Below are 230,686 nucleotides of genomic sequence, written 5' to 3'. Positions count from 1 at the left end.
TCGAACAGTTCGATCAACGTCTCCCTCGCACCGGGCCGCAGGGTGTACTGCCGAAATTCGACGATGCTCATGCGCCGCAGGTTAGAGGCGTTCTCCTGACATCTGCTGTCAGTGGATACTGGACCACATGCGTGCGAGTCGGTTGGTCACCCTGCTCCTGCTGCTGCAAAACCGCGGCCGGATGACGGCCGGGCAACTGGCCGAGGAGTTGGAGGTCTCCGTCCGCACGATCTACCGGGACGTCGAAGCGCTCGGCGCCGCCGGTATCCCGCTGTACGGAGCCGCCGGACACGCGGGCGGCTACCGGTTGATCGGCGGCTACCGAACCCGGCTCACCGGGCTGACGGCGGAGGAGGCACAGGCCGCGTTCCTCGCCGCACTCCCGGGCGCCGCCGCCGAACTCGGCCTCGGCGCGGCCCTGGCCACCGCCCGACTCAAGTTGCGGGCCGCGCTGCCCGCGGAACTGCGCGAGCAGGCCGAGCGGATCCAGGAACGTTTCCTGCTCGACGCCCCCGGTTGGTACGACCCCGCCGATCGGGTGCCGCACCTGGCCGCGGTCGCCACCGCGGTGTGGGCACGGCGGGCGGTGATACTGCGTTACCGGCGCTGGCGAGCACCGGAGGAGATCGAGCGGCGGGTGGAGCCGTACGGGCTCGTCCTCAAGGCCGGCCGCTGGTACCTGGTGGCCGCCGGGCCATCCGGGATCCGCACGTATCGGATCGACCAGATCCTGGAACTCCGGTCGCTGGAGGATGAGTTCACCATCGACGGGTTCGACCTGGCCGAATACTGGCGCGGCTACCTGGCCGACTTCCGCACCCGACTGCACACCGGACAGGCCCTGGTACGGCTCACCCCACGAGGCGCGCGCCACCTGGGCGTGACACCCGCGGGCAACGGATGGACGCAGACCCGAGTACCCATCGAGTCGATCGACCAAGCCCACGGGGAGTTCCTGCGACTGGGCACGGACATCGAAGTCCTCGCCCCGGCCGCCCTCCGCGACCGCATCGCCGCGACGATACGGACCCTGAGCGCCCGCTACGAGAGCTGACGCACACCGACACCGGGCGCGCGGCGAGCGATCGTGCGTGCGGCCTCCCGGTGGCCTTTCCTGCGGCGACCCCGAAAAACCACGGCGGCCGGGTCCGCCCGGGTGTGCGCGGGGCGCGACTCGCCGGCGGGGCCACGGTCGTCGACTGCGGGCCCTGCGCCGTGCTCACGCGCCCCACCGCCGTGGAGCCCGAGCCCCGATGTCCACCCGCGCGGGTCCACCCACCCGAAGGGCGCACCACCGGGGGCGTTCCCGCACCGGGTGACATTGGATGGGCGAGGAATCACCGTCGACCGTCGGGCCCGCCCGCCCGCCCGTCCGTCCACCACGGAACGGCCGGGACGCGACTGCCGCGGCGCGCGGTGCGGGCAGCCGAGGGAAGGAACGACACGGGTGAGCGACACGACGGAGCGGCCGGTCCTGCGGGCCGCCGGCTCACATCTGTATCCCGGCGCGTTGGTGCGCGTGCACACTCCCGGGTCGACGGACCCGCACCGGGCCGGCAGGGTACCGGGCGACCTGGTGTTCGCCGACGGTTCGCGAACCACCGCACAGGTGCTGATCGATCCGGACGAGCGGGCGACCCTGTGGGTGGCCGAGTACACCACCACCCGCGGCACCACGATCTCCGAACGGGTCTGGTCGACACACCCGTCCCCTGACGGCTCGGGCGACGTCCTCCTCCGCATCGGCACCCGGCTGCCGTAGACCACCCGACGCCGACCGACCCCATCGCGCGTGTGCCGGGCCTGCCGTGAGCAGGTCCGAGAGCCGGCCGCGGAGAATTCAGTCAGGAGTGAGTGAACTCCCCTGTGTTTCAACGTACTTCCTTGCGGATCAGGTCACATGGATCATGTCGGATCCCCTTCGATCCGATGGTCGGTCGTTCGATCCGCGGCCGACACCCGTCGGTCGTTTCCCCGAAAGGAAGGTCCATGAACCGCAAGCTTCGTAGGGGCGTCCCGGATCCGTACGTGAACAACGCGGCGGGCGGCGATTTCCCCCCGCACCTCGATTGATCGCGCAACCGCGTGATCGATGATCAGCTTTGACCGTACGAGGTTCGGGACGAGTCCGGATGTCGGTTTTCGGGGTGGGGGCCGGGGCCTGGTCGGGGGCCGTGCCAGTCCAGGCACAGGACCGTGGCGTCGTCCTTGGGTGGTTTGCCGTCGTAGGCGTCGGCGACGGCGGCGATGAGTGTGCCGACGACTTCGCGGGGGTGCTCGGCGGCGGTTTTGCGGAGGAGGCCGGGCAGGTCGACGGTGCGGGCTTGGCGTTCCTGCATGCCGTCGGTGTAGAGCAGTAGGCGGTCGCCGGGGCGCAGGTCGAGTTCCTGTACGCGGTACGCGCCCTGCCCGACGACGCCGAAGGGCAGGTTCACTGCCAGGCGCAGTGTTTCGACCGTTGCGTCGCGCAGTCGCAGGGGCCAGGGATGGCCGGCGTTGACGAGTCGGACGCTGCTTCCGTCGAGGGCGATGCGCAGGAGTTGGCCGGTGGCGAAGGATTGTCGGCCGTGGTCGAGGAGGGCTTGGTGGGTCTGGCGGGCCTGCTCGACGAGGTCGGCTCCGGCCCGGCGGGCGCCTCGGGAGGCGTTGACGAGGAGGGTGGCCATGAGCGAGGCGTCGACGTCGTGGCCCATGGCGTCGGTGACGGACAGGTGCAGGGTGTCGTGGTCGACGGAGTAGTCGTAGGTGTCGCCCGCGATGTCGGAGGCGGGGACCAGGGCGCCGGCGAGGGTGAACTCGGGGGCCTCGCAGGTGGGGGCGGAGGGCAACAGTTGGCGTTGGATCTCCGCGGCCAGGCTGACGGTGGTGGTGCGGTTGCCCCAGTGGTAGAGGTCGGTGAAGCGGCGGTCGGTGACGATGATGTACGCCAGCGCGTGTGCGGCCTCCTCGACCTGGGCCGGCACGTCCTCGGTGACGTGGGTGAGGAACAGCTCCAGGACACCGATGGTGTCGCCGCGGTTGGTGACGGGGGCGAGTACCCGGTGCCCCTGCTTGCCCTGGGGCATCACGACCGGTTTCTGGGCGCGCAGGACCTCGTCGTAGACGCTGCGGCCGGCGAGGGGGACCTCTTCGGTGTGGTGCTCGTGGTCGGTATCGGGGGCCTCGTTGACCCGGAGCAGCCGTCGTCCGACGACGTCGACGAACAGGAAGGACACGTATCGCGCGTCGAAGCGCTCGCGCAGGTTGCGTGCCACGACATCGAGGGAACGCACCGGCGCGGCACCCTCTGCCGCCGCCAACACCTCGGCCAGTCCAATTCGTTCGCTCACCGGATCACTCCCCACCGGCACTCCTTCGTGCCGTAACGACAACAACCACAACCGCGACGCATCGCGGCGGGAACCCGCCCCCGCCGACCCGAGACATCGGGAGCGAGCCTGGACGGCGAGTGGGTCTCGCCTCCCGGCGGGGGCGGTGTGGTGCCATTCCCGGGGGTGAGTCTGCCCCGCTCAAGGTCATCTATGGCCAGGACTCGACGACGGCGCCGACCCGCGCCCGCGTGGGCCTGGGGTCGGGAGCCGCCCTGCGTACGGATTCCCTCGACGCGCCGGGCCCAGCGGACGCGGTCCGGCGCTCGACGAGGGGGACAGGATGCGGCGTGTGGTGATCCGATCGCGGAACCCCGGGGCGAAGGAATCGACGCGCCGGTCCAGGCGGTCGGTGTATTCCTCGGTCTCCGAGGGGCCTCAGCCTCCCGTGAGACGACCGCCGAGGTCTTCGACGATGTGCCGCGGGGCGTGCGAATGGGCCCACGCTGATTCCGTTCCGGCGGGGGAGCGGGTCGGATCGGTCGTGGTCATCTGTCCCGGGAGCAGGAACGGGTGTTTCGGCAGTCGACCCGAGCCCATTCGCACGGCGTAGTCGGAGAGTTCGGCGGCCGGATGGACGGTGATGCCGGCGCGGGATCGGTCGATTCGGGTGGGCCTCCGTCCCCGAGGGCAACCGTCGAAGTGCCGTTGCGGGTGGGAGTGTCGGACGCCGGGGCGGCACCTCGGCGAGCATCCGGCGGCTCGGTCGGACCGCACGGATCCGGCGGCGCGGGCCGTGGGCCGTGTCGCCGGATCCGTGCTCACGTCGACGTCAGAATGTGACGTCCGAGCATGAGTAGAAGGCGTTGTTGGTGTCCGCCACGTCCCAGACGGCGAAGACCACCGCGCGGCCGGTGCGCCCGGCCGGCAGCGTGCCGGTGTGCGAGGTGAGCGCGGCCGGCTGCGCACCCTGGTAGGGCACGGTCAGGAACGGCGTGCTCTCCAGTTGGGCGCGGGTGATCGGTGTGGCGGGGTCCCAACTCGGCTTGGTGACGTAGTACCGGAACGTGCTGGTTGAGTGGCGTGCCGTGATCTTCCAGTTGAAGGTTGTGGAAGCGCCCGAAGTCACGGCCGTGGCGGGCCATTTGCCGCCGCGCGGGTCGTCGAGCGGAGACCAGCGAGCGTCGGCGCCGGCGCACAGCTTGCCGTCGGCCGGGCCACGTGACGGGTAACCCTTGGGGCCCTCGACGCTCATGGGCTCCCACTGGATCTGGCCACAGTTCCTGACCGTGCCGTTTCCGCACAGCGCGGAGCGGCCGGCCGGGCCGGTGACGAACCCGTGGGACGCGGCGGGGCTCGCCAGTATCAACGGGGCGGCGACAGCGGATGCCGCCAGTGTCGAGACGGCTGCTTCGCCGGCTCGTACGGCCGGTCGATAAATAATCATATTCATTCACCATGTGACCAATAGGAAAAATCGGCACCGGTGCGGATACTTTGCCGTCCTAGCCTGATCCACGGCCGCCTGACATCCCGTCAGGCCCTTCGTCGATCCGAGGTGGGGACCCAGTGCCGAGAAGCCCGCGTCGATATTCGTCCGTTCCGACCCGTCGGCTCACCTTGACCCGCTCGTCCGTCGCGATCCGTCCGAAGCGCGCCGCCACGGCCGCCCTGATCGCCGCCGGACTGCTGATGTTCGGCCTGGGCGCCCCCGCCCCGGCCGGCGCCGCCGATGCCCCGTCCACGCTGGTGAAGAGCGTCCGGGACGTCACCCACCCCGGGGCCACGGCCGTCGAGCACGGGGACACCCTCGACTGGACCGTCCGCTACCGGAACGCGACCGCCGGCGACACTCCCGCCCCGGCCTCCGTGACGGACCCGTTGGCAGGCGCGAGCGGTTCCCAGACCTATGTACCGGGCTCGCTGCGCGTCCCGCCCGGGTGGACCCCGAGCTGGTCCACCGACGGGAATACCTTCACCGGCACCGACCCGGGGACGGCCACCACCGCGGTCCGTGCCGAGAACTCCCTCGCGCTGGCCGGCGGCACCTCGCTGGCCACCCTGGCCCTCGGTCCGGTGAAGCCGACCCCGCAACCCACCGGCGGCGACGGGTTCACGCCCGTACTGCACCGCACGTCGAGCGGCGAGATCGAGTCCTGGAACATCTACCACCACGCCGCGCCGAACGCCCCGCAGGCCGTCTGCCTCAACCTGACGCTCGGTCAGCCCTGCACCGGCGGTCCGTGGCCGCGCCCGCTGAACACCACACCCGGACCGCTCGGCAGCGGCGCCACCGGTGACATCGGCAGCCCGCTGACCCCGCAGTACGTCCTCGACCCGCTCCACCCCGACCAGTTGCTCTACCCGGCGGTCACCACGACCGCCGTCGGCGTCGGCTGTCTGGACCTCGCCACACACGCCAACTGCGGCTTCGCCCCACTGGCCACCATGGGCGGATCGCCCAGCAGCGCCAACAACGTGGCCGGCCTGGTCCGCGTCGGCGACAACCTGTACGGCGTCGCGAACACCGGACAGGTGCTGTGCCTGACCCTGGCCACCCGCACCCCGTGCGCCGGCCAGCCGTACGCGCCGATCGTCGCCGCCAACCACGACCTGCCCAACACCCCCTCCGCCCTCTACCTCGGCGGCCTGACCACGGTCGGCAACCGCGTGTTCGCGTCCTCCTCGCCGCAGGGCGGTGGCTCCACCGTGTCCGGCCCGCCCGCTCTCGGCTGCTTCGACACCACCACCGCGGCCACCTGCGCGGGCTGGACCACCGCGCACACCGCCGGCCCGAGCAGCGCCTACTACACCTATGACGCCTTCGCCTCCTACGACACCGCCGGGCACGCCGACGGCGTGTGCACCAGCGCGTCCGGCGGACCCAACGTCCTGACGACCTGCTACGGGCTGGACGGCTCCACGCACGCCGCGCCCGCCACCCTCTCCTCCCTCGGCGGCAACACCCTGACCTTCAGCCCCGAGACCGTCACCACCCCCGCCGGGACCCGCAGCTACTTCCCCGCCTGGGGCGGCGGCCTGGCCGGCGGAACGATCTGCCACGACTGGACGCTCGCCGCGCCCTGCGCCGGCTTCCCGCTGCCCGCCACCCACCCCGGCGTCAACGGCGGCGCCACCCGCGACTACGGCTACACCTACGACGCCACCTCCCGCTGCCTGATCGGCCTCGGCGACGCCGGCTACCTGTTCTCCCTCGACCCGACCACCGGTGCCAGCCCCTGCGTGCACAGCGGCGCGAGCGTCACGCTGAAGCCGGCCGACTTCTATTGCGACGGCGGCAGCGGCAACATCCAGGGCTACACCCGAGCCCGGCTGACCGGCATCGACATGACGCACGTCGACCCGGCCGCGTCCCGCGTGAGCGTCACCGACCCCGACGGCACCGTGATCGCCGCCCCCGGCCTGGCCGCGGACGGCACCGTCGATCTCACCGGCATCGACCCCGTCGCGCACCCCGCGATCACCGTCACCGCGCAACTCGTCCTCACCACGGCGGACGACTTCGGCACGGACAAACACCCGGCGCTGGTCGTCGAGTACCGAGGTGACGCGCCACAGATCTGCTTCCGCACCACCGTCACCGCCGACTGCGCGACCACCTCGATCGGCAACACCGCGACCGGCACCGACTCGACCGGCACCTTCACGTCCAATACCGTCACCACCGCCGTCACGCCCGGTGCCGGCTGCCAACCCAAGGTCAGCGTGGAGAAGGAGATCTGCGGCTCCCCGAACGCGCGCGACTGCGCACCCGGCGGACCCGGACCCTGGGCGAAGACCAGTCCCGTCGGCCTACTCGGCCTGCTCGGCACCGCGCACTGGCGGATCACCGTCACCAACGCGGGCCCCGTGGACGCCGCTTCCGTCACCGTCAACGACCCCACCACACCCGCGTGTCGGCAGGCCGCCGGCACGTTCACCCTCGCCGCCGGGAGCAGCCGCCAAGTTCACTGCGACTCCCTGCTGCTGGCGCTGCCGCTGAAGAACACCGCGTCCGCGAGCTTCGTCGCCGCGAACTCGCCCGCCGGCACCCCGCGCAGCACCACCGCGCCGTCCGCCGCGGTGGCCTGCTCGCTGCTGTGCATCCTGGCGGTACCCGACAAGGGCTGATCCACCGCCGATGGCCCTGCCTTCCTCCCCGCCCGACCGCCGGTCGGACGGGGAGGAAGCGTCGATTCCGAGCCCCTCCGCACCGCGCTCCCCCCCGTGGCTCGCCGGCGAGTGTGTCGTGGGGACCGAGCGGTCGCGCGAGGGTGCAAGTCGCCGAGAAGCCACGCCGTGTGTTCGACAAACCTGGAGCGCACTCGACGCCGGTGCTCGCGTCCGTTCGGAGCGCGCCGCCACGATCGTGGAGCCGACCGAGACATCCCAGTCGATCCCGCCACTCGACTGCGGGTCACATGATCGATCGGACGTGTCCTAGTATCGCCGGCCGACGATGCGGGTGAGTGCGCGGCGGTCGGTGTTCAGGGCGGTTCGGGCGGCGTTCGCGCCGCACGCTCCGTGTACGCCGCCGCCGGGGTGGGCGGAGGAGGAGGCCAGGTACAGCCGGCGGATCGGCGTGCGGGCGCGGCCGGTACCGGGGACGGGGCGGAAGACCAACTGCTGGTGGGGCGCGGCGGACCCGCCGTTGAGGGCACCACCGACCAGGCTCTCGTTCGCCGCTTCCAGAGCGCATGGGGAATGGATGCGCCGTGCGGCGATTCGGGCGCGGAATCCCGGTGCGAACGTTTCGATCCGCCGCTCGACGCGGTCGGCGTACTCCTCCGTCTCGGCGGTGTCCCAGCGTCCGGTCAGGCGCCCGCCCAGGTCCTCGGTGACGCGTCGGGGAACGTGCGTGTACGCCCATGCCGACTCCGTTCCCGCGGGTGAGCGGGTGGGGTCGGTGGTGGTCATCTGTCCCAGGAGCAGGAACGCGCGTGCGGGCAGTCGCCCGGAGCCGACCTGCACGGCGTAGTCGGAGAGTTCCGCGAGGTCGGCGGCCACGTGTACGGTGCCGGCCTCGGCCGCCTCCGGCGCCGTCCACGGGATCGGCCCGTTCAGTGCCCAGTCGACCTTGAAGGTCCCCGGGTCCCAGGCGAATCGACGCACGTCGTCGCGCAATCGGGTGGGCAGATCGTTCCAGGAGACGAGGCCGCCGTACAACGTCGGTGCGGGGACGTCGGCCAGCACCGCCCGGCGGGCCCGTACCGCGTCGCCGTCCGCAGTACGCACGCCCAGCGCGGTTCCGCCGCGCACCACCACCGTCGTCACCCGCGTGCCGCACCGCACGACGCCGCCCTTCGCGGTCAGGCGCCGGACCAGCGCGTCGGCCAGCGCACCGGCGCCGCCCACCGGCGCGGGCCAGCCGTGTTGCTGCCCGAGCATGGCCAGGAGCCACCCGAACGCCGCACTCGGGGCCGCCTCCGGCAACAGATCGGCGTGCAGGGCGCAACCCGCCAACACCATGGTGGCGCCGACGTCGGAGAACTCCTCCTCGCCCAGCCTGCGCACCGGCAGGGCCATCATGCGTGCGAACCGCAACCCGTCCGCCACACCCAGCCGTGCCGCGAGCGCCAGACCGGACCGTACCGGAGGAAAAGGGGTGAGCAGCGCATTCACCACATGCGGGTCCAGACGCCCCCACAGCGCGGACAGTCGCCGCCAGGCGTCGGCGTCGGAGGCGGCGAAGTCGGTCGCCAGTCCCGCCGCGGTGGCGTCGACACCGCGCCGCAGCACGGCGCACCGGCCGTCACCGAGTGGATGGGCCAGGACCGCGGGAGCGTGGCTCCAGCGCAGCCCGAACTCGTGCAGGTCCAACGCGGCGATCACCGGCGAGGCTGCCGCGAGGGGGTGGAAGGAACTGAACGTGTCGCTCACGAAGTCCGGATGTACCCCGCGGTCGCTGTGCACCGCGCCACCGGGCACCGCGCGGGCCTCCAACACCTCGACCTGCCACCCCCGGTCCGCGAGGATGTTGGCGGCCACGAGTCCGTTGGGACCGGCCCCGATCACCACCGCGTCAGCGTCGTGGGTCATCGGTGTCCCCGGTGGCCGCCTTCGAAGCCGAGGCTCCGCGTTCGGTGGCGACTCGCGGCTCCTTCTCCACCACCCGGGCGAGGTTGCGCAACATCCGGCGGTTGCGCAGATGCAACAGAGCCTCGCCCGGCGGGCCGTGCAGACGCGCGGCCGGACCACGCAGCGGATGCTCGTCCACCAGGACCAGGGTCGCGGTGTCCCAGGGCAGGAGTTCGATGCCGATGCGGGCGGTTCCGAAAGGGGAGGCCACGGCCTCCAACTCCAACCGCTCGCCCGGTACGCACAACCGCACGATGCACTCGTCCCGGAACGTGAGGGGCCCGAGCCCGATCGCGTAGACCAGGTGAGCGCCGGGACGCGGCCACGTATCGTCGAACCTTTCGACGTGCCGGGTGCCCACGACCCACTCCGCGTACCGCCGGGCATCCGCGAGCACGCCCCACACATGTGCGGGATCCGCGTCGATCAACTGCTGCCTTCGTGCCATTCACGGCGACTACCCGGTCCTGCCGACCGTATCCGGGCGATCGGGGCCGAGCCGGCTGCGGGGTGCGAAACCGTGCCCGTCACGGTGATGCGGTCGCCGGCCACGGACGAGGGCGCATGAAGGCGGTGGTGGAGGGCAGGCGATCTTTGCCGTGCGACATCTGCGGCAAGCGCGGGACCTGCGGGTATCCCGATGAACGTGAGGGACCAGAGGTGGAAGAGGGTACGAGGGCGGGCTCTCGATCGCGACGCGTGGAGGGGCGTGCGTCCTCCTGTGCGTGGCGGCCTCGCGGAGCGAGTGAATCCGCCACGCGGGTCGGAGCGGGGCGATTGTGCGGGCCGAGACCCGGGTAAGCGCGGGCGATTCGAGCGGGTGACGTCCACCGTCACGATCGGCGGCGCCTTCCGCGTGGATGTGCGGTGGTCGTCCGGCGAGCGGCGGGGGAGCCGTCCGGTGATCATCCCGGCTACCGAGGGCGTCGACCACGGCGCTCCGCGACTTCCGACAGGGAAGGCCCTTCGCATGCGAGCGGTGACGTACAGCGCCTATGGCACCGACAACTCCGGCTTGGCGGTGCGGGAGGTGTCCGATCCGAAGTGCGGACCCGGGCAGGTCCTGATCGCCGTGCGGGCGGCCGGCGTCAATCCGGTGGACTGGAAGCTCATGGCCGGCGGCCTCGACGGCATGCTGGACGCCGTGTTCCCGGTGATCCCGGGATGGGACGTCGCCGGGGTTGTCGTGGCGCGCGGACCCGACACGCCGGAGTTCGAGATCGACGACGAGGTCATGTCGTATGCCCGCAAGGACATGGTGCACGGCGGTACATACGCCGAACTCGTGGCCGTCACGGCCGGTTCCGTGGCGCGCAAGCCGGCGGCACTGGACTGGGCAGGCGCGGCGGGCTTGCCGCTGGCCGGATTGACCGCGCTGCGCACACTGGAGCGACTCGACATCGGCGGCGGACAGACGTTGCTGATCCACGCCGCGGCGGGAGGAGTCGGGAGCCTCGCGGTTCAGATCGCGCGCGAACGCGGGGCACGAGTCATCGGGACGGCGTCCGAGCGCAATCACGACTTCGTGCGCGGGCTGGGTGCCGAACCCGTCGTGTACGGGGACGGCTTGGCCGAAAGGGTCCGCGAACTGGCGCCGGAGGGAATCACGGCCGTCGCCGACTTCGTCGGCGGGCAGTTGGACACGACTTTGGCGGTGCTGGCGCCGGGCGGGCGGCACGCGTCCACCGCCGACAACAGCGTGGACCAGCACGGAGGCCACTGGATCTGGGTGCGCCCGGACGGCGCGAAGCTCGCCGAGTTGGGGGAGTTGGTGGACCGGGGAAATTTGACCGTGGAAGTCGCCGCGACGTACCCCTTGGAGGAGGTCGGTGCGGCCTGGGACGCCAGTCGGACGGGCCACACCCGCGGCAAGATCGTGCTGACGCCTTGACGATGGCCGGTCCGACCGGGCCGGGCATGTCGCGGCACGTGCCCGGCCGTCGTTCAAAGGGCCGGCTACGACCGGCGAACGCCGCCCCGATCGCCACTGCCGCGCGCGGCCCCGAACGAGCGGCCGAGGCGGGCACGCGTCGGGAGCCACGACGTGTCAGGGGTCCACCGGGTTGCCTGAGAGCGGTGGTGGCGGTTCGGTGGCCGCGGGCTCGGTGGCCTCCTGGATCCGGATGGCCTCGGTGATCGCGGCGGTGCGCTCCTGGGGACTCAGGGAACCGGCGGCGTTCTCCAGCGCGGTGAAGTGGCGACGGCGATCCGCGCAGCGACTCCGGGTATTGATCCACGCGGTGCACGCCGGGATGGCGGCGGCCAGGATCCACAGGACGGCCAGGAGAAAGAGGCCGACGGCTATCCACATGGGTACGCCGACGAGCGCGGTGAGCAGAGAGCCGGCTCCGAGGGTGAGAGGGGAGAAGGGGTTGGGGGCCTGCACTGCGCGACCTTTCGGGTGGGACGATTTCGCCACTGATCCGGTCGGCCGGCTTTCCCGGTGGTCGCGGAGGCGGGGATGGCGGTTGTCGAAGCGTGTCGCGGAGCGGGCCGGCGGGAGGTGCCCGCCGTCCGACCTCCAGGCCCCGTAGGCGTCGGGGAGTGGCCTGCTCCGTCGGCCCGGGCATCGCCTGGCCTGTCGCCTGTGGAGACGACGCCCCGATCCTCGGTGAGGGGGCTTTGTGCATTCGTCCGAACGCGCGGTGGGTGTGCGGGATTCCGTGGGGAACAACCCCAAACCGCCGCTCGGGGGCCGGGGTTGCCCTTTCTGCTGCCTGTCCGGTTGCCATACCTACTGCGTTTCCTGTGGACTCGCTGTTGTCATTCCTCTTGCCTCACCCGCTGCCGGACGACGTGTCTCCGGAGACTGCGACCGGGAGGAACGTCTCGCCCGCGGGGCGCCGGGCCTACCGGCGGAACCCTCCGCGTGCCCGCTTCGAACCTGCGGGCGTCGGATGCCGCCGATGTCGCTGCCGTGCGTGTCGACGCCGTTGTTTCGCACGTTCGCGCCGGACCTGCTCCTCGCGGCGGTCCCGCCACGGCGTCGCCGGTTTGTCGCGGGCGTCGATTCCGGCCGGGTGCAGGTAGTGCGCATCGACGCGCTCGCGTGCGTCGTGCTCGGTCCCGTCGGCGTGAACCGCGTACCGCCGCGCGCTGGAGATCAGCGGTTCGACGCGCGGGCGACCAAGCGGGCGGGCGCACATTTCGGCCAAGGGTTCGTCGTGGCCGTGGAGTTCGTGGGTTGCGAGGGGCTCGGACCGGAGGTGGGCGATCCGGTCCACGCGGACGTCGTCCCCGCGCGGCCCGCGGTGCGCGCGGGCGACGGGGCGGACGGTCGGGTGGAGCATCGCCCAGCCGAGCGGGCCGGAGGCGGCTCGGGGTTCGTGGAGGTTGCCGCCGCGGAGGAGGGGGGCCATGGCGTACGCGCAGGTGTCCTGCGGGCGGGCGGGGTCGAAGTCCATTTTCCCGACGGTGACTTGGTCCCCGGCGTGCCGGTGTGTCTCGGCCGCCGCGGCGGAACCGTACATCGCGTCCACACCGATCCCGGTCACGTCGGGGACCGTGCGCATCGCGTCGACAAAGGTGCGGGCGGGGAGTTCGCGGCGCGGATCCGGTTCCCGGTCGCCGGGGGCCGCCGGCCGCTCGCCGGTCCGGGGCCGCAACCGACGCCCGGAGCTGGTGTTTTGCCCCGATCGGTGTCGGTGAGCGGGTAGCGTGCCGGGCCCGATCCCGCCCCCCTGCCGGCGGCCGCGTACCGGATCCGTTCCTCGGGCCCGAGGAACCGGAGCGACACCTCGGCCGTGACCGACTTCACGGTTCGCGCCCAACCGGCGGCCACATCGCGCGAATCCGCCGGCGTGGACTTGTGACGACGGTGATCGCGACCGCGAAGTCCGAGTCGCCCCGTCGGGGTACGCGGCGTGGGAAACTTTCGGACAGGGCAGCGGCAAGGCCGAGAACCTGTGAGACACCACGTGGTTCGGTGACTCGAACTCCTTTGTGTGGCCGCAACATTCAGTGTCGGACAACCGGCCGGCAGGCCATATGAGCATGGCTTGCTTTGCTCCCTGTCGCTTGAGCGGGTGGGTTGGTCCACGCGTCGCGCCCCGGTCCGCTCCGATCGAGTGGCTCATCGGATCGGCGTGCGATGGAGGACTTCGGGGTGGCCGAATATGTGGCCACACCCTTGGGCTACCCATCAAGTTGGTTTGAAATACTCGGAGTAGCGGCGCGATCGAAGCGTTCGGCCCACTACGATCCGAAACACGCCGCAAGTGGACGCCCTCGCGCGCCCTGCGGGAGCGCGCACGCCCGAGTGCGGATCGTTCGGAACGCGCCCCCGGCGGGCGGCGATTGCCCGACACACACGCGAACCCGCGGTCGTGGCATCCCGGCGGAGCGGATGCCCACGTTGCACATGTGGAGTTCGGTGGGACCGACCGGCCCACGACGACAGCATCCTGCCCGTGTTGACCGTTCTGGAGGAAGCCGCTTTCGACGGACGGCCCTTCCGCTTCGGAACGATCTTCGTCCACAGCGCCAACCCCATCGGCGCCGAAACGGTCGTCCGCTCGCTCACCCGCTGGAACTACGGGTCCGCCGAGCAACGGCGTGAGCATCCGCTCAGGCCGGTCGAAGCCGCAGGATCGGCACCCCAGTCGGTCGTGGGACGCGGTCCGGGTGGGCGGCGTGGTCGACCACGATCAGGCCCGGTCGCCCCCACCGCGCGGCGATCGACCGGCCGGGCCGCAGAAACCGCACCGGCGCAGGCGCCCGCGCCTCCTCGCGCATGGCGCGGCGATCCGCGGCACCGGCTTCGCGCGCAGTCGACCCTCCCCGTACGGCCGCGTCCCCGCGGACGGGGGGCCGCGTCGGCGTCGCGTCCGTGGCCGTCGTCTCGTCCGGCAGGGGCGCGCCGGTGAACCACACCGTGGGTCCGGGCCGGGCCAATCCGGCCAACAGCGCGAGGTCGCGGCCCTCCATGTCCGACGCCTCGACCTCGAAGTCGCGGCCGTGGGCGATGGTGTCGAACGCCTCCCGCTCCGGTGCGGTCGCCTCGTCCCGGCCCAGCGCACGCAGCGCCGGGCCCAACGTGTGCGCGGATGCGACCCGGATCCGCATGGGCCATCGGGGATAGCGCGGGAGGGGCCACACGTACGGCAGGCCGGCAGGGGCTCGCGTCCCGTACCGCGGCCGGTAGTACTCCTCGTCCTTGGTCATCAGCACCGAGCGGTGGCCGGCATGGAAGTCCGGATCGCCGAGCCACGGCGGCAGCAGACCGTCCCGGTACAACTCGGGCCGATACGGAACCCGCCCCGCGGTGAATTCCAGCAGCCGGGGAGCCACCGTGTCGCGAAACCCCCGGCGCGTCCACTCGGTGCACATCGCCACGCCGTAGCAGACCAGCGCCGGAACGAACCCCCGCCACATCGCCACCGCCGGATGATGCTTCCAACCGTAGGTCGGCCATACCAGCGCCCGCAGGACCTGGAACGTCTCCACACGCTGCTTGCCGAGCCTGCGGTCGTCGAGGATCCGCGCCGTCGCCTCGAAACCGGGCTCGGGCAAAAAGGTCTGCACAGGCGCCTCCAGAAGTCGAGTGCGTGTACCCGTGACACCCCGGCGAAACCGGCCCACGCGACCGCGGCCCAGCCCCCGCGAGAGCCCGGCCCTGCTCGGTGAGTCGGGCGATGAGCGCCTATAGCGCCTCGAAGTACGCCGTCCGGTGATTCACCGAGGTGGTGCTGCGGCACGAGTTGCGGTTGTCGCTCACGCGCGTACGGGTGACGCCGGTGTTGCCGGGTGGGATCGACACCGGTTCGACCGAGCCGTCCCGACGGCCGACGACCCGCCAACGTCTCGGCCCCCGTCGGACGGGGTGCCGTGTTCTCGACCCGCCGGCGCCGGGTGCAGCGGGGGCGGCGAGTTCAGGCTCGTATGCGCCATGTCCGCCGACGGGGCCGCGGGGGCGTGAAAGCCGGGCGGCGCGGGCGGCAGTTCGACGCGCACGATCAGGCCGCCGCCCGCGCGGGGTTCGGCGTCGACCGAGCCACCATGCGCCACGCAAATGGAGCGGACGATGGTCAGGCCCAGGCCGGCTCCCGTCGCGGTGACCGGGCGAGCGGGGCCCGCGCGGCGAAAGGGCTCGAACAGCGTGGGGATCACGCCGGCACTCAACTCCGTTCCGGTGTCCGCCACTTCGCGGAGCGCGACACCGCCTGCGCCGAAGTTTTGAGCCGGAGTCCGGGCCCGGGCGCGGCGCACCCGCCCCGCGCACTCGTGCGCAGGTGAGGCGAGGCGCGCGTTCTACCGCGTACCGACCGGTTTGGTCAGGACGATGTCGAGCAATCCCGGGAACAGCGCGTCGAGTTCGTCCCGGCGCAGGGTCAGGTAGAGCTTGCGGCCCGCGCGGCGTTGGCGGATGACGCCACTCTCGCGCAGGGCGCGCCAGTGGTGGGTCATGCTCGATTTGGGGACGTCGGGCATGATCTCGCCGCAATACCGCTCGACGCCGTCGGCCAATGCCCGGGCGATTTGCAGTCGGGCGGGGTGCCCGAGCGCGGCCAGGACGTATACGAGCTCGATGTCGTCGATGTCGGGGTGGTGCAGAGCGGCCATCCGCCAATAGTACGTGATCCTCGTACAAACCCTCCCGTGCATGCCGTTGCCGCCGCCGTGCGGCCCGCGACGCCCCTCCTGCCCGGTGCTTGACACGCATTGTTCGATTGTACGAATATCTCGTACATACAGTTCGTACGAACTCTTCGTACAGTCGAACGTTCGAGCGCTCGGTCATTCGAATGCTCCAACGCGCGAACTCTCCCGCCCGTCCGGAAGGATCCATCCGTGAGCACACCCACGCCCGTCCCCCTCGACGACGCCGAGCTGGCCCGCTCCCTCGACGGCGACTTCACCAATCGCCACGCCGACGTGAACGGCGTGCGTCTGCACTACGTCGAGGGCGGCACCGGTCGCCCCCTCCTGCTGCTGGGCGGATGGCCGCAGACCTGGTGGCAGTGGCACAAGGTGATGCCCGCCCTGGCGCGCACGCATCGGGTGATCGCCGTCGACCTGCGAGGCATGGGAGGGTCGGACAAGCCCGAGGACGGCTACGACAAGAAGACGATGGCGAACGACATCCGCGAACTCGTCCGACACCTCGGCGCGGAGCGCGTCGACATCGCCGGACACGACATCGGCGCCATGGTCGCGCAGGCGTACGCCGCGCAATTCCCGGATGCCACACGACGGATCGTCCTCCTGGACGTCCCGCATCCGGACGAGGGACTGCGGGAGATGCGACTGCTGCCCGAGCCCGATCAGCACGTCGGTTCCGAGATCGAGAAGGGCGCCCGCACCTACCTGTGGTGGTTCGCGTTCAATCAAGTCCGCGGCCTCCCGGAGAAGTTGCTCGACGGCCGCAGCCGTCTGCTCGTGGACTGGCTCGTCGAATACCTGGCGAAGGACCCCGCCACCATCGACGAACACTCACGACGGGTCTACGCCCGCGCGTACTCCACCGCCGACGCCATCCGCGCCGGCAACGGCTGGTACCAGGCTTTCGACACCGACATCGCCGACCGACGTGCGCACCCGATCCTGACCGCGCCGATCCTGGCCCTCGGCGGCGACAACAGCAACTACGCCGTCCTGCGCGACTTCCTCCCGGCCAGGGGCGTCGACGTACGCGTGGTCGAGGTCCCGGACTGCGGCCACTACATCGCCGAGGAACAACCGCAGTTCGTCATCGACGAACTCTCGGCCTTCCTCGCCTGACCGACGCGCGCCTTCACGACGGCCGACGGCGCGGGCGAAGGCTCGTGGGGCCGGTCGTGCACCCATCGGGCGACGATCTCCGGTATAGCTGACAGGTCGTCGGATCGTCGTCGTCCCGGCGATGCGCCCGTACCGCCCCGTACCGTTCCGAGGTTGCCCGTGTCCGATGCCTGGTCCCTTGCGCTGATCATCGGCGCGATCGTGCTGCTGGGCGCGACCGTGCAGCGGCTCAGCGGGATGGGGTTCGCGCTGGTCGCCGCGCCGGGCCTGGTGCTGCTGCTCGGGCCCGCGCAGGGGGTGGTGCTGTGCAACGCCGGGACGTGCGTGATCAGCGCGATCGGCCTGGCCACGTCCTGGCGACGGGTCCGGCCCGCCACGATGGTGCCGCTGGTGGTCGCGGCGGCATGCACCGTGCCGCTGGGCGCGTGGATGGCCGCACACCTGCCGGAGCCGTGGTTGCTCACGGGCATCGGCGCGGCGGTGTGCGCGGCCGTCGTCCTGGTCATGCGCGGTGTTCGGGTACCGGCGCTGCGGGCCCGGCGCGGCGCGGTGGCCGCCGGCGCGGCGAGCGGCTTCATGAACTCCTCGGCCGGCGTCGGCGGCCCGGCGGTGTCCCTGTACGCCCTCAACGCCGGTTGGACGGCTGGCGAGTTCGTACCCAACGCCCAGTTCTACGGCGTCGTGGTCAACGTCTTCTCCCTGGTCGCCAAGACCCCACCCCACCTCACCGCCCCCGCGTGGTCCACCACGATCACCGCCCTCGCCGCCGGCGCCGTGCTGGGCCGCCTCCTGGCCGCCCGTACTTCCGAACACCGGGCCAAGCGCACCGTCCAATGGCTCGCCCTGGCCGGCGGCACCACCACCCTCACCAAGGGCTTATGGACCCTGTGACCCCGGCCTCGGTCGGGCCGCCGAACGATCGGCGCCGGACTGGACGATCCCCCATCAGGAGCGCAACACCGCTGCGCCCGGCTCGTGCCGCAGCCAAGACCTCCGCCGGTCGCGTGTCCAACTCCCGCGACACGTACGAAGGCAGGGCACCGATCCGGTCGCGGGCGGAGTCGGCATCGAGGGCCGGGCCCCACCGGCAAGGGCACCCCGGTCCACGTCACGGTGTGGCCGCCCCCGGGCCGAGGCATGATGCCACAGGAGGTCCTCGCCCGCGAGATGCGCGTGCGCGACGACCGCCATCTCCGCGATCCGTGCCGCGTACGCTTCCAGCACCCGGTCGTAGCAGCGCTCCCGGCACACGCTGCGCTGCTTCGCCCACCCGCCGACGCCCGCCCCCCGCGGAACGTGTGGTCGGCGAATGACGGAGCGTGGCGAATTGCTTTGCACAAACGGGGCCTTGGTGCGCTTTGCTGGGAAGTAGGGGCCGCGGTGAGCGGCTCGGTTCCGGTTGGCGCCGTCCCATGGTGGGCGGCGCGAGGCGTTTTCTGGGGGAGAGATCAAGATGGCGATCCGGAAAGAGCCGGTGATCGCGGGGGCGACCGCCGCGCGGGTGTTCGGGGCCGACATATCCGTGCCGGGCAGGCGTGTGTCGGCGGCGGTGGTGCGCGTGGGAACCGCGTACGAGGCCCGGCGTCCGGACGCGAGTACGGGTCGCGACCGGGCGGGGGATCGCGGGTGTGCGGAGGTCGGACCATGAGCACGCCGCAACTCCCGTCGTCGCGCCTGAGTTTCCAGGCGTTTCACGCGTTATACGCCAAGCCGTGGTTCGACTACGTCTACCTGCAGACCGCGAACAGGGAGGTGGCCAGGGACACGGTGCGCGAGGCGTTCGGGCACTTGGAGCGCGAGTGGCAGCACGCCCTGGAGCAGGAGTCGGTGTCCGCGTACGCCTGGCGGATCCTGAAGGAGCACGTGGGGGCGTGGCTGGTCGCCAACGGTCGTGTCGTGGCCATCCGCGAGACGGCCGCGTTCGCCCCGCTCGCCAGGGCGCTGGACCTCACGCGCGACCGGTTCGCGTTGATGGAGAGCCGACTGGGACTGTTCCACGCGCTGTTACGGCTGACCGAGCGACAGTACGACGTGATCGTCCTGCGCTACGTGATGGGCTGTACCGACGCGGAGGTAGCGGCCCGGCTGGGCGTGGCCGAGAGCACCGTGCGCTCCACGGTCCGCCACGCGAAACGCCGCCTCGCCCGGGAACTGCGCATCTCGGAGCGCCCTCGGACCACAAGCGGAAGGAACTGACGTGCGCGACGACCGAGGCCCCACGGCCCTGGACGAACTCCTCGGGGACGCCGCCACCGTCGTGGACGCCCCCGACATCGCAGACCTCACACCACGGCGGAGCGATCCGATCGGCGAGGGCTGCGGGCACTGTTCGCCGGCGGAGCGGATGATCGACCGCATCGCCGCGACCGACCCGGGAACCCCGGCGCCGTCGTGGGCGCGCAGCGAACACGAGCAGGCCGCCCACGAGTTGGGAGTGACCGCCGTCCTGGTCCTCAACCGGCCCGGCGCCGCCGCGAGCCTGTCCCGGCTGGTGGACACCCGCCGCATCGACCCCGAGGGCGCGCTCGTCTACGGCTGCCTCCTGCACATCGCCGGCCGGGTGGACGCCGCCCAGTTCTGGTGGCAGTTCGCCGCCGGCGGCGGCAGTTACACCGCGGCGACCTGCCTGTGTCTGCTCCACCGCGGCCTGGGCGAATGGCGCGACGCCCAGTACTGGCGCGACCAGGTCCCCCTCCTGGAGGAACAGGCCGGCCGGCGCACCACCCGCCCCCTCCACAGCAGACACCCCCTACTGCCCGAGGAGGTGCGCCGCGACATCCTCGCCCAGACGCACCGCGGCCGGACCCCGCGCCTGCCCCCCGCGCTGGAGGCGGTCGTCAAGGGTTTGCCCGTGGCGGAGGACGACCCCGATTTCGGAGAGATCCCGCAACCGGGCGAACACCTCCTGGACGGACTGCGCCGCGCGGGCCGCCGTTTCACGACCACACCGGCGGACGCGGCGCCCGATCCCGTCCGACCCGGCCCGCGTCACCTTCCGGATCAGGACGACGCGGGACATCGGCGCGGGTGCCGGTTCCCACCGCTGCCGGCGCCACCCACGGCGATGTGAGGACACGGCCCGGTGCCGTCGGGGTCTCACGGTTTGCGGGCGATCCCGCCGTGACAGGAGACCTCGGCGGCCCCGGGCACGGCCGCACCGGGCGGCGGATCCCACGCGGCGACGGAGGTGACGCCCGGCGCGAGGACGGGCCAAGGGAACAGGGCCTCGACCTCGCCGCGAGTCCGGGTCTGGGCGGGGATCCCCGCCTCGTGGTAGGCGGACACCAGTTTCGCCCAACCCACCGGATCGAAATCGTGGGTCACGTGCGACAACGCGAGGAAACTCCCCGCCGGCAACGGCTCGACGAGCCGTGCCACGACACCGTGGGGATCCTGCTCGTCGGGCACGAAATGCATGATCGCTATCAACAACACCGCGATCGGCCGCGTGAAGTCCAACGTCGACCGCAACGCGGGATGCGCCAGAATGCTCTCCGGCTCACGCAGATCCGCCTGTATGTAGGCGGTCGCACCCCGCGGATCCCCCCTCAACAAGGCCCGGGCATGTGCCAACACGATCGGATCGTTGTCCACGTAGACCACCCGCGACTCCGGCGCCACCGCCTGCGCCGCGTCGTGCGTGTTGCGGCCCTCGATGGGGATACCCGTGCCGATGTCGAGGAACTGCCGTACCCCGCGCCGCGCCAACTCGGCCACCACCCGCAGGAGAAACCTGCGATTCTCCCGGGCGGTGGTGAACAACGAAGGGAACGCCCGCAGCGCGTTCGCCGCCGCCGCCCGGTCCGCGTCGAAGTTCGTCTTCCCGCCGAGGTAGTAGTCGTACATCCGCGCCGAATGCGCCACGTGCACATTGATCTCCGGCGTGTCCCCCGGCCCATCGCCCCACGATCGATCCCGCGCGTCCATACCGGCCCCCTGATCTCGATCACGCCCCCACCCGCACGGGAACGAGAATGTGTTCCACCACACCATGCCCTGCCGCGCCCGACCGCGATCGAAACGAACCCACTCGATCCGATCCCGGGAGGGACGCCGGCAACCATCCCCTTCGCGGCCCACGACCGGCGGATCGACGCGGACGGCCGCTCGGCCGGCGGGGCCCGGCGCCGGAAGGCCGGCACGAACGAGAGTGCGGAGCAACCCGCGAACCACGCCACGAGACCACCGTCGCCCGCGAGCGCGAACTCGCCCGTCGACCGCCCGCGACCGTGTCCGGCGGCCGGCACGAGCCGATCGATCACATCCGGACGGCGCCGGCGCGCCCACGCCGAAGTCCGCGAGCGTCCCGGCAGAACGAGAACGGGCAGTTGACCAGGGTCCGGTGGCGGCGGATCGCGATGCCGGAGCGGACTTGGCAGACAGCCGGTACGCTCCACACACGGTCGCGATGTCATTCACGCGACCACGCGGCCCGTCGACCTCCCGCACCCGCCGCGACCACCGCCCCGCGAGCCGCTCGGGAAGGGACGGCCCCACGGCCGGAGCCTTCGGCCGCCGCGAACCGGTCGACATTCCCGAGGACTTCCCCGACACCACCTCACCGGCCGCAATCCGGATCCCGAAGTCCCTTCGGTATATCCGCTCCGCCATCGTCCCACCCCCGGGACCGTCATCCCGCACCGCCGGTCGTGGCCCGATCGCACGAAACCCGACCGAACCCACCGGCGGTCATCGCAGACGTCGCCGTCCGGCGCGACTGCGAGCGGTCTCGCCGCGCCCCCGACGCTCCCGGGCGGCGGCGTGAATCGGCTTCTCCACGCTCCACGTTCCGGCCCATGCCGGACGTTCCGGCCCACCGTCAGCGTTCCGGACCGCGCCGGGCCTTCGCTCCCGGAGCACCGGGCGCACCAGGCGCACCAGGTGGGACGAACCCGAACCGCCGGTCCCTGTCGGCGTTCTGCCCTCGCGTGGCCGCCGCCGTCGGCTCCGGGCTGCCCTGGAATCCGAATTTCTGCGTCGTCCGTTCGCCGCCTCGCGCCTCTTTCGCGGGGAGGAAGCCCAGGCTCGGACGCGAGGACCCGTTCGGTGATCGGGGTGCGCTCCCGGTGGGCGCGGGGGCCTCGAAGCCCGCCTTGACCCGGGTGGGCGCGGTGTTGGCCCGGGGGCGGTTGTCCGCCATGCCCTTGCCGCCCACGAATCCGAGCGGCGCCTCCGCCGAGAGGGCCGGCGCCGGTTGGGCCGCCCCGACCCCGTCGGGTTGGTATCCGAATCGGACCCGATCCCCCGACGCGCTCTTGGGCGCGGTGTACAGCGGTTTGGGCGGTTCGAACCCGAAGCGCTGGAAGGGATGTCCCGGATTCTGCCGAACCGCCGGAAGAAGCTTCGGATCGGAAGGCTTCCCCGACGTCAGCTCCTTCCGCTGGTACTTCTCGGCCATCGTCACTCCCGGTTGGTTTGAGGTACCCGAAAGCAATATGACACACCCCGGGGCCCACCAAGTGGGCCGCTCGTCCCCGGACTTCGGGTCTCGGCCGGTTCCGGGGCGAATAGGCCCGAATACGCGGGAGTCGCGGATCGCCGCAGCACCGACGAGGGCGGCGGAGGCGGCCCTCTCCGACGGCTGCGAGCGCGACTTCCGCATCATCGAAGGCATCGACCGACCGACCGGGCCGGCCATCGCCGAGCATCCGTCACCGCGGTGGCAGGCGTTTATTCGTCGCCGGGCGCGTCGACGAACTCGGCGCCGATTTCCTCCAAACGCTCGGCCGCGTAGGACGCGTCGAGCAACGCCTCGGGGGTGTGGACGCCCGGCGGTACGGCTTCGCCGCCGCGCAGCCCGAGCAGTCGCTCGACACCGAGGGCGATGCCCAGCGCGGTCAGCGGTCGCTGCCCTTCCGGATGGACGAGGTAGCGGTGCAGGCTGCGCGGTTGCCCTCCCGGGCCGGTTCCCTCTACGTCGATCCGGACCTCGACGGAGGCGGGGCCGCCGCGTCGCCGACGCGCGGACTCGCCGATGGCGAGGTCGAAGCGGACGTTCGGCGCTCCCGTCGCCAGGGCGAGACTCGGCACGTCCAGGATGGCAACGCTCCGGCCGGGCGCGAGGATCCCGTCGGTACCCGGTACATCCGTCCGTGCATCGGGTTCGGCGACCCACGTGAACACGCCGTCACGGCGTACCAGTCCGGCCGAGGTGGCGATGGCCCATCGCTCCAGATCCGCCAGCCCTGCGGGGCCGCCGGCGTCCGACTCGTCCAGGACGGCACCGATCCGGATCGTGTCGATCCGTTCGAACTCCCTGGTGGCGTACAGCGTCGCCAGAACACCGATCCCCGCGCAGAAGTGACTCGCCACCAAAACCGGTGCACCGCCCGGCCGTTGGGCGCTCGCGACGATCTCTGGTGCGATGTCCACCAGGCCGCTGGAGATGCTCAGGTAGGGCAACCCGCGCTCCTGCGCGAACCGCAGCCCCTGCAATCGGCTGTCCCACAGCGCGGCGACGACCGCCAGATATCCTCCGTCGGTCGGCAGGCCCAGATCCCCGCGCCGCAGGTCGACGGTCACGGCCGTGGCCGCGCCGAGTTCGTCGGCGACCCGCTGCGCGCGGCCGAGGTCGCGGCCCGCGATCGACAGGGGCAGTTCCGGGTGCCATCGGCGCAGCACGGCGGCGGCGCCCGCGCCTGCCTGCCCCGAACCGCCCAGGATCAAAACCGAGTCGGGCCGTCCCATGGTGAGTCTCCTTCGCAGCAGCTAACCTACATTTTGTAACCTACGTTTTGTAGCATAACCTGGGAGGAGACAGCAAGGGAGGACCATGGCGACCACACCGACCCGCCTGTCCAAGCAGGCCAGGCGGGAACAGTTGCTCGACACCGCCGCGGCGATCGTGCGCACCCGGGGCGCCGACGGGCTCACGCTGGTCACCCTCGCCGAGGCCGCGGGCGTCAGCAGGCCGATCGTGTACGACCACTTCGGCACCCGCCCCGGCCTGCTGCTCGCGCTCTACCGGCGCCTCGACGAACGCCACCGGGCCTCGGTCACCCGGGCACTGCGGGACGCGGTGCCCGTCGCCGAGGAGGTCGCCCGCGTCATCGGCGCCGCGTACTTCGCCTGCGCCACCGACATGCCGGAACTCAACGCCGTTTCGGCGGCACTGAAGGGCAATCCGGACATGGAGACGGGCGGACAGGAGATGACCGACAGCTACACGGACCTGATGGCCGCCGCGCTGCGGCCGTACACACACCTCGAGCCCGACGCCCTCCGGCTGTGCTGTGCCGGCGTATTGGGTGCGGCCGGGGCGCTCGCCACCGAACTGAACCGCGGACGGGCCTCGGTGGAAGAAGTGGTGGACGCGCTGACCGGCCTGATCATGGGCGGACTCAAGGCCGGGTGAACTACCGTGGTGCGGCCGGAGGTTCACCTCGCCGTCGACCCCACATGGGCGGCAGGACGCAACCGCACGAAAAAGCTGTTACCGACGGGTGGAGCCCCGGGTCATCCCGTCGGTCCCGCGAGCGCGGGGATACCTCCGCGATCGTGACTCGGGCGGTGTCGTCCGGGGTCACCCGCCGTGCACGAAACCCCGGTAGTCGGCGACGATCGAGTCGAGTTGTCTCGGGATCCTCGCTGTGCTCCGGCCGCGTGCCTGCGCCAGGGTCTGCACGACGAAGGCGAAGAGGTTCAGGGGCGCGTCGTCGTGGTGGCGCGCGACCAGGAGTCCGTAGGTGACCAGTTCGGCCTCCCGGCAGTTGAACTCCGCGATCACCAGGCGCTGGAGCAGTTCCCGGTTCCGTCTCCGGCGCGTACGCGTGCGACGGTTTCGTTATGCCTTCCCGGCTCGGCGGCGGGTCAGCGTTTCGGGCAGGTCGGGTCGTCCACGAGCACCGCGTTCGCGGGGATGATCACCACGTCCTCGTCGATCGACACCGAGCCCTTGGTCGTGGTGTAGGCACGCTTGCCGGGCCCGACGCATTTGGTGGCGAGGTTGCCGAACCCGTCGGGGAAGTCGAACACTTCCGCAGGACTGTCCTCGCCCCGATCACCGAACACCGGGGCGTCCGCCTTGCCGCGCTCGTCGTAGTACTCCTGCGAACACCCGGCGACGGCGCCGAGGACCAGGAACATCGACAGGATCGGCGCCCATCGCATTGTGTGCGATCGTCGCAACGCCTTCGTCGGTCGCGTCGCGTTCACCCCGCGCACGCCGCGTCCGCGACGACCTGCACATTGGAGGGGCCGCTCGCGTTCGTGGTGACGTAGGCGCGGAATCCGTGGCCGACGCACTTGGTGGCGAGGTTCCCGAAGCCGTCGGGGAAGTTGAACACCTGGGCCGGAGTGTCGTCGCCACGCTGGTTCGCGACCGGCGAGTCGCCCTTCCCGCGCTCGTCGTCGTCCCCGGCACACCCCGCCAACAGCAGCACGCCCGCCAGCGCGCACGGTACGACACCCCATCCGAGTCCTGCCACGACGCTCCCTCCCTCGCACCACGCGTCCGTGAGATCAACATCCCAGCCGGCACCGCCGCGCCGCGATGGGGACTTCCCCACGCACTACGGGGGTCGCACGACTGCGGAAATCGCAGGAAGGCCGCACGGTGCGCGGCCATGGTCGAGTCGGAATGGCGTTTCCTGGACCGAGACATCCGCGAGTGACTGATTGCCGCCGGCCGTCCTGGCCGGATCGGAATCTCGCCAAGACGATCCGCCTGGACGTCGACACCCCGACCGGTGACGCCGCGCGATCCCTGTACAGGACGCGCGGCACTTGATCGCCGAGATTCGGTCGACGCGCGGCCGCACAGGACCTTCGCTGCTCGACGTCGAGGAACTGGCACAACGCGCGCTTCCGTCGCACAGGTGGGCCCATGCCTGGCAGAGGTGATCGAGAAGTCGCAGGAGCCGGCCGATTTCTGGCGCGCGGGTTGGATTCCCGGCCGCGCATGCGCATGCGCCGTGGTCGATGCCTCGGCGGTCCATCCGCCGTGTCGGCCCGGGGTTCGGTTCGGTGTGCCGAGCCGGTGCGGGGCGACGTGCCGCCGGCCGCGCAGTGTTCCCACGACGTCGTGGGTTGGCAGCCATGCCCCAAGAGCTTGCGATCACGTGGCGTGGGCGAGGATGCTCGATCCGTGACGGTGCGTCGAGCGTGGGGGAGGTCGCACGGTGGGTGAACACGAGGGGGACAAGGATTTCGGTCAGCAGAAGCCGAGTCCCGACGGTTCGAAGCCGGCGCCCGTGCCGGGGCGGCACAAGAAGGACGACCCCAAGGACGGCAAGTGAGCGTGCACGACCCGCTCGAGCGCTCCTCCCGGCTCGCGGACACCGTGGCCGCATCGGTTCCCGACTTGGACCCGCGGTGGCGCGAGGCGATCGCCACGGTGCGCCGGGACCTGTTCCTGCCGGACCGCGTGTGGACCGACACCGGCCCCGTCGACCGTTCGACCGACGAGAAGGCGTGGTGGGAGGCGGCGTACGACGACATCCCGGTGATCACCGCGATGGACCGCGCGCCGGGTCGTGAGGACTGGCCGACCTCGTCCGCCTCGCAGCCCTCGGTCGTCGCGGCGATGCTCGACCTGCTCGACCCCACCACCGGCCCGTTCCTGGAGATCGGCACCGGCACCGGCTGGAACGCCTGCCTCCTGCAGGCAGCCACAGGTCACGAGGTGGTCAGTGTCGAGATCGACCCGGACCTGGCCCGAGCGGCTCGCGCCGCGTGCGAACGCGCCGGGATCCACCCACACATCGTCACCGGCGACGGCACTCTCGCCCACCCCGCCCGGGCACCGTACGCCGCCGTGGTCGCAACTTGCTCCGTGAACACCGTCCCCGCGGCGTGGGTCGAACAGACCCGGCCCGGTGGGACGCTCCTGCTCCCGTGGATCTCGCCGTGGGTGTCCTACGGCATCGCTCGGCTGACCCGCGACGACGACGGGGGAGCGACGGGCCCGTTCGCCGCCCTGGGCTCGTTCATGCCGCTGCGCGCCGCGGCGGCCGGGTACGACGACGATCCGCCGCCTGTGGACCACGGCGCCCCGACCCGCGAGCGTGTGTCGGACCTGGCGCCGTGGGCGGTGCAACCGGAAGAGCCCGAGGCCGCGTTCGTCGTCGGCGCCACTCTGCCCGGCTACCGCTTCCTGACCGCCCGTGCCGACGATCCCCAGCCGGGTGAGTGGTGCTGCACACTGCGGGTGATCGACGCCACCGGCGCGAATTGGGCCGACGTGGACCACGCCCGAGGCGAGGACCAGGGCCCGTTCCCGGTCACCGTGCACGGCGAACGCGACGTGTGGGCCGACATCGAAGACACCTACGACCGATGGACCGCCCGGGGCCGTCCCGGGCCGGAACGCTTCGGCCTGCGCGTCGAACCGGACGGCGGCCAACACGTGTGGTTCGAGGACCCGTCCGGTCCGACGTGGCCCTTGTCGGGAACGGATCGGCACGCGATGACGGCCTGAACGCGTAGTGCATCGCGCATCCGGGCGAGGGACCGTAGAGACCAACGGTGGAACTTGATCATGAAAGTGACGCCGAGGGATGACTGACGTGATGTCAGAGCCTGTGCAGGACAGTCCGATTGAAGGCATCTTCGAAGCCGACGTCGACGGCCGGTGGATCGACGAGTTGGCCGTGTGGATGCTCCCGGGCATGTGGTGCGGCCGGCAGATCCACCACACCGCTCGCACCCCGCGTCCACCGCTACAACCAGGCGCGGTACACCGGTAGTACCCCGGCAGGCCGTGTTCGCGTCCGGTCGGATCGAGCGTGGGCGTGGGCTGCTAGGCTGCCGGCGATCGGCATTCGAGGCATCGAGGAGTTGCAGACGTGGCGGGCGAAGACGACATCTCCGGCTGAGATCCGGATGTGACGGCCTCCGGCCGGCGCCCCGAAGGCGCCGCCGACGTGGCCGCTTTCGTCGTAACCCGTTTCCCGCACCTGCCGGGCGGAGCTCAGGCTCCGCACTCCCGTCTCCGAGGTCGCTTGCGCGCCGGAGGCGCCATGCCCGGCGGGTCGACCACCGACGACATCGGACGGACGACCATGCCTCAACCCGCTCTGCTCGCCCACGACCTCGTCCTCTCCCTGGGCGGCCGACGTGTCCTGGACGGCGTCTCCCTCACCGCCTCCCCGGGCCGGCGCATCGGCCTGATCGGGGAGAACGGCGTCGGCAAGTCCACCCTGCTGCGGGTGCTCGCAGGTGTGGACGCAGCCGACTCGGGGACCGTCACCCGCCCCGGCGATCTCGGCTACCTCCCGCAGGAGATGCCCTTCGACGCAGATTCCACCCCGGCCGCGGTGCTGGACGAGGCGCTGCGCGAAGCCCGCGAGGACCTCACCGAACTGGACCGACTGGGCGAGGAGTTGGCCCGCGTCGCGGAGGACGATGCGAGCAGGCACACTCTCCTGGACGCCTACGGGAAGCGGCTGGAGCAGGCTCGCGATCGGGAGTCCTGGGACGCCGACCGCCGCGCCGCACTGGTGTTGGCGGGCCTGGGCCTGGGCGCCCTCACACCCGACCGCAGGCTCGGCTCGCTCTCCGGCGGGCAGCGCGCCCGATTGGCTCTGGCCGCGCTGCTCGTACGGCGGCCGTCCGCACTGCTGTTGGACGAGCCGACCAACCATCTCGACGACGATGCCGCGGCCTTCCTCGAGCGGCAGGTCCGCGGCCTGTCCGGCACTGTGGTGATCGCCACCCACGACCGGGCGTTCCTGGACGCCGTCTGTACCGACCTGATCGACCTCGACCCCGCGTTGGACGGCCCCATCCGCTACGGAGGCAACTACCGCGCCTATCTGGCCGAGAAGCACGCCGAACGGGCGCGCTGGGAGCGGCGTTACGCCGAGGAGCAGGAGGAGTTGGCGGACCTGCGCCGGTCGGCGGGCGTGACCGCGCACCGCGTGGCACCGGACCGCGGGCCCACCGACAACGAGAAAATGGGCTACGGTCGCCGCGCGGGTCGGGTGCAGAACCAAATCTCTCGGCGGGTGCGCAATGCCACCCGGCGGCTGGCGGAACTGGAGCGCGACCGGGTCGCCGAGCCGCCGCACCCCCTGCGCTTCGCCGCCGAACTCGCGACGCCGGCGACGCAGAGCCCGCAGCCCCTGGTGTCCCTGCGGCGGGCGGGGGTGCCTGGCCGGCTCGCCCCGATCGACCTGGAGGTGTCGGCGACCGACCGACTGCTGATCACCGGCGGCAACGGGGCCGGCAAGTCCACGCTGCTCGCCGTGCTCGCCGGACGCCTCACGGCCGTGGGCGAGGTGCGCGAGCGTCCCGGGTTGACGGTGGGCTTGCTCACCCAGGACACCGATTTCGAACGGCCCGAACGCACCGTCCGCGACACTTACGAGCTGTCGCTGGGCGCGGCGCGGGCCGAGCGGGTGCCGCTGGGCACACTCGGTCTGATGCACGCCTCGGACCTGGGCAAACCGGTCGGCGAGTTGTCGGTGGGGCAACGGCGCCGGCTCGCCCTCGCCCTCCTGGTGGCCCGCCCGCCCCAACTGTTGTTGCTCGACGAGCCCACCAACCATCTCTCCCCCCGTCTGTGCGACGAACTGGAGGCCGCCCTGGGAAGTGGGCCGGGGGCGATCGTGGTGGCCTGCCACGACCGTTGGCTGCGTCGGCGCTGGCAGGGGCGCGAGATTCGGCTCGAACCGGGGCAGGATGATGACGTGAACCTCGACCACGTCTTCGGTGTGCGCCGAAACGGCAGGTAGCCGGCGGCGACGACCATCAGCGCGGCGGCGTCGACCCCGAAGGCGACCCGGAATCCGGTACGCGCCTCCAGGAAGCCGCCGAGCGTGCTGCCCAGGAATCCGCCCGGGGAGGAGCGAACGCTGCCAGGAACCCCCGGGTGAACTCGGTGTATCGGAACGTCCTCCCGCCGATCGGCCCGATCGGCCCGACCGGCCTGCCCAACCCGCCGCTGCCCGTTTTCCCCGGCTGACCGAACACCGAGGCATCGCCCCGGGCACCCCACCCGCAACGTGTCCGCGGGGCGATGCGCCTCGACCGGCGCGGAGGCCGCCGGCTCTCGTTCAGCCGACCGGTCGGCCGTCCTCTGTCGGGGCGACCACGAACCAGTCGGCGGGAAGCGCGATGGGACTGAGGTCCGGATGGCGCTCGCTCATCACGAGGTCGGTCCGGCCCTGGTCGAGGATCTCCAGTCCGGCGCCGCGCAGCAGGTCGGGCAATTCACCCGGCGCGACCTCGGCCGGGCGCAGGTTGTGCTTGCGGACCTGGCGCAGCTTCTCCGGTGTCCCACCGGGCCGTTCGGCGACCTGCCGGAGCACCTCCTTGGCGGCGGCGGTCGGCTCGATCACGAAGCCCCGTCCGCGCCTACCGAGCAGCAGGGCGACGGCGGCCGCGACGGGTGCCCGATCGGCCGGATCGCTCTGGTGGAGCACGGCCCGCAGGTAGACGTTCGCCTCGCCGAGCCGGTCGCCGAGCGCCCGTACCTCTGCCAGGTCGGTGAGATCCAGTTGTTCGAACTCGGCCACCGCGTCGCGGTCCGCGCGCCGGGCGTGTGCCACGGCCGAGGGGGACAGGTCCACGCCCACCGCGCGAGGGAATCGCCCGGCCAGGTACCGGGTTTGGGTGCCGTTGCCGCAGCCGAGGTCGACGATCGGCAGCGTCGGATCGACGTGGGCCGCGAGCAACTCGGTGTGCGGAGCCGCCGTCAGCGCCGCGTCCGCGTCCCAGAACGCCGCACCCGGCTCGCCCGTGTTCTCGGCCCAGAACCCCTCCCACGCGCGCATGTAGCGTTCCGAAGTGCCCATCGGCAGGTCTCTCCCGTGTTCGTGACAGTGCGTACCGCCTCCGTACCGGCACGCGCACCGACCCAAACCACACGACCGGATCCTTCACACCACGTTCGACGCCGGGTGCCGGCAACAGGACACGGGGTGGGACCTTGCCGGCGCGCGATGTGCTCCACGGAAGCGGCGTGCGGCCGGCCACGGTCGGGCTTCGTCACAGGTGGACCGGGTGTGGACGGGCCGGCGGGGCCACGTTCACTGCCTGCCGCAGCCGCCTGGACCTGTTGTTCGACGATCCGACCGTGGAGAACGTCGGCCGGCGGTGGATCCGCGGTAGCGCGGGCGTGGCACGCGCCGTCGTGTGACGTGGTGCTCCCACGAGGAACAGGAAGTGGAGGAGCGCCCGATGTTCGCCGACGCCGTGAACCACGGGGATCGGCACGCCCACGGGCCACCGGATTCCCGGGGAGACACACCCGCGGTCGCACGGCAGGGCGCCGGCCCCTGCCGGGGAGACCGCCCACGCCATCTCCGACGAACGGATCGACGACATGCGCCCGTCCGATGCGCCGAGCGTCTCCGCACTCGCCGCCCTGCTTCACACTCCACGACAGCCAACCCGACCCGGTCCGTCCGTCACCAAGGATTCACTCCAACGGGGGAATCGGGGCGATTCCGGCGCGGCTGCGGGAGCGCGGCGCGATGGTGGATGGGAAGACGACGTCCGCCTTCGTGCTCGGATGCGGTTCGGCGCGGCTCGGATCCGGTTGCCTCTTCTCCGGCGCCGGTGCCGGCGCCGGTTCGGCGTCGGTGGCTCGAGGCCGTCGTCCTCGTCATTCGCGGTCACGGCTCGTCTGAGGGGGACTCATGGTCGGCGTTGTGTGTCGGGACGTCCACGCGGAGGGTGTGGGAGGAGGCGTCGGGCTGACCGCCCTGATGGTCGCCGCGGCGCGGGCGATCGAGACCCGACGCTGCGACAGCCTTGCGCGGGACGTCTACGCGGAGCACTTCGTGCGGGCCGCTCCGGCGTCCGCCGGATGGCCGGTGCGCATGGAGCAGGTCCCGGATGGGGACGAGAACCCCCTGTGGGGGCGCTTCGCACGCTACTTCGGTCTGCGGACGCGGGTCCTGGACGACTTCCTCCTTCGGTCGGTGCGTGCCGGAGCGCGCCAGGTGGTGTTGCTCGGGGCGGGGTTGGATGCTCGTGCGTTTCGCCTCGAATGGCCGTCCGACTGTGTGATCTTCGAGGTCGACCGGGAGGGCGTACTGGCGTTCAAGCACGACGTGCTCGACGGTTTGTCCGCCGTGCCGAAGTCGGCCCGTGTACCGATCCCGATCGATCTGCGCGGTGACTGGGTCGGTGCGTTGACCGATGCCGGGTTCCAGCCGGGCGCTCCCAGCGTCTGGCTGGCCGAAGGGCTGTTGTTCTACCTGCCCCGCCTCGCCGAGACGTATCTCATCGACACGGTGGACCGGTTGAGCACCGGAGGCAGCGCACTCGCGTTCGAGGTCAAGCTGGAGAAGGATCTGTGGGAGTACCGGGACAGTCCGATCTACACCTCGACGAAGCAGCAGATCGGCATCGACCTGCTCGCGCTGTTCGCCCACGGCGCGCGACCCGATTCCGCGGGCGAGTTGGCCGGCAAGGGCTGGTCCACCTCAATCCACACCCCGTTCGACTTCACCCGTCGGCACGGGCGCGGTCCGCTGCCCGAACACAACGACGCGCTGGCGGGCAATCGCTGGGTGTTCGCGAGCAAGCCCGCACGATGAGCGGTTCGTTCGTCGTCGCCCGACCGTGGGCCGATCCCCGCTCGCCCGCGCCCTACGGGATCAGGACGGGTTTCACCACCAGGCCCGCGTCGCAGTCCCGTTCGGCGTCGTTGATGTCGGCGAGCGGGTAGGTGCGGATCAGCTGGTCGAAGGGGAACAGCCCGGCCCGCCACAGCGCCGTCAGGCGAGGAATCAGCAATGCGGGGACCGCGTCGCCCTCGCAGATGTGGACGATCCCTCGGCCACGGTCGAGTGTTCCCGGCGCGAGCGACAACGCGGTGTGCAGGCGGGCCACCAAGCCGAGCCGGCCGGTGGGGCGCAGTGCCTCCAACGCGTCGTTGATCAAACGCTCGGAGCCCGTGGTGTCCAGCGCGTAGCGGACGCCGCTGTCGGTCAGTCGTCGGATGCGATCGGCCAGTCCGGTTGTCGCGGCGGGCAACGGGATCGCGCCGAACCGCTCGGCCAGTCCCAGCCGTTCGCGACGACGATCGACCGCCACGACCAACGCTCCGGCGGCGACGGCCGCCATGGTCGCGGCCAGGCCCACCGCTCCCGCGCCGAAGACCGCGAGGGTGTCGCCGGGGCCGATCCCGAACGAGTTCAGCACCGAGCCGGCGCCCGTGAGGAATCCGCAGCCGAGCGGTCCGAGCAGTTCGATGGGCAGGGCCGGGTCGACCCCGACCGCGTTTCGGGCCGAGACCATCGCGTAGGCGGCGAACGCGGACTGGCCGAACCATCGCGGCGCCAACCGCTCCCCGGCCGCGTCGGTGAAGCGGGCCGCGTTGTGTGATCGGCCGCCGTAGAGGTTGAGTGAGGCGAAGGAGTCGCAGTAGGCCGGGGACGCGCCCCGGCAACTCCGGCAGTGCCCGCAGGAGTCGAAGCTCAGCACGACATGGTCGCCGACCTGCGATCCGGTGTCCGGACCGCCCGTCTCCAGCACGACTCCCGCCCCTTCGTGGCCGAGCACGGCCGGGAGCGGTGAACGGCCGGCGGAGTGCCGCACCGCGAGATCGGTCCGGCACATTCCGCAGCCCGCGATCTCGACCAGTACCTCACCGGGCCCCGGACCGCCGTCCACATTCACCGTCTCGACGACGAACCGGCCGTCGTAGGAGCGCAGTACCGCGGCGTCGAATCTCACGGCCGCTCCCTCGACGGCGGATCCGCGTCCGGTCGGCGCCCGTCCGGCTCCCGGTTCCGTGGCCGCTCGGTCGCCGGCTCCGCGCCCGACCCGGGGCGGTGCACCACGAACGGTCTGAGGTTGCCGTACAGCCCCCAGGGACCGCCCGCGACGCCGACGCCGCTGTCCTTCACCCCCGCGAAGGGTTGCGCGAGGGACAGCTCGGCGTGGTGATTGATCCACGCCGTCCCGCACTCCAGCCGCTCCGCGACCGCCTCCGCCCGGTCGAGATCGGTTCCCCACACCGAGCCGCCGAGCCCGAAGCCGGTGCCGTTGGCCGCCGCCACGGCCTCGTCGAGGTTGTCGTACGCCAACACCGGCAGGACCGGGCCGAACTGTTCCTCCGTCACCACCGGGCTGTCGGGCGGGACATCGGCCAGGATCGTCGGTGCGAAGAAGTAGCCCGGCCGGTCGAGCCGCCGACCGCCCGCCGCCGCTCGCGCGCCATCGGCCAGCGCCCGCGCGGTGTACCGCTCGACCCGTGCCAGTTGGGGAAGGTTGTTGACCGGCCCCATCTGGGAACCGGGATCGAGCCCGGCGCCGACCTCCACCGCCCTCGCGCGCTCCGCGAGGGCCTCGACCACCCGCGCGTACAGTCGGGCCGGGGCGTACACCCGTTTGATCGCCATGCAGACCTGCCCGCAGTTGCGAAACGCGGCCTGGAACACCCGATCCGCGATGCCATCCACATCCACGTCGTCGAGCAGCACGGCGGCGTCGTTGCCGCCCAACTCCAGGGTCACGCGCGCCAACGAAGCGCCCGCACCGCGTGCGACGGCCCGTCCGGTGGGAACCGAACCGGTGAACGTCACGTGTCGGATTCCCGCATGGGACGCGAGGCACGCGCCGAGCGGCTCTCGGCCCGTGACCACCGTCAGGACGTGCTCGGGCAGGACGGACGAGACGACCGACCCCAGCAGCTGCGTCGCCAGGGGAGTGAACGGGGAGGGCTTGAGCACCACGGTGTTGCCCGCCGCGAGCGCGGGCGCGAACTTCGCCGACGCGAGTTGGAGAGGAAAGTTCCACGGGACGATCGCGGCCACGGGACCGAGCGAGCGCCAGCGGACCTCGCTGCGCACCGGTCGGCCGTCGACGATCGGGTGCACGCCCGGATCCAGCGCGGCGAAATACCGCAACCGCGCCGCCGTGCGCGCGACCTCCGCGTGCGACTCGGCCAGCGGCTTGCCCTGCTCCCGGGTCAGCAGCGGCGCGAGGTCGCCCGCGGCCGCCGCCACTGCGTCCGCCGCCGCGAGCAGCGCGACGCTCCGCGCGGCCGAGTCGGCTCGCCAGGTGCGCCAGGCCTGGTGGGCCCGTACGACGACGGCGTCCAGTTCCCGCGACCGCCGATCCCGCGCCTCGTCGAAGGGTTCACCCGTAGCCGGGTCCACGACGGGGAAGCGTCTGTCGCCGGACTCGGACACCTCGCGCGATACCTCGATCGTCACGACGGCGCTCAGCCCGTACCGGTGGTGTGCGCCTGGGCATGCCGATCCATCTCCGCGCGGAAGTCGGCCACCAATCGCGCCTCGATCCGCCCCCTGTCGCGGTCACCGCCCGCACAGACCGCCCCGCGCACGCCCACGATGTCCGTATGCATGGCGGTGAGTTCGCGGAGGTCGCGGACCTTGATGCTGCCCGCGAGAGCGGCGAGCAGATCGGCCTGGTGGGCCAACCGGACGAACTCCGCACAGGCGTCGGGTGGAACGTGGTCGAACAGCCGTGTCCCGTCCTTGATCGCGGTGTCGAGCATGGCCGCGTCGCAGCCGGAGCGATACGCGATGTCGGGGAGCGCGAGCGGATTCACGCACCCGATCCGATGGGCGTCGGCATAGCCGGAGGCGACGACCAACGCATCCGGGCGGTAGTCCTTCACCGCCCGGACGACCCCTCGCATGACCTCGACGGCCTGTTCGGGCGTCGTACATCCGTACAGACCGACCTTGATGTAGCCGGCCCCCGAGACGACCGCGCCCAACGCGGCCTGGGCCACGGTCCCCGGTTTGTACGGGACGTCGCCCACCGTGGCGGAAACCGGCTTGTCCGCCGGGACCACTTCGCGGATCTCCCGAATCACCCAGGGGTAGTTCGCGCCGAGCGATCCCTCGTCGGGCTTCTTGACGTCGACGATGTCGAGATGTGCCGCGGCCTTCGCGCAATCCAGGGCTTCCTCGACACTGTCGGGAGAGATGAGAAGCAACAACGCGGACTCCTTCCGCCCCGCATGCTCGTCATGAGCCGATGCGGAGTCGCCTGGGCCACCTGTGGTTCGCTCATCATCACGACGACTCGACGACTCCGGTAGGGCGCACGAAGCGCACACAGATCACCACACGGGCGCGCGCCCCCGCACGCGCCGCCCACGCGGGCGCGAGCAAAACCCGGACGGACGCCGGCGCGTCCCGCCGACGTCGACATACGCGGACGCGGCGGCCGTTCACAGCCGCCGCGTCCGGTCTCGTCGCCCTTATGTCATGCGGTCGGGCACGTGGCTCCCGGCAGGGTCAGCGCCACCCGTGCGTGCGAAACCACGACGCTCACGCCGGACAGCAGCGTGATCCGCAGCGCGTTGACCGTGATTCCCCGACCACCGGGGTCGACCACCTGCTCGTTCACGCGCACCGTCGCCACGAGCGGGATCGTGATGTCCACATTGACGTTCGGGTTGACCACCGGCGCCCCGGCCACCCTCAGATTGGCCAACGTGACCGAACCGCCGGGTGTGGCACCGCCGTTGGCGTCACCCGCACGGTGGCGACCGCCTCGACGACATCCGCGGTGACCAGTCCGCCGAGCAGGTTCACCCCGGCCGTCTCGGCGCGCGCGTTCGCCCGTTGCAGGCCGTTCGCGTCGATCGTGCCCTCCGCGCGGGTGGTGACCACGCCCGCGTTGCCGACGGTGCCCAGCGATACCGTCGCGACGTTGTCGGTGTCGACCGCCGCGACGTTCGAGCACGTCACGTCGGACGCGGCGATCGGGCCGATGTCCCCGAGCGGCGACTTCAGCGCGGCTCCGTACGCGTGCGCGTCGAATCGCATCGTGTCGAACACGACGCTCGCGCACCCGGGCAGGCTCACCCCGACGACGTTCGTGAAACCGGCCGCGCAGTTCGTGTACGTCCCGCGCGCCGCCGAGGTCACCTGAACCTGTGCCGTGCAGGACCCCTGACCCGCGATCAGGTTGCCGGACACCTCGACCGTGCCCCCGCCCGCCGGCGCGACGACCGAACCGGCATCACACGTCGTGGTGGTCACCCCGGTCGCCTTGAGCCCGGCCGGCAGCGTGTCGGAGAACGACCAACCGGGCTTGGCGCCCAGCTCGTTCGTGTTCGTGACCGTGAAGGTCAGGGTCGAGGTGCCACCGGTGAGAACCGGCGTCGGCGCGAAGCCGATGTCTACCTGCGGGCTCGCGTCGACGAGCCTGACGTTGTCGAAGGCCACGTCGTTGCCGGTGCCGCTCGGCTGCTCGTTCACCAACCGGATGCCGGCCCGGTCGCCGGTGAACAGCACGGCGCCGTTGCTGATGAAGGTGCCGACCTTGGCACCGCCGATCGTCGTCGTGGCATCCACGCACGCCTCGATCGGGCGCGTGAACGCGGGCGTGGCCACGCTGCCGTCGAGCAGGTAGAAGCTGAACTTGGAATGGTTGGCGAAGCAGTTGACCTCGGCGATGTCGACCGAGAACGCGATGAAGCGCCGACCGGCGGGCAACGGAATCGGCGTCACCGTCTCCAACTGCACCTTGCCGGCACCGGGATTGCCCGCGGTGTACGCCGTCACGGCGTGGTTCGTGGTCGAGGAACCGCCCGACCACTGACCGAGTACGCCCGCGAGGTTCTTGACCTGGGTCCAATCGCCCGGGACGCACCCGCTGCCGACGGGCGGCGTGGTCGACGCGGCCGGCGATGTGACCCAGCCGTTGCACGCGGTCAACCAGGTCGGATCGGCGGTGTACGTCTCGCCCACCGGCGGACCGCCGGTGTAGTTCGTGAGCAGGGTCGGCGTCGCACCCTGGCCGTTCTCGAAGCCCTCGGCGAAGATCGCCGCGGGTGCCTGCGGTACACCCGGTGCCCCGGGTGCGGCCTGCGCGGTGCCGACGGCCGGCGGTGCGGTCAGACCCGCGACCGCCACCGCGATGGATATTCCGACGCCGGTGAAGCGTCCGGTGCGCCGCCTTCTCATCGTGAACATGACGAAACCCCCTACGTCGTAAGGTGCCCGGCCGCACGCCCCACCCTGCGAGGCAGGCCGCGGACGGCGAGGCCGGAACCCTCGTGGACGCCACGAGCCGTCCGGCGCATCGCCTCGAACAGCAGAGCATCCACGACCCCGAACACAGGGCCGCTCGGCGGCCAAACCACACCTACAGGTGAGGCCGGCACGCACCGGCGCACACGGCGCCGCCCTACACGCCCGTAGCGCGCCGGTAACCGGTCCATTGGATTCGACTCCGAGTGGACCATTCGTGTGAGCCGGACACGCCTACCCGTAGACCGGCCGGGTCGCCGAAGCCTCGGCCCGCCCCCGACAGAAAGCCGAAGTTCCGATCCGCTGGACGACACGAGCGTCGAACCGCGACGCGGCAGGATCGAAGGGGTGATCGCCCTGGAGGGAGCGGTCCGCGAACTCCCCGAGTGGGTGGTGCTGCGCTACGGCCTGCTCTACGGCCCGGGTACGTGGTTCGTGGCAGACGGGACCAAGGCGGCCGACGCGCGGGCGGGTCGGTTGCCCGGCGGCCCGGACGTCTCGAGTTTTGTCCACGTCGACGATGCCGCCGCCGCAGCGGTGGCCGCGTTGTACTGGCCGAGCGGCGTGGTCAACGCGGTCGACGACCAGCCGGCGACCGCCGACGAATGGGTGCCGGCGTTCGCTCGGGCGGTGGGCGCGCCATCACCCGCCGCAGCGGCCGGTGTGCCGCACGCCGCCTGGGCCCGAGGCGCGGACAACCACCTCGCCCGCAAGCACCAGGGCTGGATCCCGACCCATTCGTCCTGGCGGTCGGGGTTCGACACCCTGTGAGTCGGCGGGGGCGCGCGCATGACCGCGGCGCGAGGGAACGAGGCGCGGTATCGATGTCGGGACCGTGCGCCCCGACCACCCGGGAGCGGCGTGGTGATCGTGTCCGTCCTCGAACCGTACTTCACCCGATAGCGGCACCGCCGGGGCGACTTCGTCCCGGCGTCCCGGCCGACCGGCGGCGGCTCGATGAGCGACCACGGCTCGTCAGGGGGCCGGGATCGGCGGCCGGCCGGCCGGGGGGATCCGTCGGTAGACGGAGGTCAGCAGTTGTGTCTTCGCCGGGCCCGAGACCCGCCACCGCAGGTGCCATTCGTCCTGGGACACGACGGTGAACTCCCCGTCGTAGAAGTCCGCCGCGCAGGGGTGGCGGGTACTCCAGCGGCCGGTACGCAGGTCCAGGTCGTGGAACGGCCTGCCGTCGGCGAAGAGTACGTCGGCGGTGCCGTCGGCGCGCGGCACGAGCCGGTGACCGCGGCTCGCCGGGTTGGTCACGCCACCCCACTCGAACTCGCCGGACTCCTCTTCGAGCAGCTCGTCGCCGACGCGCCGAAACTTCGCGGTGCCGATGAAGGAGCCCCGGGTGCCGGAGAGTTCGTCGATCACGGTGCGGTCGATGGACCAGCGGCCGACGAGATAGGCGACGGCATCGGGGACGGAATACATGCGTCCATGATCCGTCATCCGCTTCGACCCCGAGCGGCCACCCTGGTCACCGACCGTCAACGCCGCCGCTTCGCACCACGTCACCGCAGCCGTCTCCCGACCCCGCTCGCGAACACCCGGCCGAGTCGGCCGGCAGGTGCCGGCGCAGGTCGTCCGGAATTCGACCGCCCCCTGGCCCGCACTCGAACGCGTCGCCGCGGACGGGGCAGTGGCGGCCGATGTCCCATTCGAGCCTCCGCCCGACCAACGCCTACGACCAACGCCCCGACTCGCCACGACCGCCCGCCGGTTGGCCCCGGGCAGCGGACGGTCGCGTGGATCGTGCTTCCGGACCTATACGAGGTCTTCCCCGGCGGCCTTGGCGGTCGCGTACAGGGCGTCGCCAGGTGGGGAGAGCCTGGAACGCGTCGATCAGCGCGCGCAACTCGAGGGGGAGGCGGCGTCGGCGCGTGCAGCGCAAACGCGTGCCTGAAGCCGGAGGTGGACAAGGCGATCCCCCTCGACCTCCGCTGACGCGAACCGCCGTGCGAGAGAGTGGTGTTCCCGAGCCGAGGGCGGCCAAGCACGGCTGTCCGCCTTACCCGGACCGCACTCACGCCGAGGTCGAGCCACTGCCCGGCTTCGAAGAGTTCCGTGCTCCATCGAGCCGTTCGGCTTCCACGCGACTGCGCGACGCTCACGAAAACGTCGTGGGACGCACGGTACTCGTGGCGATCCACCGGCGAGCCGCGCCGGGCCGGCCCGCGAGTTCGCCCCACCCCGTCATCTACCCGCCCTGCTCCTGGGTCGTCTTCGAAATCCCGCCGGGAACCACCCTCCAAGCCGCGGCGCCGCGTGCCGCCTCGCCCGAGCACGCACGCCTCCGGTCCCACCCGATCGATCCCGACGAACTCATGCGCGTCACGCGTCGCCGCGGAACTCTTGGGGAAGCCCACCGCCGGGTCGACCCCATGTTCGCGTGCAGGCCATACCAGCCCCTGTAGCCGTCCTTGCACCGCGCGGGCGCCGGCGGGTGGTTCGGTGCGTGGGCGGCGCCATGCACGTTGTCGCCTCCGTCCGCCTACACCCGCGATCCACGACCCCCGGTACGAACCCGGCCCGACCGCGCCCCGCGGTGCTTTCGGGGCGCGGCCGTCGCTGGGCTCAGGCGGTGGTGGGGGCGTTCCAGTCGACCAGTTGCACGATGACTCCGTTGGGGTCGCGGACCTGGAAGGCACGCTCGCCCCACTCCTCGTCGGTCAGGGGCATCGTGATCGTGACGCCTTCGGCTTGCAGGCGCGCCAGTTCGCCTTCGAGGTCCTCGACGACGAAGGCGAGGATCAATCCCGTGGCGTGCACGTCGCGCTGGTCGGCCGGGAGACTTTCCAGCCCCCGGCGCAGGAAGATGACGTTCATCCCGGCGTCGTCGCGGGTCAGGGACGCGAAGCCGTCGGCGGCCATCTCCTCGCGGAATCCGAAGTGCTCGACGAGGAAGCCGGCGGACGCCGGGACGTCGTCCACGTTGAGCGATACGGCACTGGACGTGACCTTCATGAAAGATGCCTCCGAGAACACGACGAGCAACTTCTCTGTACGTCGTACAATGTACAACGTACAGAGTTGAAAAGCGAGAGGACGACCATGTCGACGGAACGAACCGGCTCGGGCGACCCCGCCCACACCCTGCGCCTGCTGTGGCGCGACGCCTCCTCCGACCGTCGCCGAGGACCACGACGGGGACTGAGCGTCGACGCGGTGGTCGAGGCGGCCACGACCATCGCCGACGCCGAGGGTCTGGAGGCGCTGACCATGCGCCGAGTGGCCAAGGAACTCGGTGTGGTGCCGATGACCCTGTACACCTACGTCCCCGGCAAGGCCGAGCTCCTCGACCTCATGCTCGACGCCGCCTACACCCGCATGCCCCGCTCCGACACCACCGGACAACCCTGGCGCCGGCGCGTCGCCGCCATCGCGGACGAGAACATCGCCCTGTTCGACCGCCATCCGTGGGCCGTGACCGTCTCCACGATCCGACCTCCCCTGGGGCCGGGGCAGATGGCGAAGTACGAGCACGAACTATCCGGACTCGACGGCCTCGGCCTGGACGACGTCGAGATGGACGACTGCCTGACCCACCTGCTGACCTTCGTGCAGGCGTGCGCCCGAGCCGATGCCGCCGCCCGCGCCGCCCGAAACGACAGCGCCATGAACGACCGACAGTGGTGGGAGCTGAACGCCCCGCTGCTGGCCCGGGTGCTCGACGAGAAGACCTATCCCACGGCCGTCCGCGTCGGCGCGGCCGCGGGCGCCGCACACGGAAGCGCCCACGACCCGGCCCACGCCTACTCCTTCGGCCTGCAACGTGTCCTCGACGCCTTCGCCGTCCTGATCGACCGACGCGAGGACGACGGGGCGCCGACCGCGACACCCGACGGAGCAACGCCCGCCTGAGCAGGATCCGACACACCGCGAACCGACACACCGCGAACCGACACACCGCGAACCGGCACACCGGAAAACGGTCTGGCGAGGTCGTGCACACCGCATGGCACCGCCGGCCGTGATCACCGCTGCGCGGCGACCAGTTCCCGAGCCTCCTCGACCGTCTCCACCGCCGGCGGCGAACCCATCAGCGGCTTGCGGGCCGTCTCGGTCATCGTGAGCGCCGCGGCCAGGCCGACGGCCGCCGCGAGCATCATGTAGAAGGCCGGCATGTAGTCGTTGCCCGTCCCGTCGACCAGCGCCTCGGCCACGAACGGGGTGGTGCCACCGAACAGCGAGACCGAGATGTTGAACGAGACGGACAGCGCTCCGGAGCGGATCTCGGTCGGGAACAGGGCGGGCAACGCGGCGGACATGGTGGCCAGGAAGCAGACCAGGACCAGGCCCAGGATCAACAGGCCGATGAAGATCGGCACCAGGTCGCCCTGCTTGATCAGCACGAAGCACGGGATCGGCAGCACCATGAAGCCCACGCACCCGGTGATGATCACCGGCTTGCGGCCGATCCGGTCGGTCAGCCCGCCCAGCGGGTGGATCACCGCGAGCAGCACGATCATCACCACGACGATCTGCAGCAGGCCGTGCGTCTCGCTGTAGCCGAGGGTGTCGGAGAGATAGGTCGGCATGTACGACAGCAGCATGTAGTCGTTGATGTTGTACGCCGCGACCAGCGCGATGCAGATGACCATCGCGCGCCGTTGGCCGAGGAAGATCCGCTTGAACTCGCGCACCGTCTCGTTCCCGTGCTCGGCCTCCTCCGCTTCGGCCTCGGCCGCCGCCGACCGCTCCATCACCTTCGCGAACGCCGGCGACTCCTCCAGCCGCAGCCGCAGATACAGCCCGATCACCCCGATCGGGCCCGCCACCAGGAACGGGATGCGCCACCCCCACGTACGCATCTCGTGATCGCTGAGCACCGCCGTCAGCAGGGTGACCAGGCTCGCCGCCAGGATGTAGCCGATCAGCGTGCCGAACTCCAGGAAGCTGCCGTAGAACCCGCGCCGCTTGTCCGGCGCGTACTCGGCGATGAACGTACTCGCACCCCCGTACTCGCCGCCGGCCGAGAATCCCTGGAGCATCCGGAACAGGACCAGCAGGATCGGCGCGACGAAGCCGATCGTGCCGTAGCCGGGGATCAGCCCGATGCACAACGTGCCGCTCGCCATCATCAGCATCGTGATCGCGAGCACCTTCTTGCGCCCGATCCGATCGCCGAGCGGCCCGAAGAAGAAGCCGCCGAACGGCCGGACCAGGAAGGCCGCGGCGAAGGTCGCGAACGAGGACAACGTCTGCGCGGCGTCGTTCCCCGAGGGGAAGAACACCTTCCCGATCGTGACCGCCATGTAGGCGTAGATGCCGAAGTCGTACCACTCCATGGCATTGCCGAGCATGGTCGCCTTGACCGCGGTGTCCACGGTCTTGGCGTCGACGATCGTGATGTCTTCCTCGCGCACCTGTCTCCCTCGTCCCGGAACCACCCCCGCGCTCCAGGTTGGGGCAGGTGGCTATGCGAAAGGGGGCACGACACAGACTTCTCCGTAAAAAGCACCGAATCGCCCGAAAATCGGATGAATCGGCGTCGGTGGACCTCGAGCGGACCGGGTCTTCGCAGTGACCCCGGCCCGGGCCGCCATTCCGGGACGCACGGATCACGTCACCGAAGACGCGAGTTGCCGGTGTCGACGGCATGGCTCCGGTGATGAAGCAGCCACCACGGGCTGCCTGTTCGGCCCGCGCCCCCTGCGGGCAACTTGTCGATCAGGGCCCTGGGGCGACTACTGGCTGGCGCGGAATGGGCTGGAGGCGCGCTTCGATCCGGTCGGCTATCCACGAAACGGTCGGATGGGCGTATCCCACGGCCCGAATGAAGGCGTCGGCTTCCTTCGAATCCGTCCACACGATGCGGTGGCCGTTGATCGTGCACAACACGGTTCCGGCAGTCAGGGCCGTGCGTTCGTTGGCGCTCTCGAAGACCGCCGCCTGGGTGATGTAGCTCATCAGGGCCGCGGCTCGTTGCGGCAACGTCGGATGCAGAGGCCGTTTGAAGCCTCTGCCGTACACCGCCGCTTGGAGGGAACTCAGCAGGCGTGGATCCCGTTCGCGGCCGGTTCCTCCGACGGAGGCGTTGACCCGGCGCAGGTGGTCGTCCGAAAGCGCGTACACCGGTTACAGGCCCGCATCCTCGAAAAGGGGGAGAAGCTCGTCCAGGGCGCCTTCCAGGGCCTGCTCGAACTCGCGCTGGGAGGCGTAGTCGAGAGGCGGGACAGGGATGCTGTCGGTCCAGTCGACTTCGGCAGCCGGACCGGGCTCCGGGTACGCACTAGTCATGCGCCCATGGTGGCATGCCGAAGGCTGTCGTGTGCAGGGGAGCGCCGGATACCGTCGGGTAGTGGCACCAACGGGTCCCGACATGAGACACATGCGTCCATCGCCGCGCCCGCCGGCGAGCCGAGCAGCGCGTGATCGACCGGCCGGCCGTCGAGATCGGCCTCCGGCGCCATGGCGAACCCGCCGTGCCCGTGGGCCCATCCCGTCCCGGCCCCCACCGTCCACCGGACGCTCCCGGGGCGTCGGTGGCCGTCGATAGCCTCGTCGACCATGACCATCAGACTGACCGATGCCGAGATCAATCACCTGGTTCCCCGGTTCCAGAGCCTGGACCTGGGGGAGTGGGACCGGAGCGCGGTCGAGCGTGCGATCGCCGGCCTGGGGTGGACGGTGCGTTCCGGAGACGACACGTGGTTGAGGTTCGAGGGACCGTTGTCGGACGGATGGGCCTTCGCCTCCCGGGGACACGATTACGGTTCGCCGCGCGAGGGCTGTTTCACCCTGCTGGAGTGCCAGTTGGCACATACCGAGGACAAGACCGTTCTGGAAGCGGTGTTCGAGGCCGGCAGGAAGGCGATCGAAGCATGCGTCGGGCCGGCGCCGATCCGACGCGGGCCCGGCCCGGTGTTGCGCTGGCGCCGCGAGGAGACCCTCCTGGAGCTCGAATGGGGGCGGGACGAGGTGCGGTTGGCGCTGCTGTCGGCGGCGGTGGTCGAGAACCACGAGTACCAGGTCTCCAGATGGAGCGAACGCGACGACGCGGTTGCCGAACTCGGGGTGTGGCAGGCCTTCGGGCTGGGCCGTGCGGGAATGGAGGACGTGTTCCTGCCGGGCGGCCGCCTGGCCCAGAGCTGGGAGGAGTTCGGCCTGTGGCTGGAGGAGACGCTGTCGGCGATGGTGAGGGACATGGGCCGACTGGACGACGAACTGGTCCTCGTGATGCGGCCGAGCACGGACGAGGACAACCCGAACGTGGTGCAGTTGATCTGCAACGGTCGCATGCTGCACCTGGAAGCGAGCACCGCGGTGCTGAGCCCGTCCACACTCGCGGACTTGGGCTGGCGGCCCGGCCCCGAGTCCGAATTCCACGTACTCGACTTCCCGCACCCCCAGTTCCGGGCCGCCGAGTCCGCGGCCCGAACACTGGTGGACACCCTGCGCGCGCAGGACGTGCACTTGGACGATCTGCGCCACAGCGCGTGGCTGAACAGAAGCGACTGCATGCTGTTTCTGTACGGGTTGGGCCTCGAGACCCTCTGAGCGACGCCGGTTTCACAGCACTCCCGGCTGATCCGGCGCCCGGTCCGCCGCGCGGGGAGGGGTCGGTCACGGTCGCAGGAGGACTTTCACGGTGCCGTCCTGCTTCTTCTGGAAGCGTTCGTAGGCTCCGGGGGCGTCGGCGAGCGGGATACGGTGGGTGGCGAAGTCGTCGGTGCCCAGCGGGTCGTCGTCGGTGAGCAGGGGGAGGAGCTCGGGCACCCAGCGGTGCACGTTGGCCTGGCCCATACGCAGTTGGATCTGCTTGTCGAACATGGTCAGCAGGGGCATCGGGTCGGCCATGCCGCCGTAGACTCCCGACAGCGAGATCGTGCCGCCGCGGCGGACGATGTCGATGGCCGCGTGCAGGGCGCTGAGCCGGTCGACGCCGGTGGTGCGCATCAGCTTCGAGGCGACCGCGTCCGGCAGCAACCCCGTCACCTGCTGGGCGAATTTGGCCACGGGGGCTCCGTGCGCCTCCATCCCGACCGCGTCGATCACCGCGTCGGGGCCGCGCCCGTCGGTGAGTTCGCGGACGGCCTCGGCGATGTCGTCGTGCGCGTTCCAGTCCAGCACCGTCACACCGCGCTCGTGCGCGCGGCGCAGTCGCTCGGGGACCAGGTCGATGCCGATGACGGTCCCCGCGCCGCGGTGCAGTGCGATGCGGCATGCCATGTCGCCGATCGGCCCCAGGCCCAGGACGGCCACGCTGCCGCCGAGTGGCACGGCCGCGTACTCCACGCCCTGCCAGGCGGTGGGCAGCACGTCCGAGAGGTAGACGAAACGGTCGTCGGGCGGCCCGTCGGGAACCTTCACGGGGAGTCGATTGCCGAACGGAACACGAAGGAACTCTGCCTGCCCGCCAGGCACTTGCCCGTACAACTTGGTGTAGCCGAACAGTGATCCGCCCATGCCGTATTCGTGCACCCGGGTGGTCTCGCACTGCGAGTGCAGGCCCTGACCGCAGGTGTGGCAGTCGCCGCACGAGACGTTGAACGGGACCACCACACGGTCGCCCGGCCGCAGTTCGGTGACGCCCGGTCCGATCTCCTCGACGATGCCCATGGGTTCGTGTCCGAGGATGTCACCCTCGGACAGGAACGGCCCCAGGACCTCGTACAGGTGCAGGTCCGAGCCGCAGATCCCGGAGGAGGTGACTTTGACGATCACGTCGTCCGGGTCCTTGATCACCGGGTCGGGCACGGTGTCCACGCGGACGTCGCGGCGGCCGTGCCAGGTCAATGCCTTCATGATGGTGAACTCCCTGTCCTCGCGGCTGTCGAAGCCGGGCTGCGGGTGGTCGGATGCGCCGGGTGTGGTTCAGGATGTACCGGGTTCGTTCCAGCGGTGGGCCGCCCGTTCGCCCAGCGTCGCGATGCGGTCGGTCCACGGGGTTCCCTTCGCCTGCTCGCTCGCCCCCGACGCCTCGCGCGACGATGCCGAGGCGTCCGCCGAGGGCAGCACTCGCGCGGCGAGGGAGAGCGCGCGGGTCGTGGTCGCGGGGGCGAGTCCGTGGGCGCGGACGGCCACCTTGGCCAGAGCCGTCAGCACGAGTTCGGGCCTGCGGCGGATACCGGCGCGGACGATCAGCCGCGCCGCCCGCTCGGCGTCCATCGACATCAGGGGCAAAGACGCGGCGGCGGCGAACCAGGCGTACTCGCGCTCGCGCCGTCCCGTGAAACGCGCGGCCCGATGCGAGCCGGTGCGCATGAGCCCGGGAACGGCGGTGGTCACGCTCACGCCGGAGCCGGCGAGTTCGGCCCGCAGGCCCTCGGAGAAGCCCGTGGCGGCGAATTTCGCGCAGTCGTAGGGCAGCAGATGGGGCGCCGCGATCCGGCCGCCGATCGAGGTCACGTTGATCACCCTGCCGTCGCCGCGCTCGCGCATCCCGGGCAGCACCGCCAGGGTCAGCCGTACCGGCGCCATGAACATGACCTCGATCGCCCGGCGGAAGGCGTCCACGTCCAGCGACGCCAGGGGCCCCACGGTGATGATCCCGGCGTTGTTGACCAGGATCTCCACCGGCCCGTGCCGTCTCGTCACCTCCGCGACGAGGTGGTCGACGGCCTGGGCGTCGCTCAGATCGCATTGTTCCCAGGTCACCGAGCGGCCGGTGTCGCGACGGATCAACGTGGCGGCACGAACAAGCTCCTCCTCGTTCCGGGCGCAGATCGTCACCCGCGCCCCCAGCCGGGCCAACTCGCGCGCGATCAGCAGACCCAGTCCGCGCGAGCCGCCGGTGACCAGCGCGGTGCGCCCCCACACGTCCGCCCGCGAACGGGTCCGAAGGCGCTTTCCGGCACCGGCTCGGGTGACGTCGGCCACGATTTTCCCTCCTCCGGCGGTAGCCGCCCCCGTGCGGCTTCGATGTGCGTGCGTTCCCGACAACGCTGTCGAGACCCCGCTGCCCGCGCAGACGCCGAACAATCACCGCGCCGCCCACCGCGGGGCGCACCGGCCGCAAGGCCCACCGACCGCGCGGGTCGGCTGGGGAGGGGTCTCGCCGTCGATCGGAGCCAGGACTTCGCCGGAGCAGTAGCCGGGGAGGCGGCCGGAGGGTGGCCCGGAAGAAGCTGTGGACGTCGACCCGGGGCCGGTGCCACGGCCGTCGCCCTTGCGGGGGCGGGATCGGCCTGCCACCCCCGGTCCTCGGATCATGCCCGCCCGAGGCCCCGGCGCATGACGAGCCGGGCCGCGGGTTCGAGCATGCGTGCACATTGACGGGGCACAAAAGGGACGGAGGTGGGCATCATGATTCCCCTACTCGTCGTCCTGCTCCTCGCTCTGATCCTCTTCGGCGCCGGATTCGCGGTGAAGATCCTGTGGTGGATCGCCATCGCCGTCCTCGTCGTCTGGCTGTTGGGCTTCGTGTTCCGGTCGGCCGGTTCCGGCGGCGGTCGGGGCCGCTGGTATCGCTGGTAGGCGGCCGTTGCGCGGCGACGCGCCGTAGCGTGGCGTGGAACGGGTGGTGGCCCCACCCGTTCCGGCCGTCACGGGGCCCGGCTCGGTCGGGTGGGAGCGCCGCCGGATGGAGCCTCGGGCTCGGCCCGCACCGGCGGGAGCGGCTGGATCCGGGGAGCACGGGGGCGCGGTGCGCGCTGCCCGGGGACGCGATGGGCCGGGGCGGTCGTGTGGAGGTGCGAATGACTCCCTGCATTCTCACGGCCGTCCCGGCTTGTTTCATTCATGCCCGGAGGGTTGGTTTTCATCTCGACGCCCGGTGACGTTTTCGGGATTGCCGACTGCCGAGGGATTCCAGTCCTCATACAGAAGAAAGGGTGGGGGTGTGGTTCGGACCCGGATCATCCGGGTCCGAACCACACCCCCACCCGTTCGATGACACAGTGAAAGGTGGTGTCCGGCGACTGTGGTGCGCCGTGCCCCTTGGTCGGGGGCCTACCAGCGGTACCACCGGCCGCGCCGGCCCCCGGTACCCGCGGAGCGGAAGACGAAGCCCAAGGCCCATACGACCAGGACGATGACGGCTATCCACCATAGAGCCTTGAGTGCGAAACCGGCGCCGAAAAGGATCAGAGCGAGAAGCAGAACGACCAGAAGGGGAATCATTGTTTTTACCTCCGCCCCACGTCTGCCCCACCCGCGAGAGCGCATTCCCCGGAACTGCCGTGTTTCGTGCGCACTTTCCCGGAAAGGATCCGCCATTCGCTCCGTCTCCCGGCAGATGGTGTCCCCTCGGCACGTCGACGGCCGACGTGTCGAGACGGTACGCAGGTCCGAGTCGACGACGACCCCACCGATCCGAATCCGGCAACGAACGATGGTCGCCGGACGGGACGGGACGCGGAGGGGAGGGGCCCTTGGGCGCGAGCGTGCCTGTGGCTCAGTGCTTCCGTCGGCCGGTCGCATGTTCCGGACGAGGGTCGCGCTCCGCGGCGATCTCCCAGAACGCACGCAAAGCTTCCACGGGTGCTTCGGGCGCTTCCTCGGCGATGTGGTGGCCGGATTCGATCGGGCCGCCACCCAGCCAATCGCCCGACCAGTCGCGCCACACTTCCAGCACGTCGCCGTACAGGTCGGTCATGTCGTCGCGAGTCGCCCACAACACCTGTAGCGGGCACTCGATACGTCGGCCGGATTGTCGGTCGGCGTCATCGTGTTCCCGGTCGATGCCCAAGCCGGCCCTGTAGTCCTCGCACATGGCATGCACGGTGCCCGGGTCGTGGATGGCACGCCGATAGTCCTCGTACGCTTCCGCACCCATCTGTTCGGGAGTGCCCTTGTACCAGGCGTCGGGATCGGCGTTGATGATCCGTTCGGCCGGCTTGTCGGTCTGTCCCAGAAAGAACCAGTGCCACCAGCTCGCGGCGAACTTCGCGTCGCAGCGCCTCGCCGATGGGTACGGCGTCGAGCACGGTGAGAGCCGAAACCGCTTCCGGATGATCCAAGGTGAGGCGAGTGGCCACGTACGCTCCCCGATCGTGCCCGACGACGGCGAATCGCTCATGTCCCAGACCTCGCATCAACGCCAAGCAGTCCTCGGCCATGGCGCGTTTGGAGTACGGACGGTGCTCCCTGTCGGTCTGTGGTTTCGAGGACCGTCCATAACCCCGTAGGTCGGGGCACACGACGGTGTGCCCGGCCGCAACCAGGCGCGGCGCGACGCGGTGCCACGTCGCATGAGTGCGCGGATGGCCGTGCAGAAGCAACACCGCCGGGCCGCTACCGCCATGGCGCACGTGCAGCCGGGCCCCGGCCCCCTCACATCGCGTCAGATCGAACTCGGCGAACATCGGCCCTCCTACGACTCGGACGTTGCCGTCCACCTGCCCCGGATCACTCCCTCCACCCGTACGTCAGCCCCCGCCGCCGCATCCTTCAACTCCCTCAGCGCATGCGGCCCACGCACCCTCGCCCGCTCCATCCCCACCGGCACCCCGTAACGCCTCCCCGTCGCACGCTGTCGCGTCCTCCTGCTCCGCCCGCGCCCCCGACACCGCCCCGGAACACCCCACATCCGCGTTCGCGGACCCGTTCGACTCCACGCCGCCGACGTGCACGGCGACGACATCCGCGGACGGAAGCCAACGCGCCGGCGCGGGCCGGCTGATCCAACAACTCGGACACCAACCAGGCACACAGCCGGGTCCCGGCATCCGGTGCTCGACCCTCCGCACACTCACCCTCGTCGCCCGCGAGCACGCCACCGCGAACGCATTGACCGACACACTGGCCGGCTTGGTGACCGAGAAGGATCACGCAACCACCAATGCGGTCATGCACGGTGAGCAGCCCATCCACCTCCACCACCACGACGACGAGGACAAACCGGCTCGGTAACCCGGTCCGCGAACCCGATTGACGTTCGAACGTCCTCGGCTGGAGCACACGACGGCGCATCGTGCGAGGGCAGACCTTGACCTGCCACGGTCGCAAGGGGCGAACCGCGCCCGCTGGGCGACCTCCGTGGGCGCGGTGGTGATCGCAGTCGGTGCGATGACCACCGTCGCGGCCTCGCCTGCCATGGCCACGTACCCGCCGAAGGCGAAGTGTCCCAACGAGCGGGTTCCCGAACCCCGGGCTTGGGGAACATCGGTACAGCCGTTGGCGCTGAGAACGATCTTGAGCAGTGAGCGGTGAACTTCTGGCACGAGTGGTCTGCTTCCTGGGCCCCTTCGGCCAAAGATCCACGTTCTGTAGCGGCGGGTGGTTGGCTCCGCCGCATGCCGGTGGAATTTCTGACCGATGACCAGGCCGAGGTGTACGGGAAGTTCGTCGAGGAGCCGACGCGCCCGGAGTTGGAGCGCTTCTTCTTCCTGGACGACGTGGACCGCGATCTGATCGCGCTGCGGCGTACGCAGTACCACCAACTGGGCTTCGCCTTGCAGATGTGCACGGTGCGCTACATCGGCAGGTTCCTTCCCGGCGATCCGCTGAGTGTGCCGTGGCCGGTGCTGGAGCACTTGGCCGAGCAGCTCGGCATCGAGGACGTCTCGGTCGTGAAGCGGTACACCGAGCGTCCGAAGACCGCATACGAGCACGCGTGGGAGATCCGGGACGCGTACGAATATCACGAGTACGACGATCCGGAGTGGGGTCGGAAGTTCCGGACGTTCCTGCACAGGCTGGAGGCCAAGGCGATCGACGACGCGCTGGAGCTGTTCACGGTGCTGATGTCGACCAAGCTGCTCAGCACCGCGAAGCGGCTCACGAACAAGGACCGCCTCTCCACCCTGCCGCAGCTGGAGAAGGCGTCCCGCATCACGGCCCGCATCTCGAAGGTGTTCATGGAGGAGCTGGAACACATCGAGGAGAGCGCCAAGGCGGTGGACGCGGCCGCGATGTGGAAGGTCCTCGAGGAGGTCGCGCCCAGGGCCCAGTTGTGGAGCGCGGCCGCCACGGTGGCCGGCCTGGTCCCGGAGGACGACGACTCGGCGGAGATCGCGATCCGCGAGGCGCTGGCCACCGCTACAACACGGTGCGCCCGTTCCTGTCGCTGCTGGGTGACACCAAGATGCTCGGCGCGGCCCCGGCCGGGGAGCGGGTCCTGGCCGCGGTCAAGGGCCTGCCCGCACTCAGCCGGCGCCAGGTGACGAAGAAGCCGCTGCTGAAGCGGGAGATCGACGACAAGGTGGTGCCGCCGTACTGGCGTAAGGCGGTGTACGCGAACAAGGACCTGCCGCAAGGATCGGTGGACCGCGACGCGTATGTGGTGTGCGTGCTGGAGCAGCTGTACCCGGGCGCTGGTCAGCCGCGCCATCTTCGCTTCCCCCTCGCACCGCTTCTCCAACCCGCGCGCCCGCCTGCTGGACGGCAAGCCGTGGCCGGCGGTGCGCGAGGACGTACTGGCGGGCCTGAGTCTGGAGGCGCCTGTCGAGGAGCATCTGGCGGATCTGGTGCGGGTGCTGGACGCGGCGTGGAAGCAGATGGCCGAACGCCTCGAAGAGGCCGGCGCGGATGCGAAGGTCAGCATCGAGATCTCCGAGGGCGGCGGCCGCGCGAAGCTGAACGTTGACAAGCTCGGGGCGCTCGGGGTGCCCAAGTCCTTGGTCTGGCTGCGGCGCCGGGTGGAGAAGATGCTCCCGAAGATCGACCTGCCGGACCTGCTGTTCGAGGTGCCCTCCTGGACCGGGTTCCTGGATGCCTTCGTGCACCTGGGCGACGGCGAGACCCGCATGAAGGACCTGTCCACCTCGGTCGTCGCGCTCCTGGTGAGCGAGGCGTGCAACATCGGCATGACTCCGGTGACCAGCCCCGGTCACGAGGCGCTGACCCGCTCACGGCTGGTCCACGTCGACCAGTACTACCTGCGGGCCGACACCATCGCCGCGGCCAATGCCGCCCTGATCGAGGCCCAGGCGAAGGTGCCGATCGTGGCGCACTGGGGCAACGGGCTGCTCGCCTCCGTCGACGGTCTGCGCTTCGTCGTCCCGGTGAGGTCCATCAGCACCGCCCCGAATCCGAAGTACTTCGGGTTCAAGCGCGGCATCACCTGGCTGAACGCCGTCAAACGAGCCAAGTTGCAGTAGACGCAACGGCTCGACTGCTTGAGACATGGGCGTCTTCGCCCTAATTAGACGAGGCCATCCCCGGCTCCCACAGCGGGAGTCGGGGATGGCCGCAGTTCGTTTCAGCCGCCTTGTGTCGGCGGCTGAAACGGCGAACGCCCTGCCTGTAGGGGCCGGGCGTCCGCCGCGCGACTCTGAACTTGATGTCCATGCGCTGGGTGAGATCACGCATGAGATCAGCTTCCGGGTCGCGACGCAACTTTGACCCGGAAGGAGGTGTTGATCATGCCCAAGAACTCTCGCCAGACCGGCGCCAAGGCGGCGTCGAACGCTGGCAAGACTCTGAACAGCCCGAATGCGACCAAGGCGGAGAAGTCCGCCGCGGCGAGCGCGCTGTCCCAGACGCCGAAGAGCACCGGCCAGACCGGTGCCAAGGCCGCTTCGTCCGCCAGCAAGACGCTGTCGAGCCCGAAGGCGACCAAGGCGGAGAAGTCCGCTGCCGCGAGCGCGCTGTCGCAGACGCCTTCGCGTCCCAAGAAGAAGTGACGTGTGGCTGTCCGGGACCTACACCCGGACAGCCATGCGCTGCGCGGCACCCCAAAGCCCCGGGCGAGCGTTTGCCTCCGGATGATCCAGCCACAACAATGTTGCGGTGGATGCAACGGGAGCGCGCGGGGCGATAGACGACCACCTGGCTGGTTCCGCACGTCTGGAACTCGTCGACGGGGTGGTTCATCTCGATCCCGCGAGTGCGCTGCTCGAGGCGATGCTGCTGGGATGGGTGCGACAACAGCGCGCTCGCTTCCTGAACGAGGAAGGGACGATCCGGCCGCGGGTGGCGATGGTGCGGCGCCTGGTGGAGTTCACCAACCAGTACCCGTGGCAGTGGCGGCCCTCCGACGCCGAGGCGTTCATCACCCACCTGCGATCGTCGAACCGCGCGAAGCCGATCGCGATGTCGACCGGGCGGAGCTACGAAACCACCCTGGCCCTGTTCATGGGGTTCATCACCGACGGGCGCTACGGCTGGGTGGCCGAGTGCCAGAACCGGTTCGGCCAGGTCCCGCAGCAGATCTTCCACGAGGACAACCGCGTCGCCCACGTCGCCGAGTACGAGGGCCGGCCGGGACGGCGCCCTCTCACCTACGACGAGGTCCAAGCCCTCTTCGACGCGGTGGACGGGCGGGCCGAGGCCACCAGGAGTCGGGGCCGCAAGGGCGCGCTGACCGCGATGCGCGACGCGGCGATGCTCAAGACTGTCTACGCGTTCGGCCTGCGTCGCAACGAGACCCGAATGCTGGACCTCGCCGATCTGCGACGCGCGCAGAAGCGACCCCAGTACGGTCAGTTCGGCGCGCTCTTCGTTCGCTACGGAAAGGCGTCGAAAGGCAGTCCTCCCAAGCGCCGCACCGTGCTGACGGTCCGTGAGTTCGACTGGATCGTGGACATCCTGGACGGCTGGGTCAGCGAGATCCGTCCGGCGTTCTCCCCGGGCAAACTCGCCGCGCTCTTCGTCACCGAGCGGTCCGGTCGCATGTCACTTCGCGGACTCAACAAGGCATTCGAGCAGGCCAGAGACCTCGCCGGACTTCCGCCGGAGCTGGATCTGCATGCCCTCAGGCACAGTTACGTGACTCACCTGGTGGAGTTCGACTATCCGGAGAAATTCGTGTCCTTGCAGGTCGGTCACGACTACGCGAGCACGACCGCGATCTACACCGGCGTCTCCGACGAGTACCGCAACCGCCTGATCCAGCGCGCGTTCACAGACCACCGCGCGGACCTCTGGGAGGACGCATGATCAAGAAGATGGGCATCGGCTGGAACCTGCGCAAGCTCATGGCCGAGCGCGACATGTTCCAGACCACGGACCTGGGCCCCCTCCTTGCCGAACGCGGAGTCCACTTGTCACGGGAGCAGGTCTTCCGACTGGTCACCCAGCCCCCGCAACGACTCTCGATGGACACCCTGGCCGCGCTCTGCGACATCCTGCACTGCACACCGAACGACCTCATCGACGTCCGGACCGTCAACGCCCAGATCGGCAAGGCCGTCGGCGACGACGCAGGCCAAGCGCCACGAGTGCGACGAACGACCATTCGCCGACCGGGCCAATGAAGACCCGGGACACACTCCGGGCCGAAGAACGCCGAGCCCGTCGCACCCGGGTCAGCGCGGCCACCTTGCCCGCGCTCACCCAGGAAGCGGTCGACGCCGCGTTGGAATCCGTCCGGGCTCACGGCGGCATCGGTCTGCGCGACCTCGACGAGCACCTGGTCGCACATCCCGACGCACTCACCTCCGGCGACGCTCGCTGCCCGGCCGTGATCGTGCGCCTCGCACGTCGCCTCGCCGGCAACAGCCATCCCTCCGTCGTCGTTCCGGCCTGTTCCGACTGCGGACGGGCCGGCGTCGGCCTCCCCCGTCGGGGCCCCGACGGGCGGGTCTGCCAGGCATGCAGCGCCCGCAGTCCGCAGAACAAGAAGCCCTGCGCGCGATGCGGTCGCATCGCCCGGATCGCCGCCCGCCGGGACGAGGGCGGGATCTGCCTGCCCTGCTACCGCACCGATCCGCAGGTCGTCGAGGAATGCGCGGGCTGCGGCCGCATTCGCATGCCTGTCACCCGACGTGCCGACGGCAGACCGCTCTGCGAGAACTGCTGGACCCCGCCCGCGCACATCTGCACCGCCTGCGGTCGCGTCGGTCGAGCCCAATCCCTTGGCCCGACCGGCGCCCTATGCCCGACTTGCTACCGCCGCCTGGCCCAGCCTCGTCGGACCTGCGGCAACTGCGGCAGGCACCAACAGATCGTCCGCAAAGCCACCGCCGACAGCCCCGACCTGTGCTGGAACTGCGCGACCCCACCCGCCGCACCGTGCTCGGTCTGCGACGAGGTTCGGCCCTGCACCAAGAACGCCGACGGCGAACTCCTCTGCCGCACCTGCCGACCCCGCGCGACGAGCCCGTGCTCCGATTGCGGGCGAACCCGACCGGTCCACGCCCACTGGCCGCGCGGGTCGGTATGCGGCGCCTGTTACATCCGCGTTCTGGATCATCCCGGCCGGTGCCATCGCTGCGGAAACCGTCAACCCCTGATCGGCCGCGACGACGAAGGGCAGATCTGCGGCCCATGCGCGGGACTTCCCGACATCTACATCTGCCCCACCTGCGGAAAGGGCGGGCGCCTCTACGCGGACGGCCGCTGCCCCCGCTGCCTCCTGCCCACTCGCCTGACCGAGCACCTGCGCGGCCCCGACGGGCACGTCTCCGCCCAACTCCAACCGCTGCGGGACGCACTGGCCGCTGCCGACGACGCCCGCGGCGTGCTGTGTTGGCTGCGGCGGAGCCCGAACGCCCGCCTTCTCGGCGAACTCGCCGCCACCGGACGACCGCTTAGCCACGATCTCCTCGATGAGCTCCCGCCGAGCCGCTACGAACATTACGTTCGGCAAACCCTCGTCCACACCGGCGTCCTGCCCGAGCGTCACGAGGAACTCGACCGCATCCCCGCCTGGCTGGACCGGCTGTTGGCCGACCGACCACCCCACCACGCCACACTCGTGCGCCCGTTCACCCACTGGTTCCTGCTCAAGCGAGCCCGCCGCCGGGCCGCCCAGCGCAAGCACCCCGCCACGGCCGCGTCCTTCCTTCGCACCCGCATCCGCGTTGCGCTGGACCTGCTGACCTGGCTCGACACGCACGAACTCGCCCTCGAAGAACTGACCCAGGACCATCTCGAACAGTGGCTGATGGCGGGCAACACCCGCCATTACACCGTTCGCTACTTCCTCGATTGGGCCGCGACCCGGGGCATCGCACGCCCACTGACGGTTCCCACCATCGCGCGCCGGCATCCGTCGAGGATCCTCGATGAGGACGAGAGGTGGACCCAGCTTCGTCGCTGCCTCAACGACATCGAACTACCGCTGGACGTCCGCGCTGCCGGGGCCTTGGTGCTGCTGTTCGGGCTGCCGACCTCCCGGATCCGACAACTGCACGTTGAACACCTTCGCGAGAAGGACGGGATGACCAGCCTCGACATCGGCTCACCGCCCCTGTTGATCCCGCCCAAGTTGGCCGCGCTCCTGCATCGGCTCGCTCGCAGCCCCGTCAGAGAATCCCGCTTCACCGGAGACGGTTCGGGCCCGCGATGGCTCTTCCCCGGCCTCCTCCCCGGCCGCCCGGCCGGTCCTTCAGGGTTCAGCCGCAAGCTCCTCGACCAGGGGATCGACGCCCGCCCGGCTCGAAACGCCGCACTCGTCGCCTTGGTTGAGCACATCCCGCCCGCAGTCCTCGCCGATCTCCTCGGGCTCCACATCACCACAGCGGTTCGGTGGGCCGAGATCGCCCGAAGAGACTGGACTCACTACCTCGCCGCACGAGACCTCGACCTCGACCGCATCGAAGCCGAACGAGACCGCCGGAGCCCGAGGAATACTGCCCCCTCCGAATAAGTGCGCTTCCCCAGTAAACGACCAGGTCTTTGGCATCGGGCAGATGGTGGTCCCGGGCACGCCCCGCGACTCCCTGCACATCCTGGACGCCCTGCTGAACCTCGACGGCGGGGTGAAGCCGGAGATGGTCGCCACCGACAACGCCTCGTATAGCGACATGGTGTTCGGCCTGTTCAAGATCCTGGGCTACAACTTCTCCCCGCGGTTCAAGGACCTGGACGACCAAAGGTTCTGGCGGGCGGAAATGGAGGGGATCGAGACCGGCGGCTACGGGCCACTGGCGGACCTGGCCCGCACCAACAAGGTGAACCTGAAGAAGGTGACCGCAGAGTGGGAGGAGATGCTGAAGGCGGCCGGCTCGCTGGTCACCAACCAGGTGTGGGCCTACGACTTGCTGCGGATGTTCGGCAACCACGGACGGCCCACGTCACTGGGGCAGGCGTTCGCCGAGTACGGGCGGATCGCCAAGACCCTGCACCTGCTCCAGGTCGTCGACCCGGTCGATGACACCTACCGGCGGCAGATGGGCAAACAGCTGTCTGTCCAGGAGTCCCGCCACACCCTCGCCCGGGACATCTGCCACGGCAAGCGGGGCACCATCCACCAGGCTTACCGGGACGGCATGGAGGACCAACTTGGGTCACTGGGGCTGGTGCTGAATGCCGTCGTGCTCTGGACCACGAAGTACATCGGCGCCGCGGTCGCCCAGCTGCGTGCCGAGGGCCACGAGATCAGCGATGAGGACGTCGCCCGCCTCTCCCCGCTGAAGTTTCAAGAACCTCAACGTCCTGGGCCGATACAGCTTCACCCTCTCCACCCCGCGCCAGGGCCTGCGTCCGCTGCGCGACCCGGACGCCCCCGAGCTCGACGACGAAAGCTACGACGAATGAAGCCGGGGGCGTCGGGGTCAGTCAGCTGCTCCGACGTCCGCCGGTCCCCATTCCGTCACCTCCTGGCACCTCGGTCCAGGCCGTTACTGGCTGCGCCGAACGCCCCGGGGTGGGCCTGCGCGAGGAAGTCGTTGGGGAAGCCGAGAGTGAAGTCGGCGGCAGCTTCCAGGCGCCGTACCTGTTCCTCGGACAGGGCTGCGTCGAGCGCGCCGAGGTTGTCGGCCAGCTGTTCGGCAGTGCCGGCACCCAGGATCGGATGCACAGTCGCGGAATGTGCCCGGGTCCAGGCGAGGGCCACCTGGGCGGGTGTGGCGCCGATCTCGTCGGCGACCTCGCGTACGGCAGCGACCACGGCGTGCTGCTGGGCGGTGAGGTCGGAGCGTCGGCCGGTCAGGATGCCGTGCGCCAGGGGACTCCATGCTGCGACGGTCATCTCGAACGACTCGGCCATGGGAAGCAGCTCGCGCTCGATGTCCCGTTTCAGCAGGTTGTAGGGCACTTGCAGGCCGGCGAAGGGAGTCCAGCCTCGCCAGTGCGCCAGCGTATTGGCCTGGGCGACGACCCACGCGGGGGCATCGGAGATCCCGACGTAGAGGATTTTTCCGGCGCGTACAGCGTCATCCAGCACCCGCATGGTCTCGTCGATGGGGGTGTGCCGGTCCCACAGGTGCACCCAGTAGATGTCGATGTAGTCGGTCCGCAGCCGCTTGAGGCTCTGTTCCAGCGACAGGGTGAGGCTCTTGCGGTGATTGCCTGCGGCGTTGGGGTCGGTGATGTCGCGCGAGAGCGTGTACTTGGTCGCCAGGGCGAAGCGGTCGCGGCGGCCGTGCAGCAGGTCGCCGAGGATGCTCTCGCTCTGTCCGTCCCGGTAGACGTTGGCGGTGTCGATCACGTTGCCGCCGGCGTCGTCGTAAAGGCCGACGATGCGGCGGGCCTCGGAGGGCGAGGCGCCGCCGTCTCCGAAGCCCATCGCACCCAGGAACAGTTCCGAGACACGGAGCCCGGTCCTGCCCAGCAGTCGGTACCGCATGGCTCTCCCTGATCTTCGCGGATGGTTCGGAGGCTTCTTGCTACGCGGGTGCTGCCTGCATGGTGGCCGTGCGCAGAGGCTTGAGCGCCCCGGACCAGGCGATGACCTCGTCCAGCAGCTCGTTCAGCGTCGGTTCCTGGTGGGGGCCCGGGGTGATGACGCCCGGCTCGGCCGCGTCGGTGATCTCGAAGTCGGTGAAGGCCGAGAGGGAGACCTGGGTGCGTACGTTGGCGACCTGAAGTTCGGTCATGGTCAGCCGCAGGTGCTCCACGGCGCGGGTGCCGCCGTGCACGCCGTGGCTGACGTACCCGGCCGCTTTGTTGTTCCACTCCGTGTACAGGAAGTCGATCGCGTTCTTCAGCGCACCGGGGATGGAGTGGTTGTACTCCGGGGTGACGAAGACGAACCCGTCGAACGAGCCGATGCTCTGTGCCCACCGGATGGTGTGGGGGTGGCGGTAGTCACCGAACAGGGCCGGAAGCGGCTCGTCCAGGACGGGAAGTGCGTAGTCCGCCAGGTCCACGGTCTCGAAGGCCGCCTCTCCCCGGGCAACGGCCGGGTGCCGGGCGGCGACCTGCGCGACCCATTCGGCCGTGACGGCTGTCCTGCGGGCCGGGCGGGTGCTGCCGACGATGATGGCGATCTTGAGCATGTGTCTCTCCTCGATTCGACGTGCAGGCGCAGCGGCGTCCCGCGGTGCTGTGTGTCTCGACACGAGGTAAAGTACAACGGTCATGGCATTTAGTAAAACGTCCACTGTAAACAATTCTGGAGGACCCAGCATGACCAGTCAGAACACCGCAGCCGGACGCCCCCGAGGCAGGTCGGCGGACAAGCGCCAGGCGATCCTTGGCGGCGCACTGACCGTCTTCGCCCGGGACGGCTACACCCGGGCCGGCGTCGACGCCATCGCCGCCGAGGCCGGGGTCTCCACGCGCACCATCTACAACCACTTCACGGACAAGGCCGAGCTCTTCCAGGCCACCATCCAGGAGAGTGCCGCCCTCGCCGCCGAAGTCCAGCTCGCCATCATCGACCGGCACCTGCGCAAGATCACCGACCTGGAGGCCGACCTCCTCGACTTCGGCCGGGACTTCGTCACCCCGATGACTGCCGCGCACTCGGCGCACTTCGCACTGGTGCGCCAAATCAATGCCGACGCCGGACACATCCCGCAGGCCGCCATCGACGTCTGGCAGGAAACCGGCCCCCTGCGGGTCCGCCGCGAACTCGCCGCACACCTGCGCCAATGGTCGGACCAGGGGCTGCTCCGCACCGCCGACCCCGAACGGGCAGCCGTCCACCTCATGCTGCTGATCTCGGCCGCGGACCCCTCCCGTCCGGGTTCCGGGGCACCCACGCAGGAGGACATCGACGAGGGGATCGCCGCCGGCATCCATGTCTTCCTCAACGGCTACCGGCACTGAGCCCTCGGGTCTACTCTCAGCCGGCTCCAGCAAGAGCCGGCGAAAAGCGGCCCTGCGCACCGGGTCACGCGGCCAGGACTGCGAAGACGCGATGCTCTCACAAACGGACGGGGGGTCCTTTGCCCGAGCAAGACCAAGAAGGCTCGCGCGGAGATCACGAAGCGCCGGTTCGGTTCGCAGAACTCGTTCTCACTCAAAAGTGGGTTCGGGGTACTTCTGAGAATCGTTTGTGACAACATCCCGGGGGCATGACGGTCCCTCAAGAGGCTTCCCAGAGCGACGCCGACGACGTCGAGCGCCACCCCTGCCCCCGCTGCAAGGCCGACCCCGGCTCGCCGTGCCGCTTGCGCTCGCGCCGGACACCCCAACCGCCGACACCCGCATCGGGTACGCCCGCTGTTCGACGCTCACCCAGGAACTCCAGTCGCAGCTCGACGCGCTGGCCAAGCACGGCATCGAGCGCGACAAGGTGTTCTCCGAGAAGATCAGCACCCGCGTGCGCGTGCGCCCGCAGTTCGAGGCCGCGCTCGCGCTGGCCCGCCAGATCAAGGCCCACGCCCCGCACTGCCGGGTCATCTTCACCGTCTACGAGATGAAGCGCCTCGGCCGCGACGCCGCCGAACTCACCGCACTCGCCGACCATCTCACCGCCCACGACCTTGTCCTGGAGATGCTCGCCGGACCACTGCCCGGGATGTACGACCCGAGCGGGCCTGGTCGCCTGCTGTTCGCGTTCTTCGCGGCGATGGCGGAGACCGAGCGGGAGAACATCCGCGAGTCGACCCTCGAAGGACTCGACGCGGCGGCCCGCAAGGGCAAGCACGGCGGCCGCCCGCCCGTCATCACCGACGACATGCTGCACACCGTGCTCCGGCGCCGGGCGAACGGCGAGTCGGTCGAGCAGATCCAACCCGACCTGATCATTCCCACCGGCAAGCGCAAAGGTCTGGCCCCCAGCGTCGCCGGCGTCTACCGGGCGCTCGCCGAGCACGAGAAGCAGGAGGCGTACCCCGAAGCCGTCGCACAGGCGCACGCCGACTTCGCCGACCTCCAGGACGTCGACGACATCCCCCGCCCCGGCCGAGTCCGTATCCGTCGCCCAGGCGACCCGCTCACAGCCGAAGAAGCCGATCTCCGCCGGCGACTCCAGACCCAGCCTCACCCGAACTCGGAGACCGCCACTCAGGAACCATGATCGTTCTCAGCGCCAACCGCTGTACCGATGTTCCCCAAGCCCGGTCTACGAACTCGTCGGCGACACGCTCACCATCTGGGCAGGGGCGAAGGGCAGTCCGGCGTATTTCCGGGGCACTTTCAACGCCGACGACACGGTGATGACCGGTGACTGGGTCTACCCCGGCGGAGGCGGATACACGTCGACCATGACCAGGGTCTGAGCCCGGAGGCTACCCGGGGTCGTATGCGGCGGCGGGCGCCGCGGACCACCACCGCCGGCCATGCTCCTTCGTGGGAGACGGACGGTGCGCTTGTCAGCGCCGTCACCGACATTTGGCTCGGCCCGTGCGGGCCGATTCCGGGCGCGAACGGCACGCAGGGGTTCCGACGCCGCCGCGCCGGTCACCGCCCGCGGGGCGTGCCGGTGCACGTCTGTGGCCGATCGGTGCCGACAGTCACGCGTCGAATCCGTATCGCCCGACGTGGGGTGAACGTTTCCGCGTGGCCGGCGCCGGGACCTTGGACGAAGGTCCCGGGCCGCCACCCTCGGCTGAACACGGGGTCGGTCCTGGCCGATGGAAGGCCCGTGGCCGTGTTGCGCGAACACGACCGGGACGCCGCGATGGTCGTGCTCGGCTCGCGCCGCCTGTCCACGGCCAGGGAAATGCCGACCACCGGCGGGATCGCGGTCCCGATCACCGCGCACGCGACCTGTCCGGTGGTCGTGGTTCGAGAGCCCGAGTACACGAAGCGGCGGCTGCACCCGGCCGCGCTGGAACCCGCGCCCGACCCGCCGAGCCTGGTCGAGCTGCGCGCGGCGGTGAAGTCGGCTGGAACTCGAGGTCAAAGCCGTGTTGAAGGACGACTTGCACATCGAGCAGGAACCGAGTCGCCGGTTTCCGCTCTGGGGCGCCCACGGCCTGTGACACGACGCAGCCGGCCCACCCGAACCAGGGAGGTGACAACGCGAATGAACCCCGGCCCCGCCCCCGGTGACGCACCGCGAACCGCCCGCCCGGTGTCGGCGGGGCCGGCATCGACCGTGGCCGGGCGAGGTGTCGGCCGTTCACGCGTCGAGTGCCTGTTCGGTCCAGATGCACTTGCCGGTGAGGGTGTAGCGCGTTCCCCATCGTTGGGCCATGGCGGCGACGAGTTGGAGGCCGCGTCCACCCTCGTCCGTCGCGCGGGCGTGTCGGATATGGGGTGTGGTCAGACTGCCGTCGGTGACCTCGCAGATGAGGGTGCGGCTGCGCAACAGGCGCAGCTGGATCGGACCCGTCGCATGGCGGATGACGTTGCCGACGAGTTCGCTGACGATGAGTTCGGTGGCCATTTCCAGTTCCTCGCCCAAATGCCAGATCCCGAACTGCTCGTGGACGTGGTGCCGGGCTTGGCCCGCGGCCGTGGGGTCTTCGGGGAGGGCCCACGTGGCGATGTCACCCGGCGAAAGGGAACGGGTGCGGGCGACGAGGAGGGCGGTGTCGTCGGTGGTGCGGCGGTGCGCCGGCAACAGGGCCGTGGTGACGGCGTCGCACAGCCGGTCGGGTTCCTGGGCCGGCCCGTCACGGTCGGCGAGAGCGGCGGCGACGGTCTCGGTGAGGTGACGCAGGCCCTTGTCGATGTGGAGACCCGGGGTCTCCACGAGACCGTCGGTGTAGAGGACGACGAAGCTGCCGTCGGGCAGGGACACGTCGTGGACGCCGAAGGGCGGGGCGGCGATCCCGAGTGGCGGGTCGGGATCGAACGTCAGCAGGGACGCGGTGCCGTCGCGGCGGGCGACCACGGGCGGGAGATGGCCGGCGTTGGCATACGTGAGGATCTGGGTGGTCGGGTCATAGACGCCGTACAGGCAGGTGACGAAGGACTCCTCTCCGAGTTCGCCGACGATGTCGCCGAGTCGGGTGAGGACGTCGTCCGGAGGCAGTTCGAGGTCGGAGAGCGTGCGCACGGCGGTGCGCAGGCGGCCCATGGTGGCGGCCTCGGGCATGCCGTGGCCCATGACGTCGCCGATGACCAGAGCCACCCGGTCGCCGGACAGCGGAATGACGTCGTACCAGTCGCCGCCGATGTCCGCACCGTGTCCGGCGGGCAGATATCGGGCGGCGGCGGTGATCGCGGGGAGCTGCGGCAGGGCCCGGGGAAGGAGGGCATTCTGGAGGTCACGGGCGCGAGTCGTGGCCACGTCGTACTGGCGGGCCCGCTCGAGCGTGTGGGCGAGTTGGCCGCCGAACACGGTCAGCAGACTCCGTTCGTCCCCGGTGAGATGTCGCGGCTGGTCGAAGGAGACGACGACCACACCGATCTCACGGCCCGAGACGATCAACGGAACGAAGACCCACGCCTGCTTCCCTTCGGTGACCGGACAGTCCACCAGCCCGGGATGGCCGGCGATGAGGTCGTCGGGTGACTCGATGAACTTCGGTGCGCGGGTGCGCAGAACCTCTCCCAGAGGTGTGGCGGCGACGACGGGCATGCCGTGGAGGCGATCGAGGACCGCCGGCGGATAGCCGACGGAGCCGACCAGGTCCAGCCGCTCGTTCCCCAGGGCCAGGATGACCAGTCCGGTCGCGTGGAGGGGAGGAAGAACGCTCTCGGCCACCGCGGCGGTCACGTCCCGGGTGGTGGTCGCCTCGGCGAGTGCTCGGGTCAGTCGGGTCAGCACGGCGGCGCGCTCGGCGGCGGCGCGTTCCGCGGCGGCGCGCTCCGCTTCGCGCAGGCGTCTTTCGGTGACATCCGTGATGTAGAGGGTGAGTCCGTCGGCAAGGGGGACCAGTCGCAGGTGGTACCAGCGATCGGTGCCCGGCCACGGCACCTCGAACCCGTCGGAAACCCCCGTGGCGACGGCTCGGCGGGACCGCTCCTCCAGCAGGGGCACCTTCCGCACGACGGAGACGCCCCACAACGACCGCCCCACCAGGTCGCGCGGCCGGCCGAACAGACGCTCGGCGGCCACGTTGACGAATCCGATCCGCCCGTCGCGGTCCACGGACAGGAAACCGTCACTCATGTGTGCCAGGGCACGCCCCACCGATTCCAGCGCGGCATGGGTCTCCGTGGTGTACGACATGGTGCCGACCAGCCGGGTCGGCTCGCTGCCCCGGTGCGAGACCGCCCGGCCGCGGAAGCGCACCCAGGCATACGTCCCGTCCGAGCGGCGGACCCGGTACTCGCTGTCCGCCCGGCCACGGGTCCTGAGCGCCTGTTCGACGTCTCCCACCACCCACGGGAGGTCATCGGGATGGACGTAGTCGTCGAAGGTCGAGAGCCGCCCGTCGAACGTCTCCCGCTCGATGCCGACGGCGTCGAGCAACCGCTCGTCGAGGACGACCTCGTTCGCCTGCACATCGAATTCGAACTCGAATTCGGTGGAGGTCACATCGGGGCCCTGTCCGGGAGCGCGCTCCGGTGGCGTCCCCAGCAGCGTGCGGGAGACGGTGTCCGGCGTGGGCGGGGCCAGGCGCAGCCGTTCCGCCGCCCACCGGCCCACCTCCCGGAGAAACGTTCGTTGCCCGACGGAGAGTGCGTCGGTCACCGGTAGCAGCACCGACAGGACGCCGAGCGGTCCGTCCGGTCCGGGCAGCGGTACGGCCGCCATCGCGGAGCGCGCCGAGACGTCCGCGGCGGGCGACGGGTGAGGCGGGTCCGAGGGGTTGCGTTCGGGACGGTGCGCGGTGGACGCGAACGCGAACTCGCCGGTCCGGAAGGCGCGCGCCGGAGCCACCGAATCGGTGACGCGGATGTCCTCCCAGTTGCGGGTGACGGCTCGGGGCAGTCCGCTGCTCGCGATCAGGTGCAAGCCCCGAGAGGCGCTTGCGCTCAGGTGTCCCATGGCGCCGAATCCACCGAGCGCCGCGGTCGCGTGCTGCGCCGCGGCGGTCAATACGTCGGTGTCCGTCGCTTGGTCGTCCAAAGCCGCGAGCAGGCACAATCTGTCGGTTCGCGCCGTCCCCGTCCCGCTTCCCGGGCCCGAGGGGCTGCCAAGACCCGCGGTCGGGCCGGCCTTTCCGTCGGATCCGTGTTGCACGGCTCGGCTCCCTAACCACCTGATATGCGTGATTCCCAGAAGGAAAATATCACATTAGTGTCTATTTATTGATTTTATAGGTGGTTATCCGTATTGCCGCTTGGCTGAAACCTCCCACAGGAAAGACGGGCGGGGTCGGATGCGCGATCGGGCGCCGGCGCCGCAGGCCGAGTACGAGGGCGCGTACCGCGTCGGCGTTGCGTGAGACCGGTTGGTGCTTCGCGAAGGCCTGCGGCCGGCCGGGCATGGTTCGCACCGGGACGAACGACGACGACGCGAACACCAGGGGAGCGAGCACGGGGGAAGGCCGCGGCCTGGGCGGTCTCCGGATCGCCGACCGCACGCGGGTCGGGCACCAGCGCCGCGGCGACGTCCAGGCGCCTGCGCGCGCCGCCGGAGTACGTTCGAGCGGGGCGGTCACCGGCCTTCGCGAGGTCGAACCGTTCCACGAGCTTTGTCGCTCGGGCCCGGATACACGAGCGCCGGACGTGGGTGAGGCGCCCGATCAGGCGCAGGTTCACCGGCCAGAGCGTGACCGTGGACGGCGGCCTGACCTGACGCCGGCGAACAACCGCGCTGTCACAGCACCCGCACGAAGAGGCTTCTCGACCGAAGGGGGCCACGTCACAGGAAACGGCCGATATCCGATCGACGCATCGACGTCCGGCGCACGTGTTCGGCAAGGCGGTCGGCCTTCGCGGCGACCGCGATCTCGGCTCGGTCCGGTCCTCGGTCCGCCGGAATCGACCACCGCACCGCCTGTCACGTCGCTCCTCGAATGCGGGGACTGCCAGTACGGCAGCAGTCGCCCCGACGGGGGTGCGCCGGTCCACCGGCGGCGAAGTCCGCGGGCGCGACTCTTGACGATCCAGCACGAGCCGGGATTCGCAGATGGCGGTGCCGTCGCCGGGCGGGGGCCGGGTGAGCCGGGTGGTGAACGGTCCCGCGCCACCACAGAGGCCCCGGGGGCGGCTCCGTCTCCCGCTTCAGTGGTCGAGCCCGAACTCCTGCCCCTGTTTCGCGGGGCCGAGCGCCCATGACGTGGCGTCGACGGGCACGTCGACGTCGGGTCGGCGTAGGTCGCGCCCGCGTCGCACCGCCGGATGGCCCACGCCCGCATGCCGCCCACCGAACCTGTCCGTAGTGTCCGATGCGGACCGATGGACCGACACGCGAGGTGCCCTGATGGCTCTGCACAACGCTCAAGAACCGGCGGCCGATCCGGCCGTCGACATTTTCGCATCACCGCTGAGTGAACAACCCCTGTCCAAAAGGTCCATGCCCGACCTGCCCTCACCGCCCCCCGTCGTCTTCCAGCTGCTGCGCAACGAGTTGCTGCTGGACGGCAACGCCGCGCAGAACCTGGCCACCTTCTGCACCACCTGGGCGGACGACGAGGTCCACCGGCTGATGGACCTGTGCCTGGACAAGAACATCGTCGACAAGGACGAGTATCCGCAGACCGCGGAGATTGAATCGCGCTGCGTGAACATCCTGGCCGACCTGTGGCACGCACCCGGCGGCGCCGGGGAGGCCAACGCGGTCGGCTGCTCCACCACCGGCTCCAGCGAGGCCGCGATGCTCTGCGGTCTCGCCCTGAAGTGGCGCTGGCGCAATCGCCGGCAGGCCGCCGGCCAGTCCACCGACCGACCCAACCTGGTCTGCGGACCGGTGCAGGTCTGTTGGGAGAAGTTCGCCCGGTACTTCGACGTGGAGCTGCGCCAGGTGCCGGTGGAGTCCGGGGCGACCGGCCTCCAGGCGCACCAGCTGCGCGAGTACGTCGACGAGAACACCATCGGCGTCGTCGCGATCCTCGGCGTGACCTACACCTGCACCTACGAGCCGGTCGCGGAGATCGCCGCCGAGCTCGACCGCATGCAGGCCGAGACCGGCGTCGACGTCCCGCTGCACGTCGACGCCGCCTCGGGCGGGTTCATCGCGCCGTTCCTCCACCGCGACCTGGTCTGGGACTTCCGCCTGCCGCGGGTCGCCTCGATCAACGCCTCGGGCCACAAGTACGGCATGGCCCCGCTCGGCGTCGGCTGGGCGCTGTGGCGGGACCAGGACGCCCTGCCGGACGACCTGGTGTTTCACGTCGACTATCTCGGCGGCGACATGCCGACCCTCGCGCTGAACTTCTCCCGCCCCGGCGGACAGGTCGTCAGCCAGTACTTCATGTTCCTGCGGCTCGGCCGCGAGGGGTACCGCCGGGTCTACCAGGCCTGCGCCGACACCGCCCGGCACCTCGCCCGGCAGGTCGCCGAGATGGGTCCCTTCACCCTGCTCTACGACGGCGTCGGTGCCCTGCCCGCCGTATCCTGGACGCTCACCGACCCGGACTCGACCGGCTGGAGCCTGTACGACCTGTCCGACCTGCTGCGGATGCGCGGCTGGCAGGTGCCCTCCTACCCACTGCCACCGGACCGCCAGGAGACGGTCATCCAGCGCGTCCTGGTCCGCCACGGCGTCGACCACGACCAGATCGAACTCCTGGCCGACGACATGCGCCGATCGATCAAACACCTCCACGAGGGCCGCCCGCACGACGCGGACCGCGTGGCTTTCCACCACTGACGGCCTCGGCCGACGGGGCGACGGCCACCGCCCTGCACCCCACGCGCACGCACTCCTCCCGCGCGCCGACTCCACCGCCGGCAGGGCCGGGGGCCGCGTCCGGGCGGAAGCCGAAGTCGCAGCGCCGTTCGTGTCTTTCGGCGACGGCGCGTCATGGCACTAACTCGTTGTCGACGAGCGGAGTCGGTCGTTCAGATGGCTGTCGAGGACTCGTTTGCACTCGGCGATCAGCCGGGGGTCGTCCTGCGAATCGGTGAGGAAGGCCAGTTTGAGCACGCTGTCCGCGCATTCCAGGGCCACTCGGAGGACGATCTCCAGGTCGGTGTCGTCCCGGATCCCGGTCAGGGTTGCGGTCAGTTCGCGCAGCCGTCGGGCGACCGCGGTGTTGTTGTCCAGGGCCGGACCGAGGGTGTGGTCGCGGCCCACCGCGCCGAAGTCGACCACGCCGAAGCCGGTCCGCGCGTAGTAGTTCTGCCGACGGGTCAGTGAGTCGTGCGCGGGCCAGTCCGCGAGGTCGGCCACCCGACGGGGTCGTGCCTTCCGCCGCCGCCCTGGGTGATGAAGTCGAAGATGGCGGGTGTGCCGTCGGGGTAGTGCTCGGGCAGTCCTTCAGCGCGTTGGCTATGCCCTGTTCGGCGCGATTACGTTCGGGCCGCCCGCGTCGCAACTCTCGCCGCGACCGGTGTTCGACGGTCTTCGCCGACCCGAACGGGCGACGAGACGCGGCCGGCCCGCCCATGCGGTCGTTTCGGACGCCTCGAAGGGTCAAGCTGTATGTATGCGGTCGTTCCAACGCTCGGCTCCCGGATCGGGAGTCGGCGGTCGCAGCCGGGTCCTCACCACACTCGCACGGTGTGTGCCGTTCGCCATCGCACTCCTGGTGGTGGGGATCGAGTTCTCGCCCGCGCACTTTCTGTACACCGGGCCCCTGCTGACCGCGACGCCGGCGCTGGCCGCGGTCACGATGGGTCCCAGGGGGACGATCTCGGCGGCGGCCGTCGCTCTGGCCGTGAGCGTGAGCACTGCCACCTACAACCAGGCGTGGGGCAGCCAACAGGTCTACACGAATTTCCTGGCCATTCTCCTGGTCTCCGCGGCCAGTGTCATGACCAGTCGTTTCATGCGTACGCGCAGACGGAACGAACTCGAGCGGATTCGCCGGATCGCCGAGGCGGCGCAGAGAGTCCTGCTCCGGCCGGTGCCCGCGCGCCTGGGGCCCCTGCGGACCGCCAGCATGTACCTCGCGGCGGAAAGCGGCGCGCAGATCGGCGGTGACCTGTACGAGGCCGTGCAGACGCGATACGGGGTCCGGATGATCATCGGAGATGTCCGCGGCAAGGGGCTGCCCGCCGTGCGCTCGGCCGCAGTGGTATTGGGCGCGTTCCGCGAGGCCGTGCACTACGAGGACGACCTGGTGGAGGTCGTGGCCCACTGCGCGGCCGCGCTGCGACGCGAACGCGCCATGCCGTGGGCGATCGATCGGGACGACGACGAGGAGGAGCAGGCGGAGTCGTTCGTCACCGTGCTCGTGGCGCAGGTACCCGACAGGGCCGTGGTCGAGATGGTCAACTGCGGCCATCCGCCACCGCTGGTGCTGCGCCGGGGCACGGTGCACGCTCTGACGCCCCCCTCGCCACTTCCGCCCCTCGGCTTGGAGGAGCTGATCACCAGTCCTTTGGGCGAGGCGGAGAGCTATGTGTTCCTCCCCGGCGACCGTCTACTGCTGCACACCGACGGCGTTCTCGAGGCACGCAACCGCGACGACGACTTCTTCGCCCTACCCGAGGCAATGGAAGCGGTGCCAATATGCGCCCCGTCGGAGTTCCTCGAAGAACTGCACCGGGGATTGCTCCGCCACACCCAGGGCCGCCTGGTCGACGATGTGGCCATGATCGTCGCGGAACGGCTCGACGGGGAAGCCGACATCCCCTCGGCGCCGCCTGCCGCTCCGGAATGACGTCGCCGTCGTGTCGATCCGGTGCGGAATCACCGGCGACGAACTCCCACGGGGGCCGGTCCGGTGATCGGCGCGCCGATGCCGCAGCCACGCCCGGGATCCGTGGCACCGTCCGACGCTGTCAGCGCCCCAGCCTGCCGGCGAGCCTGCTCACGGAACGTGATGCGGGACTCTACGGCCGTCCGACCCGTATGTGATGCGGAGCCCCACAGCCGCTGCCGTCCGACCCGTTCCCCGGCTTCGCGGCAGGACACCCCCTCCATCCGCAACATCTGCGGTTGCCCGGCACCGCCGTCGCGCCGGAACCGCTCCACCATCACGTGCACGGCCCGCAGCCGCGCTCGGGGCGGGCCTTCGGTGCATTCCACGATGCCGTTGGCCATTGGGGCGAGGCCGTCTGCCGGCATGCCTTGTCGGGTGCCCCGACGCTGTCAGGAGTACCAGGAGGCTTCCGTCGGTCGTGATCGTCGGGGCACCTCCCGGGCGGGCATCGCCTTGCGTTCGCCGTCCACAAGCAGAGTGCTCACCGGGTCGCCGCCGCGGGCGCCCGGGAGCCTCACTTCGACCTCGATGTCGCGAGGCGGGTCGGTGGGCAGGGTCGCGGTCATGACGTGCGTCCGGGCGCGGTGGCCGTGGACGCGGACGGCGGCGACCTCCTTCCCGTCCACGAGGAGTTCCAGTTCCCGCGTCCGGCCCATCCGAAGGCCCACGGTGATCGAGAAGCCGGCGTGCTCGCAGTGAAAGTGATGGTCGCGGCTCATGATCGCCCTCCGGAATCGCCGGGCTGAAAAGGTCCCCCCTCCATCGTGGCACCGAGCGGTCGCCGCGCCGCGTACGGCTTTCGAAGTGATGCCGACTCGGTGTCGTCCCGCTTCGCATCAGTCGTCGGCCGGCGCGTCGGATTCCTGGTCGATGAGGAGATGGATCGCGCACAGGGCGTGCAGTTCCAGGCCACCGAACCGTCAGGGTCCGGGACGCCGTCCCGGAGGCCGTCCCAGATCCTGTGTCGGCCGTCCGCGTGGACTGCCGTCCTCGCCGCAGGTGTCCTGGTCTTCGCCCGGCGTCGACGATCCCATGGGGTCCAGGACGCGGAATCGACGATCCCGGCGCGTTCCGCCATATCGCCGCCGGGGCGGTCACGCGGCACGCGATCGGGTACCGGCAGCGGTGGTGTCCGTTCTCGTATGTGTCCCGCCGTCGGGACATCGCGTGCCTGCTCGGCGTCTCCGGCCGAGGTGCCCTCGGGAGCAGGCGGTTCTAGGCTCGAAGAGAGGTGAGAAGCCCGACACGTGTCGGCTCTCCCAGGCGGGCGTGCGGCACACCTCGGGTATGAGAAATCAGCCGAGGAGGCTCGTCATGACCACTGCGCACGACACACCCGTCCTGGACACCCTGGCCGCCATGACCCTTGATTCGATGGAGCGATGCGGTCTGACACCGGAGGCCCTCATCCTCACCCGCATAGCCGCCCTCGTCGCGATGGACGCCCCTCCGCTGTCCTACGTGGCCCATTTCGAGGCCGGCGCTGCGACCGACCTGCGGCCGGAGCAGGTCCAGGACGTCCTCGTGGCAATCGCACCTGTGGTCGGCACGGCCCGAGTGATGGCGGCGGCCGGTCACATCGCCGAGGCTCTCGGGATCGAGATCACCGCCTCGGCCCACGAGTCCGACGCCTGAACCGCGGTCGCACGCTTCGGGTGGCCGACGCGCCGTCCCGCCCCCGGCCGACTCCTGGAAGCCGCCGCCTTGACCGGACACACGGCGCTGCGGATCTCCGGGGCGGCCGAAGCCGTCCGACTCCGGGAATGCTCCGGCATCCGGGCTCGTCTGCGGTGATCGCGCGAAGACGGTCGGCGGCCGGTCTGTTCTCCGACGTCGGCCCGGCTCCTGTGGCGGCAAGGCGGGCCGACGTCCTTGCCCGCTCTCACCGGACCGCGCCCCGACCTGGGCCCACCGCGACGTGTCGGCGAATGTGTGCGTGACGACGGCCCGTACACCGATCGGCCGGCCTCGAAGAAGGAGTGAGGGACTGCGGTACGTGCCGCCTCGGCGTCAGGTGCCGTGCGGGTCGGGGAGGAAGAAGGCCGTGAGTGCCGGGGCGATCGTGGTGGGGGAGTTCTCCGGGCCGAAGTGGTCGAGCTTGGGGTACAGGACCAGTTCGCAGACGGGGAGGACGTCCTTGAGGCGGACGGTGGTGCGGCCGGCGCCGGTGTTCCGGACGCCCTTGCCGGCCATCAGCAGCGTGGGCGTGCCGATTGCGGCGTATTTGGCGTAGTCGCCGTCGCGGCGCGAGGATTCCCGGTGCTCGCGGATCGTGCCGCGCAGAAGGGCGTACTTCCGCAGCCGTTCCGGCTTCTTGATGGCGAGCGGGATGATCAGGCGCAGCAGCCACCGCGGGGCCTTGCCGCTGCTCTCGGGGTTGATGCCCTGGACGAACGCGAGGAACGCCTCGGCGGGGTTGCCCGCATCGAGGTGGCGGAGGCACTCGTCGGCCCAGCCGAACGGGACCGAGCCGTCGACGCAGACGCCGGGCTCGTACAGCGCCATCCGCTCGAACGCCGAGCCGGCCAGCGCGGCTTCCAGGGTGAGGAATGCGCCGAAGCTCTGCGCGACGACGAACCGGGCGCCGGTCGCCGCGCGCACGGCCTCGATGTCAGCGGCCTCCGCGTCAGAGCCGTAGGCGTCGCCTTGCGGCCCACTGGTGCCGCGTCCGCGCCGCTCCATGGTGTGTACCGTGAACCGCTCGGCGAGCGCGGCCGCTAGAGCGTCGTAGTCGGCGGCGACGGCCAGCGCGCCGGGCACGATCAACAGCGCCGGGCCCGTGCCCACGGTGCGGTATCCGATGACGGTGCCGTCCGCGGAACACACGGACCCCACGGATACCTTCCGCACCAAATCCGTAGCCGCCATCGTGTCTCCTCCGTCGAACCGATTCCTGTTCCAGCCGCAGGGAAAACCTAGACCGGCCAGGCACCGCTTCCTCCGGACACCTCCCGCCACAAAGGGAAGCCGAAGCGTCAACCGATCCGATGGGTCCGTTGGCGGCGGCAGACGCCGGTGCCGAGTGCGGCGGCGAGCGGGGTGACGACCCCGGGGGTTCTTCGGCGGTGACGAGGAACCCGACACGCCTGCACCGCGTCCGCCTTGACCTCGCCGTACATGTGCCGGGCCCGTTCCCGCAGCACACGTCCCTCATCGGTCCGGTGGAGCTGTCGTCGTGGCCCGATCCCGCCGACGACACGCCGGACGGTGTACGGGCGGTGCCCGCAGTGCCCGCAGTGCCCGCGGTGGACGTACGCGACGCGGTACCGGGCCCGCGCACGGTCCGCTACGCGAGCCCGTCGTCGTCCGAGGCCCCCGCCCGTCGTCGGCACGGTCACGACCTCGCTCATTGCTTCGTCGCTCCGGCGAGCATCCCTGACACCAATGTGCGCTGCGAGAAGACGAAGAGCACGAGCACGGGCAGGACGGCAATGATGATGTCGCTGCGTGAGATCGTTCGGCGGTCGGACATTGCCGCGCGGGTCGCCGAGTACACCGCCGCCTTCGTCTGGTCGCTGCGCAGGTTCGTCGTCGGTTACGCCAAGTGCTTCGACCTACTGACGCCGGCGACGGGCCGGCGACAGTAGTTCGAGGCGGACCCGGTCGCCGCGCGCGTGGTTGTGCCTTCCGCGCCGTACGCATCGGTCGCCGACCCGGGAACGACCGCGGTCGACGGCCGCGGCGTCCGGCGGTTCCTCCGCGGCCGGACTGCCGGCCGTATCCCTGTTGGGCCACTGGCATTTCGCCGCCCGCGGGCTTCAGGAGAAAGCCGAGATCGGCCTGTCCCCGGAGACGGCAGAGCAGTTGCCCAGCGACGAGTGGCGGCGTCGTGTCACGGAGTTGCTCGCCGTCGACGCCGCCGATCGCCTGCGCGCCGCCGCCGCGCAACAGTCGAGTCCGGCGGACCCCGGCGTGGGCGCGGTCCTTGATCTGCTCCGCGCCGGCCGGGGCGCCGGGTTGGCCACCGCAGTGGCGGCCGAGGCGGCGACGGTCGGTGTCGACGTCGATGCCGGCTCCCCGCCGCGGCGGCACGGCGGCAGGGGGTCGCTCGGCGCGAGCGACGTCGAAGAGGTCGGAATCGTTGTTGTTCCGCGCCGGCAGCGGGTGTTCGTTCCCCAACGAACGTGGGCAGAGCGCAAGGCCCAGGCCATCTTCGGTGCCCTGACCATGGGGGCGCTCGTCGTGGGGGCCGTGGTGGTCGGGTTCTACGTCGCCCTGTACGACCCGAAACCAAGGGTCGCGGGAAGCCGATCGGACCGATTCCCACCTTCGTGTGGCCGGGGGAGGGAGCCGGCGGACCGCCCGGGCTCCGCACGCCCGGAAGCTATTCCGGTGACCCGGGCCTCATCTTTCCGCGTCGAAGGACAACACGACCCACCACGGGATCGTCTCGCTCCTTTGTCGACCGGCCCACCGACCGCGCCTGCCGCTCCGACGGCAGTGAAGTGGCACACGGCAGCCCTCGACCGCGGTCGCGCCGGGCCCGTCCAAGCGTGGGCTCGGAAAGGTATCGGCGACTCTGGTGCGTGAACCGGACGCCGGTCGCACTGCCAGAAGTGCCGCAAGCACGTGGGTACTTACACCGACGGCGGGGATCCCTCGGGCGTGTGGGCCTTCGAGTCGGTCCGGCACTGTGTTCCGACCGCGTCGCGTCGACCACACGCTGTCGTTCGACCACACGTCGCCATGGTCGGTAATACGATCCTGCCGGGTAGGGCCTGAGAGCGGAGGCTGCGGTCCGGGCGCCTGGGTGCCGTCGCATCGCTGAACTCGGCGTCGATGTCCCGGTACCGGGATGTGTCGACGAAGGACGACCCGTCGGAGCCGGCGAGCGGGGACCGCCCGACGTTCCTTACCGATTACCTCCGGCGCAGCGCCGCGTGCAGCGCGGGTCGCCGACTTCACGACGGCCCGGCACGGGGCGCGTTACTCGGGTCCGGTGTCCCGGCTCGACGCCACCGGCAAGGGGGCGGTGGGGCCGGTCTGCCGTGGAGCGGAGGGTCCGCCGACCCACGTGCCGAACCTGTACGGGCCTGCGGAGGCGGCGTGACCCGAAGCGGAATCGGAAGGGCGAACGGCTTCTTCCCAGGGGCACCTTCGTTTGCCATTCTTGACGCACGCTCGTGGGGCGGGCGCCGAGGGGGATGCGTGGCGAACGTGCGTTCTTTCGTGAGCAGTTACTGGCCGCTCGCGATCGTTCCTGTCGTTGCGGCGGCACTCGACGCGGTCCTCGCCTGGCGCGGTCAGGCATGGAGCCTCGCGGACTGGGCGTCGAGCGTGGTGCTCGGTGCCCTGGTCACCGTCACTGTCGGCATTCTGCTCGCCCGCCGCCAGGGCCTGATCCAGGAGGCGCTGGCCGACCTCGAACTCGTCGAGAAGGTCGCGGTGTTGTCCGCGCAGGTTCCGCGCCTGCGCAGCCGCTCGTCCTCGGGCGAGATCGTGCGCGTCTGCTACGACGCCCGGGCGGGCATGGCCCTGTTGCCGCTGGCCAGGAGCACCATGCAGACCGAGTACCTGGAAACCGTCGGGACCGTCCTCGACGAGATCGAGCGCCGCCTCGCCACCTCACTGGACCTCCACGCCACGTGGACCGCAGACGAATGGGACCGCTTCCACGACGTCGTATCGCGTCTGGCCGAAGCCGCGCAGGCGGCCGCGCGCCGATCCGCGATCGTGCGTGCGCACCGGACCGCCACGATCGACCCCGCGGCCCGCCGCCTGGCCGCGTCAACCGGCACCCGCGTGCCCTTCGACGCGTTTCGCCACCACTACACGCGCGGTCGGGACCGGATCCGCGTTCGGCTCGACTGGGATCGACTCGCCCGCCTCGTCGGCGCCCACGACGGCGGGGTGCGGATCGAGCGCGTGCAGACGGCGATCGAGCCCCGCGACCTCGTCGCGCTGGCTCCCTACCACGCGCCCTGGTACCACGACCCGGCGTCCCCGTCGCGAGGAGAGGTCGACCACGACGCCCCCGGAGCCCACCCGATCCGACACGAGCAGGCGGCCCGCGACCGCACACTCGTGGAACCCGGACGCGATGCCCGCATCACCGCCGTCGAGAACTGGTACTCCGCCCGGGCGATCAGCGGCCCCATCCACCTCACGCTTGCGACCTGGGCCGTTGCGCCCGATCGCATCCTCGTCCTGGACGGCAACCACCGTCTCGCCGCAGTGGCGCGCCTCGTCGGCGACGGATGCCCCGTCATGATCACCGAGTTCCGCGTCACCGGCGCCGCCGGCGTGCTCCCTCCCCTGGTCCCGGACCTGGCCCACCACCTCACCGGACCGATCTCCTGAGCGGCGGACGGTCTTGCGGCTCCCGGTGCAGCCGCGCGTACGGCGATCTCGTCGCGAAGCGTTCGGGCGTCGTTGCCGCCTTCGGGCCCACCGCGCGGCGAGGTAGGGCAGGTGGGATGCGAGGGCGCCGCCGCGGCGCGGTCGCACGGTGATCGGCTCGTCCCGGGTGGCGGCGTGCGCATAGCGGCGCACGGTCCTTGCGGACCAGCCCGGTCTGATTGCTGTGATCGTCAGGCCCAGGTCGTGCGAAGCGCGGATCCCCGTCCGGCGGGCGAGTATCCGCTGTTGCGCCGGGCTCTCCTCGCGACTGGGTGTGCCGCGAGGCCCGTTCGGCGAGTTGCGTCCCGCGTACACCCGCGAACAACGGTGTGGGGCCACGTCGATGCCCTCGTACACGAACGTCCTTCCACCGCCGGGATCGCGTCCGCCGACGTGCCCGACCGACCGGTCGCCCTGCCGACACAGCGCGACGGAACTCCGGCGCGAACCCACGGGTGGGCGAGCATCTCCCGGCCTGCGTAGGCGTCTCTCGATGCGGTGGCGATCACTTGAGCGCCCAGATGGGGGAGTCGGGGGTGACGTTCGTGCGTGTCTTGCAGGTGGGGCAAGGGGGTGGCACGGCGAGCGGCCGGTTTCGTGGGTCAGGGTCGAAGGTGCTTGAGGGTGAATTCGGGCCGGGCGGAAGGGCCGGCCTGGGGTGCGGTCGGATCGGCCGCAAGATCTGTCCCGGGTATTTCCGCGGCGTGGAGTTCGGCGTTGTCGACGGGGACGTAGGCCAGTTCCGTCAGGTCGGGGAGTTCCCAGAAGCGGCGCGTGTTGGCGGAGACGGCGTATGTCGTGAGGAAGCGGGTGGAGCGCGGTGCGGTCAGCGCGGCGCGGATGAAGCCGACGGCGTCGTGCGGGCTCAGCCAGGTCGCCAGGTGCCGGGGTTCGGTGGGTGTGTGTACGAAACTGCCGATGCGCAGGCAGATCACGGACAGGCCGAACTTGTCGGCGTACAGCCGTCCGAGGGCCTCCACGGCCACTTTGCTCACCCCGTAGAGGCCGTCGGGGCGTACCGGATCCTGGGCACCGGTGCGATGTCCGGCGGGGTGGAAGCCCGTCACGTGGTTGCTGCTCGCCAGTACCACCCGCTCGATTCCCGTGCGTCGCGCCGCCTCCAGGACGTGGTGTGTGCCGAGCACGTTGGCTTCGAGCAGGTCCGCGAGAGGTGCCTCGTTCGGTACGCCGGCCAGGTGCAGCACCCGGTCGGCTCCCGCGAGGGCGGCTTCCACGGCGGCGGCGTCCCGCAGATCCACGGTGCGCACGTCCTCGTTCTCGGCCTCCGGGTGGAGCGGTACGCGGTCGAGCAGGATCAACCGCGCCGCCTCGCACCGCAGCGCCTTGCGTATGGCGGAGCCGATCGTGCCCGCCGCCCCTGTTACCGCCACCGTTCCCAGACTCACCGCGTCTCCCATCGCTTTCGACAACTCCCGCGTCCTCGTGCCCGCTGTTCCGCTCATCAAGCGGCGGGGAAACGAGTGAGCGGGTCTGCGGAACCGCCTGAGCGAAAGGTGGGGCCCGTGTACCCCCTCCGGTGAACGCGAGCCGCTGCCCACGGAGCGGGTCCGTCGAGGCCCGCCCCGGGGCCGGGCGGCCTCCCCGATCAGCTCACGGGAGGCAGGGGGGTGACGGCCGCGGCGGTCGCCAGGAGTCCGAGCATCGTGCCGGGGACGCCGAGCCGCCGCAGGCTGCGCGGGTCTTCGGGACGCAACTCGGGTGGGCAATCGGCCTGTGCGTGGGCGGTGTGGTGGTTGGGCCCGCGTCCGTGGGCGGTACGGCGTCTGACATGCTTCTGGACCTCGACGTCCTCGGCGGCGAACACGAGATCCCCGAACGCTCCTGACTGGCTTTCGTTCGTTGCGCTGGTCGGGCCGGCAGGTGGCGGCGGATCCGGGCGCGAGGGCCGTAGGAGGGTTTTGTGTGTTCGCAGGGTGATCGCAGGTCGGCTCGGCAACGACGGACCCGACCACCACGCCCCCGGAATCCGTCGCACTCGAACGAGAGGCAGGCCGATGACCGCGTACGCGCGTGTCCATCACGTCGCGGACGTGTGGACGGTGGGCCGGCTCCGCGCGGTCCTGGCGGACCTGCCCGACGACGCGCCGCTCATGGTCGCCGTCCCCGAGGGATCGCCCGGGACCGAGGAGTACGCGGCGGTCGCCGACACGGACTGGTCACGACTCCAACTCGTCGCGTCGTCAACGTCCCCGTGTGCTCGGACGCCCGCCGCGAAGAGTTGGTCCTCGCCCTGGATGCGGCAACGATGACTGACCGACCGTGAGGCAAACCGGTCGGCGCCGCCCGACTCCGCACTCGAAGACCTCCACATCCTCGACGGCCGCAGGCACTGCGCACCATGGTCGACGCCCTCGTTCCCCGGTTGCCGTCACGTCGGATACCCGATCCGCTGTTTTGGAGCAAACTCGCAAGGCCATCGGACTTCCCCGCGGGCGCGCCGGCGCCACCCGACGACCAACTCCGCACCGCAGGGCGGGTCTCCGGGCCGCGACGAGGAACCGATGTCCGTCTCCCTCCGTCTCACCGATATGCGTGCGAAGCGATCGGAGCCCGTCAGGCGTCGGATCGGTACCGGCGGTGGATTGACGTTGGTCCTGGTGTGGGTGGTCTCACTGGTGTACGCGCCGTACATGTGGCTCGGGGTGCTTGCGACGACCGGATGCGCCGAGTCACAGGAGGGCTTCTGCGGCAGTGCCGGGTACGGCGTCGCCTCGGGCGCCGCTGCCCTGCTGGGGCCGGTCGCCGCGGCGGCGACCACCTGGGGCGCCAAGCGCGAGGCGCGGTACCTCGGCGTGTGGATTCTCGCGTGGTTCACGGTTCTTGCCGTCGGCGCGGTCGTGTTCCTGCACCTTCCCTACGAAGGCCCGGCCGACTGACGCAGTCGCTCCTCCGGCCCTTCCGGGCAGTCCTCCGCGTCTTCGACGCCGCCGCGTCCGGTTCGGTTCGGATCGCCCTGCGGTGCTCCCCGGACGCGTGAGAGCTGCCGGCGACGAACCCCGCCGGGGGCGACTTCACAGCACCACGAGGTCGCGACGGCTCAGCGCCTTCCACCGGCCCCACCGCTGGAAGGGCCGGGAGCGCGGGGGAGCGACCGTCGAAGAGCGTGGTTGTGGGGTCTATTGCGTGAAGTGGCGTTCGATGACGGACACGATCACGATGCTGCTTCCGGGGGGCGGGGTGCGTTCGTGACGGCTCGGACGTCGAGTTTTCCCTGTGTGCTGCCCGTGGAGTGAGCGAAAGCGTGTCCGAACTGGTCGGGGAACCATGCCGAGCTGCCCACATCCCAGAATTCCGCGTGGACTTTCGCGTGGGTCGGCAGGACCGCTTCGAAGGCGCACCTCGGTTCGTCGTCGGCCGTCGTGGAGGGGTCGTCGACGGTGGACGACGCGGATACGGGGCACGGGGGCGTCCCCGGAGCCGTGACGCCCGGTGCTTTCCGGGTCCTGCCGCCGGCGGCTTCCAGCGCGGCGGCGAGGATCTTCGCGTTCTCCGCCCGGGGACCGTCGAACACGTACGCGCGCATCACCTCGCAGTCGCAACGCACGTCGGTCCACCACTCGCCTTTGTAGTCGAGGAACGACGTGACGCGATTTTTGATGCCGCACACGTCCGATATCGCCTCGGCGCGTTGCTCGACTCGCCCGCCCGTGGTCCGGTTCATCGTCGTGTAGACGGCCTCGACGTTCCGCACGGCCGACGTATGCCGCCCCCAGGACACCCAATGGGTCGAAGGCATTTGCGGGCAGGCGGGCCCCTACTGGCCCGGTGAGCTGCCGGTGAATGCTCAAAGCGCCCTGGAATGCCCCGGCCCGAGCCGTGCCACACTCGTCCACCCCAACGCGGCCGGCCACCTCAACACCGCCGTACAGGTCGAAGCCGCACTCCGCACCGTTCTCTGACCGTCGAAGAGTCGGGGATATCCGCGGCCCGTCGCCCCCGAGGCGCTGCGGGGGTATCCGCCCGCTCGGACGTCGCGTTACGGTTTGGACCATCCGGGCTCGAGTCTGGTCGGGTATTACGTGTGTTTCGCGCCCGAGGGCGCCACCCTCGACGGGCTCCTGGCCGTCGCCGGACGGCGGTGGGCGATCGAGGAGTGCTTCCAGACGGCGAGGAACGAGACGAGTGCGGCTTGGACCACTACCAGGTCCGCAATACCACGCCTGGTACCGGCACATCACCCTCGCCACGGCCGCCCACGCACACCTGACCGTCCTTCGCGCGCGAGAACTCCAAAGGGGGCCCGCGCCCGACGAACCGCAACTCGTCCCCCTGAGCCTGCCTGAGATCCGCCGCCCGATCGCCCGTCTCGCCGACCTGCGACCGGCCCCGATCACCCACGCCTTGAACTGGTCCCACTGGCGACGCCGAGCCCAATATCGAGCACGTGGCAGCCACTACAAACGACGAGGCCACAGCCCATAGGCCGTGACCTCATCAGATCAAGCACGGTTGCAGTACCAACCCTTAACCCTGGTCGACGATGTACCACGCGTTGTCGATGTACTGGAGAGTCTGGTCGCCGAGGTCGCTTTCGGAGAAGGGGACGCTCGCGCGGACCGCCTTGGCGGGGACCTCCACCTTGTCGGGTCGGCGTGCCGAGACGCGGCTCGGGTCGACCGTGGCGGTTTGCATGGCCTTCTTCTGTGCGGCGGAGAACATTCCGAACGTGATGGGCATCGTGCTGGTGCACGGGCCGAAGCCGTCGTCCTGGGCCTTCTTCGCCGCTGGGCCGGCGATGTCGCAAACCGTGGTCAGGTCCTCGCGGCCCACGGCGTGCAGGAACTGCTCGTAGCGCTGGATCGCGGCCTCGGTGGATGCGGCCTGCTGAGCCGGCTGTGTGCCGGCCGTCGCCGACGGGCTCGGTGCTCCGGAGCCGGTCGACGCCGGCGGCGCGGATGTGGCCGGTGCCGGAGCGGCGACGGTCTGTGCGGTCGTCGGCGTCGGGGACGAGGTCGAAGGTGGGGCCGTGGCCTGTTTCTTCGGGGAGTCGGTGTCGTTGCATGCCGCCAACAGGATGACGGCCGATACGGTCACGCCCACGATCGCCCGCACGCGATGCTCCCCTCGTTGAGATCACTGACGGCCGATGCTACTTCGGTCGGCGACCCACATCCCGCGCTCGCCGAAACGAATCGACGCTCGCCGTCCGGCTGAGTGGAAGCCGGAACGCTCACGGGCGGCAATCGACGGGAAAGGCCGCAGTAGCTGACGGCATGTCAGATGTGGTGCCGGGTGCTGGGCAGGACGGTGCCGGCAACCGACCGCGCCGGCCGCTTGCCGGCGCGGCCCTCGCCGAAGGCCTGTAGGTATTTTCGGAGCTACGCAAGTTGCATGTGAAAGTTCAGGCCGTGGACGCCACGTTCCGTCCCCTGCTGCTTCCGGACGCGTTCCCCAATATCGAGGAGCGCTTCTGGTGGGCGCGGGGTGTCGTCATATACGGAGGCAGTCGCTTGGTCGAGACCCTGCGTGACAAATGCCGAGTTGGAATTTCAGAAGTTGTGTGGTTGTGGCGATGGTTGGTCGTCAGGCGGGTCGATGTGTCGTGAGGGTGTGTGTGCTGGTCGGGGCATGAATGACGGTGATCGTTTCGACTGTCACACGTGTGACAGTCGACTGACGTCGGGTGCCTGACACAAACGCGTCGTCCTTTCGTGGAGTTGCCCATTCCTGTGTTCCCGACTTCCGCGGCCTCGCCTGTTCGGCTCGGCGACACCGACCCGCTCACAAGGGCGGTCGACGCCGGTCGATGGGCTTCATGGGGCGGTCATGGCGGCTGCGGTTTCGAGGAGTTCGTGCGTCGTGCCGGGGAAGTCCGGCAGCATGTTCACTGCGGCGACCCACGCGTCGGTGTGTTCGCCGAGGTGGCGGGCGGTCGGCTCGGTGAGTGCGGCGGACGCTTCGGCGCACAGGGCTGGTTCGCCGGTCAGCAGCGTGGCCAGGGCGTACGCGGCGGGGGCGCCGCGGGCGAGGTAGTCCGCGGTCGGTAGGCGGCCGGCTCTGAGCGCGTTGAGCACGCGTGGTGCGGACGCCGAGGAGGTGCGCATCAGTTCGTCCAGCCCTGCCCGGTCGGCGGGGTCTGCGGGCTCGGCACGGCCGGACGTCAGCTTCCGGTCGCGCCAATCCATGGGGAGCAACTGCGGTGGACAGCCGGGTTCCCGGGCGAGGAGAAACGCGAAGTTGCGTCGGGCCAACGGAGGAAGCTCCTCGGACAGGACATCCCAGTCGAGTTCGTCGTCGCGGGGAGCGATCAGGAGTGAGTGCGCGCCCACACTGGTGAGGTCCGCGTTCGCCAGTCGGTCCGCCAGGTACTCCGTGCTGCCCAGCCGGGCGAGCGCGCGGGCGAGGCACCCTGGATCGGTGGGATTCTCGAACGCCGAGCGCACCTCGAGCGGGACGTTTTCGCCCGGCGGCCCCCGTCGCAGGTCCGTGAGGATGCCCGCGATGTCGCGTACCGCATCCGGGCCGGACAGCTGCAGCAACTGCTGGTAGCCGCGCAGGATCGCCGCGAGCGCGCCCGGCGACCGGGTGTACGGCGCCAGGTACGTCAGTGCGGCCACGACTGTCCCGCAGTCGTCGGACTCGAACAACGGGTAGAGCCGGTACTCGATGTGCCCGCCCTGCCAACCGGCGCGCTCCTGCGGGCCGGGGAGCAGACTTGCGGGCGGCAGCATGGTCCGTACGCGGCGCTGGAGGCCGCGCGTCGTGGAATGGGACCGGTAGACGGCGGCCGCGAGTTCGGGATCGCCCTGGTCGAGGAACCGCTCGCGGATGCCCGTGCCGACCGAGGAATTGGCGACGATCGCCAGGAGCTGCCGGTGCGTCCCGTGTGCGACGACGCGGGCGACGAACGGGGCCGTGAGCGGTGACCGGCCGAGCAGCGCATCCATGGCGTCCGGGGCGAGCCGGGACAGGACGTCGGACGCGACGGCCGGTGACAGCTGCTCGAGCAGGAGGACCGCACCCGGAGGGATCACACACTCCACGCAAGCAGACCATGCGTCGACCTGTCCAGCCCGACCCGTTTGTCGGATGTGGTGGCCTGCGGGTTGGCATGTTGATTGACGCGGATCGTGAGGTGTCGTGGTCGGTCCTTTGTGCGTCCGGGGCCGGCCGGCCCTGCGTCCGGTGTCGTGTCGTCCTGCGGTCTCCCCGGGGTGTGTCGCGGTTCCAGGTGGGTTGCTTTGTTTCTTCGGGTGGTGTTCGGACCGGTGATCCGCCTGGGTGGGCGCGCTTCCAACGCGTGGGGCGGTACGTATCCCAGACGGGTCAACTCGGTGGGGACATGTTCGTAACGACGCTCCAACCGATACCCCCACCCCCACCCCGACCGCTCTCCGAACCCACCCTTCAAACGCCTGGGCGCGGTCCGGATCCACCGCGTGAAGTCACCCGGGTAACACGCCGGATCCGCCAACCAGGGACGCCTCAACCTCCGGGCGATCTCCGCGTACGGGGCGCGGAGAACGCCGCGATGCCACCCCCACCGCACGTCGTTGAGGACTCCCGGCGACAACACCGCCTCGGGATAGACCAACACGAGCGGGCGTCCCCGGCAAGGCGGTACGCACCGAAGTCGCCTCGGCGACGACCTCGATCAGGCCGCGCAACACGTCCCCACCCGCAATCCGCCGCAGTCCACCCGAACCCGCGTCCGGTTCCTGATGAGCAAGAACAACAAACGCCCGCGCGCCGTGGCCGCCGTCCCCGGCGTCAGCCGACGCACCATCGAGCGCTACCCGAAGGGAGACCGCAAACAGTCGGCCCGCTCCGCCCTGTCGACGCGAGGATCGACGCCCGGGTCCGCCGCCTGTGGCAACCCGAGGTCCGCCGCCGTGTCGAGCAACGCGCCGCCGCCGGTGGCGTCTTCGTGGAAGCCCAGGCGAAGTTCGGGATCTCCGTCAACGTGGGTCCCCAGGACCGCCCTTCCGTCGTGGCCGACGAGTTCCTGGCCCTCTGGGGCCGGTCACGGACCATTCGGACGCTCCTCGAAGGGGATCTCGGCTCGATGGCATAACCGGCGGCCCAGACACCGAGGCATCCCACGCCACGAAGCAATCCAGCCCCGCCACTCGGCGACAAAATCGTGCGCAACGGGTCAACACTTCCGGGGCCGCCGCTACTACCACCCACAGTGCGCTCGCGAGGTGCCGCGACCCCGCCCTTCGAGGCCCCGGTCTCGTCTCGCCACGTCGGTCCCGCCGCGAGCACATCGAGGAGCCGGCGCAGCGAGTCCGGGCAGCGGTGGACGTCGTCGACGTGAGCAGGCGCGGCAGGTACTCGGCGACGCGGACCGGGACCGTGTCCGGGCCAGGTTCTCCGGACGAGCCGAAGGTGCAGGGGCGGGGTGATCCGACGGATGCGAAGTGGGCGCGGTTGTGGCAGTTCCTGTCGGTGAACAACGGGCGTCATGGCCGGTGGCGGGATCCCCTCGAGGAACCGCCGGGCGATGCCGGGATCCACGCGAGGTCGATGCGTGGTCGACCCGTGGACAGCCCGGGTTCGCCAACGGTGCTGGACCCTCCAGCAGGTGGAGGCCCTACCGTCGCGGCTCATGAAGATCGTTGTTCACGACACCGCGTCCGCAATGCTCGATCTCCTGCGAAGGCCGTTGGAGGAGCGGCCCGAGGCCCTACGAGAGATGTTCGGTCCTGTACAGGAGGTGATGTCCGGGGTCGGCGACATCGACATGGTCGAGATGCACCGGATGGGCAGCGGCTTTCGTGTCGACGTCGAGGATCCGCGCTATGCGCCGGCTCTGAGGCGGATGCTGGACGCTCGGGTGTGGAACCGGGTCGAGGACGGCCTCGCCGCGGCCTGGCGGCGACTGAGTGAAGCGGTGCCCGGGATCAGGACCGCCGAGACGGTGCACGTCGTCCTGGTGCTCGGCAACCCCGACGACGACCTCCTGACCGTCCGCAACGCCGGCTACCTCGGGATGGGTGGCATCCCGGGGGCGCTCCAGTTGACGATGTGGCCCACCGAGACCGCCCTGGCGAAGATCGGGTACGCCGCAGCGCACGAGCTTCACCACAATGTGCGCTACGCCAACGTGGTCTGGAACCCGACGACGGTCACCGTCGGCGAGCAGGTCGTGGCCGAGGGATTGGCCGAGGCGTTCGTACGCGAACTGGCGGGCGAGCGCGCCATGGGGCCCTGGTCGACGGCACTGTCCGGCGCGGCACTCGACGACGTTTACGGAAAGGTCGTGGCCGGGATCGATGTCGCCGGGATGCAGAACCTGTCCGCATACGTACACGGCGACGCCACGGCGCGGCGCATCGGGCAGCGGCCCGTCGGCCTGCCGGACTTCGCGGGATACGCGGTCGGTCTGTGGATCGTGGACGCGCACCTGGCGGCCTCTGGACTCACCGCCGCAGGGAGTACCGCGCTGCCGGCACGCGACATCCTCGCCAATGCGGGCGTGTCGACGAACGTGTGACCGCGAGATCGAGGCGATGAATGGAGGCAGTGAGATGCCTGGATCGGCCGTCTACTTTTTGGGCTCAGTGGCCTGGTGTTCCTGCTGAGCGTGGTCGATATCCCTTGGCTGACCGAAAGTTGACGGGTCCGGATGACAGCGTGACGCTCGGGGCACGGCGGGGGAGTCCTTCGCAACGGATCGCAACGGATCGGAACGGATCGGCGGAATCCTCACCGCGTTGTGCGGTTTCGGGATGGGCCTGCCGATGGTGTACCTGCACGATCGGTCGACACGGGATCGGGACTCCGTCCGCGCGGCGGCGGACGAGTTCGCGGCGGAGCTGTCGCGCGGGACGGTGTCGGAAGGATTCACGCCCGCAAGGGCCGCCCCATCGCGCGGCGCACGGTCGAGCGGCTGACGCGCGAGCCGGGCATCGCCGGCGCCATCCGCGCGGCCGCCGCACCACGGTCCCCGAGCCGGCCGCGCCTCGTCCGCCGGACCCGGTCGACCGCGTCTTGGCCGCCGACGGCCCGGGCCACACCGGGGGAGTCCTCGAACGCCGCACGCGCGTGGGACTTCGTCGCGGACTCGGGGGGCGGGCGGCGTCGGCGTCATCACCGGCTACCGGGCCGTCGTCAACCCCGAAGCCCTGGGCCGTGGCCTGGAGGTTCTCCTCGACGTGGAAATCTACGCCCAGGATCGCAAGAGCTTCGAGGAGTTCGAGGACACCGTTGCCTCCTATGAGGAAGTCATCGAGTTCCGTCGCATGTACGGGCGCCCCGACTACTTCATCCGCGTGGCCGTTGCCGACCACGCCGCCTACGAAGCCTTCCTCACCGGCAAGCTCAGCGGTCTGCCCGCCGTCCGGCGGATCGAATCCCACCTGACCATGGCGGAAATCAAGCCCAACCGCTAGCCAGGCCGGTGTCCCGCGCCGGAGATTCGTCGGCAGAATCGGGCGAGGGATTCGAGGATGTTCTCGGCCGTCTTGGTCCAGGTGAACGGTTTGGGATTCTCGTTCCAGTCCTTGACCCAGGCTCGGATGTCGGCTTCGAGGGCCTGGACGTTCCTGTGGGGACGGCGGCCGTGTTCGCGACATCGCGGGGTGGGCTGCGGATGCCGCAGAGCCGTCGGGCGGGCCGCAAACGACCCGGGCGGTGTCCTGCCGGACGTGCGTGCAGGCGCGCAGACGGGAACGGCAGGTGTGTGGTCGGCAGTTGACCACCGTTCGCCGCCGGCTCCGTCAGGGGACGGAGCCGGACGCGGGCCGCCTCCTCGGGTCGTGGTCGAAGCCGTTGTGCCAGTGGGGTTTGTCGAACCCGATCCGGAACACGGCGTCGCCGGCGAACGTCAGCCGATCGCCGCCGGACTCCGGGCGGAGGATGACCCATCGATCGGGGATTGCCGAGCCGGGCGGGTCGTGCTTTCCGGTGGGGTGGGCGACTTCGGTCACGGCTCGCGCGGTGGTGAGCGTGCGTCCCGCACCACCGCCGAGGGCACAGCCCGCCGTTCCCGGTGGATGCGTCCCCATGTCGTTGTCGGGGACAGGTGGTTCGTTCCCCTTTGGTGTCCAACCTTTTGCACAGGTTCGTCGAGGTGTCTTCCGCAGCGTCCGTGAACCTTTCTTAATGTGTGCAGCCGCCGAAACGACTCGGCGACACAACTCCCCCCCTGAGGTGGAATCAGCTGTGAGCCCTTTCAAGAATGCCGTTGGCAAAAGCCCGGGGCGCGGGACGGGGTCCCGTCGTCGGTCCCGGGCCGGGATCGCCGCATCGGCGGTGGCCGCGCTGGCGGCCACCGGCCTGCTGGCCCCGGTTGCGGTCGGCGCGCCGACCGCGACCGGCGCGACGACGTCGTCGGCCTCCGGTGCGCCGGGCCGGTTCCTGCTCGTCGGCAGCACCGGCGGCGGCCAGGTCGCCGCGTTCGGTGTCGCCCGTGACGGCGCGCTGTCCAAGGTGCCGGGTGCCCCGCTCGCCGCGGACGCGGGTTTCGCGGTCGTGGTATCGCCCGACGGCAAGAAGGCGTACGTCGCCAGCCTGTCGAAGAAGTCCGTCAAGGGCTACTCGATCGGCGCCGACGGTGTGATGACCGCCATCCCCGGGGCCGTCGCCCAATACGACGCGGCCGTCGTGGGCCTGGCGTTCTCCCCCGATGGTTCGCGCCTGTTCGCGACGGTCGGTGGCCAGAGCAGCGGCACCGTGCGCACCATCGCGGTCGCCCGGAACGGTGCGCTGACCCAGGTCGGCCGCCCGGCCACGATCCCCGGCACGAGCTACCTCAGCCAGCCGACCGTCTCTCCGGACGGTCGCTTCGTGTTCGCGACCAGCTTCTCCTCCAACACCGTGACGGGCTTTCGGATCGAGGCCGACGGCAGCCCCGTCCAGATCGGCGAGCCGCTCGCCACGGGCACCGGCCCCGCGCTGCCGAACATCACCCCCGACGGCCGGTTCCTGTACGTGACCAACGAGCAGAGCGCCAGTATCTCCGGCTACACGATCGCCGCCGACGGCTCGCTGACGCCGACCCCCGGATCCCCGTACACGACCGGCAATCTGCCGCACGGCGCGGCCGTCACCCCGGACTCGAAGCGGCTCTACTTCCCCGAGGCGGGCAGCAACAAGGTCTCCGGCTTCTCGATCGGCGACGACGGCGAACTCGTCCCGCTGACCGGCTCCCCCTATGCCGGACCGGCCAACACCATGCCCGGCCGGGTCGTGCTCAGCCCGGACGCGAGGCGCCTGTTCCTCGTCGACGTCCTGGCACTGAGCCCGAGCGCGAAGGTGCACAGCTACGCGGTCGACCCGGTGGACGGCAGCCTGGCCCGAACCTCGTACCCGGCGGCCGACTCCGGCGTGTTCTTCGCCGACGGTCCGTCCAGTGTGATGACCCCCAACCAGGGGCCGACGGCGACGATCCGCACCCTCTACAGCCACGACCTGACGGGCGTCTTCTCCGCCGCCGGCTCGACCGACTCCGATGGCTCGGTCGTCCGCTACGAGTGGAGCTTCGGCGACGGTACGACCGCCACCACGACGACGCCCGAGGTCACCCACACGTACGCCCAGGCCGGCGCGCGGACCGTCACCGTCACCGCGGTCGACGACGAGGGCTGCTCGGCCACCCGCGTCTTCAACGGCCAGGTCGTGACCTGTAACGGTGGCGCGAAGGGCAATGCCTCGACAGTGCTCAACCTCGGCTGACGACGGTCACCACCGTCCGCCGGTGATCACCGAGGTCGAATTCCGCGACCCTGATCGGTATCCGCGATATTCGACCGCTTCATGAATGGCTCCGTTCCCCCGTCACGCAACGACGGGGGAACAGAGCCGTTTCAAGGGCGTTCATTACCGCCCCTCCGCAATATGTACCAGCAGGCAAGAGGTACGCGGCGTCGAAGTCGCCGAGTCGGCGACGGTGTGATCGGGATCTCCCGCCGGTGTACGGCATGCCGGCGAGCCGACCCGATCTCCGTCGAAGGACGGGGACAACGGGCCGGCTCGCCGGATGTCGGTCGAAAGCGGGGCTGTCGCCCCCGAAGCGTCAGGTGATCACGTTGAACGCACCAGCCGGGAGCCCGGCGTCACGCAGGATCGCGGCCAACTCCAGCGCCGCGATGGGCGTCTTCTCGTCGACCTTGAGCACCACACTGTTCCCGGCGGCGAGCGCCGGTATCGCCTTCCACACCGCGATGACCAGCGGAAAGTTCCATGGCGCGATACCCACACAAACCCCGATCGGCTCCCGGCGCACGAGTTGGGTGCTCAGCACCGCGCCGGTGACCGGGCCCGGACGCTCCCAGGCGTACGAACGGGTCAGGTCCGCGTAGTGCCGCAGGTGCGCGAGCGGGAAACCGACGCAGATGGCCTGCGAGAGACGCAGCGGGAAGCCGCACTCGCGGGCCCCGATCTCGGCCAACTCCTCCATGCGCGCGCCGAGTGCCCCGATCACCCACCACCTCTTCGGTGGCGGGGTTGATCACCTCGTATCGATCGTGCGTGTCCACCCACGCACCGTTGATGTACATCCGGTAGTGCGAGATGCCGTCCCGGTCCACGGCCGGGACCGTGCTCGAATGTGTACGGATTCTTGGACACTTCCGGCGCCGGGCCTTCCCAACGAGGGGCGCGCCGGGTCCAATGAGCCGACCCGAGGGCGGCAGGGCCGGGCCCGCCGCCGTCGGGGCACGGGCAACGGGGAACGGACCAAAGGAGGCCCGCGTGTACGCCACTCCCCAGAAGCTTCACGACCGACGGACCAACCCCGACATCGAGTCCTCGTGGGCGAGGTCGCGGTTGCACGGTCTGCGCGAGGACGACGCACCGCGGCTCGTGCAGGGCGCGGTGGTCAAGGCGGGCGGCCTGGCCCGCGCGGCCGGCCCGGTCCTCGAACAGGCGCGGGCGGAGTTGGCCGGCACCTCGCTGATCCTCGTCCTCGCCGACTGCGAGGCCCGTCTGCTGTCCATCCACTGCGAGGACGGGTCGACGCGAAGCGCGCTCGACGACGCCGGTCTCGTGGTCGGGGTGGACCTCGGCGAGGAACGGGTGGGCACCAACGCGGTCGGCACCCCGCTGGAGGTCCGGCAGCCGCTCACGGTCCACAAGGAGGACCACTTCCTGGAGGCGTTCCGCGGGTTCGGCTGCCATGGCCATCCCGTCGTGCACCCGATCACCCGCAGGCTCGAAGGCGTCCTCGACCTCGGCGGTATCCAGGACCACGAATACTCGCTGGTCCCGACCTTCGTCCGGCGGATGGTCCGCGACATCCAGGAGCGCCTCCTGCTCGATTCCACCCGTCAACAGCAGCGGCTGCTCGGGGCGTTCCAGGAGGCGTCACGCGATCCCCGGCGTCGGGTGCTGGTGGTCGGGCACGGCCTGGTCCTCGCCGACGCGCCGGCCCTCGCCCTGCTCCAACCCGCCGACCACGCCGCAGTGCAGGCATGTGCGGACCGCACGCGAGGGAAGAACGCGGCGACACACCGGCTGCCCCTGCTCTCCGGCCGTACGGTCACGCTGCGATGTGCGCCGATCGACGGCTGCGACGGGGTGCTGGTCGACATCCTCCCGGACGAGGACGAAGGCCCGCGCGCGGACGGCGGCGAACCGACGCCCCACTGGCCGCTGCTCGTCGTGGGCGAGCCGGGCAGCGGACGCACCACCGAGGCGCAGCGGGCCGTCGGACGAAACAGATGCACCCTGGACGCCACGGACGTTCTGCGCCAGGGAGGGCATGCCTGGACCACCCGGATGACGGAACTGCTGGCGCTCGAAGGGCCGCCACTGATCATCGAGAACATCCAACTCCTGTCCGAGCCGCTGACGGCGCTGCTCGTCACCCGCCTGCGCCACACCCGGCGCCGGACGGCGCTGACGTCGACACCCGGCGAACATCTGGACGGGGCCCACGCTTCGCTGGTGGCGCTGTGCAACGCGCGCCGTGACCTCGTCCCGCTGCGCCGCAGACCGCACGAGGTGCCCCGGATCGCGGAGCACATGCTGGCCGAACTCGGCGGACCTTGCCCGCTCCGGTTCACCACCGAAAGCCTGCGGGTGCTCGCGACGCAACCGTGGCATGGCAACCTCGCCGAACTGCGACGCGTGGTCGCGACCGTCGCGGGCACGCGCAGGGAGGGCGACATCCTCCCCTCGGACCTGCCGGCCTCGCACCGCAACGCGCCCGCGCCCGTGTCGCCGTTCCGTCAGGCGGAGCGCGAGGTCATCGTCGCCGCCATCGAGGCGGCCGGCGGGAACAAGCTCCAAGCGGCCCGCGCGTTGAGCGTGAGCCGATCCACCCTCTACAACCGGATGCGGGTGCTGCACATCAGCTGACCCGTCGACCCGCCGACCCGTGGCCGTGCCGGCTCGATCAGGACGAGGCTTCGTCCCTCCAGAGCCCGCGGGCCTCCAGCATCTCGACGAGGTGGTCGGCGCTCTCCAGGATGTGCTGTTCCATCAGGGACCGGGCCATGCGCGCGCTGCGCCTGCGGAGCGCTTCGAGGATGAGCGGGTGCTCCTCGCGGGTGGCCGCCACCCGGCCTTCGATGGAGACGTAGAAGCGGTTCGGCAGGTGCCGGACGACGGAGCGGAGCAACAGGCTGAGGCGGTGGGAATCGGCGGCGAGATTGATTTGACGGTGGAAGGCGTGGCCGTGTTCGACCATGCCTTCCTCGTCGCCGGCCTCGGCCGCCGCCTCCTGCTTCTTGACGATGGCCTCGAGTTCGTCGAGCTGCTCGGCGGTGATGTCCTTGGCCGCCCGGGCCGCCAACTCGCCGCCGAGCTGGGCCTGGACCCAGAACAGGTCGCGCACGTCCTGCTGGGAGAACGGGGAGACGATGAAGCCGCGGCGGGGGACCAACTCGATGAAACCCTCGCTGCTCAGCGCGACCAGTCCTTCGCGGACCGGCGTGTTGCTGACGCCGACGGCCTCGGCGATGGGCTCCATGCGCAGGAACTCGCCCGGCCGTACCTCACCGGAGATGATCAGCTCACGGACGTAGCTCGCGACCTCTTCCGAGAGTTGCTGCCGCTTGGAATCGCCGCGCGCCATGGGTGCCCCGTTCGCCTGTACTGGTTGGTTCTCGATGACGCATCCTGTCGGCACATCATATAGGAAGCCACCGCAGCCGAGCCCGGCCGGTACGGATCGACCCATGGGTGAGGGGCCGACGGCGGATCAGTGGATGTGCAGCGCCCGCATCTTGTTGTACAGCGTGGAACGGCTGACTCCGAGGGCACGTGCCGCTCGGAGCTTGTTTCCGCCCGCGGCCTTGATCGCGGCCAGGATGATCTCGCGCTCTGCCTGACGGAACGGCGAGGTCGGTGGTGGGGTGCGGCAATGCGAGGACGGCAGATCCGAAGGGATGATGTCGCCGGCCGAACGGACGTCGGCGAGGCTCCGGACGACGCCGCGCAGTTCGGTGAGATTTCCGGGCCACGGTTGTTCGGCCAGGATGCGTGCGGTGTCGGAGGTGAGCCGGATCCGGCCGGGCCCCGCGATGTCGGCGAGCATGCGCTGCGCGAGCGGGGCGATGTCATGCCGGCGCTGCCGGAGCGGCACCAGGTCCCGCCGGGCGGCGTACACCGACACGAGGGGCGCATGCGTCGTTTCCAGGTGCTCGCCGGGCAAGGTGGTGAGCACGACGTCGCGCCGCGTGCCGCGCAGGAAACGGGCCAACAGCGTCACCAGATGTTCGGACAGGTGGTCAAGGTTCTCCACGACGACCGCCGGGCCGTCCGAATCCAGCAGCGTTTTCGCCTCCCCCACCCAAGCCTGCTCGCCCAGTCGGTCGACATCCGCCGCGTCGAGCATCGTCGCGTCGGGGCCCGCGGCCCGTCGGGCCTCCGTGGTACGCCCGGTGCCGGATTCGCCGACGATCAGCAGGGGCCGGGCCGCCCCGGGTGCGCGGCCGGCGCGGCGGCGAGGGGCGTCCTGCTCGGGGACGATGTGGATCCGTACCCCGTCGCCTTCCTTGAGCCGGGCGCAGTCCAGCCGGACCGTCCGGCCGGAGACCAGGGTCAGCCACAAGGTCGCCTCGTCCACCGATCGCAGGGTCTCCGACCAGGCGCGGATGATCGTCTGATCCGTCGGGTGGAGCAGGTCCAGGGCGGACGGGGTGGAGAGCACGAGTCCCTGTCCGATCACCACGACCGCGTGGCCCCGACGGCGCGCGGCCGTCTGGAAGGCCGCGAAGAGTCCTTGTTGCGCGTGGTCGGCGTCGATCCGGAGCCGGTCTTCGATGTCTCGGACCACGCGTCGCGCCAGGGGCCGGAGCAGGGGATGCTCGTCCCGGGTGCGGCAACTGATGCTGAAGACACCTTCGAGCCGCCGCGTCACCGGATGCACGACGGGGTGCCCGTAACAGACGAACGGACTGAACGCGGACACCGAGTGCTCGTGCCCCCGCACGAGCACTCCGCGCCCGGTCACGACGGGAGTGCCCAGGGCGTTGATCCCCAGGTTCTCCTCGTCGGCCCGCGTCCCCACCGTGATCCCCAGATCCGTCATCTCCCGGCGAACGGCCCGGTCCACGAAACGGATGTCGACGACGGATGCCGACGTGTCGCCGAGCAAAAGAAGCGCGGGGGCGCCGTCCAACTCGCGTCCCACCTGTTCGAGGACGGGACGCGCGGCACGGACGAGCGGGCCGGCGGGCCCCGTCGGCCCCTCGTCGGTCCCGTCGCCCGGCTGCGAGCGGGCCCCTGGCAACTCGATTTCCGGTCGCATCCGCCTACCACCGCTCCGTGTGTCAGTCCGGTCAGTCGACATGAACGTATGAACGAGCGCAAAATAAAATATATGCTCAGCTGGGGATGGAGGGCGAGCCGGCGCGGGTCCGCCGTACCGCGCCCCCGAATGATCGACTCGCGAACGTGGCCCGCCACCTCCATCGGCAGAGGGGCCGCCGTCCGCGCTGTCGAACCCGCTCCGCGTCGTCGGGTTGCCGTGGGTTGCGCCGTCTTTTCCTGGGATCGCCGAGTGCTCCTGAACTGCGGCAGCGCTTGCTTATGCATAATATATTCCGTATCTTCGCGTCACCAGGTGCACACAGCGAAAGGACCTCCCATGGCCGGCCTCTACTTCGAGGAGTTCGAACCCGGTGCCGTCATCGAGCACGTCAACCGCCGAACGGTCACCGAGACGGACAACGTCCTCTTCAGCACCCTGACGCTGAACCTGGCTCCGTTGCACTTGGACGCGGAGTACAGCAAGCAGAGCATCCACGGCCAACGCCTCGTGAACAGCCTCTTCATCCTGGGACTCGTCTCGGGCATTTCCGTCCCGGAGACCACCCAGGGCACCACGCTGGGCAACCTCGGCTTCCAGGAGATCAAGTTCCCCAAGCCCGTCTTCCACGGCGACACGATCCACGTGCGTACCGAGATCGTCGACAAGCGTGAGTCCAAGAGCCGCACGGACTCCGGCATCGTCACCTTCCGCCACTTCGGCGTCAACCAGCGCGACGAGATCGTCTGCGACGCGACCCGCGTCGGCCTGATGCTCAAGCGGCCCGCGGCCGAGGCGACGACCGCCTCCTGAGGACGCGGCTCACCGAGAGGAGTCGGTATGCGCACCACGAGTCTGTTCGGTTCGTCGAAGAATCCGGTGTGGGTGCCCGGCGCGGCCGAACGCGAGCGCAGTCGCCTGCTGCGGGCCATGCGGCGCTGGGGTTACGAGACACAGGCGGACCTGCATCGGGCATCCGTCGAGGACCCCGAGTGGTTTTGGCGGGCCGCCGTCGAAGACCTCGACATCACCTTCACGAAGCCGTTCGAGCGGGTGCTGGACGACAGCGATGGCAAACCGTTCCCGCGCTGGTTCACCGGAGGCGTCCTCAACGCCGCACAGGTGTGTGCCCACCGGCACGCGGTCGGGGTGCTCGCCGAGAAGACCGCCGTGGTCTACGAGGGCGACGACGGCCGGCGGCGCACCCTGACCTACGCGCAACTGGACGCCGACGTACGACGTTTCGCGGCCAACCTCACCGGCCTCGGCGTCACGCGCGGCGACCGGGTCGTGCTCTTCCTGCCGGTCGTCCCCGAGGCCACGGTGGCCTTCCTGGCCTGCGCGATGATCGGAGCCGTCTCGGTTCCGGCCTTCACCGGCTTCGGCGCCGAGGCACTCGCCACCCGGCTTCGCGGCTCGGAGGCGGTCGTTCTGGTCACCGCCGACGGGACCACCCGGCGCGGCAAACGGGTCCCGCTGAAGCGGACCGCCGACGAGGCGCTGGAATCCGCGCCCTCCGTCCGCCACACCGTGGTGGTTCGCCACCTCGCCGACGACGTCCCCATGCGGGAGGGCCGCGACCGCTACTGGGACGAACTCGAACCCGACCCGGCCCCGGTCGACACGGTCGCCACCGACCCCAACGACCCGCTGGTCATCGTCTACACCTCGGGCACCACCGGCGCTCCCAAGGGCATCGTGCACTCGCACGCGGGCCTGGCCGTCAAGGCCGCCTCGGACTTCGGTTACGGGTTCGACGTGCACAGCGACGACGTCATCGCCTGGATCAGCGACATGGGCTGGCTGGTCGGCCCACTCCTGATCATGGGCGGACTGCAACTGGGCGCCACCGTCGTCTTCACCGAAGGCGTGCCCAACCACCCCACGCCCAACCGGCTTTGGCAGATCGTCGAGCGCAACGGCGTCACCGTGCAGGGTGTCGCGCCCACCGCCATCCGCGCCGTCATGGCCGCCGGCGACGCCACGTTCGGCGACCTCGGCAGCCTCCGTTCGTTCGTCTCCACCGGCGAGGCATGGGACGAGCCGACCTGGCGGTGGTTGTTCGAGACCGTCGGCGAGAGCCGGCGCCCGATCGTCAACTACAGCGGCGGCACCGAGGTCGGCGGCGGACTGCTCAACAGCTACCCGTTCCAGCCCATGGACCCGGCGTCGTTCAACGGTCCGCTGCCCGGCATCGACGTCGCCGTCCTCGACCAGGACGGCAGGCCCGTCGTGGGCGAGATCGGCGAACTCGCGGTACTCAACACCTTCCCGGGCATGACCCACGCCTTCTGGCGGGACCGCGAGCGCTACCTGGCGACGTACTGGAACCGCTGGGACGGCGTCTGGGTCCACGGCGACCTCGCCGCCGTGGACGACGACGGCACCTGGCGTATCCACGGCCGATCCGACGACGTCATCAAGGTGTCCGGCCGCCGGGTGGGCCCGGCCGAGATCGAAACGTCCCTCCTCAAGGACCGCCGGATCGTCGAGGCCGCCGTCATCGGAGTCCCCGACCCACAGCGCGGTCAGCGGGTGGTGGCCTTCGTCGTGCCCAAGGACCCCGACCTCGACCACGTGGCCCTCGCCGCCACGGCGGTCCACAACGTCGGCCGCTCCTTCGCCCCGACGCTGCATGTCGTGGCGACGTTGCCGAAGACCAAGAACGGCAAGATCATGCGCCGCGCCATCCGCGCCCGATACCTGGGGGGTTCGCCGGGCGACATGTCCTCGCTCGATCCCCTGACCCCCCTGGAAGACATCCCTGTTCACGAAGGAGAGAAGTGATGGCCGTGACCGAGCCCGGCGACCTGGAGCTGATCCGCAAATCGGTGCGTGAGCTGGCCCGCCGCTTCGACCTGGGGTACTGGCGCGAGAAGGACAAGAAGCACGAGTACCCCTGGGAGTTCGTCCGGGCGTTCGCCGACGGCGGCTGGCTCGGTGCGATGATCCCGGAGGAGTACGGCGGCCTGGGGCTCGGCCTCGCCGAGTCGGCCCTGATGATGACGGAGATCGCCGAGTCCGGGGCCGGTATGAGCGGTGGTTCGGCCATCCACTTCTATGTCTTCCCGCCGGCCCCGATCCTGCGCTACGGCTCCGAGGAGATGAAGCGCCGGTACCTGCCCAAGCTCGCCACCGGCGAGATGCTCATGGCGTTCGGCATCACCGAGCCCACGGCCGGCGTGGACACCTCCCGGATCCGGACGAAGGCCGACAGGATCGACGGCGGCTGGGTGGTCAACGGCCAGAAGGTCTGGATCACCAACGCGCAGAACGCGCACAAGATCCTGCTCCTCGCCCGCACCTCGCCGCGCGACGACAGCAAGCCGCTCGACGGCATGACCCTCTTCTTCACCGACCTCGACCGCTCACGGATCACCGTGCGCGAGATCGACAAGCTCGGCCGCGCCGCGATCGACTCCAACGAACTGTTCATCGACAACCTCGAGGTCGCGGACGACGAGGTGGTCGGCGAGGTCGGCCAGGGCTTCCGCTACCTCATCGACGGCCTCAACCCCGAGCGCATCGTGGTCGGCATGGAGGGCGTCGGGCTGGGCCGCGCCGCGCTCGGCCTGGCGAGTACGTACGCCAACGAGCGGGTCGTGTTCGACCGCCCTATCGGCAAGAACCAGGCCGTCGCCCACCCGCTGGCCGACTCGTGGATACGCCTGGAGGCGGCCGAACTCGTCTGCATGAACGCCGCCCGGCTCTTCGACGCCCGAGAGGGTTGCGGAAAGGAGGCCGCCGCCGCGAAGTTCCTCGGCGCCGAGGCCGGCTTCCAGGCGTGCGATCGGGCGATGCAGACCCACGGGGGCTTCGCGTACGCGAGGGAGTACCACATCGAGCGGCTGTGGCGGGAAGCACGCCTGCTGCCGATCGCGCCGTTCTCCCAGGAGATGGTGCTCAACTACATCTCCGCCAAGGCGCTCAACCTCCCCAGGTCCTACTGACCGGGTCTCGCCGGGGGAGTGACCTTCGGCGGTCCGATCGGGAGAGGTGAACGTTCGGCGCGGAACACCGGAGCACGTACTCCGCGGTCCGCGCCGGACGCGCGGGGATTTCCGAGACGCGCAGGCGATCGACAAGAACGTGAGGAATACATGCGTGAGGTGGTGGTCCGCACGGCGGCCGACGGTTTCGGCGCGGACAAGCGGGACGAGGCGGTTGCCGGTGGTGCCGCATGAGCGGCCCCCTGGCGGGTGTTCGGGTGGTCGCCCTCGCCGGCATGGGACCGGTGCCGTTCGCGTGCATGCTTCTCGCGGACATGGGCGCCCACGTCGTCCGGGTGATCCGGCCGGCCAACCGGTCCGCCCGCGCCCTGAGTCAGACCGACGGTCTGCGGGAGGAACACGACCTGGCCAACCGGGGCGTGCACACCGTCGTCCTGGATCTGAAGACCCCCGACGGCGTGGAGTCGGTGCTGCGCCTCGTCGAGGCCGCCGAGGTCTTCGTCGAGGGCTACCGACCGGGCGTGGCCGAACGTTGCGGCCTCGCCCCGGAGATCGTCCTCCGGCGCAACCCCGCCGTCGTGTACGCCCGACTCACCGGATACGGGCAGAGCGGACCGCTGTCGAGGACGGCCGGACACGACATCAACTACGTGGCGCAGTCCGGGGCCCTGCACGCCATGGCCCGGTTCGGTGAAGCCCCCCGCCCGCCGATCAACCTGCTCGGCGACTACGCGGGCGGCGGAACCCTGGCCGCCTTCGGCATCGTCTGCGCCGTCCTGGAGGCGCGGACGTCGGGCCGCGGGCAGGTTCTGGACGCCGCGATGATCGACGGCGTGGCGCTGCTGACCGCGAAGCTCCAGGGGCTTCGGGCCGCCGGGCTCTACGACGACGTGCCGGGGACGAACCACCTCGATTCCGGGGCACCGTTCTACGACACCTACCGGTGCAAGGACGGCGGCTACCTCGCGGTGGGGGCGCTGGAGCCGGACTTCTACCGGGAGTTCATCTCGCGCCTGGGCGTGGACGTCGGCGACTGGCCGGACCAGGACGACCGAAGCGGCTGGCCGCGGCTGCGCGAACTCATCGCCGCGTCGATCGCGGCCAGAACCCGGGCGGAATGGGCCGGGGTCTACGCCGGCACCGACGCCTGTGTCACGCCCGTGCTCACGTTCGACGAGGCGGCCGAGGATCCCCACAACGCCCACCGCCGGATCTATCGCACCGTCGCGGGTGTCCTGCACCCGTCGCCCGCGCCACGCCTGAGCCGAACGCCCGGGCGCACCCCCGCGACGCCGAACTCGCAGCCCGAGGACGTGCGTCGGCTGATCGAGTCCTGGCACGCCGAGGCCGTCTCGGCGGTCGATTCCGCGGCCGGCCGCCAGGCCCCGGCAGTCGCTCCGGCCTCCTGAGCCGGACTCCCGGGGCCCCGGGCATCCGCGACCGCGGGCGGACGCCCGTCGCGGAACCGACAGCGCTTACGTCACAGCCGAAAGGACGGCCATGCCCCGCGAAGAACGACCGCCCCCGAACGGGCTGTTGTCCGGCCTGCGGATCGTGGAGCTCTCGAGCTACGTGGCCACTCCGCTGTGTGGGCTGACCCTCGCCCAACTGGGCGCCGACGTGCTCAGGGTCGAGCCCCTCGGCGGCGCGGCAGACCGCACCAGGTGGCCGTTGGCGGACTCCGGCACCAGTCTCTACTGGTCGGGCCTGAACAAGGGCAAACGCGCCGTCGCCGTCGACATGGCGTCCGCGCCTGAACGCGAGCGGGTGGCGGACCTGATCGTCCGGGGCGGCCCGTGCGTCGTGGTGAGCAACAGCGACCGCTACCCGGAATTCGGTTACCCGCAGCTCAATGCCCGCCGCCCGGACCTGATCCACGTGCTGCTCCAAGGGCGTGCCGACGGGGGCGCCGGGGTGGACTACACGGTTCAGGCCGCCACCGGATTTCCGCTGATCACCGGCCCGGCGGACCGCGCCGAGCCGGTCAACCACGTGCTTCCCGCCTGGGACATCGCGGCCGGCCTGTACCTGGCGGTCGCACTGCTCGCCGCCGAGCGCGACCGGCTGTTGACCGGGCGGGGCCGCACGATCCGCGTCGCGCTCGACGAGGTCGCGCTCGCCACCGCCGGGAACCTCGGCTATCTCACCGAGGCGCAGGTCACCACGCACGATCGCGGGAAGTCGGGCAACGACGTCTTCGGTACGTACGGCCGCGACTTCGAGACGGCGGACGGGGAGCGGGTGATGGTGGTGGTCCTGACGGAGCGTCACTGGACCAAGCTGCTGGCCGCGACCGGACTGACGGCCGTGTTCGACGGTCTGGCGCACGCCCTCGGCGTCGACTTCTCCGGCGAGTCGCAGCGCTACGAACACCGCGAGCTGATCTCGACGTTGCTGGCGCGTTGGTTCGGCGGCACGCCCTTCGCCGAGGTGGCGCGGCTGTTGGACGAGCACCGCATCCTGTGGGAACGCTACCGAAGCTTCGCGGAACTCGGCCGCGACGACGGTGCCGAACTGCGCAAGAGCGACCTGTTCGCCGTCGTCGACCAGCCCGGCGTGGGCCCACACCTCGCCCCCAAGACCCCGATCGTCGTGGACGGTGCGCGGCTGCCACCGCTGCCGGCCCCGACGATCGGTCAGCACAACACGGAGCTGCCGCCGTCGACGCGCGACGGCGAGGGCTCCTCCGGCGAGTGATCCGTCGGCACGGCGTCGGCCCACCCCTCGGGGCGGGCCGACGCTTCGGCGTGTGCGGGACGAGGGAATCGCACCCGAGCGTGCGCCGCCTCGCGACGGCACCGGTGGCATGTCACCGGTCGGGGCCGGGCTCAGCCGTCGGCGGCGAGAATCCGGCGGGCCCGTTCCAACACGGGCTTGTCGACCATGTGCCCGTCGACCACGGTGACCGAGTCGCCCGCGGCGAGCACGCCCCGCGCCCACTCCCGCTCGCTCGCGGTCGGCGCGAACCGCTCCGCCACGGCGGCGACCTGCGCGGGGTGGACGCACAGTTTCCCGGTGAAGCCGAGCCGGCGCGCGTGGTCGATGTCCGCGGCGAGGACGTCGGGATCGCGCACGCTGGTGGTGACCCCGTCCACCGGAGCGCACAGACCCGTCGCGGCAGACGCCGAGACCAGCCGGGAGCGCGCGTAGGCGAGCGCCGCGTGGTCGTCGTGGGCGACGCCGAGTTGCCCGGCGAGGTCGACATTGCCCAGGGCCACCCGGATCACGCCGGCGGTGGCGCACACCGCCATCGCCCGCTCGATGCCCGCCGCCGTCTCCACCAGTGGGATCAGCGCGGATCTTCCGGCCGCACGGTGGGCAACAGCCCCGAGCACGGTGGGGTCCTCGGACTTGGGCACCATCACGGGCATGCCGAAGCCGATCGCCATCGCCAGATCGTCGTCGCTCCAGGGCGTGCCGGGCGCGTTGATCCGAACCATGCCGCTATTGCCCGCGCCGAGCCACGCGGCGACGTGATCGCGCGCGCGGTCCTTGTCCGGCACCGCGACGGCGTCCTCCAGGTCCAGGATGACCACGTCCGCGCCGGTGGCGACCGCCTTGTCGAAGCGGTCCGGCCGGTCGCCGGGCACGAACAGCAGACTCCGGGCCGCTTCGACGCGGCTCACGAGCAGGCTCATCCGAAGGTCACCTCCGCCGTCGCGTGGCGCTCCTCGCGGTGCGTCGCGATACGCAGCGCGGCCCCGTACTCCGCCGGTGCCCCCGACGCCAGCAGGCGCTCGCCCGCGAACACCGGGCGTCGCAGCCGGTAGGACAACGACCGGACGGCACGGGTGGGGGAGTTGCGACGCACCAGCTCCAGCATCGCGAGCACCAGGAGCGGGCCGTGCACGACGAGCCCGGGATAGCCCTCTCGGTCGGTGACGTACGGCATGTCGTAATGGATGCGGTGCGCGTTCGCGGTGAGCGCGCTGAACCGAAAGAGCATCGTGGGGTCCACGTCGAGCGGGAACCGCCACTCCTGTTCGGACCGCGGCGCGGCGGCGGTGTCCAGCTCCGCCGGGTGCCGTGCGGCGCCGCGCCCCGACCGGTAGACGATGTCCTGTTCCTCGACCACGCACGTCGCGCCCCGCTGGCGGAACTCGCTGCGTACCGAGACGAAGAGCAGTTCCCCGGTCGAGCCGTGCTTGGTCGTCACCGAGTCCAGAGCGGTGAGGCGTCGGACCGGTTCGCCGACGACCAGGGGTCGGGTGAACAGGCAGCGACCGCCGGCGAACATGCGTTGGCGGTCGGGGATGGGCGGCAGGAATTGGCCGTTCAGGGGATGGCCGTCGGCGCCGAGGTCCCGCTGCGCCGGCCAGCGGAGGAAGTACAGCCAGTGCCAGAGCGGCGGCAGCGGATCGCCGACCCCCGCGACGGGGCCCGACAGATCCAGGACCGCCGAGAGCGCGGCGACCGGGCCGGGGGACAACACGTCGTCGTCGGTGATCGCCTCGGGGCTCCAGGACCGCACATAGGGGTCCAGTCCGCTCGGGGTGATCTGCATGGCCTCTCCTTCACAGCCGACACGAGAGCCCACATCGAAGCGCGGTGACGCGCGGGGCCGGTAACAAGTATCATATAAAATATGCAAGAGCAGGGTGGGTCGGGCGTCCGAGCACGTCGGCCTTCGGCGCGAAGGCCGAACGACCCCGTCTCATTCGTCCTTCGGGACGCCGTCCGGCAACTCCGCGGAGAGCCAACGCCCTTCGCGTACGGCGGAGCGCACGCCCCGGGCCAGCTCCGCGGCCACCACTCGTGCCGCGGGGGTGACTCGGCCGGTCCTGCCGGTGGCGAGCACGATCGAGCGCCATACCTCGGGGTCGCGCAGCGGTGCGGCGCTCAGGGAGCTGTCCGCGACGTCCTCCGCGATACCGACGCCGGGCAGGATCGTCCATCCGTGCCCGGCGCGCACCAGTCGTTTCTGGAGGGGCATGGAGTTCGTCTGCACGACGATGTTCATCTTCACCCGGGCCCGAGCCGCGGCCCGGTCGATCACCGTGCGCAATCCGTGTCCGGCGGTCGGCGCGATCAGCGGATGGGCCAACGCCTCCTGGAACGGGACGGGGTGATCGGCCCGCAGGCCGGCGGAGGCCGGCGCGACCGCCCACAACTTCTCGCGCACCAGGGGTTCGGCGTCGAGCGACGGCGTACCGGCCAGGTTGTACAGGAGCGTCAGGTCCAGGTCGCCGTCGTCGAGCCACTGCTGGAGATGGCCCGAGTACGCGGTGAGCAGGCGCAGATCGATCCCGGGGTGATCGCGCAGAACGGCGGACGCCAACGGCTCGGCGAGCAGAGCGCCGGCGCTGTCGAGCAGACCCACCGTCACGATGCCGGTCACCACGCCCGGCGTCGGCCGGATCTCCGCGCGGGCCCGCTCCAACTCGTTCAGGGCGCGCCGAGCCCGCTCGACCATCGTCGTACCGGCGGAGGTGGGCTGCATTCCGTGCCGGGTCCGCTCGAACAGGGAGACGCCCAACTCCTCCTCCAGCGAGCGAATCTGCCGGGTGACGGCGGGCTGGACCAGGTGCAGCAGTTCCGCCGCGCGCGTCACGCTGCCCGTCTCGGCGACCGTGACGAGGGCTCTCAGCTGTTTGACATCCATCGTTCCTCCGTTCCATTCACGGTGCGCATGGATCCATCACGAATCGGCATTTCACCCGCATCACCATGAGCATCCATGATGGCACTGCCGCGGCCTCGAAGACCCCGAGACCCGAAGACCCGAAACCCGAGGAGTACACCGTGAGCACCCTGGACGCCCTCTCCGAGGACGAGCAGTTCGTCGTCAAGACGGTGCGCGAGTTCGTCGACAAGGACGTGAAGCCCGTCGTCCGGGAACTGGAGCACTCCAACACCTACCCCGAGGCCCTGATCGAGCAGATGAAGAAGCTCGGGATCTACGGGCTCGCCGTCCCCGAGGAATACGGCGGCAACGCCGTCTCCATGCCCTGTTACGTGCTGGTCACCGAGGAGTTGTCCCGGGGCTGGATGAGCCTGGCCGGCGCCATGGGCAGTCATACGGTGGTGGCCAAGTTGCTGCTGCACTTCGGTACCGAGGAGCAAAAGCGTCGTTACCTGCCGAGGATGGCCACCGGCGAGGTCCGGGGGACCATGGCGCTGACCGAGGCCGGCGGCGGCTCCGATCTGCAGGCCATGCGCACCGTCGCCCGCCGGGACGAGGACGGCTACCTGATCAACGGGTCGAAGACCTGGATCACCAACTCCCGGCGCGCCCAGCTGATCGCGCTCATGTGCAAGACCGACCCGGACGCGAGCCCCGCCCACCGGGGCATCTCGATCCTGCTCGTGGAGCACGGCCCCGGGCTCACCGTCTCCCGCGACCTGCCCAAGCTGGGCTACAAGGGCGTGGAGAGCTGCGAGTTGGCCTTCGACGACTACCGCGCCCCGGCCGACGCCGTCCTGGGCGGGGTGGAGGGCCAGGGCTTCGCGCAGATGATGAAGGGCCTGGAGACCGGCCGACTCCAGGTCGCGGCGCGCGCGCTCGGCGTCGGCCGCGCCGCCCTGGAGGACTCCCTCGCCTACGCCCGGGAGCGCGAGTCCTTCGGCAAGCCCATCTGGCAGCACCAGGCGATCGGCCACTACCTCGCCGACATGGCCACGCAGCTCACGGCGGCCCGCCAGCTCACCCTGTACGCCGCGCGCGAGGCCGAGGCCGGCCGTCGGGTGGACATGGAAGCCGGCATGGCCAAGCTGTTCGCCTCCGAGGCCGGCATGCAGATCGCGCTCAACGCGATTCGTATTCACGGCGGTTACGGCTACTCGACCGAGTTCGACGTCGAGCGCTACTTCCGGGACGCGCCGCTGATGATCGTCGGCGAGGGCACCAACGAGATCCAGAAGAACGTGATCGCGAGCCAACTCGTCAAGCGCGGCGGACTCGACGGCTGACGGTAGGGGCAGAGCAAGGCTCCAGCACGGCCGTGGTGGAGCGGACATGTCGAGCGGACGGCCCGGACGGGGCCGTCAGGGAAGAAATCAGGAGCGGCCCACAATGGCGAACATCGTTGTCTGTGTGAAGTATGTGCCCGACGCCACCGGTGATCGGCACTTCGCCGACGACCTGACCGTCGATCGTGACGACGTCGACGGCCTGTTGTCGGAGCTGGACGAGTACGCGGTCGAGCAGGCACTGCGGATCGCGGAGGACTGGGACGACGCCGAGGTCACCGTGCTCACGGTCGGCCCCGAGGACGCCGCGGACGCGTTGCGCAAGGCACTGGCGATGGGCGCCGAGCAGGCGATCCACGTCTTGGACGACGACCTGCACGGCTCCGACGTCATGGGTACCTCGCTGGTGCTGTCGAAGGCGATCGAGAAGGCGGAATACGACCTGGTCGTCTGCGGAATGGCGTCCACGGACGGCGCCATGGGTGTGCTTCCGGCGATCCTCGCCGAGCGCTTGGCCCTCCCGCAGCTCACCCTGCTCTCCGAGGTCGCGGTGCACGACGGACGGGTGACCGGCCGGCGCGACACCGACTCCGCCACCGAGTACCTGGAGGCCGCCCTGCCCGCGCTGGTCTCGGTGACGGACCGGTCGGGCGAGGCACGCTACCCGTCGTTCAAGGGCATCATGGCCGCCAAGAAGAAGCCGGTGCGGACATGGGAACTCGCCGACCTCGACATCGAGGCGGGCGAAGTGGGCCTGGACGGCGCGTGGACCACGGTCGACTCGGCGGCGGAGCGTCCCGTTCGCACGGTCGGCACGATCGTCGCGGACGAGGGCGAGGGTGGGAAGCAGCTCGCCGCCTTTCTCGCGGAGCGGAAGTTTGTCTAGGGCAGCCTCGCGCAGCGGAAGTTTGTCCAAGGCGTAGCCCTCGAGATCGAAGTCTGTTCACTTTGCTAGGAGTTGCATTCCCATGGCCGAGATTCTCGTCTACGTGGACCACGTCGACGGAACCGTGCACAAGCCCACCCTGGAACTGCTGACGTTGGCCCGCCGGCTCGGCGAGCCGGTCGCCGTCGCGCTGGGCAACGGCGCCGAGGGCACCGCCGCGGTCCTGGCCGAGCACGGCGCGGTGAAGGTGCTGGTCGCCGACGTGCCGGAGTTCGCCGAGTACCTCGTCGTCCCGAAGGTCGACGCGCTGCGGAGCGCGTACGAGGACGTCCGCCCGACCGCGGTGCTCGTCCCGTCGTCCGCCGAGGGCAACGAGATCGCGGCCCGGCTCGCGGTCCGGATCGGTTCGGGCGTCATCACCGACGCGTCGGACTTGGAGCACGGCCCGGATGGTCCGGTCGCGACACAGTCGGCGTTCGCCGCCTCGTACACCACCAGGTCCCGTGTCTCCAAGGGAACCCCGGTCGTCACGATCAAGCCGAACTCGGCGCCCGTGGAACCCGCGCCGGCCGCCGGTACCGTCGAGACGCTCGCCGTCACCCTGTCCGCGCAGGCCACCGGTACCAGGGTCACCGCCCGCGCCGCGCGCGAGTCGACCGGCCGCCCGGAGCTGACCGAAGCCGCGATCGTCGTCTCCGGTGGCCGCGGCGTCAACGGCGCCGACAACTTCTCGATCATCGAGGCGCTGGCCGACTCGCTCGGCGCTGCCGTCGGTGCCTCACGCGCCGCCGTCGACGCCGGCTGGTACCCGCACTCCCATCAGGTCGGGCAGACCGGCAAGTCGGTATCGCCGCAGTTGTACATCGCCTCCGGCATCTCCGGCGCGATCCAGCACCGCGCCGGCATGCAGACCTCGAAGACCATCGTGGCGATCAACAAGGACCCCGACGCCCCGATCTTCGAGCTCGTCGACTACGGCGTGGTCGGCGACCTCTTCGACGTCGTTCCGCAGTTGACCGAAGAGGTCAGGGCTCTCCGGGGCTGACCCACGATCCCGCGCCCGGTCCGCCGGGTCCATCGCCCGGCGGGCCGGCGCGGACGAACGAGAAGGTGTTCCGCTGATGCAACTCGTCGCGATCGGCGTGTCGCTGATCCTGACCTCGGTCGGCGTCCTGCTGCTCGCCCGCGCGGTCGTCCGGTTCGTCCGGTTCTTCCGGCTCGGCCAGTCCGTTCCCCGGGGCAGCCGGACCGACGACCCGTACCGGCGCAGCGTCACGTTGGTTCGGGAGTTCCTCGGTCACACGCGGATGAACCGCTGGGGCGTCGTCGGCTTCGCGCACTGGTTCGTCGCGATCGGCTTTTTGACCCTGCCGCCCACCCTGGCGCAGGCGTACGGTCAGCTCTTCGACGCCGAGTTCACGCTGCCGGTGATCGGCGGTTTCCCGCCGTTCGAGATGTACATCGAGTTCATCGGCGTCATGACGATCCTGGGCATCACGGTGTTGATGGCCATCCGGCTGCGGAGCCTGCCGTCCCGGGCCGGGCGCAAGTCGCGTTTCGCGGGTTCGACCGCCTGGCAGGCGTACTTCGTCGAATACGTGATCATCACCGTCGGGCTGGCGATCCACGTGCTGCGCGGCCTGGAGGGCGCGATCCACCACGTGGACCACTACCAGGCCGGATACTTCGCCTCCTATCCACTGGTACTCGCCTTCGAGAACCTCTCCTCCGCCACCCTGGAGAACCTGATCCTCCTGGTCGCGATGGTGAAGATCGGCGTGACCTGCGTCTGGTTGATCGTGGTCTCGCTGAATACCACCATGGGTGTGGCGTGGCACCGGTTCCTGGCCTTCCCGAACATCTGGTTCAAGCGCGAGGCGTCCGGTGCGAGCGCCCTGGGCGCACTGCCGCCGATGACGTCCGCGGGCAAGGAGATCGACTTCGAGGACCCGGGCGACGACGTCGTCTTCGGTGTCTCCCAGGTCGAGCAGTTCTCCTGGAAGGGCATCCTCGACTTCTCCACGTGCACCGAGTGCGGTCGCTGCCAGTCGCAGTGCCCCGCGTGGAACACGGGCAAGCCGCTGTCCCCCAAACTTTTGATCATGTCGCTGCGCGACCACGCGTACGCCAAGGCCCCCTACCTGTCGGCCGGCGGTGGCAAGGACGCCGAGGGCAACGAGAAGGCGACCCCGGAACAGCTCGCCAAGGTCCCGGTGGCGGCTCTCGCGGAGGCCGAACGCCCGCTGATCGGCACCGCGAACGCCGGCCCGAACGGGCTGGGCGGCGTCATCGACCCCGACGTGTTGTGGTCGTGCACCACGTGCGGTGCCTGTGTCGAGCAGTGCCCGGTCGACATCGAGCACATCGACCACATCGTCGACATGCGCCGCTACCAGGTGATGATCGAGTCCGCGTTCCCCTCCGAGGCGGGCACGATGCTCAAGAACCTGGAGCGCAAGGGCAACCCCTGGGGCCTGGCGAGGAAACAGCGGATCGAATGGACCAAGGAGGTCGACTTCGTGGTCCCGATCGTCGGCCGGGACGTCGAGGACCTCACCGAGGTCGACTACCTGTACTGGGTCGGCTGCGCCGGCGCCTTGGAGGACCGGGCCAAGAAGACCACCAGGGCCTTCGCCGAGCTGATGCACATCGCCGGGGTCAGGTTCGCGATCATGGGCGGCGAGGAGAAGTGCACCGGCGACTCGGCCCGCCGCCTGGGCAACGAGCCGCTGTTCCAACGACTCGCCCAGGAGAACGTCGCCATGCTGAACGCCGCGTTCGGCGAGGACGAATCGACGCGGAAGCCGAGGTCGGTCAAGCGGATCGTCGCCACCTGCCCGCACTGCCACAACTCGATCGCGAACGAATACCCGCAGGTGGGCGGCGAGTTCGAGGTCGTCCATCACACCCAATTGCTGCAACACCTCATCGACGAGGGCGCGTTGATCCCGGTGGCCCCGGTCGACGGTCTGATCACCTACCACGACCCCTGTTACCTGGGCCGGCACAACAGGATCTACACGCCGCCACGCGAGATCATGTCCGCCGTCCCCGGCCTGCGCCGACAGGAGATGCACCGGCACAAGGAGCGCGGCTTCTGCTGCGGCGCCGGCGGTGCGCGGATGTGGATGGAGGAACGGATCGGCAAGCGCATCAACAACGAGCGGGTCGACGAGGCCCTGTCCCTGGACCCGGACATCGTTTCCACCGCGTGCCCGTTCTGCCTCGTGATGTTGACCGACTCGGTCAACGGCAGGAAGAACGAGGGTCTGGCGAAGGAATCCGTCCAGGTCGTGGACGTGGCGCAACTGCTCCTCGACTCGGTGAAGAAGCCGGTCGTGCCCGAGCCGGTGCCGTAACGGGCCCAATGTCCGGTTGCCCGGTTGCCCGGTTGCCCGGTTGCCCGGTCGCGCCGAAGGTCCCCCACCCTTGCCGGATGGGGGACCTTCGGCGCAACGGGCAACCGGGCAGCGCGGAGCCCGATCGCCTCCGACTCAGGAATCCGCGAAGGAATCCGCGAAGAGCACGCCTGCGGCGAGCAACTCATCGATGCGCGCCGCGTCGTACACCTCGCCGGCGATTTCGCGCGTGTGCTGGCCGACGCGCGGGGCGGCGCCACCCCGATCGGGCCGGGCGCCGCCGAACCGCCACGGCGGACGCAGGAGCGAGACGCCGTTGTCCTCCGGCTCGAAGAGTTCGAGCCACCGGGTCTGCGGATGGTTCATGACGCCGGACATGGTGAGGACGGGCGCGAAGGGGACGTCCGCGTCGCCGAGCCGCTGCTCCCACTCGGCGGACGGCCGGGTGCGGAATTCCGCCTGCACGATCTCGACCAGTTCGAAGTAGTTGCGCTCGCGCTCGGGGTACGTCGCGAACCTGGGGTCCCGGCCGAGATCGGGTCGGCCCATCGCCGCCAGCAGGCAGTGCCAGAACTTCTGCGAGGAGGACAGGTGGATCGCGATGTCCGCGCCGGAGGCGGTCTTGAGGCAGAAGTTCTGCGCCTGGGGGTGCCGGCTCTCCCGGCTGGGGTCCTCGTACCCGTCGTCGAAGTACTGGCTGACGGCGTCGGCGGTGAGGGTGGTCACCGCCTCCATGACCGAGGTCTCCATGTGCTGTCCGGCGCCGGTGACGGCGCGGCCGACCAGGGCGGCCAGGACCCCGGCGGCGGTGGAGACGCCGGTGATCAGGTCGGCGAGGATCGTACCGGAGAGCTGGGGGGAGTCGGCGTCGCTGAGCAGGGAGTACAGACCCGCGGACGACTGTCCGATGGTGTCGTAGGCGGGACGTTGCGCGAGCGGGCCGCCGTTGCCGAATCCGGTGACGGACGCGTACACGAGGTCGGGGCGCAGCGCGGTACATTCCTCGGGTCCCAGGCCGAGGGCGGCCAGCTTTCCGGCGCGCAGGTTCTCCAGGACCACGTCGAAGCGGGGGACGAGCGCCTTCACCAGCTCGATGCCCTCGGGGGTCTTGAGGTCGACCGCGAGGCTGTGCTTGCCCGCGTTGTATTGGATGAAGTACGGGCTGCGGTCGTTCTTGAGGCGCCGAAAGTCCTCGCCGGTGCCCGGCTTCTCGACCTTCACCACCTCGGCGCCCAGCGCGCACAGCAGTGAGCTGGCGTAGGGAGCCGAGATGTATCCCCCCAGTTCCAGGATCCGGATACCGCTGAGCGGCTTGTGCTGCATCGGGGGCCTCGTTCCGTCCGTACGGTCGCCAACTGGCACAGGTGAGAAATACGAAGTGTCGCCCGCGGAGGGTCCGGAGGTCTTCGTCGCCGCGACAACCTGCGTCTTCTTGCCTCCGCCAGGCAAGGAATATATTATATGTGCACTCAAGCAAGTGGTACAGAGGGAGACCCCGACATGGATGAACCCGCACGGCGGTCCGTGGACTTCTGCCGGCTGGACGAGGCGATCGCCCGCCATGTGCGCCCGGGGGATGCCGTACACATCATGATGGGCCACAGCCGCTGGAGCGCGCTGGCCCGCGAACTCGCCCGGCAACACTGGGGAAAACGTTCCGAGTTCACCCTGATCATGGCGAGCCTGTCCTCACTCGGCGCCGTTCTCTTCCGTTCGGGCAGCCTCAAGAAGGTCGTCACCGTCTACTCGGGCGACTCCTTTCCGGTCTTCACCCCCAATCCCGTGTTCCAAGAGGCGTACGCCTCCGGTGCGGTGGAGGTCGAGAACTGGTCCTTCCTCACCTACATCCAACGGCTCCGGGCCGCGGCCACCGGTGTGCCGGCGGTGGTGACCGCATCGGTGCGCGATTCCTCCATGGCCGAGAACGAGGCCTACCAGGAGGTGGACACCGGCTTGGGTCGGATCGGCCTCGTTGCGCCTCTGGTGCCGGACGTCACGCTGGTCCACGCCGCCGTGGCCGACCGCCAGGGAAACCTGGCGATCGCGCCGCCCATGTTCGAGGGCGTGGTCGGCGCCCTCGCCTCCCGGCGGGGCGTGATCGCCACCGTCGAGAAGGTCGTCGACGACCTGCGTCCGTGGTCCTCGATGGTGCGCATTCCCGCGCACCGGGTCCTGGGCATCGTCGAGGCCCCCTTCGGAGCCCACCCCGGCGGCGTGTACCCGGGGCCCTCGGGGGCGAGGTTGCCGGTGCGGGGCTACGTCGAGGACGTCCCCTATTGGATCTCGGTCCGCGAGGCGACCAGGCGGGCCGACTTCGACGACTGGATCAAGGAATGGATCCTGGAACCCGCCGACCACGACGCCTACCTCGCGAAAGTCGGACCGCACCGGCTCGAAGACCTGGTCCGGGCAGCCGAGTGCCCGGCACCCGCGCCCACCACGACGCGACAGGACGAGCCGCCGACCGGACCCGAACGCGCCGCGGTCTGGCTCGCCGACATCGTGGCCCGACGTGTGGCCGAGACCGGGGCCGACACCGTCCTCGCCGGAGCCGGCCTCGCGAACCTCGCGGCCTGGGTCGGCGTCGCACGCGCCACGAAGGAAGGCCATCGGGTCGCCCTCGCCGCGGAATTGGGACTCTGGGACTACACCCCCACCCCCGGCGACCCCTTCATCTTCAGCTTCGCGAATTTCCCGTCCTCGACCATGCTGCTCGACACCGAGCAGGTCCTGGGAAACCTGGTCAACGGACGGTTCTTCCGGTCGATCGCCTGCGTCGGCGCGGCCCGGATCGACCGGCGGGGCAACATCAACACGACCAGGATCGACGGCGGCGTGTACCTGGTCGGCTCCGGCGGCGGCAACGACGTGATCACCAACGCGGACGAGGTCCTGGTGGTCGGCACGATGGACCGCCGGCGGTTCGTCGAGGATTGCGGCTACGTGACCAGCCCCGGCGGACGGGTCACCACCGTCGTCACCGATCTCGGGGTGCTCTCGAAGGAGGACGGGGAACTCGTCCTCACCCACGTCGCCCCCGGTCCGGGGTCCCGGGCCGATCGCGTCGCCCGGGTCCGCGACCGTTGTGGCTGGGACGTGACCGTCAGCCCGCACCTCCGGGACCTCCGCGAGGTCGTCGCCCGCGACGTCGAGGAACTTCGCTCGTTCGATCCCGAGGGGTACTTCCTCGGCCGCGCTCGCACCCAGGTCGCCGGCACCGTTTCCGGCACAGAGAGGAACGCCGATGTCCGCACCCGTTGAAGAGACGGTCGGCGCCGAGGATTTCGCCCAGATCCGGACGCAGGTGAGGCGGTTCGTCCGCGAAGAGGTCGTCCCCCGGGAGCGGGAGATCGCCGACACCGACACGATCCCCGAGGACCTGCGCCGCAAGGCCGCCGCGATGGGCCTGTTCGGCTACGCCCTGCCGCAGGCGTACGGCGGCCTGGGCCTGGTGATCACCCAGGACGTCGAGCTGGCCTTCGAGTTCGGCTACACGGCGCTCGCGTTCCGATCGCTGTTCGGCACCAACAACGGCATCGCCGGCCAGGTGCTCGTCGGCTACGGCACGCCCGAGCAGAAGAAGCGGTGGCTGGAGCCGATGGCGGAGGGCACGTGCCTGGCCTCCTTCGCGCTGACCGAACCCGAGGCCGGGTCCGACCCTTCCGGTATGCGTACCACCGCCACGTGGACCGGTGACGGCTGGTCGATCAGCGGCGGCAAACGGTTCATCACCAACGCGCCCCTGGCGAACCTCTTCGTGACCTTCGCCCGGGTCAAGGGCACCGAGGCCGAGGGCAGGATCGCGGTGTTCCTGGTACCGGCGGGGACGCCGGGTCTGACCGTGGGCGCCAAGGACCGCAAGATGGGTCAGGAAGGCGCGAGCACCGCCGACGTCTACTTCGACGACGTGCGGGTCGGCGTCGACGCGCTGGTCAGCGGCGAGGCCGAGACGGGCTACCGCGCTGCGATGACCGTGCTGGCCCGGGGCCGGGTGCACATCTCGGCCCTGGCGGTCGGCTTGGCCGAGCGGGCGCTCGACGAGTCGGTCGCCTACTCCGCGCACAACCTGCAGGGGGGCGTGCCGACCGGCGATCAACAACTGGTCCAGGCCATGTTGGCCGAACAGCAGTCGCTGGTGATGGCCGGGAAGGCGCTGGCCCGGGACGCCGCCCGGCACTATCTCGACGGCTCCGACCGCCGGATCGCACCCTCGGCGGCGAAGCTGTTCTGCACCGAGGCGGCCGGCCGGGTCGCCGACCTCGCCGTCCAGGTGCACGGGGGCAGCGGATACATGCGCGAGACGCCGGTGGAGCGGATCTACCGTGACGCCCGCCTGCTGCGGCTCTACGAGGGCACCAGCGAGATCCAGAAGCTGATCATCGGACGCGAACTCATCCGCCGGGAACGTGCCGCCGGCGCCTGATTCCGGGCGCCTGATTCTTCCGGCGCCTCGCCGTCCGTGGAGAACCGATCCGAGAGGAAGCACAGGAATGAGCCGCTACACACGCTTCGCCCACCTGAGGGTGGACGGGCCGGACCCGGCCGGGGTGATCGAACTCGTGCTCGACGCTCCGAAGCTCAACGCGGTGAGCGAGGAGGCGCACGCGGATCTCGCCGAGATCTGGCGTGAGTTCGACGCCGACCCCGCGGTCAAGGCCGTACTGCTGCGGGGCGAGGGCAAAGGCTTCTCGGCGGGCGGCTCCTTCGATCTGGTCGAGAAGCTGACCAACGACTACGACACCCGCACCCGCACGATGCGCGAGGCCAGGGACCTGGTCTACAACGTCATCGACTGCTCGAAGCCGATCGTCTCGGCGATGCACGGGCCGGCCGTCGGCGCGGGCCTGGTGGCCGGCGTACTCGCGGACGTGTCGGTGGTCAGCCGGACGGCGAAGCTCATCGACGGGCACACCAGGCTCGGCGTCGCCGCCGGAGACCACGCGGCGGTGTGTTGGCCGCTGCTGTGCGGCATGGCCAAGGCCAAGTACTACCTGATGACCTGCCGTCCGCTCACCGGCGAGGAGGCGGAGCGGATCGGGCTGGTCTCCCTCTGCGTCGAGGAGGACGAACTCCTTTCGACCGCACGCGAGATCGCCCTGGAACTCGCGCAGGGCGCGCCCACCGCGATCCGCTGGACCAAGCAGTCCCTGAACAACTGGTACCGGCAGGTCGCCGGATCCATCTTCGACGCCTCCCTCGCCCTGGAGTTCTACGGCTTCGGCGGACCCGAGGTCCTGGAAGGACTCGCCTCGCACCGCGAGCGCCGCGAACCGTCGTTCTGATCGGGTTCGTATTCACCCACCACAAGGAGTTCTTCGATGAAGCCGTACCGATCCATGCTGTTCGTTCCCGGCCACAAGCCCACGTGGGCGGCCAAGGCCGTCGCCGCGGGCACCGACGCGGTCATCCTCGACCTGGAGGACTCGGTGCCGGCCGCGGACAAGGCCGACGCGCGGGGGATCGTCCGGGAGACGATCGAGCGGCTGCGGGCGGACGGTGTGCGCGCCGACGTCTGGGTGCGCCCCAACAGCGTCGACAGCGGTCTGTTCGGTGCCGACGTCGAGGAGGTCGTGACCGCCGGCCTGGCCGGACTGTTCCTGCCCAAGGTGTTCACCGCCCGTGAGATCGTCCGCATCGACGCGATCGTCTCGCACATCGAAACCCGGGAGGGTCTCGAGGCGGGCTCGATCGGCCTGATCGTCAGCTACGAGACCGCGGCCTCGATGGCGCACTGCGAGGAGATCGCGGCCGCGAGCCCGCGCATCTCCAGTCTGCTCGGCGCGACCGGCCCCAACGCCGATGTCGGGCGCGAACTCGGCTTCGAGTTCACGCCCGAGGGCCTGGAGACGCTCTACCTGCGCAGCCGTATCGTGCTCGCGGCCCGGGCGGCCGGTCTGCATCACCCGGTGGCCGGCGTCTGGCAGGACATCGCCGACCTCGACGGATTCCGACGTTTCGCCGAGGACAACCGCCGGCTCGGCTACCGAGGCATCGTCCTCATCCACCCCTCGCACGTGGCCGCGGCCAACGAGGTCTTCACGCCCTCTCCGCAGGTCGTGGAGCACTACCGGCGCATGCTCGCCGCCTTCCGCGCGGCCGAGGCGCGGGGCAGCGCGGCCGTCGACTTCGAAGGGCAGCACATCGACCTCGCCCACGCCAAGACGGCGCAGGGCGTGCTCGATCTCGCCGAGGCCATCCCCCGGGGGTAGCGGCCGTACGAGCCCGGCCCGATTCCCGGAAGGGGTGACATGGGATGGCAGAGGAAATATTATCTATCATGCGTCTTCCGGTGGCGCTCCGACGCGGCTCCTACCCGGGCCCTCGGCCACCGGAAGACCCATGACGTGCTCGGATCATCACCGGTCGACGCCCGGGACAGGCCGGCCTCCGCCGCGTCCCGCCCCTTGTCACCGCCCGAAACGCAGGAGTAGCGAACGATGACCGAGACCCTCGTGGAGCGCCTCGCGGCCTTCACCGCGGACAGTGACTTCGACCGGCTGCCCGCCGACGTGGTCGACGAGAGCAAGCGCATCCTGCTCGACTCGATCGGCTGCGCCCTGGGCGCGATCGACGAGCCCAAGGGCCGCATCGGCATCGAGTACGGCCGGATGACCGGGGGAACGGGAGGCGATGCGACGATCATCGGCACCGGTGACCGGGTGTCGGTCTTCGGCGCCGCCTTCGCCAACGGCGAGTTGATCAACACGCTCGACGCCGACGCCGTGCTGCCGCCCGGACACGTCACCCCGTACGTGCTGCCGGGCGCCATGGCCGTGGGCGAGAGCGTGGGCGCGTCCGGCAGGGACGTCATCGCGGCGGTGGCCGTGGCGCACGAGATGTCCTACCGCATCGGCAAGGCGATGGACTACCTGCGGGACTTCAAGGACGGCAAGGTCTACCCGCCGCCGGTATACGGCTACAGCAGCACGGTGTTCGGCGCCACCGCCGCCGTGCTCAAGCTCAAGGGCATCGACCGGGGCGTCCTGGCGCACGGCCTCGGCATCGCGGGGAGCATCGCCCCGGTCAACTCCTTCCGCGCGTGGAGTGAGCACGCCCCGACCTCCACGATCAAATACCTGATGGCCGGAGCGCTGACCCAGGCGGCGCTGACGGCGGCGCACATGGGGGAGTTGGGGCACCGCGGCGACCTGCGCGTGCTCGACGACCGGGAGTTCGGGTTCGCGCGCTTCATTGGGACCAACCGTTGGGAGCCGGACGCCATCGTCGACGAACTCGGCGAGGAGTGGCGCTTCCCCACCGAGCAGTCGTACAAGCCGTACCCCCACTGCCGGATCCTGCACGCCCTGCTCGACTCGCTGACCGAGATCGTCACGGAGCACGACATCAAGCCGGCGGAGATCGACGGAATCAAGGCCTGGGTCGAGGGCTTCGTCGAGCAGCCGCTCTGGGTGAACCGCACCATCGAGCACGTCCACGACGCCCAGTTCAGCATCGCCCACGGCCTCGCGGTCGGCGCGCACCGGCTGCCGCCCACCAAGGCGTGGCAGGACCCGGCGCTGGTCTTCGGCGACTCGGTGATGGGCCTGATGGACCGGGTGACGTACGAGGTCCATCCCCACTACGTGGAGCTGATCTCCGGGAATCCGGCGAGCCGCCCCGCGCTGATCGAGGTCTCGGCGCGCGGGACGACCTTCGTCGGCGAACGGCGCTACCCCAAGGGCAGCAAGTCGCCGGACCCCGAGACGACCATGACCACGGACGAGTTGGTGACCAAGTTCCGCGGCCACGCCGAAGGAGTCCTCCCCGACGCGAACATCGACCGGTTGGTGGACGCCGTCCTCAACCTCGAAACGGTCGGCGACTTCGGCGAGGTGATGAGCCTGGTGGGCCGGATCGACGGTTGAAGCCCGCCCGGGTCGGCATCGGCCGCCGCCGGCCGATTCCGAGCACGGGACGCCGCACCGTTCGGCGGTACCGGCGGGCGCAACGACTCGGATGCACACATCGGCGCCGCCCGCATCGGCGGGCGGCGTTCCCGTGCGAGATCGCGCGGGGGACCGGCGAAGGGGAGTATCGGCAATGGTGTGGCAAGGCAACTACTCGAAGCTCTACATGGGTGGCCAGTGGGTGACCCCGGCCACCGACGAGTCGATCGCGGTGGTGTCACCGTTCACGGAGGAGGTCATCGCGCACGTCCCGGCGGCATCCCGGGCGGACGTCGACCGGGCCGTGGCGATGGCACGGGACGCCTTCGACAACGGCCCCTGGCCGAGAATGTCGCTCGCCGACCGGCTGTCGGTCCTGGACTGCCTCAGCCGGGAACTGGAGGCCCGGCAGGAGCAGATGGCGAGCCTGATCTCGGCGGAGATGGGCTGTCCGATCAGCCTCTCCCGGACGATGCAGACGGCCGGCGGTCTGCTGCTGCTCGACAGCTTCATCGACCTCGCACCGCAGTACACGTGGAGCACGCTGCGCAGGTCGAAGACCGGAAACGCGCTCGTCACCCGCGAACCGGTCGGTGTGGTGGCCGCGGTCGTGCCCTGGAACGCGCCCCTGCTGGTGACCGTGCTCAAGCTGGCGCCGGCGCTCCTGTCCGGCTGTACCGTCATCCTCAAGCCCTCGCCCGAAGCCCCGCTCGACGCGTACCTCCTCGCCGACATGGTGGCGGAGACCGGACTGCCGGCCGGGGTGGTCGGCATCCTTCCCGCCTACCGGGACGTGAGTGAATACCTGGTGTCCCACCCGGGCGTCGACAAGGTGTCGTTCACCGGTTCCACGGCGGCCGGCCGCCGCATCGCCGCGCGCTGCGGGCAGGATCTGCGCCGGGTCACCCTCGAACTCGGGGGCAAGTCGGCCGCCGTCATCCTCGACGACGCCGACCTCGACGTGGCGATGGAGTCGATCCGGGCACTCTCGCTGCGCAACACCGGGCAGGCGTGCAGCAACAAGACCCGCATCGTCGTGTCCCGCACGCGCGAGGCCGAACTGCTCGACCGCATGGCGGAGATGGTGGGCTCGCTGAACATCGGGGACCCCGCCGACCCGGCCACCCACGTCGGTCCCCTGGTCAGCGCGCGCCAGCGCGAGTCCGTGGAGGGCTACATCGACATCGGCCGCCGGGAGGGTGCCGAGGTCCTGGTGGGTGGCAACCGCCCGGCCGGTCTCGATCGCGGGTGGTTCGTGGAACCGACGGTCTTCGTCGACGTGGATCCGTCCATGCGGATCGCGCGGGAGGAGATCTTCGGCCCGGTCCTGTCGGTGATCGGTTTCGACGGCGAGGACGAGGCCGTGGCCATCGCGAACGACTCCGACTACGGGCTCAACGGCTCGGTGTTCACCACGGACCCGGAGCACGCGCTGGCCGTCGCACGTCGCATCCGTACCGGCACCGTCGAACTCAACGGCCACGGGGCCGGCTTCCACGCGCCGATGGGGGGCTTCAAGTCCAGCGGCATCGGCCGTGAGGCGGGCCTGGAGGGCTTCGACGCCTATGTGGAGCCCAAGTCGTACGGTCTCCCGGCCGCCTTGGCCGACGCCCTGTCCTGAGCCTTCGTCTCGACGCTTCCCCTGTCCAGTCCCATCGAGAGAAGGCGTGAACCATGCGGCGCGCAGCCATTGTCAGTCCCGTTCGCACACCCGTCGGAACATTCGGAGGATCCCTGAAGGCGGTTCCGGTCGAGGACCTGGCCGCCACGGTCATCAAGGCGGTGATCGAGCGCAGCGCCATCGATCCGGAACGCGTCGACGACGTCGCGATGGCCCAGTCCTACGCCAACTCCGAGACGCCCTGCATCGGCCGCTGGGCGGCACTGCACGCCGGCCTGCCGCTCTCGGTGCCCGGCTTCCAGACCGACCGTCGATGCGGGAGCGGACTCCAGTCCCTGGTCACCGCCGCGATGATGGTCCAGACCGGAGCCTGCGACGTGGTCCTGGCCGGCGGCGTCGAGAGCATGTCGAACATCGAGCACTACACCACGTCGATGCGGTGGGGCCGGCGCTCGGGCAACGTCGAGATGTACGACCGGCTCGACCGCGGCCGGGAACGCTCCCAGCCCGAGCATCGGTTCGGACCGATCTCCGGCATGGTGGAGACCGCCGAGAACCTGGCGCAGCGCTACGGCATCACCCGCGAGGCCGCAGACGCGTTCGCCGTGTCCAGCCACCGGCGGGCCGCCGCGGCCTGGGAAGCCGGTTTCTTCGAGGACGAGATCGTGCCGGTCGAGGTGCCGCAGCGGCGCGGTGCCCCCGTCCTGGTCGAACGGGACGAGGGCGTGCGCGCGGACTCCACCGTCGAGATCCTCGGCGGGCTCCGCACCCTGCGGCCCGGCGGCACGGTGACCGCGGGCAACGCGAGCCAACAAAACGACGCCGCCGCCGCGTGCCTGGTGGTCGCCGAGGACAAGCTGGCGGAACTGGGCCTGGAGCCCATCGGATACCTGGAGGGTTGGGCGGCGGCCGGCTGCGACCCGGCGGTCATGGGCATCGGGCCGGTACCGGCGGTGGCCAAGCTGTTCGCCCGCACCGGCAAGTCCTTCGACGACATCGACCTCGTCGAGATCAACGAGGCGTTCGCCGTGCAGGTGCTCGCGGTCCTCGCGGAGTGGGGCCGACCCGACACCGATCGACTCAACGTCAACGGCTCGGGCATCTCGCTCGGCCACCCGATCGGCGCGACCGGAGCCCGGATCATGACCTCCATGCTGCACGAACTGCGGCGTCGGGGTGGCCGGTACGCGCTGGAGACCATGTGCATCGGCGGCGGCCAGGGCATGGCCGCCCTCTTCTCCGCCGCGTGAGCACGGCTCGGCTCGATCGCCGGGAAACCCCCGGCCTGCGACAGGACTCGCGATGACCAAGGTCTTCCCTTCCCCCACCGCACTCGCGGCCGCCGCCGGCACGCACGTCGGCACCGGCGACTGGACCACCGTCGACCAGCACCGGATCGACCTCTTCGCCGAGGCGACCGGCGACCATCAGTGGATCCACGTCGATCCCCGGCGCGCCGCCTCCGGTCCCTTCGGCACCACGATCGCGCACGGATTCCTGACGCTGTCCCTGATCCCCGTCCTGGCCAAGGAGGTGTACCGGACCGAGGGGGTGGCCATGGCCGTCAACTACGGCCTGAACAAGGTCCGCTTCACGCATCCGGTGCGGGTCGGCGCCAAGGTCAGGGCGTCGGTGGACCTCGTCTCGGTCGAGGAGGTGTCCGGCGGCCACCAGGTCGTCGCCCGGGTGACCGTCGAGATCGACGGCGCCGACAAACCGGCCTGCGTCGCGGAGACGGTCACCCGCCTCTACGGCTGACCGTCCCGGACCGCCGGCCGCCGTGCCCGTCCCTTCCCATCGCCACCGCTCGAGGAGTACGACCGTGTCCGCACCCACCACCCCCGTCGACCGCGTCGCCGTCGTCACCGGCGCCGCCCGCGGCATCGGCGCCGCCACCGCCCTGCGTCTTGCCCGTGACGGCTTCGCCGTCGCCGTGCTCGACCTGGACGAGGCCGCCTGCGCCGCCACCGTCACCGCCATCGAGAAGGAAGGCGGGCGCGCCCTGGCCGTGGGCGTGGACGTGGTCGATCCCGTGCGCGTCGACTCCGCCGTGGCGCGGGTGGCCGCCGAATTGGGTCCGCCCGCCGTGCTGGTGAACAACGCCGGCGTCACTCGCGACAACCTGCTGTTCAAGATGGACGAGACCGACTGGGACGCCGTCATCGGCGTGCATCTGCGCGGCGCCTTCCTGATGACCCGGGCCGCCCAGGTACACATGACCAGGGCCGGCTGGGGCCGGATCGTCAACCTGTCGTCCGTTGCCGCCCTCGGCAATCGCGGCCAGGTCAACTACTCCGCCGCCAAGGCCGGGCTGCAGGGTTTCACCAAGACCGTGGCCATCGAACTGGGCAGGTTCGGGGTGACCGCGAACGCGGTCGCCCCCGGCTTCATCGTCACCGAGATGACCGCCGCCACCGCCGAGCGGCTGGGTGTGCCGTTCGAGGAGTTCAAGGCGCAGCGCGCGGCCGTCACCCCCGTGCCTCGGGTGGGCGAGCCCGAGGACATCGCCCACGCGGTCTCGTTCTTCGCGAGCGAGGGCGCCGGCTTCGTGACCGGACAGGTCCTGTACGTGGCCGGCGGACCGCGAGGCTGAGCGCCGGGCGACCCGCCGGACCGGTGGCGGCCCTCGGCCGGGCGGTCCCGGGCCGTGCGGGGGCCTGGCGTGTCCGGGGCTGTATTCGGCCCCTGTTGCGGTGGCCCGGAGCGTGTGAGTCTGCCTCGAACCGTTGCGGTCCGGCACTCTGGTCAAGGCACGAAACATAAAATATATTCAGCATTCTTCTTGAGTTCACATTCGCCCGGAAGACGAGGCGCACATCGTGCAGATCACTCCCCCAGTCGAAGCACAGGTCGCTCGTTTGGTGGTCGAGTCGGACTACGACTCGCTTCCGCCCGAGGCCGTACAGGGGGCGCGCCGCCTGATCCAGGACCAGTTGGCCGTCCAGGTCGGCTGCGCGACCCTGCCGTGGAGCCGAACGGTGTCGGGGCTCACCCGCGACCGCCATGTGCCCGGCGTGTCCCACGTGACCCTCACCGGCGACGTGATGAGCGCGGCGGACGCGGCGTTCGTCAACGCGACCTTCGGCCACGGCTTCGAGTACGACGACGCACACCGGGCCAGCTCCAGCCATCCCGGGAGCTGCGTGGTCTCCACCGCCCTCGCGGTGGGCGAGGAGATCGGCGCCACGATGCGGGACGTGCTCCTGGGCATCATCGTGGGCTACGAGGTCTACACCCGGATCGGGGTGCTGGCCGCGCCGCAGCTGCTGGAGCGCGGATTCCACCCGCACGCCGTCCTGTCCGGTTTCGGCGCCGCCGCCGTGGTCGCCAAGATGCGCGGCTTCGACGCGGAGCGCACCACCCACGCCCTGGCCGTCGCGCTGAGCCACTGCGCCGGCACCACCGAGTACACCTCCTCCGGCGGCTCCGTGAAGCGGGTGCACGCGGGCATCGGCACCCGAAACGGCATCCGCGCGGCGGAACTGGCCGAGGCGGGCGTCACGGGCCCCCTTGCCTACCTCACCGGATCGAAGGGCTTCTTCGCCACCTTCGTCGGACGCGAGATCGACCCGACCGCGGCCGTCGCCGCGTTCTCCCCGCACGCCGCGTTCGAGATCGAGCGGGTCTGGATCAAGCCCTACTGCTGTTGTGGCATCAACCACGCGTACATCGACGGCGCACGGCAACTCGCGGACCGCCTCGAACTCATCGAGAACATCGCACTGGGCATCCAGACCGGCGGGAACATCATCGTCGGCACCCGCAACATCAACGCCTACACGCCGCAGAGCATCGAGAACCTGCAGTACAGCCTGCCGTTCCAATTCGCCCTGTCGCTCCTTGGCCGGGGCAACGGCTTCGGCACGCACCGGGCCTACCTGGACGGAGAACTGGACCTGTCCGAGGGCGGCGAGATCGCGACGCTCGCCCGCCGGATCCGGATCACGCCCAAGCCCGAACTGGACACCGCGTACGTCGGCAAGTGGGTCGGTGACATCACCGTCGTCTACCGCGACGGGTCGAGCGAGAGCGTCTTCGTCGACAGCCCCGTCGGCACCGCCGAGAATCCGATGTCGCAGGCCGACCTCGACGCGAAGTTCCGCGATCTGACCGTGGCGAGCCTGGGCGTGGCACGGAGCGAGGAACTGCTGCGCGCCGTCGTCGGCGGAGACCCGGACATGCCGGCCGCGACCTTGGCCGAACTCCTCGTGGTCTGAGCACCACCGGATCCCGTCGGCTCGCCGCGCAGGGAACCGCTCGTGTGTACGGACGAACCGGAAAGAGAAATCCCATGCTTGTTTCGTCAGAGATCCCCACGCTGCTCCCCGAGTTCGTCACGGGGCCCAAGAAGCTCCTGATCGGTGGTGAATGGGTCGAGGCCGCCTCCGGCGAGCAGATCGACGTCGTCAACCCGGCGACCGGCCGCACGCTCGGCACGATCGCCCGGGGCGACGCGACCGACGTCGACCGGGCGGTGGCGGCCGCCCGGCGCGCCTTCGAAGGGGAGTGGAGCCGCTGGACGCCGCATCAGCGGCGCATGCTGCTGCTGAAGATCCACGACATCGTCCTCGACCACTTCGACGAACTCGCCATGATCGAGACGCTGGACATGGGCGCGCCCCTGGCCAGGACCAGGAGTCTCGCCGGATGGACTTCCGAAGTCCTGCAGTTCTTCGCCTCGCAGTGCGACGCCGGCGGCGTCACGACACCGCGGAACTCGCTCCCGGGCGACTTCCTGACCCTGCGGCACCAGGCCCCCGTCGGCGTGGTGGGCGGCATCATCCCCTGGAACGGTCCGCTGATCGGCCTCTGGTGGATCTTCGGCCCGGCGCTGGCCACCGGCTGTACTGCGGTCCTCAAGCCGGCCGAGGACGCCTCCCTTTCGGTGCTGCGCGTCGCCGAGTTGCTGACCGAGGCGGGCGTACCCGACGGCGTCGTCAACGTCGTGACCGGGTACGGCGCGGACGCGGGCCAGGCCCTGGCGGAGCACCGGGACGTCGACCGCCTCGCGTTCACCGGATCCGTCGGTACCGCGCAGGCGATCGTCAGGGCCTCGGCCGGCAACCTCAAGCGTCTGCAGCTCGAACTCGGCGGCAAGTCGCCCGACATCGTCTTCGCCGACGCCGACCTCGACAAGGCCGTGCCCGGCGCCGCGATGGGTGTCTACACCAACAGCGGCCAGGTCTGCGTCGCCGGGACCCGGATTCTCGTCCAGCGTTCCGTGCACGACGAGTTCGTCGAGCGTATGCAGGAGTTCACCCGCACGATTCGGGTGGGGGACGGCCTCGACCCGAATACCCAGCTCGGCCCCCTCGTCTCGCAGCGCCAGCTCGACAGGGTCATGCACTACATCGACGTGGGCGGCGGCGAGGCCCGGTTGGCCGGCGGCGGCAACCGCCTCGGCGGCGACCTCGCCGGGGGCTACTTCCTGGAGCCGACGATCTTCGCCGACGCGACGAACGACATGACCATCGCCCGGGAGGAGATCTTCGGCCCGGTCGCCTCGGTGATCCCCTTCGACGACATCGAGGACGCGCTGCGGATCGCCAACGACACGCCGTACGGCCTCGCGGGGGGCGTGTGGACCCGCGATTTGTCGACCGCGCACAAGGTCTCCCGGGGGATCACGGCCGGGACGATCTGGGTCAACTGTTACGGGGTCCTCGACCCAGCCGTGGGTTTCGGCGGTACCAAGATGAGCGGCTACGGCTGGAAGGGCGCCAAGGAGCACGTCGAGAGCTTCCTGTATCCGAAGGCCGTGTACATCAATCTCGACTAGACCCGGTCCGGCGGATCTTGGCGGGGCCGCGCCGCGAGGCCGCCGGGTTCGGTCCCGGGGCGTCCGGCGGCTGGACCGACCGCACGGTGAGGTCCGGGCCCGGCACTCCGGAATCGGTACCCGGTTTCCTCACGGATCCCGGAGGTCGGCGCCGCTTCCCGCGCCGTCGTCGATCGAGGCGCCCCCGCCGTCCGACCGTGCCGCCGCGACGGACCACGCCCGCGCGGCGGAGTCGAGCATCATGCCGATCGCGTCGGGGTTCGCCTCCGACAGGCCGGTGAACAGACCGTTCGTCCGCAGCGCGATGACGCCCACCAGACAGGCGACCAGGGCCTCGGCTCCGGCCTGCGGGTCGTCCGCGCCCTCGGCGGCCAGTCGGGCGGCGAGCGGCGACACCACGCGAGTGCGCATCTCCTCCGCCGCGGACGCGCGTACCTCCGGCGTGCTGCCCTGGGACAGCAGGGCCTGCACGAGCGGACCCGGCGCCCCGCGCAGGTCGGCCCGGCGCAGCGCGTCCACGGTGTAGGCCCCGAGGTCCAGCCCTTCCGGGGACGCGGCCGCCTCGCGGCCGTCCTCGGCGACCGCCGACCGGTACAGCGCGGCCTTGTTGCCGAAGTACCGTGCGACGAGGGAGCCGTCGACCCCGGCCAGCTCGCCGATGTCCCGGAGCGTCACCGCCTCGTAGCCGCGGCGGCCGAACAGGGCGCGGGCGGCGTGGAGCAACGCGGTTCGCGTGGCGTCGGCGTCGCGCCTTTTGCCGCGCGGATGTTGCCTGGGCGACTCCATGACCAACCCCTTCCGGCCCGGATCGTGTTCAGTGCCCGAAGCCGCGGCGGACGATACCCGACGTGGCCTCGTCCGCCGGCCGCGCGTCGGCGGGGTGGCCTCGGGTCACGACCGCGGACTCGGCCGCCGGAGCCGTGGCACGGCGCGGCGGGAGGACGACGGCGGCGACGACGCCGAGGAAGGTCGCCGCCGCGGTGACGAGGAGGGCCGTGGTGTAGCCGGTTTCCCGAGGGAGCAGGCCGCCGGCGGGGGTGAAGGCGAGCATGACGGCCGAGATCGCGGCGCTGCCGACGGAGCCGCCGACGGTGCGCAGGACCTGATTGAAACTGGTCGCGCTGCCGGTCTCGGAGGCCGGGACGTGGCGGATGACGAGCAGCGGCATGACCGCGTACGAGGCGCCCACGCCGGCTCCGAGCAGGAACGTGCCCAGGACGAGGATCGCCACGTGGTCGCGCCACAGCGCGAGCACGACGAGGTCGAGGGTGACCACGAGGGAGCCCAGGGGAAGCACTCGGTGCGGCCCGAACCGGGCGACCAGGGCGCCGGCGAGACGGTTCGCCGCCAGGCTGCCCAGGGACATCGGCAGCAGGACGAGCCCGGTGACGGTGAGGCTGAAGTCGAAGCCGTATCCGGCCTCGGCGGGGACCTGCGTGTAGAGGTTGACCAGGGACAACACCGCGAACATGCCGATGCCGGTGAGCAGGGCGGTCACGTTGGCCGCCAGGACACCGCGGTTGCGCATCAGCCGGACGTCCACCAGGGGATGGGCTGCGCGGTGGGCCTGGACGGTCCACAGGAGCAGCAGCGCGACCCCGACACCGAGACACCCCAGCGTGGCACCCGAACGCGGCCCCCAGGCCACGCTTTGGCCCACGGCCAAGAGGAAGAGCGCCAGCCCCGAGCACAGCAGCGCGGCCCCGACGAGATCGAGCGGGCGTTGTGGGGTCGAGGAGCCCTCGGGTACGACCCACCGCACCACCATCAGGGCGGCGGCGCTCAGCAGCGCCGCGAACCAGAAGCCGGCGCGGTAGTCCAGGTGTTGGGCGATGACGCCGGTCAGGGGATAGCCGACTCCCGCACCCACGGACGTGGTGATCGACAACGACGCGATGCCGGAACGCATGCGCGGCGGGGGCAGGTGGTCGCGGGCGACGGCGATCGCCAGGGGCAGCAGGCCCATGCCCATGCCCTGGAGGGCACGGCCCGCGAGCAACAGCGGCAGCGCCGGAGCGGTCGCCGCCAGGACGCTGCCCACGAACACGCCCGTCAGCGACACCTGGATGGCCGTTCGCCGGTGCGGCCCGTCGCCGAGCCGGCCGAGCACCGGGCCCGCGATGGCCCCGGCCAGCAGGGTCGCGGTCAGCACCCACTGGGCGGCGCCGAGCGACACGTGCTGTTCCCGGGCGATGGTGGGGACCATCGGCGCCCCAAGCGTGCTGATGACGGAGACGGTCAGGGACGTGAACATCAGGGCGGGCAGCAGGAACCGTATGCGACGGGCTCCGTTCGGGCGCTCGTCGTCCTGCGGGGCGCCCGGGGGAGGCTCGGCCATGCTGCGGCTTCCTTTCGGCGGACCGTTGTCAGCGATCCATGTCATTGGCTGATGACATATTATATGGAGCACAGCCGGACCGTCCGTCAAATGGGTCGAACTCCACCCGGCTCCCGCCCGCTGCCGCGCGCAATCGCGGCCCGAGCGGCATCGTGATCCCCGACAGGACACGACGCGGCGGAGGCCCATCGCCCGCACCGCCGACGTCCGAGTACGTGAAGGAGTACGCATGCCCGAGACGATGGCCGCGTTGTACGGCGGCACCGGCTCCGAATGGGAGCTTCGAGAGGTCCCCGTGCCCGAGCCCGGCCCCGGCCGGGTGCTGGTGCGGACCCGCGCCGTCGCGCTCAACCACGCGGACGCGTCGGTGCTCGCCGCCGCCGACCCGACATCCGGCGGTACGGGCGTGCCCTACCCGGCCGGCTACGAGTTCGCCGGCGAGGTCGTGGCCCTGGGGGAGGGGGTGACCGGCCCGGACGTCGGAACGCGGGTGATGGGCACCACGCCGGCGTCCTTCGCGCAATACGTCCCGGTCGACCACCGGCACCTGGTCCCCGTCCCCGAGGGCATCGGGTACGAGCAGGCGTGCGCGTTGCCCACCGGGCTGCTGACCGAACACGGGTCCCTGACGAGCGGCGGCTTCGAGTCCGGTCAGGCGGTGCTGATCACCGGCGCCACGTCGAGTGTCGGCCTCCTCGGCACCCGAATCGCCAGAGCGCTCGGCGCCGCCACGATCATCGCCACGACCCGTACCGCCGACCGGGGAGCGGTGCTTCGGGAAGCCGGCGCGGACGAGGTTGTGGCCACGGCGACCCGGAACCTCACCGACGCCGTCCTGGACATCACCGGCGGCGAAGGTGTCGACCTGGTCCTCGACCACGTCGGAGGCGCCACCTTCGCCGCGTGCCTGCCGGCCACCCGCGTCGATGGCACCGTGGTCAACATCGGCCGGCTGGACCGGGCCGCGTCCACCATCGACCTGGATGCGCTGTCCTATCGGCACCTGCGCGTACGCGGGGTGTCCTTCGGCTTCTCCCGACCCGCCGAACTCGGCGCGGTGCTTTCCGGTGCCGTGGAAGCGCTGCGCCCCGCCCTGCTCGACGGACGGGTACGGGCGGTGATCGACGGCACGTACACGTTCGCCGGCGCGTCCGAAGCCATGCGGCGGCTGCGCTCGCATCGGGCCCTCGGGAAAATCGTCCTCACCGTGCCCTGACCGACTCCGCCGGGCCCGGCGCGGAACCCGCGTCCGCGCCGGGGTCTTCGGGCGCAACCCGTGCCGAGCCGTATTACAGGTGATTCTTGAAGAACGGCGTGATCTTCTCGAACGCCTGGTCGACCGCGAACGGCTGGTCGTAGAGGTCGTAGTGGCTCGCGCCCTTCACGACCAGGATGTCCTTGTGCTCCGACCGTGCCCGGTCGAAGAGCTCGAACCCGTCGCGGTAGGAGCCGAAACTGCCCGGCACGTCGCCCACGATGATCTGGAGCGGCTGCGTCAGCAGCACCTCGGCCAGGTGGAAGGCGTCCCACCCGACGGCCGCGGCGAGGCCGGACATGCGCAACTTGTTCGGCGAGTTCGGGTTCGCTCCCCGGGGCGTCTTGTAGTAGTCGATGGCCTGGACGGTGTCGATGTCGGTGATGCCGGCCGCCTCCCGCTCCGCCTGGGACTCCGGGATGTAGGTCGTGATCGCCGGCTCCGCGCCACGCGCCTCGGCCGTGCGTTGCCTGCCGATCGCTTCGAGCATCCCGATGGCCGCGCCGGCGCTCAGATCGCCTTCCCGCATCAGCCGTCCGTAGTTGGCCCCGACGACGGTGACCAGCGCCTTGATCCGGTGCTCGGTCATCGTGGCGTTGGCGGCGTAGCCTCCGCCGCCGCACACGCCCAGGGCGCCGATGCGGTCCTCGTCCACGTAGTCGAGCGTCACCAGGTAGTCCACGGCGCAGCGGAAGTCCTCCACGCGCGTGGCCGGGTCCTCCAGGTATCGGGGTTCGCCGCCGCTCTCACCCTGGTGCGAGGCATCGAAGGCGAGGGTGACGTAGCCCTGTTCGGTCAGCCGTTCGGCGTAGACGCTGCCGGCGGTCTGTTCCTTGCAACTGCTGATCGGGTGGGCACAGACGACGGCGGGGTACTTCTTCGTCGCGTCGAAGTCCTTCGGCTGTCGTACGACGGCCGCCACGTCCCAGGTGCGGTTCTTGAATCGTACGGATTCCATGGCTGTTCGCTCCTTGCCGTAGGTGTGGTGGAGGGGCGACGGTCGGGCGTGGCGGTCCGGGCCGCGATTGCGATCGAGGGGCATTCGTCCCACCTTGCCGTCGTTTCGCATGAGACCTCTTCCCCGAGACCCAACGCGGTAGGCAGGGACAGAATCGGCCCCGTTTGGGTTTGCCCCCGCCGCCGCGGTGCGGGTGTGCAGGTTCTCGGACGCTCCCCGGCCGGGGTTCCTCCTACGATTCCGCACGTTCACGACGGGCGGCAGTCGCCGTCGACTGAGCCGCACCATGCGCCACCGGACAGGGAGAGATGCCCATGGCATGCCAGGAACCTTCGAGCTGATCGTCAAGGAAGGACGCCTCGACGAGGTCCTCGCGCGTCGAACCCGCCGAGTGGTGTGTTTCAACGGGAGGTTGGATCCCGATCAGGGATTGGCTTCGAGCCGGGGTCCCATCGCCTGGAAGATCAGGCCCAGTCGTTCCGGGTGGAGCGCTTCGCTGATCGTCATCTCCGGCGTGTTGTAGCGCGCCCCCAGTGCGTCGATCGATTCCTGCAGGTCGTCGGTCTCGAGTTCGTAGATGGCGAGATAGCCCCACGGGAAAGGCGCCTCGGCGCGCTGCTTGTGCGCCAGTGCGAAGCGCTGGGCGGACACGAACCCCGGGACGTCGAGCGCGTCGTGCACATGGGTGTTCGTGTACCAGTCGTTGAACTCGGATTCCTTCCCCTCGACCGGGTTGGTCAGCACGACATAGGTGTATCTCGGCACGATTCCTCCTTGTGCGGGGGCATGTCGAACCCGGGGCCGGCTGTGTGAGGTCGACCGGCTGCGGTCCGTGATCCTGCCACGAGCAGGAATCGGAAGCCATGGGTATGCAGAATATTTTGTGCATGATATGAGTAGTCCATGAGTGAAATCCTTCCTTCCGAGTCCGTGTCCATCGGCGATCTGATGGACCTGAGCGGCCAGACGACCGTGGTCACCGGCGGCGCCATGGGTATCGGCCTGGGTATCGTCCGCCGCCTGTACGAGGCCGGTGCGAACGTCGTGATCGCGGACGTCAACGCGGATGCCCTCGGCAAGGCCCTGGCGGAGTTCGAGGACGCGGCCCGCGTTCGCACGGTCGTCGCGGACGTGAGCAAACCGGAGGACGCGGACGCCATGATCCGGGCCGCCGTCGACGCCTTCGGGTCCCTCGACGTCCTGGTGAACAACGCCGGCATCTATCAGGGCTCGTCGTTCCTGGACATCGGTCTCGAACTCGCGCAGAGCACCCTGGCCGTCAACCTCCTCGGTGTGATGCTCTGTTCGCAGGCCGCCGCCCGGCAGATGATCGAGCAGGGGCGCGGCGGCCGGATCGTCATCGTGAACTCCGTCGAGGCGGTGAACCCGTCGGTGCTGGGACTGGCGCACTACGCCGCGTCGAAGCACGGAGTCGCCGGCATGGTCAAGACGATGGCCCTGGAACTGGCGCCGCACGACATCTCGGTCAACACCGTCTGCCCCGGCGGAGTGCGTACACCGGGCCTCATGCCGTTCCTGGACGAGGACGCGATCGTGGAACTGGAGAAGAGGATCCCCAAGGCGCGGATCGCGGTGCCGGACGACATCGCCCGCGTCGTGCTCTTCCTCGCCTCCGACCTCGCGTCCTACCTGACCGGCACCCAGATCGTCGTCGACGGCGGCCAGACGCTGCGCGGCTGCGCGGTCTGATCGGGGGACTGCCCCCGGCAGGGTGGTCCCGAAACCGGAAGGGGTGGCGGGCGGGAATTCCCGCCCGCCACCCCTTCTTTTCGCCCCTCGGCTCGGTCGAAGCGAATGCGGAGGTATCCGAGCGGGCCTGGACCGTGGCCGAGGTGCCCCGGGACCGCCGGCTGAGCGAGCGGGGCCACGTGACCTTCGAGGATCTGCTGCCGGAGAACCTGATCGCGGTCTATTCGATGCTGGGCGCCTTCCGATCCGCGGCCGGGCGCCTGGACCGGGAGTTCGAAGCGGAATACACCGTGCGCAGCGCGAGCGTTGCGCTCAGTCTCGTACACGCGGGGCTGGGGGTGACCGTGCAGCCCGAGTGCCTGGTCACCCGGGACACGCTGTCCGGCGCGGCCACGGTGGAACTCGCCGAGCCGTGGGCGGTGCGAAAGATCCACATCGCCACCGCGCGTGGGCGCACCGTGAGCCCGGCCGCGCGCGCGTTCGTCGACCGGCTGCTCGACCGCCCGGCGGACGACCGCGGGAGCACGCGCCCCTCCTGAGCGTCCACCGGCAGCGACGAGTGTCCACCCGTGGCGCTATGGCGTGACGCGCTCGACCAGCGAGACCTTGACGTGGTCCGGACGCTTCAGGGTTCCGTCGGGGACGAGTTGCACGGTCGTCTTGACGTTGAGCGCGGAGCGGATCCGCCGCTCGATCGTGGCACGTAGATCGTCCTGCTGTTCCGGCGCCAATCCCGCGGCGTACTCCACGACCAGGGGCAGCGGCCGCTGGGTCGAGTGGCCCTCGAAGTCGGCGCGGATACGCATCTCCCCGGTCGTGGCCGGCGTCGACTCGGACACCAGCTGCTTGATCGCCGAGGGGAACAGATTGATCCCGCGCACGATCAGCATGTCGTCCGTACGGCCTATGCAGCGCACCTTGAAACCGGTCCGGCCGCACGAACAATCGGTCCCGGTGACCACGACGTGGTCCCTGGTGCGAAAACGCAGCAGCGGCGAGGCCCGGCGGCGCAGCGCGGTGTAGACGAGTTCGCCCTGGGCGCCCGCGATCGGCGCCACCCGCTCGCCGGTCTCGGGGTCGATCAGTTCGGCGATCAGCAGGTCCGGTGACAGGAAGTGCATGCCGTCGCCCGCCTCGCACTCGCCCCAGTACGTGCAGGCGATATCCGTCCCGCCGAGCATCTCCCGCGAGGTCGCGCCCCACAGGGATTCGAGCCTGTCGCGAACGGTGGGCAGGCCGCCGCCCGGCTCACCGCCGACGCTGATGGCGCGGACACCGAGTTCACGGGCGGGTCGGCCGACGATCAGCGGTGCCTGTTCGGCGAGGTGGGCGAGGAAGTACAGGGTGCCGATCAGGGCGTTCGGGCGCTGGTCAGCCTGCACCCGAAGCAGCCGTTCCGCGCCGGCCTCCGCACCGAAACCGCTCGTCCTGGACCGCCCGCGCGTGCGCCGCCGAAACAGTCTCGATCGGACTCCAGTACTTCTTCGAGAACGGAGCAACGGTCATGACGCCTCCCTTGATTCCCGGAATGTCGATGGCGGCCCCGTCGCCATCACCGAAGCGGGGCGGGCCCGCGCGCCGACCGCCGCGAACCCGCCCCATGACTCGATCCCTTGCGCCTGGAAGTCACCCGACGCGCGCGGGTCGATCGTTGACGACCCGTCAGGGACGGCCGACCGAGATCTCCCGCACCGCCCGGGCCTGCGGGCCGCCGCGGCACTCGACGACCGTGCCGTTGTAGATCAGTTCGGTCGAACACCCCTCGTCGTCGGTCACGGTCACACTCACCGTCCGGGGACCGGCCGTGGCGTAGCGGTGCGTGACCACCGGCGACGAGGTGGTCTGCGTCGACCCGTCCCCGAAGTCCCACCGGTAGCCGGTGACCCGGCCGTCCGCGTCGGAGGACTTCGCGGCCGAGAAGATCCGGGTGAGTCCGAGACCCTCGCCGTCCACGCGAAGCGCCGCCGTCGGGCCCTGGTTCGGCGTGAGGAACGCGTTCGAGCCGTCGTGCCAGTACAGGCCGGTGTCGATGGCCGGCGACCCGGTCGCGGTCAGGCTGCCGTCGCCCTTGACCGCATAGCTGGTCACCTTCCCCAACTGCCGCGGGGTGCCGGTCATCGCGTACATGACCTTCCCGTCGGCACTGAGCACGACCCGGGCGGCGCCCGGGCTCGCGTAGGGCGAACCGGGGAGGGCATTCAGGCGGCCGTCGGGGCCGACCTGCCAACCGGAGATCGTGTTGCCCGTCGCATTGGCGACATAGACGCGGCGGGAGTCCGAGGTGAAGATCGGACCGTGCGGCGTGCCACCGCTCGGGAAGGGGGAACCGGCGACGGGAGTGAGCGCCCCGTCCTCCCCGATGCTGTAGCCCGACAGGTCGCCACTGGCCTCGTTGCCGACGAACAGGTAGCGGCCGTCGGCCGATACGGACGGGATCGCCGGCTTCATCCCGGTCGGGACGGGCGCACCGACGGGAGTGAGGCCGGCATCGGGCGCGATCGCGAAGCTCGACATGGTGTCCGTCAGGAAGTTGCTCACGAAGAGATGGCGCGCGTCGGGACTGATCACCACCTGACTGATCCCGCTGGGAACCGTGGCCGGCGGTGCGCCGGTCGGCGTCAACGCCCCCGACGGCGAGATCGCGTAGGACAACACCTGCCCCGTCTCACCCATGGCGACCGTCACGAACAGGCGGGTGCCGTCCGGGGTGACCGCGGCCCCGATCACCGGGCCCGGGGCGGCGGTCTCGGCGAACCGGGTCAGCGTGCCGCCGGGCTCGATGTGATAGCCGGTGATGCTCCCCGGGACCACCGCGAGCGTGCTGAGTTGCAGCCCCGCGCTCACCGAATACAACGTCCGGCCGTCCGGCGTGATGGCCATCCCCAGCGAGTTGGGACCGGTGGCGAACGGGGTCGCGGAGACCGGCCGCATCGCGCCGCCCCTGGTCACGGAAAGTCCGGCGATCGCCGGCGTGGCGAAACCACCGACGAACAGGGGCCGTTGCGACGTCGCGGACGAGTTCGATCCGGCAGCGGCCGACGAGGCGCCGTTGGCGGAGGTGGAGACGGCGACCGATCCTGAAGCGACCAGCGCGACCGTACATGACACCGAGAGTGCGATACGCCGTGAGCGAGCCATCGGGAACCTGGCCATACGGTTCTCCTCTTTTTCTGAAGTCGGATAAACGCCCGCGTTCGAGGAGTACTCGTTCGGGCTCCACCGTCCATCGCGTTCGGTCGATGCCGTGCTGCGCAGCGGACCTCGCGACGAGGTGCCCCCTTGTCTATCCGAGCCCGTCATCGGCGAGTGTCCGGATTTCTGGACAGTCGGGCGTGCGGGATCCAACGCGACGACGCCGGCCCCGGAACCACGAGCGGGTTCCGAGACCGGCGTCGGTGCGCCCGGATCGGGTCGGACCGGGTCAGCCGGCCAGGTGCTTTCCGAAGAACTCGGTGAGCTTGGCGACGGCCGGCGCGACGTGTGCGTCCCGGTCGTACAGCGAGACGTGGGTGCCGCCGTCGACGACGAACAACTCCTTCGGCTCCTTCGCCTTCTCGACGGCCTCACGGCTGTAATAGGCGGTGTCCGCCTCGGAGCCGACGATCATCAGCAGCGGGCGCGGTGAGATCAGCTCGATCATCGCGTACGGGTCGAACTGGGCGATGTGGTCGATGCTGCGCAGCGGCCATTCGTTGGTGGAGTTGCAGTGCCCACCGCGCGGCGTGCGGTAGTAGTCCTGCGCCTCCCGGTACAGGGTGGGCGCCTGCTCCAGGCCCTCGGGGCTTTCCGGGGCCCAGTTCAGCTGGGTCGGCGCCTCGCCCTCGGCCTCCGCGGTCCGCGCGGTGCCGGCCTGGTCGAGCAGGGCCCGCAGGACCTCGGGGCCCTGGGTGCGGCCGAGACCGTCGACAAGCAGGCTTCGGATGTCGACGGCGCTGACAGTGGCGACGGCCTTGATCCGGACGTCGGTCTGCGCGGCGAAGGGGACATACCCACCGGACGCGCAGATGCCCAGGGCGGCGATGCGCTCCGAATCGATGTCGTCACGCGTGGTGAGATAGGTGACGGCGGCGCGGACGTCCTCGGCGCGCTGGAAGGGGTTCTCCAGGCCGCGCGGGGTGCCCTCGCTCTCGCCCTGGTACGCGGCGTCGAAGACGAGCGTGGCGAAACCCTCGCGGGCCAGGCGCTCGGCGTAGATGCTCGCGGTCTGCTCCTTCACGCCACCGCCCGGGTGGCCGATGACCACGGCCGGCAGCGGGGCACCGGTGTGGCCGTCCGGGGTGAAGAGGAGCCCGGCGAGGGAGAGGCCGGCGCTGGGAAAAGTAACGTTCGCTTTCATGTGCTTGGCATTCCTTGGTGACGATGTGCTGTGGCCCGCGGGGCGCGTGATCGGGAGCCGTGCGGGCTGGGAGAGCCTTTCCGCGGCGGCCCCGAGTTGCCACGCCTTGAAGACTTCCACGTGTCGTAGGCCGGCGAAATGGGCGACTCGCAGCCCCCGACAGCGGTGTCCTGGGACGGAACCGGCCCCCTCACAGTCGTGACGTTTGCTGCGAGACTGGACCCATGAGCAGCAACGCGCACCGCGATGAGCTGGGCGCCTTCCTCAAGGCCCGCCGGATGGAGCTCAGCCCCGCCATGGTCGGACTGACGCAGACCGGGGGACGGCGACGGGTCAAGGGTCTGCGCCGCGAGGAAGTGGCCCTGCTCGCGTCCATCAGCACCGACTACTACACGAGGCTGGAACAGGGCCGGCGACAGGCGTCGCAGTCGGTATTGGAAAGCCTTGCCGAGGTCCTGCGCCTGGACGACGACGAGCGCGACTACGTGTTCGGGCTCGCGGGCCGGGACGAGCCTCGGCCGCGCCGAATCCCGGTACAGAAGGTCCAGCCCCGCCTGCGGCGGCTGCTGGACGACCTCACCGGCACCCCGGCCATGGTGCTGGGCCGCCGGATGGACGTCCTCGCCTGGAACTCGATGGCCGCCGCGCTGATCACCGACTTCGGGCGGATCCCGGAGAAGCAGCGCAACATGGTGCGGCTGGTGTTCCTGGATCCGGCTTTTCGGGCGCTGTATCCGGACTGGAAGAACGTCGCCCACGCGTGTGTGGCGCAACTGCGGATGGAGGCGGCCCGCGACCCGCACGACCCACGACTGGCCGCCCTCGTCGGCGAACTGTCCGTGCAGGACGCCGACTTCCGCCGCTGGTGGGGCGCCCATCACGTCGCGGCCCGGGGCATGGGCACCAAGGTGTACCACCATCCCGTCGCCGGTGATCTGACCCTGGATTGGGACACCCTCACCTGCGCCACCGACCCCGACCAGCAACTGGTGACCTGGACCGCGGAACCCGGCAGCCCCTCCCACGACGGTCTGCGCATCCTCTCCTCGTGGAGCGCCGCCGCCGACTCCACCGCGTCGGCGGATGCCGGCGGCTGACGCGCCGCCGGCATGACGGTCAGGAGTCGGTGCGGTCCTGCCAGAGTCCGCGTTCCTCGTGGGTCTGATGCGCCCGGCGAGCCCGCAGTGTATAAAATATTCATCGCATGGAAGCCGTACCCGACATGCCTCTCAGTATCCGGCGGACGCGGCGGCCGACGCGGGTGCGGCCGCCGTCGGGCCGCAGGCGCCGCCCCCCGCGATCCGCCGCACCACGGACCGGAACCGGTCGAATAGGCGTGGCACGTTGACGCGGGCCTCGGGTGTGTCCGGGTAGGTGACCCTCATGTAGGTGTTGTCCCAGCGGCGGTTCACCCACATCATGACCTCGCTGCTCGGGCTGGAGTCGTAGAGTCCGTTGCAGTTGGCCGCCTCCCAGTCACGGGACCCTCGGGCGTGTCTCCCGTCGATGTAGGACACGATCGGGAGCACCGCGGAGTCGTCGGACTGCAGCGGGAATCCGGCGAGTTCGGCCACCCGCAGGGGAGAGACCGCGGCCAGCTTGCAGGCACCGCGGAATCCGGCGCCCGCAGCGACCATGAGTTCGGTCGGGGACAGGGGCCTGCCGTCCTCGGTCAGCGGGAACGCGACCGGCACCAAGTTGATGAACCATCCCTGCGCGGCGAGCCAGCGCACCTCGTTGCGGGTGTGTACGACGGACAGGCCGCGGTAGACGTCGCGACCTCCCAGGTCGCGGTGCACGGCTCCGAGCGCGGCCAGCAGACCGGCGGAGAAACCGGCGCCGTGCGGCCTGCACACCCGGGCGAAGGCGTCGGCCTCGTCCGCGGTCAGCAGGTCGAGTTCGAGGGACAGGCTGGGGCGCGTCTCGCCCGCCGGTACCCCGAGCGCGAGGGGGAAGGACGGCATCGGACCGGAGAGGAGGAAGCCGACCCAGCTTCGCACCCCGGGCGAGTCGGCCTGGAGGGCGGCGGCCCGCTCCCGCTCCAGCGTGCCCGCGTCGAGATAGCTGCCGACCTCGGGCAAGTCGGCCTCGACGCCTTCGCGTTCGGCCTGGTACAGGACGCGCAGCTCGTCGAAGACGAGAAGCATCGAGTACGCGTCGCTGTGCGCGTGATCGATGGCGAAATAGACGGTGGAGGAATCCTCACCGAGCACGGCGGCGGCGGTGAACGGCGGCCACCGCATCGGACTGGTCCCGCTGTGGAACTGCCGGCGCAGATGCTCCCGGACGGCGTCCTCGGAGTCGAGGACGCCGCGTGGCACGGGCCGTACGTCGACATCCTCCCGCGCGACCTTGTGCCGGATCAGGGTCGTGCCGGCGCCCCCCGGGGCGGCCCGGTCCGGCTCGGCCGAAAACCACGTGAGCATCGTCTCGTGGCGCAGCGTCCACTTCGTCAACGCGGCGGCCAGCGCGGCGGTGTCGAGCCGCCCCGGCAGGTCGAAGGCGAGCCCCAACCACGGCGACTGGGGGCGGTGTGCCTCGAGGTTGGCCAGATAGCGCAGGAGGTGGTTCTCCTGCACCGGGGACGGCGGCACCGGGTGCGCCGGTGCGCGCATCGCCCTCTCGACGACGTGGTCGGGAACCCGGAACTGGACCAGTTCGCCGACGCGGGGCACGTAGTCGGACAGGAAGGTCATCAACACGGCGTGGGTTCCTTTCCTTTGGTGCCGTCGAGACAGGCCGGGTGCGACTGCGGTCGACGGGGGGAGCGGGGGGCGGCGCACGGCGCGTCCGTACCGGTGACGACCTGCCGCACCAGGCGGCCGACCTCGGCGAGGTAGGACGGGACGGCGGCCCGGCCGGGTTCGGAGTCGGGGAAGCGGTGGCTGAGGTAGACACCCTCACGGGTGCGCAGGATCCACAGGTAGACCTCGTGCGGATGGAATCGGCGACTGCGCAGCGCGGTGGCCTTCCACTCGGTCCACCGGCCGGCGCCGGGCAGGGAGCGGACGTCCATGTACGAGACCATGAACCGGGGTTCGAGGGGCAGCCCGAGCAGTTCGGTGAGTCGGGTCAGTGGCGCGCAGGCCAGCGGACGGGCGCGTTGCAGGGCCGCCCTGGACTCCTTCATCACCTGCTCGAAGTCGTCTCCGCCGCGCACGGGGACACCGACCGGCGCGATCCCCACGTACCAGCCCAGGGACCGGTGGTACCGGCGGTCGTTGCGGGTGTGGAAGGGCACGACGGTGCGAAAGACGTCCAAGCCCGACAGGCTCCGGGCGGACAGGGCGAGGCAGGCGAGGACGCCGGAGAAGAAGTCGCCGCCCCGTTGCCTGCACAGGAGTTCGAAGGACCGTGCCTCGTCGGCGTCGAGTAACCAGTCCAGGCCGCCCGTCTGGGCGACGGGCGCCGGTTGCCGCCGATCGGCGACCGGAACGACGAAGTCGGGCAGCATGCCGCCGCCCTCGACCACGAAGTCCCGCCACTGCCGGACGACTTCGTGCTCGCCGTGCAGTTCGGCGGCGTCGCGGCGCTCGGGGCCGGTGAAGTCCAGATAGCTGCCCACCTCGGAGAGGCGGGCCGGGCGGCCGTCGAGCGCCGCGCCGTACAACTCGCTTATCTCCTGGGCGATCAGCAGGATCGCGTAACCGTCGACGTTGTGGTGGTCCAGGCCGACGCAGACGGTGGTGGAGTCGGGGTGTCGCACCGTGAGGAACAGGAAGGAGGGCCAGAGCAGCGGATCGGTGTTCGCGTCCAGGATCTTCTCGATGCGGGCGGACAGTTCGCGCGGATCCTCGACATGGCCGTGCTCGGTGCGGATCAGGCCGACCGCGCCCGGCCGCAGGGTGGTGCGGTACATCTTGAGGGAGTCGCCGTCGGCGTACGGCTCCAGTCGGCTGCGCAGCACCTCGTGCCGGGTGATCCAGTCATCCAGTGCCTTGGCCAGGGCGTATTCGTCGAACAGGCCGGGCAGTTCGAACGTCGTGGCCAGCCAGGAGGGGCCGCGGCCGCTCGCGGCGGAGTGCAGGGCGTCGCCGAGATGCCCTTCCTGGAGATACGACGCCGGCCGCGCGTCGGGCACCCAGTCGCAGGAGTCGGGGGGACCGGCCGTCGGGCGCCATGCGGCCAACTGTCCGGCCGGTATTTCGAGGTCCCAGATGTCGATGAATTTCACGGGGCTGCCTCGCTACCCAGGCGATGCCTGATGGGGGACGTGGTATGGGGAAGGTGAGCTCCGGGCGCGGGAGTTCGCCGCCGCGGATCGGGCCGGCGAAGCGGGATTTCGTCCCTTCGCGGCCACGCCTCCACGGTAGGGAGGATTCCGCTGTGCAAAGGTCCAAGGAATTGGACACCGGTTTCGCGGCGTTCGCACACGCGGCAACCTCGAATGGGCGCGGCGATCATCGCGAATGGTGGCTCCGCGACACGTCCGTGGATTGCGTCCGGGAAAATTCGGGGCGACGGGTGCGGGGCCGCGTGAGAGAGGACGGGACCGCGCGAAAGACGACGGCCTCCCCGTACCGGGGTGCCGACGGTCGTGTTCGGGGTCAGTGGATGTGCAGTGCCCGCATGCGGTTGTAGAGGGTGGACCGGCTCACGCCCAGCGCGCGTGCCGCCTCGCGCCGGTTCCCGTTGGCCGCGTCGATGGTGGCGACGATGACTTCGCGCTCCGCCTGACGGAACGGCGACGCGGAGGAGGACTGGTCGCGCTGTGAGGCCGGCAGGTCGGAGGGAAGGATGTCCCCGGCCGAGCGAATCCGGGCAAGGCCGTCCACCGCCCTGCGCAACTCGGCCAGGTTGCCCGGCCAGGACTGTGCGGCCAGCACGCGCAAGGTCTCGGAGGTCAGGCGCACGCGTGCGGAGCCCGAGGCCTGGGCCAGCATGCGCTGCGCCAGGTGTGGGATCTCGTGCCTGCGGCGGCGCAGCGGCACCAGGTCCCGACGCGCGGCGCACATGGCCACCAGTGGTGCGTGCACACCCTGGAGATGCTCACCGGGCGTCGAGGTCAGGACGACCTCGCGGGTGGTACCGGTGAGCGACTTGGCCACCAGCATGGTCAACGGTTCGGACAGGGACTCGATGTTCTCCACGACGGCCGCCGGCCCGTCCGTCTTCAGCAACGCCCCCAGGGCCGCGGCCCACGAGGCCTCGCCCCGGCGGGCGGCTGCCGTCGCGTCGAGGACGGTGGCCCCCGGCCCGGCGGCCCGGCGCGCCTCGGTGGTGCGGCCACTGCCGGGTTCGCCGATGACGAGCAGCGGCCACTGCGCGGCCACGTCCGGGTGCGGCCTGCCGCGGCGGCCGTTGCGCTCCGGGACGATGTCGACGAGCACGCCGTCGGTGTCCTCGATCGGCACGCACCTGAGCCGGACCGATCGGCCGGAGGCCAGGGTCAGTTGATGTACGCGCTCGCGGGCGGGGCCCGTCGGGTCGACGCAAGCCTCGACGGCCGGATGATCGGCGGCCTGGATCAGATCCAACGCGGACGGGCCGGCCAGGACCAGTCCCGGCCCGAGCACCATGACCGCGCGTCCCCGGGAGCGCGTCGCCGCCTGGAACGCGGCCAGCATCCGCCGCTGGGCCAGGGGCGATTCCCGCAGGAGCCGGTCCTCGATGTCCTGGACCAGGTGTCGGATCAGGGATGGCAGGAGCGGGTGCTCCTGGCCCCAGGCGCACGCGAGATTGACGGCACCTTCGAGCCGACGGGTCACCGGATGCACGATCGGATGCCCGAAACAGGAGAACGGATCGAACACCTTCACGAAGTGCTCGGGCCCGCGCACGAGTACGCTCCGGCCGGTCTGCAACGCGGTCCCCAGCCCGTTGGTGCCGATCTGCCTCTCTTCGACCCGGACGCCCGGCGCGAGACCGAGGTTGGTCATCGCGTCGTCGATCGACCGGTGCGTGTAACGCATGTCGATCACCGAGGCAGTCCGGTCGGCCAGCAGGAACACGGCCGGAAACCCGTCGAACTCCTGCCGCGCCCGCTCCAGCACCCACCCCGCCGCGCGGGACAGGCCGCTCTCCGGATCGACCGGGCCTTGGACGAGGCGGGGCGCCGTGTCCCGGCGCACACCGTGCAGGCGCGATCGGGTCCACGACGATTCGATCGCGGGCCGCGTTCGCCCGATCTCGTCCAACGGAGCGTCCTGCATGCCGGCTCCTCCGGTTGGCGGTCCCGGCACCTGGCGCCGGCTCGGGACGGCAGGCGCCGGGACGAGGCGACGCGTCCCCGGGGCCTGCGCTGTCGGTACGGAGTTCACAAAGCGTTCATGGCTGTGAAATAAAATATACCATGCATCATTGGACTCGACCGATGACCCACCGATGACCACGGGCCTGCGGCCGGGAGTGTCGACGGGACACCAAAACATGGCAAACGTAGTATCCGGGTCATGGGAACGTCCTCGCGGGAGGAGGGAAATGGGCGGGTCGACTGCCGGAGCCGCAGCGGAAATGGGCGCCTTCGCCGACATCGCGGTCGCCGTGACGGACGCCGACGGCCTCGTGGTGCGCTCGTCCCCGGCAGCCGAAGAGCTACTGGGGTGGACCGCCCGAGAAGTGTGCGGCCGACCGCTGGGCGACCTGTTCGCCGACGGCCGCGCGAACGCGAGTGACCACACCCGCACACAGACGGACGGACGGGCGCCGCTGCGCCACCGGTCCGGTGACTCGGTTGACGTCACCTACCGTGTGCTGCCGCTTCAGCCCCGCGCCGAACACCTCGTGCTCCTGGTGCCCACCGGGCGGGCCGTCCGGGTGGGGGACGCCCAGGACGACCCGGCGGCCGCGGTGGCCCTGTACCTCGACACACCCGGGCAGCGGCGGGTCCGCCGTGAACTGGCCCTGCTGCACCGGACCGCCACCCGGATCGGCGGCTCCCTGGACGTCACGCGCGTCGTTCAAGACCTGGTCGACGTGCTCGTGCCCGCCTTCGGGGACCTGGCCTGGGTGGATCTCGCCGACGCCGTACCCGACGGCGACGAGCCCCCCGAATTGGCCGGCGGAGGGGAGCTGCACGTGCATCGGGCGGCGGTGGCCTCCGCCGCCGACGACCCGTGGCCCGCCTCGCTGCTGCAACTCGGCCGGCCGGCCCCGCCGGTGCCGTCCTCGGCCACGCTGCGGGCCATCCAGGAGGGTCGGGCGGTGATCCTGGATCCGGCGATGGTGGCCGACCTGCTCGGGGGCGACGAGTCACTGGTCCGGCTGTTCGTACCCGAGCACGGGCACTCGGGTATCTGGGCCCCCCTCTTCGCGCGTGGACTGGTGCTGGGCAACATCACCGTCTGGCGTACCGACCGGCAGGAACCCTACGACGAGAGGGACGCGGACCTGCTGGCCGAGATCGCCTCACTGGCCGCACTGAGCGTGGACAACGCCCGTCGTTACACCCGCGAGCGCCGCTCGGTGCAGGCGCTGCAACAGCGCCTGCTTCCCCGGCCCACCGCCGACAACCCGGCGGTGGAGACCGCCGGTTTCCAGGTGCCGGCCGGCGGCGACGTCGAGGTCAGCGGCGACTGGTACGACGTGATCCCCCTGCCCTCCTTCCGCGTCGCCCTGGTCGTCGGTGACGTGGCCGGCGACGGGCTGTACGCCACCGCCACCATGGGCCGGCTGCGCACCGCCGTCCGCACGCTCGCGGACCTGGAACTCGACCCCGTCGAACTGCTCACCCACCTCGACGACCGGGTACGGCAACTCACCAGGGAGGCCGACCCGGGCAGCCCCGTCGGCGCCACCTGCCTGTACGTCGTCTACAACCCCGTCAGCCGGCGCTGCGCACTGGCCAGTGCCGGGCACCCTCCGCCCGTGCTGGTCCGACCCGACGGCACCACGGAGGTGATCGACGTCGCCCCCGGGCCGCCACTGGGCGTGGGCGGCGTCCCCTTCGAGATGGCCGTCGTCGACCTGGAACCCGGCAGTGTCCTCGCCCTCCACACCGAAGGCCCGAGCGAGCGGGAGGACGAGGACACCGACGCCGGACCGCGGTGGCTGACGGACAACCTCGCGGACCTGTGCGGCGCCGATCACCCCCTGGACGACGTCGGCCGCGCGCTGCTTTCGCGCCTCGGCGACGCCCCACCGCGCGACGACACCGCCCTGCTGCTGGCACGTATCCGGGCGATCACGGCGGACAACATCGCGGACTGGCGGTTCGCCGCCGACCCGATGGCCGTGGCCACGGCCAGGCAGGCCGTCGCCGAGCAGCTCGGCGTCTGGGGACTGGAGGAGATGGCCTTCACCACCGAGTTGATCGTCAGCGAGCTGCTCACCAACGCGGTCCGCTACGCCGGGGGCCCCATCGGCCTGCGGCTCGTCCGCGACGCCGCGTTGGTCTGCGAAATCACCGACCCCAGCAACACGCAGCCCCGCCTGCGTCGCGCGCACTGGACCGACGAGGGCGGACGCGGTCTGTTCCTCGTCGCCCAGCTCAGCACCCGGTGGGGCTGCCGCTACGGCCGCCAGGGGAAGACCATCTGGGCCGAACAGCCGCTTGTCCTCGCGGCCGACCCCGCTTCGCCGGTGTGAGGCACGGCGGAGCGGGTGCTTCGCCACCATCGACGACGCCCCGTGTCAGCGGCAGGGGCGTCCGCGGGTGAAGACCATGTCGGTTCCGACGGCGGCGGAGTCATTGCGCACGAGCGTTCCGTCGGGCCGGACGTCGAATCCGTGCAGTGCCACGATCGGCGCGCCGGCACCGCCGACGGGGACGCCGGCGGCGTCCCACAGCACCTTTCCGTCGGCCGAGAGCACCGCCATCTGCGGAGCGGTCCCGTCGGCCCCGCCCGCGAACGGGCTGCCCGGCAGCTCCTTCAGCGCGCCGTCCTCGCGGATCGCGAAGCCGGTGATCGAGTTCGAGCCGAGGTTCGGCGCGTAGAGGTACTTGCCGTCGTGGCTGGTGACCATCCCCAGTGAGGGACTGCCGGCCGGGAACGGCGAGCCGGCGACAGGCGAGAGCGAGCCGTCCGCCGCGACGTCGAAGGCGGTCACGGTCGTGCCCAACTCGGTGGCGACGTACAGGTGGCGCCCGTCCGGAGTCAGGGTCGGGAAGATCGGCCCGAAGCCGACGGCGCTCTCCGTCTCCCGCAGTCCGCCCACCAGGCCGTCGTCGTTCAGCGCGTACCGCATGATCCGGTTCGCCGCGACATCGGTGACATACAGATCGCGGCCGTCGGGGGACACGGCCGACATCGACAACGACGCCGAACCCAGGGACAGTGGCGCACCGACCGGAACGGGCGTGCCGTCGGCCCGGAGCGCGTAGACCTGCATCGTGGTGTCGGAGACGCCCACCGTGACGTAGGCGTATGTGCTGTCGGGGGAGAACGCCACGTCGATCGGGATGTCGGGCAGCGTGGTGGTCGCCCCGGGCCGGGCGGTGAGCCTCCCGTCGGCACCGATCGTGTGGACTCGCAGCTTTCCGTCGCCGCCGGCGGAGTACAGGAACCTGCCGTCGGGCGACGGGACGACCGGGGAGCCCCCCGACGCCTTGGTCGTCCGCGCGAACGTGGGCCCGACGGTATGTGGGGCCGTGCCTTCGCCGGCCACGGCCGCCGAGGGGATCGTCGACGATGCCAGCAGCGTCATCAGCGCGCCGGTGGCCGCCATGAGCCGTCGGGACGCCGTGCGCGTGCCCCGCCGACGGGAGTTGCCGACGGTTGGCTTCGACGGGTGGTTCTCCGCGCTACCGGTCATCGGTTCACCTGCGCCTCTCGCGTGTTCGGATTCGGGGAAGGCGGTGATGGTGTGACTTGGTGCCGTCGAACGCGCTTCAGCGGTCCAGGAGGGTGATCACCGACTTGGTCTCCAGGTACTCCTCCATGCCTTCGGGCCCGCATTCCCGGCCCCAGCCCGACTGTTTGTAGCCGCCGATGGGCATCTGGACCCCGCCCGCGCGGTGGACGTTGACGCCGATCCGTCCCGCCCGCAGCCGACGGGCGATCGTGTGGGCCCGGGAGACGTCACGGGTCCACACGCTGCCGGCGAGGCCGTACTCGGTGTCGTTGGCCGCCGCTATCGCCTCGCCCACCCCGGTGAACGCCATCGCGCTCAGCACCGGGCCGAAGGTCTCCTCGCGGACCACGCGCATCGAGCGGTCGACGTCGGCCAGGACCGTGGGCTCGAAGAAGTACCCCTCGTCCCCGATCCTGGAGCCGCCGCCGACGACCCGCGCGCCGGCCCCGACGGCCTCCGCCACGTGCCCGGTGACGCGGTCGAGTTGCCGCCGGGAGGCCAACGGGCCGATGTCCACGCCGGGTTCGGTGCCGTAGCCCATCTTCAGCGACCGGCCGTACTCCGCCACCCCACGGACGACTTCCTCGAACACGTCCCTGTGGGCGAACAGCCGCGTTCCGGCGGTGCAGACCTGTCCGGTGTTCCAGAAGGCGCCGAGAGCGATGCCCGGGATCGCCTGGGACAGATCCGCGTCGGGCAGCACGATCACCGGTGATTTGCCGCCCAGTTCGAGAGCGAGCTTCTTCAGGTTCCCGGACGCCGCCCGCACGATCAGTTTGCCGACCCGGGTGGAGCCGGTGAAGCTGAGCTTGTCCACCTGCTCGTGGGCGACCAGTGCCATGCCCGCGTCGGCGTGGCCGGTGACGACGTTGACCACACCGTCGGGCACGCCCGCCTCCAGCAGAAGACCGCCCAGGGCCAGTATCGACAGGGAGGCGTCCTCCGAGGGCTTCAGCACGCAGGTGCACCCCGCGGCGAGGGCGGGCGCCAGTTTCAGCGCGGCTCCGTACAGCGGAGCGTTCCACGACATGATCAGCCCGGCGACGCCTACCGGTTCCTTGAGCGTGATGCCGTGGAAACGGCGCTCGGCCGGTCCGATGTCCACGGTCCGGCCGTGGATCTTGTCCGCCCAACCGGCATAGTACCGGAACTGGTTGGCCGTCTCGCCGAGCAATGCCCGCGCCTGCGGCACCGGCATGCCCACGTCCATGCTTTCCAGTCGGACCAGTTCGTCCGCGCGGGTCTCCAGCAGGTCGGCGACGCGCCAGAGCACGACCCCGCGCTGCGCGCCCGACAGGACGGACCAGCGCTCGTCGTCGAAGGCGCGCCGAGCGGACCGCACCGCGGCGTCGACATCGGCGGGGGCACCGGTGGGAATACACGCGACGACGCGCCCTGTGCCCGGGTCCTCCACGGGGAAGGTCGCACCGGACAGCGCCGGAACCCGGCGCCCGTCGATCAGCATCTGCTCCGACCTCACGCGAGGGTCGGTCGTCGGGGCGGCGGCGTCCGGTGTCACGGCATCTCCTTGCGTCGATCCCCAATCCATCGGGATTACGTATCATATATTTAACATGGGGACAAGGGTCGGAGGCGGCGACCCGGGACGGAACCGGCGCGGCGAGTGTCCAGAACCCTGGACACTCGTGCCCCACGGCGGCACCTAGCGTTTGGGCGGCCACCCGGAGGGCTCGGCCGGGCAACGCGGCCGGGCAACGGGACGGCGTCCGGATCCGGGCTCGGCCGGGACCGCGCGACGACCGTCGCCGGCCGGACGGAGCAGGGCGTGTTCCCAGGCGGCCTCGGTCGACCTGGATCGGTCTCGCACCATCCTCGGCGAGACGAATTCCCGGCCACGGACCGGTGGGCCGTGCCTCGAAACGTACGAGGTCCGGGCCCGCCCGGTCGCGCCGCCGCCGACAGCCAATCGTCAGCAGAACTCGATCGATCGGAGTCCACCATGCGAACTGTCCAGGCCGTGCGGACGGATGGTCCCCGGGACACCGTCATCAGGCCACGACCGGGTCCGATGTGGCGGCGTGTCCGGTCCTACGGGGCGACAGTCGGCGCGCTGGTGCTGACGACGCTTTTCGTCGCGCCGTCGGCGGGCGCCGAAACGTCGTCCGGCGGTCAGGCGTCCGTCGCGCAGACCGAACGTCTGTATGTGACGGCGCAGTCGGGTGGCATCACCGCCCTCGGTCTGTCGGCCGACGGCACGCCACGCCCGCTGCCCGGCTCCCCGTACACCTCCGGAGCGGGGACGTTCAACCTGGTGACCACCCCTGATCACCGGTACATGTACGGCGCCGCCGGGCTCGGCCTCGGTTCGCCGGACAGCACGTCGCAGCCTCCGCAGTTGGAAACCTTCCGGATCGCGAAGAACGGAACGCTCGCCCGCGTCGGTGCACCGCTGCCGTTGCCCAACACTCCCGTTTCCATGGCGGTCTCGGCCGACGGGCGGCACCTGTTCCTCGGCCTCGGTGACGGGATCGCAGGCTTCAACAACGGTGCGATCGCCTCGTTCACCATCGGCCGAGACGGCGTGCCGGTGCCGAACGGCGCCCCGGTGAAGCTGGGAACGTACGAGGACGGCGCGGCCATGCCGGTCCTGTCCAAGGACGGCAAGGCCCTGTACGTGACCAGCTATCTCGCCAAGTCGATCGTCCGGTTCGCCGTCCACCGGGACGGCACGCTCTCCGGGCCGCTCCAGCGCATCGACGCGGGCGACGCGCCGATCACCCCGGCCGTGGCGCCCGACGGCCGCACCCTCTACATCGCCAATGAGACGGGAGGCACGGTCCGGGCCTTCACCATCGCGGCCGACCACTCCCTGCGCTCCCTCGCCGCGCCGTTCCCCTCCGGGGGCTACCCGCACAACTTCTCGTTCGGCAGGAACGGTCGGCAGGTGTATGTGGCCAACACGATGACGAACGACGTCAGCGGGTACTCCGTGCGGGCCGACGGCACGCTGACCCCGCTGCCCGGGTCGCCGTACGCCGGCGGGCCCGAGGGCACGATGCCCGACATGCCGCTGCTGTCCGCCGATGGACGACGCCTCTATGTGGTCGACTATCAGTCCGCCGCCGGGCCGAACCACGCGAACGCCTCGCTGCGCGTCTACCACGTGCGGCGCGACGGCGGCCTCGTACCGGATGGCAGGGCGCCGTACGACCTCGGCATCCGTGGCTCCGACGGCCCGAGTGCGCTTCTGGCCTCCGGCCGCCACTTCTGACCGAGGGGTTTCGCTCTCGACTCGGCGAACCGTCCCGGACCACCGAACCCCTCCAGGGCTCCCGGTGGGCCGGGACGACGGGGCGCGCCGGCGACTCCTCGTCCCGCGCAAGGGAGCGACTTTGAGGTCTCAAAAAATATTTTGTTTCACATATTCAACCTGCGCACTGACGTCGTGCGGTCCGTACGCGTCATCTCGAGAGAGCGGGATTCATGAGCAGAACGGATACCAACGGCTCCGACCGCGCTCTGCGACTGCGCAATGTCTCCAAGACGTTTCCGGGCGTCCGGGCCTTGGCGGGCGTCGACTTCGACGTGCGGCCGGGCACGGTGCACGCCCTGCTCGGCCACAACGGATCGGGCAAGTCGACGCTGATCAAGTGCCTCGCGGGCGTGTACACGCCCGACGCGGGCGCGGAGGCCACGGTGTTCGGACAACCGCTGGTGCTGGGTGACGCGGCGGACGCGAAACACCGGAGACTGCGCTTCGTCCACCAGGACCTCGGCATCGTTCCCGAACTCGGAGCGGTCGACAACATCGGACTCGCGGCCGGTTACGCGCGCGCTTCGTTCGGCCGCATCAACTGGCGGAAACAGGCGAGTCGATCCCGCGAACTGCTTGCCCAGTTCGGTTTCTCCTTCGACCCCACGATGCCGTTGTCGCAGGCCTCACCCCCGGAGCGGGCCGTCGTGGCGATCGTGCGAGCGCTCGCCGACTGGCAGGATCACCGGGGCGTTCTCGTGCTCGACGAACCGACGGCCGCCCTCGCGGCACACGAGGTCGACCGGCTGTTCGCACTGATCCGCGAGGTCAGTGCCACCGGGGCCGCCGTCGTGCTGGTGTCGCACCGCCTCGACGAGGTGATGGCCGTCGCCGACCACGCCACGGTGCTGCGTGACGGCCGCAGGGTCTGGGACGGCGCTCTGGGCGATGTCACGTTGGAGCATCTGGTCGATGTGATCGTCGGTTCGGCGGAGCACGCGAAGGACTCCGGGCTCGCGTCGGCCGCGGCACCGCCGACGCCGAGGGCGGCCCGCGAGGGCGAGCCCTCCGTGCTGGAGGTCGCCAACCTCCGGGGCCGGTACCTGCGCGGACTCGACCTTCGTGTCGCGGCCGGCGAGATCGTCGGTATCGCCGGGCTCCTCGGTTCGGGCCGGGAGGAAGTGCCGTACGTGCTCTCGGGTGCCCACCGGGACGGCGTCACCGGCTCGTTCGCCATCGGTGGGGTCACCGTCGAGCATCCGTCGATCCCGCGGGCGCGGGAACTGGGCGTCGTGTTCGTGCCGGCGGACCGGGGCGCCGAGGCGATCGTCGACGGATTCACGACGACGGAGAACGTCTCACTCGGCGCCCTTCCGGCGCTCCGCTCCCGAGGGGTCCTCAACCCCTCCGCCGAGACGACGTTCGCGAGGGAATGGCTTTCCTCCGTGCACGCGGACATCGCCTACGCGCCACGGCCGATCGCCGCGCTCAGCGGCGGCAACCAGCAAAAGGCGGTCCTGGCCAGAGCGCTGTCCGTGGCCCCGAAGGTGCTCGTCCTGTCCGAACCCACGGCAGGCATCGACATCGGCGCCCGGAACGTGATCTACGACGAACTTCGTCGGCGCGCGGCCGAGGGACTGGCCATCGTGATGGCCTCCTCCGACACCGAGGACCTGCTCGCCTGTTGCGACCGCGTGGTCGCGCTGCGCGAGGGGCGTGTCGCCGGAGAGTTCCGCGGCGACGGGATGACCAAATCAGCAATCGCATATGCAGTCGAAGGGGCACACGATGACCAGGACTGACGAGCCGCCGCCGGCGGCGGAGAAAAGCCATCGCGACCACAAGAGACCGACCTGGCTTCGTCACCTCAGCTTCACCAATGTCGGCGTCGTCTACGTCGAGATCGCAATGGTGATCGTCTTCTCGGTCTGGGCACCGGACACGTTTCCGACCATGACCACGGTCCGTTCCGTACTCAACGGAATGGCGGTGCCGGGGTTGATGGCCCTGGCCCTGGTGGTGCCGCTCGCCGCCCGCACCTTCGACCTGTCGATCGGCAACGCGATGGGACTGGCGAACATGCTGATCGCGTGGCTGCTGGTCGCACAGGGGTGGAGCATCGGGCCCGCGATCGTGGTCACGCTGCTCGCCGCTTTGGCGATGGGCGCGTTCAACGGGCTCGTGGTGGTCGGAGTCCGCATCGACTCGTTCATCGGAACCCTCGCCAGTGGAGCGCTGTTCGCCACCATCGGCCAGATCCTCTCGGTCCAGTCGATCACCGGAACCCAACTCACCGGGGCCTTCGGCAAGTTGGCGACGACGGGGGTCTCGGGGCTCTACGTGCCGTTCCTGCTGATGCTGGCGGTCGCGGTGTACATCTGGTTCTTCCAGACGTACACCGTCACCGGCCGCCGTATCTACGCCCTCGGCTTCGGTGAGCGTGCCTCGGAACTCGTCGGCATCCGCGTACGGCGACTGAAATTCGTCAGCCTGATGATGGCCGGCCTCGCGGTCGGTGTCGCCGGGATCCTGCTCGCCTCGTCCGTGCAGTCCGGCAGTCCCAACATCGGTCCGCCGTACCTCCTCGACGCCTACGCGGCGGCGTTCCTCGGCGCGACCCAGTTCGGTGGGCGGTTCAACGCCTGGGGGACCGTCGCCTCGGTCCTGCTGATCACCACCGGCACCAACGGCATCTTTCTCGTCGGTGGTGAACCGTGGGCACAGAGCATGTTCAGCGGTGTCGTGCTGCTGCTCGCCCTGGGCGCGTCGAACCTGGAGCAGGCGATCCGCGCCCGGTCCTGGATCCGCGCCAACGCCCGGCAACCGCGCGGCGATCCGGGCGATGCCTCGGTTCCGCGGCCCGAGCGCTCGACGCAGCGCACCCACGCCTGACGCACACACCCGTGCGCCTGTGACACCACGCCCCACGCCTGACGTTGCACCACACCAAGGAGCGAACACATGACGCAATCGACCAGGATGGCCCGCCGGACGCGCCGCAGAGCGGCGTTGGTCGGCTCGTGCGCCGCGCTGTCCCTGCTGCTCGCGGCGTGCGGAGGCGACGACAAGGACAAGTCGCCCAAGACCGCGACCGCGGCCGACCACACGGGTATCGCCCTGGCCAAGGGCGCGGTCGAGACCTACCGCCAGGCGCCCACGTCGATCGGCATCGTCCAGCCCGTCGGCAAGCCGATCCCCGCGGGCAAGACGATCGTGCACATCGGTGCGGGGCCGGCCGGTCTGGGCACCATCATCATGCAGGAGGAGATGGCCGAGGCGGTCAAACTCCTGGGCTGGCAACTGAAGTTCATCCAGCCGCAGTCGCCCACCCCTCAGCTGTTCCAGCAGGCCCTCGACCAGGCGATCGCGATGCACCCGGACGCCGTCGTCATCAACACGGTGGAAACGGCGACGATCGCCAACCAGCTCACCAAGCTCAAGGCGATGAACATACCCGTGGTCTCGAACACCGCCGCGGACCCCTCCGGTGATCTGATCGCTCTGCAGATCTACGGAGTCGAGGGCCTGAGCCCGCTGGCCACCGCGATCGCGGACAAGACCCTGGCCGACATGGGGAACCCGGGAACCATCGGCGTCGCCGACATCCAGGGCTACAAGATCGTGAACGGGATCGTCGACGCGTTCAAGCGGGAGATCGAGCAGAAGTGCCCGTCCTGCTCGCTGGTCGAAACGGCGGTATCGGTCCAGTCGCTGGGAACCACCGCCGGAAGCGACATCGTGAACTTCGTGCGCTCGCACTCCGGCATGGACGCCCTGTTCATGGGCTACGACGGAATGGGCACCAACCTGTTCTCGGCCGCGCGGTCCGCCGGAATCACGCTGCCCAAGACGTACTCCGTCGCGGCGGCCCCGACGAGCATCCCGGCTCTCGCCGACGGTCAACTGGCCGCCTCGGCGGTCCTGGACCAGGGCGAGGAGGGGTGGCGGACGCTCGACGCGCTGGCCCGCATCCTCACCGGTCAGCCGGAAAGCGCGCTGGAGCAGGACGTGAAGTACTCACGGCCCATGGTGTGGTCCAAGAGCTTCGACAACGTGCCGCCGAAGCCGGCCGGCAACACGTTCCCGAGCGTCATCAAGGACTATCGCGAGCAGTACAAGAAGCTCTGGGGCAAGTAGGCGTTATCGGCGCGCGGTTCGCCCGGTCGAGACCTTGGCCGGCGCGCCCGGGCGCGCCGGCGAAGTCTCCTTGTCGACCTCGGGCGTCGTCGCCGGGGCGGGACCCGCGCGGATCCCGCCCCGGCGATGCCCGATCAGCAAGCCGGGCCTGGCCCTTGGTACCTACGCCGGCCGCCGCGCATCGGATCCCGGCACAACACCCGCTCCGCGCCGCACACCCCGGGGCGAACCCGGACCCGCGTGGGGCAGTGGACCGGTTCAAGAAAGGCGACATACCCGTAGCCCGCAACGCGGGCGACGCGCTGTGGACACGGTTCGCGGGTGAAGCCGAGGGAGTCCCCTTGATTGCCCGGGATTCGGTTGTCGGAGCCGATTCGGGACCGTCATGGTTTACCCGTGCCGCCGGCAAACGACGCGGTACGGAAAAGGGGAATCCTCATGACCGATCGGATCGGGTCGTTCGGCCCACGCGCGCCATTCGGGGTGGTCGTAGCCGTGTCGGCCACGTTCCTGCTGGTCGGAGCCTGTGAGGGAAACGACGCGAAGACGGCGCACGTCGGCACCTCGAGCACGGCTACGGCTTCCGTGTCCGCCTCGACGACGTACACGCCGTACACCGCACCGGCCACGACACCCGTCTCGACCCGCGGCGGCGCGAGCCAGTCGCCGTCCGCCACGAGCCGGAGCGCGCGCACCGCCGAGCAATCCGCGACACCGGAGAGCACGAAGACCGCCTACGACAAGGGCGAGTGCCTCAGCGGCCGCATCAGCACGAGCGGCAGCCAGGAAGAACTGATCTCGGTCCGCTGCTCCGACCCCAAGGCCAACTTCAAGGTCCTGCGGGTGTTTCCGTACACGATGGCCGGCAGCCCGTGCCAAAACGTGAGCGGCGCGGACTACACGTACTCCAGCTATTGGACCCGCAACGGAGTCCCGACCTACGGCAGCACGTACTGCCTCTCCGAGATCGGCTGAACCCGGCGCCCCACGTCGGCGGCCGGTGGCGGAGCCGGTCGAACGTCTCGTCGACGGGAGGGCGGCGCGGGATCGGCCGGCACGTCCGGATCCTGGGACGGCCGCCCGATCGGGCAGCCCTTCGGCACGTCGCGCTCACGCCGCACGTACGGCGAAGTGGTGGTACATGCTGCCCTGCCCCGCGCCTGCCCGCTTTGCAGGATGGCCCTGGGTACTGGTGGCGGCCATACCCGCCGGCCGGATCGAGCCCGGCCTTCTGCCGGGTCGGTGCGACCGGCCGGTGGCGGGTCCCGGTCGAGTCGCGGTGGTCATCGGGGTCCACCCACGTCTCCACCCGTTGTTCCACCCGTGGGTCCAGGTGCGGAAAGGGTGACGGCGACAGTCTGGGGACATGACTTTCACCGACTGGATCACCGACATCGTCCTCGTTCTCATCGTCTTTCGGCAGTTGCGGGAGGACCGGCTGGACCGCAAGACGTTCCTCATTCCGTTGGGGATCGTGGCCTTCGTGGCGTGGAAGTACCTGGACACGATTCCCACCGCGGGCAACGACACGGTGTTGATCGGCGCCCTGATGGCGATCGGCGCGGCGCTCGGCGTGGCGGGCGGCATCTTCACCCGGATCCGCTCCGCCGGCGGGCATCTGCTGATCAAGGCGGGTGCGGTTTCCGCGGTGTTGTGGGTGGTGGGCATGGGCGCGCGGATGGGGTTCCAGGTGTGGGTCGACCACGGCGGTGCCGACGATGTGGCCCGCTTCAGCCTCGACCACCACATCACGAGCGGGCAGGCGTGGGTGGCGGCGTTCGTGCTGATGGCGCTCACCGAGGTCGTTACCCGGGTGGCCACGATCTTCGTCCGGAGCCGGATGGTGGCCGCCGGGCGGCCGGTGAACACGGCGGCGCGTGCGGTGTCGACGCTGGACCGGGTGGCCTGACCGTGGTGTGTGGCCGCGCCGTGCACATATCCGAGAGCGTTGCCGTCCCCGGGTCGGCTCGGGGACGGCAACCCGACCCGCGAGCGCGGAGGTCACCTGCCCGAGACGACGAACCCTGCGGACGCAGGCGCTCGTCGGCCTGCCCGAGGGGAGTCGACCGCTCCCGGCGGTGCCGCTGCCGGCGGCGGGCGGACCCTGTACGCGCAGGTGAGCCGCGCCGCCGCACACCGCCCGCTCGGCCCGGGCATCGTGTCCTCGTTCCCCCTCGTACTCGGCGGCGTCGGCCGTCGGTTCTGCAACGCCCCGGGCCCTGCGGCGGCCACCGTCCCCCGTCGACCCGGGCGCCGGCCCGACCGCAACCACGTGACATCGAGTAACAGGCTTGTAGCATCCTGTTCCGCAGGGGTTCGCCACGGCAATAATCGTCGTATCGACGGGCATTCGCGGGACGGGGAGCGGTCATGACACAGCTCGACAGGGTCGACAACAGCCTGTGTGCCGATGGGCGACACATCTTCGCCGAGCAGCGGGGGCAGGATCCCGCGAGCGTCGGGTGGGGGGCGGTGTTACGGACCTCCGCGTGGGGCCTGTTGCTGATCGCCGCCGCATGTGTGATCACGGCCGTCTACAGCACTCCGAAGGTGGTCGCCACGATCCTGGCCATCGTCGTGGTCACCATGGTGGCCTGCTTCGTCCGGAATCTCGTGCGCGGACACCGCGTCGGATGCGCCGCGAAGCGCGCGGTACGCACCGTACTGTGCGCCTACAAGGGAGCCTCCACCTTGCGCTGACGCGGTCGCATACGAGTTCGGCTCGTCGTCTGCGGGGAGGTCCATGACGACCGCACGAGGCCGACCGCCGGGTTCTCGGTGAGTTGGATCGTGCCGAGTCGAGGGAATGGCGTAAGCCCTATCCGTCTCCGCGCTCCAGCACGACAACGGGGACCTGCCTGCCCGCAGTTGCCTCGAACCCGGCGAACTTCGGGACGAGCGCCACCTCTTTCGCCCACAGTTGCCCACGCTCTTCCCCCCGCGCGAGCCGCGCCGTGGCCGGCACAGTCCGGGTGCCCATCTCGACGGTGACCTCCGGGTGCGCCATGAGATTGCCGACCCATGCCGGATCGCGCGAACTGCCGCCGTGGGTCAACTCCCCGACGCGAGCGGTCAAGGACGGGGCCGGCGTCACGGTGGAGGTCACCGTGGTCGCCCCCGGCACCCTGCCACGTCCCGTTCGGCGTCCGCTGGGTGTCGCATGGGCCGCCAACGCCGACTCAGCGCATACCCCGGCCCGAATCGGGCGTCGCGGTGCGGGCGGGCCGGTACTGGAGAAAGCCGGCGCCGTCGTGCGGGGAAACCGACACGTTCGTGCGGCCCGGGGCCTCAGACCCCCTTGCCGATGGCGGCATGCCACCGGCGCGCGGCGCGCTCGACCGGGAGTCGGTCCGCCCAGACGTCGGCGGGGTCCTCCGGCATCAGCAGTTCGGTGATCGCCAGGCGTTGTCCGGATACCAGCGGGAGGTGCACGCGCCGGCGGCGTTGGCCATCTCCCACCACCCGGTTCCGACGCGGCGCAGCTCGTGGGAGTGCTTTCCACCGATCGGAACGAGGGCGGTCCGGTCATCGGGACGGGGCGCTTGCGGGGCGGTGCGCTCGGCGGCGAGTCGACCGTCCGCGAAGTGCAAACGGTGCGTGGGGGGCAGCGCGGAGCCGGCCGACTCGGGCAGACGGGCGAACAGGGGGCCGGCGATCCGCCTGCGGGCGTCGAAGACCACCGACCGGGCGCCGTCGACCACGACGAAGCCCTCATTCGTGCCGACGCCGTCCGACAAATCGACCGGATACACGTCTCCGCCGTGGACGGACCCGCCGAGACGTTCGAGCGCCCGGTGTCCCCGTTCGTCCACGAGCCCGGTCCGCCACGTTTGCGCGAGCAGAGCCGGGAGGTCGGCGGTCAGCAGTTCGACGACCCACGGGCGGGTCTGTGGTCGGCGCGCGACCAGGCGGGCGGGACCGACCAGGTCCAGGTGGTAGACGGCCTCGTGCAGGGCGGGTAGGCTGCCGGCCCCCACCGCCGTCACCCACTCGTGCAGGTTCTCGACCAGCAGGTCGAGCGGCCCGGACGCGTCCAGGAGCGCGGCGTCGGCGCCCGCGTGGGTGCGCAGCTCGGTCGGGCGGCCCAGCGCGAGCAGGTCGCTCCGCCGATCCAGAAAGGCGTCGCGCAGCAGCGGCCGGAATCCGGGGTGGGCGCACACGGCGGCGAGGTCGCCCCGGCGCTCGCCCGATTCGAGCCATGGTGCCAGGCGCAGCGCAGCGCAACGCCGGTAGGCGGGGCGGCCACGGGCACGCCGACGGCGATGGCTGTGTCGAGCAGGTCCAGGTCCACGGTCCGGATCGCGGCGTTCCGTCGATCGAGGGTGACCGCGTCGAACACGTCGACAACCTGCCCCGCCTCCCGCGACGCCACCCCCATGCCGCGCAACGCCCCCCGATCCCGATCGTCGATCCGCCGCCCCACCAACTCCCCCAACAACGCGCGCAGTTGCCCGGCGGCCGAAGTTCGACCCGGCGCCTTGACGTCCCTGCTGTCCCCCATGGCCATCCGAGCATTCGCGGGCGTGCTTTTCCGAACCGACCATCCCTCGGGGCCTGCCGCGTCCCTGTCCCCGCCGATGTCTTCGTCGGGCAGCGCCGCCGCCACGGGGAGGCACCCGGTCGGTTCGGCCGCGCCGTCCGACACAAGCGTGGTGTCGCCCGAGGCGTGCCTCAGTCGCCGAAGTAGGCCTTGGCGACCGCGTAGGTGTCCTCGTAAAGGTGATAGCGGGTAATCCGACCCTCGCGGACGGTGGTGTGCAGCGCGAACGCGGTGTCGATGTCCCGGCCCGTCTTCAGGACCTCGGAGACCATGCGCCCGACGAGCACGACGTCGTCGCCGTCGACGATCACTTGGCGCAAGTCGAACTCCTTCCCCCGTACATGGGCGCCCAGCAGTTCGAAGAACGTCCGCATGCCCTCTGCCGAGTCGACCTCGGGGACCCAGGGAATGCCCGGCGGGTGCGGGATCGAGAACGACACCGAGTCGGCGAACAGCGCCGCCGCCTCGGCACTCTTCCCTTCGGCGAGGAGGGGAAACAAGCGCTGCACGGTCTGTGCCGGTGATTCTGCTGTCATGCGTGTGCACGCTACACGGCCACCCCTGGCCACCGCCGGTGCGTACTCGAACAGCCATCGGTCGTAGGGGCCTGGGACCCGCGGCACGGCGACGTCCTGCCGGACTTCGTCCGGCCCGACGACCACCGCTCCCGGTCCCGGCGCGAGGACGTCCGGAAGCCTGGGGGCGCAGTGAGCGGGGGAGGGGTCCACGTCGTCGCCGAACGCGAGTAGTTGCGGCAGGTGTTCGACGACGCGGACCGAGCGCCCGGCATTTGCCGTGGTCGGGCCGAGCGTTGCGGTATATGTCGCGAGGCGGTCAGGGCCGGTCGGCGAACAGGTGGTCGAGGTGGTGGGCGATGGTGGTCGTGGCCTCCCGGGATCCGATCACGCCCAGTTCGATGAGCGGTGTCAGGCCGGTGAGGGCCAAGAGCAGGTTCGTCTCCGTCACGGGGTCGCGGTCGGGAGCGATGTGGCCGTCGGTGATGGCTTGGCGGACGAGGCGTTCGACGAGGTCGCGACCGTGGATCAGGCCCTTGCGGGCGCGAGTGTGGATGTTCGCGTCGTGCAGGGCCTCCAGGACGTAGGCGGCGCTCATCCGGCTCGTCGCGCGTGCGTCGGGGTGCAACGGAAGCATCTCCGTCAGCATCGCCAGGAGCACGTCACGGGGATGCGGCGCGTCGCCGAGCCCCCCGACGCGTTCCGCGACGCGTAGCGAGGTCTGTTCGGACGCGAAGTCCATCGCGAAGACCAACATCTCCTCCCGGGTGGCGAAGTAGTGCTGCACCGCGCCGTGGGAGATGCCCGCCTCCTGGGCCACCTCGCGAACGCTCGCGTGCGAGATGCCGCGTTGTTCCACCACCCGCCACAGCGCTCGGGCGATCGTCTCCCGGCGTTCGCGGTGATCCACCTGCTTGGGCATCGTCGACCTCCTTTTCAGTACACTTGACATAATACAGTTGACCGGTAAACGTTGGAGCCCATCCGTGGACGGAGGGCGTGGCATGTCCGAGCGACCGAGAGCACACACTGCCGAGGGAATTGTCGAAGGGCGCCGGCGGAACGGGCACGCGGTGTTCTGCGGCATCCCCTACGCACGGCCGCCGGTCGGGCCGCTGCGCTTCCGGGCACCCGCCCCGGTCGAGGGGTGGCAAGGCACGAGAGAGGCCGGCGAGTTCCGCCCCGTGGCCCCCCAGGCGGGGCCTACGGCGGAGCACTCGGTCGGCGACGACTGGCTCACCCCGAACATCGCCACCCCGACCGTGGGCGCGGCCGGGCTGCCCGTGCCGGTATGGATCCACGGCGGCGCCTACATCGCGGGGTCCTCCGGCGACCCGATGTACGATCCCGCGGCCCCGACCGCCGCCGGCCCGGTCGTGGTCGGCGTCAACTACCGGGTCGGGGTCGAGGGTCACGCCGGGGCGGGCTCGATCGCGGCCCTGTCGACCCTGGAGCGGGCGCGCGGGTTGTTCCGCGGGGCCATCGTGCACTCGGTAGCCGGACTGCTGTGCACCCTGGACCTGGCCCGGGACGTCACCGCCGCGCTCGCGGCCCGGGTCGGACATCGCCCGACGCCGAAGCCCTCACACCGGAGATCACGGCGGTATCCCGGGAACTACAGCGGGCGTGGGCCCGTCCCGACACCGGCGGGACGATGCGATCGGGGTCGAGGTTCCGCCGGCCCCGGCCGCCCCGATTCGCGTGGGGCCGGCCCGCGTGTCGCGACCCGGGCGAGCCCCCTCCGCGCACCGTGGAGGGTTCGGGCCGCGCACGATGCACCCGATCACCAGACCTACCCGCGCAACACCCTGGTCTCACGGGAGCCGACACTCCTCGGCTTCGGAAAGGTGAACCCATGACCGTGCACGTGACCGTGTGGGATGACCGCCATCGGGTCGGAGGAGACCGGGGCCCGGCGGCCTCGGTGGTCCCGGTACCCTCGGCGGACGCCGCGGTCCCCGCCCTCCTCGTCCACAACATCTTCACCTGGGGCAGCGACTCCACGTACGGGTTCGCCGCACAGCGACCCCTCGCGGACAGCCGGCGGCTGCTCCTGATGGATCGCCGGGGCTACGGCGACAGCCCGGACACCGCGCGAAGCGACTTCGACGTCGACGCCGAGGACATCGTGGAAATCCTCCGCGACGGGGCGTTCGTCGAGGGGCCCGACGGCGCCCACCTCGTAGGGCACGGGAACGGTGCCGTGGCCGCGCTCATCGCCGCCGCGCGCAGACCCGACCTCGTCCGCTCCCTCGCCCTCGTCCAACCGTCCGCCTTCACCGCCGCGGCCCACCATCCCGTCGTCGCCGACCTCCTCGACCGGGTGCGCGACGGCGCGCCGGGCATCCCGGACGATGTCACGCCGGAGCAGTATCTGCGCGCGTCCACCGAGGGGTTGGGGATGGCCATGCCCGAGCCCACGTCGCGCCGGCTCCGTGCCGTCGCCACCTCGATGGGGGAGCGGCCCATCTGGGAGGCGGACATCCCGCTGGAGGCGATCAGGACCGCCGCCCTGCCGATTCTGGTGATCTGCGGAACCTGGGAGCATGCGCCGGTCTTGTACCGCGAACACGTGGGGCTTCCCCTCCTGGCCGTCGCCGAATCCCTCACCGACTCCCTCGGCGGCCGCCTCCTGCGGGTGCCCGGGTACTACCCCCACACCCAGGAGCCCGCCGCCGTCAACGCCGCCCTGCGGAAGTTCTGGGACCGACCCGATTCCGCATCGGGCACGTCCATCCCATAGCCGGAGAAGCCCCCTCGTGTCGCTTGTCGACGGTGAGCCCCGCACGGTAGTCCTCGAGCATGGCTCGGACGACGTCCGGGTTGCGGGTGGCCTCGCGCCGTTCGTCGTGGTTTTGTCGGCCCATGGCGCGGGGATCCCCGCGATACCAGGCGTCCGGGTCGGCGTTGATCACGCGTTCGGGGATGTCGGGCTGGGCGAAGAAGAACCAGTGCCACCACCGGGTGGCGAAGTCGCCGGTGATACGGGACAGGTGCTCGCTGATCGGCAGACAGTCCAAAAGCGCCGCGCGCAGGACGGATTCCGGGTGATCCATCGCGAGGCGGAAGGCGACGTAGCTGCCGCGTCCCCGGTGTCGATCGATGTGGTACGGAAGTCGTCGAACATCGCTTCAGCATCGCCCAATGCCACGAAGCCGGGAAGGGGTTCGGCCGCGCGTGGTCGCGCGTCGCGACCGCGACCGACCGGCATACAAACCGCCCAACGGGGCAGTAGCGGTTCGGTCGTACGGGGGCTGCGCACGGCTGCCGCGTCCGTTCGACCGCCCGAGCCGACCCGGCTTCCCGTGCCATCATCAACGTCGAAAGGCAGGACGCGTCGTGGGCATTCTCGCGTGGATCATGCTGGGCCTCGTCGCGGGAGTCATCGCCAAGCTCCTGCTTCCCGGACGTGACCCCGGCGGGTGTCTGATCACGATCCTGATCGGTATCGCCGGTGCGGCCCTGGGCGGGTGGATCGCCGCCAAGGTCTTCGATCGCCCGTTCGAGAAGCACTTCTTCGACCTCAAGACGTGGGGTGCCGCGATCGGCGGCTCGCTGATCCTGCTGATCCTCTATCGGGTCTTCTTCGGCCGCTCCCGACGCTGACCGTCGGTACGCCGACACCGAACGGCCCCGACGGTGTGAGCCCGGCACGGCGCCCCGAGCCGGCGCCGGCCGGTCCGACCGCCGTCCACCGGGCGATCATCCGCCTCGGCCCCCCGTCCCGTTCCTGCACCCGGCGGCCGAACCCGCGTTCACCCCGGGGCGGTTGCCCCCGACCCTCGCCATCCCGGTCGCCGGCCCCCGCCCCGGGCGGTTCGGCGCGCCGCCCTTGCCCGCGTACCGAATCGGGTTCGCCAATTTGTGCCGCAACCGGCCCCGGTCATTGACCGACCGGAACCACCGCTCCTAGCTTGACGACGCGCCCCCGGCAACGAACGCACGCGACTCGCTCGGGTCGCGCCCGACACGATCCGAACCCGGACCGTGTGGTTCCACGTTCGGATGCGGTGGTTCGACGTCCCATCGACTCGACGACCACGCTCCGGCGCACGCGCGCACTCGCGGTTCGAACACGCGCCGATCGATCCGAGGCCGCGTCCGAACGAGTCTGCCCCGTCCCGGCACGACTTCGTTCACGAGGAGAATTTCGATGCGCAAGATGCGCAAGCGGAACGTCCTGGCCACGCTGAGTGCTTCGGTGCTCGCCCTGCCCTTCCTGTTGCCCGCGCCCAACGCCTCCGCCCACGGATTCATCTCCGGTCCGGAAAGCCGCTCCGCGTACTGCTACGACGGCACGGTCCAGGACTGCGGCGACATCCAATGGGAGCCCCAAAGCGTCGAGGGTCCGAAGGGCTACCCCGCCGGTGGACCGCCCGACGGGCAACTGTGCGCCGGCGCCGACGAACGCTGGGCCCCGCTCGACGACCCGCGCGGCGGCAACTGGCCCACCACCCGGCTCACCTCCGGCTCCAGGTTCGGCTTCACGTGGGAGATCCAGGCCAACCACTCGACCACCTCGTTCCGGTACTACGTCACCAAGCCGACCTGGAACCCCGCCACACCGATCACCCGCGCCCAGATCGAGAGCACTCCGTTCCTGGACGTGCCCTACCACGGCGCCCAGCCCGGCACCCACGAGGTCCACACCGGCACCCTGCCCGGCGGGCGCACCGGCCGAGCGGTGATCTTCGCGGTCTGGACCATCGACGACACCGACAACGCCTTCTACTCCTGCTCCGACGTCACCTTCTGACGCCAGAGCGACCACACAGCCATCCCAACCGCCCACCAACCGCAACCACCCGATCCCCGGCGGCCGGCCGGCCCGGCCGCCGGGCACCAGCGACACCACCACCACCCCGAAGCACCCCGCACGCCCCCCGGACAGGCGTAGCTCGCGCCGCCGAGCCGGACTCCCCGAGGGCCGCCCTCGATGCCCCGCACGCAGCCGCCTATGCACGCGACACCGACCCCCGCGCCTTCCGCGGAATGGTTGCCGGACGGCAACGCGCAGGCGTTGCAGCGGTCGTCGCGGACTCGCCGTGGGACCACCAACGGGTGGCGTGGCGCGGCGCGGAACGGATGTGCGCGGCGATCCGCAGGTGTGGATGGTGGACGACACGTCGTTTTCCCAAGTGCGGGAAGGCGCCGGTGGGGGTTGCCCGGCGGTACTGCGGGGCCGTGGGCAAGCGGGCGAACACCCTGCAACGCCTGGGCGCCGAAAACCTCGACGCGATCGGCACGGCCGTCGACACATACGGCATCGACTGCGAATTCGAGCGCACCGGCGAACTCGACGTCGCCACCGAACCCTGGCAACTCGACGACCTGCGCGCCCGCGCCGAACTCGAGGCGTCGCACGGCAACGACGTCATCGTCCTGGACGCCGAACAGACCCGCGCCCGGGTCGACTCGCCTACGCGGCAGGCTTCACGGGCCTCGGCGTCGCCGCCACCCGCTTCGCCGCCGACACCATGCTCGATCTGCTCGATCTGCTCGACGGCGAAGACACCGAACGCACCCGACTGCGCATGGTCCGCGACAGGCCCTGCGTCTGACCCCCGACACCGCCCCGCGAGGGAGCGGGTGCCGAGAGGGTCGGCGATCGTGCGGAGCTTGCCGCGACGATGCCCGCTTTGCAGTGGTGGCGGGTCGTCGGTGTGTTCGGCGTCGGTGCGATCCGATAGGGATGTCCGATGACGCATCCCACGAACCGGGTGGACGACCACCGCACCGACAGCGAACTGCGGCGTCTGATCCGCTGCCGCGACGATTCGCTCACGCGCGTGTTCACCGGCATCGAGTACACCGCCGGCTACCTCTCCCGCACGTGGGACCCGCCGACAGGCACGGGCACGGGGGGTCCTCCGGTGGTCCTGGAAGGGCTGTGGGTCCGCTGCATCGGGCGGATCGGCGCGCTCGCGCTTCGCGCTGCCACACCCGCCGTCCCGCCCGAGCGCCGCGAACGGCTCCTCACGTTCTTGGAATCGTGGGCGGATACGGTCTTCGCCGATCCCGGGGCCCGTCTGCGCATCGGTCGGGTCCGCGACGGTGTCGGCGCGCGCGACGAGCGTGGGGCGACGGTCGTGGTCGGGCGGCCCTACGGCCTTCGTCTCGCGCTCGAACTGCGGACCGGTGACGCCGAGCCGCCCGGCCTGGGTGTCCTGGAGGACGCGGCCGAGCCTGTGCGCGGCTGGGGCACCCCACAGCAGTTGCACCGGCTGGTGCACCTCGCGCGCACCCGGGGGCCGATGCCGTGGGACCCCGCCGCGGTCGAGGAACTGAGCCGGGCCACGGGGCTTTCCCGCCCCGGCGCCGCGATGCTCCTGGCGGGCAGTCCGGGCGACTTCGACCGGGTGTTGGCGCGCTCCGCAGACCACGAACGCCGGGTCATGTCGCTCAAGGTCGCCGAGTGCGAGATCGGGTCCGGGGAGGTGGGGCCGCTGACCGCACAGGCACAGTTGGAGCTGTTCGCCGACGTCCTGCCGGACGACCCCGAAGAACTGTGGGAGCCCACCGGCCCCCGCGACCTCGCGGGCCGCATCGCCGCCGCATGGCAGGCCACATACGGAAAGCAGGTCGCCATCCCGCACGAGACCCTCGTACACGTGGGGGCCCTGGGCGCCGGAACGGCGGCGACCACCCTGTGTGCGGCATTCGCGTGCCCCGGCAACGAACCGATGCTGAGTACCGACCGGGACCTGCCCCTGTGCGACGGTCACAACGGCGTGAGCCCCGTGGATCAGTGGAAACACTTCGAGATGCACAGCCTGATCGAGGACATCGCGAACCTCGTCCCGGTGCTGTACGCCGAGTTGCTGGCCGGCGACCCGGTCCGATCCGGCATCCCCGCGGTGATCGCGGCTCTTCGGGAGCGGCTCGAACATCCGGGCGTGCTTTTGTACGCGCGTGCGCACTTCGACGAATCCGCGGTCACGATGGACGGGCTGGAGCAATTGTTCGGCAAGACGCCGTACGAGGGCCCCGAGCCATTCCGGCGTCCGTCCGTCGACGACGGGCTCACCGTGGCTTTTCTCAACCCGGCGCAGAAGCACACGAATTGGACTCCGATTCCGACGGCGTACTTCCGACCGGCCCGCCTCGGTGACGACGCCCGTTCGCAGATCCTGCGCCGGCTCGGTTCGAGCAGGGTCACCGGCGTCGCGGCGGTCGACCGTATACGCGGCGCCTACTTCGATGCCATCGCGGAGCGGGTCGCCTCCGACGCCCTGCCCCCCGGTCGGTACGAGGCGAATCCCGCGGCGTCCGCGCCCGACCTGGTCGCACGGGTCGCCGAGGAACTGGGCCTGGACGCCGACGCGGCCACGCTGTACCTGCAACTTCTCGTGCTGGAGGCGCCCACCGACGCCCACACCCGGCGCTGGAACCAGTGGAGTCCGGCCCGCCATCGCAAGGCACGAGCCGCGTTGGCCGGCACCGATCTCGTCGTCCAGGACAAGCGCACCCGTGCCGGACGCACCCTCTTCCTGCCCGGCGCCTGGGTGGGCGCCGCGACGGGCGAGCTCCCGCTGATGGAGGCGTGGAAGGCACAACTTCTCGGAGTGGAACTCACCCCGGGAGGCCACGTGATCACCTCCCGGTCCACCGTCGAACGCACCCTGCCCGATCTGTTCGCCCACGCCTGGTCCCTGGTCCGCTCCGGGCAAGGCCCGGCCTGACAGCGGCCGGTGCGGGATCCGTCTGCGACGCCGCCTTCGCGCCGGCTCGCTCGCCGTCCTACCCGCCACCGACACCTCGACCGCTCCCGGCGGGCCGTGGCCCAGCGGCTGCGCTCACGGCTGACCCGGGCGTGCGGGCTCGGTCCGTCATCAGACGCGTCGAGCCCGCCGGTCGGCGTCGAGGTCGGATCGGGGTGTTCGGTACGGGGCCGGACGGATCGTCGATGCCTGGTCCCGCTTGACTCACAAAAGAGTGAGTGATTGAGTACTCACATGAAGACGGAACAGCGAAGGACGCTCTCCACCGCGGAGGAACGCCGAGGAACGGTGCTGCGCACGGCGATCGGCGCCTTCGCGGCCCGGGGTTACTTCGGCACCACGACCGCGGAGGTGGGCAAGGCCGCCGGCATTTCGCAGGCGTACGTGTTCCGACTCTTCCCCAACAAGGAAAGCCTGTTCGCTGCGGTGGTCGAACACTGCTTCGCGCGGATTCGGGAGAGTCTGGAGCGCGGCGCCGCAGGTGCCGAGAGCAGTTCGGCGGAGGTCGTACTGGCTGCGATGGCGGACGAGTACGCCCGCCTGATCAGCGACAACGACCTGCTGATGGTGCAGATCCACGCCCAGGCCGCCGCCGCGTCCGAGATGGCGATCCGCGATGTGGTGCGGACCGGATACGCACGGCTCGTCGAGTATGTGCGCGGTGCCTCGGGCGGTACCGACGCGCAGGTCCAGGAGTTCTTCGCCCGGGGCGCGCTGTGTCACCTGGTGTCCGCGATCGGTGCGCACGAGGCGGACGGCCCATGGGCCCGGACGCTCACGACGGGCATCCGGCACCACTGAGTCGCGGGCTCTCGCGCATCCCGCACATCCCCGGAAGTTCCGAGGGCGACCCGACGTACGACGTCGCGACGCGCTCGGTTGTTTTCGGAACAAAGAATGAGTGATCAATCAGTCATCGCGCTGCTGTGATCGGTGGCCGAAGTAGCCCAGGAGGAACCGTCATGTTCGCAGCCCTTACCGCCGCACGCCGGGCGCGCTGTGCCCGGGCTCGTCGTGGGTCTGGTCGATCGAGGGCCTGGAGGGCATCACGTCGACCGTTGCGCAGGTGCGGCCCAAGAAGCGGATCGTGCGGGGCGGCCCCGGACAGGGCATCACCGCGGTCCACGTGTGGACGTTCGCCAAGACCGAGAACGGTGTCGTGGTGCGGACCGAGGAGTCCTGGACCAGCGAACCGGTCGAGGCGAACCGGTCGAGGCGAACCGGGAGTTCCTGCAAGGCGCGCTGGACGCGTCCTGGATCACCGGCTCCACAACCTCAAGGCGCGCCGAGGGGCGGCGCCTGAGCGCGCGCTGATCGGGCGCGGGCCCGCGATGGGCTCTTTTTTCGACCCGACGACTGATTGATCAATCACTCACATTCAGCATGTCCAGGAGGTTCCCATGTCCGGTCCCGGTCGCCGCCCCGCGGGCGCGCCCACCGCCGCGGCGGCTGCTCCGCACGTCGCCGGATCCGGGGCGATCCTCGCGGTACTGGCCTGTGCCCAATTCGTCGTCGTGCTCAGCACCTCGATCGTCAACGTGGCATTGCCGCAGGTCAGGGACGGAGTCGGGCTGTCCGGCACCGGGATGGCCTGGGTCATCAACGCCTACGGCCTGGCCTTCGGTGCGCTGCTCCTGCTCGGCGGGCGGGTGGCCGACCTGCTCGGCCGCCGCCGGGTGCTCAACGCGGGACTCGTGATCTTCGCGGCGGCCTCGGCCGCGGCGGGGATCGCCACCGGCGGCGGTGTGCTCATCGCCGCCCGCGCGGCACAGGGCGTCGGCGCCGCGGCCGTCGCGCCGGCCGCGCTGTCCCTGGTCATGCAGGTCTTCCCGGCCGGCCCCGCGCGAGGCAGGGCGCTCGGCGTGTGGGGCGCGGTATCCGGTGCGGGCGGCGCCGCGGGCGTCCTGCTCGGCGGTGTGCTCACCGAAGGGCTCGGGTGGCGCGCGGTGTTCTTCGCGAGCACCCTCGCCGCTGCGGCCGTCCTGGCGGTCGGCCTGCGCGTACTGCCCGACTCCGCCACGACGGGCGACGGACTGCGCTCCCTCGACTTCGGCGGTGCCCTGGCCGTCACCGTTGGGCTGGTCGCCCTGGTGTACGGCCTGACCACCGCGGGCCGCTCCGGATGGACCGACACATGGGTCCTGGCGTCGATCGCCGCGGCCGCCGTCCTGCTCGTGCTTTTCGCCGTACTGGAAATGCGCCACCCCCGACCGCTGTTGCCGCCCCGACTGGTCCGGGTCGGCGCGGTCGCCCCGGCCAATGTGATGATGGCGCTGCTGGGCGGCGTCTGGGTCGGTCTGTTCTTCTTCCTTCCGCTCTACCAGCAACAGGTCCTGGGCGACAGCCCGTTGCGCGCCGGGATCACCCAACTGCCGCTGGCCGTCGCGAACATGATCGGCGCGGCGATCGCCCCGAGGTCGGCCCGCCGGATCGGGGCGACGCCCACGCTCGCGGCCGGCATGACCCTGCTCGCCGCCGGCCTGCTGTGGTTGTCGCGGATCTCCGCCGACGGCAGCTTCACCGGCGACATCCTCGGCCCGACCGTCGTGGTCGGCCTGGGGCTCGGCGCGGCGTTCGTGCAGTTGACCGGCGCCGCCGTGGCCGGGGTTCCGGCGGCGGACGGCGGGCTGGCCGGCGGACTGGTCAACACCACGCGTCAGATCGGCGGCGCGCTGGGACTGGCCGTGCTGGGCACGCTGGCCGCGTCCCGGACCGAGGCCGCCCGAGGCGCCACACACATCGTGGCGCTCACCGACGGCTACCGGATCGCGTTCCTGGTCTCGGCGGCGATCGCGGCCGCCGGTGCCGCACTGACCCCGCTGCTCGCCCGTCGGGCAACCGCCGCCGCCGCCGCCACCCCGACACCGGCCGCCGAGCGCTCCTGACCCACCTCGCCCCACCCCGACCACCACACGTCACGTTTTCGAAGGGAAGCTCGCCATGAACTCCGTCGACACCCACGACAACACCGAGAAGAAGCCCTACCTCTCCGGGCACTACGCCCCGGTCGCCGACGAGATCACCGCCACCGACCTGATCGTCGAAGGCACCCTCCCGCCCGAATTGACCGGCAGCCTGCTGCGGGCGAGCCACAACCCCAAGCCCGGTGTCGTCACCTCCCACTGGTTCAAGGGCAGCGGGATGGTGCACGGCATCCGGCTCCGCGAGGGCCGTGCCGAGTGGTACCGCAACCGCTGGGTCCGCACTCCCGCACTCGACGGTGCCCCGTATCTGACCGAGCACGGCCCCGACTTCACCGTCAGCACGGCCGGTACGCACGTCATCGAACACGCCGGGCGCCTGCTCGCGCTGTGCGAGTCCGCGCTCCCGTACGAGATCACGCCCGACCTCGACACGGTCGGCGCCTACGACTTCGGCGGAAAGCTGACCTCCTTCATGACGGCGCATCCGAAGGAGGACCCGGTCACCGGCGACCTGCACTTCTTCGCCTCGTCACCGGTCCCGCCGTTCCTGACCCACTACGTCGTGACCCGGGACGGCGAGTTGACCATCAGTCAGCAAGTGCCGGGCGCGAGCGCGGCACTCAAGCACGACTTCGCCATCACCGAGAACCACGTCGTCTTCCTCGAGGGCTCCGTCACCTTCGACCCGACCGAACACTCCGGCATCCCGTACGGATGGAGCGACGACCAGCCCTGCCGCATCGGCGTCATGCCGCAGGGCCCGGCCGGCGCCGCCGCCATTCGCTGGTACGACGTCGCCGCCGGTTTCGGCATGCACTTCGCCAACGCCTACGAGGACGCTCTGGGCCGGATCGTCATCGAAGGCGCCACGGTGGACCGCACCGGCTGGGACCGCTCGTGGGCGTGGTGGACCGGCCGCCCCGGCCGCGGTGCCGAACCCACCTCCGGCTCCACCGGTCGCCGCTGGGTCGTCGATCCGGCTTCGGGTACCGCGTGCGAGGAGCAGACCGACGACCTCATCGTGGAGTTCCCCACCATCAACGAGAGCCGCCTCGGCCGCATTCACCGCTATCAGTACGCACTGGCCTTCCCGAACGACGAAGGCATCGGCAACCACACCCTGGTCAAGTACGACCGCGCCACCGGTGCCCGGCGATTGCGTCCGTTCGGCGTCGGCCAACTCCCCAGCGAGGCCGTCTTCGTGGCGGCGGCGGACGCCGTCGACGAGGACCACGGCTATCTCCTGACCGTCGTCGGCGACCTCAACACCGAGCGCTCGCGCCTGCTGGTCCTGGACGCCCGCGACCTCACCGCCGCCCCGGTCGCCACCGTGCACCTGCCGCGCCGCGTCCCGGCGATGATCCACGGCTCCTGGATCCCGGACCCGAACTGACCTCCGCCAAGGCGACCGGCACCCCGTACGCCACATCGGCGTGGTCGATCCGACACGTCGGACGACCGATATGCACCACGCTCGCCGAGCGGCCCCCGTGCGACGCACGGGGGCCGCTCGGCCACGGTCCGCGCCCGGTACTGCACGCCGACGGTGCGCGGTACGCGCATCCCGGCGGCATCGGCCCGCCGGGCGAACGCGGTGAGCAGCGTCGTCTTCCCGACGCCCGGCTCCCCGAGCAGCACCAACGACCCGCCGCCGTACCGTACGTCGGTCAGGAAGGCGTCGAGCCGCGCCAGGTCGACCTCGCGGCCGATCAACGCGCCGTCGCCCGTATCGGGCCGTGTGGCTGTCGGCTGTGGTGCCGAACAGGTAGTGATCGTCGGTGCGTTCGTGCATCCGCGAAGGACTCGTCGGGCGTCGCGCAACGGAAGTTGCTGCCGCTTTCGCCGTCGACGGTGCCATTGGCGGGGTGGACATCTCGTCGATCGACTGTGGCGCCTGTCGCCGAGGAAGTGGCCGCCAGGTGTCGGCAGGTTCGTGCCCATCCATTCGGAACGACCCGACCCGGGTACGCGTGCTCCGTGGGATCGTCCACCGCGCCCGTGGTCGGTGGGCCGCCGATTCGGCGACTCCGGTGCATCGGTGATCACCAGGATCCGGTCGGACTGCGATGTGTCGTTGCCGTTACGGTCGGCGTAGGTGGAGCAGCCGCCCTGTCGAGCGATGAGGGCGGACTCGCGGCCCGCCCTCACGCCGACTTGGAAATCGCCCCGACCTCCGAGCTGTTCACAGTCAGGCCCGGACTCCGAGGCTGAGTCTCAGCGGTTGGTCAAGGTGCGGCCGAGAAGAGGTAGCAGGCGGTCCCAGTGGTGCTGCAACGCGGCGGGGTTGAAGGCGTCGGTGTCCGACATGGTGAAGCCGTGGACGGTGCCGGGGTAGATCTCGGAGGTGTAGCCGACTCCCGCGGCGTCCAGGGCCCGGTTGAGTTCGCCGAGGGCCTCCGGCGTCAGGTCGCCTTCGGCGTGGCCGAGGTGGACCTGGGCGGTCAGCTCGGAGAAGAGGTCGGTCCCGTCGGCGCCCACGGGCCCGTGGAACGCGGCGACGGCGGCCACCTGTCCGGGGTGCGCCGCGGCGGTGCGCATCGCCAGGAGGCCGCCGATGCAATAGCCGGTCACCGCGACCGGTCCGACGCCCACCTCGGGCTGGGCGGTGAGGAACGTGAGGTAGGCGTCGGCGTCGCTCCGGACACGTTCGACGGTGTGCGCCTCGATCAAGGGCATCAGTCGAGTGAAGACCGCAGGTCGGGCCGCTTCTCCGATGTGCTCGGGGAGTTCGATCACCGGTGCGGGGCCATGGCGGTAGAGGAGGTTGGGGACGAGCACGTAGTACCCGTGCCCGGCCAGTTCGCGAGCCATCTCCCGGAGCACGGGCCGGAGGCCGAAACCGTCCGCATACATCAGCACCCCCGGGTGCCGCTCACCATCGTCGGGGAAGGCAGCGAAGGCGTCGGCCCGGCCGGCCGCGGTGGGAATCTGCAACGTCTTGGTGGGCATGAATTCTCCTGTCGTGGTTGATGTGGCGAGCCTGTGATCAACACGACGGAGGCGGAGCCCGCGCGGAAGCGCAGGATCCTCGATCGAACAGCGGGCCCTCATCGGCCCGTACGGCGCTCAGAAAAGCACCGGGTCACCAATTCGTGTGTGGCGCAAGGCCGTCCCGGTAGTCATCGTCGCGCAGCATAGCCCACCGGACGAGAGTTGCCGCCGGTGCCCCGGGGGAGGGGGTGTGAGTCGCGGACATGTTCGTTGCCGCACCTCACGGCGGCCGCGGGCGGTTTCGGCCGCGGACACCTCCCGCCGGACAGGTACAGCGCGGCCTACCCGTGCGCGAGCGACCACGCGGCGAGCACCGCCCGACCCGATCGCCCCGGCGCTCGGCCGGCACCCCCGCGACCCCGTCGCGCAGCGCCGGCCGAGATCTTCGCGAGCCGGCAGTGGAGTGCCGACGAGTGGGCCGCGGACCGTGAGCGCCTCGCCGCCCGGGGCCGGCTCGACGCCGACGGCACCGCGACCGAGGTGGGGCGGACCGGCGGCGACTCGCCCGAGGCCCTCACCGACGAACTCGCCGCCCAGCCCTTGCAGGCCCTCGGCGCAACCCGCGCCGCGCACCTGGGTCGCCCCGGTCCGGCATGAACGCCCTCGGTCGTGGTCGCTCCCTCGCCGAGGACGCCCGCCGGATCCGTGACGCCGCGTCCGACGTCCTACGCGCGTCGCCGAACCCGTGGAGGCGAGAGCGCGTGGACGGGCGGCGTGCGCACGACCGCGAGTTGGGGAAGCGCCGGCCCGCGGGCGAAGTCGGGCCGGGCGTTCTGCTACTTCCCCGCCTCGACGAGAGGCTGGAGGTCCGTGGCCAGGTGGTCGAGGGCGCTGCGGTACAGCTGCGGTCCCACCGAGATCCGGGCCACACCGATTGCCCGGAGTTCGCCCACCGAACCGCCCCGCAACGCGAGACCCGCGTTCACGGGTACGGCAACTTCGGCCACGATCGCCGCCAGGTCGTTCGGCCCGGCCCCGGCCGGGAACACACAATCGGCACCGGCCGACCCGTACGCCCGAGCCCTGGCGATCGCGTCGGCACGCCTGCGCTCCCTCGGCAGGCGAGAGGTGGGGAGGAAGCAGTCGATCCGGGCGTTGACGACCAGCGGCACCCCGATTCGATCCGCCGCCGCACGCATCCGCGTGATGTACCCGACACGGACGTCGACGTCGACGAGGCCGCCGTTCACGGGGTCGCCGTCCTCGACGTTGCAACCGGCGACACCGATCCGGCACAACAGTTCGACCAGGTCCTCCGGCGTCATCCCGTAACCGGCCTCGACATCGACGGTCACGGGTACCTCGACGGACGCCGCGATGCGTCGGGCGACGAACATCATTTCGCGGCTCGGAGCACCCTCACCGTCGGGGTAGCCGATGGCGGCCGCGATCGCGTTGCTCGTGGTCGCGACCACGGGGAAACCCGCGTCCACGACGGCGCGCGCGCTGCCCACGTCCCAGGCGTTCGGCAGCACCAGTGGGACGCCGGGAACGTGCAGGTGACGAAGGCGCTGTGCCTTGTCGGCGAGGATGGCCCGGTCGGCCCGGCCACTCACGGCGGTCTCAGTCGACAAGTGCGCCGGCCGACAGGTTGGCGATCGTCCCGGTCATCGCTCCGGCCCGATCCGAGGCCAGGAACGCGGCCGTCTCCGCGATCTCGGACAGTGTCGGCAACCGCTTCAAAAGCGTGCCCTGCACCATGCCGCCGCTTTCCAGCAGTTCCTGCACGGACTGCCCCGCGGCCGCGGCGGCGGGTTCGAACAGCTCCCTGGTGTACGAACCGGCCGCCGGCGCGTCGACGACGGCGTGCGGTCGAATGCAGACCACCCGGACGTTGTCGGGAGCCAACTCCGCGGCCAGTCCCCGGGAGAAGGCCTCCTTCCCGGCCGCGCTCACGCTGTGTCCCAGGATTCCGCCCACCGCCAGCTTGGAACCCGGCTCGGACAACGTCAGGATGACGCCGCGGCGTTCGCCTCCCATGTGCCGCGCCACCGCCTTGCTGGTGATGAACAACGTCCGCAGGAACCCGTCGATCGGCCGCATGAACTCCTCCAGCGACAGATCCGCCAGCACGGTGCCCTGGTCGTGCATGACACTCACCGCGTTGAGCGCGATGTCGATGCCCCCGGCCGTCGCCGCGATCGTGTCGGCATGGTTGTCGACCGCCCGCTGATCGAAGACGTCGACCTGCGCGGTCTCGACCTTCCCGCCCGCCGCGACGATGTCACGGGCCACGACGTCGAGCCTGGCCTGCGTACGCCCGGCGAGGAAAACCCTCGCGCCCTCCCGGGCGAATACCCGGGCGGTCGCGCCACCGATGGCGCCTCCACCGCCGTAGATCACGGCATTCTTGTCGGCAAGCAGCAAGCCTGTCATCTCTGTTCTCCAAAGGTGAATTGATTCATCCGAATGAATGCGCGCTCTCGACGGCGGTAGCGCCGCCGTCGCCCGCGCGACCTCCGCCCCGTCGGCGGCCGCCGCCGGCGTCCGGCCCGGGAGGCCGGCGGCGCGAGCGATCGGGACGCCGCCTCCCATACACGCGGGCCGCCGGGTATCCGCTCCCGCGGCCCGACGGTCCGACGGTCCGAAGGTCAACTGTCCTTCCGGCGCTGGATCTCTTCCGCGATGCGCTTGATGCGGTTCAGCCGCGCATCCCAGGTCCTGCCGACTTCATGCAATTGGCGTACCGCACGCGAGAGTTGCGCCTCGTCGACCTCGTAGCGTCGCTCGCGACCCATCGGTGTGGCGTGTACGAGACCCGCACGATCGAGCACGGCCAGGTGCTTGGCGACCGCCTGGCGCGAGATCGGGAGGTGATCGCTGAGGCTGGTCGGAGTACCGATGCCCGCCACGAGCAACAGATCGAGCAGCCGGCGCCTGGTCGGGTCGCCGATCGCCGACCACAGCTCGTCGTCGACCGCGACGCTCACCGCGCCACCACCGAGGCGGCGTACTTCCGCAGCCGGGGCAGGAACAGGTCCCATCCACGCTCGTGGTCCCGGAAGGCCTCCTCCAACACGGCCGCCTCCCAGCCCTTCTCCCGCCAGCCGCTCTCGGTCAGCCGCAAAATCGTGCCGCCCCCGGAGGCTTCGAGTTCGAAGGTGATCAGGAGCGAATTGCCCTCGCCGGCCGGCTCGCCTTCGGCGGCGAGCCAGCGGATCGCGAACCGGTGAGGCGGATCCACCTCGACCACCGTGAACTCCTCCACCACGGCACGGTCCCCCCACACCAACTCACCCACGGCTCCGGGCGCGGACTCGAACGACGTGTCGTCGGGCCACCACATCCTGACGTGCTCGGGACGACTCACCACGTCGAACACGACCTCCGGCGTCGCATCGATGCGAATCTCCCGCTCCAGCTTCCCGAACTCCACCGCGAACCTCCAATAAGCAACCATTGGTTGCGTATGACTGTAGAGGTTCCGGCAAAAACCCGCAACCCAACGTTGCGCGTGGGTGTTGCAGCCGAGACGAGGGACACCTGTGCCCGGCCCGCAACTCCGGCCCGTCGCGCCGGTACCGCTGCGGCCGATCCAAGGCGGTGCCCGCAGCTCGGTGCCTCGGGAGATCCCGAGGCACCGAGCGACCGTCCGGGCCGCCAAGCCCTCAGTCCGGGGCGACGACGGGCAGCGCCCGGGAGGTGGTGTCGGTCATGCGGGCGAGGCCGCGACGGTGGTCGGCAACGTCCAGCGCTGACCGACGGATCCGTCGCACGTCACGAGGTCGAGCTGTGTCCCGTCCACCGATCCCGACGACGCGTCGCGGAGACACAGCCCCGAACCGAGGTTCCACAAACCGCCGTCGAGCGCGGGCAGCCACACCTGGTACGGCGAGCCGTTGCACGGGTGCAGGGCGACCATGGCCCCTGTGGTGCCCATGCACATGCCGGCGTGCCGGATGGTGCCGTCGATGGCGACGGTCCACTGTTGGGCGCCGCCGCCGTGGCACGTCCACATGATGACCGGGTTGCCGGGCGTCGTCGCGTTCCAGGCGTCGTCCATGCACTTGCCGGCAGTGCCGGCGGTCGTCGGGCCCACCGGGTGGCCGCGCTCCGAGGTCGACGAGAACGATCGGGTCTCCAGGCCCTGGCCGCCGCTCCAGATCTCGAAGCCGGCCTCGACCGCGATCAGGTGCCAGTCCGGGTTGACCACGCCGCGCACGACCGCGTCGCGGACGAACGCACGCAGGTCCAGATCGGTGACGGACGCCGTCGGGTCTTGCGGTCGGTAGCCGAGCAGCGGCCACGTCTTGCCGTTCGCGCTGATCGTGGTCTGCCACACGATGTACGGGACGCCCCCGATGTTCGCGGGCGTCCCGGGCGGGCTCTCCGACGCGGGGCGGCGGTCGAGCCAGATCATCAGCTCGGCGCCGTCCGGTTGACCGCTCGGGTCGGTGGTCGGCGTCGAGTTGAACCAAAGGTCGTACGCGATGTTGTAGTCGCCGGTGCTCGTCGGTCGCGTCGACCAGCTGCTCTTCGCGGAGCCGATCTCACGGACCGGGAGGGGCATCGCGGTCTTGGTCGGGTCGGTGCAGGTACCCCAGTGGCAGCCCTCGAAGATTTCCGGATAGGCGGCCGGCCCCGCCGGTGGGGCGACGTTCGCGCCGGAGGTGCTGACGGTGAATCCGCCCTCCGGGTCGACCGTGAGGCACTCTGCGAAGCCGCCGTAGTTGTTGTTGTCGACGATGTAGCGGCCGTCGGCGACGGATGCGGTGGCGTACTGCCCGCACATCGGCGCTGGTGTGGCGCTCGCCGAACCCGGCGTCGCGGCCATACAGCTCGCGCTCAACACTGCTGCCGACAGTGCGGCTTTCCAACGTGTCGCCGTCTTTCGTGCGATCGACAAGGTCGTCGCCTCTTTCCCCCGTGTGGCTGTGACCCGGAAAGCGTACTGCCCGGTTCCGTTTGGAGTGAGTAAGTCGTGGGTGGACGCCGGTGTTTCGGCTGCTCGAGGGGCGAGCGGCGAGTGGCGAGCCGAAGTTTCGGATGGCCCGTCAACCTGTGACGGCGTCGGATCGCCACGTGGGATGGGCGGGGCCGAGCGGCGGATGCCGACCCGCACCTGCGGTCGGGCCGGTGTAGGGGGACGCAGTGCCGACACGGCCGCCCGCGTCGTCGTATCGACGCCTGAGAACCCGCCCCGGGCCCGCGACCGGCGGGGAACGGGTAGCCGACGCCCCTCGGCGTCCCGTTCCCCGCCCGCCGGCGCCTCGATTACCGTGCCGCGACGTGAAGGGACGGAAATGGCCATGCGATGGGACGCGTTCCTCGACCGGGTACGCGAACGCGGCGAGTACGCCGCGCCCTCCTCCAACTCCCGCCGGGCTACGACCTGCTCTTCGGTCGCCCCGAACACATCCGACGACGCCCCACGCATGCCGCCGCGCCGGTGGATCGCGGGTCTGGCGTGGTGGCGGGTGAGGCGGTGAAGGCTGTACGCGTCTTCAGGCTCGCCGGCGCGGCATCGTCCTCTGGTATCGCTTCGAATCCGGTGATTCGACTCGTGCTCGGGTGTGGAACGGCGCGGCGAGGAGGGCCGGGATGATTCGTTTGTGGAACGGTTCGACCAGGGCGAAGTATCCGCGACCGACCCTGTCGGAGAACCGGACCTCGGTGGTGAAGATGCCGCGTTGGTCTACCGGGTCGACCTCGAACAGCGACCGGAAGACCAGGTGCTTGTCGGCGTTGCCGCACACGACCAGATCCGGGGACACCGCCTCGACGACCAACGGCCCGAACTTTCGCCCGGCCTCCAGATGGACCGGCCGGCCGTAGTTCCGCTCCTGGGTGTTGAAGCCGAAAGGGGCGGTCACCCTGTCACGTATCGACAATGCCAGGTCGAGCCAGGGGGGCGCCGATTCCAGGACCAGCGAGCAGAATCGCGGTGCGTTCATCGGTTCCGGAAGAGCGACGCTGTACTTGTCGGCGTAGTCGACGCGGCCGAGGGGGCTGGTAGTCACGTTGTGAAATCCTTCGTGTTTCGGCGAGTTGCGCCTTCAGCCGATACCGGCCGCGTACAGGGCGGCCGACAGCAGCAGCGCGCCGGTACCGCCGGCGGCGCTTGCGAGCACTTCCGGCCGGTTGTGGGGCCACCGCCGCAGGTTCAGGTACGAGGCGGCGGCGAAAGCGAGGCCACCGGCGAGGAACCACGGCCCCCAGAGGTAGGTGTACCAGCGGCTCACCGGCACGAGGTCGGCCGCCAGTCGGATCGTTCCGGCCTGGACCAATGCTCCGTGAACGATGAAGAGGAGGCCGTGCAATATCAGCAACACCCCGGCGCCCCAGCCCGCCCAGAGCAGGACCAGTCGGGTTCCGGGACGCCACGGGCGCGTCAGTGCCAAGCCGAGCAGGCCGCCGACGACTTTGAGAACACCGGTTGCCCAGAGGATCACGATGAAACCGGTGTCCCTGTCCTCGAGCAGTTTCAACAGCGAGGGCGCGATCGTCGACCCGGTCCCCGCCGTACCGCCCAGGACCCAGTAGAAGCTGGGGATCGCGAAGAGGAAACCCCAGGCGGCTGCCGCGAATCCCGGCCACTTGCCGATCTCCTTCAGCATGATCTGTTGTCCGTGCGGGCGGGGTGGTTCCTGGACTCGCTGCTTCGCATGTCAATCCTTCATGGCGGAAAAAGGCGGCGACACGGGCCGGACTGCCGAGCATCCGGCTCACACCGCGTCGCAGCGGCTCCGTGGCACCCTCCATACAACCCTGTATGGAAGATGACCATACAGTACTGTACGGACATAGCGAGGCAACAGCTCACACCACTCGATTGGTCCTCTGCGGCACTTCGTGCGCCGGCACGCGGCGGAGTCGCCGCAGTGTCGGTCAACGCACTCGCCGGCGAACTGCACGCCAGCCGGGGAAGCTTCTACTGGCACTTCAAAGACCGCAACGCGTTGCTGACGGCCGCGCTGGAGATGTGGGAACGCGATGGTCGCCGACACCGGCGCCCAAGCCGTCGCCGCGCTGGAACACCTCTTCACCGAAATCGCCCTTCCCGAGAGCCTGAAGCCGCCGGGGAGCATCCGATGACAGACGTGGCGATTGCGATGACCGAGACGAGTGCGGGTCGACCTGTGCGGGAAAGCTCGACGTTCACCCGGAGACGCTCCGTGCGCGGGCTCGAAAACATCAGCGCAGGCACGAAAGGCCGAAGGACCGCTTGCCGTTGACGAACGCGTCAGGCCGAAGGAACTCGAACGCCGCGATCGCGAGCAGGCGACGATCGCGGATGCGGCGAGTGTGGTGGTGAAGACGGCGAGGAAGAGCGGGTTGTCGATGTCGGTTCGACGGCTGGGTCGCCGCCCGGGGCCGGCTCGACGCCGACGGTATTGCTACCGAGGCGGCCCGGAACGGCCGCGACTCGGTCGTGGCCGTCACCGACGAACTCGCCGCCGGCCCCGGCAGGCCCTCGGCGCGCCCCGCACCGCTGCCGCAGTCAAAGTACTTCACTTGACGTACTTCAAACGTAGTGCTTTGATTGGGCAATCACCGAAGGACTTCGGGACTCCAGGACCCCAGGGGGATCTCATGCATCGGAACCCGGCCAGGCGTGCCGCTCTGCTCGACGCCGCCGTCGAGGTCCTCGCCCGCGAGGGGTCGCGCGGACTTACCCAGCGGGCCGTCGACAAGGAGGCGGCGGCACCCACCGGCACCACGTCCAACTACTTTCGGGACCGGGACGACCTGCTCGTCCAGGCGGGCGCACGGGTCTACGAGCGACTCAGGCCCGAGGAGGGCGTGCTCACCGAGAGCCTGGAGGGTGCGCGGGACGTCGCCTCGTACACCGCGATGATGCGGGGCGTCGTCGACAGGGTCGCCGGCTTCCGCTCCGGCTACCTGGCGCTGCTGGAGCTTCGCCTGGAGGCGGTCAGGCGGCCGCGGTTGCGCACGCTGCTCACCGAGCGGGTCCGCGCCGACATCGACGAGAACCTGGCTCGGCACGAGGCCGCCGGGCTGCCCGGCGGCTCGACCGCCGTCCTTCTCATCTACCTGGCCATGAACTGGCTGATCCTCGAACAACTCACGCTGCCGGACGTGTTCACGGACGTCGAACGCGACGAACTGATCCGACGCGCCGTCCAGCGCATCGTCGCCCCGTTTCCCACCACGACACGCTGACGTCCCGTCACGTCCCGTCCCGTCCCGGTCATGTCAGGCCCGGTTCGGCGTGCCGGCGGGCGCACCGAGACATCCCACCCCACCACCACCGCCTCTCGCGGTCGATCACCGAAGGTCGCCCATGCGCAAGCTCGTGTACTTCATCGCCTCCACCCTCGACGGTTTCATCGCCGGTCCCGACGGTAGCGACCCCACCGGTCCGGACGGCTTCTGGTTCCCCACGGAGGACTACATCCGCCACCTCGTCGCCGAGTACCCCGAGACGCTGCCCGGGCCGGCCCGCGCCGCGCTCGGCGTCACGGCCGAAGGCACCCACTTCGATACGGTCGTCGAGGGACGCAAGAGCTACGAGACCGGCCTCGCGGTCGGCGTCACCGATGCCTACCCTCACCTCAGGCACCTGGTCTTCTCCCGGACGCTGAACGAGAGCCCGGACCCCCGCGTCGAACTCGTCGCCGACGACCCGACGGCAACGGTGCGGGCGTTGAAGCGTGGTGCCGGCAAGGACATCTGGCTCGTCGGCGGCGCGGAACTGGCCGGCGCGCTCTACGCCGACATCGATCGCATGATCGTCAAGCTCAGCCCGCTCACCATCGGCTCGGGCATACCGCTGTTCGGCCGAACCACCGAGTTCTCGCCCACCGCCTGGGAACTCGCCGACCACACGGTCCTCGAGTGCGGAGCAGCCTTCCTCACCTACGACCGACGCACCGATGCACCGCGGCCGTCCGCCGCATAGTTCTCGGAACCATCGGAGGAGCACCGGGCGGCGGAGCCGCAACGGCGCGGACGGCGAGGGTCACACATCGCCCGGGGCCCTCGACAACCGGTACCGAACGCCGAACGCCGAACCCCGAAACGCGTCTGGCCTGCGCAGCAGCGTCACCACCTGGGGCCGACGCACGCCGCAGGGTGGCATTTCGTGCGGCCGGGTCGCGTCGTGCGTTCGGTCGGCGCGAGGGGCTCGCGCCGACCGGTCCCGTCACCAGTGGGCGGCGGTCGCGTAGTAGGTCGCGCCCGGCCACGCCTGGACCGGTGTCGTCGACGGCACGATCCTGCCCGCGCACAGCCCGCGTTCGGCCAGTCCGTTCACGATGCGCGGGATCGCGGCGAGCGTGGTCCGGTACCCCTCGTGCAGCAGGATGATGCCGCCGGGCCCGACCTGGAGCGCGTTGGTCACGATCTCGTCGGTGGAGATGCCGTTGTAGTCGAACGAGTCGGTGGTCCACAACACCTCGGTCATCCCGAGCGTATTCGCGTCCTGTCGGATCGTGGCGTTGGTCCGGCCGTAGGGCGGGCGGAACAGTGTCGGCGCGTGACCGGTACGGGCCTGGAGGATCTGGTTCGTACCCAGGAGCTCCGTTGAACGCGTCGGGTTCACCCGTCTCGTCCAGGAACGGATGCGAGAACGAGTGGTTGCCGATCCAGTGGCCACCGGCCGCGATCCGGTCGACGTACTGCGGATGGTCCAGCGCGTGCGCTCCGGTCAGGAAGAAGGTCGCCTTGACCCAGCCGGCGTCGTTCAGCGCCTGGACATAGTCGGGCGTCAGCGTCGAGGGACCGTCGTCGAACGAGATCGCCACATAACCGGCGGCGCACGGTGCCGGAGGCGTGGTATCGGCGTGCGCTGCCGTCGACGGTCCCAGGGCCAGGCCCGCCAGGGCGGCCAGCGCGCCGGCCGTCCAGACGCGGATTCGGACGCTCGACTTCATATCGATCAACCTTTCGAAGAGGTGGCACCGGCACGAATGCGGCCACCATCGAAGGATGGTGGCCGCACGATCGCCCCAACCGGGAACAGTCGGGAACGGCTTACCGACAGCCCCCGGCGGGCGTACCCATGGCGGGTCGAACTCAGCGCGTGCGAGCGGGCAGGATCCGCTTGAGGGCGAGGCCCGCACTGAACAGCGTGAACGCCGCCACGAGCGCCCACATGACGTTCGCGCCGGTGGCCGCCAGAGCCCCTCCGGCACCGGCGGCCGCCGCTCCCGTACTTGCGTGATACATGGTCACCACTTCCTTTCTTTTCTTCGGATCGCGTCCCAGAACGCCTGAGCCTGGGCCGCTTGCAGGTAGAGGTCGAAAGCCATCTCGACCACGATGAGCGCGCCGAGTACCACCTGGAGCGGCCCGCGTTTGCGGACGCTCACGGCGCGTTCGACGGAGAAGATCAACGTCACCTCCATCCACACGGGCTGGATACGCACGTGTCCGGTCAGGACGAGGGACAACAACAGGGACCCCAGGTAGATCGCGATGACCAGCAAGCCGATCAGCGACAGAACCTGGCGCCCCCAATAGGTTCGGGTGATGTGCGTCCAGCCGTAGTCGGTCAGGTTCTCCAAGGCGCCGCGCTTCCAGCGCAGCCGCTGTTTGAACAGATCCGACCAGGTACCCATGACCTCGGTCATCAGCGTGCACTTGGGCGGGCAGACGATCCGCAGGCCCAGATGCAGGATGCCCAGGGTCAGTTCGTTGTCCTCGGTGAGCACCCGTGTGTCGTAGACGTGTGCGGCGCCGGGCAGTTCACCGCTCGCCCGGGCCGCGACCACCTCTTGCAGGGTGAGTGCGCGAAAGAGGGTCGCGGTGCCGGTCAGTACGAGAGCCTTGCCCTGGAGCCGCTCGACGTCGCGGACGTATCGCGCGTATTCGTTGCGCTGCAACATGCCGACGAAGCCACCGCCCGGCTTGCCGGTGAACGTCCCGCCGACGGCCCCGAACTCACCCGTGGCCAGGCGCTCCAGGCCGTGGCTGAGGAATTCGGGCCCGAGGGTGGAATCGGCGTCCATCACCAGGATCGCGTCGGCCGGCCCGAGCCTCGGCAGGATGTGATCGATGACCTGGTTGAGGCCACCGGCCTTCTTGTGCTTGTTGTCGACGGTCTCGTAGACCTGCACACCCATACCGCGGGCGATCTCGACGGTGCGGTCGGTGCAGTTGTCCGCGATGACGATGATCGTCTCGGGGGGTCGGCGCTGGGAGTACAGGGACTCGATGGTCTCGCCGATCTGCGCTTCCTCGTTGTGCGCGGGCACCAGTGCGGTGATCCGCATCGAGTGCACGTCCACCGCGGGCAGCGAGCGCCGACGTCGTCGTTTGGTCTTGAGTCGAAACGGCTCGGCCTTGCGCGCTCGGTGCCTGCGGGGTCCGGAGGCACCGAGCGGAGCGGATGCCGGTGCGGGGCGCGGCTCATCGCGGATCGGCGCCAGGCTCTCGGTCGGGGCATCCGCGGTGAGCACGTGCTCGGCACGTCCTCGGTGTCGCCCGCCGGGCACGCCGCTCACGTACCCCGTGTCGTTCATCTCGCCATCGCATTCCGGATCGAGCCATGGCGAACGGACGAGGTCACCCCGCAGGCGCCCGGGCGAATCCCGCAGCCGTGACCGGCAGCGGGGCAGCACGAAGCCGACGAGGTTTCGGCTCGCGCACGATGCGAATCGCCCATTCCCCCCCCCGGGTCCCCACCCAGGATGATCAGGAATGCTGGACTTCAGCGCTCTTGTACATCACGAAACCTGAGATGTGAGTACAAGCACAGTCTTAGCCGGCGATGCCACGCCAACCACGGGTATAGCCGGCAATACCCAAACAACCGGACATATGGCGGAGGATGTCAAAAGCCGTCGATATGTCGACAGGTAACCGGCATTGCGTACGGTCGGGCAACGGCTTGGCGCACGAAAAGCGTGCGGGCTCGCCGGGCCCAGAAGATGGGATGCCGGAACGCTCCGACGCCACCGCCCGCCGCCAAGGCGCAGGTTCCACGTCGGGACGCCGACGAACACCGTGGCGACCGACGGTGTACGCAACGGTGGTTCGGGCTCGTGCACCGCCCCGGACGGGCCGCGTGCGCTCGGAGTCCACCGCGGAACTCCTGCCGCGTTACCGCAGGGAGCGGATCGCGGCATGCGACCGGGCGGTCGACCGACGGATCGCCGAACACCAACGCGACTTCGACCACGGGTCCGACGCCCGGGTCATCGAGGAAGGGACCCGACCCGCGGTACTCCCACACGGACGCCGCTCAGGCGGATGCGTTCCGCCGCGCCGTGACCGCACCGCTCGACGAACCACCGGGGGCCACGGCCATCGGGGGGTTGACTGGCGGAGGTCCGGGGCCCCGGAGTCCGGGATCGCGATCCGGCGGCGTGGTTGCGTCGTTTCCCTCGCAATGTCCCGGATAACCTGCGGCCCGTGCCCACCACGCGACACGAGGCTTTGCGCGCCGCGATCCTGGACGCCCGCGACGCGCTCGCCGCCCACCCGAACGACCCACCCGTCCTCGCGCTGAACCCGTCAGGAAAATCCGGCAGGAGGTCGAGGCGAAGCGATCCGGATACGATCCGGATGATGACCATGGGGCACCACCCGCGTCGGCTGCCGGTGGAACAGCGCGGTTAGAGCACCATGTGGCAGTAGAGTCCGTGGCCGTGTGACCGAGCCCGTCCGGCCAGTGCCGCAAGCTCGTCGAGGAAGTCCGCAAGATGGCCGGGATCGGCAAACCCGTGGAACTCCTCCGCTTGTGACCACGGTATGCAGATCTCGGCCAGTCGTTCGCAGGGTGCCTCCGCCAAGGCGTCGCGCACCTCGTCGGGCAGAGTAACGATCCAGATGCTCTCTGCCTCCGGGCTCGTCACCAGATGACCGAACCGGGGATGCCCGACAACCCGCGAGACAGGTTCACGAACAAGCAGCGCCACCGCCTGACCAAGCAGGACGGCGGGGTCTATCGTCTTGACGCAGACCGTGTCGAAACCGGCGTCCTCGGGTCCCTCCGCAAAGGCTGATGCCGCTGCCTGATCGTCGGGCGCGCCGAAGTAATCGTAGAAGATACCCATGCTGAGGAGTCTGGCAGTGCGCTCTGTCAGTCGGCGGACGGTCCGGGCTGTCAGTGGAGATCAACGGTGTGACCATCAGCGACTTCCGTCGTTTCGCTGCGGCCCTCAGCAGCAAGATCACGATCTACGGCTGGAGTCCCAAAGGGGCCGGCGAGACGCGACGGCGCGTAGCGGTTGCGCGCGCCCTCAGGGCGGACACACTGTGCGGCCTGGATGGGAGCGGGGATCGATTGCGGCGCCACGATCGGGACCGACGGCGCAGTCCCCGTGCCGAGCACGGACGCGGGCGCGGGCGGACGGCACAGCGCGGTGCACGGGGCGGCCATGCTCGTTGCCTGGTCCGACGTCGAGTTCGTCGACTCTCGGGGTCCTTCGCGCGTGGGTGTATCGGACGTACGGGTGGCCGCAGGACGTCCGGGCGCGGGTGCGGGCGGGCGCCACCGGGGACGGGCGGGCGAGGCTGTCGGCCGAGCCGATCGCGGAGTCGGACGCGCCGGGCATGCGCGGGGCGGGCCGGAGGTGGGGTCGTCACGGTCTTGGACCGGCGACCGGGCCGCCGGGATCGTCGGCCAGGACGACGGATGCGCAGATCCGCTTGCCCACGGGTTCGCGGTGCACCGCGAAGCTGCGGCAGAGCGCCATCACGATCTCCAGACCGTGCCGGCCGATCCGGTCCGGATCGGTGGGCAGGATCGACGGAGACGGTGGGTCGCCGTCCCACACGCCCACTTTGACCGCGGCGTCGCGCACGTCCAGCGTCAACAGGCACGGACCGGGCGCGTATCTGCGCACATTGGTCACCAACTCCCTCACCACCGACTGCTTGCGCGGAAGGTTCTCGCCTTCGACGGGCACGATCCCCTCACCCGGCGAGACGGCAATGGGCCGTCACCCCCGGTGAACTCCACGCCCTCGCCCTCGTCGCCGACTTCGTCGACGTCAACCTCGTTGACAGATGCGGGACATGCCGGCACACACTCCCGACCGCCCTCGGCGACGCCGGCGCCTGACCCGGGTCACGCGATCACGGATTCACCCGCCGGGATTCGACGGCCGGGTGGCTCGAAAGGTGCGCGCGTCGGCCGTCGCAGGTCTACCCGGGTCGGCCGTGCGGTGCTCTTGACGTGTCCGACCGGGCGCAGTGGACCACCTCCGGAAACTTGGCGAAACGGGGGCTCCACCGTGCATGATCCGCCACCGGCACACCGGTTCGGGTACGAGGTCTCGCCCCGACCCGCCGCCGAGACACCTGGGGCGCAGAACTATGTGCGGCGGCTCGAGGACGCCGTCGTCGCGATCCGCGGACAACGGAACAACACAAGGATCTTCCTGCTGGTCCTGGTCGTCGCCTCCGCGGTCCTGCTCGCGGCATTTGCGGCGCTGCCCGGAACGCCGGGGTCGTCACGACCATCGTCTACGGGGGCTTGTGTAACACGCTTGGCAACGCCGTGCGAAGCGTCGACGTGCAGCGGGAGTTGCTGTGTGCTCACCCGTGGCAGGTATGGCCGTGCCGCGTCGATCTGCCGGCACCCGACGGCGGCGCCGCATGCGTCTGCTTGGCCTCGCTGCCGGCGACCGTATGGAGTCGATGATCGACGGGCTGGGTGCCGTATGGGTCTGCGGCGATCTTCGTAGCCCGGTGGTGATGGCCGCGCCCGGCGGCGAGCCGTGCCGGCTCGCCCGCCCGGCAAAGACCCCTGCGGCCGGGCAGGCCACACGGCGCGTCGAGGCCTCCGCGGTGGACGAGATCGCGCGCGCGGCAGGCCTGGCGGCCCTTCGCAACTGGCTGAACTGACCCGTGCTCGCTTCGCCGCTCGCCGGGGAAGCCGTGTTGGATCGATGCGCGCGGGCCGGTGGCGGCGCGGGGCGGCAACGCCGCTCGTACGCGCGCCACGGGATGCTGCGCGCGGTGGTCGACGACCTTGCCGCTCTGACCGTCCACGCGGGCACGGAGCCGCCGGGCGCGCCCGTTCGGGGGATGTCCCCGCGCGTCCCCTTCCGGTATGCGACGCGCCCCGATAGGCGGACATACGGTCGTGCTACGGACACACGGAACGGCGGGGGCCGGACCTCCGCGCCTGCCCCTCGCGCCCCTCGGCGCGGGACGAGCTTGCCGGGGGTTCGCCGGCAGGGCGTCTGCGAACAGGTCGAGTCGTTCGGTGTCGATCAGCGAATCCGGTTCCGCCTCGGCGAGCTTGGCTTCGATGGTGCTCAGGCCCAAGGCGCGCCGCTCCTCGCGATCCGGAAACGGCTCGGGGGACGACCTCGTCCCGGGATTGGCGGCCAACAGCAGGACGGCCGCGGCGCGGGAGATTCCGGTGCCGCCGACGAGCAGCGCGACCGCCTCGGGATCCCGGGGCATCGGACCGCGGGGCCGGACCAGGGCGAGCAGTTCGCGAATCCGTCGCGCGTCGCGCCAGCCGCTGCGCGGCGACTCGACGACATCGGTCAACGGGCCCAACCCCGGTGCTGCCGCAGCCCCGTGCCGGAACTCGAGGACGCGCATGCCCCCTGTGTGCCGGAACAGCCGAACGGTCGCTCCGTGTTCGTCACGGATCCAGGACCGGAACACGCTCGGCTCCGACACGTTTCCCACTCGCCATCGGGCATCGGCGTCGACGCATACGGACTCCGACCAGACCTCCAACAGGGCCAACAGGTGCTCGCGGTGCTCCGCCGGCGTCGACGGATGGCGGCGCGCAACGCGATCGCGCCGATCCGGCCGATCGATGCGGTCCATTCGCCATGACCGACCCGTTCGGGAGCCTGCACCTCGGTGGGCGGATCCCAGCCGCCGGACAGCTACCCGCCGATCCGTTCGAGGCCGGCGCCGGCGGCGCCGGAGGGGCCTCGGGGGTACGCCAGGCGTCGGTCGGCCGGACATCGGGCGTGGCTCGGTCGGGGTCGGGCCGGTTCTCAGCCGGGCAAGTCCCGGCACTCGGCCCAGAGGCACGTCCCTGCCCGTGGTTCAGTCGGTGGTTTCCCAGGTCCTGAGGACTGCGGCGACGCTCGCGGCGGTCGAGGAGGCGCGGGTCAACTCGTCGGCGAGCGCGGTGACTCCGGTCTGGGTGAGTTTGGCCGGCACGCCACAGGCGACGAGGTAGCCGTGGGCGACCGCGACGGCCACGCGCAGGTTCGAGTGCTCGAGCCAGCGCATCCGGCCCAGGCTGTGCGCGAGGGCCGCAGCCCTCGCGTAGGTGCCGTGGTAGACGTCCTGTCCGGCGATCACCGCCCGATGCCGCTCCACCGCCGCCACCGGCACCCCGTAGTCGTCCGGAGCCGGATCGTCGCGCCCGGCGCGACGGGCCACCTCGAGGATCCACGACAGGTCGACACTCACGCTCACCCGCGCGCCTCGATCCCGTCGAGGAGGTCGCCGTAGCCGTCCAAGACCTCCTGCGCGCCCGCCAGGAACACCTCGCGCAGCCGCTCGTTGTCCGTGCGGATCAACTGCTCCACGTACTCGTTCACCGCCATGTGCCGCGTCTGCGCCGCCTGCCGCGCCATCTCCGCCGCGGACTCCTCCAGCCGGAGATTCACCTGCGTCTTCGCCATACCCCGCAAGCTACCACCTGATAGCAAGAGGGGGGACCGAGAAGCAGGATCGGTGCACGGCGCCGTGTTCTCCCGCTCCGGGAGCCGTCCGCACAAGGCCCGGCGGCGCCGGCGGCGGCCCGGGAGCCGCCGGTCGTCCGGCCCCCGGCGACTGCGGGAACCCCGGCGAGCCGGGTCGCGAACGTGTCGGCGCAACGATCGGGCAACAGGTCGACCGGGCGGTGCGCCCACAGTGGGCGTCGACCGGCACCGCGGCACCGACGACCCGGACTCCGTCCGCCATCAGGTCCTCGACCTCCGGCCATACCGACCCCCGGAGCCCTCCGACGTTCTCCGTGCGAACGACGTTGAATGCCCAACCTCGCTTGGGGCACCGGTTGTTCGGAAGTGACGTCTCGACATACGCGTCGCAGTCCGGTCGGCCGACCGGGGATAGGACACCTACGTGTCCGTTGCGGCCGGCTTCGGGGTCCTGGGCGGATCAGCGGGTCGTCGGAGCCGGCGGCGTGAGCGCCTCGCGCAGCTCGTCGGCGGCCTGGGTGATGAGCCGGGAGAGGGAGGCGTCCGGGTCGGCCAGCCAGCGAGTCGTGGCGCGCCGGTGGATTGCCAGCACCACGTCGATGACGAAGCGTGCCTTGTCGGGCTCGACGCCGCGGCGCTCCAGCGCCCGCGCCAGCGCGTCGGCGATGTCGGCGAGCTTGATCAGATCACGCTCGGCCAGCGCCGGGTTGGCGGCGATCACTCTGACGCGGCGCAGCAGCAACTCGCGCGGGCGAAAGGTCTCCTCGGCGGTTTTCAGCGCGGTCAGCAGCGCCTCGATCGGCGTGAGGTCCGGGTCGGTCGCCTCGAATCGGGCGACGAGGTGGGCCTCGAGTTCGTTGCCGGCGAAGAGGACTTCCCGTTTGTCGGGGAAGTAGCGGTAGAAGGAGCGCTCCTTCAGCCCGGCGGCGCCCGCGATCTGCGCGACCGAGGTGCGCTCGAACCCCTGCGTCTCGAACAGTTCGAGCGCCGCGCGCTCGAGCCGGCCCTGTGCGTCGGATTCCCATCTCGGCATGCCCACCAGGTTACGACAACAGAAGCTGTTGTCAGCTGATATGTTCGATGACAACAGATGCTGTCATCACTTGGGAGATCGGCATGAAGGCTCTCCAATTCGACCGGTTCGGTTCCCCGGACGTGATCGTGCTCCGCGACGTCCCACAGCCGGAACCGGGTCCCGGTCAGATCCGGATCGCCGTGCGGGCGTGCGGCCTGACACCGGCCGACTGGCATGTCGTCGACGGTCTCCTCGCCGACCATCTGCCGCCGCTGCCGCGCGGGCTCGGCTTGGAGGTCGCGGGCACCGTCGACGCGCTCGGTGAGGGCGTCACCGGTGTCCGGATCGGGGACCGCGTGTTCGGCCCGGCCACCTTCGGCGGCCCGACGGCCGGCGCCGCCGAGTACGCGCTTATGCCGGCCTGGCACGCATCCCCGAAGGCGTCACCACCGAGCAGGCCGCCGCGCTGCCGATGGCGGCCGAGACGGCGTGGCGCGCGCTCGACGATCTCGGCGTCCGGCCGGGTGAGTTGCTGCTCGTCCACGGCGCGGGTACCACGGTGGGAGAGGCGGCGGTGCGCTTGGCGCTGCACCGGGGCATTCGGGTGATCGCCACCGCCGGGCCGACTCGGGCCGCGGCCCTGGAAGAGATCGGCGCCCGGGTGACAGCCTACGGCGAGGGCATGGTCGAACGTGTCGGCGCACTGGCCGGGGGCCGGGTCGACCGCGCCCTGGACACGTCGCCGACCGGCGGCCGGATCGACCGCGCCGACCGGCCCAGCCCGGCCGGCGGTTCGCTGCCGACCCTGATCGAGCTGACCGGGGATCCCGACCGTGTCCTCACCCTCTCGGACTTCGCCGCCGCGGCCGACTTGGGCGTTCGAATCACCACCGAGATCCGCTACGACCGGATGGACGAGTTCGCCCGGCTCGCCGGCGAAGGCATCCTGGTCGTACCGGTCGCCCGCACCTACACGCTCGACCGGATCCAGGAAGCGGCCGAGCTCAGTCGGTCCCGCCGACCCGGCGGCAAGCTCATACTCGTCCTGTGATCGCCCTGCCGGCCCGGTATACACGACACGGCCGAACAGCCCAGAGAGCAGGCAACCATGGCGATATGTCCGGATGCCGCTGTTCATGAAGCGAATCAGACGATGGTGTCGATCTTCAGGTCGCCTGTGGTGACCGTGCGGATGTGATCGCCGGCGAGCAGGCCGTGCGGATTGCCGAGGGCGATGGCGCTGACCTCGTCGAGGCGGGCCGGCTGGGAAGGAGCGAGATCGACCTGTGCGTCCAGGTCGTGGCGCCCGGACGTTGTGCCCCATGGAGTTCGTTGCGGTAGGGCAGCCACACCCCGGTTCGTAGTCCTTTTTGCGGTGCGGGGACTTCGTGTTCGACAACCGCACGGATGTGGTCCTCGACGAGGAGTTCGCCGCGATCGCGGCCGGGTCGGGCTCGGCGGCAGTGTGCGTACAACGCCACCGGCCGGGACGATCCGACTTCGGATCGCAGGATCCCGGGCGCCCCGCCGCGGCCCGGGATCCGCCCGTTGCACAGGTGGCTGACGGCAACGGCAACGGCAACGGTCGAGCGCGAGCGGGACTCGGGGGTGCTCACGCCGGTTCAACGATGCCGTGCGCTCTCGGTCGTGCGTGGAACTCCACCACTGACCGGCAGGGGCCCTGTACGGCCGGGACTTCGCGGACGCGACGTGCTCTCGCGCGCACCATCCGGCGGGCGAGAACCGAGGCGTCGAGCCCACACGAGCACGACACCACGCCGAATTTCGAACGGCTGGTACGACGATCGGTCCGCCTCACGGACATCCGGCCGGAACGCCGCCCTGCTCCGGAGCGGCCCTGTGCGCGGACCCGGATTCGGCGATGCCCCGGTCGTCCCCGATGTCGGCGACTGATGCTGCGGGCCGGGTGCCTATGTCCTCGTTCCCGGTGCCGGTGCGCGGAGTTCGTCGGCGTTCGTAGTCAAGGGTTCGCTCGCTCCGGGTCGGTCGGGTCCGGGGCGTGGCGCGGGATCGTCCATGACGGGTGGGTGTTGACCTGTGTGACCGTGGCGCCGGCGAGTTCCTTGTACGTGTCGGCGATCCGCTCCGCTCGGCCGGCGGGGAGGGGGCCGCCGTGTTCGGCGGCGCGCGCGATGATCTCTTCCGGTCCCAGGTTTCGGTTGGCCAGGACGATCGGGTTGACCGCAGGTCGGCGCATGCGGTCGTAGCGGTCCAGCGCAGCCGCGGGATCGTGGTCCCGGGCCAGGCACCAGGCGAGGACGCGGGCGTCGACGATGGACTGCGATCCGCCGTTCATGCCCATCGGGAACATCGGGTGTGCGGCGTCGCCGAGCAGTGTGACGCTTCCGAAACTCCAGCGCGGCAGCGGGTCGCGGTCGAGCATCGGATACTCCAGGATCATCGGGGAACGTTCGACCAGCGTGATCGGGTCGATCCACGGCAGGCTCCAGACGGCCAGGGCGGCACGCGCCTCCGCGGCCGGGACGCGACGGTGCGAGCGGTTCCGGAGTTCGGCGCGGTGCCCGTGCCCTACCTCCAGCACCCAGTTCAGCAGTGCCTCGCCGCCCGGCGTCGCCGGGTCCTCGATCGGATAGGCGACGAACTTCGCTCCCGGGGTGCCCCCGGCCACCACGATCGAACGGCCGTCGAGGATGTGCGGACATCGGGCGACCCCGCGCCACATGTGCACGCCGTTTCCGCGCGGCGCGCCCTCGTCGGGGTGGAGCCGGGCGCGGACCACCGAGTCGATGCCGTCGGCGCCGACCAGCACATCGGCGTCCTCCACTGTCGGCGCACCGTTCGTCCGGTCCAGGAAATGGGCTCGAACGCCGTCCCTCGTGCGTTCGAAGCCTCGGAACGTCAGGCCGGTGCGGACGGAGTCCGGCCCCAGACGTTCGCGCACCGCCGCCAGGAGCATGACGTGCAGGCGGCCCCGGTGTACCGAATACTGCGGCCACCGGTAGCCCGCTGCCAGGCCGAGCGGCTCCGCCCACACCGGCTCGCCCGCCCGGTCGTGGTAGGCCAACCGGTGCGGCGGCAGCGCGATGGCGGCCAACTCGTCTGCCAGGCCGAGCTCGGCGAGCTCGCGAACGGCGTGGGGCAGCAGGTTGATCCCCACACCCACCGCCTCGATCGTCCGCGCCGCCTCGCTCACCCGCGGCCGAAACCCGGCGGCGTGCAGACTCAGCGCGCAGGTCAACCCGGCGATCCCACCACCCACGATCGAGATCCTCATCCGCCCGCTCCCGCCTTTCGCCGCCGTTGTCATGGAAGTTCGTGCGCAGCAGCCCGCCCCAGACGCCGATCGGGCCCGTCCCCGGGAGGCCGGCCGGATGTACCGGTCGGTTCCGGTGGTGTCGTGTGTCGTCGGGGTTGGTTGAGCGGGACCGCGTCGGTGGCGACGCGGGTCGTCGGCGGCCGATGAGGGCGAGCCCCGTGTCGCCCGCCGCGTCGGCCGTGGTGGACCGATGCGGCGGGCGGACGGGGATGCGCGTGCGGCGGATCAGGAGTCGGTGGCCCGCTTGATCAGGTCGGCGACGGCGGCGGGTTGCGAGACGTAGATCGCGTGGCTGCCGGCCACCTCGACCGTCGTCGCGCCGATCCGCTCGGCCATGGCGTGTTGCGCCGGCGGCGGAATCATCCGGTCCTCGGTCGCGATCAGGTACCAGGACGGCTTCGTGCGCCACGCCGGGGTGGCCACCGCGCCGGCGAGCGCCGCCACGCCCCAGGGCACCTGCGAGTCGGCCAGGAACCGGGCCCGGGCCGGCGGCAGGTCGCCGGCGAAGGACTCGGGGAACTGCTCCCGGTCCAGGAACAGGAAGCCGTCGACCGGCGGCAGGATCGGCGGCACCGGCGCGCCGGGCGGCGGGTCGGCGATCAGGGTGTTCACCGACTCGCTCTTGTCCGGGGCGAAGGCGGCGATGTAGACGAGTGCCGTCACCTTGTCGTGGTTGCCCGCCTCCGTGATCACCGCGCCGCCGTACGAGTGCCCGACCAGGGTGACCGGACCCGGCTGCGCGTCGATCACCCGCCGGGTGACGAGCACGTCGTCGTCCAGCGACAACGTCGGATTCTGCACGACGGCCACGGTGTACCCCTCCTCGGTCAGGGCCTCGTACACGCCCTGCCAGCCGGCGCCGTCCACGAAGCCGCCGTGGACGAGGACGATGTGCCCACGCGATGCGTTGTCGCTCATCGTTTCGTTTCTCCCCAGTCCCGGGGCCGGTGACCTGATGCCCCGGCCCGTGGCACCGACTCTAGGAAGGCGAACGGCCCGGCTTCTTGCGTCATTTGACGCAAATCGAGGGCTACCCCGGCACCTTGGTGTCCGCCAGTGCGTCGCGCAGTCCGGCCCGGGAGGTGACGCCCAGCTTGGGGAACGCCCGGTAGAGGTGGGAGGAGACCGTGCGTGGAGACAGGAACAACCGTTCGCCGATCTGCTTGTTGGTCAGGCCGGTAGCGGCCAGGCTCGCGACCCGGTATTCCTGAGCGGTGAGTGTGCCGCCTCGCGGACCCGTGGGGTGATCGCCGACGCAGGCCCGCAGTTCCTGTTCGGCGCGTCGCGCCCAGGGCGTCGCGCCGAGCTGTTCGAAGCTCTCCGCGGCGGCGGCCAGGTGGAGCCGGGCCGGCGTGAGTGCGCCGCCGGCGCGCAGCCGTTCGCCGTAGTACAACCGGATGCGGGCGTGCTCGAAGGGCCACCGTTCGGCGTCCTCGTCGGCCAGGGCCTCGTCGAACCACCGCAGGGCCGTCGTGTCGTGGCGCGACGCCATGGCGTCGCAGGCGCGCAGGACGATGCGCAGGCGCGGCGAGACCGCGTCGAGCCCCGCCCCCCGGGCCGCCGCGACGTGCTCGCGCGCCTGCTCGCGCCTGCCGGTGCGTACCGCCGCCTCGACGGTGTCCAGGATCGCCCACAGCGCGTGTCCGACGAACGGGGCGAGAGTCCCGGCGGGCGAGATTCGGCACACGTGGTGGTAGGCCGTCTCGAAATCGCCCCGGGAGAGCGCGAGCAGCGTCTTGGCGTGCGCGGCGTAGCAGGTGACGGCGTGTGCGCGGCGGGAGCCGCCCCACTGGTCCATGCGGTCGGCGAGGGCACGGGCGGTGGCGTGGTCGCCACAGGCCGCGGACACGCACGCGAGCACGAACTCCCCGGTCCATGAGCGCAGCGGGTAGTGGAACTCCTCGCAGAGCGCCAGCCCGTTGCCGACCACGTCGCGCAGTTCGCCCCACCGGCCGGTGAGCCAGGCGTGACTGCCCCACAGGAACGAGGCCTGGATGGCCGGGAAGTTGTTCTCGCCGCCGCGTCCGCCCCGCGCGGTGCGCAACAGCGATTCGTCCATGGCACCGAGGCGGTCGGCGTAGGCCCCGGCGGTGCCGATCCGGACGATGCGGACGGGATCGGAGGCTTCGACCAAGGCCGCGACGGCGGCGTCGAGCCGAGCCCAGTCGTCCGGGCGCGCCCGGGCCGGATCGGCGAAGGTGGTCCGCAGCAACCGCAGGGTGTCCGGCACCGAGGAGCACTTGGCCAGCGCCGCGTCGTAATTCGCCCACAGGCGTGGCCTGGCACCGTAGACGCAGACGATGAGCAGCGTCGACAGGGCTTCGAGCACGGTGGGGTCGGCCGGGTCGTACGGCTCGGGCTGGAGTGCGATGGCGCCGGACAGCAGGCGGTGCGCGGTGTCGACATCGCCGTGGCTGTTGAGCAGATACATCGCGGCGGCCACCGCGGCGGCCAACGAGTCGGCGTTCGGGTCGGCCTGGCGCGCGTGCTCCAGGAGACGGGGTACATCGCGCAGGTCGCCGGTGATGTTCGCCCCGACGTACGCGGCCTTGGCCAGTCGCCGAGCCTGCTCGGCCGCCGCCGGACTCAGGTCGGCGGCGCGGACCAGCGCCGCCACCGAGCCCGGTCCGTCGCCGCGCCGGGCGCTGATGTCCGCGGTCTCCTCCAGCAGCGCGGCGATCCGCTCGTCGGGCTCCTCCGCCGCCTGCGCCAAGTGCCAGACACGCTGCTCGGGCACTCCGGTCCACGCCTCGGCGAGCGCGCGGTGCACGCTGCGCCGCTGATCGCTGGTGGACAGGTCCACCACGGTGGTGCGGATGAGCGAGTGCCGGAATTCGAGGCGCCCGGTCAGGTCGTCGACGTGGACGAGACGGGCCCGCTCAGCGGGGGCGAGGTGCTTGAGATCGCATCGGCCGGCCACCGCCCGGCGCACCACCAGGAGATTGCCGCTGCCCTCCAACGCCGCCACGAGCAGCAGATGCCGGGTGGCCGCGGGCAACACGGTGATCCGGGAGGCGAACGTCGCCTGGAGCCGCCGGCTGAGCGGGATGCGGCTCGGCAGGGCCCGGCCCGCACTGCGCTGGGAGTCGGTGAGGGCGGCCGGGAGTTCGAGCAACGCGAGCGGGTTGCCCTCGGCGTCGGCCATCAGGCGTCGGCGCACTCTCGGGGCGAGCGAGGGGAAGCGGCGGGACAAGAGCTCCTCCGACGCGGCCTCGCTGAGCGCGCCCAACTCGTGAAGCGGCAGGCCGCCGTGGTCGAAGAAGCCCTCGTCGCCGATCCGGACCGCACACACCATGCCCGCCCCGACCCCCACCAGGCTGCGGGCCACCTGCGTGAGCACCACCGCACTGGCCGGGTCCAGCCACTGCGCATCGTCCAACACGAGCACGGTGGGCCGGTTGCGGGAAAGATCCGTGAGCAGCGACACCACGGCTTCCGCGACCGCCTCCGGCCCGGGAGCGGCCGCCCGTTCCAGGTCCAGCGCCGCGGCGAGCACGGGCATACCGGCGATCTTGGCCCGCACGTCGGGAACGGAGGTCAGCAGCCGGCGCAGCGCACCGTATCCGGTCCGCGCCCGGTACTGCACGCCGACGGTGTGCGGTACGCGCATCCCGGCGGCATCGGCCCGCCGGGCGAACGCGGTGAGCAGCGTCGTCTTCCCGACGCCCGGCTCCCCGAGCAGCACCAACGACCCGCCGCCGTACCGTACGTCGGTCAGGAAGGCGTCGAGCCGCGCCAGGTCGACCTCGCGGCCGATCAACGCGCTGTCGCCCGTATCGGGCGTGCGGCTGTCGGCCGTGGTGGCGAACAGGTAGTGATCGCCGGTGCGTTCGTGCATCACGACACCTCCTGGGGTCTGTTGCGTTCGATGCAGAGCGCCCGCGCCCCGACCGACACACGTCGCGGCCGATCGCCGGAGCGGTGTGAATCGTGAGTATCGCCCGGAGCGTCGCCGAGATCGACGGAATGCCTGCGGTGAGCGCGAGTTCGCGGTGCGCAGCTGCGCGGCCACCGCCGCCGGCCCGTCACCGCGCCGGGTGGTCGCGGCGGCGACACGCTCCATTCGGGTTGCATGGGCCGGCCGCGGCACGACGCAGCGCGTGGAGGTCTCCGCTACCGTCCAGGGCGACGGGTGGGTGCGGGCAGCCCGGACATGGGAGGCGAACGCCGCCCGGAGCTTTCGGCTTTTACTGCCTGGGCGTTTCCGCAGCCGGGCGCGACGCCGGCGAGTACGCATCACGTGCACCTACACGCTGGAGGCCGCACGCGTGGTGTCCGCCGGCAACCCGGAACTCACTTCGTCTACGACTCCGGCGAAGGCACCGACAGCACCGAACAGGGGCGTTCGGCCCGGGCTCGCGTGAAGGGCCGGGACGGAGAACGCCCCCGTTCGCCATGGTCATGCGCGCCTACGCGTTCCGGCCGGGATGGATCCAGCCCGCCCACGGCGAGACCGTGCATTCGGCGGCCGTCGATGCCGGCGTCATGCATTGAATTATGGCCGGAGTGCCGTCTAGGATTTTCGATATGGCGAATCAGATTGCGGGCGGACCGGAAATTCTGGAATACGTCAGGGAGTTCTCGCTCCGCGAGGACGAGATTCTGCGCGACCTGCGGCACGCGACCGCCGAACTGCCCGCCGGGGAGGCGATGCAGGTCATGCCCGAGGAGGGGCAGTTCCTGGCGATGCTGGTCGCGGCCACCGGTGCTGCGGAGGTCCTGGAGATCGGCACCTTCACCGGATACAGCACTCTGTGCATGGCACGTGCGCTGCCGCCGCACGGACGCCTGATCACCTGCGACATCACCGCGCGGTGGCCCGAGATCGGTGCCGCGTATTGGCGACGGGCGGGTGTGTCCGAGCGGATCGAGGTTCGGATCGGAGCGGCGACCGAAACACTTCGAGAAATGATCGCCGAGGGTCGATCCGGCGAATTCGGCCTTGTTTTCATCGATGCCGACAAGCGGAATTATCCGCACTACTACGAGCTGGCTCGGGAACTCGTGCGGCCGGGCGGATTGTTGGTGTTGGACAATACGCTTTTCTTCGGTCGGGTCGTCGACCCACTCGCCGTGGACGCGGACACCGTCGGTGTTCGCGAGGTCAACGCCCGGATCCGGGACGACCGCCGGGTCGACATCTGCATGCTTCCCGTGGCCGACGGCATTACCCTGGTCCGCCGGAGGTGACCGGCCGCTCGCCCCCGAGCGCCCGGTTCGGCCCCTCGTGCGGATCCGGCGCGATCAGCCGGACCGTCCCGGGCGCCGGCCGCGGTTCCGGCAGCAGGTGCAACACCCGGATGTCCGCGGCGGGATCCCGCTCGACCACCCCGTCGGCACAGGCGCAGGGCGACTCGTCGAAGCCGGCGAACCGGTAGGCGATCTCCATCATGCGATTGCGGTCCGTGGCCCGGAAGTCCGCCAGCAGGTGCACGCCCGCCCGAGCCGCCCGATCCACCAGCCAGTTCAGGATGATCGTGCCGACGCCGAACGCCACCACGCGGCACGAGGTGGCAAGCAGCCTGAGATGCCACGCACGCGGGTGTTTGCGCAGCAGCACCACACCCACCGCACCGTGCGGCCCGAAACGGTCCGAGAGCGTGGTGACCAGGACTTCGTGGCGGGCGTCGTCGAGGAGGGCACGCAGCGTCGCGTCGGGGTAGTGCACCCCCGTCGCGTTCATCTGGCTGGTGCGCAGCGTCAACTCCTCGACCCGCGACAACTCTTCCGCCGTGGCCCGCCCGATGCGCATCACCATCTCCAACGAGCGCAGGAAGTCGTCGTGCGAGCCGGTGAATCGGGCCCGCTCGTCCGTGCGCCGGACCCCGGCCCGGTACATCGTGCGACGCCGGCGCGCGTCGACCGTCACCGTCCCGGGACTGAACTCGGGCAGGCCGAGCAGCGTCGCGGCGTCCTCCGCCCGGTAGCAGCGCACGTCCGGAAGGTGGTGGGCCACCTCGGCCCGCTCGGCCGGCTGGTCGTCGATGAAGGCGATGGTGGAAGGCGCGAAGTGCAACCGCTCGGCGATCCGTCGGACCCCCGCCGATTTGCGCCCCCAACCGATCTCCGGCACGACGAACCAGTTGGCCAGCCCCAACGCCGTCAACCGCCTCCAGGTCGGGTCGTGATCGTTGCGGCTGCACACCGACTGCAGGATGCCGCGCGCGTCCAGGCCGGCGATGACCTCGCGGACCTGCGGAAACGGAACGACCTCCTCGTCCTCCAGCAGCGTGCCGCGCCACAGCGTGTCGTCGAGGTCCCAGACCAGGCACTTGATCGGAACGGGCAAGGCCGGCAGAGGCGGTCGGTTCATGTTCGACTCCCGGTCACGAGCTTCGTCGTCGGCCACGATCGAGTTCACCGCCGGCCCAGCACGTGGTCGGCCAGCATCAACTGGCACATCTCGTTGCTGCCCTCGATGATTTCCATGAGCTTGGCGTCGCGGTACGCCCGCGCGACGACGTGACCGTCCCGCACGCCGGCCGACGCGAGCACCTGGACGGCGGCCGAGGCGCCCTTGACCGCGTTCTCCGCGCCGACGTACTTGGCCAACACCACGGCCGCGACCAGGTCGGCGGCATGCTCGTCCCAGCAGCGACTCGCGTATTCACAGACCCGCGTCGCGACCTGCTCGGCGGTCCACAGCTCGGCCAAGTGTCGGGCGATCAACTGGTGTCGCGCCAACGGCCGGCCGAACTGTTCCCGGGACACCGCGTGGTCGACGGTCGCCTTGACACAGGCCCGCAGGATTCCCACACAGCCCCAGGCGACGGAGATCCGACCGTAGGCCAACGCCGTCGTCACGAGCAGGGACAGCGGCTGGCGCCCACCACCCAGCAGGCTCCGGAGCGGCAACCGCACCCGATCGAGCCGGACTTCCGCATGCCCGGCCGCTCGACACCCGAGCGGATCGGCCACCCGGGTCACCGAAACTCCGGGCACGTCGCGAGGCACGACCACCACCGCGCCGCCGTCGCCCATCCGGGCCACGACCAGGAACAGGTCGGCGTGCTCGGCGGCGGTCACCCACATCTTGCGGCCGGTGAGCAGCACCGTGTCCCCGTCGAGGGTGGCGAGGGTCGCGACGGCGGACAGGTCGCTGCCCGCCTGGGGTTCGCTGAATGCCATCGCCGCAGTGTCACCCGAAGCCAGCCGCGGCAGCAGGTCCGCCGCCTGGGCCGGATCACCGAGCCGTTCGACGGTCCACGCCGCCATGCCCTGCGAGGTCAGCACGCTGCGCAGCGAACCGCACAGACTGCCGACATGCGCGGTGAACTCGCCGCTGTCCGCGCTCGACCACCCCAACCCGCCGTATTTCGCCGGGATTTGCGTCGTGAGCAGGCCGGCCGCGCCGAGTTTGCGCACGACGTCGTCGGGCAAGCGGCCGGTGCGGTCCCAGCCGGACGCCCGATCACCGACCACTTCGGTGATCGTCGAGGCCGCCGCGACCACGGATTCACGCACCGAGACCTCCGGGGACCGGCCGCCGCAGCCGTTGGACCAGTTCGGCCATCCGCACCACCGTTCGAAAATGGTCCATCCGCAGATCGGCGCCGCGAATCGCGATGTCGTACGTGTGCTCCAGATACACCACCAGTTCCATGGCGAAGAGCGAGGACAGGCCCCCGGGACCGAAGACGTCCGCATCGATCGTCCAGTCCCGCCCCGTGTGCCGGGTCAGGAACCGCAGCAGCTCCGCCTCGACCCCGTCGGAGCCGCGTACGGACTCGGAAGCCGTCGGGTCGGGCGATTCCAACGACTCGGACGACTCGGACGACACAGTCATGCCGGTTCTCCCTCGTATCCGTATGTGTAGAAGCCACGCCCGCTCTTGCGGCCGAGCCGGCCCGTCCGCACCATCTCCAGGAGCAGGTCGCAGGGGCGGCACCCCTCGTCACCGGTCCGGCTGTGCAGCACCCACAGCGAGTCGACCAGGTTGTCCAACCCGATGAGGTCCGCGGTGCGCAGCGGGCCCGTCGGATGACCCAGGCACCCCTGCACGAGCCGGTCGACCGACTCGGCGCTCGCGGTACCCGCCGCCACGACCCGGATCGCGTCGTTGAGCATGGGGTGCAGGATGCGACTGGTGACGAAGCCCGGCGCGTCGTCGACGACGATCGGCTCCCGGCGCAGCACGGCGAGCAGGGCCCGCAGCGTGTCCATGGCGACCTCACCCGTGTGCGTGCCCCGGATCACCTCGACCGTTCGGATCAGGTGGGGCGGATTCATGAAGTGGGTGCCCACCAGATCCGCCGGGCGGGCCGTGGCCCGAGCCAGTTCGTCGATCGGGATCGCCGACGTGTTGGAGATGATCGTGGTGCCCGGCGGGACCAGTGCGGACACCTCGGCGAGGACCTTCGCCTTGGCGTCGGCGTCCTCGGTGACCGCCTCGATCACCGCGAAGGGCGCCGAGTCGTGGATCATCGCCACGTCGGCCAACGACGCCCCCGTGACGAGTACGCCGGCCGCGATCTCGTCCGGCAAGGCGCTCAGCAGTCGGCCCAGGCGCACCATGCGCTCGATTCGCGCGGGGGCCTCGTCCAGTCGGCGCCGGTCCGGGTCGATCAACGACACCGCGATGCCGTGCCCGATCGCCAGTGCGGCGATGCCCGACCCCATCACTCCCGCTCCGAGGACGGCCAACCGTTGCCCGACCCCGGACGTATCGTTCTCCGCTGCCATGTCGTCTCTCTTTCGGTCCCGCCCGGGCCGGTCACGGGGATACGAGGCCGCCGGTGGGCTTCGTGCCCAGGCCCTCGGCCTCCGTGTCGATGTCCGCGGATTCCGCCGATTCCATTCGAACGCCCTCGACTCCGGCGTAGAACTGCTGCGCCCACAACCGGTATCGCCCGATCGGTCCGTCGCCCTTGGCGAGCTTCGGCTGTTCGACGTGTTCCTGGTGGTTCCACATCAGCAGGTCGGCGCCGGTGTCCAGACTCGCGACCCGCTGGACCAGGGCGCTGCTCAGTCGGGCGATGGGCAACACGGCGGCACGGCCGATGTGTTCGGGCAGGCCCGGCAGGCCGGTGAGCTCCAGCTTCGTGCCGAAGCGCAGGTGGATGCGTCCCGGGGTGGTCGGGGTGGCGTGGAGCATCACGTACAGGTTGCCCGCGCCCCGGGGCAGCACCGTGCGCGCCGCGATGGTGGCCAGGCCGATCACGGTGAGCGTGTACGACTGGCGAAAGCCGCGCATGACGGTGCCGCGCGCGGTCGCGGTGACCGTGGCGATCGGCTCGCCGGCCATCGGTTTGCCGTCGATGTCGAGATCCTGGAGACCGTGCAGCGCCGGAAGGTGGCCCCAGTCGAACGCGTTCTCGATCACGTCCTGTGGGTGGCCGGCGATGTCGAAGGTGTCGTGGCTGTACGGTTGCCGATCGTCCATCGGCAACCGCGGCACCTGCCACTGCGGAGGCAGGTCGAGGGCGTGCCGCCATACGTAGATCGAACCGTTCGCCTCGCACACCGGGTATCCGGTGAGCGACGCCTTCGGTGCCGGCCCGCCGTAGCCGGTGCGTACGCAGGTGCCGGCCGGGTCGAACGCGAACCGGTGGAACGGGCAGACGATGTCCTCGCCCTCGATCGAGCCGCCGACCCCCAGGTGTGCGCCCAGGTGCGGGCAGCGCGGTCGAACGGCCCGCAACACGCCCTTGGCCGTTCGGTACAGCACGACCTCGGCGCCCGCGAGCGTCCGGGTGGTGAGGGCCCCGGGGCGTACCTCGTGCGAGAAGGCCAGGCAGAACCAGCCGTTCGGGTGCGGGCGGGTGGGTGCGTGCAGGGTGTCGGCCGGGGCCGCCTCGCAGGTGCCGACCCGTCGGGCCCGCAGAAGCCCCTTCACCAGCGGCTTCACATGAGGCCTCATGGCATCGCTCCTAGTGGTCGAGCGGGCATCCGCCGGTGCCCGGTGTCGCGGGGGACGGGGTGGAGGTGGACCGTTTCGCGTGCGCGCGGGATTCGGCGATGACGGTGGCGTTCGTGCGACGTTCGTCGAGACGCAGCCGCAGTCCGCGCGAACTCAGGCTGGTCTCCACCTTGGGTCGGAAGGGTTGCTCGCCGACCGGGGACAAGGTCCAGCGCGCGACGACGGCGGTCAGCGCGAGCACGGCCTCGGTCAGGGCGAACTGGTCGCCGATGCACTTGCGCGGACCGGCACCGAAGGGGATGTAGGTGGCCCGGTCGGGCTGGGCGTCGAGCCAGCGGTCCGGGTCGAACCGGTCGGGTTCGGCGTACAGGTCCGACCGGCGATGCAGGAGGTACGGGCTGAGCACGATGGTGCTGCCGCCCTTGAGGCGCACCCCGCCGAGTTCGGCGTCCTCGCGCAGGGTGCGGGTCATCATCCAGGCGGGCGGGTACAGCCGCAGCGTCTCGGTCACCACACGGCTCGCCAGGCCGAGCGAGGGCAGGTGCCCGGCCTCGAGGGTGCCGCCGTTGTCGGCCAGGACCTCGTCGGTCTCGGCTTGGAGGCGCCGCTGCACGTGTGGGTTGTCGGCGAGCAGATGCAGTGCCCAGGCCAGGGTGATGGCCGTGGTCTCCATCCCGCCGAGGAAGAACGTCAGTGCCTCGTCGGCGAGTTCGGTGTCGCTGAGTTGCTTCTCGCCGCCCTCGCTCTCCTCGTCGACCGCGCCGACCAGCGCGGAGAGCAGGTCGGCGTGATCGGTGGGGTCGGCGCGACGCTCGGCGATGATCTCCTCGATGGTGGCCGAGAGTCGGTGTCGGGCCTCGTCGTAGCGCCGCTTGCCGGGCGTCGGCAACCCGCGCAGCAGGGCCGGTGTCATCATCCGGCGGAAGAACGCGCTGACCACGGTGGAGGTGTCGGTCAGGGCCCGCCGCATGGTCTCGTCCGGCAGGGCGCCGCTGAACATCGTCTCCATGGTGGCCCGGGTGGTCAGCGTCATCATCTCCTGGGTGATGTCGACCACCTCCCCGTCGCGCCAGTCGGCCGCCTTGGACTGGGCCGCCCGGGCGAACACCGCCGCGTATCCGGCGAGTCGGGTGGGGTGGAAGGACGGCTGGCACAGTCGGCGCTGACGCCGGTGCAGGGGGTACGCGCACGTGGACAGGCCGTCGCCGATGACCTCGCGGATCCGGTCGTAGATCGCGCCGCCCTTGTCGAAGACACGATCGTTGAGGAACACCTGCCGGGTCAGTCCCGGGTCGCAGATCATCACGGCGGAACTCGGGCCGAGCCGAATGCGGACCATCTCGCGATAGCCCGACAGGGACGTGATGAACGCCAGCGGATCGCGCAGCAGCGGCAGTGCGTGGCCCAGCAGGGGAAAGGCGCGCGGGGCCAGAGGGACCGACGCGACGCCGGCCCTGGCGGTGTTCGGCATGGGCGACCTCATTCCTGTGCCTGGTGCGTCCGAGCGGCCGGTGCCGCGGGGGCGGGGTCCCGGGTGATCTCGATCAGCGCGGTCGTCCAACGGAAGCCGAGCCCGAAACTCAGGAGGAGCACACGGTCGCCGGCCCGCGCGGTGCCCGAGCGAAACAGGCGGTCCAGACCGAGCAGCACATCGCACGGCCCGGCATGGCCGAGATGCCGGCCGAAGGTCCAACTGGTGTCCTCGCAGCGCAGATCGAGCGGCGACCCGGCGAGCACCAGGTCGAGCACGATCGACCCGATCGCGATGGCCACCACGTGCGTGACGTCGGCCGGTTTCGTGTCGGTCTCGTCGAGCACGCTCTCCACGCACCGGCGGGTGGTGCGTCGCAGCGTGTCCATGTGTGGCATGAGCCCGCTGTCCTCGATGGGCAACGGCCGGCCGGTGTCGTCGCGCCCCTTCCGGACCCGGGTCAGCATCTCCAGGCGCGGCTCCACCGCCTGGGCGGTCGCGGCCAGCCGGGCGAAGCCGGTGCCCCGGGTCAGTACGGCGGCTGCGCCCGTGTCGCCGGCCACGTAGCCCATGTCCCGTGCGCCGCCCCAGCGTTGCTCCGGGAACCGGGCGCCGGCGGTGACCAGCGCGGCCTTCGCGGCGGGGCGGGCGGTGAGATGTTCGGCCGCGGCGATCAGCGCGGCGGCCCCGCCGTCGCTGGCGGCGCACAGTTCGTAGCCGATGGTGTGTGGTCCGCCGAGCACCCGCAGCATGTAGGTCCCGGGCGTGTAGTGGTCCTCGTCCTGGAAGTTGGCGTGCACGAGCGCGCTGAGTTCGGCGGGCTCCACGTCGGCGTGGCGCAGCGCCTTGAGGCCGGCGCAGGCGGCCATGCGCGTGGGTGTGTGGTCGGTCGCGATGGCGGCGGAGGTGAAGCCGTTGAGCGCGGCCGGGCGCGGTTCGGCGGTCGCCGGCGCGTCGTGCGGATCGGGTACCGGGACGATGGGCGGGATCCAGGCGCCGGTGCCCGCGATCGTGATGTCCTGCCACAACATCGCTGTCTCCTCGGCTGTCACGAAACGATCGATCCGCGGGCGTCGGCGAAGGGGCGTACGAGCTCGCCCCGGTGGTCCGGGTCGTATGCGCTCGCCGACGCGATCCGGGCGAGCGTGCGGCCGTCGGCGGTCGCGGCGGTCAGCACCCCGGTGGCGAAGTCGCAGTGCAGTCGGATGGTCGGATGCTCCGCGCCGAGCCGGCAGTCGTTGCCGGGTCCGCCGAGGTCGACCTCGCCGAGCCCGGCCATCGGGCCGAACCGGGGCGGGGGTTCGCCGGGTGGCGGCAGCAGGAGCAGGTGCACCATCGCGTCCAGCAGGACGGCCGGCACGATCATGTCGGCCAGGGCCGGTGCCCAGGCGGTGTGGTCGAAGCCGTACGAGGCGGTGTTCCCCTCGGGTCCGCGAGCGTGATCGCGGGTGCCGGCGAACGGACCGGTGAGCGAGATCGGCGGGTTCGAGGTGTAAACGGGCATCGCGAAGTCGGGTTCGGGCAGATGCGTCGAGGAGTCCGGGGGTGGCGCGAGCGTGGGATGGTGCCGTGCCAGCCGGACCCGCGTCTCGCACAGGAGGTCGTTGAAGCGCAGGACGCGGCCGTTGCGGCCGATCCGGTGGGTCGTCATCCGGACGGCGACCTCGGCGCCGCCCTGCCGGCGGCTCGTGACCCGGGCCTCGATTGCGACGGTGCGCGGCGGCCCGGTGAACCCGACCGTGATCGAGGTGCGGCAGCGCAGGTCGCGGAATCCGGTGACCACCAGATCGGGGCACAGGAGCGCGGCGGCACCGGCCGCGGCCTCGAGGGTGAACGTGCCGGGCAGCGTGTACTCGCCGTTGACCCGGTGGTGGCGCATCCAACGGCCGTCCCGCTCGGCCAGGGTGCCGGGGTCCCAGGTCTTGGTGAGGACGACCCAGTCGGTGCCGCGGTACAGGACGCCGTCGAGCAGCGGTGTGGTCAGGCCCGGATCCGGCACGGCGGGCGGCGGAGGGTCGGGGACGGGCATGGGCAGGCCTTCGGGCGAGCCGTGGGCCGCGATCCCGCGCGTGTGCAGCAGGGTGCGCTCGTCCTCGCGGACGAAGAACGTCACCCCGCCGGCCGGTGGGCGCACGACGGTGGCCAGGAACTGGGCGCAGCCGAGGGCGTTGTCGATGTAGGCGTCCATCCGGTTGCGCTTGAGGGTCTCGCGCATGGTGACGCTGCTGGCCACGCCGGCGTCGCGCCAGCCGCTCCACAGGATCGCGAACTCGTGCCGGCCGGGCGGTGCGTGCCGACGGGCCCGGGCGCTCGCGTACGCGAGGTATTCGTTGGCGGTGCAGTAGTCGACGTCGCCGGGTGCGGGTGCGAGCGCCGCGAGGGTGCCGAAGTTGACCCAGGTCCGGGGTGGACGGCCGGCCAGGGCGCGTTTGAGGTTGCGGTATCCGGTCGCCTTGGTGGCTCGCACGGCGCGGAAGTCGGCGAGGGTCTTGGCGTGCAGCGCCCGTGAGCGCAGTTCCAGGACGGTGTTGACCAGCAGGTCGATGTGCCCGTGTCGGTCGAGCACTTCGCCGAGGACGGTGGTGGTGCGCTCGGCGTCGAGGACGTCGCAGACCCGGTGGTGCACCCGGTCGGGACCGCATACCTCGGCCAGTCGGCGCATCGTGCGGCCCACCTCCAGGCGCGCCTGGGCCCGGTCGTAGACGGCGCGCAGTTCGCCCACCGACGCGTGGGGGTGTTTGCGGCGTTCGGTGATGATGAACTCGGCCTGTGGCGGCAGTGTCTCGCCGGGGTCGGGCGGTGGGGTACGGCCGACGACGTACACGTGGGGCCGGTCGACGACGCGGGCGAGCGCGTGCACGATCTCGGGCGTGATGCCCCGGGCGCCGCCGAAGGCGACCACGACCGCGCCGGGCGGCAGTTGCTCCCCGGCCGTCGGGTCCGGAGCGTCGTCGACGACCGCCATGGTGAGCCAGGCGTCGGAGCGGCAGGCGAGCGTGTGGGTCGGTACCTGGGCGCCGGCGGCGCGGGCCAGCCGGGCCAGGGCGCCGGCGGCGTCCGGTGTGTCGGTGAGCAGGGCCACCCCGCCGCACTGGCGGATCTCGGCCCGGACGGAGCGGACGAGACCGACGATCAGCGCGCTCGACGGGGTCGGCAGGTCGTCGGGTATCGCCCCGATCAGGACCGCGGCGAGCGAGCCGCCGTTGCGCAGCGCGGGTAGCGCGGCCTGGACCGTGGTGAACGTGAGGTCCTGGAGATGCTCCATCCGGCCGATCTCGGCGTCGTCGGTGCCATCGCCGTCGGGGGTGCCGTCGTCCTCGGGCAGGCGGGACAGGATCCGGATGTGGCGGGGGACGAACGGCAGAGCGGCCAGGGCGGTGGGCGCGTCCTCGGGCGGCACGTGGGTGGTGGCGCCGATGCCCGGACTCGGTGCCCAGACCGCGACGTCCGGACCGTGGGCCGCCGCCGCTGCGGCGAGGTCGGGGGAGTCGGTGATGACGACGGTGCCCGGGGGGATGGCCTGGTCGGCCGCGTCCGCGGGGGGCGGCGTCGTGGGGACGAGGCGGATGGTCTGGCGGCGCCCGAGGTACGCCTCGGAGTGCCGGTCCGTCGGGGCGTCGCGGTCGGGCGTGGTGTGTGGTTCCTCCGGAGGGATCCGGTGGGCGCGGGCGTGCCCGTTCGATGTGACCCGGTCGGGGTCGGCGTGTCCGTCGGTGTGTTCCTTCGGCTCGACCCGGGTGGACGTGGCGTGTTCCGGCTTGGAGCGGTCGGCTCGCTGCCGGTCCCGCCGGGGCGGGTCGGTTCGCGGCGGGGCGGCCGGTGGGGTGAATCGGATCGGCGGTGATCCGGGGGCGGCGGGCGCGACGACGGTGGCGGTTCCGGTGACGACGGCGCCGAGGATCGTCAACACGGCGTCGAGCGAGAGGTAGGTGTGCCCGGCGTCGGTCAGTGCCGGCAGCGCGTGTGCGGGTGTCGTGGTGGTGTCGTCCCCGACGAGCGCGGTGGACAGGCTGCCCAGGATCGGCAGATCGTGTTCGCGCGCCGTGGAGCGTCGGGCGATCGCCAGCACGGCGGCGCCCTCCGCGATGGAGCGGCCCGGCGGCACCAGCCCGGCGAGATGGCGATCCCAGCCGCTGATCGGGCGCAGGCAGACCGCGCCGACCAGGGCGAGGTCGCAGGCACGGTGCCGGAGTTGGCGAAGCGCCAGATCGATGCCGGCGTGCGCGGAGTCCCGGTGCGCGTAGACGCTGGTGCCCATGCCCCGGAGGTCGTAGTAGTTCGCGGCCCGGCCGGAAAGGATGCAGGAGACCGCCCCGGTGAAGTCGTCCTCGTTCAGGTCGCCGGGGATCACCCCCGCGGCCTGCGCCATGCCTTTCGCGAGGTATTCCCGCAACCGCCGCGCCTGGTCGGGGTCGGGCAGGATGTCGAACGTCGTGGCGCACTCGGCGGCGTGCACGCGCAGCGCTGCCCGGGTGTTGTGGGTGGTCGGCAGCGACGACCCGATCACGACAGCGGTTGTGGGCCGCAGCTGGTTGCCCGGCTCGCCGAGCCGGTCCAGCAGAGGACCGAGGGCCTGCAGCGTCATCAGGTGCGCGGCATCCATGTGCCGCATGGTCAGCGGTGGGATGCGCACCCGCCGAGGGGAGGGCAGCGGATACGGCAGCCCGAAACCGGCCTCCGGGCGCGGGCCGGCGCCGGTGAGCCAGGCGGGTACGTCCACGGGGTCCGGGCCGGGCAGGTGGGCGTTCCAGCCGACGACGACCAGGTCCTCCGTATCGGCGATGTCCGCCCCGCCGCGCCGCCCGGCGGGTGTGCCCGCCGGCACGCGGTCGGAGAGCACCACGTGTGCGTCGGCGCCGCCGAGACCGAACGCCGACACCCCGACCACACGCGGCCGGGTGTGGTCCGTCGGCCAGGGCGCGTCCACGAGCGGTACGGTCAGCCGCGAGCCGTCGCCGAGCACGGGGTGGGGATCGGTGACCACACGCTGACCGGGGATCGCCTCGCGTTCGAACGCGACCAGCGCGTGGGCGACGGAGACCAGGCCGGCCAGGACCCCGGTGTGTCCGAAGACCTGCTTGTTCGACGTCACCAGGCAGGCCCGCTCGCGAGGCCCCAACCGGGAGAGCAGCGAACGCAGTTCGATCTCGTCGCCCACCGGCGTTCCGGTGCCGTGCGCCACGATCCAGTCCACGTCGTCGGCCTCGACGCCCGCGTCGGCCCAGGCCCTGGCGATCGCCGACTCCTGGCCGCGCATGGCCGGGGCGTGGATGCCCTTGCCCCGGCCGTCGGCGGCCAGACCGCTGCCCCGCACCACACCGAGCACCCGGTCGCCGTCCGCCACGGCCCGCGCGTACGGCTTCAGCGCGAGCATCACCGCGCCCTCGCCGATCACGGTGCCGTCGGCCGCCCGGTCGAACGGGCGCACGTTGCCGCTCATCGAGATGCCCTGTGCCCGACAGAAGAGGGTGAAGCCGATCGGTTCGACCACCGCGGTGCCACCGGCGAACGCCACGTCGCACGAGCCGTCGCGCAGCGCCTTGACCGCCGCGTCGAGGGCGAACAGGCCGCTCGCGCACGCCGAGTCGAGGGTGAGGTGTTGCGCGTCGTCGGGGATCAGCCCGCGCAGCGCGTCGCGCGAGACGGACGCGGGCAGGTACGCCTGTGGGCTGCCGCCGTCGCCCGCGTAGTGCGCGTTGATCGCGTGGTCGGCCAACTCGGCCAACCAGTCGCCCTCTTCATCGACGGGGATCGCCTCGCGTACCATCCGCCGGTACTCGTCCCCGAGCACCACGGCCTGGGAGCCGAGCCCGGTCTGGTCGTGGATGCCGGTGGTCGCGACGAACCAGCGGTCCTCCGGACGCCGGTGTACCCCCGCCAGGGCCCGGACGGCGCAGTGCCGCAACCACCGATTGGTGCGCGGCCACCCGGGGTGGTCGACGTTGCCGTCCGGTTCGGTGATCGAGGCGGGGTCGGGGACGAACGTTTGCACGTAGCCGGCCTCGCGGACGTAGAAGGCGTCGGTGTCCGCGCGGGTGGGGGCCCAGAAGTGCGTCAGGTCGAAGGCGGATGGTTCGCTGCGGATCGGGGTGCCTTCGCGCAGCCGGTCCCAGAACTCCTCCGTGGAGTTGGCGCCGGGTAGGACCAGGCCGAGGCCGACCACCGCGATGGCTTCGGGGTCGGCGGGCGGCACCCGTTCGGGTTTTGGGGTGGCGACCGGCGTCGGGACGCGGGGTCCGGGATGCGCGGCCTCCGGTGCGTCGGGGGTGGGTTCGTTCACCTTCGGCGTCGTTGTGCGCGTCGCTGCCGGCGGGGTCGCGCGGGTGGGCATGCCGACCCGGTTCGCCAGTTTGCTGTGCAGACGGGCACCCTGCATGCCGCCGATGGCGATGCCGCCGTCGGCGACGATGGTCTGTCCGGTGATGAAGGCGGAGTCCGGGTGCAGGAGGTGGGCGATCAACGTGGCGGCCTCCGGTGTCGACAGGGCGCGGCTCATCAGTTCGCCCGTTTCGGCGGGGTCGCCGAGCGCCGTTGGGGGATCGTCCAGGTTGTCGACGAACTCGCTCGCGACGGTGCCCAGTTGCACGGTGTTGACCCGGATGCCTTGGTCGAACAGTTCGAGAGCCAGGTAGCGGACGAGGGATTCCAAGGCGGCCTTGGTGACGCCGCCGGGGCCGTAACCGGGGATCGGCAGGTGGGCGCCGACGCTGGACAGGCACAGGATGTTGGCGTTGTCCCGCCCGGCCATCAACTCGGCCGCCCGGCGCGAACAGTGGTAGGCCGCCATCACATTGGTGGACCACGCCCGCTGCCAGTAGGTGTCGTCGATGTCGAGGAGGGGGAGGAAGGCGCCTCCGGCGGCGTTGTTGATCAGGATGTCCAGGCCGCCGTGCCGCTCTGTCACCAGATCGAACATGCGGTCGATCTCGCCGGTCTTGGCGACCGAAGCGCGAATGAACTCGCAGCTGTGTCCGCGCTGTTGCAGCTCGGTCCGAAGCGACTCGGCCTGCTCGACGGAGTGGAAGTAGTTGACGATCACGTGGGCGCCGTCGCTCGCCAGCCGGCGCACGATGTCCGCGCCGAGGCTTCTCGCCGCACCGGTGACCAGGGCGACCCTGCCGCGCAGGTGGTCGGTGTGGGTCATCGTGCGGCGGCCTCGGCTCGGGCCCGCACGACGGACTCGGCGATGCGGCGCAGGGTGGCGAGCGTCAACAAGGAGGTGTTCGCCCGCAGATCGGGCAGGTCGTACCGGTCGGAGACCCGCCCGAGCAGGGCCACCTGCTTGAGCGATTCCACCCCCAACTCGGATTCCAGCCCGTCGTCCTCGCCGAGCAGATCCGGCGGATAGCCCAGGAAGTCGCCGTACATCAGCCGCAGTTCGGCCAGCACGGACTCGTAGTCGAGCCCGGCGGGTGCGGGTGCGGCAGTGGGCGGAGCGGCGGCGAACGCCGTCACCGGGAGGGGCGCCGCCACCTTCGCGGGCACCGGGTCGGCGACGGGGTGCGCGGCGGGCGTGGGTGCGGGCGCCGCCGGCGACGGCATCGGCGGGGCCGGGGCGGGCAGTGTGACAACCGATCCGGTCGACGCGAGCGCGCTCGTGTGCCCGACCCCGTTGCCGCCGGGCGATGCGGCCGGCACCGGATCGCGGAAGAGCCCGCCGCGCGGCGCCTCGGCGGCCAGTGGCCGTACCGCCGCCCACGGATCGCCCTCGCTCAGCGGAACCACACACCGCACACCCGGGACCGAGGCCTCGACGAACTTGGTGACCACCGGCCATTCACCGCACTCCACGAAGGCGTCGACGCCCCCCGCGTGGAGATCACGGATCGTCTGCAGCATCCGCACCCGGGCGGTGAGGGCGCCCGCGACCAGATCGACCGGATCGTCGTCGCCGACGTCCCGGCCCAGCCAGGGGGAGCACACCCGCCACCGCCCCGTGCCGTAGGGGACCCGCGGTGCGCTCGCGCGCAGGTCGCGCGCGGCGTGCACCATCGCCGGGGTGTGGGTCGGATGCGGGACGTCCAGCCGCAGGCTCGGCCAACCCAGCGTGTCCGCCACCCGTTCCACGAACGCGATCAACGGCTCGGGCCCACTGAGCACACTCTGTCGAGGGGCGTTCTCGCAGGCCAGCACCAGGTGGGGATGGTCGAGCAACCCGGCGAGCGCCTGCGCCCGGCGCCCGTCGACACCGACCGCGAGCATCCTGCCGCCCCAACCCTGCCGGGTCAGCGCCTGGGAGCGGGCCACGGCCAGGCGTGCGGCGTCCTCCACGGCCAGGTGTCCCGCCGCCGCCAGGGCCCACAGTTCGCCGATGCTCTGGCCGACGATCGCGACGGGGCGGACCCCCTCGGCGACCAGCATGTGGTGCGTCGCGAGGCTGACCGCGTAGATCTCCAGATACTGCACCTCGGGGCCGCGTCGGTCGCTCGTCCCGTTGTCCTCGATCAGCCGGGGACTGATCTCGGGCAGCCCCATCTCCCGGGCCGCCTTGTCGATCCGGGACAACGATTCGCGCACGGTCTCGTAGCGGTGGTGGAAGTCGCCCAGGATGCCTGCCCGAGGAGCAGGCACCGTACCGGGCATGACGAAGACAGAATCCATTACGTGCGTCACCCTCTTTTCCGTCCCGACGGTCGGCGATGTCTCATCGGCCGGCCGGAGCCCTGAAGCGCACGGCGGTGCAACGAAATCGACGAGACGCAATACGTTCGCCGTGCGCGATATGGCGAGAGGCGGGGCCGCCGGAATGCGACCCGGGTATGCGATGCCGTCGTTCGGAAATTCTCGGCGTCGCCGGCCTGTTGTCGATTTTCCGGCCCTGAACCGCGATGTACCGCACCGTGCCGTTCCGCACGCCGGTGATGTGTCCGACGTGGTCCGCGATCCGCCGCACGCGGGATGTCTCGATGGAGTCGCGCCCTTGGGGAAGGGACGGCGATTGTCACTTGTCGATGCTTCGGGGAGTTTGCTTTCTTCGCCGAATGGGTTGCCACGCCCATGTCGAAACAGTCTCGGATTCGCCGCCCGAGGGTGACCAGACCATCCTCTGCTCATCTGCTGCTCGGTTCTGCTCACCGCCGACTCGCTCGAGGCGAGTGCCACGAGGTCAGAACCGAGCGCCGGCCGGTCTGACGGCGGACACGCCGCGGGTCACCTGGTGCCAGAGGAGTTCGCTGACATACCGGATGCCCAGGGTCAGATGTCGACGGTAGGTACTGAACGGCAACTCCACGCGCCTCGCCGCCGTCTCCTGCGTCGGTGCCCCGTCCACGAAGGTCACGGTCAGAGCGCGGTGTGCCTTGACGCTCCTCGGGTCGCTGCCGAGGGTGTCGATCGCCCGCTCCAACGCGTCCCGGAGGGAGCCGCCGGTGTCGGCGAGCAGCCCACTGCGCGAAAGGGGGTTGCGGGCGAGGGCGTCGGGGCGATGCCAACACCGCAGCGCCTCGCGGACGGCGTCGTCGAACTCGGGCCGTGCCATGACGGCCGACCTGTCGAGGCAGCCGGCCGACTCCATCGCGGGGCGCAGGGCCCGGGGCGGACCGGTGTGTTCGAGGGTGCATTCCAGCGGCTCCGCCCGCCAGTCGTGTCCGAAGATGCGGTGCGGCCGTCTTTCGGCCACGGCGTCGGCCCGGATCGGATGGAACGGACCGTGGGCCATGGCCGAGGCCCAGGAGTCGGGATCGGCGGGGGTGACGAACGACCAGGCAGTCTGCCGAACGAGCAGTACCTGCGCCGCGATCCTCAGCAACATCAGGTCCAGGACGGGCGACGGACCCCGGCCGGGGTCGGACGAGACCATGAATCGAGCAATCCCCACCCGTTCCTCCGGCCGCAGGGCGCCGGCCGCGCGGACGTGCGCCCACACCGCGGCCGTCACCGGATCCGCTTGCGACTCCTCGTCGTTCGCGCCCTGCAGCGTCAACCACGCCGAGAATCCGTGCACTTCCCCGGTTTCGGATCGCCGGTACACGCGAAACGCCTCGGGCCGCCGGTCGAGCCAGAAGCGGACGATCGCCGCGGATCGGTTCCCCTCGGCCGCCTTCGCCATCCGCACGACGGCCGCGTGGTCCCGGCCGCGCAACTCCTCCTCGCGCACCCCGCCCCGGCCCCGCCACGCCATGAGGTCGCCCAGGAAGCCGCCACCGCGGTAGAGGTACATGATCGGGGCGACGGCGGCGATCGGGTCGGAGCCGCGTGCCTCGACGGCGCGCTTGAGTAGGTGATCGCGGATCCGACCGTGCATGGCGGCGTAGCACTGGGGATCGCGCCAGCGCAGGTCGGCGTCCACCGCGTTGCGTACGACTTCGTGCGGGGAGAGCCCCAGCGGCCCGGCCTCCATCGAAGGCAGCCGACGAAGCCAAGCGAACAGGGCGCCCGCGTCCTCTCCCGGCAGCGCCGCCCGTAACAACTCCTCCGTCGTCGCACGGGCGTGACAGCAGACCTCCAACGCCTGCCGATGAGCCGCGGACGGCGGATCGCCGACCAGATGCTCCACCAGCCTGGAGTACAGCTTCTGTGCCGGGAGTTCGCCGGCGGACGTGGCGGCCTCGAGGGCGAACTCGGCGGCCAGGGCGAGCGCCAGCGGATGACCGCCCGCGAACGCGAGCAACGGTCCGTGCGGTACACCGCGCGACTCCAGCAGGGCTGCGGCATCCTCCGGCGAAAGGTCTTCCAGCCGCACCACGCGCACCACTTCGGCCCAGCCCGGGTCGGTCTCCCACACCGGCGCAGGGGCCCGGCGACCGGCGAAGACGGTCAGCGACCCGACCGGCAACCGGGGCAGGAAGTGGTCCCGCAACCAGGACTCCAGGACCTGGCAGCGTTCGAAGTCGTCGACCAGCAGGACCGCGTTGTCACCGGTGAACATCCGCGCCGCCGCGAGTTCGAACGCCGCGGGCGAGGAGCCGACGCGGCCGGAGACCTCGATCACGGTGCGCCCGGCGGCGCGCGCATCGACGGCGAACTGCCTCAACAGCGACGACTTGCCCACCCCGGCGAGTCCGTGGATCAACAGGACGGCCAGCGAACCCGGTTCGCCGTCGAGTGCGCGGCGGAACAGTGCCAACTCCCGGGCCCTGCCGACGAAGGCGCGGTTGCGGGCCGCCTCGAGGTGCTGTGCGAGGCTGGGGAAGGAGTGGTCGTCGGCCGATGACGTGCATTGCAATGTGGGACTCCAGTGTGCTGAGGGGCCATGCGTGCCCGGGACGCGCCGCAACACGGCACGGCGCACCCGCGGGTCCCGAAATGGCCCGGACGTTCGTGGACGCGGGAAGGGCAGTCGTGGTCGGCCGACACCGACGAAGGCGGCCCGCGCCACGGCGAGCCCGACGAATCCCCTCACAACTCACGGTACCTCTGCTCTTGCAGACAGTCACCGGCTCGCGATCGCACTCCGGCGCGTGCGCCCGGCACGTGTGCGAGATCCCGCCTGTCGAACTCCCGGACACAGGCGCCGATTACGAGGGCCGGGACACAGGCGCGCGGCTACCACGTCCGTGCAGGCCGGGACGAGGGGAGCGGCCGGATGCGGGGCCGGATCGACGACGGGACCGGGGCGGATTGTCCACCAGCGCGCGCCGGGGCGCCGGCTCGCACGAGCCGGCGCCCCGGGCCGATGAACCGCCGATCGGTGTACGGCTATTCGGCGATCCGCGTGGAGTAGCTCCACCGGAAGAGCGGCAGGCTCGCGCCTTCCAGTTCCACCACGCCGCCGGTGTATTCGTAGTGCTCACGGCCGTTTCGGAAGGCTACGGAAACCTTTTCCGGTAGGCCGGGTCCGGTCACCACAAGCACCCCCGGCAGCTCGGGAATCCCACCCGTCAGAGCCACTCGAATCTCGTTGTCCGAATACGTCGGAACAGCGTCACTGTCCATCTTCCACCTCGCATTTGCCCGTCACCACGCAAGAGGGGGCGGCCGGATCGCGGCCACTCCCGGAATGTGTTTCCGCACAACGAGATCGACCGGGAGTCGACCGCCTTCCAAGAAAAGCAACACGGAAGGCGCCGAGCACAGGGCGCACGAACGCATGATGGGCGCACAGGCGACCGAAGCGGCGCACGACGATGCTTGGCCACTTCCTTCACACCGCTCCGTGCCGAACAACACGGCGCACGCCCCGCACGGCACGTGCGGCACATCCACCGAAGCCCGGCCGGCGCTTCGTCGACGTCGAACGGTCGGGAACCGCCTGGTGCCCCGGGCGCTCGCCCCGCGCGGGTTCAGCGAGGTCAAGCGCCGGGGCGAGGCGTTCGCCGCGTTTGGCCGTGAGTCGACCGAGGCCACTGACCACACTGGTCGCGCGGGAGCACGCCGACGCCGGGCAGGGCAGTGATGTGCTCGGCGATGCCGGGGCGGATCCCGTTCGGCCTCGACCAGGGCGGTAGGCGAACGCAACGGGCGCGGCCACCGACCCGAGGTCCACGCTCGATCATTCGTTCGGCCGTGCCGGAAGCCGTCCGTCGACGCGTTGTCCGGACGGGGTCGCCTTCGTCCCCGGGGGTGGGGCGGTCCCCACCCCCATCCTCCACCTGGCGCCATGGTCGAAGGGATCACCTCGTACCAGTGTGTTGTCATGCCCACTCGACGCGAGACACTCGCCGCCTCGGCCGCCGTGACCGGCGCCGCGTTCCTGCCCGCCGTCCCGGCCGCAGCGGCCACGGAGGCCGATTCCGGTCGGCCCCCCGGCGGCACCATCGCCCTCGTCCACGCCACCATCCTCGGTGTGGGCCCCGACCGAACCGTCCTCGTCCGGGACGGCCGCATCGTCCGCACCGGCCGTTCGGCCGAGATCGAGATCCCGCGCGGGACGACGACCTACGACCTGACCGGCAAGTACGTCGTCCCGGGCGGCCTCGTCGAGGCCCATGTGCACAACGACGGGCCCGAGAGCGTGATACCACCCCTGTTCCCGCTCACCGGCGTGACCGCGGTTCGCGAGATGTGGGGCAAGCCCGTGCACCACGCATGGCGGGACGAGGTCCGCGCGGGCCGACTCCTCGGCCCCCGCTGGGTGATCGCGAGTTCGATCATCGATGGGCGGCCCTCCATCTGGGCCGGCGAGGTCGGCAGAGTCGTCGAGGTCGCGGACGCGTTGTCCGCACGCCGCGCGGTACGCGAGGCGAAGGCCGAAGGCGCCGATTTCGTCAAGGTGTACTCCCGGCTGGACCGCGAGGCGTACGAGGCGATCGCCGACGAATCCCGTCGCCAGGGACTGCGTTACGCGGGTCACTGCCCGGACGTGGTGCCCATGGCGCGCGCGAGTGATGCCGGGCAACAGTCCATCGAGCATCTCCACGCGCTGACGCTCGCCACGTCCTCCCGAGAAGACGAGATCAGGCGGGCCATCGCGAGGATCCGCATCGATCCCGGTCTCGGTTCCAGCCTCGATCGCTACGCGAGTTGGTTCCGGCAGGTGCATCCGCTGGAATGGCAGGCGATTCGCAGCTTCGACATCGGTCGTACACGGGCCCTTTTCGATCGGCTGGCCGCCAACGGGACGTGTGTCGTGCCGACTCTGACCGTTCATCACTGCCTGGAGCGCACCGACCAACTTGCGGTCGACCCGGAGGAGACTCGCTACCTGCCCACCTGGATGACCGACGAGTGGAATCCCACGTGGGCCGCCCTGACGGCCGGTCGCACCGCGCGCGACATCGCCCAACTCCGGGAGATCTACGCGCACCGGCTCCGTCTGGTCGGCGAACTCCACCGGGCCGGTGTGCAGTTGATCGCAGGCACCGACACCGGTACCGGTTACGCGGTCCCCGGCTTCTCCCTGCACCACGAACTGGAACTGCTCTCCGAGGCGGGAGTGCCCGACCGGGACGTCCTGACCGCCGCGACCACCGCGCCCGCCCGCATGCTCGCGCTGCCCGCCGACCGCGCCGACCTGCTGGTTTTGGACGCCGACCCACGCGCCGACATCCGCAACACGCAGCGGATCGACTCCGTCCTCGTCGGGGGCCGCTACGTGGACCGCCGGGAACGCCGGCTCCTGTTGGACGAGGTGGCGCGTGCCGCCGCCGCGAGCAGGCCCCCCGCCGCAGGTGCGGCGGCACCCCACATCTGCGTTCACTGACCACCCCCACACTCGGACGCACGGATCACGGAGCGGATGCGGGCGACGTCCGCGGACTTCCAGCGTCGGCTCGCGGACCCGCCGCGCCCGGACCTGGAGGGCGGACGCGTCCGGGCCGAGGCGGACCCCGCAGCGGAGGCTTCGGCGCTCGTGGCACCGGCCGAGGGTTCGGCGTACGACGTCTCGCCGAGTACGGCGTACCTGGCCTCCTCGGCCGCCGGGTCGTGGCGGGCGCCCGGTACGAAAGGTTCCTACGCCGAACTCGTCGTCACCGGTACCGGACGCGCTGGACCTGTGGGGCGCCGCCGCGCTCGCGCACGACGGCGCCCCACGGCTCGATGATCCGAGGGCGCGTCATCCCTCGCCTCCCGCGCGCTCGCGTTCTACCAGATCTCCTCGACCCACTCGGGGTGGTCGACGAAGGGGTTGCGGTTGTGTTGGTAGTCCCGGTGGATGAGGTCGTTGCGACGTCGCTCGAAGGCGTCGGGCGGGTCCTGGGCGCTCCAGGCCTTGAGTACGGTGATCCGGCCGATGGACGGGGCGGATCCGTTGCCCACACGATCGTTGGGCTCCAGGTCGGGGAAGCCGTCGCCGCCGTCCCAGCGCACCGCCATGTAGAGGATCATGCGGGCGACATCGCCCTTGACGGCGTCGCGCGGTTCGAACGAGTCGCCGTCGGTGCGGTTGCCGGGGGCACCGGTGACCGGGGAACCGCCGTTGTCGAAGTCCTTGTTGCCTCGGATGCCATTGACGGTCACGTCCTCCGCGCGCAAATGGTGCAGGTCGGTGCCGGGGCCGGTCGCGGTTCCGAAGTCGCCGTGGCTCTTGGCCCATACGTGCTCGCGGTTCCAATCGCCGCTGCCCCCTCCGGACCGGCTCTTGGCGATCGACCGACCGGTGTAGAGCTCGACCACGTGCGAGGAGTCGGCGGGATCCTCGTCGGTTACGCGCAACGCGTTCCAGACTCCGTCGTAGTTCACGGCGGAGGTACCTCGACTGATGATGGTGTGCAGGGCGGCCTTCAACGCGGGCCCGGTCAGGCCCAGCGCCGACGCGTAGTAGTCGGCCGCGGCGGGCGCGCCCCGCTCGATCGGTGATTCGTTGGGGGTGGCCTGGGCGGTCAGGGGGGTCACGAGGGATATCAGCATCGCGCTCAGCGCGATTCCGACAGGCGGTCCGAGACGCATGAGGGCTCCACGGGTGGTGGGGGCGACGTGGGCAGTTGGGTCGCGCGTCGTGCGGTCGTCGATCGGCGGGTCGCCAGGGGGCGAACCACCCCGATCGAGCGGGCTGTTCCCGCCGTACGGATCACGATGGTCCCCTCGCGCCGAACGCCCCGACCTGTCGGCGGATGGGACGTACGGAGCAAGAAGACGCCGACCGATCCAGAGTGACCGGCTCTTCGCGCCGACGGGATCGGGCATCGGGTGAACATCTCGTGACGAGTCCCCTCACCGGTTCGGGGATGCGGCGTGCGTCGCCCCCGCGAACCCGGACGGCAGAGGCGATGGCGACAACCCGGCGGCCCTCTCGACGCGTTCGGCCACATCCGAGACCTCGCCCGCGCGTAGGAGGCGGCTCCCGGGTGCGGTCGCGGTCAACCCCGGAACCTGGCCGGTCTCCGCCGGATCACGGCGAACGCGGTCTCGACGTGCGGCTCGCCGGTCCCATGGCGACCCACGCGACACGTCGCCCGCCGCGGATTCGAGGCCTTCCCCGCAGGCTTCGACCCCAGGCATCGCCGGTGCAGACCGCCGTCCCTGTTCGCCCGCGGCCCCAGCTGCGTGCCGGCGGCACCCCACCGGACCGGTGGACTCTCTCCGGGCGGGCGAGAACGAGCATGGGCACTCGACCCGAGCGAGCGTGGGGAGACCCAACGTTCCCTCCGATCGGGCGACGAGTGACCGCCACGAGGTTCCTCGGCCCCGCCGGCGGGCAGCGAAGGGGCGAGAACGGGGGTGCACGCAATGCTTTTTTCACCCCCTTCGTCGGTCCGCCACTTCCCAACGGCTCCGTGCCACGGATGGTCGGTGGGGAACGCAAATCATCAGCAAATGTCAGAAAGGACAGGTCACGATGAGCACCATCACCCTGTACGGCGCCACCGGCACCATCGGCTCCCGCGTACTGGACGAGGCTCTGCGCCGCGGCCACACGGTCACCGCCGTGGTCCGCGATCCCGCCAGACTGACGGTCGGGCATCCGTCGCCGACGGTGGTCGTAGGCGACGTGCTGGACCCGACCTCGGTGGCCGAGCACGCCAAGGGCGCGGATGTGGTCGTCAGCGCGGTCGGCGGAGGCGACGGGCCGGGCCACCAGGCGCTGATCGAGCCGTCCTTCGAGGCGCTGGTGGCGGGTCTGCGCACGCTGGGCTCGGCCGCGCCGCGGCTGATCACCGTGGGCGGCGCGGGCTCGCTGCGCACCCCGGACGGCAGGCAGGTGTGGGACGCGCAGGGCCTGCCGGAGTCCGTGCTGCACATCATGCACGCTCACGGCGACGCGCTGGAGTTCCTGCGCACCGTCACCGACGTGCGGTGGACCAATCTCTCCCCGGCGGCCACCATCGCCCCGGGCAAGCGCACCGGCGCGTATCGCGAGGGCTTGGAGGACCTGCTGATCGGCCCGGACGGCGCGAGCCGGATCTCCACAGAGGACTACGCGGTGGCACTGGTGGACGAGATCGAGCGGCCCAAGCACGTCGGTGGGCGCTTCACCGTGGCGTACTGACCCGCCACCTCGATACACCACCCGGCGGGCGCAGGATCGCTGCGGCGATGCCGACGTCGTGGCCTGGGAACCGTGACAGCGGCCGACGTCGGCGTCGCACTGTGCGCACGAGGTTGCCGTTTCACCGCGGACGCGGACGCGGACTCGGTCTCCGATCCGGATCGGGGGTGGACCGGGCGCCGCCTGTGTCGCGTGCTCGCGCGAAGGCGGTGATTGGGGCGTGCACGTGAATAGGCTTCGCCTCGGCGGGACTTCGCGCGATGGTCGGCGGTCTCGTGGATTTCCGGTGCTCGCCGGCGCGGCCGGTGGCAGGGGGCGGGCGATGGGAGTTCGATCCGAGCCACGCGATGTGACAGCGCTCCGGCGGTCGGATGTCCAGCGAGCCGAGTCGGGCTGCGGCGTCCGCAGATGGCAGGGCCGTCGCGGCTTGGGCCGACGTGACCGCCCCCGCGCCGGTGGCGGCGTCGAGACGCCGGTCCCGTTGCCGAAGTCCCTCGCGACCGGCCCGAATCCGGCCGCGAGCGTCCCCGTACTGCCGGCACGCCTTGCTGCGGGACTGAAAGATCTGATCCAGGATGGTGTGTTGTCGCTGCCTTCGGGCGAGGTCCGGGCCCCCGACGTGGCGGAGTTCGTGCGTCGGGATCTGGGGCGCTTCGACCGCACCCAACACATGACCGGAAATCACATCTTCGAGACGGGGGACGAGGAGGTCCGGTTGCGAGCCAACCCGCTCGCGGTCCACCGCCACGGCGCCGATACCCGGGGGCACTGGGACGTGGGTGCGGTGTACCACTGCGTGTGTGAACACACCGACGATGGCCGGCGGTTCGCGCGTCGAGTTGGAGGTCGTCTGGGAGAACGGCCGGGCGGACCCCTCCGCCTGAAGCCCGGCTCCGGACGCGACCGGCCTTGCGATTCGGTGTGCCCGATTTCCGCGCGGGAGTGGGTTCCCACGCGCAGGGCCGGGTGTGGCGCGATTCCCGGCCGGGGTCGCGAGGGCTTGGTCGCGGAGGGTTCGCGGGACCCGCCACCTGACGCTGTCCCGGCGCCCGGGCAGTCGTGGTCCACTATTCGGGCCGACTCACTCCGGGACCGGTGAATTCGGACGCGTGGTCGACGGCCCACTTCGCGAAGGTGCCGGCCGGGTGACCGGTGAGGCGCTCGACGTCGTCGGTGACGAGATTCGACTCCGGACGGTGGACCGAGGCCGCGATCAGGGCCTCCACCAAAAACCCGGGGCGGCCGTCCGCGAGCATGCGGGAACGCGCGAGCTCGGCGGGCACGGCCTCGAAGCGCAGGTCGCGCCCGAGCGCGGCGCCCAGGCGGGCGACTTGGTCGGCACGGCCGAGGACTTCGGGCCCGGTCAGAACATACGGCCCCTGATCGGCGGCGTGGGTGAGCAGTACGGCGGCGGCCGCGTCGGCGACGTCGCGTTCGTCGACCACGGCCGTGTGGGCGATATCGGGCCCCGACACCACATCGCCCGCCCGTAGTTGTCCGGCCCAGCCCCGGGCGTTGGAGGCCAGTGTGTCGCTGCGCAGGACCACGGGACGCAGGCCGGCGCCAAAGAGCAGGGCCTCCATGTCGGCGTGTACCTGGACGATGGGGTCGCTCTGGCGGTCGGCTTCGTCGTCGATCGCGTTCGAGGACAGGTACACCACGCGAGGCCCGGCCGCAGCCAACGCTGCGACAGGTGCGCGGGCGGGGGCGGCGTCGAACAGCGGCCATACGAGGAGGACGGCGTCGATGTCGACGAGCGTCGCGCGGAAGAAGGCGGGGTCGGTCAGGTCGCCGGCCACCCACTCGACGCCGGGGATCGGGTCGGGCAGGTGGCGCTGCAGACCACGCACGCGCGCGCCGCGGGCGACGAGTCGGGCCACGATCTCACGGCCGAGATTGCCGGCCGCGCCGGTGACGAGGATCGATGGCCGGGGGGTGGACGCGGAATCACTGGTGTCGGGCATGATCAAGACGCTAGGGGTTCATGTCGACACGAAGGCAAGCGACGGGATGATGACGATCGGCGAAGCCGCCGCGCAGGTCGGCGTGGAGGCCCACGTGTTGCGGCACTGGGAGCAGGTGGGCGCGCTCACCGTACGCCGCGACCGCCACGGCTACCGTGTCTACGACGACCAGACCGTGGAGCAGGCGCGCACCGTGTCGAAGTTGCGGCGTGTCGGCCTCTCGCTGCCCGAGATCCTCGCCGCGATGGCCCCGACGAAGGCGGTGGCCCAGGAGGTGGTGCGGGGGAAGATCGCGGCACTCGAAGCCGAGGTCGCCCACCGGCAACAGGCGATCGTCTTCCTGGCGCACACGGTCGAGTGTCGGCACCGCTATCTCGACGACTGCCCCGACTGCGCGTCCTTCGCCCGAGAGACGTAGCCTCCCCGCACGTGTGGTCACCTCTGCGGCCGGCAGGAGCAAGGCACCCTGCTCGAAAGCGTTCGCGGCCCCGCGGACCGATTTCCGCGGCAGGATCACGCGCGATCGCCCGAGGGCAGTCGACCGCGCCCGTGAACGAGACAGTGCGCGAGACGCCGTCCCTCGGCGACGCGCTCTTTCGCACCCGAGTCGCCCGCGACGCGGGCCGGCACCACGACCGTGACGATGCCCTGTGCCATCCGCTGCACCGCTCCTGGGTCGTTGGACCCGTGAGTTGACCGGATGCGCACTCACGTGGCCGAGCACGGCACGAGCCCCGAACGCACCGCGGAACTCGACGCCAGACGTGTACGCGTGTTCGCGATGCCCGCGTCCGCTCGCGCACCGCGCGCGTTCCACGCGGCGTCCGCGAGTGCCCACAGCGCGAGAGGCCGAGACACGGGTGAGCCCGCGAGGCGGCACAGCGCCTCGACTGAGGTGCCCTTGATCCTCCGGACAGGGACCCGCGTAGGGTTGTAAGGGACCCGAAAGAGAAAGCACGGGCCGCGCACGCCGGCAGACCCCAACGCCGACACCATCGACTGCGCATCGATCCCCGAGGACACCACACGGCACATCGGCCAACCCGCGTACCTGGTGTGCCTGCCGCCGTTGTTCGTCGACCACCACGCCACACAGGCGGGGCATCCCCTCCAACGCTGTCTCGACGACTGCTCCACCCTCGTCCACGCCTACGCCCACCTGGGCATGCGCGCCGAGACGATCGCCTCGCCGGAGCCGAACACCTTGCCCATCAGGGTGCTTTCGCCGGAAACGACCAGACCGCGAACGCGGTCCGCGAGGGGACCCGACGCGGCCTCCACCACCAGGTCGTCGCTGCCGGCCACCGGCACAGCCAGGGTCACCAGGTCGGCGTCGGCCATCTCGCGAATGGTCGTGGTGAACGAGCGCAGCCCGTCGGCGGGGGTGTCGCCGGAGAGCAGGCTGCGGGTCGGGTCCGAACTCGCCGCCAACCATCGTTCGCGGTGCCGGACGTCGTCGTACAGGCGTGCGTTGTCGATCGCGACGCCGGCGGCGGCGAGGGCGCGCAGGACAGCCTCGTCGTCTTCGTCGAAGTCGGCGCCGCCGCGTTTCTCGGTGAGGTAGGAGTTGCCGAAGACGGTGTCGCGGATGCGGATCGGCACACCGACGAAGGTGTTGATGGGCGGGTGACCTGGTGGGAAGCCGAACGAGTCGGGCCAGGCGGTCCTGAACAAACTCGGCCTCGAACGCCGGGTCCAGGCGGCGGTGTACATGACCGAGGTGCACCAGGGCAACGAGGGACACCGGACCTGAGACCGGCCCCCGACGCGCACCCATCGGTGTCCCCGAGCCGGCCGACGGCCCGGTGGGCATCGGTGGTTCCGCTCCGCGTCGGGGCTCTCGGTTTACCACCCTTCGAGACATCCGCGCGTCGATGTGCCGAAGGGGCGTTCGGGACCGCGGGCGTGGGTGAGTTCGTGGGTGACCTTTTCGACGCCGTCCACGGCGGCGCACAGCCCGCACCACGACGTCGACGAGGGTGGGGTGGTCGACCTCGCCCGTCAGATGTACGCCGGCGTCGCGGACCTCGACCTCGATCGTTCCGGGATCCAGGCACGGCGCCTCGCCGAGGATCTCGCGCTCGATCTCCGCGCGGATCTCCGCGTCCGACCGCACGAGGGCGCCCAGCAGGTCGCAGCGGCTGACGATACCCACCAGCCGCCCGGAACGGTCCACCACCGGCAGGCGCTTGACGTGGTGGCGGTCCATCAGCCGAGCCGCCCGCAGGGTGCTCGACGTCGCTGCCACGGTGATCACCGGCGCCGTCATCAGCCCCCGGGCGGTGAGCGCCTCGTCGGGTGGTGATGCCTCGTGTTCCCGTGCCGAGTCCGGCCGTGTCCGCGACGTCGCGGTGCTGGCGACGCGCGCGTGCAGCAGGTCTGCCTCCGAGACGATGCCGAGCAGCCGATGGGCGTCGTCCACCACGGGAAGCGCACTGACCTGCCACGTCTCCAGCACCCGGGCGATGTCACGGAAGCGGGCGCCGGATCCGACGGTGACGACGTCGCGCGTCATCACGTCCCCGATCGTGCCGTGTGTCATGTCGTACCTCCCGATGCAGGCGCTTGCGGAACGAGTTCGGCGGCGACCCCGTCGGCCCAGATGCGGCGGGGCGATCGCCCGTGTACCTGGCGCGTGCGGTATCCCGCGCGCTCGCCGGGGTGACCGCGCCCGCCGACGTGCACGTCGACCTGACGGCGCGTGAGAGTGTCGTCGTCGCCGACATCACGGTTGTCGCCTCCCCGACGGCCACTGCCTTCCGTCGTGTACGCGGTGCCGTCCGGACGGCCCTCGTGCCCTTCACCCCGGCCTGGCCATATGTCCCGGTGACGCTGTACCACCGCCCTCCCGAGATCCGGCGTGAGTGATCCGGTCGGACGTCTCGCAAGTCCGTTCGGTCCCGGCCGTTTTCCGTGCGGGCGGGTCCAACGGCCCTGCCGGAATCCTTCCTGGGGCGGAACCATCGGTGGAGGCAGAGCACCCTTCCGAGGAGGCGGCACACATGGACGACGAAACGGCGGGAACACATCGCCCCGACCACCTTGTCCTGGCGGTCGGCGTGCGAACGCGGCGACGTGACCTCGGATTGACGGTGCGGCAACTCGCGCGCCGTACGGACCTGTCGGTGGACTGGCTCGAGCACGTGGAGGAGGGGTCCGCGCCGGTGTCGTTCGCGGCGCTCACCGGTTTGGCGGCGGCACTGGGTACCAGCGCCGAACACCTGTTGCGCGGCGTCGTGGAAGAAACGCCCGCACCGGAACCGGCACCCGCGGTCCCTCCCGCGCCCGAGGCCCGGGAGTTGGTCGTGATGACCGAGGAGGAGTGCCGGGCCCGACTGTTCCTGCACGACGTCGGGCGCGTCGCTCCGGCGATGACCCGGGAACCGTTCGTGCTGCCGGTCGACTACCTGATGGACGGCACGGATGTGCTCTATCGCAGTGCGGCGGGCTCGCGGCAGGCCGCCCTGGTCGGGACGGTGGCCTTCGAGGTGGACGAACTGATTCGGATCGCCCGATGGGGATGGAGCGTGCTCGTGATCGGCGACGCCGAGCCCGTGACCGACCCGGTCGACACCGCCCGGCTCGCGACGGCGGAGGCCCGTACCTGGTCGGAAAGTGTCCCGGAGGTGTGGACTCGGGTCCGTCCGAGGGAGGTCACCGGTCGCAGGTTGCGTCCCCGCATGGGTGACGTCTGAATCCGTGCGAGTGTCGGTTGTTTGTCGAGAGCGAATCGCGGATGCGGTCCCCACGTCCACGCATTGAATCCGGATCAACCGTGAGGGAGTACACATGACGAACCCCGATCGAGTCCTTGTCGTCAACGCCGGATCGTCGACGGTGAAGCTGTCGGTACTCGACGCGCGCGACATCGTCGTGTGCGCGTCGACCATCGAGTGCCCCGACGCGATCCCGGACGGGGCGGTTTCCGGATTCCTGCGCGATGCCGGGTCCGTCGACGCCGTCGGTCATCGGGTGGTGCACGGTGGTGCGGAGTTCACCGGTGCGACCCGGCTCGATCCGTCGGTGTTGGCGCGGATCGCCGGCCTCGCGCCGTTGGCGCCGTTGCATCAGGGGCGGGCGCTCGCGGGGATCGACGCGGTTCGTCGGGCGCTGCCGGACGTGCCGGCGGTGGCCTGCTTCGACACCGCGTTCCACCGCACGCTGCCGGCGGAGGCGAGTACGTACGCCCTGCCGGAGGGCTGGCGCACGAAATGGGGGCTGCGCCGGTACGGCTTCCACGGCCTGTCCCACGCGTACGCCACCCGGCGGGCCTGCGAACTGGCGGGCGTGGAGCCGGAGTCGGCGCGGGTGGTGAGCTGCCACCTGGGTGCGGGGGCCTCACTGGCGGCCGTACGCGGCGGCGAATCGGTCGACACGACCATGGGATTCACCCCGGCCGAAGGGTTGGTCATGGCGACCCGGGCGGGCGACGTCGACCCGGGCCTGATCCTGTGGCTCCAGCGCCAGGGCGTCACCGTGGAGGACCTCGAACAGGCGCTGGAGCACGGCGGAGGCATGGCGGCGCTGGCCGGACACGGCGGGGACATGCGGGCCATCCGCGCCGCGGCCGAGGCCGGCGATCGGCGCGCCACGATCGCCCGCCGGATCTACGCCTACCGGCTCCGGACGAGGATCGCCGCCATGGCCGCCGCGATGGGCGGCCTGGACGTGCTCGCCTTCACCGGGGGAGTCGGCGAACACGACGACGCCATCCGGGCCGACGCCGTTCGCGAACTCGCCTTCCTGGGCGTGCGCCTCGACCGGCACGCCAACGCCGAGGCGCGCGGCGACGCCGACGTGGGCGCCGCCGGCGGCCCGGTCCGCACGCTCGTCGTCACCGCCCGCGAGGACATCGAGATCGCCCACCAGACACGTTCACTCGTCGCCTCCTGAAAGGGCATGTGACCCCATCCGGCGAACCGGCCCGACACCCCCGAGGCCGGGTCGTTCGGCAGGGTCACTCGGGCCGTCCGCCCCGCCCGGCGCGATGACAGGCGGCCAGTGTGTGAGGTGTCGAGATCGAGTCGATCGAGTCCATCGAGAGGCCACCATGACGACCACCACCACGCACCCCTCGGAAGTCGACCTCGCGCTTGGCGCGACTTCCGCCTCGGGGCCTGGCAACACGGCATCGACGTCCGCGTCTTCTATCCGGACCAACCACCTGCCCTACACCGGCGACGCCGACTTCCTGTGCGACGCCACACCGCGCACACGCGCGGTGTGGGACCGGGTGTCCGCGCTGATCCCCGAGGAGCGCGGCAAGGGCGTGCTGGACGTGGACACCGCGACGCCGTCCACGATCACCTCGCGCGCCCCCGGCTGGATCGACCGTGACCGGGAGTTGATCGTCGGCCTGCAAACCGACGCACCACTCAAGCGGGCGATCATGCCGGGCGGCGGACTGCGCATGGTCGAGAAGGGACTGCGCGCCTACGGCTACGAGATGGACCCGTTCATCCGCGCCGTCTTCGGCACCTAACGCAAGACCCACAACGACGCCGTCTTCGACGCGTACACCCCCGAGATCCTGCGGGCCCGCCACGCCGGACTGATCACCGGGCTCCCGGACGTCTATGGCCGGGGACGGATCATCGGCGACTACCGGCGCGTGGCCCTGTACGGCGTCGACCGCCTGATCGAGGTCAAGCAGGCCGATCGCCGCGCCCTGGACCCGCTGCCCACCACCGTCGAGGTGATCCGCGACCGGGAGGAACTGGCCGAACAGGCGCGGGCGCAGGCCGAGTTGAAGGAGATGGCCGTGACCTACGGCTTGCGACGTCTCGCGTCCGGCTGCGACCGCGCACGCGCGCGAGGTGGGTCTGATCGCGGTGCACGCCTGGAACTTTCCCGAGGTCCCGCGAGCACTGCGGGAAGCGCAGGGAGCCGAGACGCCCTACCACCAGGCGGAAGAGTTCGCGCGGCAGATGCTCGTGAACGTCATGTCGCCGCTTCGGGACGCCAATCCGCAGGTGAAGGTCGAGGAACGCGTCGTACAGGGGAGTGCCGGCACCGCGCTGGTCTCGGCGTCGCGGGACGCGGGCCTGGTCGTGGTCGGGCGCCATTCCTCACCGCACCACTTCGGGCCCCGTCTGGGGCACGCGACGATCGCACTGCTGCACCACGCGCACGGACCGCTCCTGGTCGTGCCTTCGGACTGAGTCCGGAGCGTCGACCATGTCGAGACCGCCGGATGGTTCGCCACCCGGCGGTCTCGGTGTCCCACAGGCGCCACTGTCCGAAGCGCGCCACGCGGAAGACCGCGCATGACCTCGGTTCTGTGGCATGCACTTCACGAACAGGCCCCTGAGCAGTGGCGAGGCGTGACGCGGGTTGCCGGCAGGACCTTCGGCCCGGGTGTACGGCACCATCGGCCCTGTGCTCCATCGGCCGCGCCCACGACGCTGGGAGACAAGGCACAGCGCTCGACCATCCCGCATGGGGGCGAGACTCATGAGCACCGATATCTCTGCGCGTGGGCGCGCCGGGCGATCGTGGGCGGTGACGCGCCCCGGGCCGATCGACACCCACCCCCTCGAACTCGTCGAACACGAGCGCGCGGAGCCGGGCCCGGGGGAGATCCTGGTGCGGGTGGAGGCGTGCGGCGTCTGCCGTACGGACCTGCACCTCGCGGAGGGCGACCTGGTGCCGCACCGGGCGAACACCGTCCCTGGGCACGAAGTGGTGGGCATCGTGGAGACCGTCGGAACGCGTGCGACGCGCTTTGCCCCCGGTGATCGCGTCGGCATCGCCTGGCTTCGCCATACCTGTGGGAAATGCCGCCACTGCCGACGCGGCGACGAGAACCTGTGCCCCGATTCGACGTACACCGGTTGGGACGCAGACGGCGGGTTCGCCGACGTCTCCTCGGTGCCGGAGGACTACGCATACGCGCTGCCCGCCGATCGTGACGCCGAACACCTGGCGCCGCTGCTGTGCGCGGGCATCATCGGCTACCGGGCCCTGCGGCGCGCCGACCTCCCGCCCGGTGGCACGCTCGGCATCTACGGCTTCGGCGCGTCGGCTCACCTCACCGCACAGATTGCCCTGGCGCAGGGCGCGTCCGTCCATGTCATGACCCGCTCCGCACAGGCCCGCCGACTGGCGCTGGGACTCGGCGCCGCCACTGCGGGCGACACCTACGCGTGCCCACCCGAACCGCTGGACTCGGCCATCGTTTTCGCCCCCGTCGGCGACATCGTGCCGGCCGCCTTGGCGGCACTCGACGCTTCCGGAACCGTGGCGGTGGCGGGCATACACCTGACCGACATTCCGCCGTTGAACTACCAGCGGCATCTGTTTCGGGAACGCAATCTGCGCAGCGTCACCGCAAACACCCGCGACGACGGCGTCGAGTTCCTACGCCTGGCGACGGAGATCGACCTACACGTGACGACCACCCCCTACCCCATGGGCCGCGCGGACCGCGCACTCGCCGATCTTGCCGCGGATCGAGTGCACGGCGCGGCGGTCCTGATCGCCGATTGACCCGGAGAATCTCGAACAACCTCGAATCCGAGCAGGTGAATCATGTCCACGACATACGTTCGTCCAGGGCGAGCGACGCCCGTTCCGGCGGTTCGCGAGGTGATGCACGGCCCCGTCGTCGCCGTCGCCGGTCAGGACACCCTGTGGCAGGCCATGGAACGTATGCTCACGGCCCATCTGCGCCACGTGGCCGTTGTCGACGAGGGCCGCGCCGTGGGTCTGCTCGGTGACCGCGACCTCGCGTCGGTGTGGACTCTCGACCCGGCGGACGCTCCGTCCTCGCGAGTGACCCGCGCCGTCGTTTAGCATGCGCGAAGGAGCCCTCGGTCGGTCCGGCGGGTGTCCCTACCATGACGGAGTTCGTGATGCGGGGCTCGACCGGAGACCAGGAGTCCGTGGCATATCAGCGGTGGGAGTGCGCGATAACTCCATGGCTGACTCTCCTGGCGGCCGTTTCGTTGACAACGTTTGTCCTGGCCGAGGCGTTACAGGCCCGCGAGCGCCCGGTGTTGTGGATCGAGTACGGGGTGTGGGTGGTCTTCCTGACCGACTACCTTGTCAGGCTCGGACTCAGCCGGGACCGTTGGAGGTTCGTGCGCGCCCACCCGCTGGACCTCGCCGCAGTCGCGATGCCCGCCACGCGAGTGCTGCGCCTGATCGCGGTGATCGGCCGGGTCGGGGCTGTCGCCCGCAGCGGGCGCACCGGCCGCCTGTTGGCGAGCACCGTCGTGCTGGTGCTCACGATCCTGGTCGCCGGCGCCGCTGCCGTTCTGGAGCCGGAACGTCGCGCGTCGGACGCGAACATCACGGGCTACCCGGATGCCCTGTGGTGGGCGATCAGCACGATCACCACCGTCGGGTACGGTGATCTTCACCCGGTCACCGCTGAGGGTCGCCTGGTCGGTGCGGTGCTGATGGTGGTGGGCA

At 70.6% G+C, this 230,686-nt stretch carries 188 protein-coding genes and 16 pseudogenes (2 of these 204 running past the window's edge); 99 read left to right on the top strand and 105 right to left on the bottom strand.

The features are described from left to right. Positions 1-71, bottom strand: the 5' end (the start) of a protein-coding gene (locus ACMXN5_RS32645; protein ID WP_439678497.1) for an NIPSNAP family protein. Its footprint begins 514 nt before the window's first position; only the first 71 of its 585 coding nucleotides appear in the window; the start codon lies at positions 69-71; its stop codon lies off the left edge, out of view. 56 nt (positions 72-127) lie between these two features. On the opposite strand from ACMXN5_RS32645, the gene ACMXN5_RS32640 reads away from it, so the two are divergent. Next, positions 128-1,054 (top strand): helix-turn-helix transcriptional regulator, encoded by a 927-nt coding sequence (locus tag ACMXN5_RS32640; RefSeq protein ID WP_439678496.1) that lies wholly within the window; start codon positions 128-130, stop codon positions 1,052-1,054. 393 nt (positions 1,055-1,447) lie between these two features. Further along, complete coding sequence (locus ACMXN5_RS32635) at positions 1,448-1,762, top strand: hypothetical protein (protein WP_439678495.1); 315 nt, start codon at positions 1,448-1,450, stop codon at positions 1,760-1,762. 334 nt (positions 1,763-2,096) lie between these two features. Here ACMXN5_RS32635 and ACMXN5_RS32630 read toward each other — a convergent pair whose 3' ends face one another. Next, positions 2,097-3,329 (bottom strand): PP2C family protein-serine/threonine phosphatase, encoded by a 1,233-nt coding sequence (locus ACMXN5_RS32630; protein WP_439678494.1) that lies wholly within the window; start codon positions 3,327-3,329, stop codon positions 2,097-2,099. Between the two features lie 811 nt (positions 3,330-4,140). Beyond that, positions 4,141-4,755 (bottom strand): lytic polysaccharide monooxygenase auxiliary activity family 9 protein, encoded by a 615-nt coding sequence (locus ACMXN5_RS32625; protein ID WP_439678493.1) that lies wholly within the window; start codon positions 4,753-4,755, stop codon positions 4,141-4,143. Between the two features lie 173 nt (positions 4,756-4,928). Between ACMXN5_RS32625 and ACMXN5_RS32620 the strand changes: the two genes are divergently transcribed. Further along, positions 4,929-7,439 (top strand): DUF7617 domain-containing protein, encoded by a 2,511-nt coding sequence (locus ACMXN5_RS32620; protein WP_439678492.1) that lies wholly within the window; start codon positions 4,929-4,931, stop codon positions 7,437-7,439. Positions 7,440-7,748: 309 nt separating this feature from the next. On the opposite strand, the gene ACMXN5_RS32615 is transcribed toward ACMXN5_RS32620, so the two are convergent. After that, a complete protein-coding gene (locus tag ACMXN5_RS32615) occupies positions 7,749-9,347 on the bottom strand; it encodes a phytoene desaturase family protein (protein WP_439678491.1) in 1,599 nt (532 codons plus the stop codon). Then, a complete protein-coding gene (locus ACMXN5_RS32610; protein ID WP_439678490.1) occupies positions 9,331-9,834 on the bottom strand; it encodes an SRPBCC family protein in 504 nt (167 codons plus the stop codon). Before ACMXN5_RS32610 ends, ACMXN5_RS32615 begins: the two co-directional genes overlap by 17 nt. Positions 9,835-10,356: 522 nt before the next feature. On the opposite strand from ACMXN5_RS32610, the gene ACMXN5_RS32605 reads away from it, so the two are divergent. Further along, complete coding sequence (locus tag ACMXN5_RS32605) at positions 10,357-11,277, top strand: NADP-dependent oxidoreductase (RefSeq protein WP_439678489.1); 921 nt, start codon at positions 10,357-10,359, stop codon at positions 11,275-11,277. A gap of 156 nt (positions 11,278-11,433) precedes the next feature. On the opposite strand, the gene ACMXN5_RS32600 is transcribed toward ACMXN5_RS32605, so the two are convergent. Further along, the gene (locus ACMXN5_RS32600; RefSeq protein WP_439678488.1) at positions 11,434-11,772 is read right to left on the bottom strand and encodes a hypothetical protein; all 339 of its coding nucleotides are present in this window, start codon (positions 11,770-11,772) and stop codon (positions 11,434-11,436) included. 511 nt (positions 11,773-12,283) lie between these two features. Between ACMXN5_RS32600 and ACMXN5_RS32595 the strand changes: the two genes are divergently transcribed. Further along, the gene (locus tag ACMXN5_RS32595) at positions 12,284-13,042 is read left to right on the top strand and encodes a hypothetical protein (RefSeq protein WP_439678487.1); all 759 of its coding nucleotides are present in this window, start codon (positions 12,284-12,286) and stop codon (positions 13,040-13,042) included. 910 nt (positions 13,043-13,952) lie between these two features. Here ACMXN5_RS32595 and ACMXN5_RS32590 read toward each other — a convergent pair. The 3 genes from ACMXN5_RS32590 to ACMXN5_RS32580 form a co-directional block, all read right to left on the bottom strand. Beyond that, complete coding sequence (locus ACMXN5_RS32590) at positions 13,953-14,909, bottom strand: MSMEG_6728 family protein (RefSeq protein ID WP_439678486.1); 957 nt, start codon at positions 14,907-14,909, stop codon at positions 13,953-13,955. 189 nt (positions 14,910-15,098) lie between these two features. Further along, complete coding sequence (locus ACMXN5_RS32585; RefSeq protein WP_439678485.1) at positions 15,099-15,527, bottom strand: sensor histidine kinase; 429 nt, start codon at positions 15,525-15,527, stop codon at positions 15,099-15,101. 108 nt (positions 15,528-15,635) lie between these two features. Then, entirely contained in the window at positions 15,636-15,947 is a 312-nt protein-coding gene (locus tag ACMXN5_RS32580; protein WP_439678484.1) for an ArsR/SmtB family transcription factor, read from the bottom strand. 228 nt (positions 15,948-16,175) lie between these two features. Between ACMXN5_RS32580 and ACMXN5_RS32575 the strand changes: the two genes are divergently transcribed. The 4 genes from ACMXN5_RS32575 to ACMXN5_RS32560 all read left to right on the top strand — a co-directional run bounded on the left by ACMXN5_RS32575 (position 16,176) and on the right by ACMXN5_RS32560 (position 20,175). Next, positions 16,176-17,105 carry an alpha/beta fold hydrolase gene (locus tag ACMXN5_RS32575; RefSeq protein ID WP_439678483.1) on the top strand — a complete coding sequence of 310 codons (930 nt, stop codon included), beginning with the start codon at positions 16,176-16,178 and terminating at the stop codon, positions 17,103-17,105. A 159-nt stretch (positions 17,106-17,264) separates the two neighbouring features. Next, positions 17,265-17,996 carry a TSUP family transporter gene (locus ACMXN5_RS32570; protein ID WP_439681323.1) on the top strand — a complete coding sequence of 244 codons (732 nt, stop codon included), beginning with the start codon at positions 17,265-17,267 and terminating at the stop codon, positions 17,994-17,996. 753 nt (positions 17,997-18,749) lie between these two features. Continuing rightward, on the top strand, positions 18,750-19,301 hold the full coding sequence (locus ACMXN5_RS32565) for an RNA polymerase sigma factor (protein ID WP_439678482.1): 552 nt from the start codon (positions 18,750-18,752) through the stop codon (positions 19,299-19,301). A 1-nt stretch (position 19,302) separates the two neighbouring features. Continuing rightward, positions 19,303-20,175, top strand: coding sequence for a hypothetical protein (locus tag ACMXN5_RS32560; RefSeq protein WP_439678481.1), 873 nt, complete (start codon positions 19,303-19,305; stop codon positions 20,173-20,175). Positions 20,176-20,201: 26 nt separating this feature from the next. Here ACMXN5_RS32560 and ACMXN5_RS32555 read toward each other — a convergent pair whose 3' ends face one another. Beyond that, positions 20,202-21,032 carry an SAM-dependent methyltransferase gene (locus ACMXN5_RS32555; RefSeq protein WP_439678480.1) on the bottom strand — a complete coding sequence of 277 codons (831 nt, stop codon included), beginning with the start codon at positions 21,030-21,032 and terminating at the stop codon, positions 20,202-20,204. Positions 21,033-22,775: 1,743 nt separating this feature from the next. Continuing rightward, positions 22,776-23,792, bottom strand: coding sequence for a saccharopine dehydrogenase (locus ACMXN5_RS32550; RefSeq protein WP_439678479.1), 1,017 nt, complete (start codon positions 23,790-23,792; stop codon positions 22,776-22,778). A gap of 85 nt (positions 23,793-23,877) precedes the next feature. Here ACMXN5_RS32550 and ACMXN5_RS32545 point away from each other — a divergent pair, with 85 nt between their 5' ends. Beyond that, entirely contained in the window at positions 23,878-24,459 is a 582-nt protein-coding gene (locus ACMXN5_RS32545; RefSeq protein ID WP_439678478.1) for a TetR/AcrR family transcriptional regulator, read from the top strand. Positions 24,460-24,627: 168 nt separating this feature from the next. Here the strand turns inward: ACMXN5_RS32545 and ACMXN5_RS32540 are convergent, their stop codons facing one another. The 3 genes from ACMXN5_RS32540 to ACMXN5_RS32530 form a co-directional block, all read right to left on the bottom strand. Beyond that, a complete protein-coding gene (locus ACMXN5_RS32540) occupies positions 24,628-24,831 on the bottom strand; it encodes a hypothetical protein (RefSeq protein WP_439678477.1) in 204 nt (67 codons plus the stop codon). Between the two features lie 83 nt (positions 24,832-24,914). Continuing rightward, positions 24,915-25,214, bottom strand: coding sequence for a hypothetical protein (locus tag ACMXN5_RS32535; RefSeq protein ID WP_439678476.1), 300 nt, complete (start codon positions 25,212-25,214; stop codon positions 24,915-24,917). A gap of 41 nt (positions 25,215-25,255) precedes the next feature. After that, positions 25,256-25,531, bottom strand: coding sequence for a hypothetical protein (locus ACMXN5_RS32530; protein ID WP_439678475.1), 276 nt, complete (start codon positions 25,529-25,531; stop codon positions 25,256-25,258). Positions 25,532-26,337: 806 nt separating this feature from the next. Here ACMXN5_RS32530 and ACMXN5_RS32525 point away from each other — a divergent pair. From ACMXN5_RS32525 to ACMXN5_RS32515, 3 genes are all read left to right on the top strand, one after another. Beyond that, a complete protein-coding gene (locus ACMXN5_RS32525; RefSeq protein ID WP_439678474.1) occupies positions 26,338-27,522 on the top strand; it encodes a methyltransferase domain-containing protein in 1,185 nt (394 codons plus the stop codon). A gap of 91 nt (positions 27,523-27,613) precedes the next feature. Next, positions 27,614-27,790: a hypothetical protein gene (locus ACMXN5_RS32520; protein ID WP_439678473.1), complete on the top strand. Its 177-nt coding sequence runs from the start codon at positions 27,614-27,616 to the stop codon at positions 27,788-27,790. 315 nt (positions 27,791-28,105) lie between these two features. After that, positions 28,106-29,779: an ABC-F family ATP-binding cassette domain-containing protein gene (locus tag ACMXN5_RS32515; protein WP_439678472.1), complete on the top strand. Its 1,674-nt coding sequence runs from the start codon at positions 28,106-28,108 to the stop codon at positions 29,777-29,779. A 321-nt stretch (positions 29,780-30,100) separates the two neighbouring features. On the opposite strand, the gene ACMXN5_RS32510 is transcribed toward ACMXN5_RS32515, so the two are convergent. Further along, positions 30,101-30,841: a class I SAM-dependent methyltransferase gene (locus tag ACMXN5_RS32510; protein ID WP_439678471.1), complete on the bottom strand. Its 741-nt coding sequence runs from the start codon at positions 30,839-30,841 to the stop codon at positions 30,101-30,103. A gap of 846 nt (positions 30,842-31,687) precedes the next feature. Between ACMXN5_RS32510 and ACMXN5_RS32505 the strand changes: the two genes are divergently transcribed. Then, on the top strand, positions 31,688-32,593 hold the full coding sequence (locus ACMXN5_RS32505) for a class I SAM-dependent methyltransferase (RefSeq protein ID WP_439678470.1): 906 nt from the start codon (positions 31,688-31,690) through the stop codon (positions 32,591-32,593). A 52-nt stretch (positions 32,594-32,645) separates the two neighbouring features. On the opposite strand, the gene ACMXN5_RS32500 is transcribed toward ACMXN5_RS32505, so the two are convergent. The 4 genes and pseudogenes from ACMXN5_RS32500 to ACMXN5_RS32485 all read right to left on the bottom strand — a co-directional run bounded on the left by ACMXN5_RS32500 (position 32,646) and on the right by ACMXN5_RS32485 (position 36,808). Then, on the bottom strand, positions 32,646-33,734 hold the full coding sequence (locus ACMXN5_RS32500; protein WP_439678469.1) for an NAD(P)-dependent alcohol dehydrogenase: 1,089 nt from the start codon (positions 33,732-33,734) through the stop codon (positions 32,646-32,648). After that, complete coding sequence (locus ACMXN5_RS32495) at positions 33,731-35,218, bottom strand: aldehyde dehydrogenase family protein (protein WP_439678468.1); 1,488 nt, start codon at positions 35,216-35,218, stop codon at positions 33,731-33,733. The genes ACMXN5_RS32500 and ACMXN5_RS32495 overlap by 4 nt, the downstream gene beginning before the upstream one ends. 8 nt (positions 35,219-35,226) lie before the next feature. Next, positions 35,227-35,973 carry a (5-formylfuran-3-yl)methyl phosphate synthase gene (locus ACMXN5_RS32490; RefSeq protein ID WP_439678467.1) on the bottom strand — a complete coding sequence of 249 codons (747 nt, stop codon included), beginning with the start codon at positions 35,971-35,973 and terminating at the stop codon, positions 35,227-35,229. A 269-nt stretch (positions 35,974-36,242) separates the two neighbouring features. Further along, positions 36,243-36,808, bottom strand: a pseudogene (locus ACMXN5_RS32485) (choice-of-anchor P family protein). A gap of 1,557 nt (positions 36,809-38,365) precedes the next feature. Here ACMXN5_RS32485 and ACMXN5_RS32480 point away from each other — a divergent pair. Next, on the top strand, positions 38,366-38,788 hold the full coding sequence (locus ACMXN5_RS32480; RefSeq protein ID WP_439678466.1) for a hypothetical protein: 423 nt from the start codon (positions 38,366-38,368) through the stop codon (positions 38,786-38,788). A 204-nt stretch (positions 38,789-38,992) separates the two neighbouring features. Here the strand turns inward: ACMXN5_RS32480 and ACMXN5_RS32475 are convergent, their stop codons facing one another. Together ACMXN5_RS32475 and ACMXN5_RS32470 are read right to left on the bottom strand one after the other, a co-directional pair. Next, on the bottom strand, positions 38,993-39,451 hold the full coding sequence (locus ACMXN5_RS32475) for a DUF6314 family protein (RefSeq protein ID WP_439678465.1): 459 nt from the start codon (positions 39,449-39,451) through the stop codon (positions 38,993-38,995). Positions 39,452-40,594: 1,143 nt separating this feature from the next. After that, entirely contained in the window at positions 40,595-40,984 is a 390-nt protein-coding gene (locus ACMXN5_RS32470; protein ID WP_439678464.1) for a VOC family protein, read from the bottom strand. A gap of 87 nt (positions 40,985-41,071) precedes the next feature. Here ACMXN5_RS32470 and ACMXN5_RS32465 point away from each other — a divergent pair, with 87 nt between their 5' ends. Further along, a complete protein-coding gene (locus tag ACMXN5_RS32465; RefSeq protein WP_439678463.1) occupies positions 41,072-41,881 on the top strand; it encodes a TetR/AcrR family transcriptional regulator in 810 nt (269 codons plus the stop codon). 113 nt (positions 41,882-41,994) lie between these two features. Here ACMXN5_RS32465 and proP read toward each other — a convergent pair whose 3' ends face one another. From proP to ACMXN5_RS32450, 3 genes are all read right to left on the bottom strand, one after another. Continuing rightward, positions 41,995-43,410, bottom strand: a complete 1,416-nt coding sequence (proP, locus tag ACMXN5_RS32460) for a glycine betaine/L-proline transporter ProP (protein WP_439678462.1) — start codon at positions 43,408-43,410, stop codon at positions 41,995-41,997. Positions 43,411-43,690: 280 nt separating this feature from the next. Then, positions 43,691-43,930, bottom strand: a complete 240-nt coding sequence (locus ACMXN5_RS32455) for a hypothetical protein (protein WP_439678461.1) — start codon at positions 43,928-43,930, stop codon at positions 43,691-43,693. A gap of 168 nt (positions 43,931-44,098) precedes the next feature. Next, positions 44,099-44,260, bottom strand: coding sequence for a hypothetical protein (locus ACMXN5_RS32450; protein WP_380005773.1), 162 nt, complete (start codon positions 44,258-44,260; stop codon positions 44,099-44,101). 270 nt (positions 44,261-44,530) lie between these two features. Between ACMXN5_RS32450 and ACMXN5_RS32445 the strand changes: the two genes are divergently transcribed. Continuing rightward, entirely contained in the window at positions 44,531-45,520 is a 990-nt protein-coding gene (locus tag ACMXN5_RS32445; RefSeq protein ID WP_439678460.1) for a DUF6301 family protein, read from the top strand. Positions 45,521-45,586: 66 nt separating this feature from the next. On the opposite strand, the gene ACMXN5_RS32440 is transcribed toward ACMXN5_RS32445, so the two are convergent. Both ACMXN5_RS32440 and ACMXN5_RS32435 read right to left on the bottom strand, forming a co-directional pair. After that, complete coding sequence (locus ACMXN5_RS32440; RefSeq protein WP_439678459.1) at positions 45,587-46,768, bottom strand: zinc-dependent alcohol dehydrogenase; 1,182 nt, start codon at positions 46,766-46,768, stop codon at positions 45,587-45,589. Between the two features lie 69 nt (positions 46,769-46,837). Beyond that, positions 46,838-47,842: an SDR family NAD(P)-dependent oxidoreductase gene (locus tag ACMXN5_RS32435; protein ID WP_439678458.1), complete on the bottom strand. Its 1,005-nt coding sequence runs from the start codon at positions 47,840-47,842 to the stop codon at positions 46,838-46,840. Positions 47,843-48,268: 426 nt separating this feature from the next. Here ACMXN5_RS32435 and ACMXN5_RS32430 point away from each other — a divergent pair, with 426 nt between their 5' ends. Further along, complete coding sequence (locus ACMXN5_RS32430) at positions 48,269-48,439, top strand: hydrophobic protein (RefSeq protein WP_395795124.1); 171 nt, start codon at positions 48,269-48,271, stop codon at positions 48,437-48,439. A 474-nt stretch (positions 48,440-48,913) separates the two neighbouring features. On the opposite strand, the gene ACMXN5_RS32425 is transcribed toward ACMXN5_RS32430, so the two are convergent. Both ACMXN5_RS32425 and ACMXN5_RS32420 read right to left on the bottom strand, forming a co-directional pair. Beyond that, positions 48,914-49,084, bottom strand: coding sequence for a DUF5670 family protein (locus ACMXN5_RS32425; RefSeq protein ID WP_078973839.1), 171 nt, complete (start codon positions 49,082-49,084; stop codon positions 48,914-48,916). A gap of 274 nt (positions 49,085-49,358) precedes the next feature. Beyond that, positions 49,359-50,268 (bottom strand): annotated as a pseudogene (locus ACMXN5_RS32420) (alpha/beta fold hydrolase). A 930-nt stretch (positions 50,269-51,198) separates the two neighbouring features. Here ACMXN5_RS32420 and ACMXN5_RS32415 point away from each other — a divergent pair. The 6 genes and pseudogenes from ACMXN5_RS32415 to ACMXN5_RS32390 form a co-directional block, all read left to right on the top strand. Continuing rightward, positions 51,199-52,983: pseudogene (locus ACMXN5_RS32415) on the top strand (DUF4158 domain-containing protein); the annotation flags it as partial. Positions 52,984-53,268: 285 nt separating this feature from the next. Next, positions 53,269-53,529 carry a hypothetical protein gene (locus ACMXN5_RS32410; protein WP_439678457.1) on the top strand — a complete coding sequence of 87 codons (261 nt, stop codon included), beginning with the start codon at positions 53,269-53,271 and terminating at the stop codon, positions 53,527-53,529. Positions 53,530-53,635: 106 nt separating this feature from the next. Then, on the top strand, positions 53,636-54,784 hold the full coding sequence (locus ACMXN5_RS32405; protein ID WP_439678456.1) for a tyrosine-type recombinase/integrase: 1,149 nt from the start codon (positions 53,636-53,638) through the stop codon (positions 54,782-54,784). Beyond that, positions 54,781-55,101 (top strand): helix-turn-helix domain-containing protein, encoded by a 321-nt coding sequence (locus ACMXN5_RS32400; RefSeq protein ID WP_439678455.1) that lies wholly within the window; start codon positions 54,781-54,783, stop codon positions 55,099-55,101. Before ACMXN5_RS32405 ends, ACMXN5_RS32400 begins: the two co-directional genes overlap by 4 nt. Next, on the top strand, positions 55,098-57,437 hold the full coding sequence (locus ACMXN5_RS32395) for an XRE family transcriptional regulator (protein WP_439678454.1): 2,340 nt from the start codon (positions 55,098-55,100) through the stop codon (positions 57,435-57,437). Before ACMXN5_RS32400 ends, ACMXN5_RS32395 begins: the two co-directional genes overlap by 4 nt. A gap of 13 nt (positions 57,438-57,450) precedes the next feature. Then, positions 57,451-58,327 (top strand): annotated as a pseudogene (locus tag ACMXN5_RS32390) (Tn3 family transposase); the annotation flags it as partial. Between the two features lie 55 nt (positions 58,328-58,382). Here the strand turns inward: ACMXN5_RS32390 and ACMXN5_RS32385 are convergent. Both ACMXN5_RS32385 and ACMXN5_RS32380 read right to left on the bottom strand, forming a co-directional pair. Continuing rightward, complete coding sequence (locus tag ACMXN5_RS32385) at positions 58,383-59,357, bottom strand: aldo/keto reductase (RefSeq protein WP_439678453.1); 975 nt, start codon at positions 59,355-59,357, stop codon at positions 58,383-58,385. A 40-nt stretch (positions 59,358-59,397) separates the two neighbouring features. After that, on the bottom strand, positions 59,398-60,009 hold the full coding sequence (locus ACMXN5_RS32380; protein ID WP_439678452.1) for an NADPH-dependent FMN reductase: 612 nt from the start codon (positions 60,007-60,009) through the stop codon (positions 59,398-59,400). A 130-nt stretch (positions 60,010-60,139) separates the two neighbouring features. Between ACMXN5_RS32380 and ACMXN5_RS32375 the strand changes: the two genes are divergently transcribed. The 3 genes and pseudogenes from ACMXN5_RS32375 to ACMXN5_RS32365 all read left to right on the top strand — a co-directional run. After that, positions 60,140-60,784 (top strand): TetR/AcrR family transcriptional regulator, encoded by a 645-nt coding sequence (locus ACMXN5_RS32375; protein WP_439678451.1) that lies wholly within the window; start codon positions 60,140-60,142, stop codon positions 60,782-60,784. A 337-nt stretch (positions 60,785-61,121) separates the two neighbouring features. Continuing rightward, on the top strand, positions 61,122-61,979 hold the full coding sequence (locus ACMXN5_RS32370) for a recombinase family protein (RefSeq protein ID WP_439678450.1): 858 nt from the start codon (positions 61,122-61,124) through the stop codon (positions 61,977-61,979). Positions 61,980-62,204: 225 nt separating this feature from the next. Beyond that, positions 62,205-62,633: pseudogene (locus tag ACMXN5_RS32365) on the top strand (hypothetical protein); the annotation flags it as partial. A 393-nt stretch (positions 62,634-63,026) separates the two neighbouring features. Here the strand turns inward: ACMXN5_RS32365 and ACMXN5_RS32360 are convergent. After that, on the bottom strand, positions 63,027-65,870 hold the full coding sequence (locus tag ACMXN5_RS32360) for a SpoIIE family protein phosphatase (RefSeq protein ID WP_439678449.1): 2,844 nt from the start codon (positions 65,868-65,870) through the stop codon (positions 63,027-63,029). Positions 65,871-66,328: 458 nt separating this feature from the next. Next, positions 66,329-66,502 (bottom strand): annotated as a pseudogene (locus tag ACMXN5_RS32355) (daunorubicin/doxorubicin resistance ABC transporter ATP-binding protein DrrA); the annotation flags it as partial. A 667-nt stretch (positions 66,503-67,169) separates the two neighbouring features. Here ACMXN5_RS32355 and ACMXN5_RS32350 point away from each other — a divergent pair. Continuing rightward, positions 67,170-68,558 (top strand): glutamate decarboxylase, encoded by a 1,389-nt coding sequence (locus tag ACMXN5_RS32350; RefSeq protein ID WP_439678448.1) that lies wholly within the window; start codon positions 67,170-67,172, stop codon positions 68,556-68,558. A 159-nt stretch (positions 68,559-68,717) separates the two neighbouring features. On the opposite strand, the gene ACMXN5_RS32345 is transcribed toward ACMXN5_RS32350, so the two are convergent. Next, a complete protein-coding gene (locus ACMXN5_RS32345; protein WP_439681322.1) occupies positions 68,718-69,002 on the bottom strand; it encodes a hypothetical protein in 285 nt (94 codons plus the stop codon). 412 nt (positions 69,003-69,414) lie between these two features. On the opposite strand from ACMXN5_RS32345, the gene ACMXN5_RS32340 reads away from it, so the two are divergent. Next, positions 69,415-70,515 carry a PP2C family protein-serine/threonine phosphatase gene (locus ACMXN5_RS32340; protein ID WP_439678447.1) on the top strand — a complete coding sequence of 367 codons (1,101 nt, stop codon included), beginning with the start codon at positions 69,415-69,417 and terminating at the stop codon, positions 70,513-70,515. 431 nt (positions 70,516-70,946) lie between these two features. Here the strand turns inward: ACMXN5_RS32340 and ACMXN5_RS32335 are convergent, their stop codons facing one another. Beyond that, entirely contained in the window at positions 70,947-71,276 is a 330-nt protein-coding gene (locus ACMXN5_RS32335) for a hypothetical protein (protein WP_439678446.1), read from the bottom strand. 595 nt (positions 71,277-71,871) lie between these two features. Here ACMXN5_RS32335 and ACMXN5_RS32330 point away from each other — a divergent pair. Then, complete coding sequence (locus ACMXN5_RS32330; protein WP_439678445.1) at positions 71,872-72,192, top strand: carboxymuconolactone decarboxylase; 321 nt, start codon at positions 71,872-71,874, stop codon at positions 72,190-72,192. A gap of 375 nt (positions 72,193-72,567) precedes the next feature. Here the strand turns inward: ACMXN5_RS32330 and ACMXN5_RS32325 are convergent, their stop codons facing one another. Together ACMXN5_RS32325 and ACMXN5_RS32320 are read right to left on the bottom strand one after the other, a co-directional pair. Beyond that, on the bottom strand, positions 72,568-73,383 hold the full coding sequence (locus ACMXN5_RS32325) for an alpha/beta fold hydrolase (RefSeq protein ID WP_439678444.1): 816 nt from the start codon (positions 73,381-73,383) through the stop codon (positions 72,568-72,570). A 520-nt stretch (positions 73,384-73,903) separates the two neighbouring features. Further along, a pseudogene (locus tag ACMXN5_RS32320) lies at positions 73,904-73,996 on the bottom strand (carbohydrate ABC transporter permease); the annotation flags it as partial. Between the two features lie 1,730 nt (positions 73,997-75,726). On the opposite strand from ACMXN5_RS32320, the gene ACMXN5_RS32315 reads away from it, so the two are divergent. Continuing rightward, complete coding sequence (locus ACMXN5_RS32315; protein ID WP_439678443.1) at positions 75,727-76,857, top strand: hypothetical protein; 1,131 nt, start codon at positions 75,727-75,729, stop codon at positions 76,855-76,857. Positions 76,858-77,498: 641 nt separating this feature from the next. Here the strand turns inward: ACMXN5_RS32315 and ACMXN5_RS32310 are convergent. Next, positions 77,499-78,302 carry an NAD-dependent epimerase/dehydratase family protein gene (locus tag ACMXN5_RS32310; protein ID WP_439678442.1) on the bottom strand — a complete coding sequence of 268 codons (804 nt, stop codon included), beginning with the start codon at positions 78,300-78,302 and terminating at the stop codon, positions 77,499-77,501. Positions 78,303-78,502: 200 nt separating this feature from the next. After that, a complete protein-coding gene (locus tag ACMXN5_RS32305; RefSeq protein ID WP_439678441.1) occupies positions 78,503-78,721 on the bottom strand; it encodes a hypothetical protein in 219 nt (72 codons plus the stop codon). Positions 78,722-78,911: 190 nt separating this feature from the next. On the opposite strand from ACMXN5_RS32305, the gene ACMXN5_RS32300 reads away from it, so the two are divergent. Both ACMXN5_RS32300 and ACMXN5_RS32295 read left to right on the top strand, forming a co-directional pair. After that, the gene (locus tag ACMXN5_RS32300) at positions 78,912-79,166 is read left to right on the top strand and encodes a DUF6225 family protein (RefSeq protein WP_439678440.1); all 255 of its coding nucleotides are present in this window, start codon (positions 78,912-78,914) and stop codon (positions 79,164-79,166) included. Positions 79,167-79,499: 333 nt separating this feature from the next. Then, complete coding sequence (locus ACMXN5_RS32295) at positions 79,500-79,793, top strand: hypothetical protein (protein WP_439678439.1); 294 nt, start codon at positions 79,500-79,502, stop codon at positions 79,791-79,793. Positions 79,794-80,068: 275 nt separating this feature from the next. Here ACMXN5_RS32295 and ACMXN5_RS32290 read toward each other — a convergent pair whose 3' ends face one another. Beyond that, a complete protein-coding gene (locus tag ACMXN5_RS32290) occupies positions 80,069-80,608 on the bottom strand; it encodes a hypothetical protein (RefSeq protein WP_439678438.1) in 540 nt (179 codons plus the stop codon). 340 nt (positions 80,609-80,948) lie between these two features. Between ACMXN5_RS32290 and ACMXN5_RS32285 the strand changes: the two are divergent. After that, positions 80,949-81,174: pseudogene (locus tag ACMXN5_RS32285) on the top strand (IS701 family transposase); the annotation flags it as partial. A 207-nt stretch (positions 81,175-81,381) separates the two neighbouring features. On the opposite strand, the gene ACMXN5_RS32280 reads toward ACMXN5_RS32285, so the two are convergent. Next, a complete protein-coding gene (locus ACMXN5_RS32280) occupies positions 81,382-81,969 on the bottom strand; it encodes a hypothetical protein (RefSeq protein ID WP_439678437.1) in 588 nt (195 codons plus the stop codon). Between the two features lie 701 nt (positions 81,970-82,670). Then, a complete protein-coding gene (locus ACMXN5_RS32275; protein ID WP_439678436.1) occupies positions 82,671-83,891 on the bottom strand; it encodes a hypothetical protein in 1,221 nt (406 codons plus the stop codon). Between the two features lie 1,577 nt (positions 83,892-85,468). Here ACMXN5_RS32275 and ACMXN5_RS32270 point away from each other — a divergent pair. Together ACMXN5_RS32270 and ACMXN5_RS32265 are read left to right on the top strand one after the other, a co-directional pair. Then, entirely contained in the window at positions 85,469-86,356 is an 888-nt protein-coding gene (locus ACMXN5_RS32270; protein WP_439678435.1) for a DUF2268 domain-containing protein, read from the top strand. A 661-nt stretch (positions 86,357-87,017) separates the two neighbouring features. After that, positions 87,018-87,254, top strand: coding sequence for an Lrp/AsnC ligand binding domain-containing protein (locus ACMXN5_RS32265; RefSeq protein ID WP_439678434.1), 237 nt, complete (start codon positions 87,018-87,020; stop codon positions 87,252-87,254). A gap of 327 nt (positions 87,255-87,581) precedes the next feature. Here the strand turns inward: ACMXN5_RS32265 and ACMXN5_RS32260 are convergent, their stop codons facing one another. Then, a complete protein-coding gene (locus ACMXN5_RS32260; RefSeq protein WP_439678433.1) occupies positions 87,582-87,791 on the bottom strand; it encodes a hypothetical protein in 210 nt (69 codons plus the stop codon). A 325-nt stretch (positions 87,792-88,116) separates the two neighbouring features. On the opposite strand from ACMXN5_RS32260, the gene ACMXN5_RS32255 reads away from it, so the two are divergent. Then, positions 88,117-89,538, top strand: a complete 1,422-nt coding sequence (locus tag ACMXN5_RS32255; protein ID WP_439678432.1) for a beta-propeller fold lactonase family protein — start codon at positions 88,117-88,119, stop codon at positions 89,536-89,538. A gap of 340 nt (positions 89,539-89,878) precedes the next feature. Here ACMXN5_RS32255 and ACMXN5_RS32250 read toward each other — a convergent pair whose 3' ends face one another. Next, positions 89,879-90,286 (bottom strand): aldehyde dehydrogenase family protein, encoded by a 408-nt coding sequence (locus ACMXN5_RS32250; protein ID WP_439678431.1) that lies wholly within the window; start codon positions 90,284-90,286, stop codon positions 89,879-89,881. A gap of 269 nt (positions 90,287-90,555) precedes the next feature. Between ACMXN5_RS32250 and ACMXN5_RS32245 the strand changes: the two genes are divergently transcribed. Beyond that, complete coding sequence (locus ACMXN5_RS32245) at positions 90,556-92,163, top strand: helix-turn-helix domain-containing protein (protein WP_439678430.1); 1,608 nt, start codon at positions 90,556-90,558, stop codon at positions 92,161-92,163. A 37-nt stretch (positions 92,164-92,200) separates the two neighbouring features. On the opposite strand, the gene ACMXN5_RS32240 is transcribed toward ACMXN5_RS32245, so the two are convergent. Continuing rightward, a complete protein-coding gene (locus ACMXN5_RS32240) occupies positions 92,201-92,881 on the bottom strand; it encodes a GntR family transcriptional regulator (protein ID WP_439678429.1) in 681 nt (226 codons plus the stop codon). 126 nt (positions 92,882-93,007) lie between these two features. Continuing rightward, positions 93,008-94,558: a sigma-54-dependent Fis family transcriptional regulator gene (locus ACMXN5_RS32235; protein ID WP_439678428.1), complete on the bottom strand. Its 1,551-nt coding sequence runs from the start codon at positions 94,556-94,558 to the stop codon at positions 93,008-93,010. Between the two features lie 339 nt (positions 94,559-94,897). Between ACMXN5_RS32235 and ACMXN5_RS32230 the strand changes: the two genes are divergently transcribed. From ACMXN5_RS32230 to ACMXN5_RS32210, 5 genes are all read left to right on the top strand, one after another. Beyond that, positions 94,898-95,371 carry a MaoC family dehydratase gene (locus ACMXN5_RS32230; RefSeq protein WP_439678427.1) on the top strand — a complete coding sequence of 158 codons (474 nt, stop codon included), beginning with the start codon at positions 94,898-94,900 and terminating at the stop codon, positions 95,369-95,371. Between the two features lie 27 nt (positions 95,372-95,398). Then, a complete protein-coding gene (locus ACMXN5_RS32225; RefSeq protein WP_439678426.1) occupies positions 95,399-97,345 on the top strand; it encodes an AMP-binding protein in 1,947 nt (648 codons plus the stop codon). Then, positions 97,345-98,508, top strand: a complete 1,164-nt coding sequence (locus ACMXN5_RS32220) for an acyl-CoA dehydrogenase family protein (protein WP_439678425.1) — start codon at positions 97,345-97,347, stop codon at positions 98,506-98,508. The genes ACMXN5_RS32225 and ACMXN5_RS32220 overlap by 1 nt, the downstream gene beginning before the upstream one ends. A 230-nt stretch (positions 98,509-98,738) precedes the next feature. Beyond that, positions 98,739-99,917 carry a CaiB/BaiF CoA transferase family protein gene (locus ACMXN5_RS32215; RefSeq protein WP_439678424.1) on the top strand — a complete coding sequence of 393 codons (1,179 nt, stop codon included), beginning with the start codon at positions 98,739-98,741 and terminating at the stop codon, positions 99,915-99,917. A 91-nt stretch (positions 99,918-100,008) separates the two neighbouring features. Next, on the top strand, positions 100,009-101,205 hold the full coding sequence (locus tag ACMXN5_RS32210; protein ID WP_439678423.1) for a CoA transferase: 1,197 nt from the start codon (positions 100,009-100,011) through the stop codon (positions 101,203-101,205). 131 nt (positions 101,206-101,336) lie between these two features. Here ACMXN5_RS32210 and ACMXN5_RS32205 read toward each other — a convergent pair whose 3' ends face one another. The 3 genes from ACMXN5_RS32205 to ACMXN5_RS32195 form a co-directional block, all read right to left on the bottom strand. Then, positions 101,337-102,146 (bottom strand): HpcH/HpaI aldolase/citrate lyase family protein, encoded by an 810-nt coding sequence (locus ACMXN5_RS32205; protein ID WP_439678422.1) that lies wholly within the window; start codon positions 102,144-102,146, stop codon positions 101,337-101,339. Then, on the bottom strand, positions 102,143-103,012 hold the full coding sequence (locus tag ACMXN5_RS32200; RefSeq protein ID WP_439678421.1) for an FAS1-like dehydratase domain-containing protein: 870 nt from the start codon (positions 103,010-103,012) through the stop codon (positions 102,143-102,145). The genes ACMXN5_RS32205 and ACMXN5_RS32200 overlap by 4 nt, the downstream gene beginning before the upstream one ends. 150 nt (positions 103,013-103,162) lie before the next feature. Next, positions 103,163-104,110 carry a LysR family transcriptional regulator gene (locus ACMXN5_RS32195; RefSeq protein WP_439678420.1) on the bottom strand — a complete coding sequence of 316 codons (948 nt, stop codon included), beginning with the start codon at positions 104,108-104,110 and terminating at the stop codon, positions 103,163-103,165. Positions 104,111-104,250: 140 nt separating this feature from the next. Between ACMXN5_RS32195 and ACMXN5_RS32190 the strand changes: the two genes are divergently transcribed. The 4 genes from ACMXN5_RS32190 (at position 104,251) to ACMXN5_RS32175 (ending at position 109,662) form a co-directional block, all read left to right on the top strand. Next, the gene (locus ACMXN5_RS32190; protein WP_439678419.1) at positions 104,251-105,417 is read left to right on the top strand and encodes an acyl-CoA dehydrogenase family protein; all 1,167 of its coding nucleotides are present in this window, start codon (positions 104,251-104,253) and stop codon (positions 105,415-105,417) included. 103 nt (positions 105,418-105,520) lie between these two features. Beyond that, positions 105,521-106,303 carry an electron transfer flavoprotein subunit beta/FixA family protein gene (locus ACMXN5_RS32185; RefSeq protein WP_439678418.1) on the top strand — a complete coding sequence of 261 codons (783 nt, stop codon included), beginning with the start codon at positions 105,521-105,523 and terminating at the stop codon, positions 106,301-106,303. Between the two features lie 82 nt (positions 106,304-106,385). Further along, the gene (locus ACMXN5_RS32180) at positions 106,386-107,348 is read left to right on the top strand and encodes an electron transfer flavoprotein subunit alpha/FixB family protein (protein ID WP_439678417.1); all 963 of its coding nucleotides are present in this window, start codon (positions 106,386-106,388) and stop codon (positions 107,346-107,348) included. 76 nt (positions 107,349-107,424) lie between these two features. After that, positions 107,425-109,662 carry a (Fe-S)-binding protein gene (locus ACMXN5_RS32175; protein ID WP_439678416.1) on the top strand — a complete coding sequence of 746 codons (2,238 nt, stop codon included), beginning with the start codon at positions 107,425-107,427 and terminating at the stop codon, positions 109,660-109,662. Between the two features lie 135 nt (positions 109,663-109,797). On the opposite strand, the gene ACMXN5_RS32170 is transcribed toward ACMXN5_RS32175, so the two are convergent. After that, positions 109,798-110,985 (bottom strand): CaiB/BaiF CoA transferase family protein, encoded by a 1,188-nt coding sequence (locus ACMXN5_RS32170; protein ID WP_439678415.1) that lies wholly within the window; start codon positions 110,983-110,985, stop codon positions 109,798-109,800. Between the two features lie 177 nt (positions 110,986-111,162). On the opposite strand from ACMXN5_RS32170, the gene ACMXN5_RS32165 reads away from it, so the two are divergent. The 11 genes from ACMXN5_RS32165 to ACMXN5_RS32115 all read left to right on the top strand — a co-directional run bounded on the left by ACMXN5_RS32165 (position 111,163) and on the right by ACMXN5_RS32115 (position 124,948). Then, positions 111,163-112,923 (top strand): CoA-transferase, encoded by a 1,761-nt coding sequence (locus tag ACMXN5_RS32165; protein WP_439678414.1) that lies wholly within the window; start codon positions 111,163-111,165, stop codon positions 112,921-112,923. Next, positions 112,907-114,085: an acyl-CoA dehydrogenase family protein gene (locus tag ACMXN5_RS32160; protein WP_439678413.1), complete on the top strand. Its 1,179-nt coding sequence runs from the start codon at positions 112,907-112,909 to the stop codon at positions 114,083-114,085. The genes ACMXN5_RS32165 and ACMXN5_RS32160 overlap by 17 nt, the downstream gene beginning before the upstream one ends. A gap of 67 nt (positions 114,086-114,152) precedes the next feature. Next, positions 114,153-114,944 (top strand): enoyl-CoA hydratase/isomerase family protein, encoded by a 792-nt coding sequence (locus ACMXN5_RS32155; protein WP_439678412.1) that lies wholly within the window; start codon positions 114,153-114,155, stop codon positions 114,942-114,944. A 36-nt stretch (positions 114,945-114,980) separates the two neighbouring features. Beyond that, the gene (locus ACMXN5_RS32150) at positions 114,981-115,871 is read left to right on the top strand and encodes an HpcH/HpaI aldolase/citrate lyase family protein (RefSeq protein ID WP_439678411.1); all 891 of its coding nucleotides are present in this window, start codon (positions 114,981-114,983) and stop codon (positions 115,869-115,871) included. Positions 115,872-116,099: 228 nt separating this feature from the next. Continuing rightward, positions 116,100-117,527, top strand: coding sequence for an MmgE/PrpD family protein (locus ACMXN5_RS32145; RefSeq protein ID WP_439678410.1), 1,428 nt, complete (start codon positions 116,100-116,102; stop codon positions 117,525-117,527). A gap of 175 nt (positions 117,528-117,702) precedes the next feature. After that, entirely contained in the window at positions 117,703-119,169 is a 1,467-nt protein-coding gene (locus tag ACMXN5_RS32140) for an aldehyde dehydrogenase (protein ID WP_439678409.1), read from the top strand. A gap of 53 nt (positions 119,170-119,222) precedes the next feature. Further along, complete coding sequence (locus tag ACMXN5_RS32135; protein ID WP_439678408.1) at positions 119,223-120,419, top strand: acetyl-CoA C-acetyltransferase; 1,197 nt, start codon at positions 119,223-119,225, stop codon at positions 120,417-120,419. 52 nt (positions 120,420-120,471) lie between these two features. Next, positions 120,472-120,927 (top strand): MaoC family dehydratase, encoded by a 456-nt coding sequence (locus ACMXN5_RS32130; protein ID WP_439678407.1) that lies wholly within the window; start codon positions 120,472-120,474, stop codon positions 120,925-120,927. Between the two features lie 64 nt (positions 120,928-120,991). Beyond that, positions 120,992-121,762 carry a 3-oxoacyl-ACP reductase FabG gene (gene fabG / locus ACMXN5_RS32125; RefSeq protein WP_439678406.1) on the top strand — a complete coding sequence of 257 codons (771 nt, stop codon included), beginning with the start codon at positions 120,992-120,994 and terminating at the stop codon, positions 121,760-121,762. A 226-nt stretch (positions 121,763-121,988) separates the two neighbouring features. Beyond that, positions 121,989-123,386, top strand: coding sequence for an MmgE/PrpD family protein (locus ACMXN5_RS32120; RefSeq protein ID WP_439678405.1), 1,398 nt, complete (start codon positions 121,989-121,991; stop codon positions 123,384-123,386). A gap of 74 nt (positions 123,387-123,460) precedes the next feature. Beyond that, positions 123,461-124,948 carry an aldehyde dehydrogenase family protein gene (locus ACMXN5_RS32115; protein WP_439678404.1) on the top strand — a complete coding sequence of 496 codons (1,488 nt, stop codon included), beginning with the start codon at positions 123,461-123,463 and terminating at the stop codon, positions 124,946-124,948. A gap of 129 nt (positions 124,949-125,077) precedes the next feature. Here ACMXN5_RS32115 and ACMXN5_RS32110 read toward each other — a convergent pair whose 3' ends face one another. Continuing rightward, complete coding sequence (locus tag ACMXN5_RS32110; RefSeq protein ID WP_439678403.1) at positions 125,078-125,734, bottom strand: TetR/AcrR family transcriptional regulator; 657 nt, start codon at positions 125,732-125,734, stop codon at positions 125,078-125,080. 28 nt (positions 125,735-125,762) lie between these two features. Next, positions 125,763-127,286 carry an MFS transporter gene (locus ACMXN5_RS32105; RefSeq protein WP_439678402.1) on the bottom strand — a complete coding sequence of 508 codons (1,524 nt, stop codon included), beginning with the start codon at positions 127,284-127,286 and terminating at the stop codon, positions 125,763-125,765. Between the two features lie 229 nt (positions 127,287-127,515). Here ACMXN5_RS32105 and ACMXN5_RS32100 point away from each other — a divergent pair, with 229 nt between their 5' ends. Then, positions 127,516-128,502 (top strand): quinone oxidoreductase family protein, encoded by a 987-nt coding sequence (locus ACMXN5_RS32100; protein ID WP_439678401.1) that lies wholly within the window; start codon positions 127,516-127,518, stop codon positions 128,500-128,502. A gap of 73 nt (positions 128,503-128,575) precedes the next feature. On the opposite strand, the gene ACMXN5_RS32095 is transcribed toward ACMXN5_RS32100, so the two are convergent. Together ACMXN5_RS32095 and ACMXN5_RS32090 are read right to left on the bottom strand one after the other, a co-directional pair. Then, positions 128,576-129,499, bottom strand: a complete 924-nt coding sequence (locus ACMXN5_RS32095; RefSeq protein WP_439678400.1) for an alpha/beta hydrolase — start codon at positions 129,497-129,499, stop codon at positions 128,576-128,578. Positions 129,500-129,922: 423 nt separating this feature from the next. Then, positions 129,923-130,264 (bottom strand): hypothetical protein, encoded by a 342-nt coding sequence (locus tag ACMXN5_RS32090; RefSeq protein ID WP_439678399.1) that lies wholly within the window; start codon positions 130,262-130,264, stop codon positions 129,923-129,925. 138 nt (positions 130,265-130,402) lie between these two features. Here ACMXN5_RS32090 and ACMXN5_RS32085 point away from each other — a divergent pair, with 138 nt between their 5' ends. Together ACMXN5_RS32085 and ACMXN5_RS32080 are read left to right on the top strand one after the other, a co-directional pair. Next, positions 130,403-131,209, top strand: a complete 807-nt coding sequence (locus ACMXN5_RS32085; protein ID WP_439678398.1) for an SDR family NAD(P)-dependent oxidoreductase — start codon at positions 130,403-130,405, stop codon at positions 131,207-131,209. 143 nt (positions 131,210-131,352) lie between these two features. Continuing rightward, a complete protein-coding gene (locus ACMXN5_RS32080; protein WP_439678397.1) occupies positions 131,353-131,748 on the top strand; it encodes a LysR substrate-binding domain-containing protein in 396 nt (131 codons plus the stop codon). A 36-nt stretch (positions 131,749-131,784) separates the two neighbouring features. On the opposite strand, the gene ACMXN5_RS32075 is transcribed toward ACMXN5_RS32080, so the two are convergent. The 3 genes from ACMXN5_RS32075 to ACMXN5_RS32065 all read right to left on the bottom strand — a co-directional run bounded on the left by ACMXN5_RS32075 (position 131,785) and on the right by ACMXN5_RS32065 (position 135,545). Then, on the bottom strand, positions 131,785-132,591 hold the full coding sequence (locus ACMXN5_RS32075) for a phenylacetate--CoA ligase family protein (protein WP_439678396.1): 807 nt from the start codon (positions 132,589-132,591) through the stop codon (positions 131,785-131,787). Between the two features lie 280 nt (positions 132,592-132,871). Next, positions 132,872-134,554, bottom strand: a complete 1,683-nt coding sequence (locus ACMXN5_RS32070; RefSeq protein ID WP_439678395.1) for a PKD domain-containing protein — start codon at positions 134,552-134,554, stop codon at positions 132,872-132,874. Between the two features lie 76 nt (positions 134,555-134,630). Continuing rightward, positions 134,631-135,545, bottom strand: a complete 915-nt coding sequence (locus tag ACMXN5_RS32065) for an alpha/beta hydrolase (RefSeq protein WP_439678394.1) — start codon at positions 135,543-135,545, stop codon at positions 134,631-134,633. Positions 135,546-135,769: 224 nt separating this feature from the next. Between ACMXN5_RS32065 and ACMXN5_RS32060 the strand changes: the two genes are divergently transcribed. Then, positions 135,770-136,642, top strand: a complete 873-nt coding sequence (locus ACMXN5_RS32060) for a helix-turn-helix domain-containing protein (protein ID WP_439678393.1) — start codon at positions 135,770-135,772, stop codon at positions 136,640-136,642. A gap of 132 nt (positions 136,643-136,774) precedes the next feature. On the opposite strand, the gene ACMXN5_RS32055 is transcribed toward ACMXN5_RS32060, so the two are convergent. The 3 genes from ACMXN5_RS32055 to ACMXN5_RS32045 form a co-directional block, all read right to left on the bottom strand. Continuing rightward, on the bottom strand, positions 136,775-138,241 hold the full coding sequence (locus ACMXN5_RS32055) for a condensation domain-containing protein (RefSeq protein WP_439681321.1): 1,467 nt from the start codon (positions 138,239-138,241) through the stop codon (positions 136,775-136,777). After that, positions 138,241-139,719, bottom strand: a complete 1,479-nt coding sequence (locus tag ACMXN5_RS32050) for a condensation domain-containing protein (protein ID WP_439678392.1) — start codon at positions 139,717-139,719, stop codon at positions 138,241-138,243. Before ACMXN5_RS32050 ends, ACMXN5_RS32055 begins: the two co-directional genes overlap by 1 nt. A gap of 373 nt (positions 139,720-140,092) precedes the next feature. Then, a complete protein-coding gene (locus tag ACMXN5_RS32045; protein WP_439678391.1) occupies positions 140,093-141,697 on the bottom strand; it encodes a helix-turn-helix domain-containing protein in 1,605 nt (534 codons plus the stop codon). A gap of 268 nt (positions 141,698-141,965) precedes the next feature. Here ACMXN5_RS32045 and ACMXN5_RS32040 point away from each other — a divergent pair, with 268 nt between their 5' ends. After that, the gene (locus ACMXN5_RS32040) at positions 141,966-144,071 is read left to right on the top strand and encodes a SpoIIE family protein phosphatase (RefSeq protein ID WP_439678390.1); all 2,106 of its coding nucleotides are present in this window, start codon (positions 141,966-141,968) and stop codon (positions 144,069-144,071) included. A 45-nt stretch (positions 144,072-144,116) separates the two neighbouring features. Here the strand turns inward: ACMXN5_RS32040 and ACMXN5_RS32035 are convergent, their stop codons facing one another. Both ACMXN5_RS32035 and ACMXN5_RS32030 read right to left on the bottom strand, forming a co-directional pair. After that, entirely contained in the window at positions 144,117-145,238 is a 1,122-nt protein-coding gene (locus ACMXN5_RS32035; protein ID WP_439678389.1) for a lactonase family protein, read from the bottom strand. A gap of 76 nt (positions 145,239-145,314) precedes the next feature. After that, positions 145,315-146,796: an aldehyde dehydrogenase family protein gene (locus ACMXN5_RS32030; RefSeq protein WP_439678388.1), complete on the bottom strand. Its 1,482-nt coding sequence runs from the start codon at positions 146,794-146,796 to the stop codon at positions 145,315-145,317. A 555-nt stretch (positions 146,797-147,351) separates the two neighbouring features. Here ACMXN5_RS32030 and ACMXN5_RS32025 point away from each other — a divergent pair. From ACMXN5_RS32025 to ACMXN5_RS31995, 7 genes are all read left to right on the top strand, one after another. Then, positions 147,352-148,509 (top strand): lactonase family protein, encoded by a 1,158-nt coding sequence (locus tag ACMXN5_RS32025; protein WP_439678387.1) that lies wholly within the window; start codon positions 147,352-147,354, stop codon positions 148,507-148,509. 212 nt (positions 148,510-148,721) lie between these two features. Then, the gene (locus ACMXN5_RS32020; RefSeq protein ID WP_439678386.1) at positions 148,722-150,293 is read left to right on the top strand and encodes a sugar ABC transporter ATP-binding protein; all 1,572 of its coding nucleotides are present in this window, start codon (positions 148,722-148,724) and stop codon (positions 150,291-150,293) included. Next, positions 150,280-151,383 carry an ABC transporter permease gene (locus ACMXN5_RS32015; protein WP_439678385.1) on the top strand — a complete coding sequence of 368 codons (1,104 nt, stop codon included), beginning with the start codon at positions 150,280-150,282 and terminating at the stop codon, positions 151,381-151,383. Before ACMXN5_RS32020 ends, ACMXN5_RS32015 begins: the two co-directional genes overlap by 14 nt. 69 nt (positions 151,384-151,452) lie before the next feature. Further along, positions 151,453-152,628: a substrate-binding domain-containing protein gene (locus ACMXN5_RS32010; RefSeq protein WP_439678384.1), complete on the top strand. Its 1,176-nt coding sequence runs from the start codon at positions 151,453-151,455 to the stop codon at positions 152,626-152,628. A gap of 438 nt (positions 152,629-153,066) precedes the next feature. Beyond that, a complete protein-coding gene (locus tag ACMXN5_RS32005) occupies positions 153,067-153,603 on the top strand; it encodes an LppU/SCO3897 family protein (protein ID WP_439678383.1) in 537 nt (178 codons plus the stop codon). A gap of 391 nt (positions 153,604-153,994) precedes the next feature. After that, positions 153,995-154,537, top strand: a complete 543-nt coding sequence (locus ACMXN5_RS32000; protein WP_439678382.1) for a hypothetical protein — start codon at positions 153,995-153,997, stop codon at positions 154,535-154,537. Positions 154,538-154,998: 461 nt separating this feature from the next. Then, the gene (locus ACMXN5_RS31995) at positions 154,999-155,328 is read left to right on the top strand and encodes a hypothetical protein (protein WP_439678381.1); all 330 of its coding nucleotides are present in this window, start codon (positions 154,999-155,001) and stop codon (positions 155,326-155,328) included. 118 nt (positions 155,329-155,446) lie between these two features. Here ACMXN5_RS31995 and ACMXN5_RS31990 read toward each other — a convergent pair whose 3' ends face one another. The 4 genes from ACMXN5_RS31990 to ACMXN5_RS31975 form a co-directional block, all read right to left on the bottom strand. Then, on the bottom strand, positions 155,447-155,947 hold the full coding sequence (locus ACMXN5_RS31990; RefSeq protein WP_439678380.1) for a nitroreductase family deazaflavin-dependent oxidoreductase: 501 nt from the start codon (positions 155,945-155,947) through the stop codon (positions 155,447-155,449). Between the two features lie 61 nt (positions 155,948-156,008). Next, positions 156,009-156,788: a hypothetical protein gene (locus ACMXN5_RS31985; protein ID WP_439678379.1), complete on the bottom strand. Its 780-nt coding sequence runs from the start codon at positions 156,786-156,788 to the stop codon at positions 156,009-156,011. Positions 156,789-157,299: 511 nt separating this feature from the next. Continuing rightward, positions 157,300-157,704: a nuclear transport factor 2 family protein gene (locus ACMXN5_RS31980; protein ID WP_439678378.1), complete on the bottom strand. Its 405-nt coding sequence runs from the start codon at positions 157,702-157,704 to the stop codon at positions 157,300-157,302. A 298-nt stretch (positions 157,705-158,002) separates the two neighbouring features. Beyond that, a complete protein-coding gene (locus ACMXN5_RS31975) occupies positions 158,003-158,605 on the bottom strand; it encodes a TetR/AcrR family transcriptional regulator (RefSeq protein ID WP_439678377.1) in 603 nt (200 codons plus the stop codon). 82 nt (positions 158,606-158,687) lie between these two features. Here ACMXN5_RS31975 and ACMXN5_RS31970 point away from each other — a divergent pair, with 82 nt between their 5' ends. Further along, on the top strand, positions 158,688-159,542 hold the full coding sequence (locus ACMXN5_RS31970; RefSeq protein WP_439678376.1) for a carboxylesterase family protein: 855 nt from the start codon (positions 158,688-158,690) through the stop codon (positions 159,540-159,542). Beyond that, on the top strand, positions 159,539-160,426 hold the full coding sequence (locus ACMXN5_RS31965; protein ID WP_439678375.1) for an alpha/beta fold hydrolase: 888 nt from the start codon (positions 159,539-159,541) through the stop codon (positions 160,424-160,426). The genes ACMXN5_RS31970 and ACMXN5_RS31965 overlap by 4 nt, the downstream gene beginning before the upstream one ends. Here the strand turns inward: ACMXN5_RS31965 and ACMXN5_RS31960 are convergent. Next, positions 160,419-160,769, bottom strand: a pseudogene (locus ACMXN5_RS31960) (alpha/beta hydrolase); the annotation flags it as partial. The gene ACMXN5_RS31965 and the pseudogene ACMXN5_RS31960 sit on opposite strands and share 8 nt — an antisense overlap. A gap of 253 nt (positions 160,770-161,022) precedes the next feature. On the opposite strand from ACMXN5_RS31960, the gene ACMXN5_RS31955 reads away from it, so the two are divergent. The 5 genes and pseudogenes from ACMXN5_RS31955 (at position 161,023) to ACMXN5_RS31935 (ending at position 166,205) form a co-directional block, all read left to right on the top strand. Beyond that, complete coding sequence (locus ACMXN5_RS31955; protein WP_439678374.1) at positions 161,023-161,289, top strand: GlsB/YeaQ/YmgE family stress response membrane protein; 267 nt, start codon at positions 161,023-161,025, stop codon at positions 161,287-161,289. A 556-nt stretch (positions 161,290-161,845) separates the two neighbouring features. Continuing rightward, complete coding sequence (locus tag ACMXN5_RS31950; RefSeq protein ID WP_439681320.1) at positions 161,846-162,439, top strand: lytic polysaccharide monooxygenase auxiliary activity family 9 protein; 594 nt, start codon at positions 161,846-161,848, stop codon at positions 162,437-162,439. Positions 162,440-162,888: 449 nt separating this feature from the next. After that, positions 162,889-163,107, top strand: a pseudogene (locus ACMXN5_RS31945) (FAD-dependent oxidoreductase); the annotation flags it as partial. Positions 163,108-163,382: 275 nt separating this feature from the next. After that, on the top strand, positions 163,383-165,365 hold the full coding sequence (locus tag ACMXN5_RS31940; protein WP_439678373.1) for a hypothetical protein: 1,983 nt from the start codon (positions 163,383-163,385) through the stop codon (positions 165,363-165,365). 273 nt (positions 165,366-165,638) lie between these two features. Further along, positions 165,639-166,205: a TetR/AcrR family transcriptional regulator gene (locus tag ACMXN5_RS31935; protein WP_439678372.1), complete on the top strand. Its 567-nt coding sequence runs from the start codon at positions 165,639-165,641 to the stop codon at positions 166,203-166,205. Positions 166,206-166,379: 174 nt separating this feature from the next. Here the strand turns inward: ACMXN5_RS31935 and ACMXN5_RS31930 are convergent, their stop codons facing one another. Next, positions 166,380-166,640 (bottom strand): hypothetical protein, encoded by a 261-nt coding sequence (locus ACMXN5_RS31930; RefSeq protein ID WP_439678371.1) that lies wholly within the window; start codon positions 166,638-166,640, stop codon positions 166,380-166,382. Between the two features lie 164 nt (positions 166,641-166,804). Here ACMXN5_RS31930 and ACMXN5_RS31925 point away from each other — a divergent pair, with 164 nt between their 5' ends. Then, the gene (locus ACMXN5_RS31925) at positions 166,805-168,289 is read left to right on the top strand and encodes an MFS transporter (protein ID WP_439678370.1); all 1,485 of its coding nucleotides are present in this window, start codon (positions 166,805-166,807) and stop codon (positions 168,287-168,289) included. Positions 168,290-168,344: 55 nt separating this feature from the next. Beyond that, positions 168,345-169,721: a carotenoid oxygenase family protein gene (locus tag ACMXN5_RS31920; protein WP_439678369.1), complete on the top strand. Its 1,377-nt coding sequence runs from the start codon at positions 168,345-168,347 to the stop codon at positions 169,719-169,721. A gap of 149 nt (positions 169,722-169,870) precedes the next feature. Here the strand turns inward: ACMXN5_RS31920 and ACMXN5_RS31915 are convergent. Beyond that, a pseudogene (locus ACMXN5_RS31915) lies at positions 169,871-170,269 on the bottom strand (AAA family ATPase); the annotation flags it as partial. Between the two features lie 273 nt (positions 170,270-170,542). After that, entirely contained in the window at positions 170,543-171,277 is a 735-nt protein-coding gene (locus ACMXN5_RS31910; protein WP_439678368.1) for a dienelactone hydrolase family protein, read from the bottom strand. Positions 171,278-171,529: 252 nt separating this feature from the next. Between ACMXN5_RS31910 and ACMXN5_RS31905 the strand changes: the two genes are divergently transcribed. Continuing rightward, entirely contained in the window at positions 171,530-171,916 is a 387-nt protein-coding gene (locus tag ACMXN5_RS31905; RefSeq protein ID WP_439678367.1) for a helix-turn-helix domain-containing protein, read from the top strand. A gap of 179 nt (positions 171,917-172,095) precedes the next feature. Here ACMXN5_RS31905 and ACMXN5_RS31900 read toward each other — a convergent pair whose 3' ends face one another. The 5 genes from ACMXN5_RS31900 to ACMXN5_RS31880 all read right to left on the bottom strand — a co-directional run bounded on the left by ACMXN5_RS31900 (position 172,096) and on the right by ACMXN5_RS31880 (position 176,051). Further along, positions 172,096-172,875, bottom strand: coding sequence for an isocitrate lyase/PEP mutase family protein (locus ACMXN5_RS31900; RefSeq protein ID WP_439678366.1), 780 nt, complete (start codon positions 172,873-172,875; stop codon positions 172,096-172,098). A gap of 7 nt (positions 172,876-172,882) precedes the next feature. Beyond that, the gene (locus tag ACMXN5_RS31895) at positions 172,883-173,695 is read right to left on the bottom strand and encodes an SDR family NAD(P)-dependent oxidoreductase (protein ID WP_439678365.1); all 813 of its coding nucleotides are present in this window, start codon (positions 173,693-173,695) and stop codon (positions 172,883-172,885) included. A gap of 215 nt (positions 173,696-173,910) precedes the next feature. Further along, positions 173,911-174,249, bottom strand: coding sequence for an ArsR/SmtB family transcription factor (locus ACMXN5_RS31890; protein WP_439678364.1), 339 nt, complete (start codon positions 174,247-174,249; stop codon positions 173,911-173,913). After that, positions 174,246-174,695: an SRPBCC domain-containing protein gene (locus ACMXN5_RS31885; protein WP_439678363.1), complete on the bottom strand. Its 450-nt coding sequence runs from the start codon at positions 174,693-174,695 to the stop codon at positions 174,246-174,248. The genes ACMXN5_RS31890 and ACMXN5_RS31885 overlap by 4 nt, the downstream gene beginning before the upstream one ends. 276 nt (positions 174,696-174,971) lie before the next feature. Beyond that, complete coding sequence (locus tag ACMXN5_RS31880; protein WP_439678362.1) at positions 174,972-176,051, bottom strand: ricin-type beta-trefoil lectin domain protein; 1,080 nt, start codon at positions 176,049-176,051, stop codon at positions 174,972-174,974. 517 nt (positions 176,052-176,568) lie between these two features. Here ACMXN5_RS31880 and ACMXN5_RS31875 point away from each other — a divergent pair. Beyond that, positions 176,569-176,748, top strand: coding sequence for a hypothetical protein (locus tag ACMXN5_RS31875; protein ID WP_439678361.1), 180 nt, complete (start codon positions 176,569-176,571; stop codon positions 176,746-176,748). A 15-nt stretch (positions 176,749-176,763) separates the two neighbouring features. Here ACMXN5_RS31875 and ACMXN5_RS31870 read toward each other — a convergent pair whose 3' ends face one another. Together ACMXN5_RS31870 and ACMXN5_RS31865 are read right to left on the bottom strand one after the other, a co-directional pair. Next, on the bottom strand, positions 176,764-177,279 hold the full coding sequence (locus ACMXN5_RS31870; protein WP_439678360.1) for a DUF2867 domain-containing protein: 516 nt from the start codon (positions 177,277-177,279) through the stop codon (positions 176,764-176,766). A gap of 36 nt (positions 177,280-177,315) precedes the next feature. Continuing rightward, on the bottom strand, positions 177,316-177,876 hold the full coding sequence (locus ACMXN5_RS31865; RefSeq protein WP_439678359.1) for a DUF3995 domain-containing protein: 561 nt from the start codon (positions 177,874-177,876) through the stop codon (positions 177,316-177,318). 48 nt (positions 177,877-177,924) lie between these two features. On the opposite strand from ACMXN5_RS31865, the pseudogene ACMXN5_RS31860 reads away from it, so the two are divergent. The 3 genes and pseudogenes from ACMXN5_RS31860 to ACMXN5_RS31850 all read left to right on the top strand — a co-directional run. After that, positions 177,925-178,218, top strand: a pseudogene (locus ACMXN5_RS31860) (helix-turn-helix domain-containing protein); the annotation flags it as partial. 634 nt (positions 178,219-178,852) lie between these two features. Next, positions 178,853-179,443 (top strand): TetR/AcrR family transcriptional regulator, encoded by a 591-nt coding sequence (locus ACMXN5_RS31855; RefSeq protein WP_439678358.1) that lies wholly within the window; start codon positions 178,853-178,855, stop codon positions 179,441-179,443. A gap of 121 nt (positions 179,444-179,564) precedes the next feature. Next, positions 179,565-180,182, top strand: coding sequence for a dihydrofolate reductase family protein (locus tag ACMXN5_RS31850; RefSeq protein ID WP_439678357.1), 618 nt, complete (start codon positions 179,565-179,567; stop codon positions 180,180-180,182). Positions 180,183-180,425: 243 nt separating this feature from the next. Here ACMXN5_RS31850 and ACMXN5_RS31845 read toward each other — a convergent pair whose 3' ends face one another. The 4 genes and pseudogenes from ACMXN5_RS31845 to ACMXN5_RS31830 all read right to left on the bottom strand — a co-directional run bounded on the left by ACMXN5_RS31845 (position 180,426) and on the right by ACMXN5_RS31830 (position 182,745). Next, positions 180,426-180,824 (bottom strand): polysaccharide deacetylase family protein, encoded by a 399-nt coding sequence (locus tag ACMXN5_RS31845; protein ID WP_439678356.1) that lies wholly within the window; start codon positions 180,822-180,824, stop codon positions 180,426-180,428. Between the two features lie 64 nt (positions 180,825-180,888). Beyond that, positions 180,889-181,155: pseudogene (locus ACMXN5_RS31840) on the bottom strand (polysaccharide deacetylase family protein); the annotation flags it as partial. Positions 181,156-181,297: 142 nt separating this feature from the next. Next, positions 181,298-181,450, bottom strand: coding sequence for a hypothetical protein (locus ACMXN5_RS31835; RefSeq protein ID WP_331772491.1), 153 nt, complete (start codon positions 181,448-181,450; stop codon positions 181,298-181,300). 2 nt (positions 181,451-181,452) lie between these two features. After that, positions 181,453-182,745: a glycosyltransferase family 2 protein gene (locus ACMXN5_RS31830; protein WP_439678355.1), complete on the bottom strand. Its 1,293-nt coding sequence runs from the start codon at positions 182,743-182,745 to the stop codon at positions 181,453-181,455. Between the two features lie 892 nt (positions 182,746-183,637). On the opposite strand from ACMXN5_RS31830, the gene ACMXN5_RS31825 reads away from it, so the two are divergent. Then, positions 183,638-183,844, top strand: a complete 207-nt coding sequence (locus tag ACMXN5_RS31825; RefSeq protein ID WP_439678354.1) for a hypothetical protein — start codon at positions 183,638-183,640, stop codon at positions 183,842-183,844. On the opposite strand, the gene ACMXN5_RS31820 is transcribed toward ACMXN5_RS31825, so the two are convergent. The 6 genes from ACMXN5_RS31820 to ACMXN5_RS31795 form a co-directional block, all read right to left on the bottom strand. Further along, entirely contained in the window at positions 183,841-184,281 is a 441-nt protein-coding gene (locus tag ACMXN5_RS31820; RefSeq protein ID WP_439678353.1) for a hypothetical protein, read from the bottom strand. The two genes, ACMXN5_RS31825 and ACMXN5_RS31820, sit on opposite strands and share 4 nt — an antisense overlap. 528 nt (positions 184,282-184,809) lie before the next feature. Beyond that, positions 184,810-185,136 (bottom strand): ATP-binding protein, encoded by a 327-nt coding sequence (locus ACMXN5_RS31815; protein WP_439678352.1) that lies wholly within the window; start codon positions 185,134-185,136, stop codon positions 184,810-184,812. A gap of 631 nt (positions 185,137-185,767) precedes the next feature. Continuing rightward, a complete protein-coding gene (locus ACMXN5_RS31810) occupies positions 185,768-187,021 on the bottom strand; it encodes a hypothetical protein (RefSeq protein ID WP_439678351.1) in 1,254 nt (417 codons plus the stop codon). A gap of 228 nt (positions 187,022-187,249) precedes the next feature. After that, positions 187,250-187,627, bottom strand: coding sequence for a fic family toxin-antitoxin system, toxin component (locus ACMXN5_RS31805; RefSeq protein WP_439678350.1), 378 nt, complete (start codon positions 187,625-187,627; stop codon positions 187,250-187,252). Next, entirely contained in the window at positions 187,624-187,836 is a 213-nt protein-coding gene (locus ACMXN5_RS31800) for a hypothetical protein (RefSeq protein WP_380039864.1), read from the bottom strand. Before ACMXN5_RS31800 ends, ACMXN5_RS31805 begins: the two co-directional genes overlap by 4 nt. A 481-nt stretch (positions 187,837-188,317) precedes the next feature. Continuing rightward, on the bottom strand, positions 188,318-188,890 hold the full coding sequence (locus ACMXN5_RS31795) for a TetR/AcrR family transcriptional regulator (protein ID WP_439678349.1): 573 nt from the start codon (positions 188,888-188,890) through the stop codon (positions 188,318-188,320). An 83-nt stretch (positions 188,891-188,973) separates the two neighbouring features. Here ACMXN5_RS31795 and ACMXN5_RS31790 point away from each other — a divergent pair. Beyond that, positions 188,974-189,923, top strand: a pseudogene (locus tag ACMXN5_RS31790) (NADP-dependent oxidoreductase). Between the two features lie 95 nt (positions 189,924-190,018). On the opposite strand, the gene ACMXN5_RS31785 reads toward ACMXN5_RS31790, so the two are convergent. The 4 genes from ACMXN5_RS31785 to ACMXN5_RS31770 form a co-directional block, all read right to left on the bottom strand. After that, the gene (locus ACMXN5_RS31785) at positions 190,019-190,222 is read right to left on the bottom strand and encodes a hypothetical protein (RefSeq protein ID WP_439678348.1); all 204 of its coding nucleotides are present in this window, start codon (positions 190,220-190,222) and stop codon (positions 190,019-190,021) included. Positions 190,223-190,853: 631 nt separating this feature from the next. Next, the gene (locus tag ACMXN5_RS31780; protein WP_439678347.1) at positions 190,854-192,128 is read right to left on the bottom strand and encodes an FAD-dependent monooxygenase; all 1,275 of its coding nucleotides are present in this window, start codon (positions 192,126-192,128) and stop codon (positions 190,854-190,856) included. Between the two features lie 267 nt (positions 192,129-192,395). After that, on the bottom strand, positions 192,396-193,088 hold the full coding sequence (locus tag ACMXN5_RS31775; protein ID WP_439678346.1) for an alpha/beta fold hydrolase: 693 nt from the start codon (positions 193,086-193,088) through the stop codon (positions 192,396-192,398). A 112-nt stretch (positions 193,089-193,200) separates the two neighbouring features. Further along, on the bottom strand, positions 193,201-196,008 hold the full coding sequence (locus ACMXN5_RS31770; RefSeq protein WP_439678345.1) for a helix-turn-helix transcriptional regulator: 2,808 nt from the start codon (positions 196,006-196,008) through the stop codon (positions 193,201-193,203). A 689-nt stretch (positions 196,009-196,697) separates the two neighbouring features. On the opposite strand from ACMXN5_RS31770, the gene ACMXN5_RS31765 reads away from it, so the two are divergent. Further along, positions 196,698-197,360: a class I SAM-dependent methyltransferase gene (locus ACMXN5_RS31765; RefSeq protein WP_439681319.1), complete on the top strand. Its 663-nt coding sequence runs from the start codon at positions 196,698-196,700 to the stop codon at positions 197,358-197,360. Here the strand turns inward: ACMXN5_RS31765 and ACMXN5_RS31760 are convergent. The 11 genes from ACMXN5_RS31760 to ACMXN5_RS31710 all read right to left on the bottom strand — a co-directional run bounded on the left by ACMXN5_RS31760 (position 197,338) and on the right by ACMXN5_RS31710 (position 215,374). Next, positions 197,338-198,483, bottom strand: a complete 1,146-nt coding sequence (locus tag ACMXN5_RS31760; RefSeq protein WP_439678344.1) for an HAD-IIIC family phosphatase — start codon at positions 198,481-198,483, stop codon at positions 197,338-197,340. The two genes, ACMXN5_RS31765 and ACMXN5_RS31760, sit on opposite strands and share 23 nt — an antisense overlap. Before the next feature lie 44 nt (positions 198,484-198,527). Beyond that, a complete protein-coding gene (locus tag ACMXN5_RS31755; RefSeq protein WP_439678343.1) occupies positions 198,528-199,634 on the bottom strand; it encodes an acyl-CoA dehydrogenase family protein in 1,107 nt (368 codons plus the stop codon). Continuing rightward, complete coding sequence (locus ACMXN5_RS31750; protein ID WP_439678342.1) at positions 199,627-199,956, bottom strand: acyl carrier protein; 330 nt, start codon at positions 199,954-199,956, stop codon at positions 199,627-199,629. The genes ACMXN5_RS31755 and ACMXN5_RS31750 overlap by 8 nt, the downstream gene beginning before the upstream one ends. Beyond that, positions 199,953-200,852: a 3-hydroxyacyl-CoA dehydrogenase family protein gene (locus ACMXN5_RS31745; protein WP_439678341.1), complete on the bottom strand. Its 900-nt coding sequence runs from the start codon at positions 200,850-200,852 to the stop codon at positions 199,953-199,955. Before ACMXN5_RS31745 ends, ACMXN5_RS31750 begins: the two co-directional genes overlap by 4 nt. 31 nt (positions 200,853-200,883) lie before the next feature. Then, positions 200,884-202,029 (bottom strand): Rieske 2Fe-2S domain-containing protein, encoded by a 1,146-nt coding sequence (locus ACMXN5_RS31740; protein WP_439678340.1) that lies wholly within the window; start codon positions 202,027-202,029, stop codon positions 200,884-200,886. A 10-nt stretch (positions 202,030-202,039) separates the two neighbouring features. After that, a complete protein-coding gene (locus ACMXN5_RS31735; protein WP_439678339.1) occupies positions 202,040-203,500 on the bottom strand; it encodes a cytochrome P450 in 1,461 nt (486 codons plus the stop codon). A gap of 8 nt (positions 203,501-203,508) precedes the next feature. Then, entirely contained in the window at positions 203,509-204,531 is a 1,023-nt protein-coding gene (locus ACMXN5_RS31730; protein WP_439678338.1) for a 3-oxoacyl-[acyl-carrier-protein] synthase III C-terminal domain-containing protein, read from the bottom strand. A 17-nt stretch (positions 204,532-204,548) separates the two neighbouring features. Beyond that, entirely contained in the window at positions 204,549-210,644 is a 6,096-nt protein-coding gene (locus ACMXN5_RS31725; RefSeq protein ID WP_439678337.1) for an SDR family oxidoreductase, read from the bottom strand. Beyond that, entirely contained in the window at positions 210,641-212,101 is a 1,461-nt protein-coding gene (locus ACMXN5_RS31720) for an acyltransferase domain-containing protein (protein ID WP_439678336.1), read from the bottom strand. The genes ACMXN5_RS31725 and ACMXN5_RS31720 overlap by 4 nt, the downstream gene beginning before the upstream one ends. Before the next feature lie 505 nt (positions 212,102-212,606). Beyond that, entirely contained in the window at positions 212,607-214,664 is a 2,058-nt protein-coding gene (locus tag ACMXN5_RS31715) for an AAA family ATPase (protein WP_439678335.1), read from the bottom strand. 473 nt (positions 214,665-215,137) lie between these two features. Continuing rightward, positions 215,138-215,374, bottom strand: a complete 237-nt coding sequence (locus tag ACMXN5_RS31710; protein ID WP_439678334.1) for a DUF5988 family protein — start codon at positions 215,372-215,374, stop codon at positions 215,138-215,140. 700 nt (positions 215,375-216,074) lie between these two features. Between ACMXN5_RS31710 and ACMXN5_RS31705 the strand changes: the two genes are divergently transcribed. Further along, the gene (locus ACMXN5_RS31705) at positions 216,075-217,580 is read left to right on the top strand and encodes an amidohydrolase family protein (protein ID WP_439678333.1); all 1,506 of its coding nucleotides are present in this window, start codon (positions 216,075-216,077) and stop codon (positions 217,578-217,580) included. Between the two features lie 383 nt (positions 217,581-217,963). Here ACMXN5_RS31705 and ACMXN5_RS31700 read toward each other — a convergent pair whose 3' ends face one another. Then, on the bottom strand, positions 217,964-218,767 hold the full coding sequence (locus tag ACMXN5_RS31700; protein ID WP_439678332.1) for an endonuclease I family protein: 804 nt from the start codon (positions 218,765-218,767) through the stop codon (positions 217,964-217,966). Between the two features lie 889 nt (positions 218,768-219,656). On the opposite strand from ACMXN5_RS31700, the gene ACMXN5_RS31695 reads away from it, so the two are divergent. Both ACMXN5_RS31695 and ACMXN5_RS31690 read left to right on the top strand, forming a co-directional pair. Further along, positions 219,657-220,307, top strand: a complete 651-nt coding sequence (locus tag ACMXN5_RS31695; protein ID WP_439678331.1) for an NAD(P)-dependent oxidoreductase — start codon at positions 219,657-219,659, stop codon at positions 220,305-220,307. Between the two features lie 322 nt (positions 220,308-220,629). Continuing rightward, positions 220,630-221,406 carry a nuclear transport factor 2 family protein gene (locus tag ACMXN5_RS31690; RefSeq protein ID WP_439681318.1) on the top strand — a complete coding sequence of 259 codons (777 nt, stop codon included), beginning with the start codon at positions 220,630-220,632 and terminating at the stop codon, positions 221,404-221,406. Here the strand turns inward: ACMXN5_RS31690 and ACMXN5_RS31685 are convergent. After that, on the bottom strand, positions 221,375-222,271 hold the full coding sequence (locus ACMXN5_RS31685; RefSeq protein ID WP_439678330.1) for an SDR family oxidoreductase: 897 nt from the start codon (positions 222,269-222,271) through the stop codon (positions 221,375-221,377). The two genes, ACMXN5_RS31690 and ACMXN5_RS31685, sit on opposite strands and share 32 nt — an antisense overlap. On the opposite strand from ACMXN5_RS31685, the gene ACMXN5_RS31680 reads away from it, so the two are divergent. Beyond that, the gene (locus ACMXN5_RS31680; RefSeq protein ID WP_439678329.1) at positions 222,270-222,689 is read left to right on the top strand and encodes a MerR family transcriptional regulator; all 420 of its coding nucleotides are present in this window, start codon (positions 222,270-222,272) and stop codon (positions 222,687-222,689) included. The two genes, ACMXN5_RS31685 and ACMXN5_RS31680, sit on opposite strands and share 2 nt — an antisense overlap. A 731-nt stretch (positions 222,690-223,420) precedes the next feature. On the opposite strand, the gene ACMXN5_RS31675 is transcribed toward ACMXN5_RS31680, so the two are convergent. Further along, complete coding sequence (locus ACMXN5_RS31675) at positions 223,421-223,873, bottom strand: hypothetical protein (RefSeq protein WP_439678328.1); 453 nt, start codon at positions 223,871-223,873, stop codon at positions 223,421-223,423. A 403-nt stretch (positions 223,874-224,276) separates the two neighbouring features. Further along, positions 224,277-224,786, bottom strand: a pseudogene (locus ACMXN5_RS31670) (CBS domain-containing protein); the annotation flags it as partial. Between the two features lie 107 nt (positions 224,787-224,893). Between ACMXN5_RS31670 and ACMXN5_RS31665 the strand changes: the two are divergent. The 8 genes and pseudogenes from ACMXN5_RS31665 to ACMXN5_RS31630 all read left to right on the top strand — a co-directional run. Beyond that, complete coding sequence (locus ACMXN5_RS31665) at positions 224,894-225,139, top strand: hypothetical protein (RefSeq protein WP_439678327.1); 246 nt, start codon at positions 224,894-224,896, stop codon at positions 225,137-225,139. A gap of 134 nt (positions 225,140-225,273) precedes the next feature. Then, on the top strand, positions 225,274-225,966 hold the full coding sequence (locus ACMXN5_RS31660) for a pyridoxamine 5'-phosphate oxidase family protein (RefSeq protein WP_439678326.1): 693 nt from the start codon (positions 225,274-225,276) through the stop codon (positions 225,964-225,966). Between the two features lie 94 nt (positions 225,967-226,060). After that, complete coding sequence (locus ACMXN5_RS31655) at positions 226,061-227,164, top strand: acetate/propionate family kinase (RefSeq protein ID WP_439678325.1); 1,104 nt, start codon at positions 226,061-226,063, stop codon at positions 227,162-227,164. Positions 227,165-227,401: 237 nt separating this feature from the next. Then, a pseudogene (locus ACMXN5_RS31650) lies at positions 227,402-228,078 on the top strand (pyruvate formate lyase family protein); the annotation flags it as partial. Positions 228,079-228,087: 9 nt separating this feature from the next. Next, entirely contained in the window at positions 228,088-228,432 is a 345-nt protein-coding gene (locus tag ACMXN5_RS31645; protein ID WP_439681317.1) for a universal stress protein, read from the top strand. A 292-nt stretch (positions 228,433-228,724) separates the two neighbouring features. Continuing rightward, a complete protein-coding gene (locus ACMXN5_RS31640) occupies positions 228,725-229,759 on the top strand; it encodes a zinc-dependent alcohol dehydrogenase family protein (protein ID WP_439678324.1) in 1,035 nt (344 codons plus the stop codon). A 102-nt stretch (positions 229,760-229,861) separates the two neighbouring features. Further along, positions 229,862-230,065: a CBS domain-containing protein gene (locus tag ACMXN5_RS31635; RefSeq protein WP_439678323.1), complete on the top strand. Its 204-nt coding sequence runs from the start codon at positions 229,862-229,864 to the stop codon at positions 230,063-230,065. Between the two features lie 44 nt (positions 230,066-230,109). After that, positions 230,110-230,686 carry the 5' portion of a potassium channel family protein gene (locus ACMXN5_RS31630; RefSeq protein ID WP_439678322.1) on the top strand. The gene runs 218 nt beyond the window's last position, so only the first 577 of its 795 coding nucleotides appear in the window; it begins with the start codon at positions 230,110-230,112; the stop codon falls past the right edge of the window.

Source organism: Embleya australiensis, from assembly GCF_051903075.1.
Classification (GTDB): domain Bacteria; phylum Actinomycetota; class Actinomycetes; order Streptomycetales; family Streptomycetaceae; genus Embleya.
Note: the sequence above shows the minus strand (reverse complement) of the source record. Positions and strands in the feature narration are given on the sequence as shown.

Coding starts and splice junctions, on each gene's coding strand:
- ACMXN5_RS32640 (WP_439678496.1), top strand. CDS start 128: ATGCGTGCGAGTCGGTTGGTCACCCTGCTCCTGCTGCTGCAAAACCGC.
- ACMXN5_RS32625 (WP_439678493.1), bottom strand. CDS start 4,755: ATGATTATTTATCGACCGGCCGTACGAGCCGGCGAAGCAGCCGTCTCG.
- ACMXN5_RS32615 (WP_439678491.1), bottom strand. CDS start 9,347: ATGACCCACGACGCTGACGCGGTGGTGATCGGGGCCGGTCCCAACGGA.
- ACMXN5_RS32610 (WP_439678490.1), bottom strand. CDS start 9,834: ATGGCACGAAGGCAGCAGTTGATCGACGCGGATCCCGCACATGTGTGG.
- ACMXN5_RS32605 (WP_439678489.1), top strand. CDS start 10,357: ATGCGAGCGGTGACGTACAGCGCCTATGGCACCGACAACTCCGGCTTG.
- ACMXN5_RS32595 (WP_439678487.1), top strand. CDS start 12,284: ATGCCGCCGATGTCGCTGCCGTGCGTGTCGACGCCGTTGTTTCGCACG.
- ACMXN5_RS32580 (WP_439678484.1), bottom strand. CDS start 15,947: ATGGCCGCTCTGCACCACCCCGACATCGACGACATCGAGCTCGTATAC.
- ACMXN5_RS32565 (WP_439678482.1), top strand. CDS start 18,750: ATGAGCACGCCGCAACTCCCGTCGTCGCGCCTGAGTTTCCAGGCGTTT.
- ACMXN5_RS32555 (WP_439678480.1), bottom strand. CDS start 21,032: ATGGACGCGCGGGATCGATCGTGGGGCGATGGGCCGGGGGACACGCCG.
- ACMXN5_RS32550 (WP_439678479.1), bottom strand. CDS start 23,792: ATGGGACGGCCCGACTCGGTTTTGATCCTGGGCGGTTCGGGGCAGGCA.
- ACMXN5_RS32545 (WP_439678478.1), top strand. CDS start 23,878: ATGGCGACCACACCGACCCGCCTGTCCAAGCAGGCCAGGCGGGAACAG.
- ACMXN5_RS32535 (WP_439678476.1), bottom strand. CDS start 25,214: ATGCGATGGGCGCCGATCCTGTCGATGTTCCTGGTCCTCGGCGCCGTC.
- ACMXN5_RS32520 (WP_439678473.1), top strand. CDS start 27,614: ATGTCAGAGCCTGTGCAGGACAGTCCGATTGAAGGCATCTTCGAAGCC.
- ACMXN5_RS32515 (WP_439678472.1), top strand. CDS start 28,106: ATGCCTCAACCCGCTCTGCTCGCCCACGACCTCGTCCTCTCCCTGGGC.
- ACMXN5_RS32510 (WP_439678471.1), bottom strand. CDS start 30,841: ATGGGCACTTCGGAACGCTACATGCGCGCGTGGGAGGGGTTCTGGGCC.
- ACMXN5_RS32505 (WP_439678470.1), top strand. CDS start 31,688: ATGGTCGGCGTTGTGTGTCGGGACGTCCACGCGGAGGGTGTGGGAGGA.
- ACMXN5_RS32475 (WP_439678465.1), bottom strand. CDS start 39,451: ATGTATTCCGTCCCCGATGCCGTCGCCTATCTCGTCGGCCGCTGGTCC.
- ACMXN5_RS32470 (WP_439678464.1), bottom strand. CDS start 40,984: ATGAAGGTCACGTCCAGTGCCGTATCGCTCAACGTGGACGACGTCCCG.
- ACMXN5_RS32465 (WP_439678463.1), top strand. CDS start 41,072: ATGTCGACGGAACGAACCGGCTCGGGCGACCCCGCCCACACCCTGCGC.
- ACMXN5_RS32455 (WP_439678461.1), bottom strand. CDS start 43,930: ATGAGCTACATCACCCAGGCGGCGGTCTTCGAGAGCGCCAACGAACGC.
- ACMXN5_RS32450 (WP_380005773.1), bottom strand. CDS start 44,260: ATGACTAGTGCGTACCCGGAGCCCGGTCCGGCTGCCGAAGTCGACTGG.
- ACMXN5_RS32445 (WP_439678460.1), top strand. CDS start 44,531: ATGACCATCAGACTGACCGATGCCGAGATCAATCACCTGGTTCCCCGG.
- ACMXN5_RS32440 (WP_439678459.1), bottom strand. CDS start 46,768: ATGAAGGCATTGACCTGGCACGGCCGCCGCGACGTCCGCGTGGACACC.
- ACMXN5_RS32430 (WP_395795124.1), top strand. CDS start 48,269: ATGATTCCCCTACTCGTCGTCCTGCTCCTCGCTCTGATCCTCTTCGGC.
- ACMXN5_RS32425 (WP_078973839.1), bottom strand. CDS start 49,084: ATGATTCCCCTTCTGGTCGTTCTGCTTCTCGCTCTGATCCTTTTCGGC.
- ACMXN5_RS32410 (WP_439678457.1), top strand. CDS start 53,269: ATGCCCAAGAACTCTCGCCAGACCGGCGCCAAGGCGGCGTCGAACGCT.
- ACMXN5_RS32400 (WP_439678455.1), top strand. CDS start 54,781: ATGATCAAGAAGATGGGCATCGGCTGGAACCTGCGCAAGCTCATGGCC.
- ACMXN5_RS32395 (WP_439678454.1), top strand. CDS start 55,098: ATGAAGACCCGGGACACACTCCGGGCCGAAGAACGCCGAGCCCGTCGC.
- ACMXN5_RS32385 (WP_439678453.1), bottom strand. CDS start 59,357: ATGCGGTACCGACTGCTGGGCAGGACCGGGCTCCGTGTCTCGGAACTG.
- ACMXN5_RS32380 (WP_439678452.1), bottom strand. CDS start 60,009: ATGCTCAAGATCGCCATCATCGTCGGCAGCACCCGCCCGGCCCGCAGG.
- ACMXN5_RS32375 (WP_439678451.1), top strand. CDS start 60,140: ATGACCAGTCAGAACACCGCAGCCGGACGCCCCCGAGGCAGGTCGGCG.
- ACMXN5_RS32350 (WP_439678448.1), top strand. CDS start 67,170: ATGGCTCTGCACAACGCTCAAGAACCGGCGGCCGATCCGGCCGTCGAC.
- ACMXN5_RS32335 (WP_439678446.1), bottom strand. CDS start 71,276: ATGAGCCGCGACCATCACTTTCACTGCGAGCACGCCGGCTTCTCGATC.
- ACMXN5_RS32330 (WP_439678445.1), top strand. CDS start 71,872: ATGACCACTGCGCACGACACACCCGTCCTGGACACCCTGGCCGCCATG.
- ACMXN5_RS32300 (WP_439678440.1), top strand. CDS start 78,912: ATGACCGCGTACGCGCGTGTCCATCACGTCGCGGACGTGTGGACGGTG.
- ACMXN5_RS32270 (WP_439678435.1), top strand. CDS start 85,469: ATGAAGATCGTTGTTCACGACACCGCGTCCGCAATGCTCGATCTCCTG.
- ACMXN5_RS32240 (WP_439678429.1), bottom strand. CDS start 92,881: ATGGCGCGCGGCGATTCCAAGCGGCAGCAACTCTCGGAAGAGGTCGCG.
- ACMXN5_RS32235 (WP_439678428.1), bottom strand. CDS start 94,558: ATGCGACCGGAAATCGAGTTGCCAGGGGCCCGCTCGCAGCCGGGCGAC.
- ACMXN5_RS32230 (WP_439678427.1), top strand. CDS start 94,898: ATGGCCGGCCTCTACTTCGAGGAGTTCGAACCCGGTGCCGTCATCGAG.
- ACMXN5_RS32225 (WP_439678426.1), top strand. CDS start 95,399: ATGCGCACCACGAGTCTGTTCGGTTCGTCGAAGAATCCGGTGTGGGTG.
- ACMXN5_RS32220 (WP_439678425.1), top strand. CDS start 97,345: ATGGCCGTGACCGAGCCCGGCGACCTGGAGCTGATCCGCAAATCGGTG.
- ACMXN5_RS32215 (WP_439678424.1), top strand. CDS start 98,739: ATGAGCGGCCCCCTGGCGGGTGTTCGGGTGGTCGCCCTCGCCGGCATG.
- ACMXN5_RS32210 (WP_439678423.1), top strand. CDS start 100,009: ATGCCCCGCGAAGAACGACCGCCCCCGAACGGGCTGTTGTCCGGCCTG.
- ACMXN5_RS32205 (WP_439678422.1), bottom strand. CDS start 102,146: ATGAGCCTGCTCGTGAGCCGCGTCGAAGCGGCCCGGAGTCTGCTGTTC.
- ACMXN5_RS32200 (WP_439678421.1), bottom strand. CDS start 103,012: ATGCAGATCACCCCGAGCGGACTGGACCCCTATGTGCGGTCCTGGAGC.
- ACMXN5_RS32195 (WP_439678420.1), bottom strand. CDS start 104,110: ATGGATGTCAAACAGCTGAGAGCCCTCGTCACGGTCGCCGAGACGGGC.
- ACMXN5_RS32185 (WP_439678418.1), top strand. CDS start 105,521: ATGGCGAACATCGTTGTCTGTGTGAAGTATGTGCCCGACGCCACCGGT.
- ACMXN5_RS32180 (WP_439678417.1), top strand. CDS start 106,386: ATGGCCGAGATTCTCGTCTACGTGGACCACGTCGACGGAACCGTGCAC.
- ACMXN5_RS32175 (WP_439678416.1), top strand. CDS start 107,425: ATGCAACTCGTCGCGATCGGCGTGTCGCTGATCCTGACCTCGGTCGGC.
- ACMXN5_RS32170 (WP_439678415.1), bottom strand. CDS start 110,985: ATGCAGCACAAGCCGCTCAGCGGTATCCGGATCCTGGAACTGGGGGGA.
- ACMXN5_RS32165 (WP_439678414.1), top strand. CDS start 111,163: ATGGATGAACCCGCACGGCGGTCCGTGGACTTCTGCCGGCTGGACGAG.
- ACMXN5_RS32160 (WP_439678413.1), top strand. CDS start 112,907: ATGTCCGCACCCGTTGAAGAGACGGTCGGCGCCGAGGATTTCGCCCAG.
- ACMXN5_RS32155 (WP_439678412.1), top strand. CDS start 114,153: ATGAGCCGCTACACACGCTTCGCCCACCTGAGGGTGGACGGGCCGGAC.
- ACMXN5_RS32150 (WP_439678411.1), top strand. CDS start 114,981: ATGAAGCCGTACCGATCCATGCTGTTCGTTCCCGGCCACAAGCCCACG.
- ACMXN5_RS32145 (WP_439678410.1), top strand. CDS start 116,100: ATGACCGAGACCCTCGTGGAGCGCCTCGCGGCCTTCACCGCGGACAGT.
- ACMXN5_RS32140 (WP_439678409.1), top strand. CDS start 117,703: ATGGTGTGGCAAGGCAACTACTCGAAGCTCTACATGGGTGGCCAGTGG.
- ACMXN5_RS32135 (WP_439678408.1), top strand. CDS start 119,223: ATGCGGCGCGCAGCCATTGTCAGTCCCGTTCGCACACCCGTCGGAACA.
- ACMXN5_RS32130 (WP_439678407.1), top strand. CDS start 120,472: ATGACCAAGGTCTTCCCTTCCCCCACCGCACTCGCGGCCGCCGCCGGC.
- ACMXN5_RS32115 (WP_439678404.1), top strand. CDS start 123,461: ATGCTTGTTTCGTCAGAGATCCCCACGCTGCTCCCCGAGTTCGTCACG.
- ACMXN5_RS32110 (WP_439678403.1), bottom strand. CDS start 125,734: ATGGAGTCGCCCAGGCAACATCCGCGCGGCAAAAGGCGCGACGCCGAC.
- ACMXN5_RS32105 (WP_439678402.1), bottom strand. CDS start 127,286: ATGGCCGAGCCTCCCCCGGGCGCCCCGCAGGACGACGAGCGCCCGAAC.
- ACMXN5_RS32100 (WP_439678401.1), top strand. CDS start 127,516: ATGCCCGAGACGATGGCCGCGTTGTACGGCGGCACCGGCTCCGAATGG.
- ACMXN5_RS32095 (WP_439678400.1), bottom strand. CDS start 129,499: ATGGAATCCGTACGATTCAAGAACCGCACCTGGGACGTGGCGGCCGTC.
- ACMXN5_RS32085 (WP_439678398.1), top strand. CDS start 130,403: ATGAGTGAAATCCTTCCTTCCGAGTCCGTGTCCATCGGCGATCTGATG.
- ACMXN5_RS32065 (WP_439678394.1), bottom strand. CDS start 135,545: ATGAAAGCGAACGTTACTTTTCCCAGCGCCGGCCTCTCCCTCGCCGGG.
- ACMXN5_RS32060 (WP_439678393.1), top strand. CDS start 135,770: ATGAGCAGCAACGCGCACCGCGATGAGCTGGGCGCCTTCCTCAAGGCC.
- ACMXN5_RS32055 (WP_439681321.1), bottom strand. CDS start 138,241: ATGACCTTCCTGTCCGACTACGTGCCCCGCGTCGGCGAACTGGTCCAG.
- ACMXN5_RS32045 (WP_439678391.1), bottom strand. CDS start 141,697: ATGCAGGACGCTCCGTTGGACGAGATCGGGCGAACGCGGCCCGCGATC.
- ACMXN5_RS32040 (WP_439678390.1), top strand. CDS start 141,966: ATGGGCGGGTCGACTGCCGGAGCCGCAGCGGAAATGGGCGCCTTCGCC.
- ACMXN5_RS32035 (WP_439678389.1), bottom strand. CDS start 145,238: ATGACCGGTAGCGCGGAGAACCACCCGTCGAAGCCAACCGTCGGCAAC.
- ACMXN5_RS32020 (WP_439678386.1), top strand. CDS start 148,722: ATGAGCAGAACGGATACCAACGGCTCCGACCGCGCTCTGCGACTGCGC.
- ACMXN5_RS32015 (WP_439678385.1), top strand. CDS start 150,280: ATGACCAGGACTGACGAGCCGCCGCCGGCGGCGGAGAAAAGCCATCGC.
- ACMXN5_RS32010 (WP_439678384.1), top strand. CDS start 151,453: ATGACGCAATCGACCAGGATGGCCCGCCGGACGCGCCGCAGAGCGGCG.
- ACMXN5_RS32005 (WP_439678383.1), top strand. CDS start 153,067: ATGACCGATCGGATCGGGTCGTTCGGCCCACGCGCGCCATTCGGGGTG.
- ACMXN5_RS32000 (WP_439678382.1), top strand. CDS start 153,995: ATGACTTTCACCGACTGGATCACCGACATCGTCCTCGTTCTCATCGTC.
- ACMXN5_RS31995 (WP_439678381.1), top strand. CDS start 154,999: ATGACACAGCTCGACAGGGTCGACAACAGCCTGTGTGCCGATGGGCGA.
- ACMXN5_RS31980 (WP_439678378.1), bottom strand. CDS start 157,704: ATGACAGCAGAATCACCGGCACAGACCGTGCAGCGCTTGTTTCCCCTC.
- ACMXN5_RS31975 (WP_439678377.1), bottom strand. CDS start 158,605: ATGCCCAAGCAGGTGGATCACCGCGAACGCCGGGAGACGATCGCCCGA.
- ACMXN5_RS31970 (WP_439678376.1), top strand. CDS start 158,688: ATGTCCGAGCGACCGAGAGCACACACTGCCGAGGGAATTGTCGAAGGG.
- ACMXN5_RS31965 (WP_439678375.1), top strand. CDS start 159,539: ATGACCGTGCACGTGACCGTGTGGGATGACCGCCATCGGGTCGGAGGA.
- ACMXN5_RS31950 (WP_439681320.1), top strand. CDS start 161,846: ATGCGCAAGCGGAACGTCCTGGCCACGCTGAGTGCTTCGGTGCTCGCC.
- ACMXN5_RS31940 (WP_439678373.1), top strand. CDS start 163,383: ATGACGCATCCCACGAACCGGGTGGACGACCACCGCACCGACAGCGAA.
- ACMXN5_RS31935 (WP_439678372.1), top strand. CDS start 165,639: ATGAAGACGGAACAGCGAAGGACGCTCTCCACCGCGGAGGAACGCCGA.
- ACMXN5_RS31925 (WP_439678370.1), top strand. CDS start 166,805: ATGTCCGGTCCCGGTCGCCGCCCCGCGGGCGCGCCCACCGCCGCGGCG.
- ACMXN5_RS31920 (WP_439678369.1), top strand. CDS start 168,345: ATGAACTCCGTCGACACCCACGACAACACCGAGAAGAAGCCCTACCTC.
- ACMXN5_RS31910 (WP_439678368.1), bottom strand. CDS start 171,277: ATGCCCACCAAGACGTTGCAGATTCCCACCGCGGCCGGCCGGGCCGAC.
- ACMXN5_RS31895 (WP_439678365.1), bottom strand. CDS start 173,695: ATGACAGGCTTGCTGCTTGCCGACAAGAATGCCGTGATCTACGGCGGT.
- ACMXN5_RS31880 (WP_439678362.1), bottom strand. CDS start 176,051: ATGTGCGGGCAGTACGCCACCGCATCCGTCGCCGACGGCCGCTACATC.
- ACMXN5_RS31875 (WP_439678361.1), top strand. CDS start 176,569: ATGCGATGGGACGCGTTCCTCGACCGGGTACGCGAACGCGGCGAGTAC.
- ACMXN5_RS31865 (WP_439678359.1), bottom strand. CDS start 177,876: ATGCTGAAGGAGATCGGCAAGTGGCCGGGATTCGCGGCAGCCGCCTGG.
- ACMXN5_RS31855 (WP_439678358.1), top strand. CDS start 178,853: ATGCATCGGAACCCGGCCAGGCGTGCCGCTCTGCTCGACGCCGCCGTC.
- ACMXN5_RS31850 (WP_439678357.1), top strand. CDS start 179,565: ATGCGCAAGCTCGTGTACTTCATCGCCTCCACCCTCGACGGTTTCATC.
- ACMXN5_RS31835 (WP_331772491.1), bottom strand. CDS start 181,450: ATGTATCACGCAAGTACGGGAGCGGCGGCCGCCGGTGCCGGAGGGGCT.
- ACMXN5_RS31830 (WP_439678355.1), bottom strand. CDS start 182,745: ATGAACGACACGGGGTACGTGAGCGGCGTGCCCGGCGGGCGACACCGA.
- ACMXN5_RS31820 (WP_439678353.1), bottom strand. CDS start 184,281: ATGGGTATCTTCTACGATTACTTCGGCGCGCCCGACGATCAGGCAGCG.
- ACMXN5_RS31810 (WP_439678351.1), bottom strand. CDS start 187,021: ATGGACCGCATCGATCGGCCGGATCGGCGCGATCGCGTTGCGCGCCGC.
- ACMXN5_RS31800 (WP_380039864.1), bottom strand. CDS start 187,836: ATGGCGAAGACGCAGGTGAATCTCCGGCTGGAGGAGTCCGCGGCGGAG.
- ACMXN5_RS31795 (WP_439678349.1), bottom strand. CDS start 188,890: ATGCCGAGATGGGAATCCGACGCACAGGGCCGGCTCGAGCGCGCGGCG.
- ACMXN5_RS31780 (WP_439678347.1), bottom strand. CDS start 192,128: ATGAGGATCTCGATCGTGGGTGGTGGGATCGCCGGGTTGACCTGCGCG.
- ACMXN5_RS31775 (WP_439678346.1), bottom strand. CDS start 193,088: ATGAGCGACAACGCATCGCGTGGGCACATCGTCCTCGTCCACGGCGGC.
- ACMXN5_RS31770 (WP_439678345.1), bottom strand. CDS start 196,008: ATGCACGAACGCACCGGCGATCACTACCTGTTCGCCACCACGGCCGAC.
- ACMXN5_RS31765 (WP_439681319.1), top strand. CDS start 196,698: ATGGCGAATCAGATTGCGGGCGGACCGGAAATTCTGGAATACGTCAGG.
- ACMXN5_RS31760 (WP_439678344.1), bottom strand. CDS start 198,483: ATGAACCGACCGCCTCTGCCGGCCTTGCCCGTTCCGATCAAGTGCCTG.
- ACMXN5_RS31750 (WP_439678342.1), bottom strand. CDS start 199,956: ATGACTGTGTCGTCCGAGTCGTCCGAGTCGTTGGAATCGCCCGACCCG.
- ACMXN5_RS31745 (WP_439678341.1), bottom strand. CDS start 200,852: ATGGCAGCGGAGAACGATACGTCCGGGGTCGGGCAACGGTTGGCCGTC.
- ACMXN5_RS31740 (WP_439678340.1), bottom strand. CDS start 202,029: ATGAGGCCTCATGTGAAGCCGCTGGTGAAGGGGCTTCTGCGGGCCCGA.
- ACMXN5_RS31735 (WP_439678339.1), bottom strand. CDS start 203,500: ATGCCGAACACCGCCAGGGCCGGCGTCGCGTCGGTCCCTCTGGCCCCG.
- ACMXN5_RS31730 (WP_439678338.1), bottom strand. CDS start 204,531: ATGTTGTGGCAGGACATCACGATCGCGGGCACCGGCGCCTGGATCCCG.
- ACMXN5_RS31725 (WP_439678337.1), bottom strand. CDS start 210,644: ATGACCCACACCGACCACCTGCGCGGCAGGGTCGCCCTGGTCACCGGT.
- ACMXN5_RS31720 (WP_439678336.1), bottom strand. CDS start 212,101: ATGGATTCTGTCTTCGTCATGCCCGGTACGGTGCCTGCTCCTCGGGCA.
- ACMXN5_RS31710 (WP_439678334.1), bottom strand. CDS start 215,374: ATGGACAGTGACGCTGTTCCGACGTATTCGGACAACGAGATTCGAGTG.
- ACMXN5_RS31705 (WP_439678333.1), top strand. CDS start 216,075: ATGCCCACTCGACGCGAGACACTCGCCGCCTCGGCCGCCGTGACCGGC.
- ACMXN5_RS31700 (WP_439678332.1), bottom strand. CDS start 218,767: ATGCGTCTCGGACCGCCTGTCGGAATCGCGCTGAGCGCGATGCTGATA.
- ACMXN5_RS31695 (WP_439678331.1), top strand. CDS start 219,657: ATGAGCACCATCACCCTGTACGGCGCCACCGGCACCATCGGCTCCCGC.
- ACMXN5_RS31690 (WP_439681318.1), top strand. CDS start 220,630: ATGGGAGTTCGATCCGAGCCACGCGATGTGACAGCGCTCCGGCGGTCG.
- ACMXN5_RS31680 (WP_439678329.1), top strand. CDS start 222,270: ATGATCAAGACGCTAGGGGTTCATGTCGACACGAAGGCAAGCGACGGG.
- ACMXN5_RS31685 (WP_439678330.1), bottom strand. CDS start 222,271: ATGCCCGACACCAGTGATTCCGCGTCCACCCCCCGGCCATCGATCCTC.
- ACMXN5_RS31660 (WP_439678326.1), top strand. CDS start 225,274: ATGGACGACGAAACGGCGGGAACACATCGCCCCGACCACCTTGTCCTG.
- ACMXN5_RS31655 (WP_439678325.1), top strand. CDS start 226,061: ATGACGAACCCCGATCGAGTCCTTGTCGTCAACGCCGGATCGTCGACG.
- ACMXN5_RS31640 (WP_439678324.1), top strand. CDS start 228,725: ATGAGCACCGATATCTCTGCGCGTGGGCGCGCCGGGCGATCGTGGGCG.
- ACMXN5_RS31635 (WP_439678323.1), top strand. CDS start 229,862: ATGCACGGCCCCGTCGTCGCCGTCGCCGGTCAGGACACCCTGTGGCAG.